Origin of the sequence: Enterococcus sp. C57, assembly GCF_040887305.1 — a bacterium.
GTDB classification, from domain to species: Bacteria; Bacillota; Bacilli; order Lactobacillales; family Enterococcaceae; genus Enterococcus_B; species Enterococcus_B hirae.
The window spans coordinates 1-165,000 of sequence record NZ_JBFOFP010000009.1 but is presented as its reverse complement, the minus strand read 5'-3'; the positions used below and the strand labels follow the sequence as shown (position 1 = coordinate 165,000).

General features: G+C 38.2%; 129 protein-coding genes, 6 tRNA genes, 1 pseudogene, 1 CRISPR repeat array, 1 riboswitch and 1 other annotated feature (1 of these 139 only partly in view). Of the genes and pseudogenes, 113 read left to right on the top strand and 23 right to left on the bottom strand.

Annotated features, from left to right (window positions below; genetic code table 11):
* From AB5M32_RS11565 to AB5M32_RS11520, 10 genes are all read left to right on the top strand, one after another.
* A tRNA-Met gene (locus AB5M32_RS11565) sits at nt 1-8 on the top strand; it begins 66 nt to the left of the window's first position.
* Between the two features lie 43 nt (nt 9-51).
* Nucleotides 52-125: transfer RNA gene (locus AB5M32_RS11560), tRNA-Asp, on the top strand.
* 3 nt (nt 126-128) lie between these two features.
* Nucleotides 129-201: transfer RNA gene (locus AB5M32_RS11555), tRNA-Phe, on the top strand.
* 4 nt (nt 202-205) lie between these two features.
* Nucleotides 206-276: transfer RNA gene (locus tag AB5M32_RS11550), tRNA-Gly, on the top strand.
* A gap of 15 nt (nt 277-291) precedes the next feature.
* Nucleotides 292-365, top strand: a tRNA-Ile gene (locus AB5M32_RS11545).
* Nucleotides 366-377: 12 nt separating this feature from the next.
* Nucleotides 378-449 (top strand) — tRNA-Glu (locus tag AB5M32_RS11540).
* Nucleotides 450-791: 342 nt separating this feature from the next.
* A riboswitch (SMK box riboswitch) is annotated at nt 792-870 on the top strand.
* On the top strand, nt 868-2,061 hold the full coding sequence (gene metK, locus AB5M32_RS11535) for a methionine adenosyltransferase (RefSeq protein ID WP_034868017.1): 1,194 nt from the start codon (nt 868-870) through the stop codon (nt 2,059-2,061). It overlaps the preceding riboswitch by 3 nt.
* A 168-nt stretch (nt 2,062-2,229) precedes the next feature.
* Nucleotides 2,230-3,705 (top strand): MDR family MFS transporter, encoded by a 1,476-nt coding sequence (locus AB5M32_RS11530; protein ID WP_081128890.1) that lies wholly within the window; start codon nt 2,230-2,232, stop codon nt 3,703-3,705.
* 154 nt (nt 3,706-3,859) lie between these two features.
* Nucleotides 3,860-4,648: an alpha/beta hydrolase family protein gene (locus tag AB5M32_RS11525; protein WP_010736957.1), complete on the top strand. Its 789-nt coding sequence runs from the start codon at nt 3,860-3,862 to the stop codon at nt 4,646-4,648.
* Nucleotides 4,649-4,780: 132 nt separating this feature from the next.
* Nucleotides 4,781-5,326 (top strand): acyl-CoA thioesterase, encoded by a 546-nt coding sequence (locus AB5M32_RS11520; RefSeq protein ID WP_010721040.1) that lies wholly within the window; start codon nt 4,781-4,783, stop codon nt 5,324-5,326.
* Nucleotides 5,327-5,479: 153 nt separating this feature from the next.
* Here the strand turns inward: AB5M32_RS11520 and AB5M32_RS11515 are convergent, their stop codons facing one another.
* On the bottom strand, nt 5,480-6,136 hold the full coding sequence (locus AB5M32_RS11515) for a TetR family transcriptional regulator (RefSeq protein ID WP_178287071.1): 657 nt from the start codon (nt 6,134-6,136) through the stop codon (nt 5,480-5,482).
* Between the two features lie 117 nt (nt 6,137-6,253).
* On the opposite strand from AB5M32_RS11515, the gene AB5M32_RS11510 reads away from it, so the two are divergent.
* The 6 genes from AB5M32_RS11510 to AB5M32_RS11485 all read left to right on the top strand — a co-directional run bounded on the left by AB5M32_RS11510 (nt 6,254) and on the right by AB5M32_RS11485 (nt 18,495).
* On the top strand, nt 6,254-7,966 hold the full coding sequence (locus tag AB5M32_RS11510; RefSeq protein WP_034700517.1) for an ABC transporter ATP-binding protein: 1,713 nt from the start codon (nt 6,254-6,256) through the stop codon (nt 7,964-7,966).
* Between the two features lie 2 nt (nt 7,967-7,968).
* Nucleotides 7,969-9,738 carry an ABC transporter ATP-binding protein gene (locus AB5M32_RS11505; protein ID WP_081128884.1) on the top strand — a complete coding sequence of 590 codons (1,770 nt, stop codon included), beginning with the start codon at nt 7,969-7,971 and terminating at the stop codon, nt 9,736-9,738.
* 231 nt (nt 9,739-9,969) lie between these two features.
* Nucleotides 9,970-14,790 carry a prealbumin-like fold domain-containing protein gene (locus AB5M32_RS11500; RefSeq protein ID WP_368024469.1) on the top strand — a complete coding sequence of 1,607 codons (4,821 nt, stop codon included), beginning with the start codon at nt 9,970-9,972 and terminating at the stop codon, nt 14,788-14,790.
* 51 nt (nt 14,791-14,841) lie between these two features.
* Nucleotides 14,842-16,134 carry a pilin N-terminal domain-containing protein gene (locus tag AB5M32_RS11495; RefSeq protein ID WP_178287075.1) on the top strand — a complete coding sequence of 431 codons (1,293 nt, stop codon included), beginning with the start codon at nt 14,842-14,844 and terminating at the stop codon, nt 16,132-16,134.
* On the top strand, nt 16,127-17,641 hold the full coding sequence (locus AB5M32_RS11490) for a SpaH/EbpB family LPXTG-anchored major pilin (protein ID WP_053766188.1): 1,515 nt from the start codon (nt 16,127-16,129) through the stop codon (nt 17,639-17,641). Before AB5M32_RS11495 ends, AB5M32_RS11490 begins: the two co-directional genes overlap by 8 nt.
* Before the next feature lie 26 nt (nt 17,642-17,667).
* Entirely contained in the window at nt 17,668-18,495 is an 828-nt protein-coding gene (locus AB5M32_RS11485; protein ID WP_368024468.1) for a class C sortase, read from the top strand.
* Between the two features lie 180 nt (nt 18,496-18,675).
* On the opposite strand, the gene AB5M32_RS11480 is transcribed toward AB5M32_RS11485, so the two are convergent.
* From AB5M32_RS11480 to AB5M32_RS11470, 3 genes are all read right to left on the bottom strand, one after another.
* Entirely contained in the window at nt 18,676-19,245 is a 570-nt protein-coding gene (locus AB5M32_RS11480; protein WP_178287079.1) for a class I SAM-dependent methyltransferase, read from the bottom strand.
* Nucleotides 19,245-20,201, bottom strand: a complete 957-nt coding sequence (locus AB5M32_RS11475) for a TIGR01212 family radical SAM protein (RefSeq protein ID WP_010736968.1) — start codon at nt 20,199-20,201, stop codon at nt 19,245-19,247. The genes AB5M32_RS11480 and AB5M32_RS11475 overlap by 1 nt, the downstream gene beginning before the upstream one ends.
* Before the next feature lie 246 nt (nt 20,202-20,447).
* Nucleotides 20,448-21,098: a phosphatase PAP2 family protein gene (locus AB5M32_RS11470; protein ID WP_010721028.1), complete on the bottom strand. Its 651-nt coding sequence runs from the start codon at nt 21,096-21,098 to the stop codon at nt 20,448-20,450.
* A gap of 381 nt (nt 21,099-21,479) precedes the next feature.
* Here AB5M32_RS11470 and AB5M32_RS11465 point away from each other — a divergent pair, with 381 nt between their 5' ends.
* The 8 genes from AB5M32_RS11465 to celB all read left to right on the top strand — a co-directional run bounded on the left by AB5M32_RS11465 (nt 21,480) and on the right by celB (nt 35,829).
* Nucleotides 21,480-23,480 (top strand): muramidase-2, encoded by a 2,001-nt coding sequence (locus AB5M32_RS11465; RefSeq protein WP_178287081.1) that lies wholly within the window; start codon nt 21,480-21,482, stop codon nt 23,478-23,480.
* A 99-nt stretch (nt 23,481-23,579) separates the two neighbouring features.
* Nucleotides 23,580-23,790, top strand: a binding site (T-box leader).
* A 125-nt stretch (nt 23,791-23,915) separates the two neighbouring features.
* Nucleotides 23,916-26,330, top strand: coding sequence for a leucine--tRNA ligase (gene leuS / locus AB5M32_RS11460; RefSeq protein WP_096709855.1), 2,415 nt, complete (start codon nt 23,916-23,918; stop codon nt 26,328-26,330).
* A 1,074-nt stretch (nt 26,331-27,404) separates the two neighbouring features.
* Complete coding sequence (locus AB5M32_RS11455) at nt 27,405-31,082, top strand: hypothetical protein (RefSeq protein ID WP_178287083.1); 3,678 nt, start codon at nt 27,405-27,407, stop codon at nt 31,080-31,082.
* Between the two features lie 221 nt (nt 31,083-31,303).
* Entirely contained in the window at nt 31,304-31,618 is a 315-nt protein-coding gene (locus tag AB5M32_RS11450) for a PTS cellobiose transporter subunit IIB (RefSeq protein ID WP_010736972.1), read from the top strand.
* A gap of 16 nt (nt 31,619-31,634) precedes the next feature.
* A complete protein-coding gene (locus tag AB5M32_RS11445) occupies nt 31,635-33,614 on the top strand; it encodes a transcription antiterminator (protein ID WP_368024467.1) in 1,980 nt (659 codons plus the stop codon).
* Between the two features lie 12 nt (nt 33,615-33,626).
* Complete coding sequence (locus AB5M32_RS11440) at nt 33,627-33,953, top strand: PTS cellobiose transporter subunit IIA (RefSeq protein WP_010721022.1); 327 nt, start codon at nt 33,627-33,629, stop codon at nt 33,951-33,953.
* 14 nt (nt 33,954-33,967) lie between these two features.
* Entirely contained in the window at nt 33,968-34,486 is a 519-nt protein-coding gene (locus AB5M32_RS11435; RefSeq protein ID WP_178287087.1) for a hypothetical protein, read from the top strand.
* Nucleotides 34,486-35,829: a PTS cellobiose transporter subunit IIC gene (gene celB / locus AB5M32_RS11430; protein ID WP_010721020.1), complete on the top strand. Its 1,344-nt coding sequence runs from the start codon at nt 34,486-34,488 to the stop codon at nt 35,827-35,829. The genes AB5M32_RS11435 and celB overlap by 1 nt, the downstream gene beginning before the upstream one ends.
* 157 nt (nt 35,830-35,986) lie before the next feature.
* On the opposite strand, the gene AB5M32_RS11425 is transcribed toward celB, so the two are convergent.
* Together AB5M32_RS11425 and AB5M32_RS11420 are read right to left on the bottom strand one after the other, a co-directional pair.
* Nucleotides 35,987-37,489 carry a UDP-N-acetylmuramoyl-L-alanyl-D-glutamate--L-lysine ligase gene (locus tag AB5M32_RS11425; RefSeq protein ID WP_178287089.1) on the bottom strand — a complete coding sequence of 501 codons (1,503 nt, stop codon included), beginning with the start codon at nt 37,487-37,489 and terminating at the stop codon, nt 35,987-35,989.
* Nucleotides 37,490-37,766: 277 nt separating this feature from the next.
* Nucleotides 37,767-38,360 carry a YitT family protein gene (locus tag AB5M32_RS11420; protein ID WP_010721018.1) on the bottom strand — a complete coding sequence of 198 codons (594 nt, stop codon included), beginning with the start codon at nt 38,358-38,360 and terminating at the stop codon, nt 37,767-37,769.
* A gap of 241 nt (nt 38,361-38,601) precedes the next feature.
* Here AB5M32_RS11420 and AB5M32_RS11415 point away from each other — a divergent pair, with 241 nt between their 5' ends.
* The 4 genes and pseudogenes from AB5M32_RS11415 to AB5M32_RS11400 all read left to right on the top strand — a co-directional run bounded on the left by AB5M32_RS11415 (nt 38,602) and on the right by AB5M32_RS11400 (nt 41,941).
* The gene (locus AB5M32_RS11415) at nt 38,602-40,248 is read left to right on the top strand and encodes a polysaccharide biosynthesis protein (protein ID WP_178287091.1); all 1,647 of its coding nucleotides are present in this window, start codon (nt 38,602-38,604) and stop codon (nt 40,246-40,248) included.
* An 83-nt stretch (nt 40,249-40,331) separates the two neighbouring features.
* Nucleotides 40,332-41,057 (top strand): pseudouridine synthase, encoded by a 726-nt coding sequence (locus AB5M32_RS11410; RefSeq protein ID WP_010721016.1) that lies wholly within the window; start codon nt 40,332-40,334, stop codon nt 41,055-41,057.
* 363 nt (nt 41,058-41,420) lie between these two features.
* Nucleotides 41,421-41,690: a type II toxin-antitoxin system Phd/YefM family antitoxin gene (locus AB5M32_RS11405; protein ID WP_178287093.1), complete on the top strand. Its 270-nt coding sequence runs from the start codon at nt 41,421-41,423 to the stop codon at nt 41,688-41,690.
* Nucleotides 41,683-41,941: pseudogene (locus AB5M32_RS11400) on the top strand (Txe/YoeB family addiction module toxin). The gene AB5M32_RS11405 and the pseudogene AB5M32_RS11400 overlap by 8 nt, the downstream one beginning before the upstream one ends.
* A gap of 165 nt (nt 41,942-42,106) precedes the next feature.
* Here AB5M32_RS11400 and AB5M32_RS11395 read toward each other — a convergent pair.
* Nucleotides 42,107-42,775, bottom strand: coding sequence for a B3/4 domain-containing protein (locus tag AB5M32_RS11395; RefSeq protein ID WP_178287095.1), 669 nt, complete (start codon nt 42,773-42,775; stop codon nt 42,107-42,109).
* A gap of 901 nt (nt 42,776-43,676) precedes the next feature.
* On the opposite strand from AB5M32_RS11395, the gene AB5M32_RS11390 reads away from it, so the two are divergent.
* From AB5M32_RS11390 to AB5M32_RS11315, 16 genes are all read left to right on the top strand, one after another.
* The gene (locus tag AB5M32_RS11390) at nt 43,677-44,624 is read left to right on the top strand and encodes a sugar ABC transporter permease (protein WP_010721015.1); all 948 of its coding nucleotides are present in this window, start codon (nt 43,677-43,679) and stop codon (nt 44,622-44,624) included.
* A 13-nt stretch (nt 44,625-44,637) separates the two neighbouring features.
* Nucleotides 44,638-45,558, top strand: a complete 921-nt coding sequence (locus AB5M32_RS11385; RefSeq protein WP_010721014.1) for a carbohydrate ABC transporter permease — start codon at nt 44,638-44,640, stop codon at nt 45,556-45,558.
* A gap of 37 nt (nt 45,559-45,595) precedes the next feature.
* A complete protein-coding gene (locus AB5M32_RS11380) occupies nt 45,596-47,050 on the top strand; it encodes an ABC transporter substrate-binding protein (RefSeq protein ID WP_010721013.1) in 1,455 nt (484 codons plus the stop codon).
* A gap of 223 nt (nt 47,051-47,273) precedes the next feature.
* Nucleotides 47,274-47,888, top strand: coding sequence for a YesL family protein (locus AB5M32_RS11375; RefSeq protein ID WP_178287097.1), 615 nt, complete (start codon nt 47,274-47,276; stop codon nt 47,886-47,888).
* Nucleotides 47,881-49,608 carry a sensor histidine kinase gene (locus AB5M32_RS11370; RefSeq protein WP_034700488.1) on the top strand — a complete coding sequence of 576 codons (1,728 nt, stop codon included), beginning with the start codon at nt 47,881-47,883 and terminating at the stop codon, nt 49,606-49,608. Before AB5M32_RS11375 ends, AB5M32_RS11370 begins: the two co-directional genes overlap by 8 nt.
* Before the next feature lie 4 nt (nt 49,609-49,612).
* The gene (locus tag AB5M32_RS11365; protein ID WP_034867981.1) at nt 49,613-51,061 is read left to right on the top strand and encodes a response regulator transcription factor; all 1,449 of its coding nucleotides are present in this window, start codon (nt 49,613-49,615) and stop codon (nt 51,059-51,061) included.
* A 186-nt stretch (nt 51,062-51,247) separates the two neighbouring features.
* Nucleotides 51,248-51,883: a DUF998 domain-containing protein gene (locus tag AB5M32_RS11360; protein WP_010721009.1), complete on the top strand. Its 636-nt coding sequence runs from the start codon at nt 51,248-51,250 to the stop codon at nt 51,881-51,883.
* A gap of 132 nt (nt 51,884-52,015) precedes the next feature.
* Nucleotides 52,016-52,756, top strand: a complete 741-nt coding sequence (gene truA / locus AB5M32_RS11355) for a tRNA pseudouridine(38-40) synthase TruA (protein WP_207414521.1) — start codon at nt 52,016-52,018, stop codon at nt 52,754-52,756.
* Nucleotides 52,757-52,951: 195 nt separating this feature from the next.
* Complete coding sequence (gene msrA / locus AB5M32_RS11350) at nt 52,952-53,761, top strand: peptide-methionine (S)-S-oxide reductase MsrA (RefSeq protein WP_178287099.1); 810 nt, start codon at nt 52,952-52,954, stop codon at nt 53,759-53,761.
* Between the two features lie 168 nt (nt 53,762-53,929).
* Nucleotides 53,930-54,769 carry a GH25 family lysozyme gene (locus AB5M32_RS11345; RefSeq protein ID WP_081128853.1) on the top strand — a complete coding sequence of 280 codons (840 nt, stop codon included), beginning with the start codon at nt 53,930-53,932 and terminating at the stop codon, nt 54,767-54,769.
* 176 nt (nt 54,770-54,945) lie between these two features.
* A complete protein-coding gene (locus AB5M32_RS11340; protein ID WP_010721005.1) occupies nt 54,946-55,938 on the top strand; it encodes an aldo/keto reductase in 993 nt (330 codons plus the stop codon).
* Between the two features lie 53 nt (nt 55,939-55,991).
* The gene (locus AB5M32_RS11335) at nt 55,992-56,666 is read left to right on the top strand and encodes a DUF1003 domain-containing protein (protein WP_178287100.1); all 675 of its coding nucleotides are present in this window, start codon (nt 55,992-55,994) and stop codon (nt 56,664-56,666) included.
* A 280-nt stretch (nt 56,667-56,946) separates the two neighbouring features.
* A complete protein-coding gene (locus AB5M32_RS11330) occupies nt 56,947-57,267 on the top strand; it encodes a PTS sugar transporter subunit IIB (RefSeq protein ID WP_010721003.1) in 321 nt (106 codons plus the stop codon).
* A 15-nt stretch (nt 57,268-57,282) separates the two neighbouring features.
* Nucleotides 57,283-57,600 carry a PTS lactose/cellobiose transporter subunit IIA gene (locus AB5M32_RS11325; protein WP_178287102.1) on the top strand — a complete coding sequence of 106 codons (318 nt, stop codon included), beginning with the start codon at nt 57,283-57,285 and terminating at the stop codon, nt 57,598-57,600.
* 34 nt (nt 57,601-57,634) lie between these two features.
* Entirely contained in the window at nt 57,635-58,888 is a 1,254-nt protein-coding gene (locus AB5M32_RS11320; protein ID WP_010721001.1) for a PTS sugar transporter subunit IIC, read from the top strand.
* A gap of 272 nt (nt 58,889-59,160) precedes the next feature.
* A complete protein-coding gene (locus AB5M32_RS11315; RefSeq protein WP_010737001.1) occupies nt 59,161-59,628 on the top strand; it encodes a GNAT family N-acetyltransferase in 468 nt (155 codons plus the stop codon).
* 279 nt (nt 59,629-59,907) lie between these two features.
* On the opposite strand, the gene AB5M32_RS11310 is transcribed toward AB5M32_RS11315, so the two are convergent.
* Complete coding sequence (locus AB5M32_RS11310; RefSeq protein ID WP_178287104.1) at nt 59,908-60,240, bottom strand: YrhK family protein; 333 nt, start codon at nt 60,238-60,240, stop codon at nt 59,908-59,910.
* Between the two features lie 27 nt (nt 60,241-60,267).
* Nucleotides 60,268-61,401, bottom strand: coding sequence for an alcohol dehydrogenase catalytic domain-containing protein (locus tag AB5M32_RS11305; protein ID WP_010737002.1), 1,134 nt, complete (start codon nt 61,399-61,401; stop codon nt 60,268-60,270).
* Nucleotides 61,402-61,651: 250 nt separating this feature from the next.
* Here AB5M32_RS11305 and AB5M32_RS11300 point away from each other — a divergent pair, with 250 nt between their 5' ends.
* The gene (locus tag AB5M32_RS11300; protein ID WP_256736275.1) at nt 61,652-62,551 is read left to right on the top strand and encodes a hypothetical protein; all 900 of its coding nucleotides are present in this window, start codon (nt 61,652-61,654) and stop codon (nt 62,549-62,551) included.
* A gap of 111 nt (nt 62,552-62,662) precedes the next feature.
* On the opposite strand, the gene AB5M32_RS11295 is transcribed toward AB5M32_RS11300, so the two are convergent.
* Both AB5M32_RS11295 and AB5M32_RS11290 read right to left on the bottom strand, forming a co-directional pair.
* Nucleotides 62,663-64,357, bottom strand: coding sequence for an oleate hydratase (locus tag AB5M32_RS11295; RefSeq protein WP_178287106.1), 1,695 nt, complete (start codon nt 64,355-64,357; stop codon nt 62,663-62,665).
* Nucleotides 64,358-64,410: 53 nt separating this feature from the next.
* Entirely contained in the window at nt 64,411-64,539 is a 129-nt protein-coding gene (locus AB5M32_RS11290) for a hypothetical protein (RefSeq protein WP_010720995.1), read from the bottom strand.
* 674 nt (nt 64,540-65,213) lie between these two features.
* On the opposite strand from AB5M32_RS11290, the gene cas9 reads away from it, so the two are divergent.
* From cas9 to AB5M32_RS11260, 6 genes are all read left to right on the top strand, one after another.
* Entirely contained in the window at nt 65,214-69,224 is a 4,011-nt protein-coding gene (cas9, locus tag AB5M32_RS11285) for a type II CRISPR RNA-guided endonuclease Cas9 (RefSeq protein WP_178287108.1), read from the top strand.
* A complete protein-coding gene (gene cas1 / locus AB5M32_RS11280) occupies nt 69,206-70,072 on the top strand; it encodes a type II CRISPR-associated endonuclease Cas1 (RefSeq protein WP_368024466.1) in 867 nt (288 codons plus the stop codon). Before cas9 ends, cas1 begins: the two co-directional genes overlap by 19 nt.
* Nucleotides 70,069-70,413 (top strand): CRISPR-associated endonuclease Cas2, encoded by a 345-nt coding sequence (gene cas2, locus AB5M32_RS11275; protein ID WP_178287112.1) that lies wholly within the window; start codon nt 70,069-70,071, stop codon nt 70,411-70,413. Before cas1 ends, cas2 begins: the two co-directional genes overlap by 4 nt.
* Nucleotides 70,403-71,062, top strand: coding sequence for a type II-A CRISPR-associated protein Csn2 (csn2, locus tag AB5M32_RS11270; protein WP_178287114.1), 660 nt, complete (start codon nt 70,403-70,405; stop codon nt 71,060-71,062). The genes cas2 and csn2 overlap by 11 nt, the downstream gene beginning before the upstream one ends.
* Nucleotides 71,063-71,178: 116 nt before the next feature.
* Nucleotides 71,179-71,415: a CRISPR direct-repeat array (repeat unit 36 nt; unit sequence GTTTTAGAGCTATGTTGTTTTGAATGCTTCCAAAAC).
* Between the two features lie 398 nt (nt 71,416-71,813).
* Nucleotides 71,814-72,185, top strand: a complete 372-nt coding sequence (locus AB5M32_RS11265) for a DUF1622 domain-containing protein (protein WP_010720990.1) — start codon at nt 71,814-71,816, stop codon at nt 72,183-72,185.
* Nucleotides 72,175-72,534: a DUF1622 domain-containing protein gene (locus AB5M32_RS11260; RefSeq protein ID WP_010720989.1), complete on the top strand. Its 360-nt coding sequence runs from the start codon at nt 72,175-72,177 to the stop codon at nt 72,532-72,534. Before AB5M32_RS11265 ends, AB5M32_RS11260 begins: the two co-directional genes overlap by 11 nt.
* 234 nt (nt 72,535-72,768) lie before the next feature.
* Here AB5M32_RS11260 and AB5M32_RS11255 read toward each other — a convergent pair whose 3' ends face one another.
* Nucleotides 72,769-74,199 carry a helix-turn-helix domain-containing protein gene (locus AB5M32_RS11255; RefSeq protein ID WP_178287116.1) on the bottom strand — a complete coding sequence of 477 codons (1,431 nt, stop codon included), beginning with the start codon at nt 74,197-74,199 and terminating at the stop codon, nt 72,769-72,771.
* A gap of 495 nt (nt 74,200-74,694) precedes the next feature.
* On the opposite strand from AB5M32_RS11255, the gene tdc reads away from it, so the two are divergent.
* The 4 genes from tdc (at nt 74,695) to AB5M32_RS11235 (ending at nt 82,262) form a co-directional block, all read left to right on the top strand.
* Nucleotides 74,695-76,527 (top strand): tyrosine decarboxylase, encoded by a 1,833-nt coding sequence (gene tdc / locus AB5M32_RS11250; RefSeq protein ID WP_034700473.1) that lies wholly within the window; start codon nt 74,695-74,697, stop codon nt 76,525-76,527.
* Nucleotides 76,528-76,842: 315 nt separating this feature from the next.
* A complete protein-coding gene (locus AB5M32_RS11245) occupies nt 76,843-78,273 on the top strand; it encodes an amino acid permease (RefSeq protein WP_178287118.1) in 1,431 nt (476 codons plus the stop codon).
* Between the two features lie 16 nt (nt 78,274-78,289).
* On the top strand, nt 78,290-79,609 hold the full coding sequence (locus tag AB5M32_RS11240) for an amino acid permease (protein ID WP_178287120.1): 1,320 nt from the start codon (nt 78,290-78,292) through the stop codon (nt 79,607-79,609).
* A 109-nt stretch (nt 79,610-79,718) separates the two neighbouring features.
* Nucleotides 79,719-82,262, top strand: coding sequence for an HAD-IC family P-type ATPase (locus AB5M32_RS11235; RefSeq protein ID WP_368024465.1), 2,544 nt, complete (start codon nt 79,719-79,721; stop codon nt 82,260-82,262).
* Nucleotides 82,263-82,399: 137 nt separating this feature from the next.
* Here the strand turns inward: AB5M32_RS11235 and AB5M32_RS11230 are convergent, their stop codons facing one another.
* Entirely contained in the window at nt 82,400-83,854 is a 1,455-nt protein-coding gene (locus tag AB5M32_RS11230; RefSeq protein WP_178287124.1) for a helix-turn-helix domain-containing protein, read from the bottom strand.
* Between the two features lie 256 nt (nt 83,855-84,110).
* On the opposite strand from AB5M32_RS11230, the gene AB5M32_RS11225 reads away from it, so the two are divergent.
* From AB5M32_RS11225 to AB5M32_RS11110, 24 genes are all read left to right on the top strand, one after another.
* Nucleotides 84,111-84,710 carry an NUDIX hydrolase N-terminal domain-containing protein gene (locus tag AB5M32_RS11225; protein WP_010737012.1) on the top strand — a complete coding sequence of 200 codons (600 nt, stop codon included), beginning with the start codon at nt 84,111-84,113 and terminating at the stop codon, nt 84,708-84,710.
* A 95-nt stretch (nt 84,711-84,805) separates the two neighbouring features.
* Nucleotides 84,806-85,258 carry a MarR family winged helix-turn-helix transcriptional regulator gene (locus AB5M32_RS11220; protein WP_053766210.1) on the top strand — a complete coding sequence of 151 codons (453 nt, stop codon included), beginning with the start codon at nt 84,806-84,808 and terminating at the stop codon, nt 85,256-85,258.
* A 13-nt stretch (nt 85,259-85,271) separates the two neighbouring features.
* A complete protein-coding gene (locus AB5M32_RS11215; RefSeq protein ID WP_178287126.1) occupies nt 85,272-85,796 on the top strand; it encodes a GNAT family N-acetyltransferase in 525 nt (174 codons plus the stop codon).
* Between the two features lie 13 nt (nt 85,797-85,809).
* Entirely contained in the window at nt 85,810-86,520 is a 711-nt protein-coding gene (locus AB5M32_RS11210; protein WP_178287128.1) for a B3/4 domain-containing protein, read from the top strand.
* A 288-nt stretch (nt 86,521-86,808) separates the two neighbouring features.
* Complete coding sequence (locus AB5M32_RS11205; protein ID WP_010720978.1) at nt 86,809-87,165, top strand: VOC family protein; 357 nt, start codon at nt 86,809-86,811, stop codon at nt 87,163-87,165.
* 102 nt (nt 87,166-87,267) lie between these two features.
* A complete protein-coding gene (locus tag AB5M32_RS11200) occupies nt 87,268-87,528 on the top strand; it encodes a hypothetical protein (protein WP_010720977.1) in 261 nt (86 codons plus the stop codon).
* A 229-nt stretch (nt 87,529-87,757) separates the two neighbouring features.
* A complete protein-coding gene (locus tag AB5M32_RS11195) occupies nt 87,758-89,071 on the top strand; it encodes an NCS2 family permease (protein WP_088745584.1) in 1,314 nt (437 codons plus the stop codon).
* A gap of 266 nt (nt 89,072-89,337) precedes the next feature.
* Entirely contained in the window at nt 89,338-90,963 is a 1,626-nt protein-coding gene (locus AB5M32_RS11190; protein ID WP_178287130.1) for an alpha-glucosidase, read from the top strand.
* Between the two features lie 63 nt (nt 90,964-91,026).
* Entirely contained in the window at nt 91,027-91,491 is a 465-nt protein-coding gene (locus tag AB5M32_RS11185) for a LytTR family DNA-binding domain-containing protein (RefSeq protein WP_014834434.1), read from the top strand.
* A 98-nt stretch (nt 91,492-91,589) separates the two neighbouring features.
* Complete coding sequence (locus AB5M32_RS11180) at nt 91,590-92,006, top strand: DUF3021 family protein (protein WP_178287132.1); 417 nt, start codon at nt 91,590-91,592, stop codon at nt 92,004-92,006.
* A gap of 3 nt (nt 92,007-92,009) precedes the next feature.
* Nucleotides 92,010-92,447 (top strand): hypothetical protein, encoded by a 438-nt coding sequence (locus tag AB5M32_RS11175; protein ID WP_063627598.1) that lies wholly within the window; start codon nt 92,010-92,012, stop codon nt 92,445-92,447.
* 404 nt (nt 92,448-92,851) lie between these two features.
* On the top strand, nt 92,852-93,286 hold the full coding sequence (locus AB5M32_RS11170) for a MarR family winged helix-turn-helix transcriptional regulator (RefSeq protein ID WP_096709883.1): 435 nt from the start codon (nt 92,852-92,854) through the stop codon (nt 93,284-93,286).
* A gap of 79 nt (nt 93,287-93,365) precedes the next feature.
* Nucleotides 93,366-94,472, top strand: a complete 1,107-nt coding sequence (locus AB5M32_RS11165) for an NADH-dependent flavin oxidoreductase (RefSeq protein ID WP_010737022.1) — start codon at nt 93,366-93,368, stop codon at nt 94,470-94,472.
* Nucleotides 94,473-94,507: 35 nt separating this feature from the next.
* Nucleotides 94,508-95,185 (top strand): type 1 glutamine amidotransferase domain-containing protein, encoded by a 678-nt coding sequence (locus AB5M32_RS11160; RefSeq protein WP_178287136.1) that lies wholly within the window; start codon nt 94,508-94,510, stop codon nt 95,183-95,185.
* Between the two features lie 345 nt (nt 95,186-95,530).
* Nucleotides 95,531-96,352 carry a hypothetical protein gene (locus tag AB5M32_RS11155; protein WP_178287138.1) on the top strand — a complete coding sequence of 274 codons (822 nt, stop codon included), beginning with the start codon at nt 95,531-95,533 and terminating at the stop codon, nt 96,350-96,352.
* Nucleotides 96,353-96,518: 166 nt separating this feature from the next.
* Entirely contained in the window at nt 96,519-97,340 is an 822-nt protein-coding gene (locus AB5M32_RS11150; RefSeq protein WP_368024464.1) for a hypothetical protein, read from the top strand.
* 321 nt (nt 97,341-97,661) lie between these two features.
* Nucleotides 97,662-98,255 carry a hypothetical protein gene (locus AB5M32_RS11145; protein WP_053766215.1) on the top strand — a complete coding sequence of 198 codons (594 nt, stop codon included), beginning with the start codon at nt 97,662-97,664 and terminating at the stop codon, nt 98,253-98,255.
* Nucleotides 98,256-98,478: 223 nt separating this feature from the next.
* Nucleotides 98,479-99,774: an FAD-dependent oxidoreductase gene (locus AB5M32_RS11140; protein ID WP_178287142.1), complete on the top strand. Its 1,296-nt coding sequence runs from the start codon at nt 98,479-98,481 to the stop codon at nt 99,772-99,774.
* Nucleotides 99,764-101,224 (top strand): helix-turn-helix domain-containing protein, encoded by a 1,461-nt coding sequence (locus tag AB5M32_RS11135; RefSeq protein WP_178287144.1) that lies wholly within the window; start codon nt 99,764-99,766, stop codon nt 101,222-101,224. Before AB5M32_RS11140 ends, AB5M32_RS11135 begins: the two co-directional genes overlap by 11 nt.
* Nucleotides 101,225-101,336: 112 nt before the next feature.
* Nucleotides 101,337-102,833, top strand: a complete 1,497-nt coding sequence (glpK, locus tag AB5M32_RS11130) for a glycerol kinase GlpK (RefSeq protein ID WP_010720962.1) — start codon at nt 101,337-101,339, stop codon at nt 102,831-102,833.
* Nucleotides 102,834-102,847: 14 nt separating this feature from the next.
* Entirely contained in the window at nt 102,848-104,671 is a 1,824-nt protein-coding gene (glpO, locus tag AB5M32_RS11125) for a type 1 glycerol-3-phosphate oxidase (protein WP_178287145.1), read from the top strand.
* Nucleotides 104,672-105,388, top strand: coding sequence for an MIP/aquaporin family protein (locus AB5M32_RS11120; RefSeq protein ID WP_178287147.1), 717 nt, complete (start codon nt 104,672-104,674; stop codon nt 105,386-105,388).
* Between the two features lie 510 nt (nt 105,389-105,898).
* Nucleotides 105,899-107,797, top strand: a complete 1,899-nt coding sequence (locus AB5M32_RS11115; RefSeq protein WP_368024463.1) for an endonuclease MutS2 — start codon at nt 105,899-105,901, stop codon at nt 107,795-107,797.
* Nucleotides 107,798-108,000: 203 nt separating this feature from the next.
* Nucleotides 108,001-108,549: a CDP-alcohol phosphatidyltransferase family protein gene (locus AB5M32_RS11110; protein ID WP_178287148.1), complete on the top strand. Its 549-nt coding sequence runs from the start codon at nt 108,001-108,003 to the stop codon at nt 108,547-108,549.
* 135 nt (nt 108,550-108,684) lie between these two features.
* Here AB5M32_RS11110 and AB5M32_RS11105 read toward each other — a convergent pair whose 3' ends face one another.
* Together AB5M32_RS11105 and AB5M32_RS11100 are read right to left on the bottom strand one after the other, a co-directional pair.
* Nucleotides 108,685-108,996: a DsrE family protein gene (locus AB5M32_RS11105; protein ID WP_010720957.1), complete on the bottom strand. Its 312-nt coding sequence runs from the start codon at nt 108,994-108,996 to the stop codon at nt 108,685-108,687.
* A 12-nt stretch (nt 108,997-109,008) separates the two neighbouring features.
* A complete protein-coding gene (locus AB5M32_RS11100) occupies nt 109,009-109,269 on the bottom strand; it encodes a metal-sensitive transcriptional regulator (RefSeq protein WP_010737033.1) in 261 nt (86 codons plus the stop codon).
* A 170-nt stretch (nt 109,270-109,439) separates the two neighbouring features.
* Here AB5M32_RS11100 and AB5M32_RS11095 point away from each other — a divergent pair, with 170 nt between their 5' ends.
* The 6 genes from AB5M32_RS11095 (at nt 109,440) to AB5M32_RS11070 (ending at nt 117,770) form a co-directional block, all read left to right on the top strand.
* Nucleotides 109,440-109,751 carry a rhodanese-like domain-containing protein gene (locus AB5M32_RS11095; RefSeq protein WP_063627589.1) on the top strand — a complete coding sequence of 104 codons (312 nt, stop codon included), beginning with the start codon at nt 109,440-109,442 and terminating at the stop codon, nt 109,749-109,751.
* Nucleotides 109,752-111,407: an FAD-dependent oxidoreductase gene (locus AB5M32_RS11090; protein WP_178287150.1), complete on the top strand. Its 1,656-nt coding sequence runs from the start codon at nt 109,752-109,754 to the stop codon at nt 111,405-111,407.
* A gap of 75 nt (nt 111,408-111,482) precedes the next feature.
* Complete coding sequence (locus AB5M32_RS11085) at nt 111,483-113,618, top strand: UvrD-helicase domain-containing protein (protein ID WP_178287152.1); 2,136 nt, start codon at nt 111,483-111,485, stop codon at nt 113,616-113,618.
* Between the two features lie 277 nt (nt 113,619-113,895).
* Entirely contained in the window at nt 113,896-114,405 is a 510-nt protein-coding gene (locus AB5M32_RS11080) for a hypothetical protein (RefSeq protein ID WP_178287154.1), read from the top strand.
* A complete protein-coding gene (locus tag AB5M32_RS11075; RefSeq protein ID WP_178287156.1) occupies nt 114,405-115,709 on the top strand; it encodes a glycosyltransferase in 1,305 nt (434 codons plus the stop codon). Before AB5M32_RS11080 ends, AB5M32_RS11075 begins: the two co-directional genes overlap by 1 nt.
* 189 nt (nt 115,710-115,898) lie before the next feature.
* A complete protein-coding gene (locus AB5M32_RS11070; RefSeq protein WP_178287157.1) occupies nt 115,899-117,770 on the top strand; it encodes a glycosyltransferase in 1,872 nt (623 codons plus the stop codon).
* A 64-nt stretch (nt 117,771-117,834) separates the two neighbouring features.
* Here AB5M32_RS11070 and AB5M32_RS11065 read toward each other — a convergent pair whose 3' ends face one another.
* Complete coding sequence (locus AB5M32_RS11065) at nt 117,835-118,713, bottom strand: cation diffusion facilitator family transporter (RefSeq protein WP_010737041.1); 879 nt, start codon at nt 118,711-118,713, stop codon at nt 117,835-117,837.
* Nucleotides 118,714-119,007: 294 nt separating this feature from the next.
* Between AB5M32_RS11065 and AB5M32_RS11060 the strand changes: the two genes are divergently transcribed.
* Nucleotides 119,008-120,465: an NAD-dependent succinate-semialdehyde dehydrogenase gene (locus AB5M32_RS11060; RefSeq protein WP_088745602.1), complete on the top strand. Its 1,458-nt coding sequence runs from the start codon at nt 119,008-119,010 to the stop codon at nt 120,463-120,465.
* Between the two features lie 75 nt (nt 120,466-120,540).
* Here the strand turns inward: AB5M32_RS11060 and AB5M32_RS11055 are convergent, their stop codons facing one another.
* Both AB5M32_RS11055 and AB5M32_RS11050 read right to left on the bottom strand, forming a co-directional pair.
* Nucleotides 120,541-121,497 (bottom strand): glycosyltransferase family 2 protein, encoded by a 957-nt coding sequence (locus tag AB5M32_RS11055; RefSeq protein WP_002317103.1) that lies wholly within the window; start codon nt 121,495-121,497, stop codon nt 120,541-120,543.
* Nucleotides 121,498-121,668: 171 nt separating this feature from the next.
* Complete coding sequence (locus AB5M32_RS11050; protein ID WP_002317104.1) at nt 121,669-122,022, bottom strand: PepSY domain-containing protein; 354 nt, start codon at nt 122,020-122,022, stop codon at nt 121,669-121,671.
* Between the two features lie 198 nt (nt 122,023-122,220).
* On the opposite strand from AB5M32_RS11050, the gene pepA reads away from it, so the two are divergent.
* From pepA to ytpR, 4 genes are all read left to right on the top strand, one after another.
* Complete coding sequence (pepA, locus tag AB5M32_RS11045) at nt 122,221-123,300, top strand: glutamyl aminopeptidase (RefSeq protein ID WP_010720947.1); 1,080 nt, start codon at nt 122,221-122,223, stop codon at nt 123,298-123,300.
* A 292-nt stretch (nt 123,301-123,592) separates the two neighbouring features.
* A complete protein-coding gene (locus AB5M32_RS11040; RefSeq protein WP_002317106.1) occupies nt 123,593-123,913 on the top strand; it encodes a thioredoxin family protein in 321 nt (106 codons plus the stop codon).
* A gap of 29 nt (nt 123,914-123,942) precedes the next feature.
* Nucleotides 123,943-124,410 carry a universal stress protein gene (locus AB5M32_RS11035; protein ID WP_002317107.1) on the top strand — a complete coding sequence of 156 codons (468 nt, stop codon included), beginning with the start codon at nt 123,943-123,945 and terminating at the stop codon, nt 124,408-124,410.
* 308 nt (nt 124,411-124,718) lie between these two features.
* Nucleotides 124,719-125,324 (top strand): YtpR family tRNA-binding protein, encoded by a 606-nt coding sequence (gene ytpR, locus AB5M32_RS11030; RefSeq protein WP_010737044.1) that lies wholly within the window; start codon nt 124,719-124,721, stop codon nt 125,322-125,324.
* A gap of 57 nt (nt 125,325-125,381) precedes the next feature.
* Here the strand turns inward: ytpR and AB5M32_RS11025 are convergent, their stop codons facing one another.
* Entirely contained in the window at nt 125,382-126,668 is a 1,287-nt protein-coding gene (locus AB5M32_RS11025; RefSeq protein WP_010737045.1) for a S1C family serine protease, read from the bottom strand.
* A 452-nt stretch (nt 126,669-127,120) separates the two neighbouring features.
* Here AB5M32_RS11025 and rlmH point away from each other — a divergent pair, with 452 nt between their 5' ends.
* The 13 genes from rlmH (at nt 127,121) to AB5M32_RS10960 (ending at nt 143,585) form a co-directional block, all read left to right on the top strand.
* Nucleotides 127,121-127,600: a 23S rRNA (pseudouridine(1915)-N(3))-methyltransferase RlmH gene (rlmH, locus tag AB5M32_RS11020; protein WP_002317110.1), complete on the top strand. Its 480-nt coding sequence runs from the start codon at nt 127,121-127,123 to the stop codon at nt 127,598-127,600.
* A gap of 55 nt (nt 127,601-127,655) precedes the next feature.
* Nucleotides 127,656-128,504, top strand: a complete 849-nt coding sequence (locus AB5M32_RS11015; protein WP_178287159.1) for a hypothetical protein — start codon at nt 127,656-127,658, stop codon at nt 128,502-128,504.
* A gap of 885 nt (nt 128,505-129,389) precedes the next feature.
* The gene (locus tag AB5M32_RS11010; protein WP_178287161.1) at nt 129,390-131,039 is read left to right on the top strand and encodes a hypothetical protein; all 1,650 of its coding nucleotides are present in this window, start codon (nt 129,390-129,392) and stop codon (nt 131,037-131,039) included.
* Between the two features lie 565 nt (nt 131,040-131,604).
* The gene (locus AB5M32_RS11005) at nt 131,605-132,300 is read left to right on the top strand and encodes a DUF4767 domain-containing protein (protein WP_053766239.1); all 696 of its coding nucleotides are present in this window, start codon (nt 131,605-131,607) and stop codon (nt 132,298-132,300) included.
* Nucleotides 132,301-132,607: 307 nt separating this feature from the next.
* Nucleotides 132,608-134,248, top strand: coding sequence for a hypothetical protein (locus tag AB5M32_RS11000; protein ID WP_368024462.1), 1,641 nt, complete (start codon nt 132,608-132,610; stop codon nt 134,246-134,248).
* A 455-nt stretch (nt 134,249-134,703) separates the two neighbouring features.
* Nucleotides 134,704-135,447, top strand: a complete 744-nt coding sequence (locus tag AB5M32_RS10995; RefSeq protein WP_010720935.1) for a hypothetical protein — start codon at nt 134,704-134,706, stop codon at nt 135,445-135,447.
* A 360-nt stretch (nt 135,448-135,807) separates the two neighbouring features.
* Nucleotides 135,808-136,125 carry a PTS sugar transporter subunit IIB gene (locus AB5M32_RS10990; protein WP_196763502.1) on the top strand — a complete coding sequence of 106 codons (318 nt, stop codon included), beginning with the start codon at nt 135,808-135,810 and terminating at the stop codon, nt 136,123-136,125.
* A gap of 6 nt (nt 136,126-136,131) precedes the next feature.
* Nucleotides 136,132-137,415, top strand: coding sequence for a PTS sugar transporter subunit IIC (locus AB5M32_RS10985; protein ID WP_218619969.1), 1,284 nt, complete (start codon nt 136,132-136,134; stop codon nt 137,413-137,415).
* A gap of 14 nt (nt 137,416-137,429) precedes the next feature.
* On the top strand, nt 137,430-137,777 hold the full coding sequence (locus AB5M32_RS10980; protein ID WP_010720932.1) for a PTS lactose/cellobiose transporter subunit IIA: 348 nt from the start codon (nt 137,430-137,432) through the stop codon (nt 137,775-137,777).
* A gap of 10 nt (nt 137,778-137,787) precedes the next feature.
* Nucleotides 137,788-139,233 (top strand): glycoside hydrolase family 1 protein, encoded by a 1,446-nt coding sequence (locus AB5M32_RS10975; RefSeq protein WP_088745709.1) that lies wholly within the window; start codon nt 137,788-137,790, stop codon nt 139,231-139,233.
* A gap of 114 nt (nt 139,234-139,347) precedes the next feature.
* Entirely contained in the window at nt 139,348-141,246 is a 1,899-nt protein-coding gene (locus AB5M32_RS10970; RefSeq protein WP_178287165.1) for a BglG family transcription antiterminator, read from the top strand.
* A 334-nt stretch (nt 141,247-141,580) separates the two neighbouring features.
* Entirely contained in the window at nt 141,581-142,519 is a 939-nt protein-coding gene (locus AB5M32_RS10965) for a 2-dehydropantoate 2-reductase (RefSeq protein ID WP_034700421.1), read from the top strand.
* Between the two features lie 13 nt (nt 142,520-142,532).
* Complete coding sequence (locus tag AB5M32_RS10960; protein WP_010720927.1) at nt 142,533-143,585, top strand: PTS sugar transporter subunit IIC; 1,053 nt, start codon at nt 142,533-142,535, stop codon at nt 143,583-143,585.
* Between the two features lie 165 nt (nt 143,586-143,750).
* Here the strand turns inward: AB5M32_RS10960 and AB5M32_RS10955 are convergent, their stop codons facing one another.
* Nucleotides 143,751-145,334, bottom strand: coding sequence for a PucR family transcriptional regulator (locus tag AB5M32_RS10955; protein WP_178287167.1), 1,584 nt, complete (start codon nt 145,332-145,334; stop codon nt 143,751-143,753).
* Nucleotides 145,335-145,454: 120 nt separating this feature from the next.
* Between AB5M32_RS10955 and fdrA the strand changes: the two genes are divergently transcribed.
* The 4 genes from fdrA to AB5M32_RS10935 all read left to right on the top strand — a co-directional run bounded on the left by fdrA (nt 145,455) and on the right by AB5M32_RS10935 (nt 151,996).
* On the top strand, nt 145,455-148,466 hold the full coding sequence (gene fdrA, locus AB5M32_RS10950) for a DUF1116 domain-containing protein (RefSeq protein ID WP_178287169.1): 3,012 nt from the start codon (nt 145,455-145,457) through the stop codon (nt 148,464-148,466).
* The gene (locus tag AB5M32_RS10945) at nt 148,459-149,292 is read left to right on the top strand and encodes a DUF2877 domain-containing protein (protein ID WP_256736285.1); all 834 of its coding nucleotides are present in this window, start codon (nt 148,459-148,461) and stop codon (nt 149,290-149,292) included. The genes fdrA and AB5M32_RS10945 overlap by 8 nt, the downstream gene beginning before the upstream one ends.
* Before the next feature lie 10 nt (nt 149,293-149,302).
* A complete protein-coding gene (locus AB5M32_RS10940; protein ID WP_063627563.1) occupies nt 149,303-150,547 on the top strand; it encodes an MFS transporter in 1,245 nt (414 codons plus the stop codon).
* Nucleotides 150,548-150,784: 237 nt separating this feature from the next.
* Nucleotides 150,785-151,996 carry a dicarboxylate/amino acid:cation symporter gene (locus AB5M32_RS10935; protein WP_178287171.1) on the top strand — a complete coding sequence of 404 codons (1,212 nt, stop codon included), beginning with the start codon at nt 150,785-150,787 and terminating at the stop codon, nt 151,994-151,996.
* Nucleotides 151,997-152,177: 181 nt separating this feature from the next.
* Here AB5M32_RS10935 and AB5M32_RS10930 read toward each other — a convergent pair whose 3' ends face one another.
* Both AB5M32_RS10930 and AB5M32_RS10925 read right to left on the bottom strand, forming a co-directional pair.
* Nucleotides 152,178-154,391, bottom strand: a complete 2,214-nt coding sequence (locus AB5M32_RS10930) for a GH92 family glycosyl hydrolase (RefSeq protein WP_178287321.1) — start codon at nt 154,389-154,391, stop codon at nt 152,178-152,180.
* A complete protein-coding gene (locus AB5M32_RS10925) occupies nt 154,339-155,385 on the bottom strand; it encodes a substrate-binding domain-containing protein (protein ID WP_010720919.1) in 1,047 nt (348 codons plus the stop codon). The genes AB5M32_RS10930 and AB5M32_RS10925 overlap by 53 nt, the downstream gene beginning before the upstream one ends.
* A gap of 154 nt (nt 155,386-155,539) precedes the next feature.
* On the opposite strand from AB5M32_RS10925, the gene AB5M32_RS10920 reads away from it, so the two are divergent.
* The 3 genes from AB5M32_RS10920 to AB5M32_RS10910 are packed head-to-tail and all read left to right on the top strand — an operon-like array spanning nt 155,540 to nt 160,397.
* Nucleotides 155,540-156,841, top strand: coding sequence for a glycoside hydrolase family 125 protein (locus AB5M32_RS10920; RefSeq protein ID WP_034700410.1), 1,302 nt, complete (start codon nt 155,540-155,542; stop codon nt 156,839-156,841).
* Nucleotides 156,842-156,851: 10 nt separating this feature from the next.
* A complete protein-coding gene (locus AB5M32_RS10915; RefSeq protein WP_178287173.1) occupies nt 156,852-159,533 on the top strand; it encodes an alpha-mannosidase in 2,682 nt (893 codons plus the stop codon).
* 3 nt (nt 159,534-159,536) lie between these two features.
* A complete protein-coding gene (locus tag AB5M32_RS10910; protein ID WP_034700407.1) occupies nt 159,537-160,397 on the top strand; it encodes an ROK family protein in 861 nt (286 codons plus the stop codon).
* 102 nt (nt 160,398-160,499) lie between these two features.
* Here AB5M32_RS10910 and AB5M32_RS10905 read toward each other — a convergent pair whose 3' ends face one another.
* Nucleotides 160,500-161,354, bottom strand: a complete 855-nt coding sequence (locus AB5M32_RS10905) for an RluA family pseudouridine synthase (RefSeq protein ID WP_053766248.1) — start codon at nt 161,352-161,354, stop codon at nt 160,500-160,502.
* Between the two features lie 207 nt (nt 161,355-161,561).
* Here AB5M32_RS10905 and AB5M32_RS10900 point away from each other — a divergent pair, with 207 nt between their 5' ends.
* The 3 genes from AB5M32_RS10900 (at nt 161,562) to AB5M32_RS10890 (ending at nt 164,599) form a co-directional block, all read left to right on the top strand.
* Entirely contained in the window at nt 161,562-163,733 is a 2,172-nt protein-coding gene (locus AB5M32_RS10900) for a PBP1A family penicillin-binding protein (RefSeq protein WP_178287175.1), read from the top strand.
* A 65-nt stretch (nt 163,734-163,798) separates the two neighbouring features.
* Nucleotides 163,799-164,140 (top strand): YlbF family regulator, encoded by a 342-nt coding sequence (locus AB5M32_RS10895; protein WP_010720913.1) that lies wholly within the window; start codon nt 163,799-163,801, stop codon nt 164,138-164,140.
* A gap of 246 nt (nt 164,141-164,386) precedes the next feature.
* Complete coding sequence (locus AB5M32_RS10890) at nt 164,387-164,599, top strand: hypothetical protein (RefSeq protein ID WP_010720912.1); 213 nt, start codon at nt 164,387-164,389, stop codon at nt 164,597-164,599.
* Nucleotides 164,600-165,000 lie beyond the last annotated feature (401 nt).

Sequence of the window (165,000 nt, the reverse complement as noted above, 5' to 3'; positions counted from 1 at the left end):
TCCCGCAATTGACTTTGATTTTTCAAAGTCACCAAATAAGAAACTAAATATGGTCTGGTAGTTCAGCTGGTTAGAATGCCTGCCTGTCACGCAGGAGGTCGCGGGTTCGAGTCCCGTCCAGACCGTTTGGCTCGGTAGCTCAGTTGGTAGAGCAATGGATTGAAGCTCCATGTGTCGGCAGTTCGATTCTGTCCCGCGCCATAATGCGGGTGTAGTTTAGTGGTAAAACCACAGCCTTCCAAGCTGTTGTCGCGAGTTCGATTCTCGTCACCCGCTTTTAGTTTTTTTTATGGGCCTATAGCTCAGCTGGTTAGAGCGCACGCCTGATAAGCGTGAGGTCGATGGTTCGAGTCCATTTAGGCCCATTAGTTTCACCTGGCCCGTTGGTCAAGCGGTTAAGACACCGCCCTTTCACGGCGGTAACACGGGTTCGAATCCCGTACGGGTCATTAAAGATACTTTCTAAAGTATCTTTTTTTATTTGTAAGAATGATTTCAAAAGACTTAAGATAGTTATCGTAGGCGATGATTGTTTTAGGTCTTTTTATTTGATTCTATAGGTGATCAGAAATAGAATGAAAAAAATTTGATTCTGCTGCAAAGGATTTGTTGTATACTTATGCTCCTAAACTTTGAACCTTTTTTATTGCTATTCTTTAAACATGTAGCATAGTGAAGCAAAATAATTACCTGGGATAAAGGAAATAACCAGCATAATCAGTGAACTATTCAAATTTTTAAGTAATTACGTTAAAAAAACAAGCGTAAATTTCAAATATCTGCTATACTTGGTTCGTTGCAAGTTCCCGAGAGGATCCGTCATCAGCGGAGATGCCTTGTAACCGAATTTAACTAGGGGGAATCACTATGGGAGAAAGACATTTATTTACCTCAGAATCTGTTTCTGAAGGACATCCAGATAAAGTTGCTGATCAAATCAGTGATGCGATCTTGGATGCAATTTTAGCAAAGGATCCAAATGCACGCGTGGCTTGTGAAACATCTGTTACCACTGGTCTTGTATTGGTATTTGGAGAAATCTCAACCACTGCCTACGTGGATATTCAAAAAGTGGTACGTCAAACGATCAAAGAGATTGGCTACACACGAGCAAAATTTGGCTTTGATGGAGATACAGTAGCTGTATTAGCTGCAATTGATGAACAATCACCAGATATCGCTCAAGGTGTTGATGAAGCACTTGAGATTCGTGACGAAGCGAAGAGAGATGTATTGGATGAGATCGGAGCTGGGGACCAAGGATTGATGTTTGGTTTTGCAGTCGATGAAACACCTGAATTAATGCCTTTACCAATTGCATTAAGCCATCGTCTAGTTCGTCGTTTAGCTGATTTACGTAAATCCAATGAATTAACTTATCTACGTCCAGATGCAAAATCACAAGTAACAGTTGAATATGATGACAATGGTCAGCCAGAACGAGTGGATACCATCGTTATTTCAACACAACATGATGATGCAGTGGACAATGAAACAATTCGTCATGACGTCATTGAAAAAGTAATAAAAGAAGTTATTCCAGCTGAATTACTTGATGACAACACAAAATACTACATCAATCCTACTGGTCGCTTTGTTATTGGGGGACCTCAAGGAGATGCTGGGTTGACGGGAAGAAAAATCATCGTTGACACATATGGCGGCTATGCTCGTCATGGTGGTGGAGCATTTTCTGGGAAAGATGCTACTAAGGTTGACCGTTCAGCAAGTTATGCCGCTCGTTACATTGCGAAAAACATTGTAGCAGCTGGTTTGGCAAGAAAAGCTGAAGTTCAGTTAGCCTATGCGATCGGTGTTGCACAACCTGTATCTATTTCAATCAATACTTTTGGTACGTCAACTGTTCCAGAAGAAGACTTGATTGCCGCTGTGAGAGAAAACTTTGATCTACGACCTGCAGGTATTATTGAAATGCTTGATTTACGTCGTCCAATTTATCGTCAAACAGCAGCTTATGGTCATTTCGGTCGTACGGATATCGAATTGCCATGGGAAAAAACAGATAAAGTTGATGCAATTAAAGCAAGCTTAGCAAAATAGCTTTTTGATGGCTGGAATGGTTCTCTTTATGGGATCATTCCAGTTTTTTTTATCCAAACGACTGAAGAGAAATCCATGGTCGTTTTTGATTCGTGTTTTTGATAAATGATAAAGCCTATTTTTTTTGGCTAAAATTTATTTGGCAACAATAAAAAAAGGAGGAATAAGATGAAAAGAGAAACAAACGTCAAATTAGTAACGATCAGTGTGTTTATTGCAACTTTCATGACAGCAATTGAAGGAACGATCGTGACCACTGCGATGCCTACGATCGTCGGCTCTCTTCACGGTATGGAGATCATGAATTGGGTATTTTCGATTTATTTACTAACGAATGCGATGCTGACACCGATCTATGGAAAACTTGCAGATAAAGTGGGGAGAAAACCTATTTTTATCTTTGGAACGCTATTATTTATTATTGGTTCTTTATTTTGTGGACTTTCTCAAACAATGATGGGGTTGATTGCTGCTCGTGCTGTTCAAGGAATGGGCGCTGGAGCAATGATGCCAGTGGCGTTAACGATCATTGGCGATTTATATACGATTGAAAAAAGAGCAAAAGTTTTAGGTTTGAACAGTTCGGCTTGGGGAATTGCTAGTGTTTTTGGACCATTAGCTGGAGGTTTTATTGTAGAAACGATCAGTTGGCATTGGATCTTTTTTATTAATGTACCGATCGGGCTTTTATTGATGGTTTTGATCTGGCTTTATTTGAACGAACCACAGAGAGAACATGAGTCAAAACCGATGGATCTATTCGGGAGCTTTAGTTTGATGGCGATGTTGGTTGCTTTACTTCTTGGATTTCAATTATTAGGGGATCAAGGATTTACTCCAGTAGTGATCGGGCTTTTGATCGGAAGTCTTCTTCTATTATTTTTATTTATTGCAGCCGAAAAAAGAGCCAAAGACCCTGTGATCATGTTGCATCTTTTTGCTAATCCACTATTTGTGGTCGTGAATCTAGCAGCAGCTTTAGCCAGCGGGTTCTTAATGGGCATCGATGTGTATATTCCAATGTGGATGCAAGGGGTATTGGGGCTAAATGCTGCAGTAGGAGGATTGGTCTTAGCACCGCTTTCACTTGTTTGGATGGTCGGTTCTTTCTTAGCAAGTAAGTGGATGACTCAAATGGCAACGAATTGGGTATTACGAATTGGTCTGTTAATTGCTTCTCTAGGTGGTGCCTGGCTCTGGTTAATGCCATTTGAAAGTAATTTTTTATGGTTCTTTGCTATTTCAACGGTCATTGGTGTAGGACTAGGAATCACCATGACTACCTCAACTGTTAGTGCCCAAAATAGTGTGTCTCGAGATCAACTAGGGGTAGCTACCTCGTTCAATACATTGGTGCGGACGATTGGACAAACTGTGATGGTGGCAGTCTTTGGCTTATTGATCAATGGAGTAACACAACGGGAGCTGAATGCGACTAATTTGACGAATGATGCAGATATCATGAATAAGCTAGTCAACCCACAAACAGCTAAAAACATTGCGTCAGAGTTGATCACGCCTTTACGGAAGATTTTATATGAAGGATTGCATCAAGTCTATTTTGTGGGGCTATTACTAGTAGTGATCGCTTTTGCATTGACGTTTGTCGTTCGTGAAAAAAGTGATAGAATAAGAGAGTATTAGTACAAGAAAGTAGTACTAAATGTTACTTTGTGAGATCGTTTGACTAATTATTTCACAACGATAACCGGTGTTAGAATAGTTGTTTTATCAAAATTTGTCATTATTGGTCAGGTCAAAAACACTATTTTTCACACCTTAGAGAGGATGTTTCAACGTGGCATTTATTCAAGCAAATATTTATTCGAATGTTTTAGAGATGGAAGTAAACCTGAATGTAATCCTTCCACAAACAACAAATAAAGTGATCGGTACGAGTTCACAACAAGCGACAACAGATGTTCCTGTCTTATACCTTCTGCACGGAATGGGAGGAAATCATAGTGTCTGGGAGCGTCGGACGTCGATTGAAAGATATGTCGCAGACCATGGATTAGCGGTCATTATGCCTTCTACTGATCTAGGTTGGTATACCGACACGGCCTATGATATGAAATACTGGACGTTTATTTCAGAAGAGCTTCCCGAAATCTGTCATGAACTGTTTCCACAATTAACGACAAAAAGAGAAAAGACTTATGCTGCTGGATTATCAATGGGTGGCTATGGTGCTTTGAAACTTGGGCTGGCAAAACCAGAAAATTTTGCTGCAATCATTTCTTTATCAGGAGCCATTTCAGTAGGCAATCGGATGGATGATTTATTGATGATTCGAAAGGCAAAATTCTGGGAGGGCGTATTTGGACCGTTAGATCAGATCAAAGGTTCAGTTAATGATCCTCAGTATTTATTAGAAGAATTAGTAAAGAGTGACAAAACAGCACCTCGTATCTACTTGGCATGTGGGGAATCAGATTTTCTTTATCAAGCAAATCAAGAAATGACTGATTCATTGAAAGCAAATGGGATTGGCGTAACCTTCGAACATGGTCCTGGCGAACATAACTGGGTATTTTGGGATCAGTGGATTCAACGTGCTTTGGAATGGTTATTTGAAGAAAAATAGGGGAAGAATCCTTGATCTTTCTTAGCTTTTGAGACTATTTTTTCAGGACGATTGCTAAGGCTCGGACATTGTCTTGGCCTTAGCTTTTTTATAGGACAAATCATAGGGTAATTATTTGAAAGAGGTGTTTTTTTGGAAGAGATAAAGCATTGTAAAGAATCGATAGTCATTCAAACACATCGGATTTTTCCATTCGATCTTAATCCTTTTGGGTTTTTATTTGGTGGAAAATTGATGACGATGATCGATGATGCTGCTTCGATCTCTGTGACAAGACATTGTCGCAGAGGTGCAGTTACCGCTTCTTTAGACAGTTTGAATTTTTTGAAGCCGTTGCATGAAAACCATTCTGTGTGTGTAGAATCTTATGTAAGTGGTACTCATCATAAATCGATGGAAGTATTCGTTAAAATTATTGGAGAAAATCTGACAACTGGGGAGCGTTACTTAGCCGCAACTTGTTTTACAACATTTGTCGCTGTTCCGTCTCATATGAATGAAGAAACGGAATTTACAGTACCTAAAGTCATACCGGACACGGCAGAAGAAAAACTAGTGTGCGCAGGATACGAAAAACGGCGCAAACAGCGTTTACAAGAACGAGAAGAATACCGAGCTTTTGCTGCTCAATTATCAACAGATCTTCCTTGGTTAAAAAATGAAGGAATAGATGATTAGACTGCTTCATCTAGGATAAGTGAGATGGCTAAACTAGTAGCTAAACTGACTATTACTTGTGGAATAGGAAGTTTTATTCACGTAGTCAACTCAAACAGTAAACAAAAAATCATGAAGGCAAGTTCGCGAACTTGCCTTCATGTCTTTTTTTGTTTACGATTCTTTTTGTACAGCCAACCCTTGAAGATAGATCGTCACGCTATCAAGAAAGAGTTGTTTTTCATTTTCTTGGTTCTGGTGAGCGGTGATACTAGCCTTTAGTCCAACTAGTGCATTTTCTTCGACATAACTTCTCATAGAAAGAATAGCATCTTTGAGTAAGTGATTACCGGCCATGATTTTGTGCCGAAGATTCTGTTCATGCTGTTGATCCATCAGTTGACCAATCAACAAGTTATGAAGAGCAAACACTGCTTGACGACTACGGTCAATCGAAAAGCCCGCTTGGATAAGAATCTGGATCATCATTTCTAAGTGTTCCAAACGACTTGCATAAGAAGGAACGGTATTGATTTCTAGCTCTGCACCACAAGGAAAGTGGGTGTAAAGGTCGTAGTAGTTTTCCATGAATTGAATAAGGCGTTCCTGCCAAGGTAAACGAGGCTCGGGAATGATTAGTTCATTTTCCATGAATTCAGCCATTTTTTGGAGCAAGTCTTGCTTATTTTTGAAATACCAGTAAAGCGCAGGGGCTTTTACTTGAACTTTTTGAGCAAGGTTTCGCATAGATAGTTTTGATAGTTCTTGCGTTTCTGCCAGAATCGCAAAAGCAGATTTGATAATCATTTCTTGGGAAAGCTTTGGTTCCAAATTTAATCAACCTCTTGTATTGCAATATTTTTTTAAACATGGTAAATTGTTAGTCGGCCTTATTTTACAGTGTTAAATAAGACCTGTCAATTTTAATAAAAAGGGGTGTAACAACCAATGGGCTTAATTTTAAGACATGCAAAAAAATACAAAGTTGCTGTATTTATTTCATTGTTTTCTGTAGCGATTATGGTAAGTGCCGCATTATGGCAACCGAAGCTTTTACAACAAGTATTAGAAGCTATTATTACAGAAGATAACGACAAGATGAAAACGATCGGTGTATACTTGATCAGTTTAGCTTTGTTAGGACTAGCAGCTGGAGTTTCAAATACGATTTTTTCAGCGAAAGTGGCACAAGGGATTAGTGCTGATATTCGGGAAGAAGCATTTCGTAAAATCCAGACTTTTTCATTTGGAAATATCGAAAAATTCTCTGCTGGAAATCTGGTAGTTCGACTAACAAATGATATTACACAAATTCAAAACCTAGTCATGATTTCTTTACAATCGCTCTTTAGAATTCCATTTCTGTTTATCGGGGCTTTTGTTTTGGCAATGATGACGATGCCGCAATTATGGTGGATCATTGTCGCATTGATCGTAGCAGTTTTCTTGATTACAGCTTTATCATTTACCAGAATGGGTAAACATTTTATGATCATCCAAAAACTGATTGATAAAGTCAATAGTATTGCCAAAGAAAATCTTATGGGGATCCGTGTAGTCAAATCTTTTGTCCAAGAAGACAATCAATTGAAAGAGTTTAGTAAAGTCAGCGAAGATCTAACGAAACACAACATCATTGTGGGAACCTTGTTTTCCGTGATGATTCCATCCTTTATGTTGGCTGCTAATTTAGCAGTAGTTGGCGCAATCTTTTTTGTTAGTGATTTAGCAAAAGATGATCCAACCTTAATCGGTGGTTTGGCTTCTTTCATGAACTATTTGATGCAGATCATGATGGCAATCATTATTGGTGGAATGATGATGATGATGACATCAAGAGCTGCAGTTTCATTGAAACGGATCAAAGAGATTTTAGACACAGAACCAGATTTAACATACCAAGATGTACCAGAACAGAATTTAACTGGATCAGTCACTTTTGATCATGTTTCTTTCCGTTATCCTGGCGATGATGCAGACACATTGAAAGACATCAGTTTTTCGATCCAACCAGGTGAAATGGTGGGGATTGTTGGTGCAACAGGAGCTGGTAAATCGACACTCGCTCAGTTGATTCCACGATTGTTTGACCCAACAGAAGGAAAAGTGGAAGTAGGCGGCGTAGATTTAAGACAAGTCAATGAAAAAAGCCTACGTCACACTGTATCCTTTGTTTTACAAAAAGCGATCCTTTTCTCTGGAACGATTGCGCAAAACTTGCGTCAAGGGAAAAAAGATGCTTCTGAAAAAGATATGGAACATGCTTCTGCGATTGCTCAAGCACAAGAATTTATCGAAAAATTAGCCGATCGCTATGAGGCTCCTGTGGAAGAACGTAGTAGTAACTTTTCAGGTGGACAGAAACAGCGGTTGTCTATTACCCGAGGTGTCATTGGTGATCCTAAGATTTTGATCTTAGATGATAGTACCAGTGCATTAGATGCGCGTTCTGAAAAGTTGGTTCGTGAAGCATTAGCAAAAGAATTAAAAGGCACTACTACAATTGTGATCGCTCAAAAAATCGCTTCTGTTGTCAAAGCAGACCGGATTCTTGTATTAGATGAAGGCAGATTAGTGGGTGAAGGAACACACGAAGAACTAGTAGCAACCAATCGGGTGTACCAAGAAATTTTCGAAACACAAAAAGGAACGGAGGAGTAGCCATGACTGATTTAATAAAAGCCAGTAAGTTTTTCTATCACTATTTAAAACGGTATAAGGTCTCCTTTTTCTTTATTTTTGTTACAGTTATCATTGCCACTTATCTTCAAGTGAAGGCGCCACAATATATCGGAGAAGCCTTTCAAGAACTAGCTAACTATGTTGGGGCTTTGATGCAAGGAGTCGATGATAAGAGTCGCTTCGTTTCCATTATTTGGAAACTATTAATGTTTTATGTTTTAGCGAGTGCCGCAAACTTCATTTACAGTATCTTATTTACGCAAGTGGTGGGTAAATCGACGAATCGGATGCGTATTGGTTTATTCAATAAACTAGAAAAATTGACGATCCGCTTCTTTGATTCTCATCAAGATGGGGAAATTCTTAGTCGATTTACGAGTGATTTAGATAATATCCAAAATAGTTTGAACCAAGCTTTGCTCCAAGTAATCACCAATATCGTTTTACTTTTTGGGATATTGATTATGATGTTCCGCCAAAATGTTGAGTTAGCTTGGGCAACAATTGCTTCTACACCAGTGGCAGTTTTGATTGCTGTTTTGATTATCCAAAAGGCAAGAAAATACGTTGATTTACAACAAGACGAAGTTGGGAAATTGAACGGCTATATGGATGAAAAAATCAGTGGTCAACGTGTCATCATCACCAATGGATTACAGGAAGAGACAATTGATGGTTTCTTGGAACACAATGAGACTGTTCGTAAAGCAACGTTTAAAGGACAAGCTTATTCAGGATTGCTTTTCCCAATGATGCAAGGGATGTCTTTAGTGAATACCGCAATCGTCATTTTCTTTGGTGGATGGTTAGCACTGAATGGGGATCTGGAACGCTCGGTTGCTTTAGGATTGGTAGTCACATTCGTTCAGTATTCCCAACAATATTATCAACCATTGATGCAAATTTCATCTGGTTATAGCATGATCCAATTAGCGATCACAGGGGCACGTAGACTGAATGAGATGTTTGCTGAAAAAGATGAAGTGAAACCAGCGAATGGTCAATCTTTTGATGGGATCGATAAAGGCTTATCTTTGGAACATGTTGATTTTGGTTATAACCCTGATAAATTAGTGTTAAATGATGTATCTATTGATGTAAATAAAGGTGAAATGGTCGCGTTAGTTGGACCGACTGGCTCAGGTAAAACAACGATCATGAATCTATTGAATCGTTTTTATGATGTGAATAGTGGTGCAGTAACGATTGATGGGACAGACATCCGTGAGTATGATTTAGATGCTTTACGAAAACATGTAGGAATCGTTTTACAAGAATCCGTCCTATTCTCGGGTACTATTCGCGACAATATTGTCTTTGGGAAACCTGATGCGACAGATGAAGAAGTGATCAATGCCGCTAAGCAGGCGAATATTCATGACTTTATCATGAATCTAGAAAAAGGGTATGAAACAGAAGTATCTGAAGAAAACAACTTGTTCAGTACCGGTCAGAAACAATTGATCAGTATTGCCAGAACGATCATTACGAATCCTTCATTGTTGATTTTAGATGAAGCAACAAGTAACGTGGACACAGTAACAGAAGCTAAAATCCAAAAAGCCATGGACGAAGCAATCAAAGGACGTACCAGCTTTGTGATTGCCCACCGGTTAAAAACGATTTTAAATGCGGATCGTATTGTTGTTTTACGTGATGGAAAAGTAATCGAAGAAGGAAATCATCATCAGTTGTTGGCAGAAGATGGCTTCTATGCTGAACTTTATCATAATCAGTTTGTCTTTGAATGATCTGTTTTTGATGAACAAATAAGCTAACTAATAGACTACTTAGAAGAGGGAATGGCTCTTTTCTAAGTAGTCTTTTTTTTGCATATAGAGATCTCTTTGACTTTAGCTATTGTGAGATAAGAAACGTTATTTTTCAGACTTGTCTGAAAAAGTTGAAGTAAGCTGTTTCAAGAAACCTGTTATATTTCATGTTAAATAAGGCGCTCCTTAAAAACTATAAAAAGGCAGGTAATGGGTATGAAGGTAAAAATAAGGCAGGTGTGCTTACAATTGATGATGCTCTTGACGATTTTGGTTCCTTTGTCCAACCCGCTCTTTTTGATGGGGCCGCTAGTCCATGCTTCCTCAAATGGTCATTTCCAGGTAACTGGACAACCAACAGGTTTTCAATTAGGTGAGGCTTACGGGAACAATGATAACGGCGTCCAATTGATGATCGATCCTGAAAAAGACGGCACGTATACGAGTGATTTGCCCGAAACAGGCGTTCCAAGCGATACGAATGTCCGCCTTCAAATCAATTGGTGGTTGGTCGATGACGATATTTATCCTAGTGGCGATCTAATGGCTAATGAACGCTATACGATCATTGAAAATATTCCTGACACGTTATTGATTCCAGCAGGTGGTTTATCGGGTGAATTGATGGATGAAACTGGACGATTTTCTTTTGGGACGTTTTATGTAAATGAGGATCGTAGTATAGCGATCCAATTTAATACCCGTATTTATAATTTTAGTGAGATTCAGGGCTCGTTTTCTATTGATACGAGTTTTGATAATATTACCGAAGAATTGATCGTAGATTTGGGAGAATATGGTGTAGTTGAAGTGCCAATCATTGTTAAAGGAGAAGAGATCGTTGAAAAACAGGGAATTGGTTTTAATCGGGACACTGGAATTGTTGAATGGGAAGCGTTGATCAACGAAGAACATCGGGCGTTGACAAATGTGAAAATCACAGATTTCTTTGGTGATAACCAGGAATTTGTGTCAGTTAGTATCCAAAAGAAAGAAGTGGAGGATGAACAGTTCCATCCTTTATTAGCAAGTGATTATAGTCAAGCGCAACAAGACAACCAAATAACTTGGACGATCAAAAATAACGAAACGCCTAAACGAACGGCTTATCGATTAATCATCCGTACCAGAGTCAAAGATCTAAGCCAACCAACTGTTCATAATCAACTCATTGTCGAAAGTGATGAATTAGGTCGGACAGAAACGAATGATGTCGAATTTGATATCGTAAAACAAGACTTTTCAAAACGAATAGCTAAAAATCCAAATGGATCAGACAAAATTGATTTTTATCGGGCGACAGATGATCCTGGTCAACCAACAGGTAATCGCGAAGCGTATGACTATGTACTCGTGACTTGGCAAATCGACACGTATTATTACGTCGATGGTGAAAAAGACCCTATCGTTGATCGATTATCCGTCATTCCAGCAAATGCTGCGAGCCATACCTTTGAACAAAACTCACTGCAGATCACTGGAACGAATGCGGAAGGCTTTACAGTCGGTTTCAATGCAGAAAACACAGAGATGACGCTCACACCACCAGGGGATGCGAATGGCACCTACCGAATCACCTACCAAACGAGGATACAAACGACGGATGGACAGGTTTCAGCGGATACGATCCAGTTTTCCAACCATGCGATCCAAGGAAGTTTTGGTGAAGGTAGCGCTGGCGGAATCATTCCTAACCCAAGCATGCCAGGGATCGTAAAACGTGGAGTTGGGGGTGACCAGACTCAGCAGATCCAACATTGGGAGATTTTGTTCAATCAGGAAAACAAATTAGTTGAACAAGTAGAAATCCGTGATTCTTCCATCATCTTTGAAGAGGATCTCGTGCGATTGTTCGATCCTAATAACTATCACGGCTACTATGAGAACAATGTTCGTCCTTTTAAATGGATCTATTATGCTCGCTCATTACTAGAATCGACATTAGTCATCACAGATGACGTAGGCAACACATTAGAAAAGGGTGTTGATTTTGAGTTGGTTTTGCATAATCTTTCTGAACCAGGCGAACGATTGATGTTGCCGGATGGGAGTTATTTACATCAAGCGAATAGTGCTTATCAAACAGGGTTTACGATCCGCTTGATTGGAGATTATGAAACAACGGATCGAACCATTAAGATTCATTTTTCAACGAAAGAGCATCAGTTATCTAGTAGAGGTTATTTAAAAATCTGGGATGAAGACCCTTCTCAGTTCAATAGAAGTAATTACTATTCCAGCGATCCAGTAGTCCAAGGGATCTATCCTTGGTTAGGTGGAACGTATATCCATCCAGATATTACGTTCTTCAACTACGCCAAAGCAACTTGGCGGCAAGGAGACGTTCAGTATTCTCAAGATTCAGTTGGTTATGGAACATTTGGCAATTGGCACTATAGCCTCATAAACGATGGACATAAAAAAGGGTTATTCCTACAGCCAGGGCAAAAGTATGAAGAAGCAATCGCTGAAGATGCAGAACAAGCTGATGCTGGAAATATCGGAACGTTTGAATATTGGACAGATGAAAGTTTTTCAAATGAGAGCCGACAACCGGTCTACACTGGAATCGTTGATCGATACCAAACACTGTTTCGTCTAGAATTCAATCCTTCCAGTGGTCCATTACCAGCAGGAACCGTCATTGAAGATGATTTTTCGACCCTTGCTGGTTGGGAGTTTAAGCCAGACTCTGTTCACGTCTTTCAGGGGACCGCCAACCTAGCTGGTCCGATTGATCCTGATACGAATCAACACCGCTGGAAAATAGCGGCAGGAGATTATGCAGGGAATGAACGACTAGTGGAAGGTACGGATTATCGCCTAGAATATGATCCGCAAACACAATTGATGCGGATCGTTCTCTTAAAAGAGAGTCATCGACCAATCGTTATCTTCTTCATTGCCGATTATGTTGCCACTCAAGAACTAGCTGATAATCCATTACTAGCAGGTTCTTATAAAAATATAGCGACACTGACAAGTCCTGGTGGGCGCAAGACAGAAGTAGAAACGCAAGTCACGATACCGACAGAAAGTTTAGTGATCAAGACGGGTGAAGTAGCAGACGACGGCGAACATATCACCTACCGCGTGATCGTGAACCCAGGTGGCGCCAAATACCAGAATTTGTATCTCTTTGATCTCATGGATCATGAAGAAGAAACGATGCTTCTGCTAGATCCCGATACTGGAAAATATCGAATCAACGTTTTTGAAGGAAAATACAATCCCCAGACTCAGCAATTTGAAAAAATACGCCGTTTAATCGATGAACAAGATTTTCTACTGTTGGCACCACAACAACTCTTAGTCCCATATTTGCCAGAGTACATTGGCGTAGATGGGCGAGGTGCTTATCAAATCTTTGAATGGCAAGCAAATCCAGAAAATGACACAAGTGAAGCTCATTGGATCAGTCAGCAAACAGGAAGAGCTTTAAGTGAGCCAGGTGTGAAGGCAGAAACCGCCTTTGACCAGTTAGCTGCGGACGGTTTGATCAATTTATCGCAAAAAACTGCTCATTTCCAATTAGTTGTAGGTGATAATACAGGTCAGTCAGAAGTGACAGATAAAACATTGATCGTAGAATATACTGCCCAAACAACCGCTGATTCTGTCAATAATCGTGCAGGTGTTTTCTTGAATGGAAAACAAAAAGTGACGGAAGAATCCATTACGGACATCACGACGGGAGAAGGTTATGCTTCAGGAATCCACCGAATCGTGGAATTCTATAAAGCCGATCACGAAGGAAATGACCTTACAGGTTCAGAATTCCGTTTAGAGAAAAAATCTAAAGATTTTTTCCAAGAACAATTTCCTGAAAGAGTATTAGAGACATTTACGGTAGATAATCCTACTCAGATCGGTGGTGTTCATGAAGAAGAGGCTTATGGATTGACGAACGGAATCTATCGTCTGACAGAGATTACTCCACCAGCAGGTCCGTTTGCTGTACTACCAGAGCCCATTTATTTCAAGGTACAGGCATCAGGAACGACTAGTAGAGAAGAGGAAATTTTTTTCACCGATGAACAAGGGATTCCAGTGACACAAGAACGAGCAACGATCCAATTAGACAATGGACAGTTTAAGTTGACTGTTGAAAACCGACCAAAGCCTTTCATGATCGAAAAAAATTGGGATTTTACCACGCCTAATGCGGCAGTACCAGAGGAGATCAAAGAAGATTATGAAATTACGGTCAATTTATTAAGGGAACAACGGCATGAACAAAGCGATGAGTGGCGCTTGGATGCTTCATTCACACCCATGACTTTCACTTTAAATCAGGAGAATGAGTTTAAAGTGCTGGTCGAAGAGTTAGCCGATTTAGGTGAGGATTATCGTTATATCGTAAAAGAAACCAGCATCATCAATACCAAAACAGGAAAAAACCTGCAACCATATTTTGATTTAAGTAGTGGGGAAGAGGGCGATCAAGTTGATAATCTCAATAAGATCGTGAAAGATGCTAATCATAATTGGCAAATCATCCTGAAAAATAGCACGACACCTGAAAGTACCCCTGAACGTGTCTATGTGGGATTTGAGAAACAATTTGAATTCAGCGATTTAGATTACTCGAGCATTAACTACATTACCTTTGAGTTATTTAGAAGTGTCGAAGAAGGGGAAAAGCAGAAAATCCAAACGATTCTCTTAACGCCAGGAGATACAGGTGAAGGGTTGAAATGGATCAGTAACCGCTTGGAGAAATTTACTCCAGATGGTCAAGCTTATCATTATTACATTAGAGAAATAAGTATCACGGATCACGAAGGTAGTGACCTTTCTGAACGATTTAGGCTAGCTGATACAGATTACATTTTGTTACAACCACATGAAGCTGTCCAAAACTTGGACGAAATGGAAGTCGTACCAATCATGAATACGGAAACGTCTGGCTTATTGCCAATGACAGGTGGACCTGGACTTCGCTTCTTTCTAATTGCAGCCCTCACTACCATTGTTTTATTACTAGGTTGGTTGTTCTATCGCTTGAGAAGTAAGCGAAATAGCAAATAGTAATTAGGACGGTCTGATGGCATTTCAGCAAATGAGAAAGGAGTAGAGGATATGCAGAAAAAAAGAATGTTTCAATGGCTGCTGCTAGGTCTGCTGTTAGTAACCGGATTCTTCCCATATAGAGGCTATGCTACTGATCCTGAGACTGTGACGTTCATCTTACACAAGAGAGTCCTTGTAGATGAGTCGATCACAGATCCACAAACCTCTCCATCAAATGGCAGACAATTGACAGAAAATGAATTGGCTAACTTAAATGGCCTTGGTCTGAGTGTTCCTTATAATGGCGCCACGTTTCATGTCTATCATTTGACGGATTATTATCTTCAATCACAAGAAGATGCGCAAGCTTTAGCTAAACGCTTGGGACAAATGAACCCGATCCAGATCGAACAATTTATTGCAGAGCAGCAATTAGAAGAAGTGACAGGTAGTCCTGTCCTAACGCAGACTCATGCTGAATTTGGTGAAGGAGTGGGTGTGATCGATGTTCCCAGAAAGCACAACGGTCACTATGGAATTTATCTGATCGTTGAGGATCATTCCCAGCAAACTAGTTATTTCAATGTGACAAATGCTGCACCAATAATGATTGGCTTGCCTCTAATGGACCCATTAAATGAAGTAGAGCTGACTCAGATTCATCTTTATCCTAAAAATGCTGGGTATTTTCGACAACCGTATTTTTACAAATATGGCAAAGAAGAAGACACTGAGCAGACCGAACCTCTCGAAGGTGTGATTTTTTCCCTGTTTCGTTATAACGAAGCTGGGGAAAAAATCTATTTAGCGCAAAATCAGGAGGCGTTAGGGGATGTATGGAAACAAAGTGATGATCCCTTAAATGATGAAGCAATCGCAACCTTCATCTCTGATGCTGCAGGGCGTGTCAAGATAGCAGACCATTTTTTGATCGGTGGTGAATACTATTTTGAAGAATTGCAAACTCTTCCGGGGTATGAGATCAGTGAAGAAAATCGGCAGATTCCATTATTTATCCCAAATACTTGGAAAAATGAATCAGGTGAGTTTTTATTCATGACACTTAATGAACAAAAAATGTCGGAACCTTTTTCTGATGAACAGGACGAATCGATAGAGAAAGGACCTAGAATCTATAACATTTCACGAGCAGGAGAGTCTCAAAAGGACGATGATCTGCCAACGGATGCTGGGGGAGAACAAGGAGGAACAGCGACAGGGACGGAACAGCTATTCAATCGTCTGTTACCACGTACTGCAGAAATGAGACAAGCGCTAGCTATTTTAGGCATTGCGTTGTTATTACTGGCTTACTTGTTAAGGAAGTACATGAACAAAACTAGGAGGGAAGAAGATGACTGAAAGTAAAAAGAATAAATTCAGGATATTCGTGATGCTTGCTACGTTGTTGTTTTCGGCATTCAGTATTTTAGGAATGAGTCTTCCAGTAGCAGCAGCCCCAGAGCATGTGAATGTCACGCTTCATAAACGTGTTTGGCAGGATGAAATCCCGAAAGAAGCGTATCAACAAAATACTGGTGAACTAATGGAAAACTTTGGCGGTGATCCGTTAGATGGAGTGACATTTTCTGTCTATGATGTCACAGAACAATATTTTCGTTCTATCAGAGAGGATGGGAAAACAGCACGAGAAGCCTTGGAAAGAATCCAGTCTGATGCGGCTTTATATAAAAGAGCCCCTGATTATGCCAGTGGCCCTTTGCAGACTCAAGTGACAGCAACCGCAAGTGGCGAGACCGATCCAAACAGACAGGGGATTGCGGTCTTTGACCAATTACCTCGAAAAGATGCCCAAGGTAGAGATGCTGTTTATCTCTTTGTCGAAGAAGAATCACCAGCGAATATATATGAAATGGCATACCCACTACTTTTGGCTTTGCCAGTCTATGCTGGTGATGGAGAACTAACAGAGATCCACCTCTATCCTAAAAATATTTTGAAAGAACATTCGAAAACTTTAGTAGATAGCGGTCGGTTTAATGAAGTAACAATCACTCAAGATGGGAATCAAGTAACCTACTATGATGTTGGAACAGATGACATCTTAAATTATCTGTTGACGGTTGCTGTTCCCCGTGACTTAGGTAACAAAGCATTTTTCGAAATCACGGATACACCAACTAATGGGTTGCGACTAACGACCCCTGATTCAATCGAAGTATTGATTGATGGTGTAGCGGTACCTAGTAGTTATTTTACGATTGATACAGCTACTCCGAATGGTGGGTTTACGATTACTTTCCACATTGACAATGAGGAAGTGGTTGAATTATTACAAGGAAAAACGCTCACGATTTCTTATGACATGTCGCTCACGGGTGATGCAATCACTCAACTATCTGATAATACCGCCACAATCGATTTTGGCTCGGATCCTACGATCTTAGATGGACCAAAAGTCAAGACGAATGAGCATCAATTTAGAAAGATCAATAGTCATGATGGTAATCCATTAAGTGGGGCGGTCTTTCGGATTTTTAAAGATTCTGATGGTCAAGTATTGTACGCACGTCTGAATGAAGAGAATGTCTTGATTGGTTGGGATGATGTCGGGACAGAAATAACCTCAGGACCAGATGGCTATTTTGATATTCGGGGCTTTAAAGCGGGAACCTACACGTTGGAAGAGGTGACGGCTCCAAGTGGTTACGTCATTTTAGATCCTTATACCACTTTTGAAATTGATTCAACTGCTTCAGAGACACCTTTAGTTACGATCGAAAACCAACCTCAAGGGCTTTTACCGGAAACCGGTGGTATGGGCATCTATATTTTCCTGCTGATCGGGGGACTGATTCTCTTAGCAGCCTACGTCGTTTATCGACAAACGAAAAAAAAGCCAATGTAAACAGGTTTTGAAGGAGGGAATATCCAATGTCCCAAAAACAGCGACCAAAAAAGTGGCTTCGGATCGTGATGTATCTCCTTTTTTTAACAGGTGGGTTAATTGCTAGTTATCCTTTTTATGTCAATGCCTTCAACCAACTCGTTGATCATTATCGTATCAATGAGTCTCAAAAAACGAAAGCAGAACAGCAACAGGAACGAGAAAGAGCCAAAAAGTATAATCAAGAACTAGCAGAAAGAGGCATGGGAGCGATCACGCTCCCAACCTATACTGGTCGGAAAGAAGCGGATCTCGCTAATTATTTAGCGAATCACTTGATTGGTTCGATCCAAATCCCTAAGATTAGGGTCAGTGTTCCGTTGTTTGACCATGCAAGTCCGACGATCCTCCAATATGGTGCTGGTGTTTTGGAAGGAACATCCTATCCTACTGGTGGCAAAAGTAATCATAGTGTGATCTCTGCCCATAGTGGGATTCCCGAAAGAAAACTTTTTACGGATCTTGATCAACTGGAGTTGGAGGATATTTTCATTATCACCTATGCAGAAGAAAAGTTGGCCTATGAAGTGAATGACATCACTATTGTGACCCCTGATGACGTTAGCTCTCTAAAAATTTATCCAGAGGAAGATCTCGTTACTTTAGTCACCTGTACACCGTATATGATCAATTCCCATCGATTATTAGTCAGGGGACATCGAGTGCCTTATACAGAAGAACTAGCCCAAAAAGAAGCGAATGCAGAACAAAGACAATGGTGGCTCAATCTCATGATCTTACTCATTTTATTGCTCTTTGTAGGAAGTCTATCCCTGTTCATTCTGCGAGTCATACGTGAAAAGCCAATAGAATAGAAAAAGACATGTTGGATTACTTGAGAGAACCAACAATGAGAAAAAGCCCATAACCATAGAAAGCTTAGTGAAAACTTTCTAGTTATGGGCTTTTTTATATTCGTCAATTAACAAAACTGTCCAAAAAACATTGATAAGCCATAAAGAAGCGAACGGAGTAATTGAACAAAGCCAATTATTTCAACATTTTTTCTTCTCCACACAATACAAAATCGGTGGATTGTTTTTTTGATTAATAAATTGATAGTTTAAAACATTATACTGATCTTGAGGGAGCATTTGACAAAACTGTTGTACCATATCCAGTTCTGATTTCCCACCTTCATGACCATAGTAGACGACGATAATCATGCGTCCTCGAGGGGCTAAACGTTTCAGTATCTCTTCCATTGCGATTTTCGTTGTTTCAGGTAAAGTAATGATTGCTTTGTCACTCTTAGGAAGATAACCTAGATTGAAAATCCCTGCTTTGATTGATTGCTCTGGAGCCACGACATTCCCCAGTGTCTCATGACCTTGTAAATAAAGAGAGACTCGATCGGTCAATGCTTGTTCAGCGATTTTTTCTTTCGTGGATTGCAAGGCAGCAGGTTGGATATCAAAACTGTAAACATGTCCGGTCTTCCCGACCAATTCAGCCATAAAAAGTGTATCATAACCATTACCCATGGTGGCATCAATAGCATGGTCACCTGGTTGCAGGGTTTCTTTTAATAACGTATGGCTAAAGTGTAAAGCAGTTTGTAGCATTAGCAACGCACTCCTTTACGAACATCAAATTTTCCTTGATAACTATTGCGACGAACCAATTCTTCATCTATCGCATTCAAGACTTCCCACTTTTTCAAACTCCACATTGGTCCGATCAACGAATCCCAAGGGGCATCACCGGTAAGCCGATGGATAATGATTTCTTGAGGGATCATTTCCAATTGATCACAAATCACATTGACATAATCAGGACGGGTCATCAGTTGTAAACGACCTTCATGATAATCACGAAGCATCCTTGTTTTGCGCATCAAGTGCATTAAGTGAAGCTTGATTCCTTGGATATCTGAATCAAGGATCGTACGTCGGACATTTTCACGCATCATTTCTAATGTTTCACCAGGTAAGCCGTTGATTAAGTGAGTGCAGACACGAATGCCATGTTTTCGTAATTTATTCACACCATCAAGGTAAGTTTGGTAGTCATGTGCGCGATTGATCAGTGTAGAGGTTTCTTCAAAAGTCGTTTGTAATCCTAATTCGACCCACAGATAAAGCCGTTCATTTAGTTCTGCGAGATAATCCACGACCGCATCTGGTAAGCAGTCTGGGCGAGTACCAATCGACAACCCGACAACACCAGGAAGGTTGATCACTTGTTCAAAACGCTCACGAATGATTTCTACAGGTGCATGAGTATTCGTGAAATTTTGGAAATAAACGATATATTGGGTTACCCCTGGCCATTTTTGATGCATCATATCGATTTCTTTATGGAACTGAATAGGTAATGGGTCTTCGGGAGCGACGATCATATCACCTGATCCAGAAACACTACAAAAAGTACAGCCCCCGTGAGCCACTGTACCATCACGATTGGGGCAGTCAAATCCTCCATCGATTGGCACTTTGAAAATTTTCCCGCCAAATTCATTTCTTAACGCATAATTCCATGAGTGGTAGCGTTTATTTCCATCTGAATATGTAAATTCCATTGTTATCCTTCTTTCTTAATGGTGCTAAATTCATCACTTTCTTCTACTCGTATTGAACGATTCAGATCATTATACCTGATGAATGACGTAAAATCTAAGCACTTTATAACGAGAATCGTTCTTAGAATCAAGTAAAGAGACAGATTAACTAATCATCAAAGAAAAAAGTTAACTGTCTCTCCACAATTTTTTATTGATTTGGATGATTTGTAACAAAAGTTCTCACTAAAAAATACTTGTGTGAGATCAAGACGTTTTCTGCGTGTTTAGCCATTTTTCTTTTTGGGTTCGATAAATTGGATACGTGAAGCATAACCACGAGAGGCTAAGTAAAAAGCCACCTAGAATATCACTTGGAAAATGAACGCCTAAATAAATACGGCTAATCCCAACACTTACTATAATAAACGCTAGAAGTATTTGAATCAATGGACGAAAGACCTTTTTTTGAATAATGACAGGAATTAGAAAAATCAGTGTACCATATAAAATCATACTACCAGCTGCATGACCACTAGGAAAACTGTAACTGTGCTCTACCACAAGGTGTTCAAGGGTTGGGCGAACGCGCATCACGAATAGTTTGATCACAGGATTGATGATCCCAGCAATGGCAATAAAATTAACCGCTAACCAAATCATTTCAGGTCTTTTTTTCTTCCACCATAACAAAAATGAAACCAGCAAAAAGACTAAGATGACCGTGAGTGGATTGCCAAATTTTGTCATAAACAGCTGATAAGCATTCCAATGGGGGTAGGGAGCGCGGATCATTTCTGTTATTGATTGATCAAATCCCGCCAGTAAAGAAATACGGTATTTGACAATGTAGCCTAAGACTAAAAAGAGCAGTAAAAAACAAGCTCCAGCTACATGAAAAGTTGTACGTTGCTTCATAAATATCCTCCTTTTCAACAATGACTCATTATAGCATTATTCGCTCTATAAATAATATCCATAATTATTTATAGAATCGAGCACTTAATCAAAAAATAAAAAAGGTATTTTATTTGTAAATCACTTTGTAATCTCCTAGACATTTTCAAGTAATATAACTGACATACTTTGACTGGGAAAGGTTAAATCGATTATTTGTTAAAAGTCGTTAAAATCAAGCGGGGAAAGGTGCTATTTTTTTCTCAGTGTTGAACATTACGAAAGGTTACAGTCTGATTACAATAAGCAGTCACACACTTAAATAACTTTTAATAAAGATTAAGAGAAGTTATAATTATTATAATAGTATAGAAATTGTAGATAGAAGTTGGAGGATAGAAGATGGAAAACATTGCAAGAAAAGAACGTAGACGTTTAAATGAAACCAAACGTTTTCGTAAAGTAAAACGTAGTGCTGCACTTGTCGGTACGGCGATGGTCGGCTGTTCTGTGGCAGCGCCATTGATTCAGCCTGTACAAGTAGATGCTGATCAAACCCCCACACAATTCGGTGCCAGAATCAATACAGCAGCGTTTATTGCTGAGATTGCTACGTATGCACAACCAATTGCTCAAGCCAACGATTTATATGCCTCAGTCATGATTGCTCAAGCAGTCGTCGAAAGTGGTTGGGGAAGTAGTGCCTTGTCACAAGCACCTTACTATAATCTATTTGGGATTAAAGGAAGTTATCAAGGTCAAACTGTTTATATGGATACACTCGAATATCTTAACAATAAATGGGTATCTAAAAAAGAACCTTTCCGTCAGTACCCTTCTTTTGCAGAGTCATTTAATGACAATGCCTATGTTTTAAGAAATACCTCTTTTGGTAATGGCTATTATTATGCAGGTACTTGGAAAAGCAATACTAAATCTTATACTGATGCTACTGCTTGTTTGACAGGTCGTTATGCAACTGATCCAGGGTACGCTGGAAAACTAAACAATATTATTACAACCTATGGATTGACCAAATACGATACACCAGCTAGCGGCAACGCTGGAGGTGGTGCAACGATTGGAAATGGCGGGAATACGGGAAATACATCCAATTCTGGAAGTACTAGTGGGAACTCAGGCGGTTCTGCAACTACGACTGGTACGACTTATACCGTCAAATCAGGAGACTCCGTTTGGGGAATCTCTCATTCATTTGGAATCACGATGGCGCAGTTAATCGAATGGAATAATATCAAAAATAATTTTATCTATCCAGGACAAAAATTAACGATCAAAGGTGGCCAATCTGCAGGTTCTTCAACCACTAACACTGGTAATAATGCTTCTTCTGGAAATACTTCTGGCAACACGAATACGTCTGGCAGTACGGGGCAAGCAACTGGTGCAAAATATACGGTTAAATCAGGCGATTCTGTTTGGAAAATTGCGAATGATCATGGGATTTCGATGAATCAACTGATCGAATGGAATAACATCAAGAATAACTTTGTTTATCCAGGTCAACAGTTGGTTGTTTCAAAAGGTAGTTCTTCAGCAAGCGGTTCTACTTCTAATACATCGACAGGTAATACATCTAGTAATACGGCAAATACAGGAAGTACTACTTCTGGAAGTACTTATACTGTCAAAGCAGGCGAATCGGTTTGGAGTGTTTCGAATAAATTTGGAATTTCCATGAACCAACTGATTCAATGGAACAATATTAAAAATAATTTTATTTACCCAGGGCAAAAATTGATTGTCAAAGGTGGCTCATCTTCAAGTAATGCGTCCGCTTCGACAGCTAATAACAAGAACACCGCATCAAGCAATACCAGCTCAACTGCGACAGGGCAAGCGACTTATACTGTCAAGGCAGGCGAATCAGTATGGGGTGTTGCAAATAAAAATGGGATTTCCATGAACCAGTTGATTGAATGGAACAATATTAAGAATAACTTCATTTATCCAGGACAGAAATTGATCGTCAAAGGTGGAAGCAGTAAAGCAAGCGCAACAGCAACAACCAAACCAACAGCTTCAACGCCAGCTTCTACAACTCCAACGGCTTCTTCAACGGGTGATACGAAGTATACTGTCAAAGCAGGCGAATCGGTGTGGAGCGTTGCCAATAAACACCATATTACGATGGATCAGTTGATTGAATGGAACAACATCAAAAACAATTTTATTTATCCAGGACAAGAAGTCATCGTTAAAAAAGGCACTGCACAATCAACACCAGCGAAATCAGATGAAAAAACCTATACCGTCAAAGCAGGCGAATCAGTATGGGGCGTTGCCGATAGTCATGGAATCACCATGAATCAATTGATCGAATGGAATAATATCAAGAATAACTTTATTTATCCGGGACAACAGTTGATCGTCAAAAAATAAGTAATGACACATGGCAGGAAATCAGTAAATGTGTGAAATAATATTTGAACTTGTAGCATTTATTTGTTACTATGAATCTACACTTTTGAGTAAATAAAAATCAACGCCTGAAAAGGAAGTAGTAAAAAGTCGAAAGTTTTAGAGAGCACATGGTTGGTGGAAATGTGTACGGACGCTTTTGAACTCGCCTTTGAGTTGCGCCTACTGAAATCACAAACAGAGTAAGTAGGAGCGGTGACGACCGTTACAACGTTTGAGGCCTTTGTGAAAAGGCAAAATTAGGTGGTACCACGTAGATTACGTCCTATAAAAAGAGCAATCTTTTTATAGGACTTTTTTGTTTTCTTCAGATGAAAAAAACAAAAAGGTGAGGCTAGACTTCACTAAACTTCGACAGATTAATGTGGAAGTACAAATAGATCAGGGGGATAGAAAATGAGTTATAACCATAAAGAAATCGAAAAGAAATGGCAAAAATACTGGGCAAAAAACAATACCTTCAATACCCATGATGATCCTGAAAAACCAAAGTTCTATGCGTTGGATATGTTTCCATACCCATCAGGTCAAGGATTGCATGTTGGACATCCGGAAGGCTATACAGCAACAGATATCTTATCTCGTTTTAAACGCAGTCAAGGATTCAATGTCTTGCATCCGATGGGATGGGATGCGTTCGGACTACCAGCCGAACAGTACGCATTAGATACAGGAAATGATCCAGCTGAATTTACACAAAAAAACATTGAAACATTTCGTCGTCAAATCAATTCTTTAGGGTTTAGTTATGACTGGAATCGTGAAGTCAACACAACTGATCCAGAATATTACAAATGGACACAATGGATCTTTACAAAATTATACGAAAAAGGTTTGGCATATGAAGCAGAAGTAGCAGTTAACTGGGTACCTGAGCTTGGTACGGTGATCTCTAATGAAGAAGTGATCGATGGAAAAAGTGAACGTGGCGGCTACGATGTCGTCCGCAAACCAATGCGTCAGTGGATGCTGAAGATCACTGCATACGCAGATCGTTTACTTGATGATCTTGATTTAGTAGATTGGCCAGATAGCATCAAAGAAATGCAACGCAACTGGATCGGTCGTTCAGTAGGAGCAAATGTTGAATTTAAAGTTGCTGGAACAGACAAAACGTACACGATTTTTACCACACGACCAGATACACTATTTGGCGCAACGTACTCTGTTTTAGCTCCTGAATTAGACTTGGTGCAAGAAATCACGACGCCAGAACAAAAAGCAGCAGTTGAAGCATACATCGAAGAGACAGCTAAAAAATCAGATTTGAAACGTACAGATCTAGCGAAAGAAAAAACGGGTGTCTTTACTGGAGCTTATGCAATCAATCCAGTTAATGGAAAAGAGATCCCGATCTGGATCGCTGACTATGTGTTAGCTTCTTATGGTACTGGAGCAATCATGGCTGTTCCTGCTCACGATGAACGTGATTATGAATTTGCAAAAACCTTTGATTTAGAAATTCTTCCCGTGATCGAAGGAGGAAATATTGAAGAGGCTGCTTATACAGAAGATGGTCCTCATATCAATTCTGAATTTTTGAATGGCATGAATAAAGCAGAAGCCATTGCTAAAATGAATGAATGGTTAGAAGAAAATAGTTGTGGGAAAAAAGAAGTCAGCTATCGTTTACGTGACTGGTTATTCTCACGTCAACGTTACTGGGGGGAACCAATTCCGATCATTCATTGGGAAGATGGTACGGTCACAGCTTTACCAGAAGAAGAGCTGCCATTACGTTTGCCTAAAACGACTAATATCAAACCAAGTGGAACAGGAGAATCGCCACTTGCCAACATCGAAGAATGGGTGAATGTTGTCGATCCTGTGACTGGCAAAAAAGGTCGCCGTGAAACCAATACAATGCCACAATGGGCAGGAAGTTCTTGGTATTATTTACGTTATATCGATCCACATAATAAAGCAGAATTAGCGAACTATGAGAAATTAGAACGCTGGTTGCCAGTAGATATCTACATTGGTGGAGCAGAACATGCCGTTCTTCACTTGCTGTACGCTCGTTTCTGGCACAAATTCTTATATGATATCGGTGTTGTACCTACAAAGGAACCATTCCAAAAATTATACAACCAAGGAATGATCTTGGGAGAAAACAACGAAAAAATGTCTAAATCACGTGGCAATGTCGTTAATCCAGATGATGTCGTGGCCAAATATGGCGCAGATACATTACGATTATATGAAATGTTTATGGGACCATTAGACGCATCGATTGCTTGGAGTGAAAATGGACTAGAAGGAAGCCGCAAATTCTTAGATCGTGTTTGGCGTTTGATCGTGGATGAAAACAATAAGATGCGTGATCGAATCACCACTTTAAATGATGGAAAATTAGATAAAGTGTATCATCAAACCGTCAAAAAAGTTACGGAAGATTACGAAAATCTTCACTTCAATACAGCCATCTCTCAATTAATGGTGTTTGTCAATGAAGCGTATAAAGTGGATGCACTACCTTATGAATATATCGAAGGATTTGTTCAATTGTTGGCACCGATCGCACCACACATGGGTGAAGAACTATGGGCAATCTTAGGGAATGAGGAAGGGATTTCTTACGCACCTTGGCCAACTTATGATGAGTCAGCTTTAGTCGAAGATGAAATCGAAGTTGTCTTCCAAATCAATGGTAAGGTCCGAGGAAAAGCTAATGTTTCACGTGACTTACCAAAAGATGAACTTGAAAAAATAGCGATGAACAATGAAACGATCAAAGAAAACATTGCTGGCAAAACTGTTCGTAAAGTGATCGTTGTACCAAATAAATTAGTAAATATCGTGGCTAATTAAAAAGCAGGAACAAGTGAATTATAAGAGATTGTTGAAGGAGCTTTCGATGAAACCCAGAGCCACTTTCAGAATGAAGAACAGATCATTAAAAACAATTTTGGCTGTTTCAGTATTTTAAGATGTTTTATAAGTCGCAATCAGTTCAGCAAGTTTATAACTGAATAAACAAAAAAGAGATTATGACAAAAGTGTCTAGCTCTGAGAAATAAGCCGGAAAAGAGGTTGAGCCATGTGTTGGCTCAACCTCTTTCTTCGGCTTATTTTCCGTTAGAGCTTGGAACACCGTGGATAAGATCGTGAAAGAGGCGGATAGCTCCGAGCAGATGCTGAAATACTATTTATTTGTCTTGAAGGTCGCTTCCTCTCAAACTCTTTTATAGAAAAATAAAGTGAAGAGAGACTAAAACAAAGAAAATATCAATTGAAGAGTTAGAACCATTCACCGAGTGGAAGTTTGCTGACGTTTTTTTTTTGTGAATGACTATCCAAGATGAACAGTTATTTTTTGTTAGTTACAAAAGTGAAAAAAACAAAAAGTGTTTTATTAAAATTGCTTATGTCTCACAATATTTGCATTGTGATACCTTTTGAACGTAAACAAATGACACATTTTTTTAAAACATTGTTATTTTTATTTAGTTGGCATGTTTTCTTTTTTTTTAATACCAAGCTATAGTATTACGCTATTTTGTTTTTTTTATTTTAGAAAAATGACAGGCCGATGAAACAACCACAAATCTGTTAAAAATTACCATTCTATCGGTAAAAAAAGGTTTTGTTCTAAGCGGATAATCGTAGATAATTTTAGTGTAGGTGTTTCATATGTTTTTGGAGGTGAGTATACGTAAGATTAAAATGAAAAATTTTTCTTTACATAGTGATTTTTGTTATGTTAATAGTCAAATAAACTATCATCTCATGAGCAAAAAAGTAACCTTTTACAAATATTAGGAACGTTCACACTAGGAATGTTCATAAGAAATAATAAAAATTTTGTTTATTTAATCTTTCCTTTTAGAGAATTTGAGCAAGGAAAAAGAGTGAGTGTATTAGTAAGAGAGGAGGACAGAAAATTTGAAAAGCAAGCATTTGCGAACGATAACAACCTCTTTGTTGTTGTTCCAAAATTGTCTTTATCCATTAACCGTTTTTGCTGAGGAAGCACCACCAGAACTAGATACGGAGTTTGTACAGGATTTACAAAATCAAGGGGAACAACCAGTGATGCAAGAACCTGTTTCACCTGAAACAGCTGCAAACGACTCAACAGAAGAGTCAATCGAGGTAGAAGAGCCAGTAGAAGAAAATACAGAGGAAATCGTAGAAGAAGCATCTGTAGTTGAGGAAGTACCGATCGTTGAAGAACAAGAAGTGGAAGAAGTACCAACTGAACAGCCAACTGAAGTAACGGAACCTGTGACTCCATGGGAAGATCCTGTACCACCAGTCCTTCGACAAAGTGCTGAGTTAAGGAAGAATAATTTACCAAACCTAGATAAATATCGACCTGATCTGATAGCAAATGGGAAAAAAAGTTATATTGAGAAAACGTTAGCGACACAGATTAATCGCACTATTATGTTGGGAGCTGCCGTTGGTTCGAAGACTTCCTTTACTGTGAATGTGCCTACCTATGAGAAGGTCACTCAAGATAAAGATCATGGTTGGATTTCTTGGATAGCAAGTAATCTAACCACAACGGATGATTATCCATACGATACGATGTATTATGGGAATCATTCATCTTACCGCGGAACGTATACGTTAACGATTCCATCTGATCAAAGTGTCAATGGGTACCAAGTGACGGTTACGAAGCCTAGTATTTCTTCTTATGCCGCATCTTTTACCGTCACGATCACTAGGCTGGCATCGACCAGTGCAAAAGAAGATCGATTAGTACTTAACGGAGACGTGAAACTAGGGACGACGGCTGTAGCCTCCCAATACTCTGTTTTAGACTCGATCCCGATCGAAGATGTTTCGTATGTCAATGCTTTGCTGGGAACGATTACAGTGAAGAAAGAGCAACCTGAATTTGAGATCAAAAATGAAGTGACCGTTGAAGCACAAAGAGGAAAAGAACTGTCTACAAGCATCCTAAAATCGTGGTTTTCTACGATATCGGAGAATTCAGGGAATTATGACTATAGTCTGTCTTCCGGACCGGCAGAATGGGCACCTGGAGCAACTGGAAAAGCAACAGTTGTTGTCAAAAATAAAACAACGAATAACACGCAAGAATTTACGACTAACTATACTGTTGTAGATACTACTGCACCAAAATACACAATAATCAGGGATGCACCATTGGAGGCTAGACGAAAAGGGAGTCTCACTGATGAAGAACTAAGGAGTATATTTGAAAAACTAGAAGATAACTGGAGTAAACCGGAGGATCTCCAGATTGAGTTATTTGATTATAACGGTTCCAACGTTCCTTGGGAGATTGCAGGAGTTCAACCAGGTGTTGAAATTGTCAAGGTACGTGTGACCGACCAAGCAGGGAATGCTGCTACGGGAAGTGGTTATCGTATCCAAGTGGTTGATACTACGCCTCCTGATGGGAAACTAAAAGACAAAATCGTGATTGAACAAGGAATGGAACTGAAAGATTTAAGAGATTTACTAGAGGGTGATCCAACCGACAATTGGTCCTTGCCAGAAAAAATCAGTCTTTCGTTGGCTGTTGATGGTGGAAAGCAAGTCTCGGAATTACCTAGGGGAGAGCATAAATTTACGCTAACCTTGACGGATGAGGCTGGAAATCCTAAAGAGCTCAAAGGTACGTTACACGTCGGTGATGCGTTTAAAATCAAATCGGAAGTGGTTGTCCAAGCACAAAGAGCCAAAGCGCTATCAACTGAAATTCTCAAAAGCTGGTTTGAACAATTACCAAACAATCCTGACAGTTATGACTATAGTCTGTCTTCCGGACCGGCAGAATGGGCACCAGAGACTAATGGACAAGCAACAGTCGCTGTCACAAATAAAGCAACGAATGAAACAAAAGAATATGAAACGAAATACTCCGTCGTAGACACTAAAGCACCCACCGCAACACTTAAAAAAGAGATCGTGTTTGAAGCAAGGCGTACAGGTGCGCTCACGCAAGCAGAACTACGAGAACTGTTGATTGAGAGTGATCTGCAAGATAATTGGAGTTTACCAGAAAAGATTACGATCGGATTGACTAACATCGGATCCGCAAATGAACCGTTTGAACTTGTTGGAAAGGCACCAAGTATGTACAGTAATATTTTTATTACCTTAACAGATGAAGCAGGAAATACGAGTCGATATCTGAAAAATATTTCAGTCGTTGACACGCAAGCACCAGAGGGCAAGCTTAAGGAGTCACTGTTTTTTGAAAAAGGCAGTAAAGAGCCAGATTTACGAGAGTTATTAGATGGCGAACCCACCGACAACTGGTCGCTACCAGAAAATATCAAACTTGCGTTAAGCTTCAAGGACGGCAAGCAGTTTTCAGAATTACCTGAAGGGGCGCACGAGTTTACGTTAACCTTGACGGATGAAAGAGGAAATGCTAGAGAACTTAAGGGTAAGTTGTACATCGGTGAACGGTTTGAAATAAAGTCTGAAGTGGTTGTTGAAGCACAACGAAGCCAAGAATTATCTCGGGCAATTCTAGAATCATGGTTTAATAAACGACCAAAAGATACCGATGATTATGAGTATCGTCTGACTAATGGACCGAAAGAATGGGCACCTGGAGCAACTGGAGAAGTAACAGTTGCTGTCAAAAACAAAACAACGAATCACACGCAAGAACTTACTACTAAATATACAGTAGTAGATACGAAGGCACCGACAGCAGAGTTTGAACGGAGTGTTTCATTTGAAGCAAGACGTACAGGCAGTCTTAGCCGAGAAGAGTTAATGAGTGTGATTAAAGAAGGGACTTTACAAGATAATTGGAGTTTACCAGAAAAGATTACGATTGGGCTGGAGGATCTTCAAGGAGGAAAGTTTGAAATTGCTGGGAAAGTGCCTTCATCTACTGCGTATGTTGTAGCCTCTGTTCTAACAGACGAAGCAGGAAACCAACAACACTTTTCACCTATAAATCTATTGATCGAGGATACAACACCTCCAGAAGGAAAGCTAAGAGATTCACTTGTCTATGAGCAAGGAAGTGAAATGCCGGATTTACGAGAGTTGTTAGATGGCGATCCAACTGACAATTGGTCCTTACCAGAAAATATCCGACTTGAGTTAACTTTCGAGAATGGCTTAGAATTTTCTGAGTTGCCTGCAGACGATCATCGATTTACGCTGAAATTGATTGATGAATTTGGCAATAAAACAGAACTAGACGGAATATTGACGATTACATCTAACGCACAATACATCGATGTCACCATTCCTGCACGTATGAGTTTTGTACAGGAGGATATTCTAGCTGGTATCGCTTCACCAAATTATGAGATCAAAAATAATTCCAACCGTCCGGTATCCGTTTATGTGGATGCCATGACTAGTCTTGAAGAAACCGAACGATTAACTGAACTGACATTAGGTTTGCAAAATACGGATCATGAACAAGAGGTAGTTTTAGTAGCAAATGGTCAAAATCTATCAGAAACCGTTGAACTTGTCACTTTAACAAGTGAACAGAATGCTTATGAGTTCTCTTTCTTTGGAACAGCAGGTGACAACATCTTGTCGGAAACCTTAGATGCGCCAATCAGACCTAGTTACTTGATGCAGTTGCATTTTAAAACACCATGAGATATAGACCTATTCAAAAGAGATCGTGAAAGCATCGGATAGTTCCGAAAACAAACAGAAAGAATTTTTTAACCAACTAAAAAAGAAACTGAGGCAAGTTTTAGCTCAGTTTCTTTTTTTGTATGTTTTTTTCTTCCTAATCGATACGGAAGTATTTCTTTTGTAAAGAAAACGTTTACAATCTATACTTTAAATAGAACGAAAAGGAAGGAGCAAATAAAATGAAAAAAGCATTGATTATTTGTGCAGCAGGGATGTCATCTTCTATGATGGCTTCTAAGACCACGGATCTATTCAAACAAAAGGGGGAAGAAATCGAAGTCGATGCGGTATCTGCGACAGAAGGCGATAAAATGATCAAGTCAAGCGACTTTGATTTATTTCTCATTAGTCCTCAAACCACGATGTTTTTAGATAAGTTTGTTAAACTAGGAAAAACGGTTGATAAACCTGTGGTTAGTATTCCCTTTCAAGCGTATGTTCCGATTCCCACAGGTATTCAGAAATTAGCGGAATTGATTGAAGAAAATATCTAACTAGGAGTGGATAAAGATGAAACAGATCGAAAAAGCATTGTTAGGGCTATTGATCAACTACCAAAAAAAATATATCACTAGTCATGAGCTTGCTTCTGAATTGTCTTTATCTGATCGAACAATCCGTAAATACATGGTTGATGTCAAAGAGAAAATTGAAAAAAACGGAGCAAAAATCATTGCCAAACAAGGACAAGGATATCAGTTGGCGATCTTAAAGCCTTTGGCATTTGCATTTTTTTTAAAACATCAAAATATCGCAGTTGATCAAGGCATGTCTGAAATGGAATTTTTTGAAACTGAAGATCGGCAAAAATATCTGTTGAATAAGTTATTGCTAGAAGATGAAGCCATTTTTATGGATGAATTAGAGTCGGAACTCTTTATCAGCCGTTCTAGTTTATCCAATGATCTAAATGAGATAAAGGCAAAAATTGAGCCCTATGCGTTAAAAATTTGTTCTAAACCACGACAAGGAATGTGGATCGAAGGATCAGAGCAAAACAAGCGCCATTTTATTATGGACACGTTTTTTGGTGATCAAGCAGCTAATTCTTTAAAAGATTATTTAGTGAACAGTCACTTTTTCAATGAATTCAATTTTGAAGAGGTTTTAATCATTATTTTAGATGAGATCCGAGAAGCAAATTTAAAAGTTTCTGATTTTATCATGCAAAATCTAGCATTACACCTAGCCTTAACGATCAAGCGAATCAACGAAGGATTCCCCATTGAAGCTTTAGATTTTAGTGAAGAGTTAGTGGATCGCCGTGAATATCAAGTAGCAAAAAAGATCGTTCAACGAATGAATCGTGTGACAAAAGTACCTTTTCCAGAAGCGGAAATTCATTATCTGACATTGCATTTGGTTGCTAAGTCTAATCCCATCGAAAAAATAAATGATGAGCTGCTTTACGAGGAATTAGCAAGAGTGATTGAGCAGCTTGCCGACTTTTTTGGCGATTCACTGATTGAGGATCAACAATTAAAAAATGGTCTACTTAATCATTTGACGCCAATGGTGGTTCGTCTACGGCAAGGGATTACTTTAGAGAATCCGTTGACTGAGGATATAAAAAAAGAAAATATGGTCGCCTTTGAACAGACGAAAAGAATATTTAGTCAAATGCCTATGTTACGACAATTCACGATCAATGAAGATGAATGGGCGTATCTTACCTTACACATCATGGCAGCTTTAGAAAAAGTCAGAACAGCGAAAAAAATACGTGTATTGATCATTTGTGCAACTGGTTATGGAAGTGCGCAATTGTTGAAGAATCGTGTGCTTGCTGAGTTTGGCGAAATGCTCTTAGTGACCAATGTCAAAGGTTATTACGAGATCAATGAAATGACTTTGATGGGCGTAGATATGATTATTTCATCAATCGATTTATCAACGATGATTTTTAAGATCCCCGTATTACATGTGAGTGTCTTTTTGAATCCACTAGATAGCCAAAAAATTCGACAGACGATTGCGGACTTACAACCTTGTCCGTCAAAAAGAATAAAAACTATTTGCACAGATTCTCCGAAAAAAAGACAGGATTATCATGGCCAGCTTTCTGAAAGATGGTACAAAGTCTATTCTGAAAGACCAACTAAAGAGACGGTGATTTTAGACCTACTCTCGCTTTTAGAAAAAGACGAAGTAAAAGATTATACCCTTGAAATGATGGCACAAATCAGCAAGCGAGAGAAAATGGGACAGATTGTCTTCAGTGAAACCGTTGCAGTCCCACATCCAGCTATTCCAGTAGGGGTCACGACAAAAATTGCAGTCGCAGTGATTCCGGAGGGAATGTTTTGGGATGATTACCAACAGATCAAATTTGTTTTTCTCGTGTCACCATCTTTTATTGAAAACGAAGAAATTACTATAGTGACAAAAGCAATTGTGCAATTAATTGATCGCACAGATTTGCAACAACAAATTTTAATTGAACCAACGTTTGAAAATTTTAACAATCATTTTGACGAGGTGATTGAATAAGGAGGAATACGTGTGACTGGAAATATGACGAGTGAAGAATTACAAGTCATCGCTTTTGATATTATTTTGCATAGTGGAAATGCCCGAACATTGATTCATGAAGCCTTCAAACTTCTACGGCAAGGAGAAAAAGCGGAAGCGAGTCAACAATTAGATAAAGCAAATGAAGCTATTTTAGAAGCGCATAAAGCCCAGACAAACTTGCTAAAAGAATATGCAAGTGGGCAAAAAATCGAGATGGAGATCATCATGGTCCATGCCCAAGATCATTTAATGACAACAATGACCCTTTTAGAAGTCGCAAATGAAATGAGTTATTTGTATCAACAAAAAGCTTGAAAGAGGAGATTAAGGTGGATGAAACTAAGAAGCAACAATTAGCTTTAGAAAAGAAACAATTTAGTTTGAAAATCATGTACTTCAATCGTTATCTTGTGATTCGTTATTTGACAGCCTTTTTCTTTTTCATCAATCTTAATTGGCTAGTACTACTATTAATCGCAAGAAGCAGTGCCTGGCTACTGCCGCTTAGCTTGCTGGGTTTGATCGTTCCTGCTATCGGTGAACAAGTCATACTTTATCGTACGCACACGAACCGAGCACCTTGGACGAGCAATTATTTTAAGATTCAAGGAATGATGAACGTAGGAATCAGTGGCTTACTACTTACCCCATGGTATCGCTCATTTTTTCCATTTATGGCTAATGAACATAGCACCAAGCTATTTTTACTCGCATTATTTGTAAGCGGTATCTTTATTTGTAGCTTTTGCTGGTTCCGCTTAGAAAAAATTGAACGTAATCAAGACCGTCAATATCAACGTGTTAAACAATATGAAAAGAGTTCACAATTAGGGAAGGGGAGTAACTAATGTTTAAATTTTTGGAAAAGTATTTGATGGGACCGATGGGAAAAATTGCACAAATGAAAATCGTTCGGGCGGTAATGGCAGCAGGGATGGCTTCGATTCCATTTACGATTGTCGGGTCGATGTTTTTGGTTTTGAATATCTTACCTTTACCATTTCCATTTCTTGAAGGGTTTTTCAACGCTACATTTTTTAAAGTCAGTGATTTGTACATGATCATCAACACGATGACCATGGGGATTTTATCCATTTATTTTGCTATTGTTTTTGCTTATGAACTGACTTCAATCGAACGAGATGAACAAGGGTTGAATGTCAATCCTTTAACTGGTTCGCTGCTTGCGGTATTTGCTTTCTTCATGTGTATTCCGGAATTAGTGTTGTCCGATGGGAAAGTAAGCTTGATCGCTAGTATCTCAGATACGGAAACTGTCGTGAACGGGATTCGGATGGGCTCATTTGTCGAGCGGCTAGGCACTTCCGGTATCTTTACAGCAATCATCATGTCATATATAGCTGTTGAATTATATTGCATCTGTGTCAAACGGAATTGGGTCATCAAGATGCCTGATGTAGTACCTCCAGGTGTTTCTCGTTCCTTTACAGCTTTGATCCCTACATTTGTGATTGGCTTCGTCGTGATGCTTGTTAATGGTCTGTTGGTTGTATTAGGAACAGATATCTTCAAAATGATTGCGATCCCATTCGGGTTTGTTACTCAATTAACGAACACATGGTTAGGGATCATGGTGATCTATTTCTTGATCCATGCACTATGGATCGTGGGTATCCACGGCGCCAATATCATTACTTCTTTCTTGACCCCAATCGTATTAGCGAACATGGCAGCAAATGCACAGGGAGCGAATTTCCCGCTTGCTGGCGAATTTAATAATTCCTATGTAACAGTAGGAGGATCAGGGGCCACATTAGGATTGATCTTCTTCATTGCCTTTTTGGCTAAATCCGATCAATTAAAAGTACTAGGGAAAGCTTCACTAGTTCCAGGTATCTTTAATATCAATGAGCCAATTATTTTTGGGATGCCAATTGTTTATAATCCGTATCTGGCTGTTCCATTTTTCCTAGCACCGATGGCATCGGCTTCACTAGCTTATTTTGCCATTCGCTTCGAGATCGTTAAGCCAATGCTGGCGCAAATGCCTTGGCCTTCGCCAGTTGGTGTGGGCGCATTTGTCGGTAGTGGGGGAGACTGGAAGGCGGCTGTTTTAGCAGTATTATGTGCAATTTTAGCGTTCTTCATTTGGTTACCATTCATCAAATACTATGACAATAAACTGTTGACTGAAGAAAGAGAAAAAGCAGCCGAATTAGCTGCGGAATAAAGCCATGTGATTTGCTTCAATTAACTCAATAGAAACAAAGATAGAAAACTACGATAAATGTGAAGCGACCACCAAAAATTAGATTTTTGGTGGTCGCTTCAATACGTTTCGCATCTCGTTTTTTTTTATTGTAAACAAGTGGTATTCATTGAAATACTCAATCTTCAATCAGTTCTTTGACGACTTCATAATCGCCTTTATAAGGAACATCTATCCCATTGATTTTTTGATAAGGATCGACTCCTTTTCCAGCGACTACAACGGAATCTTCAGGATTGCTGATCGCTAATGCTTGTCTGATCGCTTCTGGACGATCCATTTCATAGTGAACTTCAAGCTCAGCATTAGTGATAGCTGCATTGATTTCTTCAGCGATTTTTTGTGGATCTTCAAACGCTGGATCATCCGCTGTTAAAAAGACGACGTCAGCTGTTTCTGATAATACTTTTCCGAAATCCTGACGGCGAGAAACTGCTTTGTTGCCGGGGCTACCTAGAACAACGATGACCCGACCCTTCGGATGTTCTTTTTTGGCAAATTCTAATAATGTTTTTAAACTGAGATAATTATGTGCATAATCGACATAAACATGACTGCCATTTTTTTGGATCAACTGATCCATCCGTCCAGGCACACGTGCTGCTTTGAGTCCTTTTTGGGCATCCTCAATGGAGGCGCCAGTCAACGCAGCCGCAATGATAGCACTTGCTGCATTTTCTTGGTTGAAATCACCGGCTAATTGGATCTCATAGTCTGCTTCGATATCAAGTTTTCCGTTGTGTTTGATCAAGTGAAAGGCATGGTTCCCTGAAGTTAAACTTTTTACTTCATAATCAGATTCGGCAGAACGTCCATAAGTGATGTAAGGGACGTTTGCTAACTCAGCCGTTTCCTGTAAAAGATCGAAATGATCACTTTCATGATCTAAAATCACAGTTTTAGAATTTAAAATCAATTGACGTTTGCAATAGAAATAATCATCAAAAGTTGGATGTTCAATGGGGCTGATATGATCAGGAGAGATGTTCAGGAAGATTCCTACATCTAGCGTTAAACCATATACCCGTTGCGTTTTGTAAGCTTGTGAGGATACTTCCATCACTAAATGTGTCATGCCATTTTTTACCGCTTCCGCCATCATGCGATACAAGTCTAACGATTCAGGTGTTGTTAGATGGGATTTAAAAAAAGTTTGCCCGTCTAGAGTCGTGTTCATCGTTGAAAGCAACGCTGTTTTATTGTTTGTCGCATGATCTAAAACGGCTTTGGTAAAATAAGCTGCCGTTGTTTTTCCCTTAGTTCCAGTGTAGCCGATCACTTGCAATTGATTTTGGGGATACTGATAAAAAGCCATGGAAAGGATCGCCATCGCTTTGCGAATATCAGTCACGATGATACCAGTTGCTGTATTTTCGTAAGGCTGTTCAGCAACGTAGTAGCTCAAACCATTCGAGATCGCACTTGTTAAATATTCTTCTTTGAAATTCAGACCTTTACAAAAAAACAACGTTTCATGATCTACTTGGCGTGAGTCATAACTTAACTTTTTGAATACAAATTGCTCAGGAGCATCTAAATGCCAACCTTGAACAGAAACAAATTCTTTTAATAAATTTTCTTTGATCAATAATTTACGGATATCTTCTAAAGAGAAGCGCATTGAATCATCCCTCACTTTATTATTCATTGGGTTCTGATTTATTATAGCATACTTCAAAAGAGTTGCTAAAAAGGGAATCAGCTATCTAAAAAGAGAATAGGAAAGAGAAAAAAACTCAAAACGACCGAACGTGTTGAGCTTTTTCTCTTTTTTATATAAAAATTGCTTGTTACTTGCCTAGCATTACTGACCTATCCGAAACGAACCCATAACACATTGTTCCAACAGAACAGTTCTTGATTTTTTGCACGTAATCCTTGAATCAACAGTGAGAGCATCACGCCTCTAGATCATTTGTGATCGGATAGATCCGTCCCAATAGCTTTAAGAATAGTGAACTTAAAACGATAGAAAATAAGACATAGAGGGTTTCCCGTAATCCAAACACAAGATAATTCAACCAAACAATGACCAGATTTGTTAAGAGTAATCCTTTAGAAACCGGGATACGAAAGAACTTTTGGAGGATGATTGGTGGGATTGTCACGCCACCGTTTGATGCACCAACTGTATAAAGCGTATAGACACCCGTACTAAAAAGTAGACTTCCCATGATCAACGAAAGAAGATGAGAATAAAAAATCGGTGTTTTAGGAATCACATCTAACACAAGTGGAAAGAGCAAACTACCAAATACTGCTTTAATGAAGATCATTTTTCCTAATAAGAGTATAGCTAATAGTAGCATGATGACATTCACTGACCAAACCGTGATGGATCGTGGAATCAAAAAGGCGGTCTCAACTAAATGTCCGATCGCTCCGACTCCTGCTGAAGCAATGTCATGTGGCAGTAAAAACCAATTCAAACCAATGGCAATAAAAACGACACCTAGTAAAATGATCGGTGTTTTTTTCAATTCTTTCAGCATAAGCGCATCCTCCGTTCGCTAATTATAGAACTAGTATAGCATAAGAAAAAAACAACTCGTTAGTAATTATAAATGTTAAATAATAACGAACATTATTGAGGAGAAACTTTATGATAGCTAGAAAGAAAACGTTATCTTAAAAATGTTGAATTTACAGAAAAATCACACAAAAAAGATTGCCAGTTTTCCTTTTTACTATTAAACTGTTAGTAATGTTTTGAAGAAAGTTGGAATCTGATCGATGACTAATCAACGAAAACCAGCAATGGAAAATTTAACACCTCAAGAAAAAATGGCTCGTGGCTCTGCTTGGATGACAGCTAGTAATATCATATCCCGGTTACTCGGGGCTATCTACATTATCCCTTGGTACGCTTGGATGGGGGAGAATGCGAAAGCTGCTAATGGATTATTCAATATGGGCTACAATATTTATGCTTTGTTCCTATTGATTTCGACAGCTGGGATTCCGGCGGCGATCGCCAAGCAAACCGCTCGCTACAATTCATTAAATGAATATGGGACTTCTCGGCGTTTATTTATTCGAGCATTACAGATGATGGGTGTACTAGGACTCTTATTTTCATTATTTATGTATGTGGCTTCGCCTTGGCTCTCACATGCTTCTGGTGGCGGAGCAGAATTGATTCCAACGATGCGATCACTCAGTATCGCGGTACTTGTTTTTCCTTGTATGAGTGTTATACGAGGGTATTTCCAAGGAAACCAAGAAATGATGCCGTATGCACTTTCCCAAATCGTGGAACAAGTCGCACGGATCTTTTACATGTTGCTTGCGACCTTTATTATTATGAAAGTCATGAAAGGCGATTATGTCACAGCAGTTACTCAGTCGACTTTTGCTGCATTTATCGGAATGTTAGCAAGTATTTTGGTTTTGCTGTATTTTTTGAAAAAACAACAGGCGTATTCAGCGGCACGTGTCCAGTATAGTCATAACCAAGTCAACGTAGCGACAAAAGAATTGTTACTAGATACGATCAAAGAAGCGATTCCGTTTATTATTGTTGGGTCAGGAGTGACGATCTTTAAATTGGTGGATCAGTTCACCTTTATTAAAATCATGTCAGCAACGACGGAATATTCCAAAGATCAGTTATTGGATTTGTTTTCAATTTTCAGTGCAAACCCAGATAAATTGACGATGGTCGTGATTGCGCTTGCTACTTCCATCGCTTCTACTGGATTGCCGTTGATCACCGAAGCGGTGACGATCAAAGATCATCGTGGTTTAGCGAAACTGACGAGTGGTAATTTACAATTGTTTTCGTTCTTTATGTTTCCTGCTACCTTTGGCGTAATCCTGCTAGCCTATCCTTTAAATACGTTGTTTTATGCACCTGATAAACTAGGAAGTCACGTGTTGATCCAAGCCAGTTTTGTGGGGCTGTTCCTTGGTCTATATATGTTAGTTTCCAATATGCTTCAAGGGATGTTTGAAAATGCCGCAGCGATCCGTTATCTTGCAATCGGTTTTGTCGTGAAGGTGATCTTGCAATATCCAGCGATTCGTCTGTTTGAAGTCTATGGTCCACTATTTGCGACGATGATCGGTTTTGCTGTTTCTTGCACGTTGATTTTAAAAAAGATGCGCCAAGTTGCACGTTTCAAACCAAGTTTTGTTTGGCGGAGAACACTATTGATTTTTATTTTGACACTGATCATGCTGGCAGCAGCTGGGGTCACGAAGTCTGTTTTCGGTTTATTCCTCAATCAAGATAGTAAAATTCAGTCATTGTTCTTGATTTTATTTGTAGCTGGTGTTGGCGGTACGGTGTACGCATACTTAGCGTTAAAAATTCGATTAGCAGAACGTCTTTTAGGGCCAAGTATGGTTCGATTACGCCATCGGTTAAGGATCAAGTAGTAAATAAAATTTGAAAAAAGAAGTTAGGAATAATGTTCCCTATTATCCCTTAACTTCTTTTTTCAATCAAATGGAGGAAAAGCATGCGATTAGACAAATTTTTAGCGGATGTCGGATTAGGCAGTCGCAAAGAAGTCAAGGCACTGATTAAAAAAGGGCACATCAAAGTGAACGATCAAACCATTAAAAGTGACAAATTCCAAGTAGATGAATGGAAGGATCAAGTGACTTATGAAGGCGAACAGTTCATTTACCAAAAAGATTTTTATTATATCCTCAATAAACCAGCTGGAGTAATTTCAGCCACTCAAGACAACTACGATCAAACAGTGCTTGATCTATTCGATGATACTTCTTATCGGGAAGATCTTTTTCCTGTCGGGCGTTTAGATAAAGATACAGAAGGTTTATTGGTTGTGACAAATGATGGCGGCTTGGCGCACCGTTTACTTTCCCCAAAAAAACACGTCGAAAAAGAGTACTTCGCTGAAGTTAACGGTATCATGACCGAAGCCGATGTACAGGCATTTAGTCAAGGATTGACGATTGATGGTGGCGAAGAAACCAGACCTGCTCAGTTATCGATTGTTTCAGTCAATTCGGAAGATGAAACATCGGTGATTCGCTTGATCCTGCATGAAGGAAAATTCCATCAAGTCAAACGGATGGTCAAAGCCGTAGGAAAAGAAGTCACTTATCTTAAAAGAATCCGAATGGGGAACTTCCTGCTCCCAGAAGACTTAGCGCTCGGCGAATACCGACCAATGACAGCTGAAGAAGTCAAGCAGTTAGAGGGAAAGGAAATGTAATCGAACGAAATACAATGAAGAAACAAAAGCCAGCTAGTTTTTTTTAGGCTCATTGTCAAATGATAAAATGATAGTTAGGGTATCTTTGATAAGCTAAGTAAAAGACATCTTGAATCCTTCGATGAATTGGTTCGCCCAATTCATTCTAAAGGAGTTCAGGGTGTCTTTTCTATTTTTTGAATCCTAAAAAAGATGTTGGCGAATTTCACCAACATAAAAAAGTATAGAATCGTTATTTATAGAGAGATCAGGTTAATACTAGCTTTGAAGTCAAGAAATAGCGCTTGTTTTTACTTTAATTATTTGATTAGTGTACAATATAACGTACAATATTTTTGTAGAAATAAAAAAGAAGTGAAGGGAATGGAAGCAGTAGCTTATTCAAATTTCCGTCGAAACTTACGTAGTTATATGAAACAAGTGAATGAAGATGCCGAAACGCTTATTGTAACAAGTAAAGATGTAGAAGATACTATTGTTGTATTATCGAAAAGAGATTATGATTCTATGCAAGAAACGTTGAGAACACTTTCTAATAATTACGTTATGGAAAAAATTCGTCGAGGTGATGAGCAATTTTCTAAAGGTGCATTTAAGACACATGACTTAATCGAGGTTGGATCTAATGATTAAGGCTTGGTCTGGTGATGCTTGGGATGATTATCTTTATTGGCATGAACAAGGAAATAAAAGCAACATAAAAAAAATTAACAAGTTAATAAAAGATCTCGATCGTTCTCCCTTTGCTGGATTAGGAAAGCCCGAACCATTAAAGCATGATCTATCTGGAAAATGGTCAAGAAGAATTACCGATGAACATAGATTGAATATATAGAGTTGAAAATGAGACGATATTTATTTATTCTGCAAAAGATTACTATTAGTAAATTGAAAGTATGTAAAGAGGTCATGAAAGAAGCGATCAGCTCTGAGTGAATAAGCGATGATTTTCTAAAATAGCTTCTCCTATTTTAGAAAATCATCGCTTATTGTTGAGGAGTTGCTTCTTGAGCGCTGTGGATAACGTCATGAAAACATCAATGTTAGGATCAGTGATTATGATCAACTAGCATTTGTTGTATGATAGTAGCATTTTTTAAGTATGCTAAGATTGTTTGCTGGTTCTCTCTCTGCATTTCTTCAATGATTTTTGGATCAGTATCAAATAGATAAGCGACAACTATTGCATGAGTGGTTTGCTCGCTAATCATAGCACGAGTCGAGTCTGAGGTCGGACTACCAAAAGCGCCTTTTGTATCACTTAATAGCAAAAGGTTTTCTAGATTGATCATTTTTTTTCCAATACCAGCGTATTCTTCATTCTCTACACCTTTAGATAAAATGATTGGCTCTTGGATATGTTTTAAATCATAACTGCCAAAAGGCAAATGATACTTCAAGGATAAGTAGTTATTTAAATCTACTAAAGTATTGACTTGATAAAGATCATTTCCTTTTACAGCTCGACGCCATAAACTATCAGATGAAGGACGGAAACGAGCAGGATCTTTTCCTAACGTTTTATATAATTTTTTTGTAGCAATTATATTGGAATCCTCACGAATGGTTTCTAAAGTATCTTGATCTCTGATTTGTTTAATTAATGGATTGATTTTTTCTGTCCATAGCTTTTGATTTAAAGTAGTATTTGTAAATTCAATTTCTGTAACATATAGTTTAATTTCTTTAGGTATATTGTCGGTGATTTTAAACATCATTTTATTTAACCTCTTTCCTGTCTAGTACAACTAACTATCATAGCGAAGCGTTAACCAGCTATTTCCAAAAATAAGTAGTGTACCAAGCAAAAATTCCCCTAATAAATTTAAAAAGATTTCTATAATTGGTTGTGATAAGAAAAATAAACCAGAATTACTAGCACTAACTAAAGTGTACAACATGCTTACCACCTCAAATACTTGCTGCTAAACTAAGCATAATTAGTTCAATCATTTTTTGATATTTAGTTGTAAATTCGCCAACTAACGAATTACTGGAGCATCACATTTATTAATGGTAGATAGATTATATTAGGCAGAGTTCCTTTCTATAAAGCATTCTTTACGAGCATAGCTGATCATAAATATAAAAAATTAAGTTTGAAAAAATAGAGGAGGATATAAATAATTTGTAACGAATGGAGGATACTAAACGACATACTAGTTTTTTATTTTTATATTTGTATCTGTCATATATAAATTATACGCTCGCTTTTATTATTTGTCTCTTACGGGAGATTCTAACTGATAAAAATATGTTGTGGAAGAAGAAAATCGATGTTCACTCTCAGAGAGAAGTTATACCAATTGAAAAAGGAAAGAATGATTGATGTAGTCATATAGTTGTACAAACTATCCTTTTAATGAGCGGCTGATTTTTCTGCATGTTCGACTTCTTTATCTATACCTAACACCCTTTTTTATGCTCATTTCATCCGTGTTTATTTAGAAATTACTGCCATTAGCCAACGATTTTTTTGAAAAAATTAATCGCTAAAATTGAACCTCTGCCTAATTTTGTTATCTATATTTTGTATCATTTTATCTATAATTTGTTTATTTATTCCTTTTGTTGTAAGCGCTATAATTGGCTTGTGAATGACACGAAAGGAGTTTTACGATGAAAAAAAGAAAGGGGTTAAATCATTTTTTTGCTAATCTATGGCGCTACAAAGCTTTAGTACTGATGGCTGTGCCGGGGATGCTATGGATGATTTTTTTCTTTTATATCCCAGTATTAGCAAACGTAGTAGCATTTAAAAACTTCCATATTTCTGCTGACGGGTTTTTAGCTAGTTTAAGAGAAAGCCCTTGGGTTGGTTGGGAAAATTTCCGCTTCTTATTTACTTCTGATCAAGCTTTCTTGATCACTAAAAACACCATTTTATATAATGTTACTTTTATTCTTTTGAATTTATTGATTTCCGTTGTTTTTGCCATCATTATGAGTGAATTACGGAATAAACGACTGGTAAAAGTTTACCAAACAATGTCGTTACTTCCTTACTTTCTATCATGGGTCATCATTGGGTATTTTGTTTATGCCTTCTTGAGTCCTGACAAAGGAATCTTTAATCAGTGGATCACTGGGCATGGTGGAGAAGCGATCAACTGGTATAACGAACCGAAGTATTGGCCGTTTATTCTTGTCTTTATCGGCACGTGGAAAGGGATTGGCTATAACAGTATCATTTATTTTGCTTCTGTTATGGGGATCGATCCTACTTATTATGAAGCAGCGATGGTGGATGGTGCCAGCAAATGGCAACAAATCAAACATGTGACGATTCCACAATTGATTCCGTTGATGACGATCTTAACGATTCTAGCTGTCGGGAATATTTTCCGAGCAGACTTTGGTTTATTCTACAATATCCCGAGAAATTCCGGGGCACTTTATGATGTCACACAAGTATTGGATACTTACATTTATAATGGCTTGACCTCTACTGGTGACTTTGGAATGACAGCTGCAGCGGGATTGTATCAATCCGTTGTCGGGTTTGTTCTATTGATGATCACAAATACGATTGCTCGTCGTTTCGACAGCGAATCAGCATTGTTCTAGGGAGGAGAAAGAAATGAAAAAAAAGAAAGTCGAACGAGTACAGATTCGTTCATTTAACAAAACAACCAATTTTTTCTCTAACTTGTTGATCGCATTGTTTGCTCTTTCTTGCATCTTACCGTTTCTATTCGTGATTGCGATTTCTTTTACGAAAGAATCCGCTTTGACACAATATGGCTACAGTTTTTGGCCAAAAGAATTTAGTACATTTGGGTATACTTACTTATTCGGTCAAATGCAAGACAAGATTTTCCAAGCTTTATTTGTGACGATCCTTGTCACTGTTCTAGGGACTTTGATCAATAGTACGGCGACTTCTTTATATGCTTATGCGATTTCACGATCAAACTTCCCATTTCGGCGCTTCTTTACCGTATTTTGTTTGATCACGATGTTGTTCTCACCAGGGATGGTTGCGAACTATTTAGTAATGACAAATCTCTTGCAGTTAAAAGATACGATCTGGGCATTGATTTTGCCAATGGCGGTTAGTCCGTTCAATATCATCGTGATGCGAACGTTCTTCAAACGCTCGGTTTCAGATTCGATCATTGAATCTGCAAGAATTGATGGGGCTAGTGAGCTGCGAATCTTTGTGCAAATCGTTTTACCGCTGGCAATTCCAGGGATTGCAACGATCAGTTTGTTTGCCGCCTTAGGGTATTGGAATGATTGGTTTAATGCGTTGCTTTATATTCAAGATGATAAACTGGTTCCTTTGCAATATTTATTGATGAAGATCCAAAGCAATATTCAATATTTGACACAAAATTCAGGAGCGGGCAGTCAATTGACAGGCGGACTTGCTTCTGTTCCGGGAGAATCAGCTCGAATGGCGATCGTCGTGATTTCTACTTTGCCGATTGCGATCAGCTACCCATTCTTCCAGAAACATTTTGTTAAAGGATTAACGATTGGTGGAGTAAAAGAGTAATGCAATAAAAATATAAAACAATTTAGGAGGAAGAAAAATGAAGTTATGGAAGAAATTAGCCTTTACTGGCGTTTCTGCAATGATGGTTGGAACATTGGCAGCCTGCGGATCGGGGACAAAAGAAAAAGCTGAAGCAAGTGATTCAACAACCCTTCAAATGTATCAAATCGGTGATAAACCAGAGAATTTCGATCAGTTGATGGACATTGCAAATAAACGGATCGAAGATAAAATCGGAGTCAAAGTCAATATCAACTACATCGGTTGGGGCGATTACGAGAAGAAAATGAATGTCATTATCTCTTCTGGTGAAAACTACGATATTGCCTTTGCCAACAACTATGTATCAAATGCGCAAAAGGGTGCATTTACTGATTTGACAGAATTAGCACCAAAATATGCGAAAGAAGCGTATGATTCTTTAGATGAAGCGTATATCAAAGGGAATTTAGTTAACGGAAAATTGTATGCCTTTCCAGTAAATGGCAACGTGTTTGCCCAACAAGTGTTGACTTTCAACAAGCCGTTATTAGACAAATACAATTTATCGATTGATGGGATCGAATCTTATCAGGATGCGGAAAAAGTGTTACAAGAATTCCATAAAAAAGATCCAAATACAGCTGCTTTTGCGATTGGACAAGGATTTAAGGTCCAAGGAGATTTCGATTATCCATTAGGGAATACATTACCATTTGCGGTTGATTTGAATGGCGATGACACTAAGATCATCAATCAATACGACAACAAAACGTTTATCGAATTATTACGTACGATGCACAGCTGGTATAAACAAGGATTGATTCCTAGCGATGCTGCTACTAGTAATAAAGATTACCCACTTGAAGGGAATACTTGGTTAATGCGTGGCGAAACGCAAGGACCATACGATTATGGCGATACGATCTTGACTAATGCAGCGAAACAAGAATTGGTTTCAAAAGCAATCACTGTTCCATTGAAATCAACTGGACAAGCACAAATGGCCAACTTTGTCGTATCAAATACCTCTAAAAACAAAGAAAAATCAGTTGAATTTTTAGGTTTATTAAATAGCGATCCAGAATTATTGAATGGTTTAGTTTGGGGTATCGAAGGCGAAGCATGGAAAAAAGATGGCGATGACAAGATCAAATTATTAGATGGGTACCAACCAAACATGCACATGTCTGCTTGGAATACCGGTAACAATGAAATCTTATACACACAAGATACGATCACAGATGAAATGATCGCTGAAAGAGATAAATCAATCGAAGAAGCAAAAACTTCTCCAATCTTAGGCTTTAGTTTCAATACAGATAGCGTAAAAACAGAACTAAGTAATATCTCAAATGTCATGAATCAATACCTAGATGGATTAAATACTGGGACAGTTGATCCTGATGAAACATTACCAAAACTAAAAGATGCTTTGAACAGAGCAGGTTATGACAAAGTATTAACAGAAATGCAAAAACAATATGATGCATTTCGTAAGGAAAGTAAATAATTCAAGGAACTGAATCAGTTTCTAGAAAGAAGCAGAACTTTTTCCGAAATTTGCATGTCGAATTTTTGGAGAGTTCTGCTTTTTGATTAGTGTCCGAAGAAATGAAAGAAAAGCAACCAAGTAGCTAAAAGTTCATTAGGTTTTTTATCAAACTGGTTCTTTTACTTTTTTACTACTCTTGTATAATGAAAGGGAATACAATGTTTTTAATGGAGGGAATCGCATGTTAGGTAAAGCACTAGAAACATTATTTATCAGAGTGTGGGTGGTCATGAAATTAACTTTTTATTTTTGGATCTATACACTGATGGGAGCCATCGTATTAGGGATTGGACCTGCTTATAAAACAGTCAACGAATTGTTTTATCTTTATGGTTTTGAATATAAAGAGATTACGTTTAAACGAGGGTGGGAATCATTTAAACAAACATTTGTCCGTGGAAATGTGTTGTTTGGTTTATTTTTAGCGGGGACATTTTTGCTTGGCTATAATTTATACTTATCTGTTCAAATTCAAGGCATTCTTTTTTTGATTACTGATTTTATCCTGATTTTTAGTTTACTTTATATTTACTCCACTTATCAGTATAGCTTGATTTTAGATAGTGAATACGAAATTTCGATTCCTAACCTACTTAAGTTAAGTTTTGTTTCAGGCTTTTCCAGTTTTTCGACCTTTTTGAAATTGTTGATTGGCGGAGGCATTATTTTTTGGCTAACTTGGAATTATAAAGGATTGATTCTCTTTGGTGTGATTGGCTTATTGACTGTTTGGAATGGGCTGGTAACCAAACAATGGCGGGAAAAACTGGATATGCAGTTAGAAAGCTATGAATAAATGGCGTATTTTATTTTCACAAGGAACACTTCTGAATCGTCTTTTCCGAAAATATGCGCTCGTCCTGATTTTATTAACAACGGTGGCGACTGCTATCATCAGTGTTCATACGTGGGTACAAACGCAAGAGCAAGCCAAGCGAACGACAAGTGAGGCGTTACAAAGTACCAGTCGTACACTGAACGATAAAACGACACTAAGTAAAATCATTAAAGACCAATTGTTGGGGAACTCTGATAAAATCGAGAATGCGACTACTTATCTGACAAAACCGATCAATGAATATTTGATGTACGCTTATGATCAACAACAAAAAACGACCGATTTTGTCTCTTTTCCTTATCTAATGAGAGATATTTATGTCAGCTATGAGGAAGTCAGCTCCGTCTATGTTGTTTTCAGTCAATTGCCTGAGTATCTGGAATCTTCTAGAGCAAATAAAGGTGGGGTGATTAAAAGTGGTACGCCTAAATTGACAGATGCGTTTTATATCAAAATGTCGATCACGCAAGGTGGAAGCGAAGTCGGGAGCATGTTCGTCGGTTTTGAAAAAGCGGAATTGGATGCGGCATTAAAGAGTTTGAATACCTTTAGCGGCTTATCATTGTATATGATCTCTGGTACCACCAACCGTTTATACACATTCCATGATCAAGGAATGACAAAGGATAAACTAGCAACCCAAGAACAATTGATTACAACCAGCCTTCAAGAAAATTCCACTTTGCCACTGATAAACCTTGAAAAAAATAATTTCATCCAGTACCAACAATTACCCGATGATTACCGGATATTGGCTACTTTAGATCGTTCGATGGTTAGACGAGCGGTTATCCAAGATTTAGCACCATTGATTTTCGGTGTATTTCTATTAGATGTCAGTCTGTTATTCTTTTTATACCAAACCTTCAAGCGCTATTCGCAACAAGTAGATCTCGTGATGGATGCAATGAATGAAACGGCCAAAGGGAATTTGGAGACGCGGATCGATACGACCCAAACGGAATATGAATTAAAAGACCTTTCTATAGGGATCAATGAGATGTTGGATAGCATCAACCAATATGTTGAAGATATCTATAAATTGGAAATCAAACAGCAAGATGCCCACATGCGTGCATTACAAGCACAAATCAATCCTCATTTTCTCTATAACACGTTAGAGTATATTCGGATGTATGCATTAAGTGAAGGCAGCGAAGAATTGGCAGATGTGGTGTATGCTTTTTCGGCCTTGTTGCGAAACAATACTAATCAAGAAAAGACGATCAGTTTAAAGGAAGAACTGGACTTTTGCGAAAAATATGTCTATTTATATCAGATGCGTTACCCCAACCGGATCGCCTATCATTTTTCCATTGATCCATCATTAGCAAGTATCGAAGTACCGAAGTTTGTGATTCAACCATTGATCGAAAATTATTTTAAACATGGGGTCGATTTTACACGTTTTGATAATGCCTTAAGCGTGAAAGTGTTTCGTGAAGGGCAGCGAGTCCAGATTATTGTGAAGGATAACGGCAAAGGGATCACACCGGAACGCTTAGCAGAGATCGAATCAAGATTGGCGCATCCTAAAGTCGAATTGTATCAATCGATTGGATTGCAAAATGTGAATGAACGTTTGCGTGCTAGTTTTGGACATAGTTATCAGATGAAGCTAAGTACCAATCAAGAAGGAGGATTGTCTGTCACTATTACATTTAAAGAAAAGGGGTAGGAACATGTACCGAGTGTTATTAGTCGACGATGAATATATGATCTTGGCAGGGTTGCAAAAAATTGTTGATTGGGCAAGTTTGGGATTTCAGGTAGTCGCAACGGCAGAAAACGCGATGCAAGGATTGTCTGTTTTAGAAAATCAATCCATTGATTTAGTTATAACAGATGTCACGATGCCCGAAATGAATGGTTTAGAATTTATCGAGGCGGCTCAAAAGGAACATCATGCGTTTGAATTTATGATTCTTTCTGGTTATCAGGAATTTGATTATTTAAAAAGTGGGATGCAATTAGGGGCCATCAATTACTTGATGAAGCCAGTTAATAAAACCGAACTGATTGCTAGTTTAACCAAAGTGAAGCAGCAATTAGATCATCAAATTGAACAGAAAAACCAGCAAGAAATCTATCAAGAAGTCCTTTTTAGTCAGTGGCTCAATGAAGAATTAGATGAAGTGAGTGAAGAAGAGATTTTAGACAAAATCGGAGGGAAACAACGAAGAGTTTTACTCGCTCAAGTGTCTAGATCCGTCGGGAAATCAGTGAATCAGTGGCTGAAAAACCACCAAGAACTTTTTTATTATCAACGAAACTTTGGAGACATGGAACGCTTTACTTTGTTGCTGGAAGAAGCGTCAGTTTCTGCATTTTGCCGCTTCATTCAAGAGAAGAGTATGGAAGAAAACTGGTTGATCAGTATTGGAGATGAAACAGCAGATCCTGATAAGATCCCTGAGAGTTATCAACATGCCAAAGATAATTTACAACTGCATCAATTCTACGGTGAAAAAGACCAACATATCTTTTTTGCCGAACAAGAAGCAGCAAAAGAACAGGCAATTGATTTTTCTTCGTTTAATCGTGTGTTGAAAAGCGGGCAATTGGCTAGTGCCCAACAAATGATCACTCAATTTTTTGATCAATTCCAAACTGCTGTGATGACACCGGATGATATCCGTCATTTTAGTTTTTTGTTGTTTATGGATATCCACCGGGAATTGATTCGGCTAGAAGACGATGAATATTTAAAAGGGATTCAACAGATCAATCAAGCAAAAACAGTCCAAGAACTGCATCAACTCTTACTATCTTTGATCAAGGAACAGCAAAAACAAGTCCGATATAGCGAGAATGTCGAACGAGTGATGACGATCTTACACGAACACTACCGAGAACCTTTAACCTTGAAAGAAGTTTCAGAAAGCCTGCATTTGAATGTGATGTATTTGGGGCAATTATTCAAAAAAGAAACGAAAAAAAGTTTTTCAACTTATTTAAATCATCTCAGAATGGAACAAGCGAAATGGTTGCTGCTGCATAGTAATCAAAATATCAATGAAATTTCTAGCGAGATCGGCTACAACAACACAACCTATTTTTCAAAGTTGTTCAAAAAAATCGTCGGCAAGTCACCAAAAGAATATCGTGAAAAGAATGGAATGATCGTATAAAATCAGCTACTGTGGTTCAGAGGAAAGTGCTCATTACCCTCATCAAGTAAATCCAAGGTGCCGCATGTCTTGAAGCTTGTTTAAATTAGTATAATTCGGTACAATTTTTCTAGATGATGTTCAGAATGTTGAAAGAAAGCGAGCATGAAACTTTCTTTTTTCTGGTTGGTGAAAAGAGGATGCAGGATGGATTTTTTACGTAAATATGGATTTTATTTTTTATTGTCAGGAGTAGTAAGTGATTTTCTGACGCCGTATGTTTTAGGGATTTTTTATCCCAAACTTAATCAAATGACTGCTGTGATCAGTCTTTTTGGGGATGTTGGTAGTCCCGTACGAAAAGCATTTTTGATTTGGTCGGTCATATCTGGCTGCTTGTATGTTTTGGCAATGCCAGCGTTATATCAAGCTTTTGTTACTACTTCAAAACCACTTGCTCTATTAGTGACAGCTGCCATCGGTCTATATGGTGTCACAGATTGTATTTTTACCGGGTTATTTAGTGTGGACACGAACGAAACTTCTTGGAATTTTTCGACTTGGATCCACAATCTTGGTTCAGGGATTGGGTATGGTGGATTTATTTTGTTCCCTTTATTTGTTTTCTTATTGTATCGCAAAATGGGCGATGCGCAATTAACTCAATCGTTTTTTATTTTACTAGTTGCCAGTTTGGTTTTTGCAGGAATTTATGGCGCAGCACGTATTCCCGGATTAAATCAATTGCCGGTTTTGAATCAGTTAGGTTTTTGTCAACGGATCAGTTTTTTCTTTAATTATTTACCAATTGTGTGGTTAAGTATCTTACACATTAGGGCATAGCGGACTGTAGCCCTAACTAAATGCTGGAAATTAGTAAAACTGATTGAAACCACAGGATAAATGTGTCAGACTAAACCTTGACCGCACATCGTGATGTGCAAATGTATATCGTAGGGGAGTCTAATGAAAGACATGAGAAATATCAAATTAACGATCGAATATGATGGGAAACGTTACTCAGGCTGGCAACGTCTGGGAGATGACGATAAAACGATCCAAGGCAAAATCGAAGCAATCATCTCACAGATGACTGGAGAAAAAATGGAGATCATTGGATCGGGGCGCACGGATTCTGGGACACATGCCAGAGGACAAGTGGCAAACTTTAAAACGACTTCTCAAATGAGTCGTAATGAAATGCTAACTTTTCTCAACCGCTATTTACCAAGAGATATCGTGATCAAAAAAGTGGAAGAAATGCCTGAACGCTTTCATGCTCGATACAATGCGACAGGGAAAAAATATAGCTATTATGTGTGGAATAATCCCATTCCAACTGTTTTTGAACGAAATCATAGTTTCTATTTTCCACAAGAACTAGACCTGGAAAAAATGAATGAAGCTTGTCAAAAACTAATGGGAAGTCATGATTTTATCGGTTTTTCTGCCTTGAAAAAATCAAAAAAATCAACAGTTCGTACGATCCATGAGCTCTCAATCGAACAAGAAGGCGGCATGTTGCACTTTACCTTTGTGGGCAATGGCTTTTTGTATAAGATGGTTCGGATCTTGATGGGTACACTCTTGGAAATCGGTACAGGAAAGTTACCCGTTTCGGCGATTGATGATATTTTTGAGAATAAAGTAAGACAACAGGCAGGAGAAACCGTGCCGGCACATGGTTTATTTTTAGACGAAGTGTATTACCAATAAACATTCATATCAAATAGAATAAACTGAGAGAGTCGTTTGATTGCCTGTAGCAGGCAAAAGAATGGCTGTCTCAGTTTTTTTGAGTAGCCTACTCTCTCCCACGACTCCTCTAAGCGGTCTATTCGCAATTTCGCTAGTTTCGTGATACATTCAGGACGAATTTACATATTTGACCAAGAAGTGAGGGGAAAAGTGGTGGAGCAAGAACTAGCAGAATTATACAATCTCATTTTAAACCCTAATACCCGTGAATGGGAACGGACATTGTTGATCCAAGCGAAAAACCAAGTAGGGGAAAGAAAACAAAGAAAAGAAATCCTTGAAATGATTGAAGTCTCTTTACGACCACTAGCACTTCGGGGGAATTTGACGCCTGACGTGATGGACTTTTATTTGAAGATCACCCATGATCCGATGGGACAAGTGTCTTACGACTTTGCGAAACACCAGATCACCGATGAACGCTATCAAGAAAAAGCCGTCTTTGCCGGGGGCTGTTTCTGGTGCTTAGTCGAACCGTTTGAAACACGGCAAGGGATTATTTCCGTGTTGTCCGGATATACTGGCGGGGAGGTCGAACATCCTAACTATGACCAAGTTAGCAGTGGCACGACTGGGCATGTGGAAGCAGTGGAGATTATTTTTGATCGGCGAATGATAAACTATGAAGAACTATTAGCGATTTTTTGGCAAGTCACCGATCCCACAGATGCCTTTGGACAGTTTCAGGATCGTGGGAATCAATACCGCTCTATCATTTTTGTAGAAAATGAAGAACAAAAAATACTAGCAGAAAAATCCAAGCAACAAGTGATCGCTTCGCATCAGTTTGCGGAACCAATCGTCACACAGATCAAGCCAGCAACAACTTTTTGGCCTGCTGAAAATTATCATCAACAATTTTACAAAAAACAACAAAAACGTTATAAGAAGATCAAGAAGTCTCATCAACAATTTTTATTTTTTAAGCGGGCAAAGAAAAAATGGTCTGGGGGAGACGAATAAGTAATCGTGTAAGTGGAAGATGTTCTGTAAAAATCAGTCATTCCCTTAAAATTGCTAGATGATTTAATAACGATTAAAATCTAATAATACTTTTAAGTAAGCGCTGTTGATTAAGTGGTACACTTATTTGAGAAACCTCTCTCAAATAAAAGAAAGAAGGTACCTATGATGAAGAAAAGGCGTTTATTGGTTTTTAGTGTTCTTTTTTTATTTTCAGTATTTTCAATATTTTCAACATTTTTTGTGGTCCATACTTATGAAAAATCAGAAAGCACCCAAACAATTATCACTGAAAGCAAACAGCATTTACTAGACAATGTGGTGGCAAAACAACGTAATAATCGAGTAAATTTGTTGGATTCGGGGTCAGGCATTTCTGCTTCTGAAAATAGTAGACCGCCAAAAGATTTTATTGATGTTTCCTCACATAATGGTTATTTATCTGTCGAAGCATATGAAACAATGAAAAACTATGGGATCACAGGTGTAGTAGTTAAGTTAACAGAAGGGGATTCTTATAGGAACCCACTGGCCCCTGAACAAGTTGCGAATGCTATCCAGGCGGGGTTGAAAGTGAGTGTCTATCATTATGCTTGGTTTAATTATGCAGAAGACACCGAAAAAGAAGCCTACTATTTATTAGCCTATCTAAAAGAATTAAATTTACCTTATTCTACTGTAGTTGTGAACGATAGTGAAAATCCTCAAATGAATCTAGCAAGAGTGACTGAAAATGCGCAAGTGTTTAGTCAGGCCATTCAAGCAGCTGGTTTTTCCCAGGTGGTTCATTATTCCAATCTTTCATGGTTTACGAATGGAACTTTAGACTTGGATGTCTTAGGAAAAGAGAATTGCTGGGTAGCACAATGGCCTCAGAATCCTTCAGAAAACGAACTTTTACATATAGAAAAAGCTGCTTGGCAATGGGCAAGTGATTTATACTTTCCAGAATTTACCGAAAAACAATTCGATATCAACACCGATTACCTAGGGATATTTACCAAATGATCCATGGTGATGATTGAGGCTAAAGAGGATTTTTGTTAGTAATTCGCCAACGATAAGCGTATAATGCACATAGAACGATAGTTATCAAAAACGAAATACACGTACGCATACTAGGAAAAAGAAGTGACGAGTCACATTTTTTGAAAGCGTATACTTGTTTAGGAGGAGAAGAATATATGTATGTAGCAAATCAGCAGCGATATGAAAAAATGACGTATCGAAAAACTGGAAAATCTGGGTTGAGATTGCCTTTGCTGTCTTTAGGATTATGGCAAAATTTTGGTGATTATGATCCTATAAGTAATCAACGGGAAATTTTACGTGGCGCATTTGATATGGGGATCACACATTTTGATTTAGCCAATAACTATGGTGGTCCAGCAGGAGCAGCAGAGAAAAACTTTGGTCGGATCTTTAAAGAAGATTTTCAAACGTATCGTGATGAAATGATCATTTCAACCAAAGCAGGTTATCACATGTGGGAAGGACCTTATGGGGAATGGGGTTCCCGTAAATCGATCATTGCTAGTTGTGATCAAAGCCTCAAACGGATGGGGTTAGATTACGTAGATATCTTCTATCATCATCGTCCTGATCCAGATACACCTTTGGAAGAAACGGCAGAAGCGCTTATGCAATTAGTTCGTCAAGGGAAAACACTGTATATTGGGATCTCCAACTACAACGGAGAAGACACGAAGAAAATGTCTGCTATCTTACGTGAAATGAACGCTCCATTTATTATCCACCAAATGCGTTACAATATGTTTTCAAGAGAGTTATTAGAAGAAGATTTAGCACCTGTTTTAGAAGAGACCGGTCTGGGAGCTATTACTTTTAGTCCTTTAGCGCAAGGGTTATTAACTAAACGCTATTTACATGGGATTCCAGAAGATTCTCGAGCCCATCGCAAAGAAATTCCTTTTCTATCAGAAGATCAAGTGACACCTACATTGGGTAAGATCAAGCAATTACAGGATTTAGCTGATTTGCGTGGACAGACATTAGCACAAATGGCTTTAGCATGGAATCTACGACAAGAGTCAGTGACCAGTGTGCTTGTAGGCGCTAGTCGACTTAGTCAATTAGAAGAAAGTGTTCGGATGATGGATAATCTTTCCTTCTCACCTGAAGAAGAACAGAAAATTGAACAAATCTTAGGACACTAACGAAAGCTGTTTTTTCCTTTTTCTCAGAAAAATAACGTAAAGGAGGAGTTGCCATGGCTCATCAAGATTACGTTCATCTGAAAACAATTGATACAGATATTCGTTCATTTATTTTACAAAAAAATAAGAAACTGACCATAGAGTCCCAAATCCCTTTTATTACCTTTATGAATTATCATTTTGAGTATATAAAAAAAAAAATCATTCAAGACCAGAATGAAACAAAAAAAATTAATCAAGAAATGCTAGAGCAGTTGAAAAATAAGCAAATCATTAGTCAAAATTTAAATACAACGATCAATCAAAAAGCGACTTTTGGTCAAAAATCAGCAGATGCAATTGCCAAGTTTGGTGGTAGTTGGCCGTTTATCTTTCTCTTTGTAGTGATTTTAGGTAGTTGGATCTTGTTGAATACGTTACATTTTTTTGGCCTATCATTTGATCGATATCCGTTCATTCTTTTGAACTTAGTGCTTTCTTGTTTAGCTGCTATCCAAGCACCGATCATTATGATGAGTCAAAACAGACAAGCAGCTAGAGATCGGATAGCAGCCGACCATGATTATCAAACAAACCTAAAAGCTGAGTTAGAAATTAGTTTGTTGCATGAAAAAATCGATTATTTGATGTCACAGCAATGGCAACAAATGCTGGAATTACAACAATTACAAATTGAGTTATTAACCCAATTAAATGAAAAATTCCAAGAAACGACAAAAAGTGAATAGTAGGACAAGCAGATGAAAATAAGCTGGAATTCGCTCAAAGGAGTCATTTTTGCGAAACTACGGCTTATTTTTTTTGATACCATGAATTAGCTACATAAAGTTATCAGAGAAATGATCAACGTTTGCACACTAATTTTAGTGTGCAAAGAAAAAAGAAGTGTGCATCGACACCGTGTTCTTTTGGAAGCGTTAGCACGACAAGGGATTAAAGCGCTTTAAAAGTTGGCACGGTAATTGCTTTATATAAAAGTGTAAGATACAAGAAAGGGAAGTGTAGAAAATGGAAAAGAAAACAATCATGCTTGTATGCTCAGCTGGAATGAGTACTAGTTTATTAGTAACAAAAATGCAAAAAGCGGCAGAAGAAAAAGGAATCGAGGCTGATATCTTTGCAGTATCTGCTTCAGATGCAGACAATCAATTAGAATCAAAAAATGTAGACGTTTTACTTTTAGGCCCACAAGTACGTTTTATGCAAAATCAATTTGCTGAAAAATTAGCACCAAAAGGAATTCCTTTAGATGTAATCAATATGCAAGATTACGGTATGATGAACGGTGCCAAAGTATTAGAACAAGCAGAATCATTAATCAATAAATAATGGAGGAAACCAACAATGCAAGAGCAAAAAAATCTTGAAGCAATCATGGGTTTGATCATGTTTGGCGGAAATGCAAAAAGCGATGCAATGGAAGCGATTGCTGCAGCGAAAAAAGGAGATTTTGAGTTAGCTGATGCAAAAATCAAAGATGCAGAAGAATCTTTAGTGCAAGCTCATCACTCTCAAACAGAAATGTTAACACAAGAAGCACAAGGTAATCATATGGAAGTGACTTTATTAACGGTTCACAGCCAAGACCATCTGATGACTTCGATTGCATTTGCAGATTTAGCAAAAGAAATCATTGATTTATATCGACGTTTAGATGCTTAAAGTAAACTGGTGAAATAGAAAAGAGGAAAGAAACATGGATAAATTTGTTGCATTTATGGAGAAACATTTTATACCTGTGGCATCAAAAATTGGTGCTCAACGTCATTTAGTAGCGATTCGTGATTCATTTATGGTCAGTATGCCTTTGATGATTTTAGGTGCGTTAGCAGTAATGATCAATAACTTGCCTATTCCTGGTTTCCAAGAATTAATGAATAAAATTTTTGGTGGCGAAGCTTGGAAAGGATTTGGCGCAGCTGCTTGGAATGGTACATTTGCGATTCTTTCAGTTTTGATCGCCTTTCTACTTGCTTATCATTTGGCAAATGGTTATCGTAAAGACGGCGTTTCTGCTGGAGTAATTTCTTTAGGTTCATTCTTCGCATTAGGCGGAGCGTTGGGCATGAGCTCAAATGGTTTATTTATTGCAATTATTGTTGGGATTATTTCAACAGAAATCTTTGTTCGTTTAAGTGGAAATGAAAAATTAATCATCAAAATGCCTGATGGCGTGCCACCAGCTGTAGCTAAAGCCTTTGCTTCATTATTACCTGCAATGATCACGATCTCATTCTTTGCTTTGATTGCTGCGATCTTTGCTGCATTTGGTGTAGATGATATCGTAGGCGCGTTTTATACAATTGTCCAAGAACCATTCATGGGACTAGCCAATTCTTATCCATCAGCTTTGTTGTTAGCATTCATTACACCATTCTTATGGTTCTTTGGATTACACGGGGCAAACATGGTAGACCCTTTGATGCAAACAATCAATGCACCAGCAATCGAAGCGAATGTTAATGCGATTGCTGCTGGTCATAGCGCACCATACATTGTAAACAAACCTTTCTTTGATAGCTTTGTCAACTTAGGTGGTACAGGGGCAACATTAGGTCTGTTACTAGCGATTTATTTAGTGGGACGTAGAAATAAACCTTATATGGTTGTTACGAACTTGTCGATCGCACCAGGTGTTTTCAATATCAATGAACCAACAATGTTTGGTTTACCAATCGTATTGAACCCAATTATGTTTATTCCGTTTATTTTAACCCCAATGGTTTTAGTATCTGTTGCTTATTTTGCTACTGCTACCGGACTAGTTCCAGCTGCAACGGTGATGCCACCATGGGTAACACCACCAGTAATCGGTGGGGTATTAGCAACAAAAAGTATCGCTGGCGGTGTCTTAGCTGCTATCAACTTAATCTTATCTGTCTTGATTTACCTACCATTTGTGAAAGTAGCGACAGTTCAAGAAAAAAGAAAAGAAGCATTAAACGGCTAAAAGCACATAAAAGAAAGAAACAGCACATACAATCAAAAGTAGCTATTCTTTAGTGAAAAGATCTTGTTTCGTTTAATGAGCGATCAAAAAAAACAGTTGTCTGACAGAGGTCATGACAACTGTTTTTTTTTGGATAAATGGCTCAAGGATTGCTTTCTTTTTTCTTAGTGAAAAAGAAGGATAAAAGGAGGTTTTTTTGGAGTTTAAAAAAAACCATTTCGATAACAAGCGTGCTATAATAGTGCAAATGTATAGGGGAGTGAAAGGACGAAATGAAAGGTTATGAGTTGGTTAAGATCAGAGAAAGACCTGAATGGTTGGAACAGGCAGCGCAATGGTTTACGTCAAAATGGCATCTTCCGCTTTCCTTTTACCAAGAGAGCATGGAAGATTCTCTTCAATCATCTAACGCTGTTCCTCAATGGTATATAGTCGTGACGTCAGAACAAAAAATTATCGCTGGAGCAGGGGTCATCGCGAATGATTTTCATGATCGTCCAGATTTGACTCCGAATGTTTGTGCGTTGTTTGTTGAAAAAGAATATCGTAATCAAGGAATTGCCAAAGAGATTTTATCATTTATTCGAAAGGATATGGGGGCGCTTGGGATTTCGCAGCTCTATGTAGCGACTGACCATACAGGTTTTTATGAAAGATATGAGTGGGAATATCTGACGACAGTGCAAGATAATGAAGGGATCCCGGTTTATTTATATCAACTAGCGATTTTTACAACGTGATCGGAGTTGATTACTCAAAAGGGTTCTTTATCTGATCAGTAATCTTTTGTTTCTGGTGAGCAATGCCAAGAAAAATCGGAAATTGTTTCTTGATGCTATTTTTGTTGGTATATTGGTTATTCGAGTATTATTAGTGGACGGTCCCATTTTTTAGCTTCAAAAAAATTCCAGGAGCAATAGAAAGTTCTATCAGTCCTGGAATTTAGAATGGTTGATTTGTTGGAAAAGCATGAATGAGCTCGCTGTCCTAAATAGGCGTTCCGTCTTTTTACCGAAAAATTAGGAAGCTTTCTTATTCATTCTTTTTTTTCGCTCTTTTTTTGTTTTTTTTTTCTCGTCATAGATGAAGACATTACGTACTATTTTCAAAATAGGTCGTGCAGTCAAAAAGATCGCTCCTACTAGATAACAATAGGTACTATAACGGTCTGGAATATCTGTTAACAACGCTACGCTTCCAAAAATATAAAAAATCCCTGTTAATAAATCAACTGCAAGAGACAATAATGTATAGCGGTTCTGGAAATAAAGACGAAAACGTTGTCCAGCAATTTCGATATCTTCTTCTTTCCCAATATCTATTTCATGGCTTTTTCGTTTTATTTCTGGCATCTCTCACTCACCTATCTGTGAACAAAGCTAAGGTTTCAAAACAACTTTGATATTTTTATCTTCTTTTTTGTCAAAAATCTCGTATGCTCGGGCAGCATCAGCTAAAGGCATCGCATGTGTGATGATTTGGGTTGGATCGAACAGACCCGCAGCAATCATCTCGTAAATTTTAGGCATCAAATGAACGATCGGTGCCTGACCATGCTTCACTGTGATATCTCTCATGAAAAATTCTTGTAGTGGGTACGAAGAAGCTGGGGTCATATAAACACCAGTGATTTGTACGGTTCCAAATTTTTTGACAGCTTGCGCAGCCATTTGGATCGGTGAAATCGTCCCGCTTTGCAAACTAACGAGATTCTTAGCTTTTTCTTTCACTGGTTCCAAGCCATCCATCCCTACACAATCAATGATGACATCAGCGCCACCTTTTGCTAATTCGTAAAGTTCTTTCCCAGCAGACTGAGTATCTTCTAACAAATAAGTTTCTACATGATTGTAACGAGCGGCTTTATCAATACGATGTTGGACCGGATCGACAGCAATCACTCGCTCTGCTCCTGCCATAGCGGCAAATTTTTGTGCAAACAACCCAACTGGTCCTGACCCTAAGACCACTACAGTATCGCCTTTTTTTACGTTGGCATTTTGAACGCTCCAATAAGCAGTTGGAAGGATATCAGATAAGAAAAGGACTTTTTCATCTGCAAGATCATTGTCAGGTACGATAAACGAAGTGCTATCAGCAAACGGTACCCGAAGATACTCAGCTTGACCACCCCAATGATTCCCATTTAAACGGCCAAAGCCAAATAAACCACCATAAAGTTGATCTGGATTTGAGCGATCACATTGACTTTCCATCTCATGGGTACAGAAATGACAATGCCCACAACTAATATTAAAAGGAATAACGACCCGCTGTCCCTTTTTTAGTTTTTTTACTGCAGGACCTACTTCTTCAACAATCCCCATTGGTTCATGACCAACGACATATCCTTTTTCTAAAACAGCCTCCCCATGATGATAGAGGTGAAGATCCGAGCCGCAAATCGCAGTAGCGGTAATTCGAATAATAGCATCTGTCGGTTCCACGATTTTTGGATCATCTACGTTTCTGATTTCCATTTTTTGGTTTCCTTGCCAGGTAACAGCTTTCATGAAATAAAACTCCTTTCTTCAAACCCTATAACATGTCATTTTTTGAACGAACAGCTAATTTCATTCTAAAGGAGGAGCTGGCTTTTGAGTAGTGAAACGCTTTTAGTAAAGGGGAAATCACTTTAAAATAACTAGTGTATTATTTGGTTTACATTGAGAAGCTCTATAGTTAGAAGTATAATTAAATTATGTTGATTTCTTAGGTTAAGTAAATAACAGATTAAAAAATAGATCAAAAGGGAGGTTATTTGTGATAAAAGAAAAAAAGGGAGAACAAATCAGAAAACTGATGGTCACATTTGCTTGTTCAGTGACTTTGTTTGTGATTATTTCCGTAGGAATCATTCAAGTGACGTTTTTTGATCAGGCGTATTTACTCGGTCAAATCGAAAAAACAAAGTATAGCGAATTGGTCCTCGCAGAAGCTGCTCAGAATTTTCGGAAAGAAAACACAGAAGAAAGTGAATTTTCAGAGGTCGTTGCAACGGCACTTTCACCAAGTTTTGTCGAAGAAGCTCTTCGACCATTTATTCAACATACATATGAAGAAACAAATTATGAGCTAAGAGACAGCAATGAGGTGAGTGAGAAAATTGCTCAAGCGGTGGCTACAATTGCAACAAAAAAACAACTGACTATCGATAAAGAGGAAAAAAATAAAATCGAGACAATGATCTTTATTTACATGTATCACTTCCAAAGTGCATTAGGTGATCGATACTTGACTATTTTTATCGAAAACATCGTGTCTGCTCGAAAAATAGTGGTACCTCTTTTTTACATCTGTCTGGGTCTATTGGCGTTTTGGCTAGTCTATTTATATCGGTTAATTAACAAAACACCCTTTTCTTTCCTGCGTTACGGTATGTTTATTTTGGGAACGACTGGAAGTATGTTTTGTGTTTTAGCAGGATTGCTTTATATACAAGACGTTTTACATAATATAGCTTTTCATTCACAAGCGACTTTACAATTAATGACACATTACGTGCAAGATCTACTGATGTATCCAGCGATTATTGGGGGCATTCTTTTGTTTTGTGCTGTATTATTCGGTGGGGGAAGTAAGCTTCTGCAGAAACGGCAAAATAAAAAGTGGCTGAAAACTGGAAGCAGTACCTTAAAAAAGCCTAAGATAATAGCTAAATAAAAATCATTCGTTGAATGATGAAATACTAAAAAACGACTGTCACTCCCGTTACTAGGAAGTGACAGTCATTTTTTGTTGCGGTTGTTCCTTGTTGATACCTTATTGCATCGATCATTCAAACATTTTCTTAGCAGCACGCATCAATGTAGGAATATCTTTGTCATATCTTGGAGTTTTAACAAGACGTGACATTGGAATACCAGCAAAATGGAAAGCAGCGATCTCGCCAGAGCGTACGGCACTTTGTTCCGTAAAGATCATTTGATAAGGTTGTTCGACAAATTCTCCAGTAAATGCCAAGTTCGTTGAGTGTTGAGGAATCACTTTTGGTCGGTCGCTTTTTGCTCGATTATTAAATAATGCAGAAGCATAAGGCATATACACAGGAATATTATTCACAACGCTATCAAAAATCTCGGTTTCCTTCGTTCGAATATTTTCAGGACCAGGATCGACTTTCGAAAGTTGTCCGATCAATTCTTCTAACATTTCTTTCCCAGTCATCTTGATATATTGCTTATCCACAAATTCTCCACGACGTCGAGGGTATAAGAAATATCCCCAAATGACGGTTTCGTTTGGTTTTTGTGAAGTAAAATGTGGTTGGTGATGAACGACGATCGACATGTTGACATCTTTTTGTCCGAGTGGCGTGATTGGTGTAGTGGAGATAAATGAATTCAATGCATTACCAGGGACTTGTGTCGTGATCCGAGTAATTTCATTTAAAAGCAAATGATCCTTAGTTGTTAAAGTGAAACTGACCCATTCGCTGGCATCACGATCGGCAAAAAATTTGTCAGGGTTACCTAAATTATAGAAACGTTCACTGGCTTTCTTCCACAAGCTAGAAGCAGCACCATAATCCATATTTTCAACAGCTGGTGTATCGTAGTCACCTAGTGTAGCCGAATCAGTAATTGATCCGTTAGTGAAAAACACACCCGTATCACCATCAACCACGACGTGTTCTTCCTCATTGGTTAACGTGTTGATCATTTTTAAGCCAGTCACTGTAATTTCATCTTGCATCGGAGTTTCTTTGAATTCCCAATCGACTACGCGGCGGTTCAAAATGATTTGACATCCTTGGTCTTTTAAATAATTGATCAATGGCAACATGATACTTTCATACTGATTATAGCGAGTTCGGTTTACTCCTACCAAATGTTCGATTTGTGTAAATTCATAAATCATTTGATGCATATAGCGACGAAGTTCTTGGGCAGAACTACGAGTACGAAAAGCAAAAGTTGTTTCCCACATAAACCAAAAGTTTGTCTCAAAGAAGTGAGGATCATCTTTAAAGTATTCTTCAATTGTGACATTATCTAATTTTTCTTCTTCTGAATCAGGCATGGCGATCAGCTTAGTCAATAACAAACGATCTTTATTGTTAAATCCTAGTTTGCCTCCGTCAATAATTCCTTTGCCGCCTTCCATCAAACGTGCTTTATCAAATGTTCGGTGTTTTGCATCAAAATCTCTAGTATCTTCAGCCGCAGTCATTCCTGGTTCGGTGACAGAGGGGATTCGGCTTAAGAGATCCATCAAATCCACGTATGTTCGATAATTGAGCATACGTCCACCACGGGCGATATAGCCCTTTTTGTTTTCTAAGGGATGATTTTTATTCCAATATTCATCGACAACGGTATCCGTTGGGGCACCATCATTGGAGCCATGGTCATCTAAAGAATAAAACGTAATCTGATCACCACGCCAGTTTCCTTCTTGAATCAAATAAACAGCAGCTGCCATATTGGCGATTCCAGCGCCAATCATTATTGCTTTACTTTTTCTCATTGTGATTCCTCCAGTATTTTACAAGTGAACAGTCTGACGATTCGTTTCTTTAACTAGATCGATTCAAATTCATCATACAAATGACGATCATCTTCTAACAAGCCTGTCTTTTTACCAAGATAAACAGCACCCAATGTTAATATGCCTAGTCCAATACCTAGTTTGATCCATTTTTTACTCATAAGATGTTCCTCCTTTGTTTTTTCTCTCGTCCTTCTATGTAAAAGGATAGAACCTTTCATTCTAATTGCCAAATGATAGGGTAACCAAATATCCAAACTTTGGACAGATTGAACAGAGTGTCTAATTTTGAGCACAAGTAAGTCAATGGAATCGAAAAGTTGGTCAGCTGAAAAAATGGAAAGCTTGGGAAGAAAATCAAGATTGGCAGAAAATCTGGAAAGAATGGTTTGCCAGATAGCAATGAAAGGATATGTAAGAGGTTTGTGTTATTTTATATCTGATGAATCATTAGGTAATTAGAATTATTTTTTGAAAAAAGTTTCATTAGATTTGATTTTAAAATCAAAATTCTAAATAAAATGCTTTCAAAAATAAAAATCGCATAAAAATTTTGTGTTATAGTAAAACTGTTAAAAATCCTATATATAACAAAAAAAGGCAAAATAAAAAAGCACCGAGACAGTGCTTGCTTTAAAAGCTGATAACGGACAATGCCTTATTTTAACTCGCTATGTTGATTTGAATGCTACCAACAAATTGATTATAGCATAATACCAAAGAGTTACAAGTAGAAAAAGAAAATCACTTTGTCTAACTATTCATGATGGTTGGCAATTGTAAAGAAGACAACTTGCTAAGTTGTGTAAATGTTAAAAGAAGGGATGGATAGTGAATGACAAAGGACTATACGATTGGTTTAGATATAGGAACCAATTCTGTGGGCTGGGCGGTACTAACAGATGATTATCAATTAATGAAAAGGAAAATGAGCGTTCACGGAAATACTGAAAAAAAGAAAATCAAAAAAAATTTTTGGGGCGCACGATTATTTGATGAAGGTCAAACAGCGGAGTTTAGAAGAACTAAGCGAACGAATCGCCGAAGATTGGCTCGCAGAAAATATCGACTCAGCAAATTACAAGATCTTTTTGCTGAAGAACTCTGCAAACAAGATGACTGCTTTTTTGTACGTTTGGAAGAAAGCTTCTTAGTTCCAGAAGAAAAACAATACAAACCAGCATCGATTTTCCCCACGTTAGAGGAAGAAAAAGAATATTATCAAAAATATCCGACAATCTATCATTTGCGCCAAAAGTTAGTCGATTCAACGGAAAAAGAAGATCTCCGTTTGGTTTATCTGGCATTGGCTCATCTATTGAAATATCGTGGTCATTTTTTGTTTGAAGGAGACTTGGATACGGAGAATACCTCTATTGAAGAAAGCTTTCGTGTTTTTTTAGAACAGTATGGCAAACAATCAGATCAACCACTGATCGTTCACCAACCCGTTTTAACTATTTTGACAGATAAATTATCGAAGACGAAAAAAGTGGAAGAAATCCTCAAATATTATCCTACAGAAAAAATCAACAGCTTTTTTGCTCAATGTTTAAAATTGATCGTTGGGAATCAAGCGAACTTTAAACGTATATTTGATTTGGAAGTAGAAGTAAAACTCCAATTTTCAAAGGAAACCTATGAAGAAGATCTGGAGTCTTTGTTAGAAAAAATCGGTGATGAGTACCTAGATATCTTTTTGCAAGCGAAGAAAGTCCATGATGCGATCTTATTATCAGAGATTATTTCTTCAACTGTCAAACATACGCAAGCAAAACTGTCTTCAGGGATGGTCGAACGGTATGAACGGCATAAAGCTGATTTGGCAAAATTCAAACAATTTGTGAAAGAAAACGTACCGCAAAAAGCAACGGTTTTTTTCAAAGATACCACCAAAAATGGTTATGCTGGTTATATCAAAGGAAAAACAACTCAAGAAGAATTTTATAAATTCGTCAAAAAAGAGCTAAGTGGGATAGTAGGAAGTGAACCTTTTCTAGAAAAAATCGATCAAGAAACCTTTTTATTGAAACAACGTACTTATACCAATGGGGTTATTCCTCATCAAGTACATTTAACAGAATTGAAAGCGATCATTAATCAACAAAAACAACATTATCCATTTCTAGAAGAAGCAGGACCAAAAATCATTGCGTTATTCAAATTTCGAATCCCTTATTATGTCGGTCCTTTGGCAAAAGAACAAGAGGCTAGTTCTTTTGCTTGGATCGAGCGGAAAACAGCTGAAAAAATCAATCCGTGGAATTTTTCAGAAGTCGTAGATATCGAAAAATCAGCGATGCGTTTTATTCAAAGAATGACAAAGCAAGATACGTATTTACCGACAGAAAAAGTACTTCCTAAAAATAGCTTACTTTATCAAAAATATATGATTTTCAATGAACTAACCAAAGTGAGCTATAAAGATGAACGAGGTGTGAAACAGTATTTTTCCGGTGATGAGAAACAGCAGATTTTTAAACAGTTGTTTCAAAAAGAGCGAGGGAAAATCACTGTCAAAAAATTACAAAACTTTTTGTATACGCATTACCATATTGAAAATGCCCAGATTTTTGGTATTGAAAAAGCATTTAATGCTTCGTATAGCACGTATCATGATTTTATGAAATTAGCAAAAACAAACCAAAAAGCCATGCAAGAGTGGTTGGAACAGCCCGAAATGGAACCGATTTTTGAGGATATCGTAAAAATACTCACCATTTTTGAAGACCGGCAAATGATTAAACATCAATTAAGTAAGTATCAAGAGGTCTTCGGTGAAAAGTTGCTCAAAGAATTTGCAAGAAAACATTACACTGGCTGGGGAAGATTCTCAGCTAAATTGATCCATGGCATCAGAGATCGAAAAACGAATAAAACGATCCTTGATTATCTAATCAACGATGATGACGTTCCGGCTAACCGTAACCGTAATTTGATGCAGCTGATCAATGATGAGCATTTATCTTTTAAAGAAGAAATTGCAAAAGCAACGGTGTTTTCTAAACATAAATCATTAGTTGACGTCATACAAGACTTACCAGGAAGTCCGGCGATCAAAAAAGGAATTTGGCAAAGTCTTAAAATCGTGGAAGAACTGATTGCGATCATTGGATACAAACCAAAGAATATCGTGATCGAAATGGCAAGAGAAAACCAAAAAACGCATCGGACGAAACCACGTCTTAAAGCTTTAGAAAATGGGTTGAAACAGATAGGAAGCACGTTATTAAAAGAACAGCCAACAGATAACAAAGCGCTACAAAAAGAACGGTTGTACCTGTACTATTTGCAAAATGGCAGAGATATGTATACGGGAGAACCGCTAGAAATCGAGAATCTTCACCAATACGAAGTGGATCATATCATACCGAGAAGTTTTATTGTGGATAATTCTATTGATAACAAGGTGTTAGTTGCTAGTAAACAAAATCAAAAGAAGCGCGACGATGTGCCGAGTAAACAAATAGTCAACGAGCAACGGATCTTTTGGAATCAACTGAAAGAAGCCAAATTGATTAGTCCCAAAAAATATGCGTATTTAACTAAAATTGAACTGACACCAGAGGATAAAGCTCGTTTTATTCAGCGGCAATTAGTCGAAACGAGACAAATCACGAAACATGTTGCGAATATTTTACATCAATCGTTTAATCAGGAAGAGGAAGGAACAGATTGTGATGGGGTACAGATTATTACGCTAAAAGCAACATTGACGAGCCAATTCAGACAAACTTTTGGGCTTTATAAAGTACGTGAGATCAATCCACATCATCATGCGCATGATGCGTATTTAAATGGTTTCATTGCGAATGTTTTGTTAAAACGGTACCCTAAATTAGCACCTGAATTTGTCTATGGAAAGTATGTCAAATATAGTTTAGCAAGAGAAAATAAAGCTACCGCTAAAAAAGAATTTTATTCCAATATTTTAAAGTTCCTTGAATCAGACGAACCGTTTTGCGATGAAAATGGGGAAATTTATTGGGAAAAAAGCCATCATCTCCCACGGATCAAAAAAGTTCTTAGCTCCCATCAAGTGAATGTAGTGAAAAAAGTCGAACAACAAAAAGGTGGTTTCTATAAGGAAACGGTCAATTCAAAAGAAAAACCTGATAAACTGATCGAACGGAAAAATAATTGGGATGTGACGAAGTACGGTGGTTTTGGAAGTCCAGTCATTGCCTATGCCATTGCGTTTGTTTATGCCAAAGGGAAGACACAAAAGAAAACCAGGGCAATTGAAGGAATTACCATCATGGAACAAGCGGCTTTTGAAAAAGATCCGACTACATTTTTAAAAGAAAAAGGCTTTCCTCAGGTGACAGAGTTTATCAAATTGCCAAAATATACCTTGTTTGAGTTTGATAATGGGCGCAGAAGATTCCTGGCAAGTCACAAGGAGTCGCAAAAAGGGAATCCTTTCATCTTATCGGACCAATTAGTAACCTTGTTATACCATGCGCAGCATTATGACAAAATCACCTATCAAGAAAGTTTTGACTACGTCAATACTCATCTTTCTGATTTCTCAGCCATCTTAACCGAAGTTCTCGCTTTTGCAGAAAAGTATACACTTGCGGATAAAAATATAGAGCGAATTCAAGAACTCTATGAAGAAAACAAATATGGAGAGACTTCGATGATCGCACAATCCTTTTTGCAGTTGTTACAGTTCAATGCGATAGGTGCTCCAGCAGACTTTAAATTTTTCGGAGTAACGATCCCTCGAAAACGTTATACCAGCTTAACAGAGATTTGGGATGCTACGATCATTTACCAGTCGGTCACTGGTTTATACGAAACGAGGATAAGGATGGGTGACTTATGGGCTGGCGAACAGTAGTAATCAATACCCATTCTAAACTGACTTATGCAAATAATCATCTGGTGTTTAAAAATGCGCAACAAACGGAAAAAATCCATTTGTCTGAGATCGATATCCTTATTTTAGAAACAACCGATATCACGATCACGACAATGTTGTTGAAGCGTTTAACAGATGAAAAAATCTTAGTGATATTTTGCGATGACAAGCGATTGCCGTCATCGCAATTATTCTCCTATTATGGGCGACATGATAGTAGTTTGCAGTTATCTAAACAAATTCAGTGGGAATCGGACTTGAAGGGCGTAGTTTGGACAACGATCATTGCCCAAAAGATCCATAACCAATGTCGTTTTTTACAAGAAAATGATTTTGTTGAAAAGGCATCTGCGCTTTCCAAGTTATCAGAAGAATTGGAAACATTTGATCCGACGAATCGTGAAGGGCATGCGGCAAGAATCTACTTTCAAACGTTGTTTGGTAATCAATTCACGCGGGAGGAGTCGAATGAAATCAATGCGGGGTTAGATTACGGTTATACGCTGCTAATGAGTTTGTTTGCAAGAGAAATCGTTAAAAATGGTTGTATGACACAATTCGGTTTAAAACATGCGAACCAATTTAATGATTTTAATCTAGCAAGTGACTTGATGGAACCATTTCGTCCGCTAGTTGATCAAATTGTTTATACATATCGTGATCAACCTTTCCCGATTATCAAAAGAAGGCTGTTTGATTTGTTTTCACAAAAGTATTTATATGGGAAAAAAGAAATGTTCTTAACGAATATCGTGTCGGATTACACCAATAAAACGATTAAAACATTGAATAATGAAGGGAAAGGAGTTCCTTATTTCGGAATATGAGTTATCGTTACATGAGAATGTTATTAATGTTTGATCTGTCGACAGAGACGAGCGATGATCGAAAAGTTTATCGAAGGTTCAGAAAGTTTTTACTGAGTGAAGGTTTTATCATGCATCAATTTTCAGTATATAGTAAGTTTTTGTTGAACGGTACTGCTAATCAAGCGATGCTCGGTCGATTAAAAGCCCATCATCCTAAAAAGGGCTTAGTTACCTTACTAACGGTCACTGAAAAACAATTTTCACGAATGGTTTATTTGTGTGGGGAAAAAGACCTGAGTCCAGCTAATTCAGATGAACGAGTCATTTTTTTAGGAGAGGATGTGGAGGATGAACCTTAACTTTTCTTTATTAGAACAACCGATAAGCTTTGAAAAAACGCTGATTTTTGTAATTGAAGATGTGGAAGTTTTTTCAAAAGTCGTTCATGGAGTTTACCAGTATGGTGAAAATAGCATGTTAAAGTTTTTCAATGATAAATTACAGCTACTCAAACCATCAGAATTGATGGTTGTGACGGATATCTTAAGTTTTGATAGCCAAGCTCCAACTACATTGAAGCTGATCTATGCTGACTTAGAGCAACAATTAAATGAAAACATCGAACTAAAATCAAGGATTGATCAATTAACCACCAAGGTTCAGGAAGGGATTAGTGAGGAACTCTTAGAACATGAATTAGATTTAGTCTGTGAAGAAATGAGTATGGTTGAGCTATTCAAAGCATTAAAAATAAGAATTACGACGCAACCAGAATCAATCTTTCAAAAAATAATGGAGATTTTACAGATTTATAAGTATCTAGTGAAAAAGAAATGCTTGGTTTTTATCAATGTTGGAGCGTACTTAACAACCACAGAAATGGCTGAACTACAGGAATATATTTCTTTGTGTCATATGCCTGTCCTTTTTATCGAACCACGAAAAATAAAAGGATTGAAGCAAACTGTTTTAGATCAAGACTATTTTTTGTGTGAAGAAATGTGGTAAAATAAGAACAATCAAAATAACAAAAAAACAGCATGAATGAGCATTCAAGACGAAAGTTTTGCTATGGACGAGTAGCGCGATTACGAGATTTCGTGAGAAAAAAATTTTTCTGCGAGGTTTTAGAGCTATGTTGTTTTGAATGCTTCCAAAACTTACTAAAATTTGAGAAATTCTAAAAATGAGTTTTAGAGCTATGTTGTTTTGAATGCTTCCAAAACGTATATTTCAAAGTATTGCCAAGTTCCATCGTTTTAGAGCTATGTTGTTTTGAATGCTTCCAAAACAGTCAAAGAATCGAACGAGATTTACTTTCTGTTTTAGAGCTATGTTGTTTTGAATGTTTCCAAAATGTAGAAGCGTTGTACTTTACTCGATCGCTGTTTTAGTTTTGTGTTATTTTGAGTGCTGACCTCATCAACTATGATAAGAGGTAGCTTTAGAGTTATGTTGTTTTGAATGAATGGAGATGCCTACTTTATCATGAAAAGTAGGCTCTTTTTTTACTTATATATAGGAAAGTGTCTTCAGTTGTTGAATCTGCTAAGTTTTGATCATTGAAAGTGGGAATCGTGCCTTTTAAAAATGAATGGATATGTTTACGGAACAGGACACAATTGTTCAGTCTTTTCAGCATTGAAACGAATTTATTTTCTCAAAGAAAAGATGATTTGCTAATTTCGTGCTTTTTCTCTATCATCAAACAGTAGGCATTTGTTCGTGAACTAAAATGAATGTGAGAGGGGACAGTGAGATGTTTGATACAAATTTGATAACTTATTTGGACTGGTTGATCGCAATTTTAAATATTGCTTCAATCATTATTTTGCTGGTAGGGATTTTTTTAGTCTTAAAAAATCTTTTTGACTGGCACCCACTGAAAAAAGACTACGAACAGCGTAATTTCCGAAATGCGGAAGTACGCAAATTATTGGCTAGTTATATTTTGCTGAGTCTAGAGGTGCTAGTGGTAGCAGATATCATTGAATCAGTTATCAAACCAACTTGGACAGATATTTTAAAATTAGCAGTGATCATCATTATTCGAACGATTATTTCCTATTTCTTGAATTTAGAAACACAAGATAAAAAGCAAGTAAAGGTAGGAACACATAATGGAAATTAATTTGATCGAGAAACTTGCCCCTTATTTGGAACTATTAGTCATCGTATTAGACGTTTTTGCTATTTTAATCATTCTCTGGGGTGCTTGGTTAGCTATCAAAGATTTTCTCTACTTTTCTTTTACGGAACGAAGAATCAAAGCAGAGCGGATTAACCAAAACAATGCAATCAAAAAAATGTTAGGTGGCTATATCTTGTTGAGTTTAGAAGTCCTGATCTCAGCTGGTATCATTGAGTCCATTATCAAACCAACCTTGGAAGATGTCTTCCAGTTAGCTGCTTTGGTTGTGATCCGAACGATCATTTCGTTCTTTTTAAATAAAGAAATCGGCTCGGATGCACGACAATAAGTTATAAATATCACGCAACTCGTTTATTACGATGTGCCAACGTAGAAACATTTGCAATATAGAAAAAATCTCAAAACAACTTTCCAAGTTTTGAGATTTTTTGTTTTGCTTTTTAATTGCCTAACATCGGCCAGTTTATAGAACGAACGTTATTAAACAGTTGTGCTAACAACTTGGTTTTTTCACTGGAAGCTGGCTTTCAGTGAAGCATACGCCGGTTTTTCCCAGCACGGCTTATCGAACTGCTTGAACTGCCCAGACAATCGATTTTTCAATTGTGTCTACGGAAACGGGAACAATTGTCGGAAACTGTTCTGCTTCTGGCGTATAGAGAGTTTTTTCACATAAAATCCGAGTGTTTTCTTGTTGTGCAGCACTTTTTATCGCTTCATCTAAGTGCTGATAAACAACGGGATCGACTTCCATATCGAAAGTAGTGACGGACTCTAAGGCTTCTCGGTAAATCAGATATTTTACGTCTGAGTTGGTAACGATACGGACGTGGAGTTTTGTTTTATTAATGCGTAAAATGCCACTTAATTCAATAACGAAAGCTTCCAAACAATTGATTTTAAGTCGTAGTCTATAAGGTAATTGGGCTAACCATTGGTTGAATAAAGGCTGTATTTCGGCTAATAAGGATTGCTGTTCTGGGGACAGAAGATAAAATTTTTCAGGTACAAAGAGTTGATAATTATCCCATGCGGTGCGCATCAAACGAATTAAAGCGCGTTCGAATGCTCGGTTACCGATGAATTTTCGATTGAAATAGCTTTCAAACTGGGTAATCAGTTGCTTGATTGATTGGCTATCTTCAATGAAAACTTGATGGAGGTGACAGAAGTCTTCTTCGATTGCTTGGTAAGAATTGAAGCCATAATCACTGAGATTAAATAAGATCAAAGCAAAGTATACTTCATTTTCTTGATAATAATATTTTAGTTTAGTTGTATGCCATGCATCCATCACATATTGATAAATGGGGCGTTTTTGAAGTTCGGCTATAAAATCTTGTTCAATCGATAAGGGATGCCTTTTTTGAGACAAATAGCTGATCAACAATCCAATACGTAAGATCTCACGGTTGTCTTTATCGTAGATACGCCTGCTATTAAAGGTTACCGATTCGATAAATTCATCTATTGCCAGGAAGTAGTCTGCTGGAAGTGTTGGGATCTTCAAGGTACCCGTTCGATAAGTCACATTCAATAATAATAAACGACGTTCGATCTCCGTAAATCGTGGAGAGTGGTGTTGGATTTGAATGTCACAATCTTCAAAATAAGCAAGTACTTGTTTTTTTAATGAATACGCTTTGCTAACAGAAATATACTCGATTTCAGTCAGTTGGAGATAATTAGGTTCATTTTCAAGATATAACTGACAAGTTTTAAGAAATAAAGAAGGGCGTGCTAATTTTTGTATCAGGCGAAAACGAGGGATCGTAGGATCAAAATACAAGGAACAAGTATCTTTTTCTCGGTGGCTATAGATGATCTCATCCTTGAGTTCAGTTCGAATCGCTTTGATGTCATTGAGTAACGTTGTTTTGCAGACTTGTAATAAATGGGATAGTTCGTCTAAATCGATTTCTTTTTTGTGATAGAATTGACCGCAAAGAAATAACTGGCGTAAAATATTTTTTTCCAAATAGTCTTCAAACATTAAAACTCCTCCGCTTTGTAGATGGTTGAACAATGTACCATTCATTATGCCATGATTTAAAGTTTAAAACACCTTTATTTTTTTTCATATGAATGAAAAAGCTTGTGTTGACAAGCTTTTTTGTTATAAAACGATGTTTTATAAAAATATAAAGAGAAAAAATCCTTGTGAAAAAAATACAATAAAAGTAAAAAATGGATGAGTAAACGGATAAATAAAATAATTATTTTTTTAATATACGTATTTATTTTTAAACACACTTAAGAAACAACAGTTTTTTATCTCATGTTTTTATAAAATATTCGTTATTATGAGTAGAAAATTCTGAAAAATCAGACTTTCTTTATTTTTTTCTAAAAAAAGGGGTTATTTTACAATGTTATAAAAAAAATTATCTCATTTTTTGTTCTATAGTCAGTAGTGTGATACAGATGGATGGTTTCATCTGCAGTTACAAAATCGTTGGCCAACGAGAACAATATGGAGGTAATAGACATGAAAGATATGGATATCAAAGCCGTCTTTATTGGCGACAAATCAGAAAATGGCGCATTTTACAAAATGCAATTGAACAAGATGGTCGATGAACATTTAGGCTGGAGAGAGAATTATCTTCCTGGTGACGTTGCAGCCATTAGTGAAGCCGACAAACAAGCACCTCGATATATCGCCACTCGTGAGCATATGGTGGAAGTCTTGGATGAAGTCAGTCAACGGATGCGTGCAGGATCAATCCCTTGGCATTCTGCTGGGCGTTATTGGGGGCAAATGAACGCTGAGACATTGATGCCTGCCTTGCTTGCTTATAACTTCGCTATGCTTTGGAATCCGAATAATGTGGCATTGGAATCTTCTATGGCAACTTCACAAATGGAGGCAGAAGTAGGACAAGATTTTGCTGATTTATTCAATATGACCGGTGGCTGGGGCCATATTACAGCAGATGGCTCGATCGCAAACCTTGAAGGTCTTTGGTATGCACGTTGTATCAAATCTATTCCCCTTGCAGTGAAGGAAGTTTATCCTGAAAAAGTCAAAGATAAAACAGATTGGGAACTATTGAATCTTTCTGTCGAAGAAATCTTAGAAATGGTTGGAACCTTCAGTGATGAAGAATTAGATGCTGTCAAAGCAGCTTCATCTCGTAGTGGGAAACACCTCCAAGAACTTGGCAAATGGTTAGTGCCACAAACGAAGCATTATTCATGGATGAAAGCTTTAGACATTTGCGGGATTGGGTTAGATCAAATGATCGCTATCCCAGTTCAAGAAGATTATCGTATGGATGTTGCTATTTTAGAAAAAACGATCCGTGAATTAGCCGCACAAAAAATTCCAGTCCTAGGTGTGGTAGCGGTCGTTGGGACTACGGAAGAAGGCCAAGTGGATAGTGTAGATAAAATCGTCGAATTGCGAGAAAAATTATACAAAGAAGGAATTTATTTCTATCTTCACGTTGACGCAGCTTATGGCGGATATGCACGTGCATTGTTCTTAAATGAAGCAGGCGAGTTTGTACCTTATGAATCTCTGCCAGACTTTTTTGAAGAACATCATGTATTTAATTATGATGTTTCCATTGATCAAAGTGTTTACGATGGGTTCAAAGCAATCTCTGAGGCAGATTCGGTCACGATCGATCCGCATAAAATGGGCTATGTTCCTTATGCTGCTGGAGGTATCGCAATCAAACACAAAGAAATGCGTAACATTATTTCCTATTTTGCTCCTTATGTTTTTGAAAAATCAGTAAAAGCACCGGACATGTTAGGCGCCTATATTTTAGAAGGATCAAAAGCCGGGGCAACAGCTGCTGCTGTTTGGACTGCTCATCGTGTATTGCCATTGAACATTACTGGTTATGGTCAATTGATTGGTGCCTCGATTGAAGCAGCTCAACGATTCCGAGCATTTTTAGAACAATTGAGCTTTACCATCAAAGGGAAAACGATTGAAGTTTATCCTTTGAATCATCCAGATTTTAATATGGTCAATTGGGTATTTAAAGTCAAAGGATGCACGGATTTAAAAACGATCAATGAATTGAATGAAAAAATGTTCAATCGTTCTTCTTATATGGAAGGGGATGTTTATAGTGAACATTTCATTACTTCACATACGACCTTTATGAAAGAAGAATATGGAGATTCCCCACTTCCTTTCATTGAACGGATAGGTCTTTCGAAAGAAGAATGGCAAAAAGAACAAAAAGTGACATTGCTAAGAGCGGCAATTATGACACCATATCTTAATGATGACAAGATTTTCGAGTTCTATACGCAAGGCATTACCAAAGCCATGGAAAAGACACTCAATGAAATCTTATAACAATAAAAATTAACCGATAAACTGTCTAGTGAAGAACGGTGTTACAGGAAGCTATGATCAAAGAAGATAGATGATGCACGTTGAATTGTTGTATTCAGAGTAGAAAGAGTGGATGTTCAAACGCTTTTCCGATTCAAGATATCAAGATTATGTCAAACTCAGATAGTTGAAGACTAGTGAGTAATCGGGTAAACGCAAGCAGTTCTTTTTCAAAATGAAATACTGCCATTAATTTTTTTCGTTCATAGCTTTTCCCCCCTGTAACGTTCAAATTAGATAGTTTATTCTGTGTTGATGGAAAGAAGGAAAATAACAATGACAGATTCGAAAACTTCACAAATCACTACACTGACTTTCATCGGTATGACTTGTGCCTTAGTTGCTAGTGTTCGGAACATTCCTGATGTTGCAGCCACGGGTTGGACGATGCTTTTCTATATGCTTGTAGCGGTATTATTTTATGCTTTTCCTATTTCGTTGATCTCAGGTGAATTTGCTGGGATGTTTCCCCAAAAAGGTGGACCAGAACTCTGGGTCTCAAATTCTTTAGGACGAAAATGGGGCTTTGTTGTCTCATGGCTTTTATGGGTCCAAATGTTTCCAGGGATGGTAATGGTCGCTTCAGCGCTAGCACCTTTGTTGGGTAATATGATTGATAACGTTCCTTTAGGGTTGAACAGTAAATTTACTTTGATCGTTATTCTAGTCGTGTATTGGATCATTACATTATTAAATTTGAAATTTGATATGGCTAAAATTGGTGGGAAGATCGGTGTTTGGTTAGGTCTATATATTCCATTAGCAATTATGCTTCTTTTAGGTATTTTTTCATGGATCAAAGTCGGTATCCAACCACATGCAACATTAGGTCATTTTTCTTGGGCTAAATTGATCCCTGATGCAGAAACAGCGAAATCATTCGTTTACTTTGCACCAATCATGTTTATCTTTACGGGGATCGAGATGTCATCTGTCTACATCACCCGTTTGAAAAATCCTGTAAAAACTTATACTAAAGGGGTCTTTGCTGCATTGATTTTTCTCTTCTTTGTGAATACGTTGAATGCGTTAGTCGTAGCAAATGTGGTACCCAAAGGCCAAATGGAGTTGAATAATATTGCGCAATCCATTTCAATCTATTGTCAGATTCTAGGATTACCACATATCATCGTTAATATTTTCAGTCTATTAGTCTTTGTAGGTGTAGCTGTCCAATTATCTGCATGGGCTTCAGGACCAGCCAAAACAGTCACTGCAAGTGCGAGAAAAGGAGCATATCCACCAAAATTTAATTTTTGGAAAACGAACCAATTTGATGTGTCAAAATCAGTGATCTTAACACAATCAACGATTATTTCGATCTTTGCTTTGTTTTATTTGTTGATACCAGGTGTCAATCAGGCATTTCTGATGTTAGTGAACTCCACGACAGTGATTTATTGTATTGTATATGTCATTATGGGGATTGCTATTTTGAAATTAAGAAAAGCCAAACCTGAACTTGCTCGACCATTTAGAATCGGTAAAAAAGGTGGCAAGGGTGATTTAGGTGCATGGATCGTTGTACTTGTTCTTTTTGCAGCAATTGGCTGTTCGGTAGGCTTGACGATGCAAGCTGGAACGTTGATCAACTTTATCGCAGTAACGTTGATTAGTTTGATCTTATTTATTGCCCCATTATGTATTGATAAAATCAGAAAACCATCATGGGAACAAGAAGTCCAACAAAAATTGAATCAAGAATAAAGAAAAGGTGAGTAAGATGGAAAGAACCACAATGAAGAAAACTTTGACGAACCGGAATATCCAGATGATTGCGCTAGGAGGTGCGATCGGGACTGGACTATTCTTAGGTTCTGCCAAAGCAATCAAGTTGGCGGGACCTGCTGTCTTGCTTACTTATTTTGTTTGTGGTCTCGCTATTTATGGGTTGATGTATGCGATGGGTGAGCTCTTTTTATCCAATAATGAGTTTCAATCGATCGGCGATTTCATCCAATACTATTTAGGCGAACGATGGGCATTTTTAGTCAACTGGACGTATTGGTTATGTTGGATGGGTGCTGGATTAACCGAATTGACAGCGATTGGTTTATATATCCGCTTTTGGTTACCAGCACTCTCTCCCTTAATCAGTGGGATCTTCGCACTTATTGCCTTAGTGATCATTAACGTAGTTGCTGTTCGCTGGTTTGGTGAGTTGGAATCCTTGTTTTCAACTATCAAGATTTTTGGGATTTTATTATTTATTCTTTTAGGGATTGGCGTTTGCTTTTTGTACTTCAAGTCACCAAGAATTGGTGTCAGAGAAAATTTTGATCAGCTTCAAACCATTTTTCCATTTGGACTAACCGGCTTAGTTGCTGCTTTTCCAATGGTTTTATTTAGTTTTGCCGGAGTTGAAATGATCGGTTTAACGGTGGGCGAAACAGCAGATCCACAGAAAAACCTTAAAAAAGCGATCCAATGTTTACCCGCACGTATCCTCTTTTTCTATATTGGAACGATCGTGGCGATTTTGTTAGTCGTTCCTTGGCAAACTTTAGATTTAAAAGAAAGTCCGTTGGTCACGATGTTACAGTTCATTCATTGTAGCAAAGGGGCAGGAGTCATCAACTTGATCATCTTGGTTGCTTCACTTTCTTCCACGAATAGTGCCATTTATAGTACGAGTCGTATCTTATATAATACGGCAAAAGAAAAAAATCTTTCAAAATGGTTTCTAACATTATCTTCTCGAGGTGTGCCCTTGCACGGTATCTTATTTACTGGAGGCATGTTTTTATTAGGACTTTGTTTACACTTTTTTGTATCAGATAGTCGGATTTTATTTCAATTACTTGCAGGCATGACCACGATTTCGTTCTTATTTGTCTGGTCAGCTATTTTATTTGCCCATCTAAAATTAACGAAAAGTCAGTTGAAAAAATGGAAAGATCGACTCATTCTATGTTTTTTTGGTTTGGTAGGAATCAGTTTGTTTTTTGAACCAACTACTCGTGTGATTCCCGTAGTTTCCGTTGTTTGGTTTGGTGCCTTGAACTTGATCTATCAACGGATTCGTCAGACCGCTCCAAAATGATTCGATATTTTTCCCCTATTTTTTTCAGGGCCCTCTGAAATAATTGACGTTAAATCAAGTCTCTCCTACCTATAATAAAAGTATCACAACCGAAAGAGGAGGGATTGCGATGGTCTGGTATAAAGAAACAGCCCAAGAAGTGATGAAGACACTCAAAACGACTCCAGATGGGCTAAACCAAGATGAGCGTATCAGTCGTTTAAAAGAAAACGGCTATAATCATATAGAAGTAAAAAAGAAAGTTAGTCCATTACGAAAGTTTTTGAAGCATTTGACAGAGTTATTGATGATTATCTTATTGGTTGCTTCTTTGTTAAAATTTTTTACAGGAGAAGTGATTGAAGGCAGTATTATTCTGGCAGTCGTTCTCGTCAATAGTTTTGTTGGTTATTGGCAAGAGCGAAAGGCTGAGGAAGCGTTAAACGGCTTAGAAAAACTTTTAGGACAGAACGCGGTGATTTTCACAGAAGGGATCAAAGAATTGGTTCCAGCTAAGGAATTAGTACCAGGTGATTTGTTAGCGTTGAAAGCAGGCGATGTTATACCTGCAGACGTTCGCTTGATTGAGGTCCATGACTTCATGGTAGAAGAAGCCGCATTGACGGGGGAGTCGGAAGCAGTTGAAAAGACTAGCGAACGATTGACGACAACTGTCTCAACCGGAGATCAGAAGAATCTGGCATTTTCTGGTACCTTAGTTCAAACAGGGACTGCGATTGGTGTGGTCATCGAAACGGGAGATACCACTGAAATCGGGAAAATCAATCAGGCACTACAATCAGTCCAACAACAAACTACACCACTCGTTAAAAAGATCAACCAACTAAACAAGCAGATCTTTCGTGGGATTCTTTTCCTTAGCTTGTTCTTACTCTTTTTCACGACATTTAGATATGGCTTGGAAATGAACTTCTTATTTTCAACGATTATTGCTTTGATCGTTTCGATGATCCCGGAAGGTTTACCAGCAGTACTCACGATGATCCTTTCTTTAGGTGTGAACGAAATGGCTAAAGAGCAAGCGATCATTAAAGGCTTGCCTTCTGTGGAAACTCTTGGCTCTATGACCGTGATTTGTTCGGATAAAACAGGAACCCTGACAAAAAACGAAATGAGTGTTGTCGAAACAGTGACGGATCAAGAAGAAACCATGTTGGCAATCATGAAAAACTGCCAAGAGATCCAAACCAAAGCAAATCAAAACGTGGCCGAATTAACAGGAAACCCGACCGAACTTGCTTTACTGCGTTACACGGCAAAAGCATCACTACCTTTGGAGCCAGTCAAAGGAAAAATCCCATTTAGTTCAAGCTATAAATACATGGCAACAATGCATGACAAACAGGAACATGCGATTGTTTATGTCAAAGGGGCACCAGAAGTATTACTAGCAAAAGCGAACTTGACACCGAAACAAGTCGGAAAATGGCAAGAGGAAGCGATGAAACTCGCCCAAAAAGGACAACGAGTCTTAGGCTTTGCTTATAAGACACTTGCTCCTGATCAAGAATTAGGACATGATCAATTGAATGAACTGACCTTTGTAGGGATTGCAGGAATTATCGATCCACCAAAAGAGAGTGCGATCCGAGCAGTCAAAGAATGTCAAAATGCAGGGATCTCGGTGAAAATGATCACAGGAGACCATAAAGACACTGCGCAGGCAATTGCTGAACAAATCGGTCTCAAACACACAAAAAACGTGTTAGAAGGAATTGACATTGATCGTTTATCCGATGAAGAACTAGCGAAACAAGTGAAATCAGTAGATGTATTTGCCCGAACGACACCGGAACACAAGTTACGGATCGTGGATGCTCTTCAAAAAAATGAAGAAATCGTTGGAATGACGGGTGACGGTGTGAATGATGCGCCAGCTTTGAAGCGTGCTGATGTAGGAATCGCTATGGGAATCAAAGGGAGTGAAGTGAGCAAGCAGGCAGCGGACATGGTACTGGGGGATGATAATTTCCATACGATCGCTAAAGCGGTCAAAGAAGGGCGGAGGATTCTCGACAATCTTCAAAAAACAATCAATTTTTTCTTACCAACAGCTTTAGCCCAAGGACTGGTCATTATTTGGGCACTACTCGTTAACCAGCCGTTACCACTGACACCTGTCCAAATTTTATGGGTGAACATGGTTACTACGATCACGTTATCCTATGCTTTAGGATTTGAAAAAGCTGGTAAGGACACGATGAGTCGCTCACCGAGAGATCCAAAGCAAGGGATTCTCACCCGCTACAGTGTGTTTCGAATCTTTTATGTGTCATTGATGATCATGATTCCTGCTTATTTACTAGCAATGAGCTTTGAAGGACAAGCGCTCCAACAAACCATGCTCTTACAAAATATCGTAGCTGCTCAAGCTGTGTATATGATCAATTGCCGCGAGTTACTTGATCCTTCATTGAATCGAAGTTTATTTGAAAACAAAGCGTTGTTCTTGTCACTCGGGATGTTGATCCTCTTACAAGCAGGAGTGATTTACTTACCGATCGCACAACAGCTAATTGGGACAACAAGTCTTTCCCTGACAGAGCAACTACCGATCTTACTAAATATTCTATTACTTTTTGTAATCGTTGAGATCGAAAAGCGGATCAGTAAGATGATCGCCAAAAAACGAAATGCTGAGTTACCCACGTAAAAAGTACCACCACAAACAGGAAATAAAAGCTTATAAACGTACTCTTTGGCCATTACCAAATAGACATTTATAAGCTTTTGTTAGTTACTTGATCATTGATCGATGTTAAGACAGAGCATAAAAAGACTAAGTGTGAGTTACAAATACGATCGCAACGATAAGTCACTTAAACGATCCAATTCATTTTTTGTCGGGATCGTTGAAAGATAAATGACAGGCATTGGCGGTGTATCGATCGGAATATTTGAAACTAATAAATCATTTTTCTTGATAGTGATATCTGACAATTGACTCAATTCAATTGGCTCCAAGATCACTCGCTTTCCTAAATAAGCATTTAATTCTTGTTGCAAAAAAGCTTTCCATGAAGGTTCCCCTTGAAAAATAAAATAAATCGTTGCTTGATACGGCTGCACGGCTAAAAGTGTCTGTTGGATCAATAAAGAAAGTAAATAAAAGAAATAAGTCTCATTGGTGACCTTTTTGACCATGCTCGTTGATTCTTTGACTTGTTGCAACAAAGCGAATTTATGAGGATATAACTCTGGGTATTCTTGTTCATATTCTTTTAAATAATAGTGATATTGCTTGGTTGTTTGTTCGATCAATAACGGTGATTCATAGTATTTCAGGAGTAATAAAATCAAATTTTCCGGTAAGTTTGTTTGTTCTAACTCTTTGATAGTTAAGCTTTCTGATAGACGATTTACAAATTCACGAATGTTTGTTTCTGCAGGGTGACGGTGTAAAATATCCAAGATCATAGGCGGGTAAGAGTTGTTATAGTTCCAGCTGTCAAGAAAACAGGAAAAAGCAAACGCTGCTTCTTTATCTTTAAGATAGACCCCTTCAGTTCGGTACAGTTTTTCTAATTCAGGAGCATAGAGTAAAAATAATTGATCCTGGGTAGAAAACAATGAAGTCGGGATTCGACAACCAGCTTTGATCCGAATCGTGTTGATAAAAAACCAACAAATCCCGAATACCTCTTCGGTGTCAACAGCTAACTCAGCTTGTCGTAAACGTTTGAGAAATCGGAAGTAGTGAGATTCATGGATCGAGTAATCCTCGAAGAAATAGTTGTTATGGGTAAACGGCATAAGTAACCGATGATAAAATAGCCGAATGGTTTCTTCTTCACCTGAAAACGACAAACGGTGGCGGTTTTGTTCGATCTGTAATTCGTAGACGACTAATTGTTGATTCAATTTTTTGACATGACGATTCAATGTTTCGTAAGACAAGCCGTTACGTGCTAAAAAGGTGGGGGTAGCGACTTCTTTAATCGTTAATAATTCTTTCAATAATTGAACACTGATCGACTGTGTCAGAAAAATTTCCCACAGTTCATTTGTCAGGAGATTCTGTTCGTTTTTTAGTTGAATCCCTGATTGGTCACTATTGATTAGCCAGCCTTTAGGTAATTGGGTTTTGATTGTTTGAAGATCAGAAAAAATCGTACGCTCTGTGGTATTGACAGCTTCGGCCAATTCGTTCACAGTTATTTGCGAGTGATTCAGTAATAGTTCCACTAAAGAGACTTGGCGTTTGATATCTTTTTCAGTAATGATTTTTTTCATTAAAGAATACATCGGATCAACCTTTCTTTGTTAAGTATGACAAGTGAGGAAGACACTCGTTTCGCCGTATCTTCATAATGAAACCTGATTATTTTAGATAGCGCTTACCATTAGTATAATGAAAAAAGGCACAATATCAAATAAAGGATGAGTTTTTTGGATTTTTTTACTTCAATCAGCCTTCGTTTATTTAAAGTAGAAGTTAGCTAAAAAATTTGACTTATACTAAAATAAGTAAAAAGATAGTCATGTGAGAGGAGTGAGTAGAATGGAAAACAGACTAAACGATTATCGCCGCTTACTAGCGATTGCTCAAGCTGGATTGCTTTATGGGAAAGACGTGTTTGACAAAGAACGATATGAAGAGCTGCAAGAAATCTCGTTGAAGCTGCTGAGTGAAGTGGGATTGGAAACAAAGGAAGAATGGACAAGCCTAATAGAAGCTCATGAAGGATATCCAACACCAAAAGTTGACGTACGTGCATGGATCAAACAAGACGAGAAGATTCTATTGATCGAAGATACAAAAACACAAGAATGGTCATTACCAGGAGGATTTGCAGAAGTTGGTTTGTCTCCTAAAGAAAATATACGTAAAGAAGTCAAAGAAGAAACTGGGCTAGAGGTAGAAGTAGGTCAATTATTAGCGATATTTGATACGAATCTGCGCACAGACATCCCTCAAGCCTTTCAGTACTATAAAATTGTTTTTTCTTGCGCTATCTTGTCAGGTACATTTGTGGCAAACCATGAAACTTCTAATATGAAATTCTTCCACTTAAATGATTTACCAAAACTCTCGCTGAAACGTACGACCAAAGAGCAACTATTGATTTTAGAAAAAGCTACCTTGCCTTATTGTGATTGATCAGGGAAGGTAGTTTTTTATTTTTAGCAATTTTTTGTTGCAAATGCAATAAAAAAGAGTAAAATCATACTAAAGCTAGATAAGGGAGGGTTAAAATGGACGAAATCATTCGAGAGATTGGAGCAATTGCCCGTGCCTTGGACTCGATTAGTAACATTGAGTTTCAAGAAGTTGATTTGACAAGAGGACAATACCTGTATTTAGTACGAATCTGTGAACATCCTGGCATTATTCAAGAAAAGTTAGCTGAGATGATCAACGTTGACCGAACAACGACGGCACGTGCGGTGAAAAAATTGATAGCAAAAGACCTGATAAAAAGCATGCCAGATAAAAACAATAAAAAGATAAAAAAACTTTACCCAACGGATCGTGGAAAAAAAGTCTATCCGTTTATCCTTCGAGAGCATCATTATTCCAATCAAGTAGCTGTCAAAGGGTTATCCCAGCAAGAAGTTTTGCAATTACACACACTTTTGCAAAAAGTTCGGAAAAATGTGAGTGAAGATTGGCATTATATAAAAAAAGGAAACAAAAGAATTTATTGAAAGGACTGGAGCGGTGAAAACAATCGAAATCGTAGGGATCAATGAAACGGAAGTAGAAAAATTACAGGCAATTAGTATCGAGACCTATCAAGCTACCTTTGGTGAATACAACAGTGAAAAATTGATGACGACCTATTTGGATGAAGCTTATGCGCTCGATAAATTGAGGCGAGAACTACAAGAGGAACAGTCAGAATTTTATTGGGCAGTACTAGATGACCGGATTGCTGGCTATCTAAAATTAAATATAGGGCAAGCACAAACAGAAGCAATGGGAGAAGGATTTTTAGAGATCGAACGTATTTATGTCCGATCGCCATTTAAATCTAAAGGGATTGGATCTAGATTGATCGAATTTGCTGTGCAAAAAGCGCAAGAAAAACAAAAAGAGGCGATTTGGTTAGGGGTATGGGAACATAACTATCCTGCCTTAGCTTTTTATAGAAAACATGGATTCCAACATCATAGCCAACATATTTTTTATATGGGAGATGATGCTCAGACAGATTATCTATATGTCAAAAATTTACAGAAATAAAAGGAGCAGAAACATGGGAAAAATCATCGCAGAACAAAATTTTTGGGAAGTCTTTCCAGAAGCAACAATTGAAGTTTTGGTAGTCGAAGGTATCGATAATCATGTAGATAAAGCCAAAGAAGAACAATTCCATCAACTATTGAATGATGCAGCGAAAGAAGCAAGAGGATATTTGACAGAAGAAACATTCAGTCAAAATGAAGTCATTGCCCAATGGCGTCAAGCTTTTTCACGTTTTAAAACCAAAAAAGGAGCCCGTTCATCGATTGAAGCGTTATTAAAAAGAGCTAGCCAAGAACGTGAATTTTTCCCTATCAACCCATTAGTCGATATCTATAACAGTATTTCTCTAACATTTGGTGTGCCATGTGGAGGAGAAGATCAAGAAAAAATCAAAGGGGATCTTCATCTAGGAAAAGCTCATGGTGGTGAAAGTTTCTTACCTCTAGGAGCAGAAGCTGATGCACCAGCTTTACCAGAAGAAATCATTTATTACGATAACGAAGGAGCAATCTGTCGCAGTTTCAACTGGCGAGAAGCGCAACGGACAATGCTGACGGAAGACACGACTAAAGCCATTTTGGTTATTGAATCAGTCACAAAAGAGCAAGCATCACGTGGCGCAAAAGCAATGACAGAATTGAAAAAACGCGTGGAACAAACATTTGGCGTAGAAGGGAAAACATTTACGCTAACGAAGGAACATCCAGAAATGAACATTTGAAGTAGGAGCGAAACGTAGGAAGGAAAAGTAGCTCAACCAATAAGATCACATAGAAAAACGAGGGATTTTTCTATGTGATCTTGTTTTCTCTAACGAGTGTAGTTTTGAATGGTTTCGTTTCGCTGTTGTGCCATCAAATCTTATCAAAACAAGACAAACTGACAAAGAATCGTCACAGTCTGTCAAATCTTGTCGGATTTTTCAATTCTTAAACCGAGAATTCTTTGATTATCCGCTTTCATGATATACTTAATGAAAAGGATCAACACCATCAAAGGAGGATCAGAGATGATCGGTAAAACCAGAGTCATGCTTTATGCAGAAAATGTTGAAGTGCTTAGTCAATTTTTTGTCGAAACTCTAGGCGCAACAGTTAGTGAAACGATTGAGTTACCAGAAGAATTTCAAAGTACGATCGTGCAACTTTCACCAGAATTTGAATTAGGGATTTTTCCAAAAGTTTTTGTCCAACGATTTTCGCCAGAAGTGTTAGGTACGACTCCTTCGATCATTTTCTTTACGGATCAATTTGAGGAGATCTATCAAAAAATAGAGAATGCTGGTGAAATCATGGAGAACAATGGCGTAGAGACGTTCAACTTTTCGGATCCAGAAGGAAACTATTTTGTGATCGGTAAGTTGTAATGCTTGAAATCAGAAGAGGTCCTGGTGTTTGAAAAGGAGATGCACAGGACAAGGAATTTAAATAAATGAATAACAAATTTTTGAAGGAAAGGAGAGACTGTCATGAATCTAATCGCAAAAATGGAAGAATATTCACAGAGACGACGAGAAGAAAAAAGTGAAAAAATCCGTATGAAAAACTTGAAGACAGGAAAAAAGCCAACAAAAGGTTGGGGGAAAATGGTAGATACAGGATATGGCGGCTTGAATTCGTTGACTCATTCTAGTGAAATTAGTAAATATTTTTCGGCAGAAAGTGACATCAAGGGATTCATTGCTGAAGAACAAAAACGCATCGGAAAAGAGCAGCTAAAAAATAGCTAAAGCAAACCGATTTGGTACGCTATTTTGTTTGAAATGCTTCTTTTCTATTAAAAAAACTGTTAAATCAGTACATAACGATCAAAAAAACTTAAAGTTCGGATTTTGCTTAAAATCCGACTTTTTTGTTTACTTATGTTCTGATTTAGTATATGATTAAACACGTTGTTTTTAAATAATTCAAAATTTTGAGGGACTTTTTTATAAATGTTCGGTTTTAGGGGGATGAAAGATGAAGGAAAAACTACTTTCCTACTTCGAGATTGAAAAATTAGGTACCACCGTCAGAAGAGAAATACTTGCAGGCTTTACAACATTTATTTCAATGGCGTATATCTTATTTGTCAATCCAACAGTTTTAGGAGCATCAGGAATGGACGAAGGTGCGGTGTTTACGGCTACAGCATTAGCAAGTGCGATCGGTTGTATTTTAATGGGGGTCTTAGCACGTTACCCGATTGGTACTGCGCCAGCATTAGGGATTAATGCCTTTTTTGCTTATTCCGTTTGTTTGGGAATGGGGATTCCTTGGGAAACAGCTTTAGCAGGCGTGTTTGTTGCTTCTTTGATTTTTATTTTGATCACGATTTTCAAATTACGTGAAATGATCATTGATGCGATCCCAGCTGATTTAAAATATGCGATCTCAGGAGGGATTGGTTTATTTATTGCTTTCCTTGGCTTGAATGAAGGAGGAGTCATCGTTTCAAATGAATCTACATTAGTGGGATTAGGTTCACTAAGCGTAGGTTCAACATGGTTGACGATTTTTGGCTTAGTTGTGACAGCGATCTTATTGATAAGACGAGTTCCAGGAGGTATTTTTATCGGAATGGTAGCTAGCACGATTCTTGGATTAGTGACTGGACTTATTCCTATGCCTTCTCAATTAGTTTCGGCTGCACCAAGTTTAAAGCCAACATTCTTAGTTGCATTGAAACATATCGGAGACATCAACTCACTACAAATGTGGGTAGTCGTATTAACCTTTTTATTAGTTACATTCTTTGATACAGCAGGAACGTTAGTCGGTTTAGCTAATCAAGCTGGTTTTATGAAAGATAACAAAATGCCTCGTGTTGGGAAAGCTTTAGCTTCTGATTCAACAGCTATGCTTGCAGGTTCTTTATTAGGAACTTCACCAGTTGGGGCTTTCGTTGAATCTTCTGCCGGAATCGCTGTTGGTGGCCGTTCTGGGATCACTGCAGTAACGACCGGGATCTTATTCCTATTCGGTTTATTCTTTTCACCGTTGCTATCAGTAGTGACTTCACAAGTAACAGCACCAGCACTGATCATTGTCGGTGTATTGATGGCACAATCGTTACGTCAAATCGAATGGGGCAAGTTAGAGATCGCCATTCCTGCTTTCTTGATCTTGATCGGCATGCCGTTAACTTATAGTATTTCTGATGGGATCGCATTAGGATTTATTTTCTATCCAATTACTATGATCGCAGCAAAACGCGGAAAAGAAGTATCACCGATCATGTATCTGTTATTCTTTGTCTTTATTGGCTTCATGTGGATACTGAACGTTAGTTAACTTGATTTAGTTGATTAATTTTTTGATGTGTGACAATTAAAAAGAACCTTGGCAAATGGAGATCTCGCTACTGTTAGTGAGAAAACAAATGCCAGGGTTCTTTTTTGGAAAAAATTGTTATCGGTAACAACTGAAAGTAAAAGACGATAGCATCAAGGTTTAGGCGTGGTGAAAGAAATAAGGAGAATAATGGCTATTTACTCTCGTTTTTGAAAGCGTTACAATTTTTGCGAGGGATCAATAATCTTTAACCAATGGAGGAAAGTATGGAGAAAAAATGGTGGCATCAATCAGTTGTCTATCAAGTATATCCTCGTAGTTTTCAAGATACGAATGGGGATGGAGTCGGGGATTTACAAGGAGTGATCGCTCGATTAGATTATCTGCATTATTTAGGGATCGATACGATATGGTTATCTCCCGTATATGAATCTCCTAACGACGATAATGGTTACGATATCAGTGATTATCAAGCAATCATGGCCGAATTTGGCACGATGGCTGATATGGAGGAACTGATTGCAGAAGCAAAGAAACGTGAAATAAAAATCATTATGGATCTCGTCGTCAACCACACATCAGATGAACATGCTTGGTTTATCGAAGCTCGTCAAAGTAAAGAAAATCCGTATCGGGATTATTACATTTGGCGTGACCCAATCAATGGAAATGAGCCTAATCAATTACGGTCGATATTCAGTGGCTCCGCTTGGCAGTTTGATGAAACAACTAGTCAGTATTATTTACATCTTTATAGTAAAAAGCAACCAGATTTAAACTGGGAAAATCCCCATTTACGTCAAGAAATCTATCAGATGATGAACTTTTGGATCGACAAGGGAATCGGTGGTTTCCGAATGGACGTGATCGATACGATTGGGAAGTTACCTGATCAAGAAATAACAAGTAATGGTCCCAAACTTCATGACTATTTACAAGAGATGAATCAAGCTACTTTTGGAAACAAAGATCTGATGACAGTGGGCGAAACTTGGGGAGCAACCACGGACATTGCCAAGCTTTATTCTGATCCCAAGAGAAATGAACTATCGATGATCTTTCAATTTGAACATGTCGGTTTGGATCAACAGGCAGGAAAAGACAAATGGGATCTGAAACCATTAAGTATTCCTGAGTTGAAACATGTATTATCAAAATGGCAAACTTCTTTAGGGAATGAAGGATGGAACAGTCTATTTTGGAATAACCATGATTTGCCAAGGATCATCTCACGTTGGGGGAATGATCAAGATTATCGAGAAGAAAGTGGCAAAATGTTTGCGATTTTGCTTCATATGATGAAAGGGACACCTTATATTTATCAAGGAGAAGAAATCGGGATGACAAACTACCCGATCAAGGATATTTCTGAAGCGCAAGATATTGAAACGATCAACATGTATCACGAACGGTTAACTTTAGGATTTACTCCGGAAGAAATCTTGTGTTCGATCAATGCAAAAGGACGTGACAATGCGCGTACACCGATGCAATGGGATAATAGTGAACATGCTGGATTTACCACAGGAACTCCTTGGCTACACGTCAATCCAAACTACCAAACGATCAATGTGAAAAAAGCCTTAGCAAAGAAAGATTCTATTTTTTATACGTATAAGCAATTGATCGAGTTACGGAAAAACAATGAACTCATCGTCTGGGGAGATTATCAGTTGGTAACAGATACGCCCGATGACGTATTTGCCTATTATCGGACGTTGAATAATGAACAATGGTTAGTCGTTTGCAATATGTCTGAAAAAAATCAGCCATACACATTGACTGATCAAGCGATGACACTGGTCATTTCAAACTATCCACAAAAACAGATACCAACTGGCAAACTGAATTTACGTCCTTATGAAGCTTTTGTTTTGAAGACGAGCAAATAAATGACTTGTCCGAACACCTCAAAAAAGAGTATGATAAAAGAAATTTAGACAAGTGTGAGGACCATGATGAAAGTATTGTTTGATTTGATTCCAAAAAAACAAGAGGAGATGGTACTTTTTCAAGTTCATGAAAAGGTACCATTTTTAACTTCGATTGCTGATATTTTAGAGAAATACAAAGTGGAAACTATTTTAGTGAGAGACTATAAAAAAGAAAGAGATGTCTATTTAGATTTATTCTCGATTTTTTATATCGAATATCTTGATCGCAAATGTTTTTTTTATACGGAAAATGAAGTGTATGAGCGAAGATTGACACTAGCTCAGTTAATGAAAGAACTCCCAGAACCATTTATCCAAATATCGAAAACGACTATTTTAAATATCTATATGGTTAAAGAAATCAATTCGTCGCTTTTAAATGGAAATCTCTATGTCACATTACAAAATACAGAAGAGTTACTCGTTAGCCGTTATTTTTCCAAAGCATTAAAAGAAAAAATTGATCAGACTTTTCGCAACAAGTGACAAGAAAAATGCAAGAAATGACAATCAAACTAGCTTCAAGAAGGAAACCTTGTAGAATAAATGTACCTGATAGCTGGTAAGATGAAAAGGAGAGCCTGATGAAATTGATGCAACGTATGATGAGAAGTATTGGTATTGGAAGCTTTGCTTTCTTGCTGTTCAAATTAGTTTCACAAACCCATGAGATCACGAGAAATGAGATTCTTTTTGTCTTCTTTCTCTCGGCTTTTATTGGCGTAGTATCGCTGATCGAGCGAATTGAGAAGCTTAATTATCTTCAGATTATACTGCTGCATTTTATTAGTACGTATGCCTTTAGTTATTTCTTGTTGATGCTGTTGAATGGAAGTGTTTCTGTTCATTTTGAGAGATACACGCTAACCTTTGTGAGTATCTATTTCATTGTGTGGCTTTGTTTGATCATCAGGAACTTTTTACGAGCCCGATTGTTAAATAAACGAATCCAAATAATCAATACACGGCATTCAGGAATTTCAGGAAAGAAAGAAGAATAAAACGTGGAACATCTACAAAATTATCTCATTGTGTTAGTATTGATTCTCTTTTTTTTACAGAGATTACTTAAAGAAAGAGCAATCAAAGACACGATGAAAAGTGAAATCATCATTGTATTAGTTGGACTTTATTTAATCATAAGCAACTGGCAAGAAATCATTAAGACTAACCATACACTTATTCTTATTGTTTTGTCTGTTTTGCTGGGGTTCATCTTTGGCGTGTTACGTGCCCAAACTGTAAAAATCTATCAAAGACAAAGTGACCAGCAATGGGTAAAAAAGGGAACTTGGCTGACCGTTCTTGTATTTATCATAGGGGTCATCATCAATCGTGTCAGCGTATTGCCTTTTGGTGAAAGCGTACCTGCAGTTGCTGAAACTTTGCATATCGGTGTCTCATTATTAGGTGCCAAAGTAGTTTATCTGAAAAAAGTATAAACCAATCAGTCGCAGTTTTTTTCTTATTTGGCGGTACCTAGTGACAATTTTTTTGAATCATTCTTTTATGAATGGAATAAGACCTCTCTTCAACAAGGAGAGTATGTGAAAAGATAACAGTATGAAACATCAAGAAAGTAAGAAGACTTCAAAAATGATAAGAAATACCAAGACAATTTTTTGCCTTATCTGTTCTCTACTTATCTTATTTCAAATTTTTGGTGCAGCCCATTGTTTGAAGGTGCTTGAATCTTGTTTCTACGTTTTTATATCCCCTAAAACAGATTATATTATTCTTTCTAGGAATTTTACATGCTCTTGTTTTCCCTTGTTACTACAGCCTTTTTTGACAAATAACAAAAATCATACTATGATATGTTACGCGGATATTAGGGGGAGAAAACATGGAGAAACCGATTGAACAAGCGTTAAATGATTGTCTGTTTTTTAGTGTGAAAAAATTAGATCGCCTGTTGAATAAAATGGCAGATGAAGCATTTAAGAAAACGGGTTTGACACCGACATATGGGTTTATTTTATTGATTTTAAAAGAAAAAGATGGGTTACCACAAAAGGATATCGCCCAATTACTTTGTTCTGCACCTTCAACGATTGCTCGTTTTGTCGAAAAATTGGAATACAAAGGCTATATCAAAACAGTCAGTGATGGACGCTTGTCATTAGTTTATCTGACGGATCAAGGACGGGAATTTGTAAAAGAAATCGATAGTAGTTGGGAAGAACTACATCATGCATATCAAGAGATTCTAGGATCTGTAGAAAGTGAATATTTATCTAAAGCAATCAATTCAGCCACTGAAAAACTACAAAAAAAATAAATTTTTTTAATCTCGTTAGTTGTATGCGCAACTAATTATGTGTTTTAATAAACGAAGAGAACTGAATGGAGGAATCACCATGGCAAATTTTAACGAAACAATCACTTTTCCTTCTGGTGTGACATTACCTAACCGTTTGATGATGGCACCTATGACCACCCAATTAAGTTTTTATAATGGTGTGATTACGGAAGATGAGATCACGTATTACCAAGAACGTTCGAAGGGACTAGGCGCTGTTATTACAGGGGCTGCGAATGTGCAAGATATAGGAAAAGGCTGGCCCGGTGAACTTAGCATAGCGCATGATGAAATGATACCTAGGCTCAGTGACTTGGCAAAGGCAATCAAAGAAAATGGGGCAAAAGCGATCGTACAAATCTTCCATGGCGGACGTATGACGAGTCGAGCAACGTTATCAGGCGAACAAACTGTTTCGGCTAGCGCAATCCCTGCAGAACGACCTAATGCGGAAACACCACGTGCCTTGTCAGAAGACGAAATCTTAGAAACAATCAAGGCTTTTGGTGAAGCAACTAGAAGAGCGATCGAAGCTGGATTTGATGGTGTAGAATTACACGGTGCTAATACGTATTTGATCCAACAATTCTTTTCGCCACATTCTAATCGTCGTGAAGATCAATGGGGCGGAAGCTTAGAAAATCGCTATCGCTTTATTGATGAAGTAGTGAAAAGTGTGTTTCAAGCTGTCGAAACATACGCAACAAAGCCTTTTATCGTAGGTTATCGCTTTTCACCAGAAGAATTTGAAACGCCTGGTATCCGTTTTGAAGATACCATATGGTTAATGGAAAAATTACGTGAAACAAAATTGGATTACCTTCATGTTTCATTAAGTACGTATGATCGTGTTGCTCGTTCTGAGAAATACAATGAGCAATCGATGCTTCACTATCTCCACGAAACAGTGCAAGGAAAAATACCATTAGTGGGTGTAGGGAATGTCCGTAATCGCCAAGATGTTGAAGCCGTTTTATCTGATGCAGAACTTGTTGCAGTCGGTCAGCAACTATTAGTTGATCCCGAATGGGCGGTCAAATTAATGGAAAATCGCGATACAGAACTTGTGACCAAACCATTTGCAAAAGCATATCAAGAACTCTATTTACCTAATCCATTGTATAATTTTTTACAGATCCGTTATCAATCAAATACTAATAGATAAGTGAAGATCTATTAGTAAAGAAAGAAGAGAGAACAATGAAAGTATTGATCGTCTTAACGAATGTGGAAAAATATAAAGGAACCGACCGTCCAACAGGGCTGTGGCTAAGTGAACTGACTCATTTTTATGATGCTTTAGTCAAAAATAATATCTCAGCTGATTTTGTCAGTCCTAAAGGTGGGTATGTTCCTTTGGAGCCGAAGAGTCTGGAAGCGATGGATGAAATCGATTGGAACTATTATCAGGACGAAGATTTCCGTAACCGAGCGTTAGGAAGCACCTTGAGTCCAGCTGAAGTCGACCCAAACGAGTATCGTGCGATTTATTATACCGGTGGACACGGAACCATGTGGGACTTTCCTGAAGCAACGGATCTAGGAAAAATTGCTTCATCGATCTATCAGAATGACGGAATCGTTTCAGCTGTTTGTCATGGTGTAGTCGGATTACTTCCTGTAGTTGACGTTTCTGGTCAACCGATTTTAGCGGGAAAAACGGTCACTGGTTTTAGTAACGAAGAAGAAACAGCGAATGGAACAACGGACAAAGTACCTTTTCTAACAGAAGATGCCTTGAAAGAAAAAGGAGCAAACTATCAAGCAGGACCAGCTTTTACAGCGGTCGTACATGCAGATGGACAGTTGTTGACCGGACAGAATCCTCAATCTGCGCATCAATTAGGAATCAAAGTCGTTGAATCTTTGAAGAAGTAAGTTGTTAAGGGAAAAAGTTAAGCAAAAAACGAAAATAAACAGTTCCGACGTAGGCCTTCTTATTACAGCATTATAGTAAGTCTGCCAAAAAACAATCCAATTTAACAATAGAAGAAAACTTTATAAAGTAGAGGGTGGAATCTGAAACGTCCTCCAAAATTTAGATTTTTTAGTCTAACTGTTTGGAGTCGCTTCAGATTTTGCCCTCTATTTCTATAAAAAAATAAAAAGAATGGACAACGTAAGTCTAAAAATTGATTTTTTTATGGAGTATGAGAGGTAAAAAAACATGGTAAAATAAAAGCGGATACATAGAAAGTAACTAAGGAAGAAAGGAATGATGAAATGGAATTGCTAGAAAAAGAAACGTTCTATTATAAGTGTAATTATCATCTGATTGAACCGATCAATTGTGCTTTTTTTACTGAGGAAAAGGATCGAGGATACGAAAGTCATCGTGAAGCAGTACTTGCCTTTCTCACATATACTAATCGGGCATGGTGTATCTGGACACCAAAATTTGTGCCTGGATTAACTCAAAAATTAGCCGAAGTACCAGAAGTTGAGATCACACTAACCCCAGAAGTTGAGGCAAAAATAGAAGCTGGTGTAGATGCTCAAATAAAAGCAGATATACAAGGAAAGATCAAATATCTTCAAGCCGTCGGGCGAAAAGTAAACCTCAAAAAGCTACAAATGGAGTATGAAGAACGCAAACAAGAGCGTTACCAAATGATAAAAGAGCTTAGAAAAGAGCGTGAAGCATTATTGATTATGTTTCCTCAACTGTATGAAAAAACAGCCGAAGTAACGCTCAGTTATATGGAAGAAACCTCGTTTGATACTTATGACGGTTTTCCCATACGGGTCAATTCCAAAATGATGAAAGCTGATGAAATCAGTTCCACCACTTTTTTTGCGAAGGGTGGGGAATACCAAATCGCTTTTTGTAGTTATCTCCAGACCCATCGGACCATTGAAGATTTCCGACGAGTCAATCAACTTCTGTTTCCTGATCGAAGTGAGTTAGTCATTTATCAATGGCATACTGATTTTACCAATTATTATAATGAAGGTAGAAGAGATGATGGAGCGTATTTATGGTCGATCTATGATAAAAAGCAAAAACGATTTACGGTCATTGATATTGCCCTAATTATTCCATAGGTGGAAAAAAGTGTTTAAAAAAGGAGTTAAGGGAAAAACTTCCTAGCTATTTGGTGTTCAATTCTTTCTCTTTTTATGAAAAAGTAGGTTTATGGTAGTTGTCTTACTTCAGTCGGCTTCATGATAAAATAAAGTGAGGCGTAACTAAGTAGAGGAGAGTGGAAAAATGGAATTGCTAGAAAAAGAAACGTTCTATTATAAGTATAAAGATCATTTAATTGAACCCGTCCATTGTGCTTTTTTTAAAGAAGACAATAACCAAGGGATTACGAGTCATCAAGAAGCAGTACTGGCCTTTCTCACGTATTTTAATCGGGTATGGTGCATTTGGACACCAAAATTTGTACCTGGGTTAACTCAAAAATTTGCCGAAGTGCCAAAAGTTGAGGTCACACTAACCCCAGAAGTCGAAGCAAGAATAGAAGCTGAGGTAGATGCCCAAATAAAAGGAGATATACAAGGAGAGATCAAATATCTTCAAGCCGTCGGACGAAAAGTAGATCTCAAAAAGCTACAAATTGATTATGAAGAACTCAAACAAGAGCGTTACCAAATGATAAAAGAACTTAGAAAAGAGCATGAAGCATTATTGATCAGATTTCCACAACTCTACGAGCGAACTGAAGAAGTAACGCTTACTTATATGGAAGAAACCTCGTTCGATACTTATGACGGCTTTCCCATACGGGTCAATCCCGAAATGATGAAAGCTGATGAAATCAGTTCCACCACTTTTTTTGCCAAGGGTGGGGAATACCAAATTGCTTTTTGTAGTTATCTCCAGACCCATCGAACAATCGAAGATTTCCAACGGGTCAATCAATTACTTTTCCCAGATCGAAGTGAGTTGGTCATTTATCAATGGAATACGGATTTTACCAATTTGTATAATGAACCCAGAAGAGATGATGGAGCGTATCTATGGTCGATCTATGACAAAAAAAGGAAACGATTTACAGTGATTGATATTGCCCTAATTATTCCATAGGTGGTAAAAAGTGTTTAAAAAAGGAGAGTCAAGGGAAGAACTTCCTTGGCTCTCTTTTCTTTAAGGGGAAATCAACAAAATCAAGTACATATTGTAGTTCGATTACTCCATACTACACTATTATTCATAGAGCAAAGTATTTGTTTCTTCTTTATATCTTTTTAGATCTGGAAAAGCAGTGACAATGTAATACTTATGATTTTTTCGAAGTTCGTTCTTCCTTTTTTTGTGAAAAAGTAGTTTTAAATAATTTTATAATTAAAAAGGTTTTATGATGGAATTAAAGGAAAATAGTATGGGGAAGTATAGGAGAGTGATGAAATGGAATTATTAGAAGAAGAAACATGGAATTTCAGAAAAAAAGGTTTTGCTATGAATTATGCTTTTTTTTATGAAGAGAATTATCAAAAGATAATAAGTCATCAAGAAGCTGCTTTAGCTTTTCTTAATTACAAAAATAGACTGTGGGCGCTTAGAATTTGGGCGATTAAAACAAAAGATGGAAAGTTTACTAGTAGGGAATATGAAAAGAAGTATCAGGAAACAAGAGAGGAAAAGATTATTTACACTAATTTGCGTTCATTTGATGAAATCAAAGGTTATCCTATCCAAGTAAATCCAGAGTTAATGAATAGCAAAAAAATATCTGTCGAAGAATTTTTTGAAGAAAAAGGAACATATGAACATGCGTTTATGGATAATCCTCAAAATTTATATGGGAAAAAGGAAGATTTTATTGAAATAAACCAGCAACTTTTTCCAGAAAAAAAAAGGTTGGAAATCTATCTTTGGAATAATGAATTTACCCAATATTATAATGGGGGGCGAGAAGGACTTGGAGCATATTTATGGACAATCTATGATGTGGAGTACAAAAAGTTTATTGTAATTGATGCTTCGTTAATAATAGATTAATGAGACTGGGACGATAGTTCTTTCTCAAAAAGAAGATAAGTTCGATTTTGATTTTTATTGTCAAAATCGAACTTATTTTTTTATTCTGCAAAAGTTGCCTACTCGATCTAACACCACGGCTGTTCTTATGATCGAAGATTTGCTTCGTTTTTGAGTACATTTTTTGAAACATTAACGGTTACATGATACTCTTCAAATAGGCTATTGGAAAAGAGGGAAATGGATGAGGATCGTGATCATTGGTGGTTCTTTTGCGGGGATCTATGCAGCAATTTCTTTGCGAAAAAGTTGTCCTGACAGTGAAATCATACTTTTGGAAAAACAAGACAAGATTGGGTTTATACCGAGTGGACTCAATTTACTGTTAAAAAAGCAACTCACAAGTAAAGAGCAACTTTATTGGTTGACTAAGGAAAAATTGCAAGCGCTATACGCAATTGATGTTCAAGTACGCACGGAAGTCGTTTCACTTGAAATAGCCACGAAGACTGTGTTTATCCAAAATGGGCGACAGCTTACTTTTGATACATTGGTGATTGCAACGGGTTCGAGTCAGCAATTCAAAAATGGAAACAAAAGTACGCAGATCTGCTCTGTTAAAGATATCCACTTAAAAGAATCTTTGGAACAAAGTCTTGCGAAGGCACAAAAGATTGCTGTGATTGGTGCGGGACAAGTAGGACTTGAATTAGCAGAAGGGTTATATCATCAGCAAAAAGAAATCCATCTCTATGAAAGTCGACCAACATTGTTGTTCCGTTATTTCGATTCCGAAATGGTTGAACCGTTAACGCATGAGTTATTGCAACGGCATATCCAATTGTTTTTGAATGAACAAGTGCAAACGCTCGAAGAAAACGAGCAAGTGGTCGTAGTGACGGATCAAAAAACAGAAAGCTATGATTTAGTTCTGCTAGCGAATCACACGCGTCCAGACCATCATCTCTGGCAAGATCAGTTGAAGCTAAATGAAGATGGTACGATTTGGGTCGATGAGTATTTGCAAACGTCAGCGAAGGATATTTATGCAATCGGTGATGCGATCCAAGTGACGTTCCAACCGACTCAAGAAAAAATGTATGTCTCTTTGGTCAATAATGCACTACGCACGGCACAAGTGGTCAGTCAAACGATTAGTGGCAAACGTACGAAAGATCCGGGAACCTACCGAGCAATTGGAAATCATTGGTTTGGTTATTTTCTGGGAAGTGTCGGGCTAACGGAAGAAGAAAGTATTTTTTATCCGCAGACTGTCCGTAAAACATATTTGCTTGCCCGCTTAGCTGCGACCAATAGTGAAACGGCGAAAATCAAAGTGATGTGCAATGAAAAGGGACAATTACTTGGTGCGCAGTTGCGAAGTCGTGGAGAGATATTCGATTTATTGGATCGATTCACTCTCGCTATTGAGGAAGGCTGGACGTTAGAGAAATTATTCGAACGGGAGTTATTCTTCCAGCCAGAATATCGGTTGCCGCTTCAATTGATAAAGGTGGTTGATACGCTCGATGAAGATTGAACAATTATTAGAGAAAAAAGAGCAGTTGCAAGTGTTGATTCTTAGGGAAATGGTGTTGCATGGTGGAACTGTAGGCACGAATCAATTAAGGGAACAAGTCAATCTTTCTAAAACATCATTTGATCAATATATAGCAGAAATCCCAATGATCGGTATGATGATGGGGAAGAAAGTAGCAATCAAAAGAAATGAATTTCAAGTCACATTAGAGTTGGCTGAAGATGTCAGCTTAGAAAAAATCATTCTATTCTTAGTTCAACAAAGCTTGAAATTTAATCTGCTTGTTTATTTATTAGAACATCACCAAGCATCGATCGTTCGTCTAGCGACAGCTTTTAATATCAGTGAATCTTCTGTCTTTCGTAAGATCAAAGAATTGAATCAGTTACTGCAAGAATTTTCTCTACAAATCAAAAATGGCCAACTCTATGGCGAGGAATTGCAAGTTCGTTATTTCTACTATGTGTTATTCCAATTTATCTCTGAATCACAACGTCCCCTTTTCTTACAACAGACGCCTGATAAAGCGCCGCTTATTTTAGGATTGGAACGAGCCTTAGAAACGACATTCTCTCAAGAGTCAGCTAGTAAAATCGCCTGCTGGCTGGGGATCACTCGTAAACGGCTATTGAGTGAAAAAACGACGTTTGCTACATTGAAAGAAAAGAAAATACTTTACCAAAAGGATCGTTTGTATCAAGCACTTGATCCGGTCATTTCACTTTATTTAAGTCGGACAGCTGCTGAGATCAGTGGCTATGAGCCTTTGATGTTTTACAGTTTTTTTGTCTCGTTTGCGGTGTTATCAGAAGAACATTTTTATCAATATGATTTAACCCGAAGCAAAAAATTACCAACAGCTGTATTGGATACGTACATTAGAGAAACGATGTTGTGGCACTATCGTCCACGAAAGTTGAAGATCAAGGAAGAAAAAGCAGTCGGTTATCAATTAGCTCAAATCGATAATGAGTTTTATTTTTTTCGAGGAGTCATGATGATCTATGAGCCAGAACATCTCTTGCAACAACAGAAAAAGATGTTAGGCCGCTCCCTTAGTCAATTACTCGAACGATTGAAAGAAACAACGCTGACACAACTACCTGCTAAACAAGGTGAAGAAGCTGCTTTAAGTTATCTCATGATTCAGTATGCCAATATTCTTATGATGATCGATTTTTATATTGCGAAATCGGTCACTATCGGAATCGATATTGAAACATTACCGATTTATCGAGTGGCATTTCAACAATTTTTGTTAAGAGAACTAAAAGGAATCAGTGGAATTGAGATTGAAAATCGACGACCAGGAAAAAAGTATGATTTAGTGATCACATTTAATCAAGAAGATCCTCATCAAAATTATTATTATTTATCAGAGTTTGCTTCAAGCTATGATATCACAAGGTTAAAGCAAAAAATCGAAGAAGAAAAAAAAGCAAAAAACTAAAAACTGTCAAAAAAACAGAAAATAAATGTTTTTTTGGCAGTTTCTAAAAAATGAAACGGTGTAAGATAAAGATAAATTTAGAAAGCGTTTGCAGATAATGGAGGAGATCAGAATGACAGAATCAACATACATCATGGCGATTGACCAAGGAACGACAAGTTCACGAGCAATTATTTATGACAAAAAAGGTAGACATATCGGGAGTTCACAAAAAGAATTCACGCAATACTTTCCTAAGGAGAGCTGGGTGGAACATGATGCGAATGAAATCTGGAACTCCGTACAGTCGGTCATTGCAGGGGCATTCATTGAATCTGGGATCAAACCGAATCAAATTGCAGGCATCGGGATCACTAACCAACGTGAAACGACGGTGATCTGGGAAAAAGATACTGGACGTCCGATTTATCATGCTGTGGTATGGCAATCTCGTCAATCCGCATCAATTGCTGATAATTTAAAAAAGGAAGGCTACCAAGACTTTTTCCATAAAAAAACAGGTTTAGTGATTGATGCCTATTTTTCTGCTACAAAAATACGTTGGATTCTTGATCATGTAGAGGGAGCGCAAGAACGTGCTGAAAAAGGCGAATTGCTTTTTGGTACGATCGATTCATGGCTGGTATGGAAATTAACAGACGGTCAAGCACATGTGACGGATTATTCCAATGCAAGTCGGACGATGTTGTTTAATATTCACGATCTTGATTGGGATCAGGAAATCCTTGATCTCTTGAACATTCCTCGAGCAATGCTGCCAAAACCGACTTCTAATTCGGAAATTTATGGTTATACACAAGGGTATCATTTCTATGGAAGTGAAGTGCCGATTTCTGGAATGGCTGGTGACCAGCAAGCTGCTTTGTTTGGACAAATGGCTTTTGAACCTGGAATGGTCAAAAATACGTATGGTACAGGATCATTTATCGTCATGAATACTGGGGAAGAACCACAACTATCCAAGAACAATCTATTAACGACGATTGGTTATGGAATCAATGGCAAGGTTTATTATGCACTGGAAGGGAGCATTTTCGTAGCAGGTTCTTCCATCCAATGGTTGCGAGATGGGTTGCAAATGTTACAAAAAGCAAGTGATTCCGAAGAGGCAGCAAAACGTTCCACAAGTGAGGATGAAGTCTATGTCGTGCCAGCATTTGTTGGGTTAGGGGCACCTTATTGGGATCAAGCTGCGAGAGGTTCGATGTTTGGGTTGACACGTGGGACGACCAAAGAAGACATTATCAAAGCAACCTTACAATCGATTGCATACCAAGTAAGAGATATCATTGATACGATGCAAGAAGACACAGGGATCAAAATACCAGTCTTGAAGGTCGATGGTGGCGCAGCGAATAATGAATATTTGATGCAATTTCAGACAGATATTTTAAATATTCCGATCCAACGAGCAGAAAATCTGGAAACTACGGCATTAGGTGCGGCATTTCTAGCTGGTTTAGCGGTTGGTTTTTGGAAAGATACAGATGAAATCAGAGAATTTTATGAAGCGGGCAAGATGTTTGAAGTAGAGATGCCTGAAGAGCGTAGAGAAAAATTATATGGCGGTTGGAAAAAAGCGGTAGTAGCAACACAAGCATTTGAGTAAAGGGAGGGAATGTCATGTTTTCAAGAGGAACAAGACAAGAAAGTATTGAAAAAATGCAACACGAAAAGTTGGATCTGCTGATTATTGGTGGCGGTATCACAGGGGCTGGTGTGGCGCTTCAAGCCGCAGCATCAGGAATCAAAACGGGGCTAATCGAAATGCAAGACTTTGCAGAAGGTACTTCTTCACGCTCCACAAAATTAGTACACGGAGGGATTCGTTATCTTAAAACTTTTGACGTCGAAGTTGTAGCAGATACTGTAGGCGAACGAGCGGTGGTCCAAGGCATTGCACCGCACATTCCAAAACCTGATCCAATGTTACTACCGATCTATGAAGATGAGGGTGCAACGACGTTTAATATGTTTTCAGTCAAAGTGGCAATGGATCTCTACGATAAATTGGCAAATGTGACTGGAACAAAATATGAAAACTATACGTTGACGCCAGAAGAAGTGTTAGAACGAGAACCATTTTTGAAAAAAGAAGGGTTAAAGGGCGCTGGTGTTTATCTAGATTTTCGGAACAATGATTCACGTTTAGTGATCGATAACATCAAAAAAGCAGCAGAAGATGGTGCTTACCTAGTAAGTAAAATGAAAGCGATTGGCTTTTTATATGAAGGAGATCAAATCGTGGGTGTCAAAGCACGTGATCTGCTAACAGATCAAGTCGTGGAAATCTACGCAAAAATAGTGATCAACACAAGTGGTCCATGGGTCGACAAAATCCGTAACTTGAATTTCAAACGTGCGGTATCACCTAAGATGCGACCAACCAAAGGTGTTCATCTAGTCGTAGATGCTAAAAAACTGCCTGTTCCACAACCAACATATTTTGACACGGGCAAACAAGATGGCCGAATGGTTTTTGCCATTCCACGAGAAAATAAAACGTATTTTGGAACGACAGATACGGACTATCAAGGAGACTATACGGAACCAAAAGTAACGCAAGAAGATGTGGACTATTTATTAGATGTCATCAATCATCGTTACCCAGATGCAAACATCACCCTCGCAGATATCGAATCAAGTTGGGCAGGGTTACGCCCATTATTGATCGGTAATTCTGGTTCTGACTATAACGGTGGTGACAACGGCTCTATTTCAGATAAAAGCTTTAGCAAAGTCGTTGATACGGTTACTGAATATAAAGAAAACAAGGCTTCTCGGTTAGAAGTAGAGGATGTATTGAATCATTTAGAAAACAGCCGTGATGAAAAAGCCCCTTCTTCGATTTCTCGAGGTAGCTCATTAGAACGTGAATCGGATGGTTTGGTGACACTATCAGGTGGGAAGATCACAGACTACCGTAAGATGGCAGAGGGCGCACTAAAATTAATCCGCCAGTTATTGAAAGATGACTACCGGATGTCAGTTAAAGAAATCGATTCGAAACATTATCCCGTTTCCGGAGGAGATTTTGATCCAACGAAACTGGAAGAAACTGTGGAAGAATTGACAAAAATCGGAGTTGAATCTGGTTTAGCAGAAGCTGATGCAAAATACATTGCAGATTTTTATGGAACCAATGCGAAAAAGATTTTTGCTTTGGCAAAAGAAATGACACCGTATGAAGGACTAAGTTTAGCTGAATCTGCTCGTTTACGTTATGGGTTAGAAGAAGAAATGGTATTAGCACCAGGCGACTACTTGATTCGTCGCACGAATCACTTGTTGTTTGAACGTGATCAACTTGATGCAATCAAACAACCGATCATTGATGCCATTGCGTCTTACTTCGCTTGGTCAGCAGAAGAGAAGAAGCGTCAAGAAGCTCATTTAGAAGAATTGATCGCAGAGTCGGATCTACGTGAATTGAAGGGGGAAAAATAGATGAGTGCAGAAATGACGCAGATCATGGGAGAATTTATTGGTACGATGATTTTAGTTTTACTTGGTGATGGGGTATGTGCTGCGGTTAACTTGAACAAGAGTAAAGCCCAAGCTTCTGGTTGGATCGTGATTGCTTTTGGCTGGGGACTAGCCGTTACAATGGCTGTCTATATTTCCGGATTTATGGGACCTGCTCATTTGAATCCAGCCGTATCTTTAGCGATGGCGATGACCGGTGCAATTAGCTGGAACCTAGTGATTCCGTTTATTATTGCGCAAATGTTAGGTGCGATCGTCGGTGCTGTTTTAGTTTGGTTGACGTATTTACCACATTGGAGTGTGACAAAAGACCAAGGCGCAATTTTAGGTACATTTGCGACAGGTCCTGCCATCCGAAATTATCCAGCGAACTTTATCACCGAGTTGATCGGTACTTTCGTTTTAGTACTAGGATTATTAGCGTTTGGACAAAACTCATTTGCCGATGGTACAAATGTCTTTGCTGTCGGAGGTTTGATCTTAGCAATCGGTCTTTCCCTAGGTGGACCAACTGGCTATGCGATCAACCCAGCTCGTGACCTAGGTCCACGTCTGACCCATGCGATTCTACCAATTGCAAACAAAGGAAACTCAGACTGGGGCTATTCATGGATACCAGTAGTAGCGCCAATGGTCGGAGCTGTCGTGGCTGTGGGAATGTACATGTTGATGGTATAAAAAGGCGATAAAGTGTGTTATTCATTAATAAATAATCTAAAAAACGGTAAAATAGTTCTTCTATTTTATCGTTTTTTAGCGCTTAACAAAGAACAGCGTTTTAAAAATGGGTTATTGAAGATCGCAAAATCAACGAGCGCTTTGCTGATAACCAGAAAATTTTTTTAGATTTGTTCATGGGTCTTGATTGAACTAACCAGAGTGAAATAAAGGGCTTTCGTTATTGATTGACAGTGACAGCTAAACTTGCTATAGTGAACTTGAAAATAAATAAAACCTAGATGAATGAGGTATTTTGATGAGTGTAGCAGGTATCTAACGTAGTAAGTTGAATAGCCAATAGAGACGTAAGCTTATTTGGCATGCTTATAGATGATACCTGTCATTTCATAACCAACAATTCTATTAATGAGGGATGGGGCGCGTCTTATTTGAGATGTTCCTCATCTTTTTATTTTTCCTAGGTCTTATTTATTTTAGGACAGGTATCTCTTCAAAAAAGGAGAGAATATGAAACAAACAATCGATAAATTACAATTTGATCAAATCAAAGAAGAAGTGAAAAAACGAGTTATTGGACAATATAGCAAAAAGCGTATCGAAGAAATGACCCCGCAAACTAATCTACAGACAGTCAAAAATCGCCAAGAAGAAACAAAAGAAGCGCGACAAATCTTAGAAAGTCAGCAACACGTTCCCTTTATGGGATTGACACGGATTGATGCGTTGACTTCCCAAGTGAAAAAAGGCTTTTTACTGACACCAACTGAATTGATCGAGTATGCAGACTTTTTAAGAAGTAGTCGAATGATCCGTCGTTTTTTTGAAAAAAATCAATATCAAACACCCTTGTTGCATGTGTATAGTAAGAATATGCCTGATTTGTCGATGGTCGAAGAATTGATTTATCAACAAATCAAGAACCAAAAAGTAAGTGATGAGGCCTCACGAAATTTACGAAAAGTACGAAAACAATTACAACTAACAGAAAAAGAAATCCAGGATCGTCTTTTAAAGTTTCTAAGACATCCGCATAACAAAGAAATGATCCAAGAAGCAATGATTGTTCAAAAAGGCGATCACTATACGATCCCAATCAAAGCTAGTTATAAAAATAAAGTGCCAGGCACGATTATTGAACAGTCAAATAAAGGGACGACAGTCTTTATTGAACCAACGGCTGTGGAAAAAGCGAGTATGAATTATCAATTGTTAAAAGCAGAAGAAATAGCAGAAGAATATCAAGTTTTAGCTTATTTGACTGGTGCTTTAGCAGAACAAGAACAAGCAATCGATTTGATCATCGAAACGATTACTAGATTAGATATCATTTTCGCCAGAGGGAAGTATAGTCGAGAAATCCATGGTGTGACACCACTGATCAATCAATCAGAATACATCAAGATCAAACAAGGAAGGCATCCACTGATTCAAGGGAAGGCTGTTCCGTTAGACTTTGAACTTGGTAATGACTATCGAGGATTAGTGATCACTGGAGCGAATGCAGGTGGTAAGACTGTCGTATTAAAGACAGTGGGGTTATTGACGTTGATGGCGATGTTTGGTTTACAGGTTCCGGCAGCCGAAGGAACAGAGCTAGCTGTTTTCGATGAGATTTTTGTGGATATTGGAGATCAGCAAACGATCGAGAATGCGTTAAGTACGTTTTCTGGTCATATGCAAAATATTGCCGAGATGTTACGCAAGGTGAGCAGAAATACCCTTGTATTACTTGATGAGATCGGCAGTGGCACAGAACCTAATGAAGGAGCAGCGCTAGCAGTTGCTATCATGGAAGCCATGTATGAACAAGGGGCATTGATCGTTGCAACTACTCATTATGGCGAAATCAAAAAATTTGCGAATGATCATGAAGATTTTATTCCAGCCGCAATGGCATTTGATAAAGAAGCATTGAAACCTAAATACCTTCTTCAAGTGGGGGAAACAGGAGAAAGCCAAGCGCTATGGATCGCTCAAAAAATGAACATGTCGCAAACCTTGATCGAACAAGCCCAATATTATATCCAGCATAAAGCTTATCGGACAACCAAAAAAGTGTTTCGGACAACGAAAGTAAACGAGCCTAGGACGAAGACACAAGTGCAGCAATTTTCGAAAGGGGATCGGGTATATTCTGCGGTCCACCAACAAGAAGCCTTAGTTTATGAAGATACAGCAGAAGAAACGGTTACGATTTTCTTGGATAAAGAGTTAATCAAGGTCCCACGAAAACGTCTCACGTTAAAGATGTCAGCAGAAAAGTTATATCCAGTCGGTTATGAATTAGACCATTTGTTTACAGACTTTCAAACTAGAAAATGGCAAAGAGATCTAGCGCGAGGATCGAAAAAAGCGCATAAAAAATTAGCCAAAGAAGCTAAAGAACGACGAGAAAAAAGAGACTAGGGGTTAAATGAAGACATTGTTTTAAAGAGGAATAGCCAATAGCTCTCGTCTTTTTTTGACAGTCGTTCCAGTAGTTTTTACGATCCAAGTATGTGAATAGCTAAATTGGAGAGTTACTCATGACTTTAGACAACGGGAAAAAATTGGCACTTGTACCGATTTAGGTTAAAATGGAACAAAGTTTATTTAGGGAGATGTCATGTATGAAACTGACTTCGAATTGGCGAAAAGAAATAGGAACGATCCCTAATCTCTTATCAATTTTTCGTGTGATTCTTTTGCCGTTTTATTTTTACTTTGTTTTAGAGCAATCGTTTATGCTTGCCGGTATCTTGATTGCTGTATCAGGAATCACTGACTTTTTAGATGGATTTATTGCTCGTAAGTTCAACCAAATCACGGAATTGGGGAAATTATTAGATCCAGTGGCAGACAAGTTGACGCAACTGGTCTTGATCCTTTCCATGGCTTGGTATCGACCGATGATTTGGTGGATATTCGGTTTATTTCTGATCAAAGAAGGGTTCATGTTTTTTGCTGGTATCATTGGATTGAGAAAAAATGTGAAATTAGATGGGGCAAAATGGTATGGGAAATTAGCAACTGCGGTCATTTACGCAGGCATGGTGCTTTTACTGTTGTTTCCCGAACTTCCTGCGATCTGGGTCAATTGGATCTTTGGATTGATCACTTATAGCTTGCTTCAATCCTTCATTTTATATATCCGTGAATATCATAAACTATTGAATTAAGAGAGTGATATCTCAAATAAAAGAACTCAAGCCAAGGAAGTGGTTTGAGTTCTTTTACTTGATGAGGGGATGGATTTCCGCTCATTGTTTTATTTTCCATAGGAGAACCTTGCTTAACTCTCGAAGCTAGTAGTCTTAAGGTTTGATATAAGCATAGCCTTTTTCTTGTAATTCAATGAGGTCTAAAATACCAGCTGGTACCACGATGACTTTTTCAGGCAAGGATTCTGTACTGATGTGATTGCCACGTAGCGCATTAGCACAAGCGTGGAAGGTAACCCCTAAAGCAAGAAATTCTTCATTTGCTGGATCAAGGTAGCCGGTGATGCCTTCACCGTTGACACTAACCACAATCGTTGTTTCAGGAGCGATTTTCAATAGGTTCTTGACGTTATTCATCGTTTCATGCCACTTTCTCGTTTCATCGATATGAAAAACAACTTTCATTTGAGTCTCTCCTTATTTTTTGATGATCAAGTTGATTGCTTGTTCCATTTTTTTGGCTTGCTCTTCTGCGCTGTTTTCTGGATGCTCCAAACAGTCTTTTAAGTTTTCTGCCACGATCATTCCCATGACACGATCAATGCTAGAACGAACGGCGCTTAATTGTGTGATAATTGCCATACAGTCTTTCTCTTCTTCAATCATCTTTTGGATGCCGCGAATTTGTCCTTCTGTTCGTTTTAGTCGATTGATGATGTTCTTGTCATTGATTTCCATTTGAAAACCTCCTTTATGCTTCTAGTGAGATGATACCCTATGTAGGTATATTTTGTAAATAATTATGACGATTTAAAAAAGTCAGAATTTGAATAGTTGACAATTCTCTCTTTTTTGTGTTGAATATACCCCATAAGGTATTTACAAAAATAAAAAAGGTGGAAATCAAGATGTCACTATTTCAAACAGTCAAATCAATCTCAACAGCGGAATTAAAAGAAAAATTGAATGGTTCTATTCAGTTGCTCGATGTAAGAACACCAGCGGAATACCAAGGGGGGCATATCAGACAAGCGAAAAATATTCCACTTCAACGTATTCTAAGTTTCAAAGGAAAACAAGAAGCGCCTGTCTATGTCATCTGTCAATCGGGAATGCGGAGCAAACAAGCTACGAAAGAGTTGAAGAAAATGGGGTATGATGTTATCAATGTACGTGGTGGAATGAATCAATGGTTTGAACCAACAGTAGGAGGGAAATAAATGAAAATTGTTATTGTCGGCGGGGTAGCAGGGGGGATGTCTGCTGCCACTAGATTACGTCGTTTAAAAGAAGATGCTGAAATCGTCGTGTTTGAAAAAGGACCGTATGTCTCATTTGCCAATTGCGGGTTACCTTATTATCTCTCTGGTGAGATCAGCGAGAGAGAGAATCTTTTGGTACAAACACCAGAATCATTGGCTGCTCGTTTTCAATTAGATGTGCGTCCCAATCATGAAGTCACAGCCGTTTTTCCAGATGAAAAGAAAGTTGAAGTTTTATCTGATGGGAAAAAATGGCAGGAAAGTTATGATGTGTTGCTTCTTTCCCCAGGGGCAAAACCAGTCAGACCAGCTATTTCAGGATTAGCAGAAGCCAAAAATGTTTATACCGTTAGAAATGTACCGGATATTGATTTGGTAATGACTGCTCTTGAAGAACAACCCAAAAAAGCTGTCGTAGTAGGGGCAGGCTTTATCGGATTGGAAATGGCAGAGAATTTAAAAAAACGTGGACTGACAGTTTCAATTGTAGAACTGGCACCACATGTCCTGCCTTCTTTAGATGAAGAAATGGCGGTGCATATCCAAAATGAACTCATTAAACAAGGCGTCCATGTCCAAACAAAACGTTCTGTCACTGCTTTTGAACATGGTGGCAAGCAGTTACGATTAGATGATGGCACAACGATCGATTCTGATTTAACGATCCTCTCAGTAGGCGTTCAGCCAGACAGTACATTGGCAAAAATGGCTGGACTTGAAACAGGGCTGCGTGGGGGGATCGTAGTCAATGAACACTACCAAACAAGTGATCCTTCCATCTATGCGGTGGGAGATGCCATCGTTGTCAAACAACAAATTACAGGTGCCGATGCGTTGATTTCTCTCGCTTCTCCTGCTAACCGTCAAGGACGCCAAGCAGCAGATAATATAGCGGGAATCGTTCGTAACAATCGAGGAAGTCTTGGTACGTCAATTGTGCGGGTCTTTGACCTTGCTGCCGCTTCTACTGGATTAACAGAAAGAATGGCCCAACAAGCCAACTTACCTTTCTCAGTAGTCCATGTTTCTGGGAAAGACCATGCTAGTTACTATCCTGAAGCTACAGATATTTTGTTAAAACTGATCTTTCATCCTAAGACAGGTGAAATCTATGGCGCACAAGGAGTCGGTGCCAAAGGTGTTGATAAACGAATCGATAGTTTAGCCACAGCCATCAAAGGACAACTAACGATTTTTGATTTACCGGAATTAGAATTTACCTATGCGCCACCTTTTGGTTCTGCGAAAGATCCAGTGAACATGTTGGGATATGTGGCCATGAATGTTGCAGAAGGGCTAAGCGAGACTATCCAATGGCATGAATTGCCAGAAGCACTTGCACAAGGAAAAATCTTACTCGATGTTCGTAATGAAGGCGAGTTGCAAAACGGTGCTTTTAAAGATGCGCTGAATATTCCTTTAAATGATTTACGCTGTCGATTGGCGGAATTAGACCATGAGAAAGAATACATTGTCAGCTGTCATAGTGGACTGCGTAGTTACTTAGCAGAACGTATCTTGAAACAAGCAGGCTTTCATGTCCAAAATCTCGATGGCGCCTTTGCTTTGTATCACGCTGTTCGTCCAGAAGACTTGATTTATCCAAAAAAATAGAGCTTTGCCTTGCATTTTTAGTAAAATGGCGCTAGACTGGTTAGTTCTACTACTTCGAATCAAAGGAGAATGTGTATGGTCAACACACGAAATTTAGAAGAAGCCTATCTAGCGTCAGTTTATCGGCAATTACTAGAAAAGCAGGAAGAGTATCAGCAACTATTACAAGAAACCAGTGCGTACGGACGGGATTCGTTACAAATGATGTCCGAAGATATTCGGATCAATTTTGATAGTTATTTAGACAATCTTGATACGTATTCACTGATTGAGATGAAAAATCGTGAAATCGATCAATTGAATCTCAAGATCCAATCAGCTAATGAGACTTTGAAAAAAATCGAACGGCTATTGATGAGTCCCTATTTTGGGAAGATCGAAATTGATTTTTTAGAGGAAGAAGCACAGGGAAAAAACAGTCACGAAGCTTTTTATATTGGGACGGCTAACTTTACTAATGATGAGGATGAAACCTTGGTTTATGATTGGCGTTCGCCGATTGCTTCTCTTTTCTATAACAATGATTTAGGTCAGTCTTCTTATTTAGTGAATCAAAACCAAATCGAGGTAATGATCCATGAGCGACGTCAATTTATCATCAAAAAAGATCAATTGCTCCACTTTTTTGACACCTCGGTAGCAATCCAAGACGATGTCTTACTTGATGCTTTAGAACAAAGTGAGACGTCAGAGATGAAGGCAATCACGGCTACGATCCAATCCGAACAAAATACGATCATCCGAGACACTACAAGCCAAAATATCTTAGTCAATGGCGTGGCAGGCAGTGGGAAAACCTCAACGATCATGCAACGAATTGCTTATTTGCTTTATCAATACCGAAACCAACTTTCTGCGGATGATTTGCTGATTTTGTCACCGAACCATCAATTTATTGATTATATCGGTAAGGTATTACCTTCGTTAGGTGAAAAAAATCCGTTGAATGTCACGATGATTCAGTTGGTGGATCAACTTTTTTTAGGGAATGTTGAGTCAGAAAAAGCTTATTTTCAACGGATTACGCAGACGGATGTGGATGACCAGACAGCAGTTCTCAGAAGTCAGGCATTTATGAAGCAGATCGAGCAAGCGACTTCCTTGTTTACTGAACAGGCTGATTTCTTTTTAGCCATCAAAAAGAAGGAAAAAATCGTGATCTCAAAAGAAGTGATCAAAAAAATCTATGATAGCACGCCCGATTACCCGAATCTAAGAGAAAAACTTCAAGCGACTAAAGACCGACTGTTGCGCTACTGGGAAAAGCAATTGCTGAAACAAGCAGGTAGTGACGCCATTAAAGATCAATTATTATCCTTACCAGAAGAGATGCAACAAAAGTATTTCCAACAGTTGATCACCGATGAATCACCAGAGAAATTAGTCAGTTATGGCAAACAATTGCTTCAAAGAAAATATCGAACAGTAACGAAACAAATCAAACAGATGGCGTGGGTCGATGAACAATTTTTATTTGAGGAGATTTATCAAAGTTACACTGGGAATAAGTATCAGCGAACAACTCCTTGTACATTAGATGAAGCCGTCGCACGTTTACATGTGCGCCATCTGCTGATCGAAAAAATCACCCAAGTCAAAAAGTTCGTGTTGATCGATGAGGTGCAAGACTATACAAGTGCGCAACTTTTGCTCTTGTTAAACATCTTCCCCAACGCTCGCTTTACACTCGTAGGAGATGAAAATCAGGGGATTTTTAATTCCACGACTTCTTTTGAAGCAATTGAAAGCTATTTTTCAACGGCTGGACGATCTGTGACGAGATATGATTTATTGAATAGTTATCGTTCAAGCGGGGCAATCACGACTCTCTTTACCCAATATTCAGGGGAAAAAGAAAAGATCGATATTGTTCCCGTTCGTCCTTATGGGGAAGAGCCGGAATTTGTGACTGCAGCGACTTTCGATCAGTGGCTCAGTCAGGTCAATGAACGACAACAGCACACGGGTGAACAATTAACAGTCATTACATTGGAAGAACAGCAAGCCGCAATGATACAACAAAAAGTAGAGCGGAACAACCAGCTGAACATCCAAGTACGCCCATTGAGTCTTTCTAAAGGACTCGAATTTGATCACGTACTGATTTATCTAACAGCTGAACCGAATACCCCACGTGAAAGAAGGCAAATGTACACGGCTATATCTCGAGCAATGAAAACTGTCGTTATTTCTTTGGTAACAGATCAATAGAGAAAAGAACAAGTTATCTCCAATGAAAGCCATTGAGATAGCTTGTTTTTTTACCATCATTTTTTAAAATAGTTATTTTAATTTATTAAGAAAATCTTAACGACTAGAGTAAATTTCTTACATATTTAAGAAAACAAGCTACTATGAAAGTATGGTGAGAAAAGTATAGTTGGTTGTTTCGATGGGAATTTGGTAGAAATGATGTATGTTGTCATCAAGAAATGTAAGGGTTTTTATTTAAAGGGGACAGAATTTATTTTTTAAAGGTGGGAGAAAAATGAATAATCGAATAAAACGTGAAGAAGTTGCAACTCTTTTGATTAAGGATAAGTTTTTTGCCAAAGGAAATCGACGGTTAAAAATCAAGCAATGGATTGCTGCGATTCTAGGATGGTGTGGCGTGATTTTTCCATTTATCTGGGTAACTATTTCGTTTCGGGCTTCAATGAAAGGGAGAGGATTGCAATGGCATTCGTTTCCGGAAGAACGAAAAACGTTTTCTTTTTTGTTGCTATTTTTAGCGATTGCTTTTTTAGGTTTTGTTCTTTTATTCTTATTCATGACTCGCTGGAACAATCGTCGTTACCAAACGATGTTAAGAAGTGAAAAAATGTATGATGAAGAAAAATTAGAAAAGCGTCGAGATATTTTAGAAACGGAATTCAGCATGCGCTTTGGACCTAAGGAAGAGCGTGAAGCGGTTTGCTATTACGTAGTATCAGAAGAGCAAAATCTTGAAAAAGATTTGATCGAAAACCTCTATAAAAACGAGGGGGTCGAACTCTAATGGTCAGAGTCATTCATACAGGTAATGAACTACTGGATTTTGTAGCTATGATCATTTATTTTATCCTTGTTTCTTATCCAATCCTTGGCAGTTTTGCATGGTTTATTGGGGTATTATGCTATTCGTTTTTATTTAAATATAAGCACATTGATTGGGCGGAGATTCCGACAGAGGTCGAACCATTTATCACGATCATGGTACCGGCCCACAATGAAGAAGTGGTGATTGAAGACACAATCGATTATTTAATGACAAAAATCAATTATGGGAATTATGAAGTGTTAGTGACAGATGATGGTTCAACGGACGAAACCCCGGCAATATTAGCTCGTTTACAAAAAAAATACCCCAAATTACGAGTGATCCGCATTGATAAAAATAAAGGGAAAGCTCACGCATTTGATATTGGGATGGCTTTTGCCAAAGGTCGGTTGATCTTAAGCAATGATGCGGATACGGTACCTGAACCAGATGCTTTGTCAAATTATGTGAATTACTTTATTCGCCCTGGTGGTAGAAATATCTCTGCTGTTACTGCCAATATGGACGTGAAAAATCGTACGTCTTTACTTGGAAAATCCCAGACTGTTGAATTTTCGAGCATCGTAGGGATCATCAAACGAACACAAGCAGGTGTACTTGGCGGTCTTTATGCGTACAGTGGGGCAAATACCATGTATCGAAAAGATGCATTGATCGATGTTGGCGGCTTTCGTCAAGATCGGGCAACAGAAGATATCAGTATTGCGTGGGATCATCAGTTGAATGGCTGGATCTCGGTGTTTGCGCCAACCATCATATTTTTTATGGAAGTTCCAGTAAGTTTGCCGATGCTTTATCGTCAGAGAAAACGTTGGGCAAAAGGGGGGACGGAAGTCTGGTTGACGAATTTTAAAAAAGTCCTCGTCCATCCTTTTGAAAATATCGGCAGGACGTTCATGTTTATTGATCAAACTTTTAGTATTATTTGGTCGTTGTTCTTTTGTATTTCATTTTTCGTTTTTATTATTTTAATGGGCGTTTATCTTTATCAAGGAAATTTTGAACAAATCTATCGGACATTGACGATCAGTTTTCTGTTTGTTTGCTTCGAAATGATCTCAGGCATCCTTCAACTGATTGCATCTTTGGTGGTAGACGATCAAGGAAGAAAATTGAAATATATGTTATTTGCCCCATTGTATATGTTGTTATTCTGGATGGTCAATGCGATCACCATCATGACAACCTTTATCCCAGCAATCAAAACGATTTTAGGATACGGAAGCGGCACATGGAAAAGTCCAGAACGAAAAAGTGAATGATGCAACTGAAAAGGACTAGCAAACAAGTGACTGTAGCAGAAGACGAAAGTCGTCTTTTACTACAGTTTTTTTTGGTGCATAACTAAATGATCTTAAAAAAACAGCTAAATGATTCAGAGAAACCGTTTACTAACTGTTTTTTATAATAACCATTATAATGTTTAATATAAACATAAAGGAGGAGATAATGTGGAATTGTACTATCTGACGGGGTTGTTTTTAATAATTACATTGTTGTATTTGTTGGCAAAAAAATATGATTTTGTCAAACAACTTTTTTCAAAGATCACGATTACTTTTTTAGTTGTTTATTTGATATGGCGCTTGTTTTATACTATACCAATAGATAGTTCTGTTTCTTTAATATTTGGGATCATTCTTTACATTGCAGAATTTATCGGGTTATTTGTCTACGGTTTTTTTATTTACCTATTTTCGAATAAATTGTCAAATGAACATCTCTATGAGGCCTATGACGAGAGTTTTCAACCAAGTGTTGCGGCGTTTATTTGTACGTATAACGAAAATAGTAAATTAGTGATCGCCACGGCTTTGGCTGTCAAAGCGTTACGATATCCCAATAAAAAAATATATATTTGCGATGACGGTCATCGTGAGGAATTAAAAGAGATGGCAGAACGTTTTTCCATCGGTTATCTATCACGAGAGGGCAATGAGCATGCGAAAGCTGGCAACATCAACTATGCACTCTCACAAACGACTAGTGACCTCGTACTACTATTGGATGCAGATTTTATTGTCAAAAAAAATATCATTTTTGAAGCCGTTAATTATTTCAAAAATCCTAAAATGGCACTCGTTCAATATCCTCAAACCTTCTATAATAAAGATCCATTTCAGCTTTTAAGAAATTCCTTTTATAATGAGCAAGAATTATTTATGCGCTTTTTGGAGCCAGCTCTTTCTCGAGAAAATGCCCTGATCCATATCGGGACAAATGCAATTATTAGAAGAAGTGCTTTAGAAGAAATCGGTGGGGTTCCAACGAATAGTATTACAGAAGACATGGCGACAGGGATGTTGTTACAAAATGCCGGTTACGAGACCCTCTTTATCAACAAGGCTTATGCATTGGGAATTACCCCTTATACAGCGAAAGAACTAGCTTCTCAACGCTCGCGTTGGGCACAAGGTACGAAGCAGATTTTTGACCACTTCAAGCCACGAAAGTTAAAAGGGTTGTCATTGATGCAAAAATTATGTTATTACAACTCTTATTTGTATTGGTTTACTTCTTTCCAAAAAATTATTTTTTTATTAGCTCCTACGCTGTTTATGGTTTTTGATATTTTTATTGTAAGAAGTAACAACCATCAATTGTTACTATTCTTTTTACCACCGTTTGTTATGATCACCTTATCCTTTAGGTTATACGTGCCTAAAATAAGAAATCTGACGAGTTCTCACATTTATGATTGCTTTGTGGCACCGATCCACACAGGAGCATTATTAAAAGAATTTTTCAAACCACAAAAGAAATTCAACGTAACGAAAAAAGAAATTGTCGGGAGTAACGCATTTGATTGGCGTACGGTGTTCCCGCATATCGTCCTTTTTTGCTGGATTCTTTTTGCTTGTATCATTGCTCTTTACCGATTGATTCGTGGGGAAGGCTATGAATTTGGTTATATTGTTACGTTAGTATGGTCAGTCTATAATCTTTATGGCTTGTTTTATGCCATCACGATCGGTAAAAACCGAGATATCGAAAGTGACAGTGAAGCATTAAGTATTACAGTCAATCGTCAGTTATCCTATGATTCGAAAATCTTTGAGATGTATCAAATGAGTTTTAATGGCTTTCGGATCAGAACTGGTGGGGAATCATTCATTCCGGGAGAAAACTATATGTTTGTTGATCAACAACAAGGGTTGCAGATTACTTCAGTGTGTCGAGAAACACAGGAAGCTTACACCACTTTCTCATTTGAAGATTTGACCCCACAATCAGCGGAAGAACTAGCGAGTTATTATAGTGACCAGCTGAATGCTGCCAAACAACTAGAATTTGATATGGAAGATGATTTAGTAGAAAGCTAAAAAAGAAGAATCACTCGCTTTTCAAAAAAGGCGAATGATTCTTTTTTCATTTTTTATCAGCTATTCAAGATTTCTCCACGGGCTCGACATGTACATCTGTTTCGTGGACTTGGAATTGTTCAAATAAAGTGTGTTCGATCAAATCAGAAATATCATGACTTTCTTTGACAGTCAAATTAGGGTCCATGGTAACAGTGATATCTACATAGGTATTTGAACCATAAGTACGCCCTTTGATACTCTTCACGCTTTGGACTTCCGGGATGTTATTGACTGCTTGTTTGTAGCGCTCTAATTTTTGTTGGTCAAAGCCATCAGATAAAGAAAAGGAGCTTTCTCTAAAGATATCAACCGCTGTTTTTAAAATCAATAAACCCACGACGATTGCAGCGGCACTGTCCAACCAACCCAAATTGAAGGAGGCTGCAAACACTGCCACGGCTGTACCGATACTTGTCCACGCGTCACTAAGATTGTCTTTCGCAGCAGCTAGTAAACCAGGACTGTTGACTTTTGTGGCTAGTTTTTTATTAAAGAGATAAACCCCGTACATGATCAGCGCTGAGACAATCCCAACAATGGCTGCGGTCATATCGGGTGATTCCATTTTTTTGTCAGTAATCGAGAGAATCGAAGAGTACAAGACTTCCAGACCAACCAATAACATAATAAACGAAGTGATTAAACTCGCAATATTTTCGGCTTTCCAGTGACCATAGCGATGTTCAGTGTCTGCAGGTTTGCGTGAGATTCTCAAACCAATCAATACAGCAACCGAAGCTAGGATATCCGTAAAATTGTTTAAGCCATCGGCTCTTAACGCTTCAGAATTTGCGAGATTCCCGATAGTCAACTTCAGTATCGAGACTACGATATAAGCGACAATACTGATGATTGCACCTAATTCTGCTTGTTTCAATTGTTTATATCTGTCTTTGTTCACACATTTTCACTCCAACATAAAGTATTTTATTATCTTATAATATTTTCGAATAAAATCACTAAAAGTGTGGAAAATATAATGGTTTTGGATAGGCGAAATTTGGAACTATCCCGAGCTTAACTGAATCGATAGGAGCAGCGAATCAAAGAGGATCAGCTATGATGACACCTGCAGTAGATTCAGGGATCAGCTAAAAGCAGAAAGCAGGAAAGTCATCTGATGCGTATGCTTTGAGCTTTAAATTTAACCGTGTTAGGGTAGATTTGTACCGAATAAGAAGGAGGAAAGAGACACATGGCAAAAAGAGATTTACCAAAAGTCGAAACTCGTCTTTATATCAATGGCAAATGGCAGACAGGAACAGAAGGTACCTTCGAGGTGATCAACCCTGCAACAGGTGAAACCTTAGCGAATGTTCAAAAAGGTGGAGAAAGTGAAACCCACGAAGCAATCAAAGCCGCTAAGAAAGCATTTGAAGAGTGGTCAAAAACTTCTCCTGCTCAACGAGCAAAATTAATGAACAAGATGGCAGACCTAGTGGAAGAAGACAGTGAACGTTTAGCTACGATCATGACGATGGAACAAGGAAAGCCACTCAAGCAAGCTGCTTCAGAAATCAACACGAACGTTGAAAATTTACGGTGGAATGCTGCCGAAGGTCAAAGGATCTTAGGCGAGATCATTCCTTCTCCGGCAACCAATGAATGGCAAGTACGCAAAGAACCAGTTGGAGTAGTAGGTGCAATCACTCCTTGGAACTTTCCATCCAATATGATTATCCGTAAGATATCTCCAGCAATCGCGGCTGGCTGCACGGTTATCTTAAAACCAGCAAAAGCGACACCGCTTTCTGCATTGGCGTTAATGGAGCTTTTTGATCAAGCTGGCTTTCCTCCAGGAGTCGTCAATATCGTGACTGGAGACTCCTCAACGATCGGTAAAATTCTAACCGAATCAGAAGACGTGCAAAAAATCACTTTCACTGGTTCGACAGAAGTAGGTCAAATCTTAAATAAACAAGCAGCATCAACGTTGAAAAAAGTTTCCATGGAACTAGGCGGACATGCGCCGTTGATTATTTTTCCAGATGCAGATTTAGAATTAGCAACGGATCAATTGATCAAAACAAAATTCATCAATAACGGACAAGTATGTACGTCGCCTAATCGAATTTTTCTTCATGAAGCAATCAAAGAAGAAGCTACGAAATTGATCGTCGAAAAAATCAAACAAGTATCCGTTGGTAATGGCTTAGATGATCCAACGACAGGTCCTTTGATTAATCAAGAAGGTGTGGAAAAGGTAGAAGAACAAATCAAAGATGCCGTAGATAAAGGAGCCAAGATTTTAGCAGGTGGGCAACGACTGACAGAAGGCGAGTATGCGCATGGCTATTTCTTTGAACCCACTGTTTTGGATGGTGTCACGAAGGAAATGGACATCTTTTATCAAGAAACCTTTGGACCAGTGATTCCGTTGATTGCTTTTAAGGAAGAAGAGGAAGTGATCAAAGATGCCAATGATACCATCTTTGGGTTAGCTTCTTACTTCTTCTCAACGAATATCCACACGATCGCGAATGTTAGCCAGAAACTCCAATATGGGATGGTCGGTGTCAATGATACAGCTATTTCAAATTCAGCTACGCCATTTGGAGGGGTCAAGCATTCAGGCTTTGGTCGGGAAAATGGAACTTACGGTGTGGAAGAATATGTAGTAGCGAAGTTTGTGACGATTCGGACAGCTAAATAACTAGCGTATCAAAAAGCAAAAAAATAACCAAAGAAGCTAGATTCTTCCCAGCTAGTTTCTTTGGTTATTTCTACGTTATTTCTGTTGTTCTTGCTTTCGACATTCATGATAGACATGATAGAGATTTAGTTCATATTCTTTTTTGGCATTCGTTACAACAGTATCTAAAATCAACCCAGTAACTAATGAAAGTAAGGCAAGGATCATCAATCCGGTACTTAAAATAGCAGAAGGTACCCGTGTGATAAAGTGAGTCAGCATATACTCTCGGATCACTGGAACACCGGCAAATAAGCCGAATACAAAAAAGAAAAAGGTCCAGATGCCAAAAAACATCAATGGTTTGTAGTCTTTCCACATTTTAACGATCATCATGATCACTTTAAATCCATCAGAAAATGTATTCAGTTTCGATTCACTGCCTTCTGGACGGTCTCGGTAATCGATCGGCAATTCGACCAATTTAAATTTTTTGTCTAAGGCATGGATCGTCAGCTCAGTTTCGATTTGGAATCCGGAACTCATGATCGGGAAACTTTTGACAAAAATACGATTAAATCCTCGATAGCCTGTCATGACGTCTCGTATTTTTGTTTTATATAATCGTGTGATTGTGTTTTTTACTAAATTATTCCCAAAATCATGAAACGGACGTTTGTTTTCGTCAAAGTAAGTCCCATTTGAAAGTCGGTCTCCAATTACCATATCCGCTTCACCTGAGCGAAGTTTATCCAGTAATCCATGCACCGCTTCGGCAGGATAGGTATCATCACCATCCACCATGAGATAGTAATCTGCATCAATATCAAAAAACATTTGCCGAATGACATTTCCTTTCCCTTGTCTTGGTTCTTTTTTGACGATTGCCCCACACGCCACGGCAAGTTCATAGGTGGTATCAGTCGAATTGTTGTCATATACGTAAATCTCTGCTTCCGGTAATTCTCGTCTAAAGTCTGCAATGACTGTTGAAATCGTCGCTTCTTCATTATAACAAGGAATCAGAACAGCAATTTTCTCTTGTTGTTCCATTTTTCACTCTCCTTAAATCATAGAAAACAAAATCTCTATTAAGAATACTGTATCAAATTCTTAAATGCTAGTACCTAGAGAGAATTTTCACTTCTTTTTGTTTCTATTGTAAAAAGCCCCGTATAAAACCACTATTTTTATGTTAATGGTGATGGCTGAGGCTTCGCTTTATTAAATCAATTCATTCTTTTTTCTTGAAATCTCTAACACGGTGCCGGTATACGCATCCGCTAAAAATTCGTAGCAAATGATTTCGCCATCTTCTAGGCGAGAAATCCCTCCACGATAAGCTTTGGAATGGATCGCAAATTTTCTAGTCGGTTCTTTTTCAAATGAGATCCAAGACCCCTCGATGGAGCCTTCTTTTAAGAATGATTCTTTGACTTGTTCTAAGACTTGATCGGCTGATAACGTTTTCTTACGTTGATACAAAACCATTGAAGTGATGCCACTGATTAAACCAAGTCCGATACCTATAGCAAGACCGTTTTTAAAATTATTTGACTCACATTCTTCAGAATACATACGTCTTACCTCCTTCTTTGTCCAAAAAGATTATCTTCATTTATTCTACCATACTCTGTGTTTTTCTTAGAAATAAATAACCGCTATCAATTAAAATAAGCTATAATAAATGTGAGTGATTGACTAAGAGCAATACAAATTAGTCAGTCAACTATAAATTTGAGAGGAGCATAGTCTGAATCTTAGGCGAACTTTATTATGGATGAAAAAACATTTCAACGAATCAAAGAGTTAACAGAACTTCAAGGAACAAGTGGTTTTGAACAAGACATTCGTGCGTATATGGAAGCGCACATGGAACCCTTAGTGGACGAATTACAACTAGATGGTTTAGGTGGAATCTTTGGCTTACGCCAACATGAAGAGGCAGATGCCCCACGTGTGATGGTTGCGGCTCATATGGATGAAGTAGGATTTATGCTAACCCAAATCCAGGACAACGGTTTATTCAAAGTTGTACCTTTAGGTGGCTGGAATCCGTATGTGGTTTCTGCTCAACGCTACACATTGAAGACTTCTTCTGGCAAAAATTACCCATGTATTTCTTCTTCTGTTCCACCACATTTATTACGTGGAACAAGCGGTCAAAAATCAGTGGAAGTGACAGATATCTTATTTGATGCTGGTTTTGAATCACGTGAAGAAGCAATGAGCTTTGGCGTATTGCCAGGCGATACGATCGTACCATTCGCTGAAACCATCAAAACGGCTAATGGCAAAAATATCATCAGTAAATCATGGGATAACCGCTATGGTTGTACAATGGTTTTAGAAGCGTTAGAAGCGCTGCAAAATGAAAAACTTGGTCATACATTGATCGCAGGAGCAAACGTGCAAGAAGAAGTTGGCTTACGTGGATCAAAAGCTTCTGTCAACAAATTCAAACCTGATTTATTCTTTGCAGTCGATTGCTCAGCAGCAGACGATACGGTAACGAAAAAAGGGACATTCGGACATCTCGGTGAAGGAACGTTGATGCGTATCCAAGACCCAGGATTGATCATGTTACCACGCTTGCGTGAATACTTATTAGACGTGGCTGAAACAAACAACATTCCTTACCAATACTTTGTCTCAAAAGGCGGCACAGATGCAGGTGCGGCACATACACAAAACGAAGGAATCCCAAGTACGGTGATCGGAGTCGTAGGACGCTACATTCATACACATCAAACAATGTTTAGCATTCGTGACTTTGAAGCAGCAAGAGAGATGTTGATCCAAACATTAAAAGGATTAGACAAATCGACTGTCAATACGATCGTTTACGGAAAATAAGAATATATCCTTTAAACGAAGTGAAACGAGAACCATGGATCGTGGAACAGAGATAAGCGAAGGATAGTATAAATAGTTAAGAAGTTCAGAAATAGAGGAAGTCCTATTATTGGGCTTCCTTTTTAGGTCTTCTTGTTTTGTCGTCAGTCAGTAAATACGGGGGAAATCGGTGAATCGTTTTTTTGGTTGAAGCACCTGAATTTTTTGAATACAAAAGTGAGGACTGGTTAGGAGTTGGTGACTTTTAAAGAAAGGTGTATAATTTAAATATAAGAAGAAAAGAGGGACAGCAATGATTATTCCAGAAAACTTAGAAGAATTAGCAGGTTACGTTGAAAAAGGGAACAGTGTCTTTTTCTTTACCGCAGATTGGTGTGGCGATTGTCGCTTTATCAAGCCTCAAATGCCAGAAATTGAAAATGATTTTGCCGCATGGCGTTTTATTGAAGTCGATCGTGACAAATACATAGATGTAGCCGCTGAGTGGAACATTTTTGGAATCCCAAGTTTTGTAGTGATCAAAGACGGTAAAGAATTAGGTCGTCTAGTGAATAAAGATCGGAAAACAAAACAAGAAATCGAGGATTTTTTAAATCGTGTGACGAACGGCTAACATCTGGATATTTGTTAGGAGGGATCAGGATGGAACAAGAATATAAAAATATTTTGGTCGGGATCGATGGAAGTGAGCAAGCACTTTCTGCCTTTAAAAAAGCAGTTGAGGTTGCTCGAAGAAACGACGGAACCGTCTATGTAGCAAATGTGATCGACCAACAATTTTATAATTTCATGGGCTATGTCCCAATAGATCAAACGCTAGTTGACCAACAAACAGAAGCAGCGAAACAAATGATCGAAGACTGCAAAGCTTATGGAAAAACAGTTGACTATCAAAAAATCGAAGGAATCGTTGCTTATGGTTCTGTTAGAGAATCAATGGCAGTCAACTTACCAAAAAAATATGCGATCGATTTGATCATGGTCGGTCAATCAGGATTAAATGCGGTTGAACGATTTATGACAGGTAGTGTTTCCAGCTATGTCATCCGCCGAGCACCATGTGATGTCTTGATTGTCTCTGATGAAGTGGAGAACAACACCGACAATTAAATACGTTAACTAAGAGATAGTGAAATGCCTAGCTCTAAGAAATAAGCCGGAGAATCCGAAAATAGTTCCTCCTATTTTTGGGATTCTCCGGCAAATTTTCTGATAGAGTGACTTTTTGCATGCTGTTTACTCGTTTTTAGAGTGAAGGGCAAGATATCTTTCACAGGCTCGTTGCTATTGAAAATTCTTGCGATTCCATAACTAAGAAAATAGTTGTTCGCACTTTTTTTGAAGAATGAAAAAAAGCATGCACAAAAACTTTTTTTTTGTTAAGATAAATGTCAGCAAAGGATAATGGAGGAAAAAACATGATTTTTGCTTATAATAAAGCGCACGTGGGAGATACCTTGATGGTCATCGTCTCAAATGACAATGGAACCGAAAATACGGTCATCCGTAAATGGAATGTTGCTCAAATCAAAGATGAAACAGGACAAATCGTTGGCTGGAATTTTTTCCATATCTCCGACCATCTTACGATCGAAGGTAACGGACAGGTCAAACTAACAGAAGAACAAATTGCACAGTTGAACCGCTTGATCAAAGAAGCTGGTTTTGAAGAAACGTTAACAGAAGAAAATGAACCAAAAATCGTTGTTGGCTACGTCAAAACTTGCGTACCACATCCTGATTCTGATCACTTATCGATCACTGAAACACAAGTAGGTAAAGAGGAAGTCTTACAAATCGTTTGTGGCGCTCCGAACATTGAAGCAGGACAAAAAGTCGTTGTTGCCAAACCAGGAGCTATGATGCCTGATGGAATGATGATTTGGCCAGGAACATTACGTGGGGTTGAAAGTCACGGAATGATTTGTTCGGCAAAAGAATTACAATTACCAGATGCACCGAAAGAAAAAGGGATCCTTGTTTTACCAGAAGATGCAGTGATTGGCGAAGCATTTCCAAAATAAGCAAAAAACAGCACAGTTGCCGAGCAACCGTGCTATTTTTGTATAGGAAATTAGTTATTAGTTACCAGAGTTCTCTGATTGGCTTTGTTTTAATGCGGATTGATCAATTGTTAATTGAATTGTTGTTGTTTTCTTTTCTTTTCCGCGATAGTAAGTGACCTTCACTGAATCGCCGACTTTTTTCTGATACAAGACAGATTGTAATTCTACACCAGAAGAAACATCAGTATCATCGATTTTTGTAATGACATCATATTGTTTCAAGCCAGCTTTTTCTGCAGGTGTCGCCGGTTGAACGCTGGTAACAATCACACCATTTGTCACAGACTCAGGAATTTTCAAGATTTGTTCTTGTTGTTGGGTTGAAACGGCTGAAAGGTCAACCATTGTGATCCCTAGAGCAGGACGGGTTACTTTTCCATCTTTTTCAAGTTGGTTGATAATATTTACTACATCGTTACTTGGGATCGCAAAGCCCATTCCTTCCACGCTTACACCTGATGAAGAAGCAGAAGTACTTGCAATTTTACTTGAATTGATCCCGATCACTTGACCTTCAATATTAACTAATGGACCACCAGAATTACCAGGATTAATCGCAGCATCTGTTTGGATCGCATTGATATTGACCGTTTGATTTGACTCGTTCGTGCTGGTTACTTGGCGATTCAATGAAGAGATAATCCCCGAAGTCACAGAGTTGGCATATTCAGAACCTAGAGGAGAACCAATTGCAATCGCAGGTTCACCTACTTTCAATGAATTAGAGTCACCAAATGAAGCAACTTTGTTCACTTTATCTGCACTGATTTTCAAAACAGCTAAGTCAGAATAAGCATCCGTCCCGACTAATTCAGCTTTGACTTTTGTTCCATCTTTTAATAAAACTTCTAGTCCTTGTTGCCCTTCTACTACGTGATTATTCGTTACGATATAAGCGGAATTACCACTTTTTTTGTAGATGACACCACTACCTTCACTAGAAGCCTCTAGATTGCTATCATCAGAACTTTCTTGTTGTTGTTGACCAAACAGTTGCCCAAAGCCGTTGGTCCCTTGATTTTGGCTTTGAAGATTGATAACAGATACCACCGCATCTTGGACTTTATCTACCGCATTCGTAATATCTGAATCGACATTGACTTTGACATTTTCAACGACAGTTTCGCCCGCTGAATTTTGATGACCACCCGAATTTGACGCTGCGTTTCCAGAACCCATGACAGCATAAAAAATACCAGCCGTTACCAAGCCCCCAATAATTCCACCGACTAAGCCTAGACCCAGCTTACGCCAGATTCCATTGTTCTTTTTCATTTTTGGTGTCACATCTTTTCTCTCCATGTGATCTGCCTCCATTTATCATTTTCTTCTATCTCTAAGTATAGACTTATTTGTTAAGATTAGTCTACTTGGAGACTATGAACTTTTTATGAAAAACTTTAGGAAAAATCATTGCGTTCAGATGAAAAAACAAGAAAAAAGTTTTCCACAAATCCTGTGTAGAAATCAGCGGAAAACTCGCAGAAAAACAATACCCTTTTTTATCCACAAGATGTGGAAAACGTGGATAAATCGGTGCAAAACATACGTTTGCTTAAGAAATACTTATAAAATAAGCCAAAATTATCGTCTTTTCTGTGGATAAACCTGTGGATGATGTGCATAACTATGTGGGAATCTTTAAATAAATAAAAAATAACTCGCTTTTTCTTTTAGCAAACATTTCGTTATAATAGAAAAGAAGGAAATACGAACAACGAACAATGAAGAGGAAAAATGAAGGAGTAAAGCAATTGAATATCAAAATCATTTCAGTCGGTAAACTAAAAGAGAAATACTTGATCCAAGGAATCAATGAATACGTCAAAAGGCTGCAAGCATACGCTAAAATCGAACGAATCGAAGTCCCCGATGAAAAAGCACCTGAGAACTTGAGTGAAGCTCAAATGCGCCAAGTCAAAGAAAAAGAAGGCGAGCGGATCTTGAGCAAAATCAAAGAACAAGAATACGTCTACGCACTAGCGATCGAAGGGAAAAATCCAACCAGTGAAGCTTTCGCCAAAGAAATCGACCAACTAGGAATCCAAGGGAAAAGCCAGATCACTTTTGTCATCGGTGGCTCACTCGGCTTAAGCGAAGCCGTCATGAAACGCAGCAACGCCCAAATCTCATTTGGCAAAATGACCTACCCCCACCAACTCATGCGCTTGATCCTCGTCGAACAAATCTACCGTGCTTTTCGAATCAATGCGGGTGCTCCGTATCATAAGTGATGAGATTTTTAGGTTTTATTGACAGAAAAAAATAGAAAAAATAGGTGAATAACAAGTGAGTGAACTTAACCATTTTTCTGCGTCTACTCTAGCCGAGTTGCAAAAAGACGAGAAACATCCTTACTATGTCTATTGTTTGGTTGATCCTAGAAACAACCAGACTTTTTATATTGGGAAAGGAAAAGGAAATCGTATTTTTGCCCATCGTCAAGCGGCACTGAATATGCTAAGAAAATCAGATTTACTTGAAGAAAATGAGACAGTTAGAACATTAAAAATAAAAACAATTCAAGAAATAAATGGGATGAAACTGAAAATATCGAGCTATATACTTAGCTATGGCTTAACGGAGAGTGAAGCTTATGCAAGCGAAAATGCATTGATCAATTATGCTCAATTGATCCAAGGACTTTCGTTAACGAATTTAGTAAAAGGACATGGATCTAAGGCGATGTCAGTTGAAGAAATCGAAGACCGATATGGGTTTCAACCGATGTCTATAAATGAAATAGCGACGAATGAGTTGATTCTAGCAGTAAAAGTAAGAGATGCGTTCAATCTTTCTAAAGATGAGTCACAAGAATATCCAATCGATGACAGATTTCGTGATGATACTAATTTAAAATCTCGTACGCTAGGTAACTGGGCAATTGGTCGTGACAAAATTCATCGTATTCGCTATGTTATAGCTGTTAATACCGGAGCAGACAATGCGGTTGTTGCAGCATATAAAGTTTCTTCTCAATATTCTGAATCGAAGAAATTTGAAAATGGTCGAACACGCTATGCGTTTCAGGCATTATCGAATAGAGAAGATACTTTGCGAGAACTTAATTTATATAAACGATCTTTACCAGATATCAAATTTGGTAGTGGGAGTGCAATTGCATATATTAACAATTAGAACAATGATTATTATAATTATTTCCAATGGTATTTTTGGTAGTAGTAGTTACCTGAAATAAATATAAATTTAAATTTAAATATATATTATATCCATGAAGAGAGTGGGACAATAGTCAGAAAAAATCTGATTATTGTCCCATTTTTTGATTTTAAGGTACACAAAAATCAAAAAAATTTGTATGATTATAAATCCGTTTTTTACTCATATTCCAACATCTTAATAAATGTTTTTTACGTTTTTTTGAAAGAAAGTACGTTACTTAATGAAATTTGGCACGATAAAGTCTATCAATGAGTATCTAGAGATAGGGGACTATTTTTTTGTTGGTTTCGGCTTATTTCAAGGGGCTACTGCTTAAACAGCGCTTTAGAGTTAGGGATAAGCTTGAGGTTCCAAAGAAATCTTTAATTAAAAATAACGATGTTTTTAATTATCAACTCGGTGAAGCCTTTTCATGTCTATGTTGTAGGTTATTAAATGACAAAACTAGTTGTTTTTTGATAAAATCACATACGTTATAAATTGGAATCTGTCAGTCGTTTAGAAGGGAGAAGGGATCAATGAAACCATCTATTCGTCAATGGATAGCTTAGGATTTAATAATGGATTTTGAGGTAACTAACTCATATGTTGAAAATAATCACACCTTTTCATTATTCAAAAGATGAAAAAAATAATGAATGAGTGAGAGAATAGAAAAAATATTTTCTTGCTGATTAGGTATAGTGTATTTCATGTTAGTTAAGAAAAATAAGTATGTCATAAACATAACTAGCAAGCTCTTTTAATATGAAATGATAAAAATGAGAGTGATTCACCCAATGAATAATCACTGAGTCATTTCAAATAGAGTGACGTATGAAAGGAGAAATAAAAATTGTTATGAGATTCAATCGAAAAATCATTTTGTTTGTTCTGCTAATAGCTATTGCAAGCACTTATTCCTTTATCTTTTTTAATAATACAGAAAAGATCGCAACGACAGGAGATATCGCTTTTCATTTTTCCAGGATCAAAGGATTGGCTTCTGTATTTTCGGGTCCAATCAATTTTACTACATTCAATAGTTATGGTGGTGGGGTCAACTTTTTTTATCCTTATCTAACCCTATTTCCAGCTGTGATCTTTTACTGGATTACTCATAATTTGATCTTAAGTTATATGTTATATGTTTGGGTACTGAATGTGTGTACAATCCTCATCACCTTCTATTACGGACGGAAATTTTTTAAACGTGTAGATGCGGCATTTTTATTTAGTTGTTTCTATACTTTTTACGGGTATCGAATGATCGATATTTACCAACGTTCAGCGATTTCAGAATCAATTGCTCTGACGATTATGCCAGTGGTCCTCTACTACACGTATAGACTTCTTTTTGAAAAGAAGAATTGTGTGATTCCTTTAGCTGTTAGTATGAGTTTGCTTATTTATACGCATGCTCTTTTTACATTTATGAGCGTAATAGTTATTGGGCTTTTGTTTATCGGTTCACTTTTGGCTAAACGAAAAAAGAAAGAAAATGTTTTGGACTTGTTTGTTGGAATGGCAAAAGCTGTCGGCTGGACGATTCTCTTAACAGCGTATGTTTGGTACCCAATGCTGCAGCAAGTCCTGCATCAAAGTATCAATCGTCCTTTCCGCACAAACCTTCAGGAGCGGGGAGTGAACATTTTTGAAAGTTTGTTTGGTGCGATGACTAATGATTTGACGACATTTACAATGGGAACGATTGGTGTCGTGTCATTAGTCCTTCCGCTTTTCTTTTTGAAAAGATTTGAACGAAGAGAAAGAGTCATTTATTTTTGTGCAGTAGCTACGTGGTTTTTATCGACGAATGTTTTTCCATGGTTTCTTTTTCAAAATACACCTATCCAATTGATTCAATTTCCTTGGAGAATCTTAGGGTTTCAAGTGCTTTTCGGATCATTGATCTTGGTGATGGTCTTTTTGAAATGCAGACCAGATCAGAAAAAAAGTATATGGTGGATTGGCGGAATCGTCCTCCTGCTTTTGACACTAACAGTAGTAACGAAAATAAATTATACGCAAAAAATCCAATCCTATAACGGTCGTCTGATTATGACAAAAAAAGAGATTAAGCATTACACGACTTCAGGGACAGGGGGACTTTATGATTATGCACCGTCTGATGCACTGAAATACAAAAAACAGTTGAAAAAACATGAAGTAAAAGTTGGGGATGAATGGAAAACTAGTTCTCATAAAGCGTATGATTCAAAAATCATTTATACAGTGGAAGATGCGCAAGGGCAAAAAATCACGTTACCTGTGTTTGATTATTGGGGAACCGTTGCGAAAGTAAATGGTCAAACGACTAGCATAGAAAATGATGACGGGTTAGTAGCGGTTAAAGGAAAAGAAGGAACGACTACGATTGAGGTTTCCTCTACCTATCCGCCAACGATGATTCTTGCATTACTAACAAGCGTTGGAACTTTTTTATTTATCTTTATTCGATATTTGCTGAGAAGAAAAAATTTAGTAAAAAGTAAAATGGTCCTCCGATGAGGGGATCTAAAGTGAATGGCAGTGCAGAACAAACGTGAAAATGAATAAAGAAAATTTATAGAGTTGCCTTTTATTTTATGGGTGAATAAATTGTCTATTAGAGACATCATTTTCAGCTATTTTTGAAATAGCAACCAATGATCGTATTCCTCAACGATACCGCTAGAAACAAGGCGGGCGTTGAGGATTTTTTTGTTAATTGTATCAGTCTATTTGTTTTAGCTGTTTCTCTTGTGCCTAATGTTTTAAGTTCTGTATATTCACAGCAATTACGGAGAATATCTGAACAAAGAGTTAGATGTATTTGATACTAGTCATAATTGATAAATGAGGGGGTGCGTTTTTCCGTGTCTCTTTATAGTTGATCAGTATTTTCTATGGCGAACTACTCCTTAGAAACCTACATAAACCTTTTTTTGAGTATCTGATTCTGATTTCGTAACGGTTAAACCAATTTTCTAGTTTGCAGATGAGGGATTGGTTAGAAATAATTTTTCAAATTTTCGGCATAATCTCAAGTTTGGTTTGTTAGAATGAGTGAAACAATCAAGGAGGAGTTTTATTAATGAAAAAGGGGATATTGTTGGCTGTGGGGTTGTTGTTTGTGCTAGCTGGTTGTGGAACGGATCAGGCAAAAGATGCTTCAAGTAAATCGACAGACACTATTGTTACAAAAACAAGTAAGACAGGTTCAACAACGACGAAAGAATCTGATAAGACTGAATCATCCAGCTCATCAGAAACAAAGGGAAAAACAGAGTCCACGGCGACGAGTACATCAGAGTCAACTCAAACTACAACGGCTGAGTCTACGACACCAAGTAGTCAGCCAGTAGAAAAAAATAGCTGGGATGCGAGTAAAGCGACTGAATTAGCTACGTTTATGTCAACTTGGGGTCAGGAAATGGGACAACAGTATAGAAGCTACAATGATCATGTGAATGCTAATTATTATGGATTGCAAGTACCACAATACATTTTTGATGGGCAATGGTCTATGGTGATTGATCAAACACCGGTCACCGTAGAATGGTCAGAAAATGGCAGAGGACAAGCGGGATTTGAATTAGTGGCGATCTACTCTGATATCGATCATCCAAAACCGTCTGGAGCTCATTTGTATTTTTTTGGTTTCCAACAAAATCAACCTAAGGTAATGGTGACTCAGCAAAACCAAGGAAACCCAAACAATTATTTGTATTTCAAAGAAACTGAGAATAATGAATTGAAGAACGGTTTCGAGCGGATTGTGAATAGCTAGAGGAGACGTCCTTCCAAACTTAGAAAGAAAATTTCTTGGAAAAGAGGTTGTGAAAGCATTGGTTAGCTCCGATAATAATAAGAAAGAATTTTTAGAAACAGTTTCTCGTGTTTTTGAAAAATTTAGGCTTATTTCAAGGAGCTGATGCTTGAACACCATTTATCTGTTTCCAGAGCAAAGAGTGAGATGGATGTCTCAGTCTTTTTTTTGTTTCTGAAAGGATAATTTGCTAAATAAAACAGAAAAATTTATGAAAAATTCCAATAATTACGTTATACTTATTATGATTTTTTGAAAGGAGTTACTAATGAAAACAAAGAAAAAATTGCTCTTATTTGTTATATTAATACTTATTGCGGGTCTTTATTCTGTGAATTATTTTAGGCATGCACAAACGATTTCTACGACAGGAGATATCGCATTTCATCTTTCCAGAATTAAAGGATTATCCTCTATATTCTCAGGACCAATCAATTTTACGACTTTTAATAGTTATGGCAGCGGTGTGAACTATTTTTACCCCTACTTGACCCTTTTTCCAACGGTAATTTTTTATTGGATTACCAATAATTTGATCGTAAGTTATATTTTATACGTATGGGTGTTGAATGTTTGTACCATCCTATTGATGTTTTATTATGGTCAAAAATTTTTAAAGCGAGTAGATGCTGCCTTTTTATTTAGCTGTCTGTATACATTTTATAGCTATCGAACGATTGATATTTACCATCGTTCAGCGATTGCAGAAGCGATTGCAATGACGATTATGCCTGTAGTTTTGTATTATGCTTACAAAATGATCTATGAGAAAGCAACAGCTGCGATCCCGTTAGCAATCAGTATGAGTTTGCTTGTTTATACGCATGTTCTCTCTACTTTCATGTGTGCGTTTTTCATTGGAATGATGATCATAGGCAAACTGATTGTGAATAAACTAAATAAGGAAGAAACCATTCGCTTGGTGTTGGAGATGTCAAAAGCTGTGGGAATGACGATTCTTTTAACAGCCTATTTTTGGTATCCTATGTTCAAGCAAACCATGTATCAATCCATCAATCAGCCAGGAAAAACAGATCTGCAAAATCAAGCGATCAATGTATCTGATAGTTTGATTGTAGCCATGAATAATGATTTGGCCTCCTTTACAATCGGGATTATCGGGATTGTTTCTTTGATTCTTCCGCTTGTGTATTTTAAAAAGCTAACGAGCAAGGAAAAAGTGATTTACCTGATTGCAGTAGCTACCTGGTTATTATCAACTAAGCTGGTCCCATGGGCACTATTGCAAAATACACCCGTTCGATTGCTTCAATTTCCTTGGCGGATATTAGGGTTTCAGGTACTTTTTGGCTCATTAATTTTATCCATTGTTTTTAATAGGATGATATTTGGTCAGAAAAAAAGAATACTTAGTATTGCAGCGATTGTTTGTTTTATGTTTGTTGTTTCGGCAGCCACTAAAGCCAATTATAATCACAAAGTGCCAACACTAGGTGACCATTTAGAGGTGAACAAAGACACTCTAGGTAGTTACATCACTGTAGGTGTTGGAGGGGTCCTTGACTATGCACCATTAGAAGCCATGAAATATAAGGAGCATTTGCAAAAGCATGAAATAAGAGTAGACAATGAATGGCAAACAGCAGCATATAAAGCTTCTGATTCCAAAATAGTCTATACAGTCAAAGGTGCTAAAGATAAAAAAATCACGTTACCCGTGTTTGATTACTGGGGAACTACAGCAAAAGTGAATGGGCAAAATACCAAGATTGAAAACAATGAAGGATTAGCAACATTTGAAGGAAAAGCAGGAACAACGGTAATTGAAGTTTCTTCTAAGTATCCCTTTACAATGATTCTTGCTTTTATTGTCAGTCTAGGAAGCTATTTTTTTGTTTTTATTCGTTTCTTGATCGGCAAATGTTTTGTTTCGAAAAAAATTGCGTAACATAAATATTCGTACTAGGACAAAAAACTGAAAGATTCGTTAACATCTAGTGAGATCACTAGGTGTTTTTTTATTCTTATTTAGTTCATGATGAATTTCATCAATGATTATTGGATAAGGCAATCTTTCAGATTCGACAGAGATCCTACGCTTATAAGCATTCTTTTTCACCCAGTCAATAGTTAATACAGAATTTGAATAGATCATCTTCTAGCGGTCTTGTTTTTAACGCATTGATTAACACTTAACAAGCAGAACCCCAGATTCAACATTCATTTGTTCGTTTATTAATTTTTTTTCATAACTAAGTTATTGCTAGTCAATTTATTGTAAAGTAACGTATGAAATAAATGGACTGATAACATAGCTTCTGAAATTGCCGTTTGAGCTAGTGTAGCAATGAGGGATTTCAGCGTTAGATTGTTGCTAACAGAAGATGAATGGGGTGGGGGAACATGAAGAAACATTATTTGGCTTGTTTGTTGTGTCTGTTCTTTTTATTTGCTTTGCCAGTACAGGGTTTTGCAGTAGCAGGTGGACATGGTGGTGGCTCAACGAGAAGCGGTGGATCTGGCGGAAGTTTTGGTGGTAGTTCGGTCGGACATCATTTTTATGACGATCGGCCAATTATCGGACGATCACGAGGGTATTATCGATCGAGTTCATACGGTGACGTCGAGGACTATGTATTAATGGGGGCGTCTGTTGGTGGTTTTGCGGCGTTTGCTTTATTTAAAAGGAAGAAAGAACAGCACAGTGTGACCAGAGAGCTATTTTCTCGTATGCCTGGGAAAAAGAAAGCGAAGAAAAGATTGCTTTCAGAGATCGAAACCAGCTTCTTTGCGATTCAAAACGCTTGGGAACATGAAAAAATGGAAAAAGCCTCGCGCTATTATACGAAAAAATTATTTTTGGAGCATCAACAAGTCTTACAAAAGAATCAAGCAGAAGGTATTAAAAATCATACTAAAAAAATCGTACTGCAACAGTTGGGGAACTATCGTCAAATAGAGGAAGACAGTTTCTCGATCCGAATTGATTTTAGTTGCTATGATTATACGATTGATCGAAAAAATAACCTGCTCTTATCAGGGTACAAGCATCAGCGACAATATTTTTCTCAGATCTGGTATTTCAATTATTCAGACAAAGAACAAAAATGGCAGGTAGATTATATTCAACCGATTTCATTGGGTTAAGGTAACGGTAGGAATGATTAGTGGATGCTGAGTTTATTGATAACAAAGCATAAATCAAAAAATGGCATAGAGGGGGAGCCGTGATCAGAATGAATCTGGTCGGCTCTCTTTTTTTGTGGGAATGTTTTTCTTTTTTAGTGAAGTACGGGGATATTCACAGGAATGTTAGCCAGCAGATGATATGAGCCTAACTATCAGGATTCGTTTTTCAACAGAACTGGTGGAGTAACTAAGAGGAGTATACCCTATAATAGCTAAAAGAGAACCTCACGTTAATTAATTTCCGCTACCTAGGAAAAAAGTAAGTTTGAAAGCGCATACCTTGGTAGCTAAACTAAACGTGTAAGAAAAAAAGGGGAGATGGTAAAGATGGCAAAAAATATTTTGTTGATTTGTGGTTCGGGTGCTTCTAGTGGATTTATGGCGGCTGCTATTCGAAAAGCAGCGAAAAAAAGAGGGGAAGAAGTAACTGTGAAAGCGGCTAGTGAGTCGCAATTGGATGAACGGATCAATGAGATCAATTATCTGTTGATTGGTCCGCATTTGTCTTATATGTTGGCAGATCTCAAAGCACAAATTGAAGGAAAGAACGTGAAAGTAGCAGTCATTCCACAAGCAACCTATGGCACTTTAAATGGAGATAAGGCACTAGATCTGATTTTAAGTATGGAGGGCTAACGAATGATGAATAAAATTATGGACTTCATGACGAACAAATTTGCGCCAAAAGTAAATAAAATTGTCAAGAATCCTTGGGTCTCGGCGATCCAAGATTCGATCATGGCGGCTTTGCCGTTAGTTTTTGTTGGTTCTTTAGTTACAGTGGTTTCTCTGCTAAAAAATCTTTTTGCAGGTTTACCTGATTTTTCAATGATTAGTAATTTTTCTTTTGGGATGTTTGGTTTGATTGTTTCTTTTTTGATTCCTTATTATCTCATGGAAAAAAAGGGAAACAGCGGACAAAAACTGATTTCAGGTGCTACCGGATTAGTGTTATTCATGATGTTACTATTTCCCACAGTATCTGCTGAAGGAAATGCTACGTTTATTCTTTCTCGGTTTGGCGCTACAGGGATGTTTCTTGCGATTATTTCTGGTCTTTTTGTTGCCTGTGTGATGAATTTTGCTGCTAAAAGATCATTTTTCGATGAAGATACACCGATCCCTGATTTCGTGGTGGGGTGGTTTAATAGTTTATTGCCGATTACGTTTATCTTGATCGTTGGTTGGTTTATCACGGTACAAATGAATGTTGACTTCTTTGAAGTGGTCGTTTGGGCATTCAGTCCATTGGCAAAAATCGTGCAATCTTATCCAGGTTTTGTCTTATCCGTTTTTATCCCAGTCTTTTTATATACGTTCGGTATTTCAGGTTGGGTGATGATGCCGGCCATCTATCCTGTATATATGGCTGGATTAGCTGCTAATGCTGAGGCTGTTGCAAATGGTGGACAAGCAATGAACATTGCTACTCAAGAAACTTGTTATGCTTTTTCATCAATGGGTGGTGTGGGGACTACCTTGGCCTTGTCTGTGATGATGTTGCTGTTAAGTAAATCAGCACAATTAAAAGCGATTGGTAAAGCGGTCTTTATTCCTTCAATCTTTAATATTAATGAACCGTTGGTTTTTGGGGCACCGATTGCTTTTAATCCTTATTTGATGATTCCTATGTGGATCAATGCACTGATCGTACCAACGATTTCTTATGTGGTGATGAATATGGGCTTCGTGAATATTCCTAGTCAATCATTCTTGTTGTGGTACATGCCATATCCATTTACATCTTATTTAGCCACTCAAGATTTCCGTGCGGTCATCGTCTGTCTGTTGATCTTTGTTATTACATGGTTTATCTTCTTACCATTTTTTAAAGCATATGATAGTTCATTATTAAAACAAGAAAAAATTGCTGAAGAACAAGAAGCGGCGCAAGCAAAAGCAATGCAAGCTTCAACGGCTCAATAATTGGAGGTAGTAGTATGTCACAACAGTTTGTGGAAGAAACAGATAGCCTAAACGAATTATCGATGAATATTTTGATCCATGCAGGTAATGCTCGTGAATTACTGGTAAAAGGTCTGAATGCACTGGAGGAAATGGCGTTCGATGAAGCAGAAGAATTGATTCAATCGGCACATAAAGAAGTGGTGATTGCTCACGGCTTGCAAACAGACACGTTACAAATGGAAGCTTCAGGAGAGCAGATCCGCTATTCTACGTTGTTCTGTCATGCGCAAGATACGCTGATGACAGCGCAAAGTGAGATATTGATTGGTGAACATATGGTGCGGTTGTTTCGAAACTTTTCAAAAAAATTAACTAAATAGGAGGTATTTCATGTTTAAAGAATACAAAATGCCAAAAGATTTTCTTTGGGGAGGGGCGATTGCTGCCAACCAAGCAGAAGGGGCGTATCAAGTTGATGGTAAGGGCATCAGCCTCGCTGATTTACATGTTTTCCATGCGGATAAAACAAATGCAGAAATTGCGGAAGAGCAACATAAAGGAATGTCTTTGGCTCAGTTGAAGGCGAATATGACAGACGAACAAGGCTATTATCCTAAACGCCATGGGATCGATTTTTATCATACCTATCCTGAAGATTTAGCGCTATTAGCAGAGATGGGCTTTAAAACGTTTCGGACGTCGATTGATTGGTCGAGGATTTTTCCTACGGGCGATGAAACGGAACCGAATGAAGCGGGTTTGGCTTATTATGATGCGTTGATTGATAAGATCCGTGAGTTAGGGATGGAGCCGATTATTACGATGCTTCATTATGAAACACCGGTAGACATTACTTTAAACTACGGGGGTTGGCATAATCGGAAAGTGATCGATCTATTTGTAAAATATGGAAAAACAATTTTAGATCGTTACAAAGATAAAGTGAAGTACTGGATCGTCATCAATCAGATCAACTTGATCCAATTTGAACCATTCAATTCAACTGCTATACCTTATGATACGGTGGATCATTACGAAGAAGCTAGTTATCAAGCGATCCATAATCAGTTCGTTGCCAGTGCTAAAATCTATGAATATGGGAAAAAGCTCAACCCTGAAATGCAAATTGGAACGATGGTTGCAGATTGCACTGCCTATCCATTTTCTTGCGATCCAGATGATATCATTTTGGCTTTACGTCGTAATCGGATGGAGTATTTCTATACAGATGTGCAATTTCGAGGGGAATATCCTCAGTATGCGTTGAATTATTTTGCTGAAAATAATATCCACCTCGAGATCACTGAAGAAGACAAAGCCATTTTACAAGCGAATACGATGGATTATTTGGCTATTTCTTATTATTATTCGCAAATGGTCGACTCCAAGAAAAACGATTTGAACCCTGCATCGGTGACACCTAACCCGAACTTGAAAGCTAATCCATGGGGATGGGCAGTGGATCCTAAAGGGTTGTATCATTCACTGTCGCAATATTGGGATCGTTATGGTAAAGCGATTATTATTGCAGAAAATGGCTTTGGAATGTATGACCAGTTGGAAAACGGCAAGATTCATGATGATTATCGGATCGATTATCTGGCTAGTCACATTGAAGAAATGAAACGTGCGATGTATGATGGAGTCAATGTGATTGCTTATTGTGCATGGGGGCCGATTGACATTATCAGCTGTTCATCTGCTCAAATGGAAAAACGTTATGGATTTATCTATGTGGATCTGGATAATGAAGGAAAAGGTAGTGGTGATCGAATTAAAAAAGATAGTTTTTACTGGTACAAAAATGTGATTGAATCGAATGGAGAAAATTTGTAAAGTCGCCAGTTTAAAGAATAGGTGTGATGCGAGACATGGATCTTCGTATCCACCTTTTTTTGAGATAGTGTGGCAAATCAATGGATAGCAACACATGTGTGGGGGAGATAGAAAGTGGCAACGAAAAGGCAAAGAGAGATTATCGCGTATCTTGCAAAACGACAGCAGCATTGGGTCACTGCGACGGAACTAGCAACATTTTGTAACTGTACGACTCGAACCATTCGTAATCAAATCACAAAGATCAATGAGACAGAGCAACAAATTATTTCTAGTAATCAAGGGTATCGGATCAAACAACCTACCCAGGATAAGCAAGTGATCCAAACAACGAATGACCGGCAATCACAGTTGTTTTTGACGTTGTTAAAAAGCAATCATGGCATTGATCTCTATGATTTGGCAGACACGATGTTTCTCTCTGAGTCAACGTTAAAAAATGACATCCAGCTTTTACGTAACGAGATTCAAAACAAACAATTGAAATTAACGATCAAAGCCAATCAAATTTATTTAGAAGGATCAGAAAGTGATAAAAGGCGTTACATGATTTCGCTATTGTATGAGGAAGGCGATTACCAGGAAAAACTAAAGTATCATGTCCAAGATATGATTGGCACGCTTTCGCTTATTGATCTAGAGCAAACCATCCATGATGTCTTAGCTTCACACAAAATCAAAATCAATCGCTATTCGATGAACAATATTGTGCTTCATTTTGCGATTAGTATTGAACGGATCCGCCAAGGAAATGATTTGAAAAGTGTGAAGGACTTTCCATTAAGAAATGATGCAACGGAATTTCAATTGTGTGTGGAGATTACTGAACTTCTTTCAAATACTTATCACATTCATTTTTCTGATGCTGAAGTCAAGCAGTTATCCTTACTTTTTATTGGATTACAAAATGAATATCTTACGAATCGCAAAGAGCTAGCCTTGTCCAAAATTGTTGAAGCTCGAGTGATCGAAACACTAAATGAAGTTTTAGAGAAAGTCAAAGAAACCTATTTGATTGATTTACAAGATGAAGCTTTTTTCAATAAATTAGCTATCCATCTGCAAAATCTTTATGATCGCTCTCAATATGAACGGTTCACCCGGAATAGCAGCCTTTTAGATATTAAAACAGCCTATCCGTTAACGTATGACATTGCGGTTTACTTGTCGATGTTGGTACAGGAAAAATTAGCGATTTGGTTTAATGAGGATGAGATTTCTTTTATCGCTTTACACATCGGGGCTTACTTAGAAAGCAAAAAAGAAAAAAGACCAAAGCTGCGAGTGCTAGTTGATCACAACAATTACCATGATTTTGAAGAAACAAACGTTCAAAATATTCGTAGTATGCTAGGGGAAGATGTGGAGATCGTGGCGGTTGATCATCATGAGGTAAGCGTACAGGAAAATGATGTGTATGTCTCTTCTGATCGTGACAGAGTGACCGAAATCAATGGCGCAGTATATGTCCATCCTATTTTGACACGTAAAGATTTTGCAAAGATCCAAAAACGGGTGACTGCCAAGCGAAAAAGTAATTGGCGAAAACAAATGTTTCATTTGATCGATCGGTTTATTATTGAAGATCTCTATTTTAATCAATTTGATCCGACCGATCAGACACCTAAAATGATTCGGGAAAAATTGTTTGATCGATTGTTAGTGACAGGGTATGTGGAGGAAGAATTTTCCCAGAGGATGGAAAAACGAGAAGCGATGTCATCGACCAGTTTCCCATCAGGTATCGCAGTACCCCACTCGCTGGAACAACAGGCGAAAAAAAGTGCCCTTTCGATTATGACCTTGCAAGAAACCCTCAAATGGGACGAATATCCTGTTCAAATCGTAGCTTTAGTTGCCATCTCACAAGATGAAGCCAAAGAATTTAATGATTTTTTTGAAATGTTTATCGAAATCGTTTCTGATCCGATCAATGTGCGATTGTTAGCGGGTGCAGAAAATTTTACAGAATTCATCTTAAAAATGAAAATGTTGGTCGAAACGGAAGAATGATCCGTGAATGTTGAGGGCGTTGGTTTTATTCTTGTATGAGAGGAACGCTTGCTTTTGTCTTAGAGGTCACTGCTAATCGATCATTGCCAAAGTAGCCGAAAGCTTTCTATTGATGTTCGGTTACTTTTTTTTGTGCTTGCAGTGGTGGAAGGAAGTAATTTGAAACATCTTTCTGCTAACTTCCAATTGAACGGAGAAGTTTAGGATTGCCCGTTTTTCTCTTAGGCAAGCTGATTTCACGTAAAGTAGTGTAAAAAGAAGGCTAAGCTATAGAATAAAATTGTGTAATAAATCTTAGATAGGTATAATGTAAGGCAAAAGGGAGGAATAAAACATGAAAATTGCAATTGCAGGAGCTGGAGCGATGGGAAGTCGTTTCGGTCTGATGTTACATCAAGGTGGAAACGAAGTACTATTGATCGACGGCTGGGCAGATCATGTCCAACAAATCAAAGAGCATGGGTTAAAAGCAGATTTCAATGGCAAAGAAGTAGTTGAGAAGTTACCAGTCGTTCTTCAATCAGAAGTAGGCGAAGAAGATCAGGTAGATTTGATCATCTTATTTACTAAAGCGATGCAATTAGAAAAAATGCTAACAGATATCCGTCCATTGATCAAAGAAGAAACGGAAGTATTATGCTTATTGAATGGTATCGGACATGAAGATATCATTGAAAAATTTGTTCCAATGGCAAACATTTATATTGGTAACACCATGTGGACGGCGGGCTTAGAAGGACCTGGAAAAGTCAAACTGTTTGGAAGTGGTTCAATTGAGCTGCAAAATCTTGGAGAAGGCAAAGAAGAACAAGCGAAAGCACTAGCTGAAAAATTATCAGAATCAGGCTTACATGCGAAATTCTCTGATAACATCCATTATTCCATTTACCGTAAAGCTTGTGTGAATGGCACGATGAATGGATTATGCACGATTTTGGATGTGAACATGGCAGGGTTAGGTCAAACTTCGACTGCGCATAAGATGGTGGAAACGATTGTTCGTGAATTTGCGGCAGTGGCAGAAGCTGAAAATATCCACTTAGATATCCCAGAAGTGATCGCTCATTGTGAATCTTGTTTCGATCCAGAAACGATCGGATTACATTATCCATCCATGTATCAAGATTTGATCAAGAATCACCGCTTGACGGAAATCGACTACATCAACGGTGCGGTTTCAAGAAAAGGGAAGAAATATGGTATTGCAACACCTTATTGTGACTTCTTAACAGAATTGATCCATGCGAAAGAAGATAGCTTGCAGGTAAAATAAAGGGGGATAATTGATGGAACAGACACAAAGCATGTCACCAAAGATTTTTCTGAACAAAGTATTAGCTGGTACAGCAACGGGGATTATCATCGGATTGATTCCTAACGCAGTATTAGGGGCGATTTTAAGATACTTTAGTGGTTCTTCTTTTGCGATGGCTGTTGCTCAAATGGCGGTCATCTTCCAATTAGCGACACCGTTGATTATCGGTGGATTGATTGCTTTGCAATTTGGTTTTGCACCGATGAAGATGATGGTGGTGGCTGGTGCCGCATTTGTCGGGTCAGGGGTGGTGAAGTTTACTCCTGAGCTTGGTGAAACAGGTGTGTATGTTGGTGCTGGCACAGGCGATATCATCAATACGATGATCACTGCTTCTATCGCAGTTGGGTTGATTTATCTGATTGGTGAACGGTTTGGTTCGGTAGCGATTGTGTTGACTCCGATCGTTGTTGGTGTCGGCGCAGGGGTGATCGGGTTTTATCTCTATCCTTATGTGGCAGATATTACCTCAGCTATCGGGACGGTCATCAATAACTTCACGACACTACAACCTTTACTGATGTCGATCTTGATTGGCTGTTCTTTTGCCTTCTTGATCATTTCACCGATTTCCACCGTAGCAATCGGAGTGGCGATCCAACTAGATGGTGTTTCAGCAGGAGCGGCAGCAATGGGTGTCGCAGCAACGACTTTCGTTTTGATCGTGAACTCGTGGAAAGTCAATAAATCAGGAGTGACGATCGCCATTACGTTAGGAGCGATGAAGATGATGATGCCTAATCTGTTTCGCAGACCGGTTATTCTCGTTCCTTGTCTGATCAGTGCAGTGATTACAGCTATTCCAGTTGCTTTGTTGTCTATTTCAGGAACCCCTGCCTCGGCTGGTTTTGGGATCGTTGGCTTAGTTGGTCCTTTAGCTTCTTTAGATGCAGGTCTAAATCCGGCTCTTGTTGTTTTGAGCTGGTTAGTCGTCCCAGTTGCGGCAGCATTGTTCACTCAGTTTTTATGTGAGAAAGTATTGAAACTATATGATCGAGCAGATGTGTTTGAATTCTTAGGCTAGTGAAACGGCTGATTTTTTGGCTGAGTCTGCTCCTTTGGTAGTGAGACAAATCATCTCAATAAAAAAAGCTTGAATTTTTAATTCCTTTTTTCGAAGGAGATTAAAAGTTCAGGCTTTTTTAGTAAGTGATATTTTTCTAAGACCAACCAGATTTTCATTGATCAATTATTCTTTCTTTTCCAGTGCGCGCTGTCTCATTTTGATTACATAAGCTCCGATTTCATAGTTCGCCATCTGAAAAGCGTTGTTAAAATCAATGGCGAGCAATTGCTCTACTTTATGCAAACGATAGCGAATAGTTTTAGAATGGAGAAACATTTTTTCAGCAGTTTGCTTATAGTTACGATTATTTTGTAAAAAACAGTAAAAGGTTTCAAAGAGATCAAAGTTTGTTTGAGCGAGTGCCACTAAGTTTTGAGGAAGACTTTCTTCGATGGATTGAAGTTGTTCTTCTTGAATAAAATGTTTGAAGATACCGATATCTGCTAATGTCACAATCGGACCATTGTAAAAATCTCGATTGAAATTCAGAATATCAAGACATTCAAATAACAGTTCTTTGATTCCTTGTTTGGGTTTCAAGCTACTGATCGCAAAAGTTAAGTAGGGATTTTCTAAGAGAAAGTCTTGGACGACCCGTTGCAAATAAGGTTTTGTGATCGGTCCATCCGCCTGATCGAAATTATATAAGACAGCCGAATAGTGATGCTGATCAAAGAAGATTGCTTCTTTCTTTAAGGTTCGCAGTAGTGAAATGATCCGGGTTTTCATTAATTGTGTTTGGGTATCTTTTGTCGGAAATACAATAGTTTGATAAGAATCTTTTGACAACATATGGACTTCATGAAGTAAACTATTTAATTCATCAGGATTTTTAGGCGTATTTTGTAAAATGGCATCTGCTAAATTGTTCAACCGGGTGTAACGTTCTTTTTTTAAGAGACTTTCGGTATTGAATTTTTCTTGGAGGGCATCAATTGCATTTTCGATAATCACTAAATCAGTTTCTTTGACGACATCATCTGGAAGATAGACTAAAAGTAAACAGTTTGCTGAATAATTATTGAAAATTGCTACTTCAAGCGCATAGTGTTTTTGAGGGTTGGTATGGGCATATAGTGTTAACAAGGAATAATCATTTTTGGTGAAATCAGTGTTGCGCAAAGTTTCTCGTGCTAAAACAATTGCATCTCGAGGAATCTTCCCATCGCTGATTTCGATTCCTTTGTCGATCAATTTTAATGAAAAGGGTAATTTTATAATTCGATAAAATTCCTCCATAATCGTTTCAATAGAGGATGACTGGCGTTCTAATTGGTTGAAACGTTGACGAACTTCATAATACGTTCGGAGTATATGGGACTGGGTATTTAACAAAGGTTCATAAATCGTCAAAAGGATTTTTTCATAACTGACCTCCTGCTTAATCTTGATCAAAGGAATACGGTACTTGAAACATAGATGGATAAATCGGTCAGGAATCGTTTTGATAAAACGGTCTGTCTTTAAAATCAACCCACTGATTTCGATTTGGCACATTTTAACAAAAAAATCTTCTAACTCTGCTTCCGTTAAATCATTTAAAGCGTAAAAAGAAGTGAGAATCAATTGATTTTTTTTACTCCAATTCTCAATATCGATCGCTTCTAAGATCATCGCTGTTGTTACTTCATTGTCTAAACCGATGTCTTTCGTTAGGATCTCGCCTTTTTTTAATTCACCTAGTGTCAAAAGCTCTTTTAGTTTCATCGTTTCCTCCTTTTTCCCCTTTATGGATAAAAATTATAGCATTTTTTTAGAAATACGTCCGATGAAAACACTTTCTTAATGTCCTACAATAATAGTGTCGAAAGAAAGAGGAGGAGAAGGATGTTAAACACAGTCATTTTAAAAAATAATTACCAAGATTCAATCAATCTGATGCTTTTAACAAACAAAATCAACTCACTTGAACAAGTGGTCATGAGTCAAATCATGATGGGAACAGATGCGAATAAAGATATTTTAAATAATACCGATTTGTTAACAGATGAAGCAAAAACTGCCTCTCCAAATGATCTGATGATCGTGGTTTCAAGTGAAGACCCAAAAATAATGGATCAAGTACTACCGCTAGTCGACACGTTTTTAGCTGATTTGTCTGCAAAAAGTACTACGAAAGATAACCAAACAGTGACTTCTTGGCAAGAAGCATTGGATCTTTTACCAGAGGCAAATGTTGCTTTGTTCAGTATTCCAGGAGAATATGGGGCAGCAGAAATGGAACGTGCGTTGAAAAATAATTTACACGTTTTTTCTTTTACAGATAATATTGCGATTGAAGATGAAGTACGTTTGAAAAAACTAGCGCATCAAAAAGGGTTATTAATGATGGGACCAGATTGTGGTACTGGTATTCTTTCTGGCATTCCCATTGCTTTTACCAATGTGGTCGCACCTGGAAATATTGGAGTCGTAGGCGCATCTGGCACCGGCATCCAAGAAGTGACGACGATCATTGATCGACTAGGTGGCGGCGTGGTCCATGCCATCGGTACGGGGGGGCGAGATCTCAGTGACAAAGTCGGAGCAACTACCGTTAAAGATGCCATTATTGCTTTGGAACATCATGAACCTACCGATGTGATCTGTGTCATTTCCAAGCCACCTGCAAAAGCTGTGCGCGATGAAGTCGTACAATTATTACAGAGCATCACAAAACCGGTTGTTGCGATTTTCCTAGGTGAAAAGCCAACAAACCATGAAGGAAAAGTTTATTTAGCCCATACCTTAGAAGAAACTGCTCAAATCGCTGTTGATTTAGCAAATGAGCAAGCAATCAAGAAAAACTACTTTCAATCAATAGAAAAACCCGATGTGCCAGTTTTACCACAAGAAAAAGTGGTCAAAGGATTATATTCTGGTGGGACTTTAGCTGCAGAGGCAGGAATGCTGATCTCTGAAGCGTTGGATCTTGGTGGCTTAGTGAAAACGGAAGGCTATGTTTTAAAATCGCAAGGGTATGAAGTGATTGACTTAGGCGATGATCGCTATACTCAAGGAAAACCTCATCCAATGATCGATCCCGAAGTGCGGATTCAAAAGATTCAGGAATATGCTTCGGAACAAGATACGGGCGTTATCTTACTTGATGTCGTTTTGGGCTACGGAGCGCATGAAGACATGGTTGGTGCGCTACTACCAGCGATCCAAGAAGCACAAATGCAGGCTGAAAAAGCAGGGCGATTGCTTTATTTTGTGGCGACAGTTTGTGGCACGGCCAATGATCCGCAAGATCGTCAATCAGCTGTAGATCGGTTGCAAGAGGCAGGAGTATTTGTGACCGAAAGCAATGCCAAAGCTGTTCAGTTAGCTCTCCTATTAAAGGGTGTCACGTTATCTGAAGTAGATAAAGAACTACTTCCTTATACTGGGAGAACGGTAGAAGTTCCTCAACCGAGTGAACGTGTCATGGAATTACTGACGACAAAACCAAGAATCATAAACGTTGGTCTGCCAAGTTTTACTGAATCGATCCTTGCTTATGGTGGACAAACCGTTCAATTTAATTGGCGACCAAGAGCAAGTGGTAATCAAAAAATGATCAAACTTTTGGATAGCTTAGAAGAATACAACGAAAAAATAGAAGAAGAAAATCAACAAGTAACAGAAAAAATCAAAAATGCGCAACCATTCTTGATTGATGTAGTACCAGCAAAATCAGTGATTCCAGAGTTAAATGAGCCAGCAAAGAAAACGTTACTCCACGCTGGACCGCCCATTACTTGGGAAGGAATGACCGGTCCGATGAAAGGAGCTTGTCTTGGAGCAGCACTCTTTGAGCGTTGGGCAGAAGACGAAGAAGAAGCCAAAAAATTATTTGAGGCGAATGAAGTCCGCTTCATACCTTGTCATCATGTACAAGCTGTTGGACCGATGGGAGGAATCACTTCTGGTAATATGCCGGTTTTTGTTGTAGAAAATCGATTAGCAGGAAATCGAGCATTTTGTATTTTGAATGAAGGAATCGGCAAGGTACTTCGTTTCGGTGCCTATTCGCAAGAAGTAGTGGATCGCCTTGATTGGATCAAAGAGGTATTAGGACCAACAATTGCTGAAGCGCTGGCGCTGACCGACAATGGGTTGAATCTAAATGTGTTGATTGCACGTTCTATCACGATGGGGGATGAATTTCATCAACGCAATATTGCTGCCTCGTTGAACTTTTTGAAAGAGCTGGCACCATTGATTATCCAAACGACTATTGCAGAAAAACAAAAATACGAAGTCATCAAGTTCTTGGCGGACACGGATCAATTTTTCTTGAATATCATGATGGCAACAGGGAAAGCCATGGTTGATGGTGCACGGCAAGGCAGTAAAGGGACAATTGTAACCACCATGACACGTAATGGGGTTGACTTTGGTATCCGAATCGCGGAAACAGGAGATACATGGCATAAAGCACCGGTAAATACCCCTAAAGGACTGTACTTTACAGGTTTCAGTGAAGCAGACGGGAATCCTGATATTGGTGACAGTGCCATCACGGAAACGGTCGGGGTTGGCGGAATGGCGATGGTTGCAGCTCCTGGCGTGACACGATTTGTCGGTGCTGGAGGGTTTGCGGATGCACTTGCCACTTCTAATGAAATGGCTAAGATCTGCGCCACCCATAATGCTACTTTTTCTATTCCAACTTGGGATTTTCAAGGGACTTGTTTAGGAATTGATATCCGAAAAGTGGTAGAAACTGGAATCACTCCTGTCATCAATACTGGAATCGCTCATAAAAATCCAGGAGTCGGTCAAATTGGTGCAGGAACAGTTAGAGCCCCACTTGCTTGTTTTGAAAAAGCGTTAGAAGCCTATGCTGAGAAACTAGGGATTATCATTGACTAGAGAAAATTGTAAAATCAGTAATTATTTGATTCCGTTGCATCAGTTTGGGAAAATCGGGAAAATCCACAGTGTCTTTAATCGGTCATTTAATATTGAGATTGGCGGACAGTTGATCAATCTAGCGGATTACTATGATTATCTTTCTAGCTTTGGTATTAATTTACCTCACTCCCTATTTCAGGAGTTGTTACCATTTATCCAACAAGGAAATCAAGTAAGGATCAGTGAAGAGGAATTGCTGATTTATAGTCGAGCAGGCGTCAAAAAAATTCATTTGAGCCCCTCTACGATCGTTTCCTTGGATCTTATCCAATTAACGTTGACGAAAGCGCAACAGGTAACCTTGAAAACAAGGTTAGAAGAACAACACTTAACAAATAAAATCGGTCTTCCGCTTGATAATCGAACTCGTCATTTTTTTGAGAAAATGAGTCAAAAAAATCATTGCTGGCGTTCGGAAGAATGGCAGGAGTTGATTCACTATTTAATTGGAAGAGGACAAGGATTAACGCCAAGTGGTGATGACATTTTAATCGCCTACCTGCTCATGTTGACAATTTGTTCAGATGCTCGAGGAGACGCTTTGATGCGTTCCCTTGAGCTGACTGAATTAGCTACAACTGATGTCAGTAAGGCCTATATCAGTAGTTCTATGAAAGGTTATAGCAATTCTTTCTTTTATCAACTAATTTTCGCACTTTCCCAAACGGACTATGGAAAACTAGATCAATTGATCGCAAAATTGATGGCTATTGGTCACACATCGGGCAAAGATTTATGTTTTGGGCTGTTATTAGCTTTACAAGGAATAGAAAACGAAAAGTGAGGTAAGAGACATGGAGAATAGCAAACAACAGCAAGCAGTCAGGGTAGGAAATAGCTACTGGATCAAAGTAGTCGCTATTTTTTTCATCGGTTGGATTCTCATGTATGCAACACGAACCATTTTCAATCCGATCATGGGAGTGGTTGGTGAGCAGTTTGGCCTGAGTAATACTCAACTAGGTTTAGCAAATAGTATTTTTTTCTTAACTTATGCGATCGCACAGATTCCTTTTGGGATAATCGGGGACAAGATCGGTCGAAAAATGATTATTACGGTTGGGTTTCTTTTGTTAGCTGTAGCTACTTATTTTAGTGGTTTAGCGACTACTTTCGTATTGTTTTTAACTATTCGAGCGATTGCAGGAATTGGACAAGGGGCTTACTATGGACCACAATTTGCGTTATCAACTGAAGCAATCCCCAAAAGTAAACGAACGATTGGAAATGCCATTATTAATAGCGGCATGGCTTTTGGTACTTCTGGGGGTTATCTGCTATCCAGTAAATTAGTATTAGAAAATGGTGAATCTTGGAGTAAACCGTTCTTTATTATGGCATTACCCACGTTGATTGTGGGGCTTTTGTTCTATACAGTCTTAAAAGAAAAAGTGATTCGTCCAGGAGAAGAACCAGAAGAAGAAACAGGTCCTAAAGAGAAAATTTCATTAAAACAAATTTTTAGCAATCGTAATTTAGTGGCTGCGTTCATTCTCTGTTTTACCAGTATTTATGCCAATTTTGTGATTCTTACTTGGTTACCACAGTTTTTGATCGCTGAGCGTGGTTTTACTGGAGCAAGTGTTGGTTTTATTTCTTCTTTGGTACCTTGGGCATCGATTCCTGGAGCGCTCCTTTTTGCACGGATCAATGATAAAACCGGTGCTACAAAAAAATTAGTTTTTCTTTTAGTTCCTTTGGCAATTCTTTCAGTCTTCGCGATTGCTTTTGTCACCAATCGAACGTTGTTGATCTCGGTCTTGATCTTGTATGGATTGACTGGCAAATTAGCCTTAGATCCTATTATGGTAACTTTCGTAACGAAGCATGCACCTAAATCGGCATTAGGAACGTCCCTTAGTGCATACAACTTCATCGGGATGTCTGGCTCGATTCTAGCACCTTATGTAACGGGGTATCTAGCAGATACTTCAGGATCAATGCAAGTTGGTTTTTACTTATCCTGTGTATTGTTAGCCATTGGTTTGTTTCTCTTTGCATTTTTAGCAAAAGAAGAAACGTTACCTAGTGAATCATAAAAAGGGAGAAGTTGAGCTAAGTCTGTCGTGGTTGAAAAATACTCATTTGTGTTTTCAACGCAGAGGGGACAGTAGCTCTAAAGTAACTCTTAGGATAAGTCACATCAAGAATCGGTTGTTCTTAGATAAATAGGAGAATTTGTAGTTCATTACACGATATAGATAGTAGGTAAATGAGAAATGAGCTACTAGGAGAGTTCTTTAATGCCAGTGATTCGACAAATGAGGTAGAAGACGATGAAAAAATTATCCATGATCACGCAAATTAGTCTAGCTTTATTCATTGGGATCATTGTGGGGATTATTTTTCCTGAAAGTAACGTTGTATTGAAACCAATCGGTGAAATCTTTTTAAGACTGATGCAGATGGCAATCCCCTTATTGATTTTAGGACAGATCATTCAAGCACTCGGAGGTATTCAGCTCAAAGAATTAACAAGCATTGGAGCAAGGACCATGGCTGCATTTGCAGTTTCTTCCTTTTTAGCAGCTGCTTGGGGGATAGTAATTGCTGTTTTCTTTCATCCGGGACAAGGTATCAGCTTAAGAGAATCACACGAAACAATTCAAGTCCAAGAGATTTCGCTTCAAGAAACGCTCATCAATTTTGTACCTAAAAATATTTTTGAGTCACTCGCACAAGGAACAATTATCCAGCTCATTGTTTTTGCGCTATTTTTTGGCTTAGCGTTAAATCATTATTTACAAAAGCACCCTGAATCACAGCTTTTCCAACTGGTGATTGATTTTAACGAAGTAATTATTACAGTAATCAATTATGTGATGCGCTTGGCTCCAATCGGGATTTTTGCACTGGTCACGTCAAGTATTAGTCAACTAGGGATCCAAGTGATTGTACCGTTGTTGAAGTATTTACTGGTTTATAGTGTAGGCACGATCTTGTTTTTAGGTTTTTGGCTGTTGATCATTACTCTTTTTTGCCATTTAAACCCGTTACGAGTCATTCGTAACATGAAAAACATGTCGCTAGTGGCTTTAGCAACCACTTCTTCAGCGATCACTTTGCCTGTGGAACTAGAAGAAGCACAATATAAACTTGGATTAAGCAAACGAATCACTCATCTGGTGTTACCTTTAGGGATGTCATTAAATAGTAATGGTTCAGCACTACACATGACTGTGACAGTAATGACGATCGCTCAAATGTACCAAGTAGATTTTGATTTAACGAAGATGATTTATTTAGCAGTTGTCGCTACCTTTGTTTCGTTGGCAAATGCTGTGGTACCGGGTGCTGGACTTGTATCATTAGCAATCATCGTTCCACAAATGGGTTTACCCATTGAAAGCATTGCAATTTTTGGAGGAGTTGAATGGCTGGTTGGTATGTTGCGTACGATCTTAAATGTTCATTCAGATGTCTATTCAGCAATCTTGGTTGCTAAATCTGTCAATGAAATCAGTCATGAGATTTTTAATGAAGGGTAAGAACGATCACAAAAAACATCCTTTGAGAGATGCTTATTCTCAAAGGATGTTTTTTTATTGTCAGTAGGAGGTAGGACATACTTGCCTAACATCCAACAAAGGATTGAAACCTCACTTTTTCTGCTTATTCCCACCAATGAAAACTAGACTACTGATTCTTCGTTTTCAGAAAAAATTAGAGTTATACATTCGCCTCCGATAAGGAGTAAGGTAGATCTGATTTTGAACGTTTCTTACTAGTAGGAACGATCCCCAACTGATAAGCAATCGTGCCACCAGTCAGCAAGTCTTCATGTGTAAAGAAGAGTTTGCGATAGCTAGTTTCATTTCTTGTGATCTCATGGATAAATTGTTGTTGTGGGTGATTAGGGCTTGTTTCGATTGTTAAATGTTCACCATTAGACAACGTAAGCACAGCTTTGTCGACTAAAGGCATCCCGATGACATATTCACCTGTTCCTGGCGTGACAGGATAAAAGCCTAAACTATTAAAGATATACCAACCTGCCATGCTCCCATTGTCTTCATCTCCTGGATAACCGGTCGGGGTATCATCGAATGTTTGTGTCAGCAATTGTTTGATCAATGGTTGAGCCATTTCGGGTTTCCCAATATAACTGAATAAATAAGGATAGTGGAAGCTTGGTTGATTGGAGATGGCAACTTGTCCAAACTCGATCGCTGTCATTTCACTCATTTCATGGATCTCAAAACCATAACCGCCAACTTCAAAAGTCGGTGCTTGGTTACATAATTCAATCAGTTTTTCTTCAAATTGATCTGGTCCACCGTGAGCATTGATCAAACCAGCAAAATCATGGTAAACAGCAAAACTACTTTGCCAAGCGCTACCTTCTGCATAATCCTGACCCCAACGTGTGGAAGAAAACGGAGTACGGAATCTTCCTTCGGGATCTTTGGAACGCATGAAGCCGGTTTCCGGATCAAAGACATTTTGATAATTGAAAGATTGCTTTTGATAGTGTTGTGCGGTTGCTGCTTCATTCAAACCGGTGGCTACTTGGCTGATACAAAAGTCACTATAAGCGTAATCAAGGGTGTGGTTGATTGATTCGTGGTAAGTATTTGGTACATAACCATATTTTAGATAATCAGTCGTTCCTTGACGTCCGTAATTTTGTTTTTCACTTTGGATCGTAGCACCTTTTTTCATTGCTTCGAGAAATTCAGCCATTAAATCTTTACGGATTCCCTTAACCGAGGCATCAGCGATCACTGCATCAATCAATGTTCCTGGCATGAGTCCACGCTCATCTGGCGAAAGCCATTTTGGTAAAAAGCCAGTTTCACGATAGCTGTTCAAAAAGCCTTCAAGCATCTCTTCATATTTTTCGACAGCAATCAAAGAGTAAAGTGGATACACTGTTTTATAAGTATCCCAAAAACCATTATTGGTATAAAGTACACCTGGTTTTACACTTCGACTAGTGGTATCATAATGGATTTTTTGTCCGGTCGAGTCGATTTCATAGAACGTTTGTGGGAATAAAAATACACGGTAGAGATTGTGGTAAAACGTCCGTAACTGTTGCGGATCATGATGCTCGACTTTGATTCGGTCAAAATAGTTTTGCCATTGTTGTGAACTATTCAGCAAATAGTCATCAGGTGTTTGATGTAACTCTTGTTCTAGATTAAATGAAGCTTGTTCAGAACTGATGAAGGAAGTACCGAAACGAATGACTTGTTTTTTTACGTCGCCAAAATAAATCGGAATCGACCCAGCGTCATCGGCTGCTAACTGTGACAATTCCTTTGATTGGATTGGCTGTTCAAAATGTAAGACAAAATAGAACGTAAAATCAGGATCTTCGGCGCCTGCAAAATGAGTGACTTGTCCTTCAATCGTATAGGGATCTTTTAGAACTAATTGATGTTTACCAGGAAACGACAAAAGTAAACCGCTCTCATTTTTGTGGTAATCAATGGTTAGGATACCACCGTACATGCTAGGGATCAGCGTGGAGCGAATACCATCACGTAATTGGTTGATCGTTAAATGAGTCGGACAGAATGTGCTTTCTTCTGGACGATACGAACTTTGTGCATGGAACAGGGTATTTTCAGGTAATAACCCATTGATCGGAGTGAAGACAAAATAGCTGAAGTCACCCATCCATGGACTTGGCTGATGAGTCAAACGGTAGCCTTGGAAGGTGTGATCGTCAGGATGGAACCACCAGCTACCTTTTTGATCAGTTGTCTGTGGGGCAAAGTAATTCATCCCAAAAGGAACACCAGTATAAGGCTGGCAGTTCCCATTTGAGAAGTTCGCTTGATTGGCTGTACCGTGACGAGTATCAATATGTTGAATGTTCATGTTAAATCTCCTTTGTTGAGTGTCGTTTGATAAATGAGACTGGTTGGCTCGTATCTTCGGGAATGTTATTTGTTTTGAGCCAAGTGATCAAAGCATTTCCTGCAAGTTCTCCTAGTTGGTGGAAATCTTGAGCAATCGTTGTTAATGGTGGATCAACTAAAGCGGCTGCTTGGATATCATCGAATCCAACGATCGAAAAATCATCTGGGATACGATAGCCTTGTTGTTTTAAATGATTCATCGTTTGAATAGCTACCAGATCGTTTTCGCAGACAAACGCAGTGACCTGATGTTCATTGATGTAGGTCAGTAACGTTTCAATCGTAGTGCCTTTTGCATCTAAAGTTGTATGAAACGGCAAATTGGCTTTGTCCAAAGCTTCCAGGTAACCCAAGTATCGTTGTCGGACAGATTGTGGATGCGCCTGTTCACCAAAAAGATAGGCAATCTTTTTATGCCCTTTTGAAATCAAATGAGCCGTAGCCAAAGAACCACCTTGGAAATTATCTGAAAGGACAGTTGGAAAAGGAAGTTCATAGATTTTTTTATCTAAAACAACAACTGGGAATTGTTTCAATGATAATTCAAAGAGCAGATCCAGATGTTGATCGGTCGCAAACGCATAATAAATCATTCCGTCAAATTCTTGCATGATTTCCTTCGCCGTTTTGTTTGCCAGAAAATCAACAGTCGTCATCATGACCTCTAACTGATTTTCTTGCATCACTGGATTTAGTCCTTTTGTAAAATCTCCGACAGAAAGGTCAGATAAAAAGGGAAGTAGGAACAGGATGCGACTATTTTTAATCACATCGTTTCTATTAAGATCACTAGTCGTTGCTTTGACAAAACTGCCTTTTCCTCTGACACGATAAATCAGACCTAATTGTTCTAATTCAGTTAATGCACGTTTAGAAGTGATTCGACTCACTTGATACTTGGTGGACAATTCCTTTTCGGTAGGTACCTGGCTGTCAACAGGTAACGATCCATCAGCAATTGCTTGTTGTAAGTCATGAAAGATTTGTTGGTATAGTGGTTGATTCATAAAAGCACCTTCTTATAAGATATATCATATAAAGATCATAGCATAAAACCACTAAAAGTAAATAAGAAAAATCTCATTTTGAAAGCGTAGACAATTGTAAAACGACGAGGTATAATCCTCTTATGATATATCAATAAAGAAAAGAGGAAAATAAATGGCATATAAAGATATACCAAAGTCAGTTCAACAGTTTATGGATGAAATTACTGCAAAATGTGGGGAAGAGCATGCAGATTGGGCAACGAATTTCTCTGCTGCCTTTGCCAATACATTGTTAACGACAGTCAAAAGACATGAAGACGGGACGACTTTTTTATTAACTGGTGATATTCCAGCGATGTGGTTGCGTGACTCCACCGCTCAAGTCCGTCCATATTTAGTCATTGCAAAAGAAGATGAAGACTTAGCTTCGATGATTAGTGGGCTTGTCAAAAAACAATTTGAATATATCAACATCGATCCATACGCAAACGCATTCAATGAAGAAGCAAATGGAGCGGGGCATCAAAGTGACCATACTGAAATGAATGATTGGATCTGGGAGCGTAAATATGAAATCGATTCCTTATGTTATCCTATCCAATTAGCTTACTTATTATATAAGAACACTGGTCGAACGGACCAATTGAATGATTCGTTTGTTGAAGGAATCAAAAAAGCCTTACATGTCTTCAAAACCGAACAAGATCACAATCAATCTCCTTATACTTTCGAAAGAGATACGACGAGGAAAGAAGATACCTTAGTCAACGATGGGCGTGGAAGCGCAGTTGCACCAACTGGAATGACTTGGTCTGGTTTTCGTCCAAGCGATGATGCGTGTCAATATGGCTACCTCGTTCCTTCAAATATGTTTGCTGTAGTAGTGCTGGGTTATATTGAAGAAATCTTTACGAACATTCTCACGGAAGAAACAAGTAGTAAAGCAATCCTTGAAGAAGCCAAACGTTTAAAAGAAGATATCCAAAAAGGAATCGAAGACTATGCGTTGACTAAAAACCAACAAGGAGAAACCATCTATGCTTATGAAGTTGATGGATTAGGAAACGCTTCTATTATGGATGACAGTAATGTACCTAATTTGATTGCTGCTCCGTATTTAGGTTACTGTTCTACCACAGATGAACAATATTTGGCAACGAGAAAAACGTTACTAAGTAAAGAGAACCCTTACTTCTATGAAGGGAAATATGCAAAAGGGATCGGATCATCTCACACTCCAGAAAATTACATCTGGCCGATTGCATTAGCGATGGAAGGGATGACCACTGAAGATAAAGAAGAGAAAAAGCGGATTTTAGACTTATTAGTTGCGACAGATGCTGGTACACATTTGATGCACGAGGGGTTTGATGTCGATGATCCAAACAACTACACCAGAGAATGGTTCTCTTGGGCGAACATGATGTTTTGTGAATTAGTGATGGATTACTTTGATATTCGAGTAGCGAAATAGGAGGAATAAAATGAAAAAGAAAGTATATATCATTTCACACAGTCATTGGGATCGTGAATGGTACATGGCTTATGAACAGCATCATATGCGTTTAGTCGAATTGATGGATGATCTTTTGGAATTATTTGAAACCGATCCAGATTTCAATAGTTTCCATTTAGATGGACAAACGATTATTTTAGATGATTATTTACAAGTACGTCCAGAAAAGAAAGAAGCGGTGCAACGAGCAATTGATGCGGGTAAATTAAGGATCGGTCCTTTTTATATTTTACAAGATGATTTCTTGATCAGTTCAGAAGCGAATGTCCGTAATATGTTGATTGGAATGGAAGAAAGTAAGAAGTGGGGAACGCCTGTGATGCTCGGTTATTTCCCGGATACTTTTGGAAATATGGGGCAAACACCACAAATGATGAAACAAGCAGGACTTTCAGCTGCTGCTTTTGGACGAGGCGTAAAACCAATTGGCTTTGATAATCAAGTCTTGGAAGCAGAAAATTATTCTTCTCAATATTCTGAAATGTGGTGGAAAGGACCAGATAGCACAGAAATCTTTGGGTTACTGTTTGCCAATTGGTACAGTAATGGAAATGAGATCCCGGCTGAAAAAGAGAAAGCAAGAGCCTTCTGGGACCAAAAGCTGGCAGATGCAGAGCAATACGCATCAACCAATCATCTGTTGATGATGAATGGAGTGGATCATCAACCGGTTCAAAAGGATGTAACAGCAGCAATCAAATTAGCGAATGAATTATATCCAGAGTATGAATTTATCCATTCCAATTTTGTCGATTATCTTGCAACGGTGCAAAAGGACTTGCCAGAAGAACTTGGTTCCGTTGAGGGAGAGTTGACCAGTCAGGAAACAGATGGCTGGTATACGTTAGCGAATACTGCTTCAGCACGTGTCTATTTAAAACAATGGAATACCAAAGTTCAAAGACAAATTGAAAATATTGCTGAGCCATTAGCAACGATGGCTTATGAAGTCACAGGTAAATATCCCCATGATCAATTAGATTATGCGTGGAAAACGTTGATGCAAAATCATCCACATGACAGTATTTGCGGGTGTTCGGTTGATTCTGTCCATCGAGAAATGATGACACGGTTTGAAAAAGCAGATGAAGTAGGGAAGTATTTAGCAGAAGAAGCGATCAGGCAACTTGCTCAAGTGATCGACACTAGCAACTTACCAGCAAAAAGCTATCCTTTCTTAGTTATGAACACGGCTGGATCAGCAAAGACTGGTGAAGCAGAAATAACGATTGAGTTAGAAAGAAAATGTTTTGCAGAAGGAATACCTGAGAAATTATATGAAGAATTAGAAAAGCAACCACCAAAAAGCTATCATGTAGAAACATCCAATGGTGAAGAAGTCCCTGCATCACTATCAGAAACATTTGTGACGTTTGATTATGATCTGCCCAAAGATCGGTTTAGGATTCCTTACATGGCGAGAAAAATCACGGTCACTTTACCAGTGAGCGAAATGCCAGCTTTTTCTTGGAACACGTACGTATTAATAGAAGGAAAAGCTAAAGAAGAAAAAGAGACGATGATCCAAAAAGATGGACGAGTATTAGAAAATCAACAAGTTCGGCTAGAGATCCAACCGAATGGCACCTTGACGTTGAAAGACAAAACGACGGGCAAACAACTAGATGAATTATTGACATTCGAAGATGTTGGGGATATTGGAAATGAATATATCTTCAAACAGCCTGAAAATGACCAACCTATTTTATCAAAGGAAAATGATCAAAGTACCGTAGAAGTCGTAACTGATACGAGTGAATTAGCACAAGTAAAAGTTACCCAGGAATTATTGATTCCAGTAGCTGCTGATGAACGTTTAGCAAAAGAACAACAGATGGTCATTGAGTTTCGTCACCGTAAAGCAGGTCGTTCAAAAGAAAAGCGTATGTTAGAAGTAACAACTGTTATCACTTTAAGAAAAGACAGCAAAAAAATCGACTTTGAAACAAAAGTGAATAATCAAATGGATGATCATCGCTTACGTGTGTTGTTCCCAACAAAGTTACATGTGAAACAACATCAAGCTGATAGTATTTTTGAAGTGGTTACCCGTCCCAATGATGTATCAAGTAGTTGGGAAAATCCAACAAATCCACAGCATCAACAGGCGTTCGTTCATTTAGAAGGAAACGATTATGGAGTAACAGTTGGCAATTATGGATTAAATGAATATGAAGTAATCGATGACAGTGTGATTGCGGTGACTTTACTACGTTGTGTAGGGGAATTAGGAGATTGGGGATATTTTCCAACACCAGAAGCCCAATGTCATGGGGTACATTGCTTTAACTACAGTATCGAAGTGCATCAGCCAGAAGAAAAATTTGCTAGTTACCATCATGCTTATAGCGCACAGATTCCTTTTTCTACCACGCAAATGGCGATTCAAACAGGAACCTTGCCAGCTGAAAACAGCTATTTAACTTGCGAAGGGGAAACGTTTGCAATTACTGCTTTGAAACGAAGTAAATTTAGTGATAAAGTAGTGGTGCGTGGGTTTAATCTGTCCGGTCTTGATTCACCATTACAAATCACTAAAAATGGGAAACAAGGGGAATTATTGAATCTGCTAGAAGAAACAGTTGAGCAAACGATTGCTCCGACCGTTAGACCTTATGAAATTCGGACAATCGGATTCGAGGAGGAATAAGCAATGTATGGTGGAATAGAAGCAGGGGGAACAAAATTCATCTGTGCCGTTTCAAATGAAGGCGTTATCGTAGAAAGAGTAAGTATTCCTACAACTACACCTGAAGAAACACTAAAGCAAGTATTTGATTTTTTTGATCAATATGAACTAGAGGCGTTAGGGATCGGTTCGTTTGGTCCGATCGGTATTGATAAAAATGCCGATAATTATGGGTATGTTTTGGCAACACCTAAACCTGGATGGGGAAACTACAATTTTTTAGGCAGCATCCAAGAACGTTACGGGATTCCGATGGCTTGGACGACAGATGTGAATGCAGCAGCTTACGGCGAATTGCTAAAAGGAGCCGCACAAGGGAAAAAGAGTTGTATTTATTTGACTGTCGGTACAGGGATCGGTGCCGGTGTGGTCCTTGAAGGAGATATTTTTTCTGGACTTGCCCACCCAGAAATGGGGCATATATGGGTAAAACGTCATCCAGAGGATACCTATGAAGGAACATGTCCTTACCACAAAGATTGTTTGGAGGGGTTAGCGGCTGGACCTTCAATTGAGGCACGAACTGGAATCAAAGGCCAAGAACTTCCTCAAGATCATCCAATATGGGACATCCAAGCCTATTATATTGCTCAAGCATTGATCAATTATACGTTGACGTTAGCTCCTGAAAAAATCATTTTAGGTGGCGGAGTGATGAATCAAGACCACTTGTTGCATAAAATTCGACAACAATTCGTTGAGTTAATGGGTGGGTACATGGAAACGCCACAAGTAGATGAGTACATTGTACGCTGGGGGCTGCCGAATGAGAGTGGAATTATTGGCAGTTTGCTTTTAGCAGAAAAAGAACATGGTAAACAATAAGGTGTATATATTCTATATATAGTAATAAAAAACGGCTAGAGGTGTATCCCTAGCCGTTTTTTGATTGTGATCAGTAGTGGATCGCTCCTTACAATAGTGTCTTTACCATAAACCAGGGAGGGCTTTTGCGACAATGGTTTCTTGCGTGAAAGGATGAGACATGTGTAATTCTAACGCATGGAGCATGAGACGGTTCGCAGGCCGTGTTTGGTAAAGTGGATCACCGACAATGGGATGACCAATGTGAGAGAGATGGACCCTGATTTGATGGGTACGTCCGGTTTCCAAGACACAGTAAACCTGAGTCTGACCATTTACTACTTGATCAACGGAAACATGTGTGAGAGCCGTTTGACCTTTATGAGGATCTACCACCCGTTTTCTGCGATCGTGACGATCACGACCGATTTTGTCTTTCAAAATCAAATCCTCTTTGATTGTTCCCCAGACAAGTGCTTGGTATCGTCGATAAATCTTCTTTTGTTCCAACATTCTGCCTAGGATAGGTAAAACAAAGGGATTTTTAGCAAATAAAATTGCACCACTTGTTTCTTTGTCCAATCGATGCACGACATAAGGGCGTTGCTCTTTTTTCTTTAAATACGCAGCTAAGTGATTCAATAAAGTATCATTTTCGGTTGGTTCATTCGGATGAGTTTTCATGCCGGCGGGTTTATTGACAATGAGTAAATGATCGTCTTCATATAATGGTTGGACGAAGGAAGCTTTACCCAATTGGACTTCTTGGTATTGATAATCAGTTTCTTCAAAACGTAACGTAATATGGTCACCAGCGTGGACTTCAAAATGAAATAAGGCAGGTTCTTGATTGATCCACACATTTTTTCTTATACGTAAAAAGTGGCGGACTTTTCTTGGAACGAGCCATTCTTGTTCTAATAATTCTCGAATGGTGGTTGTAGGCTGAGTGTCAGGTAACGTGATCGTGATTTCCATAAAAATACTCCTTTTAGCAAAAATGCAGCTCTATTGTACCATTTTTAAAACTTATTTAAGAAAAAAGTGACTAATTTCTGATACTTCTTATGCTAAACTATCGTCAAAACTTAAAAAAACAGTTTGCCTACATCTCAAGCAGGAAGAATGAAGAACGTACCTGTGGTAGAATAAGGCGATTCAATCAAATAGACAGGAGAAGAATAAATGGATTTTCAAAGCATTTTAAGTAAAATAAAAGCTGCTTTGATCAGTTTTTGGCATTGGATTAAACCTTATTTAGGGCGATTCCATCGATGGCGAAAACGTATATGGAAAAAGTATCATATCAATAAACTGATCCTATTGATTGGCTTGATCTGTGTATTGATCGTCAGTATCTATCTTTTTATTTTAGCAAAACAGGCAAATGTCTCCACATTAAAATCGGGGCTAAGTCAGTCTACCGTTATCTATGATAAAAAGAATGAAGAAGCAGGCACCCTTTATGCTCAAAAAGGGACTTATGTGGAATTGAATGCAATCTCTCCAGATATCCAAAATGCGGTTATCTCAACCGAAGATCGCAATTTTTATCAGCATCATGGATTTGATATCAAAGGGATCGCTCGGGCAGCAGTTCGGATGGTCCTTTCAGGTGGCACTTCTGGTGGAGGTGGGAGTACAATTACCCAACAATTAGCTAAAAATGCTTATTTGACACTTGATCAAACTTTTGACCGTAAAGCAAAAGAATTATTTTTAGCCATTGAAATTGAAAAGAAATACAGCAAAGAAGAGATTTTGACCATGTATCTCAACAATGCTTATTTTGGAAATGGGGTATGGGGCGTACAAGATGCTTCAAGGAAATACTTTGGGGTAGATGCTAATCAGGTTAATTTAGCAGAAGCGGCAACGTTAGCTGGGATGCTTAAAGGTCCGGGTATCTATAATCCGATCGATCACCCAGAAAATGCAAACAATCGAAAAAATACCGTATTGAGTGTCATGGAAGAAAACGGCAAGATCACGAAACAACAATACCAAACGGAAAGCAAAGTGGATATCAAACAATACGTGAAAGATACGTATGATAATTCGGAATCAGGCTATCGCTATCCTTATTACTTTGATGCCGTGATTGATGAAGCAGTCAATGATTATGGTTTGGATGAAGAAGATGTGATGAACAAAGGATACAAAATCTATACATCACTTGATCAAAATTATCAAAAACAATTAGAAACAACGTATCAAAACAATGCACTATTTCCGGCAAATGCTTCGGATGGGGCAATGGTTCAATCCGCATCAGTCGCATTAGATCCTAAAACTGGTGGTGTTGAGGCGCTGGTAGGGCGACGTGGGGAACATGTTTTCCGAGGATTTAGTTTTGCAACACAAATGAAACGTTCTCCTGGCTCAACGATCAAACCTTTGAGTGTGTATGCACCAGCGTTAGAAGCGGGATACACCCCAGCAAGTATTTTGAAAGATGAACCATTATCTTATTATAAAGCTCATAATTACGACGGAACGTACCGTGGTGAAGTACCGATGTATCAGGCGGTTGCTGAAAGTTTGAATCTTCCTGCTGTATGGTTGCTTCATGAAATCGGTCTTCAAAAAGGTTATGATAAAGCAGAAGAATTTGGATTGCCTCTATCGAAATCAGATAAGTATTATGGTTTAGCATTAGGTGGTTTAGCTAAGGGAGTTTCGCCGTTAACGATGGCTGGAGCTTACAGTGCATTTGCTAACGCTGGTAAAATGTACAAACCACATCTGATTACTAAAATCGTGGATTCAACGGGTGCAGTAATTGTTGACAAGACCAATGAAAAACCTAAACAAGTCATTTCAGAAGAAACGGCTAATCAAATGACTTCAATGCTGCTTGGGACTTTTTCTAATGGGACAGCCGTTGCAGCTAAACCGGCTGGTTACACAGTCGCAGGGAAAACAGGAACGACTGAAACCAATTTTGATCCTACCAAAGCTAACGACCAATGGATTGTTGGCTATACGCCTAATGTCGTGATTTCAACTTGGATGGGATATGAAGAATCTAGTGAATTGCATTATTTAGCAGGAACAAGTGGGAATGTGGTTGGTAAAGTCTTCAAATCGGCCGCAGAAGGCATTCTTCCTTATACTGAGCAAGAGCCTTTCCCTGTAGCAGATGCATATGCGACTGGCGGAAAAGTAGTCCCTGCTGATCAAGTCAATAATAATACGCAAACCAATGAGAACTCAGAACAATGGAAAGAAAATCTGAATAAATACGGGGAACAAGCTAAAGATGGGCTGAAAAATATCGGTGATATGGTAAAAGAAGGCGTAAGAGGTTTAGGTGAAGCTGCGAAAGATCTCTGGCGGAAATATCAAGGACAGTAATCCTATGAAAAACGATAAACAAATGGTACAATAAAACTAAACGATCTATAGAAAAGAGGCTAACTATGTCAAATATTTATGATAGCGCAAATCAAATCGAACGCGAGATTCGCGAATTGCAAGAATTCAAAGCTTTAGAAGAAGCCTATGCAAAAGTTAAAGCAAATGAAGAAGCACATCGTCTATTCAAAGATTTCCAAGCGATGCAAATCGAATTGCAGGAAAAACAAATGAGCGGGCAAGAATTTAGCGATGAAGATGCAATGAAAGCGCAAGAAATGGCAATGAAAATTCAATCAGAAGAAGTGATCAATGATTTGATGCAAAAAGAACAACAATTCAGCACGATCATCAATGACTTGAATCGCATCATCATGACACCAGTTAGAGATTTATACAGCGAATAATTAACGTTGTAGAAAATAATTTAGCCAGAACAAGCAAAAGCAACGTAAAACAAAATTGTTTTGCGTTGCTTTTTTAGTATGAAGAAATCAGACGGGGATAACTCATAGAAAATTAGCTTATTTTTCATTGTTTAATAAATAATTATTGTTAACCTAGCTATAATAGCTGATTTTGTCTATTATAGAAGCGTAGAAATGTCTATTCAAGTAGTGAATTTCTCTCATATAAAGCAAGGAGGTGGAGCGATGAAACACAAAAAATTTTCTTGGAAAGATTTTTGGGAAATCAGTGGCTCGTATCTTTTCACGATTATTTTGCTACCCGCATTTTATTCTTTAACTACAAATCAGCCATTAACAAATGTTTTTAGCGACCAATATCTGATCGATATTCTTCTCTTGTTTCTTTTTGTGATCTTGCCATTAGCTATTTATAAAGGTGTGCGGTATCGAAAGTAAGATATGAGAGATATTTGATGTTTGAGCATGAAAATAGTTAGTCATTGCAGTAATCGTCTGAAGTACCGATGAGTCTAAATAAGAAGATAGGCAACTAAAGTAGGTTAGACCAATAGAGAGAAATAAAGTAAGGTGCTGCTAAAATTAATTTTTAGCTTGACCATTCTTTTTTTTAATGGTAAAGTAATTGACGTTGCTGAAAAAGAGAAAAAGATCGTGAAATTTATTTAGAAAAATTCATTGACATTTACTTTTTAAGGTGATAAGATAACTAAGTCGTAAAAAATCAATAGCTTACGAAGCTTGATTTCATCGAAAAAAACTTTAAAAAAGTTGTTGACAAATAACAAACGACGAGTTATGATAAATGAGTTGCTGAAACACTTCTGAAAAACGAAGTC

Coding starts and splice junctions, on each gene's coding strand:
- AB5M32_RS11155 (WP_178287138.1), top strand. CDS start 95,531: ATGGAATTGCTAGAAAAAGAAACGTTCTATTATAAGTGTAATTATCAT.
- AB5M32_RS11445 (WP_368024467.1), top strand. CDS start 31,635: ATGAAACAGATCGAAAAAGCATTGTTAGGGCTATTGATCAACTACCAA.
- AB5M32_RS11385 (WP_010721014.1), top strand. CDS start 44,638: ATGAAAAAAAAGAAAGTCGAACGAGTACAGATTCGTTCATTTAACAAA.
- AB5M32_RS11145 (WP_053766215.1), top strand. CDS start 97,662: ATGGAATTATTAGAAGAAGAAACATGGAATTTCAGAAAAAAAGGTTTT.
- AB5M32_RS10975 (WP_088745709.1), top strand. CDS start 137,788: ATGTTTAAAGAATACAAAATGCCAAAAGATTTTCTTTGGGGAGGGGCG.
- AB5M32_RS11310 (WP_178287104.1), bottom strand. CDS start 60,240: ATGCCAGAAATAAAACGAAAAAGCCATGAAATAGATATTGGGAAAGAA.
- AB5M32_RS10895 (WP_010720913.1), top strand. CDS start 163,799: ATGTCAAATATTTATGATAGCGCAAATCAAATCGAACGCGAGATTCGC.
- cas2 (WP_178287112.1), top strand. CDS start 70,069: ATGAGTTATCGTTACATGAGAATGTTATTAATGTTTGATCTGTCGACA.
- AB5M32_RS11420 (WP_010721018.1), bottom strand. CDS start 38,360: ATGCTGAAAGAATTGAAAAAAACACCGATCATTTTACTAGGTGTCGTT.
- AB5M32_RS11075 (WP_178287156.1), top strand. CDS start 114,405: ATGGTCAGAGTCATTCATACAGGTAATGAACTACTGGATTTTGTAGCT.
- AB5M32_RS11475 (WP_010736968.1), bottom strand. CDS start 20,201: ATGGAATTTACATATTCAGATGGAAATAAACGCTACCACTCATGGAAT.
- AB5M32_RS10910 (WP_034700407.1), top strand. CDS start 159,537: ATGTATGGTGGAATAGAAGCAGGGGGAACAAAATTCATCTGTGCCGTT.
- AB5M32_RS11195 (WP_088745584.1), top strand. CDS start 87,758: ATGAAGGAAAAACTACTTTCCTACTTCGAGATTGAAAAATTAGGTACC.
- AB5M32_RS11200 (WP_010720977.1), top strand. CDS start 87,268: ATGAATCTAATCGCAAAAATGGAAGAATATTCACAGAGACGACGAGAA.
- AB5M32_RS11305 (WP_010737002.1), bottom strand. CDS start 61,401: ATGAAAGCTGTTACCTGGCAAGGAAACCAAAAAATGGAAATCAGAAAC.
- AB5M32_RS11470 (WP_010721028.1), bottom strand. CDS start 21,098: ATGAAGCAACGTACAACTTTTCATGTAGCTGGAGCTTGTTTTTTACTG.
- AB5M32_RS11235 (WP_368024465.1), top strand. CDS start 79,719: ATGGTCTGGTATAAAGAAACAGCCCAAGAAGTGATGAAGACACTCAAA.
- AB5M32_RS11255 (WP_178287116.1), bottom strand. CDS start 74,199: ATGTTTGAAGACTATTTGGAAAAAAATATTTTACGCCAGTTATTTCTT.
- AB5M32_RS11405 (WP_178287093.1), top strand. CDS start 41,421: ATGGAAGCAGTAGCTTATTCAAATTTCCGTCGAAACTTACGTAGTTAT.
- AB5M32_RS11260 (WP_010720989.1), top strand. CDS start 72,175: ATGGAAATTAATTTGATCGAGAAACTTGCCCCTTATTTGGAACTATTA.
- AB5M32_RS11345 (WP_081128853.1), top strand. CDS start 53,930: ATGAAGAAAAGGCGTTTATTGGTTTTTAGTGTTCTTTTTTTATTTTCA.
- AB5M32_RS11410 (WP_010721016.1), top strand. CDS start 40,332: ATGCGATTAGACAAATTTTTAGCGGATGTCGGATTAGGCAGTCGCAAA.
- AB5M32_RS11480 (WP_178287079.1), bottom strand. CDS start 19,245: ATGCTACAAACTGCTTTACACTTTAGCCATACGTTATTAAAAGAAACC.
- AB5M32_RS11360 (WP_010721009.1), top strand. CDS start 51,248: ATGGATTTTTTACGTAAATATGGATTTTATTTTTTATTGTCAGGAGTA.
- AB5M32_RS11055 (WP_002317103.1), bottom strand. CDS start 121,497: ATGGAACAACAAGAGAAAATTGCTGTTCTGATTCCTTGTTATAATGAA.
- AB5M32_RS11265 (WP_010720990.1), top strand. CDS start 71,814: ATGTTTGATACAAATTTGATAACTTATTTGGACTGGTTGATCGCAATT.
- tdc (WP_034700473.1), top strand. CDS start 74,695: ATGAAAGATATGGATATCAAAGCCGTCTTTATTGGCGACAAATCAGAA.
- AB5M32_RS11115 (WP_368024463.1), top strand. CDS start 105,899: ATGAAACAAACAATCGATAAATTACAATTTGATCAAATCAAAGAAGAA.
- AB5M32_RS10935 (WP_178287171.1), top strand. CDS start 150,785: ATGAAAAAATTATCCATGATCACGCAAATTAGTCTAGCTTTATTCATT.
- AB5M32_RS11120 (WP_178287147.1), top strand. CDS start 104,672: ATGAGTGCAGAAATGACGCAGATCATGGGAGAATTTATTGGTACGATG.
- AB5M32_RS11330 (WP_010721003.1), top strand. CDS start 56,947: ATGGAAAAGAAAACAATCATGCTTGTATGCTCAGCTGGAATGAGTACT.
- AB5M32_RS11040 (WP_002317106.1), top strand. CDS start 123,593: ATGATTATTCCAGAAAACTTAGAAGAATTAGCAGGTTACGTTGAAAAA.
- leuS (WP_096709855.1), top strand. CDS start 23,916: ATGAGTTATAACCATAAAGAAATCGAAAAGAAATGGCAAAAATACTGG.
- AB5M32_RS10980 (WP_010720932.1), top strand. CDS start 137,430: ATGTCACAACAGTTTGTGGAAGAAACAGATAGCCTAAACGAATTATCG.
- AB5M32_RS11320 (WP_010721001.1), top strand. CDS start 57,635: ATGGATAAATTTGTTGCATTTATGGAGAAACATTTTATACCTGTGGCA.
- AB5M32_RS11170 (WP_096709883.1), top strand. CDS start 92,852: ATGGAGAAACCGATTGAACAAGCGTTAAATGATTGTCTGTTTTTTAGT.
- AB5M32_RS10925 (WP_010720919.1), bottom strand. CDS start 155,385: ATGAATCAACCACTATACCAACAAATCTTTCATGACTTACAACAAGCA.
- AB5M32_RS10960 (WP_010720927.1), top strand. CDS start 142,533: ATGGAACAGACACAAAGCATGTCACCAAAGATTTTTCTGAACAAAGTA.
- AB5M32_RS11220 (WP_053766210.1), top strand. CDS start 84,806: ATGGACGAAATCATTCGAGAGATTGGAGCAATTGCCCGTGCCTTGGAC.
- AB5M32_RS11425 (WP_178287089.1), bottom strand. CDS start 37,489: ATGCGCTTCTCTTTAGAAGATATCCGTAAATTATTGATCAAAGAAAAT.
- AB5M32_RS11315 (WP_010737001.1), top strand. CDS start 59,161: ATGAAAGGTTATGAGTTGGTTAAGATCAGAGAAAGACCTGAATGGTTG.
- AB5M32_RS10920 (WP_034700410.1), top strand. CDS start 155,540: ATGGCATATAAAGATATACCAAAGTCAGTTCAACAGTTTATGGATGAA.
- AB5M32_RS11025 (WP_010737045.1), bottom strand. CDS start 126,668: ATGGAGAGAAAAGATGTGACACCAAAAATGAAAAAGAACAATGGAATC.
- truA (WP_207414521.1), top strand. CDS start 52,016: ATGAGAAATATCAAATTAACGATCGAATATGATGGGAAACGTTACTCA.
- AB5M32_RS10955 (WP_178287167.1), bottom strand. CDS start 145,334: ATGAAACTAAAAGAGCTTTTGACACTAGGTGAATTAAAAAAAGGCGAG.
- AB5M32_RS10965 (WP_034700421.1), top strand. CDS start 141,581: ATGAAAATTGCAATTGCAGGAGCTGGAGCGATGGGAAGTCGTTTCGGT.
- AB5M32_RS11105 (WP_010720957.1), bottom strand. CDS start 108,996: ATGAAAGTTGTTTTTCATATCGATGAAACGAGAAAGTGGCATGAAACG.
- AB5M32_RS10985 (WP_218619969.1), top strand. CDS start 136,132: ATGAATAAAATTATGGACTTCATGACGAACAAATTTGCGCCAAAAGTA.
- AB5M32_RS11380 (WP_010721013.1), top strand. CDS start 45,596: ATGAAGTTATGGAAGAAATTAGCCTTTACTGGCGTTTCTGCAATGATG.
- AB5M32_RS11335 (WP_178287100.1), top strand. CDS start 55,992: ATGGCTCATCAAGATTACGTTCATCTGAAAACAATTGATACAGATATT.
- AB5M32_RS11415 (WP_178287091.1), top strand. CDS start 38,602: ATGACTAATCAACGAAAACCAGCAATGGAAAATTTAACACCTCAAGAA.
- AB5M32_RS11295 (WP_178287106.1), bottom strand. CDS start 64,357: ATGAGAAAAAGTAAAGCAATAATGATTGGCGCTGGAATCGCCAATATG.
- AB5M32_RS11095 (WP_063627589.1), top strand. CDS start 109,440: ATGTCACTATTTCAAACAGTCAAATCAATCTCAACAGCGGAATTAAAA.
- AB5M32_RS11375 (WP_178287097.1), top strand. CDS start 47,274: ATGTTAGGTAAAGCACTAGAAACATTATTTATCAGAGTGTGGGTGGTC.
- AB5M32_RS11365 (WP_034867981.1), top strand. CDS start 49,613: ATGTACCGAGTGTTATTAGTCGACGATGAATATATGATCTTGGCAGGG.
- AB5M32_RS11110 (WP_178287148.1), top strand. CDS start 108,001: ATGAAACTGACTTCGAATTGGCGAAAAGAAATAGGAACGATCCCTAAT.
- AB5M32_RS11485 (WP_368024468.1), top strand. CDS start 17,668: ATGTCCCAAAAACAGCGACCAAAAAAGTGGCTTCGGATCGTGATGTAT.
- glpK (WP_010720962.1), top strand. CDS start 101,337: ATGACAGAATCAACATACATCATGGCGATTGACCAAGGAACGACAAGT.
- AB5M32_RS11370 (WP_034700488.1), top strand. CDS start 47,881: ATGAATAAATGGCGTATTTTATTTTCACAAGGAACACTTCTGAATCGT.
- AB5M32_RS11530 (WP_081128890.1), top strand. CDS start 2,230: ATGAAAAGAGAAACAAACGTCAAATTAGTAACGATCAGTGTGTTTATT.
- AB5M32_RS11180 (WP_178287132.1), top strand. CDS start 91,590: ATGAAATTGATGCAACGTATGATGAGAAGTATTGGTATTGGAAGCTTT.
- pepA (WP_010720947.1), top strand. CDS start 122,221: ATGGATGAAAAAACATTTCAACGAATCAAAGAGTTAACAGAACTTCAA.
- AB5M32_RS11100 (WP_010737033.1), bottom strand. CDS start 109,269: ATGGAAATCAATGACAAGAACATCATCAATCGACTAAAACGAACAGAA.
- AB5M32_RS10905 (WP_053766248.1), bottom strand. CDS start 161,354: ATGGAAATCACGATCACGTTACCTGACACTCAGCCTACAACCACCATT.
- AB5M32_RS11205 (WP_010720978.1), top strand. CDS start 86,809: ATGATCGGTAAAACCAGAGTCATGCTTTATGCAGAAAATGTTGAAGTG.
- AB5M32_RS11450 (WP_010736972.1), top strand. CDS start 31,304: ATGAAAAAAGCATTGATTATTTGTGCAGCAGGGATGTCATCTTCTATG.
- AB5M32_RS11165 (WP_010737022.1), top strand. CDS start 93,366: ATGGCAAATTTTAACGAAACAATCACTTTTCCTTCTGGTGTGACATTA.
- AB5M32_RS11390 (WP_010721015.1), top strand. CDS start 43,677: ATGAAAAAAAGAAAGGGGTTAAATCATTTTTTTGCTAATCTATGGCGC.
- fdrA (WP_178287169.1), top strand. CDS start 145,455: ATGTTAAACACAGTCATTTTAAAAAATAATTACCAAGATTCAATCAAT.
- AB5M32_RS11000 (WP_368024462.1), top strand. CDS start 132,608: ATGAAAACAAAGAAAAAATTGCTCTTATTTGTTATATTAATACTTATT.
- AB5M32_RS10990 (WP_196763502.1), top strand. CDS start 135,808: ATGGTAAAGATGGCAAAAAATATTTTGTTGATTTGTGGTTCGGGTGCT.
- AB5M32_RS11225 (WP_010737012.1), top strand. CDS start 84,111: ATGGAAAACAGACTAAACGATTATCGCCGCTTACTAGCGATTGCTCAA.
- AB5M32_RS11190 (WP_178287130.1), top strand. CDS start 89,338: ATGGAGAAAAAATGGTGGCATCAATCAGTTGTCTATCAAGTATATCCT.
- cas9 (WP_178287108.1), top strand. CDS start 65,214: ATGACAAAGGACTATACGATTGGTTTAGATATAGGAACCAATTCTGTG.
- AB5M32_RS11080 (WP_178287154.1), top strand. CDS start 113,896: ATGAATAATCGAATAAAACGTGAAGAAGTTGCAACTCTTTTGATTAAG.
- AB5M32_RS11140 (WP_178287142.1), top strand. CDS start 98,479: ATGAGGATCGTGATCATTGGTGGTTCTTTTGCGGGGATCTATGCAGCA.
- AB5M32_RS11060 (WP_088745602.1), top strand. CDS start 119,008: ATGGCAAAAAGAGATTTACCAAAAGTCGAAACTCGTCTTTATATCAAT.
- AB5M32_RS11240 (WP_178287120.1), top strand. CDS start 78,290: ATGGAAAGAACCACAATGAAGAAAACTTTGACGAACCGGAATATCCAG.
- AB5M32_RS11465 (WP_178287081.1), top strand. CDS start 21,480: ATGGAAAACATTGCAAGAAAAGAACGTAGACGTTTAAATGAAACCAAA.
- AB5M32_RS11050 (WP_002317104.1), bottom strand. CDS start 122,022: ATGTATTCTGAAGAATGTGAGTCAAATAATTTTAAAAACGGTCTTGCT.
- celB (WP_010721020.1), top strand. CDS start 34,486: ATGTTTAAATTTTTGGAAAAGTATTTGATGGGACCGATGGGAAAAATT.
- AB5M32_RS11245 (WP_178287118.1), top strand. CDS start 76,843: ATGACAGATTCGAAAACTTCACAAATCACTACACTGACTTTCATCGGT.
- AB5M32_RS11290 (WP_010720995.1), bottom strand. CDS start 64,539: ATGAGTAAAAAATGGATCAAACTAGGTATTGGACTAGGCATATTAACA.
- AB5M32_RS11035 (WP_002317107.1), top strand. CDS start 123,943: ATGGAACAAGAATATAAAAATATTTTGGTCGGGATCGATGGAAGTGAG.
- AB5M32_RS11005 (WP_053766239.1), top strand. CDS start 131,605: ATGAAAAAGGGGATATTGTTGGCTGTGGGGTTGTTGTTTGTGCTAGCT.
- AB5M32_RS11210 (WP_178287128.1), top strand. CDS start 85,810: ATGGGAAAAATCATCGCAGAACAAAATTTTTGGGAAGTCTTTCCAGAA.
- AB5M32_RS11490 (WP_053766188.1), top strand. CDS start 16,127: ATGACTGAAAGTAAAAAGAATAAATTCAGGATATTCGTGATGCTTGCT.
- AB5M32_RS11090 (WP_178287150.1), top strand. CDS start 109,752: ATGAAAATTGTTATTGTCGGCGGGGTAGCAGGGGGGATGTCTGCTGCC.
- AB5M32_RS11230 (WP_178287124.1), bottom strand. CDS start 83,854: ATGTATTCTTTAATGAAAAAAATCATTACTGAAAAAGATATCAAACGC.
- AB5M32_RS11160 (WP_178287136.1), top strand. CDS start 94,508: ATGAAAGTATTGATCGTCTTAACGAATGTGGAAAAATATAAAGGAACC.
- AB5M32_RS11150 (WP_368024464.1), top strand. CDS start 96,519: ATGGAATTGCTAGAAAAAGAAACGTTCTATTATAAGTATAAAGATCAT.
- ytpR (WP_010737044.1), top strand. CDS start 124,719: ATGATTTTTGCTTATAATAAAGCGCACGTGGGAGATACCTTGATGGTC.
- AB5M32_RS11500 (WP_368024469.1), top strand. CDS start 9,970: ATGGGTATGAAGGTAAAAATAAGGCAGGTGTGCTTACAATTGATGATG.
- AB5M32_RS10940 (WP_063627563.1), top strand. CDS start 149,303: ATGGAGAATAGCAAACAACAGCAAGCAGTCAGGGTAGGAAATAGCTAC.
- AB5M32_RS11340 (WP_010721005.1), top strand. CDS start 54,946: ATGTATGTAGCAAATCAGCAGCGATATGAAAAAATGACGTATCGAAAA.
- AB5M32_RS11325 (WP_178287102.1), top strand. CDS start 57,283: ATGCAAGAGCAAAAAAATCTTGAAGCAATCATGGGTTTGATCATGTTT.
- AB5M32_RS10995 (WP_010720935.1), top strand. CDS start 134,704: ATGAAGAAACATTATTTGGCTTGTTTGTTGTGTCTGTTCTTTTTATTT.
- AB5M32_RS11395 (WP_178287095.1), bottom strand. CDS start 42,775: ATGATGTTTAAAATCACCGACAATATACCTAAAGAAATTAAACTATAT.
- csn2 (WP_178287114.1), top strand. CDS start 70,403: ATGAACCTTAACTTTTCTTTATTAGAACAACCGATAAGCTTTGAAAAA.
- AB5M32_RS11085 (WP_178287152.1), top strand. CDS start 111,483: ATGGTCAACACACGAAATTTAGAAGAAGCCTATCTAGCGTCAGTTTAT.
- AB5M32_RS11495 (WP_178287075.1), top strand. CDS start 14,842: ATGCAGAAAAAAAGAATGTTTCAATGGCTGCTGCTAGGTCTGCTGTTA.
- AB5M32_RS11135 (WP_178287144.1), top strand. CDS start 99,764: ATGAAGATTGAACAATTATTAGAGAAAAAAGAGCAGTTGCAAGTGTTG.
- cas1 (WP_368024466.1), top strand. CDS start 69,206: ATGGGCTGGCGAACAGTAGTAATCAATACCCATTCTAAACTGACTTAT.
- AB5M32_RS11510 (WP_034700517.1), top strand. CDS start 6,254: ATGGGCTTAATTTTAAGACATGCAAAAAAATACAAAGTTGCTGTATTT.
- AB5M32_RS11185 (WP_014834434.1), top strand. CDS start 91,027: ATGATGAAAGTATTGTTTGATTTGATTCCAAAAAAACAAGAGGAGATG.
- metK (WP_034868017.1), top strand. CDS start 868: ATGGGAGAAAGACATTTATTTACCTCAGAATCTGTTTCTGAAGGACAT.
- AB5M32_RS11010 (WP_178287161.1), top strand. CDS start 129,390: ATGAGATTCAATCGAAAAATCATTTTGTTTGTTCTGCTAATAGCTATT.
- glpO (WP_178287145.1), top strand. CDS start 102,848: ATGTTTTCAAGAGGAACAAGACAAGAAAGTATTGAAAAAATGCAACAC.
- AB5M32_RS10900 (WP_178287175.1), top strand. CDS start 161,562: ATGGATTTTCAAAGCATTTTAAGTAAAATAAAAGCTGCTTTGATCAGT.
- AB5M32_RS10915 (WP_178287173.1), top strand. CDS start 156,852: ATGAAAAAGAAAGTATATATCATTTCACACAGTCATTGGGATCGTGAA.
- AB5M32_RS10890 (WP_010720912.1), top strand. CDS start 164,387: ATGAAACACAAAAAATTTTCTTGGAAAGATTTTTGGGAAATCAGTGGC.
- AB5M32_RS11505 (WP_081128884.1), top strand. CDS start 7,969: ATGACTGATTTAATAAAAGCCAGTAAGTTTTTCTATCACTATTTAAAA.